Origin of the sequence: Variovorax sp. J22P240, assembly GCF_030316855.1 — a bacterium.
GTDB lineage: Bacteria > Pseudomonadota > Gammaproteobacteria > Burkholderiales > Burkholderiaceae_C > Variovorax.
On sequence record NZ_JASZYR010000003.1, the window covers coordinates 112,100 to 336,769 of the forward strand.

Annotated in this window: 208 protein-coding genes, 1 pseudogene and 1 riboswitch (2 of these 210 only partly in view); of the genes and pseudogenes, 94 read left to right on the top strand and 115 right to left on the bottom strand. The window is 66.0% G+C overall.

Annotated features, from left to right (window positions below; genetic code table 11):
* Positions 1-1,275 carry the 5' end (the start) of an alpha-ketoglutarate dehydrogenase gene (gene mdeB / locus QTI24_RS10465; RefSeq protein WP_286600232.1) on the bottom strand. It extends 1,383 nt beyond the left edge of the window, so 1,275 of the gene's 2,658 nt are visible here — the first part of the coding sequence; its start codon is at positions 1,273-1,275; its stop codon lies beyond the left edge, outside the window.
* 106 nt (positions 1,276-1,381) lie between these two features.
* On the opposite strand from mdeB, the gene QTI24_RS10470 reads away from it, so the two are divergent.
* Both QTI24_RS10470 and QTI24_RS10475 read left to right on the top strand, forming a co-directional pair.
* On the top strand, positions 1,382-1,846 hold the full coding sequence (locus tag QTI24_RS10470; RefSeq protein ID WP_286600234.1) for an Lrp/AsnC family transcriptional regulator: 465 nt from the start codon (positions 1,382-1,384) through the stop codon (positions 1,844-1,846).
* Positions 1,847-2,074: 228 nt separating this feature from the next.
* Positions 2,075-3,181, top strand: coding sequence for an OmpA family protein (locus QTI24_RS10475; RefSeq protein WP_286600235.1), 1,107 nt, complete (start codon positions 2,075-2,077; stop codon positions 3,179-3,181).
* 99 nt (positions 3,182-3,280) lie between these two features.
* Here the strand turns inward: QTI24_RS10475 and QTI24_RS10480 are convergent, their stop codons facing one another.
* Positions 3,281-3,718, bottom strand: coding sequence for a hypothetical protein (locus tag QTI24_RS10480; RefSeq protein WP_286600237.1), 438 nt, complete (start codon positions 3,716-3,718; stop codon positions 3,281-3,283).
* A 122-nt stretch (positions 3,719-3,840) separates the two neighbouring features.
* Here QTI24_RS10480 and QTI24_RS10485 point away from each other — a divergent pair, with 122 nt between their 5' ends.
* The 11 genes from QTI24_RS10485 (at position 3,841) to QTI24_RS10535 (ending at position 14,977) form a co-directional block, all read left to right on the top strand.
* The gene (locus QTI24_RS10485; RefSeq protein ID WP_286600238.1) at positions 3,841-4,371 is read left to right on the top strand and encodes a hypothetical protein; all 531 of its coding nucleotides are present in this window, start codon (positions 3,841-3,843) and stop codon (positions 4,369-4,371) included.
* A gap of 159 nt (positions 4,372-4,530) precedes the next feature.
* Positions 4,531-5,139, top strand: a complete 609-nt coding sequence (locus tag QTI24_RS10490; protein WP_286600239.1) for a hypothetical protein — start codon at positions 4,531-4,533, stop codon at positions 5,137-5,139.
* Positions 5,140-5,198: 59 nt separating this feature from the next.
* Positions 5,199-5,903, top strand: a complete 705-nt coding sequence (locus tag QTI24_RS10495) for a hypothetical protein (RefSeq protein ID WP_286600240.1) — start codon at positions 5,199-5,201, stop codon at positions 5,901-5,903.
* A gap of 3 nt (positions 5,904-5,906) precedes the next feature.
* A complete protein-coding gene (locus QTI24_RS10500; RefSeq protein ID WP_286600241.1) occupies positions 5,907-7,169 on the top strand; it encodes a hypothetical protein in 1,263 nt (420 codons plus the stop codon).
* 22 nt (positions 7,170-7,191) lie between these two features.
* On the top strand, positions 7,192-9,321 hold the full coding sequence (locus QTI24_RS10505; RefSeq protein WP_286600242.1) for a hypothetical protein: 2,130 nt from the start codon (positions 7,192-7,194) through the stop codon (positions 9,319-9,321).
* Positions 9,322-9,342: 21 nt separating this feature from the next.
* A complete protein-coding gene (locus QTI24_RS10510; RefSeq protein ID WP_286600244.1) occupies positions 9,343-10,449 on the top strand; it encodes an aminotransferase class I/II-fold pyridoxal phosphate-dependent enzyme in 1,107 nt (368 codons plus the stop codon).
* Between the two features lie 8 nt (positions 10,450-10,457).
* Positions 10,458-11,357, top strand: coding sequence for a GIY-YIG nuclease family protein (locus tag QTI24_RS10515; protein WP_286600245.1), 900 nt, complete (start codon positions 10,458-10,460; stop codon positions 11,355-11,357).
* A 36-nt stretch (positions 11,358-11,393) separates the two neighbouring features.
* Positions 11,394-12,098 (top strand): hypothetical protein, encoded by a 705-nt coding sequence (locus tag QTI24_RS10520; RefSeq protein ID WP_286600247.1) that lies wholly within the window; start codon positions 11,394-11,396, stop codon positions 12,096-12,098.
* Positions 12,099-12,122: 24 nt separating this feature from the next.
* Positions 12,123-12,863, top strand: a complete 741-nt coding sequence (locus QTI24_RS10525; RefSeq protein WP_286600249.1) for a M15 family metallopeptidase — start codon at positions 12,123-12,125, stop codon at positions 12,861-12,863.
* Positions 12,864-12,887: 24 nt separating this feature from the next.
* Positions 12,888-14,183, top strand: a complete 1,296-nt coding sequence (locus tag QTI24_RS10530) for an OmpA family protein (protein WP_286600250.1) — start codon at positions 12,888-12,890, stop codon at positions 14,181-14,183.
* A gap of 17 nt (positions 14,184-14,200) precedes the next feature.
* Positions 14,201-14,977 (top strand): amidohydrolase family protein, encoded by a 777-nt coding sequence (locus QTI24_RS10535; protein WP_286600251.1) that lies wholly within the window; start codon positions 14,201-14,203, stop codon positions 14,975-14,977.
* Here QTI24_RS10535 and QTI24_RS10540 read toward each other — a convergent pair.
* Positions 14,925-16,301 carry a sigma-54-dependent transcriptional regulator gene (locus tag QTI24_RS10540; protein ID WP_286600252.1) on the bottom strand — a complete coding sequence of 459 codons (1,377 nt, stop codon included), beginning with the start codon at positions 16,299-16,301 and terminating at the stop codon, positions 14,925-14,927. The genes QTI24_RS10535 and QTI24_RS10540 overlap by 53 nt on opposite strands.
* 344 nt (positions 16,302-16,645) lie before the next feature.
* Positions 16,646-17,341 carry a GntR family transcriptional regulator gene (locus QTI24_RS10545; RefSeq protein ID WP_286600253.1) on the bottom strand — a complete coding sequence of 232 codons (696 nt, stop codon included), beginning with the start codon at positions 17,339-17,341 and terminating at the stop codon, positions 16,646-16,648.
* Positions 17,342-17,398: 57 nt separating this feature from the next.
* Here QTI24_RS10545 and QTI24_RS10550 point away from each other — a divergent pair, with 57 nt between their 5' ends.
* The 8 genes from QTI24_RS10550 (at position 17,399) to QTI24_RS10585 (ending at position 26,679) form a co-directional block, all read left to right on the top strand.
* Positions 17,399-18,382, top strand: a complete 984-nt coding sequence (locus QTI24_RS10550; RefSeq protein ID WP_286600255.1) for a Bug family tripartite tricarboxylate transporter substrate binding protein — start codon at positions 17,399-17,401, stop codon at positions 18,380-18,382.
* Positions 18,383-18,427: 45 nt separating this feature from the next.
* Positions 18,428-19,219: an enoyl-CoA hydratase/isomerase family protein gene (locus tag QTI24_RS10555; RefSeq protein ID WP_286600257.1), complete on the top strand. Its 792-nt coding sequence runs from the start codon at positions 18,428-18,430 to the stop codon at positions 19,217-19,219.
* Positions 19,220-19,232: 13 nt separating this feature from the next.
* Complete coding sequence (locus QTI24_RS10560; RefSeq protein ID WP_286600258.1) at positions 19,233-20,447, top strand: CaiB/BaiF CoA transferase family protein; 1,215 nt, start codon at positions 19,233-19,235, stop codon at positions 20,445-20,447.
* A 76-nt stretch (positions 20,448-20,523) separates the two neighbouring features.
* Complete coding sequence (locus tag QTI24_RS10565; RefSeq protein ID WP_286600260.1) at positions 20,524-21,468, top strand: chromate resistance protein ChrB domain-containing protein; 945 nt, start codon at positions 20,524-20,526, stop codon at positions 21,466-21,468.
* Complete coding sequence (chrA, locus tag QTI24_RS10570; RefSeq protein ID WP_286600262.1) at positions 21,465-22,820, top strand: chromate efflux transporter; 1,356 nt, start codon at positions 21,465-21,467, stop codon at positions 22,818-22,820. Before QTI24_RS10565 ends, chrA begins: the two co-directional genes overlap by 4 nt.
* Positions 22,821-22,830: 10 nt before the next feature.
* Positions 22,831-23,745 carry a Fe-Mn family superoxide dismutase gene (locus tag QTI24_RS10575; protein WP_286600263.1) on the top strand — a complete coding sequence of 305 codons (915 nt, stop codon included), beginning with the start codon at positions 22,831-22,833 and terminating at the stop codon, positions 23,743-23,745.
* Positions 23,742-24,194, top strand: a complete 453-nt coding sequence (locus tag QTI24_RS10580) for a chromate resistance protein ChrB domain-containing protein (protein ID WP_286600265.1) — start codon at positions 23,742-23,744, stop codon at positions 24,192-24,194. The genes QTI24_RS10575 and QTI24_RS10580 overlap by 4 nt, the downstream gene beginning before the upstream one ends.
* Before the next feature lie 76 nt (positions 24,195-24,270).
* Positions 24,271-26,679 carry a PhoX family protein gene (locus tag QTI24_RS10585; RefSeq protein WP_286600266.1) on the top strand — a complete coding sequence of 803 codons (2,409 nt, stop codon included), beginning with the start codon at positions 24,271-24,273 and terminating at the stop codon, positions 26,677-26,679.
* Between the two features lie 132 nt (positions 26,680-26,811).
* Here the strand turns inward: QTI24_RS10585 and mltA are convergent, their stop codons facing one another.
* Entirely contained in the window at positions 26,812-27,954 is a 1,143-nt protein-coding gene (gene mltA / locus QTI24_RS10590; protein ID WP_286600268.1) for a murein transglycosylase A, read from the bottom strand.
* A gap of 365 nt (positions 27,955-28,319) precedes the next feature.
* Between mltA and QTI24_RS10595 the strand changes: the two genes are divergently transcribed.
* Positions 28,320-28,967 carry a YiaD family glycine zipper/OmpA-like lipoprotein gene (locus QTI24_RS10595; protein WP_286600269.1) on the top strand — a complete coding sequence of 216 codons (648 nt, stop codon included), beginning with the start codon at positions 28,320-28,322 and terminating at the stop codon, positions 28,965-28,967.
* A 2-nt stretch (positions 28,968-28,969) separates the two neighbouring features.
* On the opposite strand, the gene QTI24_RS10600 is transcribed toward QTI24_RS10595, so the two are convergent.
* The 4 genes from QTI24_RS10600 to QTI24_RS10615 all read right to left on the bottom strand — a co-directional run bounded on the left by QTI24_RS10600 (position 28,970) and on the right by QTI24_RS10615 (position 36,913).
* Entirely contained in the window at positions 28,970-29,596 is a 627-nt protein-coding gene (locus QTI24_RS10600) for a response regulator transcription factor (protein ID WP_286600270.1), read from the bottom strand.
* 225 nt (positions 29,597-29,821) lie between these two features.
* Positions 29,822-31,888 carry a two-component system sensor histidine kinase NtrB gene (locus QTI24_RS10605; RefSeq protein ID WP_503011241.1) on the bottom strand — a complete coding sequence of 689 codons (2,067 nt, stop codon included), beginning with the start codon at positions 31,886-31,888 and terminating at the stop codon, positions 29,822-29,824.
* A gap of 5 nt (positions 31,889-31,893) precedes the next feature.
* On the bottom strand, positions 31,894-32,709 hold the full coding sequence (locus tag QTI24_RS10610) for a carbon-nitrogen hydrolase family protein (protein ID WP_286600271.1): 816 nt from the start codon (positions 32,707-32,709) through the stop codon (positions 31,894-31,896).
* 34 nt (positions 32,710-32,743) lie between these two features.
* Entirely contained in the window at positions 32,744-36,913 is a 4,170-nt protein-coding gene (locus QTI24_RS10615) for a YhdP family protein (protein ID WP_286600272.1), read from the bottom strand.
* A 25-nt stretch (positions 36,914-36,938) separates the two neighbouring features.
* Between QTI24_RS10615 and glnE the strand changes: the two genes are divergently transcribed.
* Complete coding sequence (gene glnE / locus QTI24_RS10620; RefSeq protein ID WP_286600274.1) at positions 36,939-39,719, top strand: bifunctional [glutamate--ammonia ligase]-adenylyl-L-tyrosine phosphorylase/[glutamate--ammonia-ligase] adenylyltransferase; 2,781 nt, start codon at positions 36,939-36,941, stop codon at positions 39,717-39,719.
* A gap of 46 nt (positions 39,720-39,765) precedes the next feature.
* The gene (locus QTI24_RS10625; protein ID WP_286600276.1) at positions 39,766-40,776 is read left to right on the top strand and encodes a septal ring lytic transglycosylase RlpA family protein; all 1,011 of its coding nucleotides are present in this window, start codon (positions 39,766-39,768) and stop codon (positions 40,774-40,776) included.
* 13 nt (positions 40,777-40,789) lie between these two features.
* On the opposite strand, the gene QTI24_RS10630 is transcribed toward QTI24_RS10625, so the two are convergent.
* On the bottom strand, positions 40,790-41,647 hold the full coding sequence (locus QTI24_RS10630; RefSeq protein WP_286600277.1) for a ferritin family protein: 858 nt from the start codon (positions 41,645-41,647) through the stop codon (positions 40,790-40,792).
* A 127-nt stretch (positions 41,648-41,774) separates the two neighbouring features.
* Here QTI24_RS10630 and QTI24_RS10635 point away from each other — a divergent pair, with 127 nt between their 5' ends.
* Positions 41,775-42,359: a glutathione peroxidase gene (locus QTI24_RS10635; protein WP_286600279.1), complete on the top strand. Its 585-nt coding sequence runs from the start codon at positions 41,775-41,777 to the stop codon at positions 42,357-42,359.
* Positions 42,360-42,710: 351 nt separating this feature from the next.
* Here the strand turns inward: QTI24_RS10635 and QTI24_RS10640 are convergent, their stop codons facing one another.
* Positions 42,711-43,322 (bottom strand): glutathione S-transferase N-terminal domain-containing protein, encoded by a 612-nt coding sequence (locus QTI24_RS10640; protein WP_286600281.1) that lies wholly within the window; start codon positions 43,320-43,322, stop codon positions 42,711-42,713.
* A gap of 100 nt (positions 43,323-43,422) precedes the next feature.
* Between QTI24_RS10640 and QTI24_RS10645 the strand changes: the two genes are divergently transcribed.
* The 4 genes from QTI24_RS10645 to QTI24_RS10660 are packed head-to-tail and all read left to right on the top strand — an operon-like array spanning position 43,423 to position 47,593.
* Positions 43,423-44,556, top strand: a complete 1,134-nt coding sequence (locus QTI24_RS10645) for a YjgN family protein (RefSeq protein ID WP_286600283.1) — start codon at positions 43,423-43,425, stop codon at positions 44,554-44,556.
* On the top strand, positions 44,553-45,617 hold the full coding sequence (locus tag QTI24_RS10650) for a M48 family metallopeptidase (RefSeq protein ID WP_286600285.1): 1,065 nt from the start codon (positions 44,553-44,555) through the stop codon (positions 45,615-45,617). Before QTI24_RS10645 ends, QTI24_RS10650 begins: the two co-directional genes overlap by 4 nt.
* A gap of 36 nt (positions 45,618-45,653) precedes the next feature.
* Complete coding sequence (purB, locus tag QTI24_RS10655; protein WP_286600286.1) at positions 45,654-47,033, top strand: adenylosuccinate lyase; 1,380 nt, start codon at positions 45,654-45,656, stop codon at positions 47,031-47,033.
* Positions 47,033-47,593: a YaeQ family protein gene (locus QTI24_RS10660; RefSeq protein WP_286600288.1), complete on the top strand. Its 561-nt coding sequence runs from the start codon at positions 47,033-47,035 to the stop codon at positions 47,591-47,593. The genes purB and QTI24_RS10660 overlap by 1 nt, the downstream gene beginning before the upstream one ends.
* A 10-nt stretch (positions 47,594-47,603) precedes the next feature.
* Here QTI24_RS10660 and QTI24_RS10665 read toward each other — a convergent pair whose 3' ends face one another.
* Positions 47,604-47,909 carry a putative signal transducing protein gene (locus QTI24_RS10665; RefSeq protein ID WP_286600289.1) on the bottom strand — a complete coding sequence of 102 codons (306 nt, stop codon included), beginning with the start codon at positions 47,907-47,909 and terminating at the stop codon, positions 47,604-47,606.
* Positions 47,910-47,925: 16 nt separating this feature from the next.
* The gene (locus QTI24_RS10670; protein WP_286600290.1) at positions 47,926-48,387 is read right to left on the bottom strand and encodes a DUF3717 domain-containing protein; all 462 of its coding nucleotides are present in this window, start codon (positions 48,385-48,387) and stop codon (positions 47,926-47,928) included.
* A 417-nt stretch (positions 48,388-48,804) separates the two neighbouring features.
* Between QTI24_RS10670 and QTI24_RS10675 the strand changes: the two genes are divergently transcribed.
* From QTI24_RS10675 to QTI24_RS10685, 3 genes are read left to right on the top strand one after another with little or no spacing between them, the layout of a single operon-like run.
* A complete protein-coding gene (locus QTI24_RS10675) occupies positions 48,805-49,542 on the top strand; it encodes a TerC family protein (protein ID WP_286600291.1) in 738 nt (245 codons plus the stop codon).
* A gap of 50 nt (positions 49,543-49,592) precedes the next feature.
* Entirely contained in the window at positions 49,593-50,060 is a 468-nt protein-coding gene (locus QTI24_RS10680; RefSeq protein ID WP_286600292.1) for a hypothetical protein, read from the top strand.
* A gap of 16 nt (positions 50,061-50,076) precedes the next feature.
* Positions 50,077-50,430, top strand: a complete 354-nt coding sequence (locus tag QTI24_RS10685; protein WP_286600293.1) for a phage holin family protein — start codon at positions 50,077-50,079, stop codon at positions 50,428-50,430.
* A gap of 45 nt (positions 50,431-50,475) precedes the next feature.
* Here the strand turns inward: QTI24_RS10685 and QTI24_RS10690 are convergent, their stop codons facing one another.
* Entirely contained in the window at positions 50,476-52,044 is a 1,569-nt protein-coding gene (locus QTI24_RS10690; protein ID WP_503011242.1) for a M48 family metalloprotease, read from the bottom strand.
* 54 nt (positions 52,045-52,098) lie between these two features.
* Between QTI24_RS10690 and moaC the strand changes: the two genes are divergently transcribed.
* From moaC to QTI24_RS10725, 7 genes are all read left to right on the top strand, one after another.
* Complete coding sequence (gene moaC / locus QTI24_RS10695; protein WP_286600294.1) at positions 52,099-52,590, top strand: cyclic pyranopterin monophosphate synthase MoaC; 492 nt, start codon at positions 52,099-52,101, stop codon at positions 52,588-52,590.
* A 281-nt stretch (positions 52,591-52,871) separates the two neighbouring features.
* A complete protein-coding gene (locus QTI24_RS10700; protein ID WP_286600295.1) occupies positions 52,872-53,336 on the top strand; it encodes a type IV pilin protein in 465 nt (154 codons plus the stop codon).
* A 20-nt stretch (positions 53,337-53,356) separates the two neighbouring features.
* Positions 53,357-53,920, top strand: a complete 564-nt coding sequence (locus QTI24_RS10705; RefSeq protein ID WP_286600298.1) for a GspH/FimT family pseudopilin — start codon at positions 53,357-53,359, stop codon at positions 53,918-53,920.
* Complete coding sequence (locus QTI24_RS10710) at positions 53,917-54,399, top strand: type IV pilus modification PilV family protein (RefSeq protein ID WP_286600299.1); 483 nt, start codon at positions 53,917-53,919, stop codon at positions 54,397-54,399. The genes QTI24_RS10705 and QTI24_RS10710 overlap by 4 nt, the downstream gene beginning before the upstream one ends.
* A 4-nt stretch (positions 54,400-54,403) precedes the next feature.
* The gene (locus QTI24_RS10715; RefSeq protein ID WP_286600300.1) at positions 54,404-55,555 is read left to right on the top strand and encodes a PilW family protein; all 1,152 of its coding nucleotides are present in this window, start codon (positions 54,404-54,406) and stop codon (positions 55,553-55,555) included.
* The gene (locus QTI24_RS10720; protein WP_286600302.1) at positions 55,552-56,247 is read left to right on the top strand and encodes a pilus assembly PilX family protein; all 696 of its coding nucleotides are present in this window, start codon (positions 55,552-55,554) and stop codon (positions 56,245-56,247) included. Before QTI24_RS10715 ends, QTI24_RS10720 begins: the two co-directional genes overlap by 4 nt.
* Positions 56,248-56,277: 30 nt before the next feature.
* Positions 56,278-59,805, top strand: a complete 3,528-nt coding sequence (locus QTI24_RS10725; protein WP_286600303.1) for a pilus assembly protein — start codon at positions 56,278-56,280, stop codon at positions 59,803-59,805.
* Between the two features lie 198 nt (positions 59,806-60,003).
* On the opposite strand, the pseudogene QTI24_RS10730 reads toward QTI24_RS10725, so the two are convergent.
* From QTI24_RS10730 to sucC, 8 genes and pseudogenes are all read right to left on the bottom strand, one after another.
* Positions 60,004-60,844, bottom strand: a pseudogene (locus tag QTI24_RS10730) (IS3 family transposase).
* Positions 60,845-61,286: 442 nt separating this feature from the next.
* Positions 61,287-62,084 (bottom strand): MBL fold metallo-hydrolase, encoded by a 798-nt coding sequence (locus QTI24_RS10735; RefSeq protein ID WP_286600795.1) that lies wholly within the window; start codon positions 62,082-62,084, stop codon positions 61,287-61,289.
* Positions 62,085-62,124: 40 nt separating this feature from the next.
* Entirely contained in the window at positions 62,125-64,392 is a 2,268-nt protein-coding gene (locus tag QTI24_RS10740) for a CHASE2 domain-containing protein (RefSeq protein WP_286600305.1), read from the bottom strand.
* Positions 64,393-64,431: 39 nt separating this feature from the next.
* Positions 64,432-65,088, bottom strand: coding sequence for an FHA domain-containing protein (locus tag QTI24_RS10745; RefSeq protein WP_286600306.1), 657 nt, complete (start codon positions 65,086-65,088; stop codon positions 64,432-64,434).
* Positions 65,089-65,156: 68 nt separating this feature from the next.
* Complete coding sequence (locus QTI24_RS10750) at positions 65,157-65,966, bottom strand: Stp1/IreP family PP2C-type Ser/Thr phosphatase (protein ID WP_286600308.1); 810 nt, start codon at positions 65,964-65,966, stop codon at positions 65,157-65,159.
* 26 nt (positions 65,967-65,992) lie between these two features.
* Positions 65,993-66,673 (bottom strand): TerC family protein, encoded by a 681-nt coding sequence (locus tag QTI24_RS10755; protein WP_286600310.1) that lies wholly within the window; start codon positions 66,671-66,673, stop codon positions 65,993-65,995.
* A gap of 91 nt (positions 66,674-66,764) precedes the next feature.
* Entirely contained in the window at positions 66,765-67,658 is an 894-nt protein-coding gene (gene sucD, locus QTI24_RS10760) for a succinate--CoA ligase subunit alpha (RefSeq protein WP_286600312.1), read from the bottom strand.
* Between the two features lie 9 nt (positions 67,659-67,667).
* Positions 67,668-68,834, bottom strand: coding sequence for an ADP-forming succinate--CoA ligase subunit beta (gene sucC / locus QTI24_RS10765; RefSeq protein ID WP_286600313.1), 1,167 nt, complete (start codon positions 68,832-68,834; stop codon positions 67,668-67,670).
* A 185-nt stretch (positions 68,835-69,019) separates the two neighbouring features.
* Between sucC and argC the strand changes: the two genes are divergently transcribed.
* Positions 69,020-69,943 (top strand): N-acetyl-gamma-glutamyl-phosphate reductase, encoded by a 924-nt coding sequence (argC, locus tag QTI24_RS10770; protein WP_286600314.1) that lies wholly within the window; start codon positions 69,020-69,022, stop codon positions 69,941-69,943.
* A 4-nt stretch (positions 69,944-69,947) separates the two neighbouring features.
* Here the strand turns inward: argC and recX are convergent, their stop codons facing one another.
* Positions 69,948-70,397 (bottom strand): recombination regulator RecX, encoded by a 450-nt coding sequence (gene recX, locus QTI24_RS10775; RefSeq protein ID WP_286600315.1) that lies wholly within the window; start codon positions 70,395-70,397, stop codon positions 69,948-69,950.
* A gap of 72 nt (positions 70,398-70,469) precedes the next feature.
* Positions 70,470-71,552, bottom strand: a complete 1,083-nt coding sequence (recA, locus tag QTI24_RS10780; protein WP_286600316.1) for a recombinase RecA — start codon at positions 71,550-71,552, stop codon at positions 70,470-70,472.
* A 146-nt stretch (positions 71,553-71,698) separates the two neighbouring features.
* On the opposite strand from recA, the gene QTI24_RS10785 reads away from it, so the two are divergent.
* The 3 genes from QTI24_RS10785 to QTI24_RS10795 all read left to right on the top strand — a co-directional run bounded on the left by QTI24_RS10785 (position 71,699) and on the right by QTI24_RS10795 (position 74,495).
* On the top strand, positions 71,699-72,184 hold the full coding sequence (locus QTI24_RS10785) for a MarR family winged helix-turn-helix transcriptional regulator (protein WP_286600317.1): 486 nt from the start codon (positions 71,699-71,701) through the stop codon (positions 72,182-72,184).
* Positions 72,185-72,313: 129 nt separating this feature from the next.
* Complete coding sequence (locus QTI24_RS10790; RefSeq protein WP_286600318.1) at positions 72,314-72,988, top strand: response regulator; 675 nt, start codon at positions 72,314-72,316, stop codon at positions 72,986-72,988.
* Between the two features lie 40 nt (positions 72,989-73,028).
* Positions 73,029-74,495, top strand: a complete 1,467-nt coding sequence (locus QTI24_RS10795) for a sensor histidine kinase (RefSeq protein WP_286600319.1) — start codon at positions 73,029-73,031, stop codon at positions 74,493-74,495.
* On the opposite strand, the gene QTI24_RS10800 is transcribed toward QTI24_RS10795, so the two are convergent.
* The 3 genes from QTI24_RS10800 to QTI24_RS10810 are packed head-to-tail and all read right to left on the bottom strand — an operon-like array spanning position 74,492 to position 76,133.
* Positions 74,492-74,680 carry a sporulation protein gene (locus QTI24_RS10800; RefSeq protein WP_286600320.1) on the bottom strand — a complete coding sequence of 63 codons (189 nt, stop codon included), beginning with the start codon at positions 74,678-74,680 and terminating at the stop codon, positions 74,492-74,494. The genes QTI24_RS10795 and QTI24_RS10800 overlap by 4 nt on opposite strands.
* Entirely contained in the window at positions 74,677-75,474 is a 798-nt protein-coding gene (locus tag QTI24_RS10805; protein ID WP_286600323.1) for a biotin--[acetyl-CoA-carboxylase] ligase, read from the bottom strand. The genes QTI24_RS10800 and QTI24_RS10805 overlap by 4 nt, the downstream gene beginning before the upstream one ends.
* Before the next feature lie 2 nt (positions 75,475-75,476).
* Positions 75,477-76,133, bottom strand: a complete 657-nt coding sequence (locus tag QTI24_RS10810; RefSeq protein ID WP_286600324.1) for an SET domain-containing protein — start codon at positions 76,131-76,133, stop codon at positions 75,477-75,479.
* A 181-nt stretch (positions 76,134-76,314) separates the two neighbouring features.
* On the opposite strand from QTI24_RS10810, the gene QTI24_RS10815 reads away from it, so the two are divergent.
* Together QTI24_RS10815 and QTI24_RS10820 are read left to right on the top strand one after the other, a co-directional pair.
* On the top strand, positions 76,315-79,242 hold the full coding sequence (locus QTI24_RS10815; protein WP_286600325.1) for a DNA topoisomerase III: 2,928 nt from the start codon (positions 76,315-76,317) through the stop codon (positions 79,240-79,242).
* 17 nt (positions 79,243-79,259) lie between these two features.
* On the top strand, positions 79,260-79,433 hold the full coding sequence (locus QTI24_RS10820) for a hypothetical protein (protein ID WP_286600326.1): 174 nt from the start codon (positions 79,260-79,262) through the stop codon (positions 79,431-79,433).
* On the opposite strand, the gene QTI24_RS10825 is transcribed toward QTI24_RS10820, so the two are convergent.
* Positions 79,430-80,311, bottom strand: coding sequence for a gamma-glutamyl-gamma-aminobutyrate hydrolase family protein (locus QTI24_RS10825; protein WP_286600327.1), 882 nt, complete (start codon positions 80,309-80,311; stop codon positions 79,430-79,432). The genes QTI24_RS10820 and QTI24_RS10825 overlap by 4 nt on opposite strands.
* 176 nt (positions 80,312-80,487) lie before the next feature.
* Here QTI24_RS10825 and QTI24_RS10830 point away from each other — a divergent pair, with 176 nt between their 5' ends.
* A complete protein-coding gene (locus tag QTI24_RS10830) occupies positions 80,488-81,543 on the top strand; it encodes a sugar phosphate isomerase/epimerase family protein (RefSeq protein WP_286600328.1) in 1,056 nt (351 codons plus the stop codon).
* A gap of 1 nt (position 81,544) precedes the next feature.
* Here QTI24_RS10830 and QTI24_RS10835 read toward each other — a convergent pair whose 3' ends face one another.
* Together QTI24_RS10835 and QTI24_RS10840 are read right to left on the bottom strand one after the other, a co-directional pair.
* Complete coding sequence (locus QTI24_RS10835) at positions 81,545-82,633, bottom strand: S1C family serine protease (RefSeq protein ID WP_286600330.1); 1,089 nt, start codon at positions 82,631-82,633, stop codon at positions 81,545-81,547.
* 85 nt (positions 82,634-82,718) lie between these two features.
* A complete protein-coding gene (locus QTI24_RS10840) occupies positions 82,719-83,669 on the bottom strand; it encodes a DMT family transporter (RefSeq protein WP_286600332.1) in 951 nt (316 codons plus the stop codon).
* Between the two features lie 511 nt (positions 83,670-84,180).
* Here QTI24_RS10840 and QTI24_RS10845 point away from each other — a divergent pair.
* The 5 genes from QTI24_RS10845 (at position 84,181) to QTI24_RS10865 (ending at position 86,771) form a co-directional block, all read left to right on the top strand.
* Positions 84,181-84,429: a hypothetical protein gene (locus tag QTI24_RS10845; protein WP_286600334.1), complete on the top strand. Its 249-nt coding sequence runs from the start codon at positions 84,181-84,183 to the stop codon at positions 84,427-84,429.
* Positions 84,430-84,483: 54 nt separating this feature from the next.
* Positions 84,484-84,756 carry a translation initiation factor IF-1 gene (gene infA / locus QTI24_RS10850; RefSeq protein WP_286519699.1) on the top strand — a complete coding sequence of 91 codons (273 nt, stop codon included), beginning with the start codon at positions 84,484-84,486 and terminating at the stop codon, positions 84,754-84,756.
* Between the two features lie 8 nt (positions 84,757-84,764).
* Positions 84,765-86,159, top strand: a complete 1,395-nt coding sequence (dbpA, locus tag QTI24_RS10855; RefSeq protein WP_286600335.1) for an ATP-dependent RNA helicase DbpA — start codon at positions 84,765-84,767, stop codon at positions 86,157-86,159.
* Between the two features lie 34 nt (positions 86,160-86,193).
* Positions 86,194-86,364: a hypothetical protein gene (locus QTI24_RS10860; RefSeq protein ID WP_286600336.1), complete on the top strand. Its 171-nt coding sequence runs from the start codon at positions 86,194-86,196 to the stop codon at positions 86,362-86,364.
* Between the two features lie 83 nt (positions 86,365-86,447).
* On the top strand, positions 86,448-86,771 hold the full coding sequence (locus QTI24_RS10865; protein ID WP_286600337.1) for a hypothetical protein: 324 nt from the start codon (positions 86,448-86,450) through the stop codon (positions 86,769-86,771).
* Between the two features lie 6 nt (positions 86,772-86,777).
* Here the strand turns inward: QTI24_RS10865 and QTI24_RS10870 are convergent, their stop codons facing one another.
* A complete protein-coding gene (locus tag QTI24_RS10870; RefSeq protein ID WP_286600338.1) occupies positions 86,778-87,503 on the bottom strand; it encodes a TetR/AcrR family transcriptional regulator in 726 nt (241 codons plus the stop codon).
* 95 nt (positions 87,504-87,598) lie between these two features.
* On the opposite strand from QTI24_RS10870, the gene QTI24_RS10875 reads away from it, so the two are divergent.
* The 3 genes from QTI24_RS10875 (at position 87,599) to QTI24_RS10885 (ending at position 90,266) form a co-directional block, all read left to right on the top strand.
* The gene (locus QTI24_RS10875; protein WP_286600339.1) at positions 87,599-88,213 is read left to right on the top strand and encodes a VOC family protein; all 615 of its coding nucleotides are present in this window, start codon (positions 87,599-87,601) and stop codon (positions 88,211-88,213) included.
* A gap of 64 nt (positions 88,214-88,277) precedes the next feature.
* Entirely contained in the window at positions 88,278-89,198 is a 921-nt protein-coding gene (locus QTI24_RS10880) for a c-type cytochrome (protein ID WP_286600341.1), read from the top strand.
* 93 nt (positions 89,199-89,291) lie between these two features.
* Positions 89,292-90,266, top strand: a complete 975-nt coding sequence (locus QTI24_RS10885) for a Bug family tripartite tricarboxylate transporter substrate binding protein (RefSeq protein WP_286600342.1) — start codon at positions 89,292-89,294, stop codon at positions 90,264-90,266.
* Positions 90,267-90,281: 15 nt separating this feature from the next.
* Here the strand turns inward: QTI24_RS10885 and QTI24_RS10890 are convergent, their stop codons facing one another.
* Entirely contained in the window at positions 90,282-91,256 is a 975-nt protein-coding gene (locus QTI24_RS10890; protein ID WP_286600344.1) for a tripartite tricarboxylate transporter substrate-binding protein, read from the bottom strand.
* Positions 91,257-91,292: 36 nt separating this feature from the next.
* Complete coding sequence (locus tag QTI24_RS10895; RefSeq protein ID WP_286600796.1) at positions 91,293-92,498, bottom strand: M20 aminoacylase family protein; 1,206 nt, start codon at positions 92,496-92,498, stop codon at positions 91,293-91,295.
* Between the two features lie 121 nt (positions 92,499-92,619).
* Here QTI24_RS10895 and QTI24_RS10900 point away from each other — a divergent pair, with 121 nt between their 5' ends.
* Positions 92,620-92,805 (top strand): hypothetical protein, encoded by a 186-nt coding sequence (locus QTI24_RS10900; protein WP_286600346.1) that lies wholly within the window; start codon positions 92,620-92,622, stop codon positions 92,803-92,805.
* Between the two features lie 23 nt (positions 92,806-92,828).
* On the opposite strand, the gene QTI24_RS10905 is transcribed toward QTI24_RS10900, so the two are convergent.
* Positions 92,829-93,140 (bottom strand): plasmid stabilization protein, encoded by a 312-nt coding sequence (locus QTI24_RS10905; RefSeq protein ID WP_286600347.1) that lies wholly within the window; start codon positions 93,138-93,140, stop codon positions 92,829-92,831.
* A gap of 190 nt (positions 93,141-93,330) precedes the next feature.
* Between QTI24_RS10905 and QTI24_RS10910 the strand changes: the two genes are divergently transcribed.
* Positions 93,331-94,104: an SGNH/GDSL hydrolase family protein gene (locus QTI24_RS10910; RefSeq protein ID WP_286600349.1), complete on the top strand. Its 774-nt coding sequence runs from the start codon at positions 93,331-93,333 to the stop codon at positions 94,102-94,104.
* Between the two features lie 12 nt (positions 94,105-94,116).
* Here QTI24_RS10910 and QTI24_RS10915 read toward each other — a convergent pair whose 3' ends face one another.
* Together QTI24_RS10915 and QTI24_RS10920 are read right to left on the bottom strand one after the other, a co-directional pair.
* Positions 94,117-96,399 carry a helicase C-terminal domain-containing protein gene (locus QTI24_RS10915; protein WP_286600351.1) on the bottom strand — a complete coding sequence of 761 codons (2,283 nt, stop codon included), beginning with the start codon at positions 96,397-96,399 and terminating at the stop codon, positions 94,117-94,119.
* A 156-nt stretch (positions 96,400-96,555) separates the two neighbouring features.
* On the bottom strand, positions 96,556-97,035 hold the full coding sequence (locus QTI24_RS10920; protein ID WP_286600352.1) for a VOC family protein: 480 nt from the start codon (positions 97,033-97,035) through the stop codon (positions 96,556-96,558).
* Between the two features lie 161 nt (positions 97,036-97,196).
* Here QTI24_RS10920 and QTI24_RS10925 point away from each other — a divergent pair, with 161 nt between their 5' ends.
* A complete protein-coding gene (locus QTI24_RS10925; RefSeq protein WP_286600354.1) occupies positions 97,197-97,475 on the top strand; it encodes a DUF2164 domain-containing protein in 279 nt (92 codons plus the stop codon).
* A gap of 27 nt (positions 97,476-97,502) precedes the next feature.
* Here the strand turns inward: QTI24_RS10925 and QTI24_RS10930 are convergent, their stop codons facing one another.
* The 5 genes from QTI24_RS10930 to QTI24_RS10950 all read right to left on the bottom strand — a co-directional run bounded on the left by QTI24_RS10930 (position 97,503) and on the right by QTI24_RS10950 (position 100,439).
* Complete coding sequence (locus QTI24_RS10930) at positions 97,503-97,700, bottom strand: hypothetical protein (protein WP_286600356.1); 198 nt, start codon at positions 97,698-97,700, stop codon at positions 97,503-97,505.
* 134 nt (positions 97,701-97,834) lie between these two features.
* The gene (locus QTI24_RS10935; protein WP_286600359.1) at positions 97,835-98,212 is read right to left on the bottom strand and encodes an SHOCT domain-containing protein; all 378 of its coding nucleotides are present in this window, start codon (positions 98,210-98,212) and stop codon (positions 97,835-97,837) included.
* A 35-nt stretch (positions 98,213-98,247) separates the two neighbouring features.
* Entirely contained in the window at positions 98,248-98,469 is a 222-nt protein-coding gene (locus QTI24_RS10940) for a LapA family protein (RefSeq protein WP_286600361.1), read from the bottom strand.
* A gap of 51 nt (positions 98,470-98,520) precedes the next feature.
* Entirely contained in the window at positions 98,521-98,991 is a 471-nt protein-coding gene (locus tag QTI24_RS10945) for an SH3 domain-containing protein (protein ID WP_286600362.1), read from the bottom strand.
* Positions 98,992-99,008: 17 nt separating this feature from the next.
* Positions 99,009-100,439 (bottom strand): basic amino acid/polyamine antiporter, encoded by a 1,431-nt coding sequence (locus QTI24_RS10950; RefSeq protein WP_286600364.1) that lies wholly within the window; start codon positions 100,437-100,439, stop codon positions 99,009-99,011.
* Between the two features lie 609 nt (positions 100,440-101,048).
* Here QTI24_RS10950 and QTI24_RS10955 point away from each other — a divergent pair.
* The gene (locus tag QTI24_RS10955) at positions 101,049-101,291 is read left to right on the top strand and encodes a YMGG-like glycine zipper-containing protein (RefSeq protein WP_286600365.1); all 243 of its coding nucleotides are present in this window, start codon (positions 101,049-101,051) and stop codon (positions 101,289-101,291) included.
* 62 nt (positions 101,292-101,353) lie between these two features.
* Here QTI24_RS10955 and QTI24_RS10960 read toward each other — a convergent pair whose 3' ends face one another.
* A complete protein-coding gene (locus QTI24_RS10960) occupies positions 101,354-104,947 on the bottom strand; it encodes an indolepyruvate ferredoxin oxidoreductase family protein (RefSeq protein WP_286600366.1) in 3,594 nt (1,197 codons plus the stop codon).
* A gap of 91 nt (positions 104,948-105,038) precedes the next feature.
* Between QTI24_RS10960 and QTI24_RS10965 the strand changes: the two genes are divergently transcribed.
* Positions 105,039-105,542, top strand: coding sequence for an Lrp/AsnC family transcriptional regulator (locus tag QTI24_RS10965; RefSeq protein WP_286600368.1), 504 nt, complete (start codon positions 105,039-105,041; stop codon positions 105,540-105,542).
* A 387-nt stretch (positions 105,543-105,929) separates the two neighbouring features.
* Here the strand turns inward: QTI24_RS10965 and QTI24_RS10970 are convergent, their stop codons facing one another.
* The 3 genes from QTI24_RS10970 to QTI24_RS10980 form a co-directional block, all read right to left on the bottom strand.
* On the bottom strand, positions 105,930-106,229 hold the full coding sequence (locus QTI24_RS10970) for a hypothetical protein (protein ID WP_286600369.1): 300 nt from the start codon (positions 106,227-106,229) through the stop codon (positions 105,930-105,932).
* Between the two features lie 104 nt (positions 106,230-106,333).
* On the bottom strand, positions 106,334-107,593 hold the full coding sequence (locus QTI24_RS10975) for a porin (protein ID WP_286600370.1): 1,260 nt from the start codon (positions 107,591-107,593) through the stop codon (positions 106,334-106,336).
* Positions 107,594-107,830: 237 nt separating this feature from the next.
* Complete coding sequence (locus QTI24_RS10980) at positions 107,831-109,126, bottom strand: Nramp family divalent metal transporter (protein WP_286600371.1); 1,296 nt, start codon at positions 109,124-109,126, stop codon at positions 107,831-107,833.
* 158 nt (positions 109,127-109,284) lie between these two features.
* Here QTI24_RS10980 and QTI24_RS10985 point away from each other — a divergent pair, with 158 nt between their 5' ends.
* A complete protein-coding gene (locus tag QTI24_RS10985; protein WP_286600372.1) occupies positions 109,285-110,286 on the top strand; it encodes an SDR family oxidoreductase in 1,002 nt (333 codons plus the stop codon).
* Here QTI24_RS10985 and QTI24_RS10990 read toward each other — a convergent pair.
* Both QTI24_RS10990 and QTI24_RS10995 read right to left on the bottom strand, forming a co-directional pair.
* Positions 110,261-111,214, bottom strand: coding sequence for a YihY/virulence factor BrkB family protein (locus QTI24_RS10990; RefSeq protein ID WP_286600373.1), 954 nt, complete (start codon positions 111,212-111,214; stop codon positions 110,261-110,263). The genes QTI24_RS10985 and QTI24_RS10990 overlap by 26 nt on opposite strands.
* A gap of 121 nt (positions 111,215-111,335) precedes the next feature.
* A complete protein-coding gene (locus tag QTI24_RS10995) occupies positions 111,336-112,223 on the bottom strand; it encodes a LysR family transcriptional regulator (RefSeq protein WP_286600375.1) in 888 nt (295 codons plus the stop codon).
* Between the two features lie 134 nt (positions 112,224-112,357).
* Between QTI24_RS10995 and QTI24_RS11000 the strand changes: the two genes are divergently transcribed.
* From QTI24_RS11000 to QTI24_RS11010, 3 genes are all read left to right on the top strand, one after another.
* A complete protein-coding gene (locus QTI24_RS11000; RefSeq protein WP_286600376.1) occupies positions 112,358-113,116 on the top strand; it encodes an SDR family oxidoreductase in 759 nt (252 codons plus the stop codon).
* A gap of 89 nt (positions 113,117-113,205) precedes the next feature.
* Entirely contained in the window at positions 113,206-113,685 is a 480-nt protein-coding gene (locus QTI24_RS11005; protein ID WP_286600378.1) for an FKBP-type peptidyl-prolyl cis-trans isomerase, read from the top strand.
* A 267-nt stretch (positions 113,686-113,952) separates the two neighbouring features.
* Entirely contained in the window at positions 113,953-115,023 is a 1,071-nt protein-coding gene (locus tag QTI24_RS11010) for a pirin family protein (protein ID WP_286600380.1), read from the top strand.
* Positions 115,024-115,032: 9 nt separating this feature from the next.
* Here QTI24_RS11010 and QTI24_RS11015 read toward each other — a convergent pair whose 3' ends face one another.
* A complete protein-coding gene (locus QTI24_RS11015; RefSeq protein ID WP_286600382.1) occupies positions 115,033-115,932 on the bottom strand; it encodes a LysR family transcriptional regulator in 900 nt (299 codons plus the stop codon).
* Between the two features lie 70 nt (positions 115,933-116,002).
* Here QTI24_RS11015 and QTI24_RS11020 point away from each other — a divergent pair, with 70 nt between their 5' ends.
* Positions 116,003-117,001 carry a bile acid:sodium symporter family protein gene (locus tag QTI24_RS11020; RefSeq protein WP_286600384.1) on the top strand — a complete coding sequence of 333 codons (999 nt, stop codon included), beginning with the start codon at positions 116,003-116,005 and terminating at the stop codon, positions 116,999-117,001.
* Positions 117,002-117,102: 101 nt separating this feature from the next.
* Here QTI24_RS11020 and QTI24_RS11025 read toward each other — a convergent pair whose 3' ends face one another.
* The gene (locus QTI24_RS11025; RefSeq protein WP_286600387.1) at positions 117,103-118,104 is read right to left on the bottom strand and encodes an aldo/keto reductase; all 1,002 of its coding nucleotides are present in this window, start codon (positions 118,102-118,104) and stop codon (positions 117,103-117,105) included.
* A gap of 138 nt (positions 118,105-118,242) precedes the next feature.
* Here QTI24_RS11025 and QTI24_RS11030 point away from each other — a divergent pair, with 138 nt between their 5' ends.
* Positions 118,243-118,623: a winged helix-turn-helix transcriptional regulator gene (locus QTI24_RS11030; RefSeq protein WP_286600388.1), complete on the top strand. Its 381-nt coding sequence runs from the start codon at positions 118,243-118,245 to the stop codon at positions 118,621-118,623.
* Here the strand turns inward: QTI24_RS11030 and QTI24_RS11035 are convergent.
* The 4 genes from QTI24_RS11035 to QTI24_RS11050 all read right to left on the bottom strand — a co-directional run bounded on the left by QTI24_RS11035 (position 118,620) and on the right by QTI24_RS11050 (position 124,989).
* Positions 118,620-119,045 (bottom strand): Lrp/AsnC family transcriptional regulator, encoded by a 426-nt coding sequence (locus tag QTI24_RS11035; protein WP_286600389.1) that lies wholly within the window; start codon positions 119,043-119,045, stop codon positions 118,620-118,622. The two genes, QTI24_RS11030 and QTI24_RS11035, sit on opposite strands and share 4 nt — an antisense overlap.
* A 37-nt stretch (positions 119,046-119,082) precedes the next feature.
* Positions 119,083-123,441, bottom strand: coding sequence for a DEAD/DEAH box helicase (locus tag QTI24_RS11040; RefSeq protein ID WP_286600391.1), 4,359 nt, complete (start codon positions 123,439-123,441; stop codon positions 119,083-119,085).
* Between the two features lie 63 nt (positions 123,442-123,504).
* Positions 123,505-124,497 carry an acrylyl-CoA reductase (NADPH) gene (acuI, locus tag QTI24_RS11045; RefSeq protein WP_286600392.1) on the bottom strand — a complete coding sequence of 331 codons (993 nt, stop codon included), beginning with the start codon at positions 124,495-124,497 and terminating at the stop codon, positions 123,505-123,507.
* 27 nt (positions 124,498-124,524) lie between these two features.
* Positions 124,525-124,989, bottom strand: a complete 465-nt coding sequence (locus QTI24_RS11050; RefSeq protein ID WP_286600393.1) for a ferritin-like domain-containing protein — start codon at positions 124,987-124,989, stop codon at positions 124,525-124,527.
* Positions 124,990-125,163: 174 nt separating this feature from the next.
* Here QTI24_RS11050 and QTI24_RS11055 point away from each other — a divergent pair, with 174 nt between their 5' ends.
* Positions 125,164-126,966, top strand: coding sequence for an NAD(P)/FAD-dependent oxidoreductase (locus tag QTI24_RS11055; protein ID WP_286600394.1), 1,803 nt, complete (start codon positions 125,164-125,166; stop codon positions 126,964-126,966).
* A 1-nt stretch (position 126,967) separates the two neighbouring features.
* Here the strand turns inward: QTI24_RS11055 and QTI24_RS11060 are convergent, their stop codons facing one another.
* The 10 genes from QTI24_RS11060 to QTI24_RS11105 form a co-directional block, all read right to left on the bottom strand.
* Entirely contained in the window at positions 126,968-127,642 is a 675-nt protein-coding gene (locus QTI24_RS11060; protein ID WP_286600396.1) for a nucleotidyltransferase family protein, read from the bottom strand.
* A gap of 1 nt (position 127,643) precedes the next feature.
* Positions 127,644-128,519 carry an XdhC family protein gene (locus QTI24_RS11065; protein WP_286600397.1) on the bottom strand — a complete coding sequence of 292 codons (876 nt, stop codon included), beginning with the start codon at positions 128,517-128,519 and terminating at the stop codon, positions 127,644-127,646.
* 52 nt (positions 128,520-128,571) lie between these two features.
* The gene (locus tag QTI24_RS11070) at positions 128,572-129,738 is read right to left on the bottom strand and encodes a vWA domain-containing protein (RefSeq protein WP_286600398.1); all 1,167 of its coding nucleotides are present in this window, start codon (positions 129,736-129,738) and stop codon (positions 128,572-128,574) included.
* Positions 129,735-130,640, bottom strand: coding sequence for an AAA family ATPase (locus QTI24_RS11075; protein WP_286600399.1), 906 nt, complete (start codon positions 130,638-130,640; stop codon positions 129,735-129,737). Before QTI24_RS11075 ends, QTI24_RS11070 begins: the two co-directional genes overlap by 4 nt.
* Before the next feature lie 8 nt (positions 130,641-130,648).
* On the bottom strand, positions 130,649-131,260 hold the full coding sequence (locus QTI24_RS11080) for an SRPBCC family protein (protein WP_286600400.1): 612 nt from the start codon (positions 131,258-131,260) through the stop codon (positions 130,649-130,651).
* A gap of 12 nt (positions 131,261-131,272) precedes the next feature.
* The gene (locus tag QTI24_RS11085; protein ID WP_286600401.1) at positions 131,273-133,687 is read right to left on the bottom strand and encodes an aerobic carbon-monoxide dehydrogenase large subunit; all 2,415 of its coding nucleotides are present in this window, start codon (positions 133,685-133,687) and stop codon (positions 131,273-131,275) included.
* Entirely contained in the window at positions 133,684-134,175 is a 492-nt protein-coding gene (locus QTI24_RS11090; RefSeq protein ID WP_286600403.1) for a (2Fe-2S)-binding protein, read from the bottom strand. The genes QTI24_RS11085 and QTI24_RS11090 overlap by 4 nt, the downstream gene beginning before the upstream one ends.
* A gap of 30 nt (positions 134,176-134,205) precedes the next feature.
* Positions 134,206-135,069, bottom strand: a complete 864-nt coding sequence (locus tag QTI24_RS11095; protein ID WP_286600406.1) for an FAD binding domain-containing protein — start codon at positions 135,067-135,069, stop codon at positions 134,206-134,208.
* Positions 135,070-135,250: 181 nt separating this feature from the next.
* A complete protein-coding gene (locus tag QTI24_RS11100; protein ID WP_286600407.1) occupies positions 135,251-135,997 on the bottom strand; it encodes a PAS domain-containing transcriptional regulator in 747 nt (248 codons plus the stop codon).
* Positions 135,998-136,091: 94 nt separating this feature from the next.
* Positions 136,092-136,739: a TetR/AcrR family transcriptional regulator gene (locus QTI24_RS11105; protein ID WP_286600408.1), complete on the bottom strand. Its 648-nt coding sequence runs from the start codon at positions 136,737-136,739 to the stop codon at positions 136,092-136,094.
* A gap of 144 nt (positions 136,740-136,883) precedes the next feature.
* Here QTI24_RS11105 and QTI24_RS11110 point away from each other — a divergent pair, with 144 nt between their 5' ends.
* Complete coding sequence (locus QTI24_RS11110) at positions 136,884-137,309, top strand: VOC family protein (RefSeq protein WP_286600409.1); 426 nt, start codon at positions 136,884-136,886, stop codon at positions 137,307-137,309.
* A 14-nt stretch (positions 137,310-137,323) separates the two neighbouring features.
* Here QTI24_RS11110 and QTI24_RS11115 read toward each other — a convergent pair whose 3' ends face one another.
* The 4 genes from QTI24_RS11115 to QTI24_RS11130 are packed head-to-tail and all read right to left on the bottom strand — an operon-like array spanning position 137,324 to position 143,539.
* Positions 137,324-138,064 (bottom strand): M48 family metallopeptidase, encoded by a 741-nt coding sequence (locus QTI24_RS11115; protein WP_286600410.1) that lies wholly within the window; start codon positions 138,062-138,064, stop codon positions 137,324-137,326.
* Complete coding sequence (locus tag QTI24_RS11120; protein WP_286600411.1) at positions 138,061-141,357, bottom strand: type I restriction endonuclease subunit R; 3,297 nt, start codon at positions 141,355-141,357, stop codon at positions 138,061-138,063. The genes QTI24_RS11115 and QTI24_RS11120 overlap by 4 nt, the downstream gene beginning before the upstream one ends.
* 45 nt (positions 141,358-141,402) lie before the next feature.
* Positions 141,403-142,917: a type I restriction-modification system subunit M gene (locus tag QTI24_RS11125; protein ID WP_286600412.1), complete on the bottom strand. Its 1,515-nt coding sequence runs from the start codon at positions 142,915-142,917 to the stop codon at positions 141,403-141,405.
* A 19-nt stretch (positions 142,918-142,936) separates the two neighbouring features.
* Complete coding sequence (locus QTI24_RS11130) at positions 142,937-143,539, bottom strand: restriction endonuclease subunit S (RefSeq protein ID WP_286600413.1); 603 nt, start codon at positions 143,537-143,539, stop codon at positions 142,937-142,939.
* Between the two features lie 106 nt (positions 143,540-143,645).
* Between QTI24_RS11130 and QTI24_RS11135 the strand changes: the two genes are divergently transcribed.
* Together QTI24_RS11135 and QTI24_RS11140 are read left to right on the top strand one after the other, a co-directional pair.
* Positions 143,646-144,623 carry a ComEC/Rec2 family competence protein gene (locus QTI24_RS11135; protein WP_286600414.1) on the top strand — a complete coding sequence of 326 codons (978 nt, stop codon included), beginning with the start codon at positions 143,646-143,648 and terminating at the stop codon, positions 144,621-144,623.
* Between the two features lie 85 nt (positions 144,624-144,708).
* Positions 144,709-145,017, top strand: coding sequence for a putative quinol monooxygenase (locus QTI24_RS11140; RefSeq protein WP_286600415.1), 309 nt, complete (start codon positions 144,709-144,711; stop codon positions 145,015-145,017).
* A gap of 42 nt (positions 145,018-145,059) precedes the next feature.
* On the opposite strand, the gene gap is transcribed toward QTI24_RS11140, so the two are convergent.
* Both gap and tkt read right to left on the bottom strand, forming a co-directional pair.
* A complete protein-coding gene (gap, locus tag QTI24_RS11145) occupies positions 145,060-146,061 on the bottom strand; it encodes a type I glyceraldehyde-3-phosphate dehydrogenase (protein WP_286600416.1) in 1,002 nt (333 codons plus the stop codon).
* A 42-nt stretch (positions 146,062-146,103) separates the two neighbouring features.
* The gene (gene tkt / locus QTI24_RS11150) at positions 146,104-148,155 is read right to left on the bottom strand and encodes a transketolase (RefSeq protein ID WP_286600417.1); all 2,052 of its coding nucleotides are present in this window, start codon (positions 148,153-148,155) and stop codon (positions 146,104-146,106) included.
* A gap of 100 nt (positions 148,156-148,255) precedes the next feature.
* Between tkt and speD the strand changes: the two genes are divergently transcribed.
* Both speD and QTI24_RS11160 read left to right on the top strand, forming a co-directional pair.
* Positions 148,256-148,645 (top strand): adenosylmethionine decarboxylase, encoded by a 390-nt coding sequence (speD, locus tag QTI24_RS11155; RefSeq protein ID WP_286600418.1) that lies wholly within the window; start codon positions 148,256-148,258, stop codon positions 148,643-148,645.
* 11 nt (positions 148,646-148,656) lie between these two features.
* Complete coding sequence (locus tag QTI24_RS11160; protein ID WP_353506090.1) at positions 148,657-149,361, top strand: nucleotidyltransferase family protein; 705 nt, start codon at positions 148,657-148,659, stop codon at positions 149,359-149,361.
* A gap of 33 nt (positions 149,362-149,394) precedes the next feature.
* On the opposite strand, the gene QTI24_RS11165 is transcribed toward QTI24_RS11160, so the two are convergent.
* Positions 149,395-151,350 (bottom strand): hypothetical protein, encoded by a 1,956-nt coding sequence (locus QTI24_RS11165; protein WP_286600420.1) that lies wholly within the window; start codon positions 151,348-151,350, stop codon positions 149,395-149,397.
* A gap of 261 nt (positions 151,351-151,611) precedes the next feature.
* On the opposite strand from QTI24_RS11165, the gene QTI24_RS11170 reads away from it, so the two are divergent.
* Positions 151,612-152,997, top strand: a complete 1,386-nt coding sequence (locus QTI24_RS11170; protein WP_286600421.1) for an aminopeptidase P N-terminal domain-containing protein — start codon at positions 151,612-151,614, stop codon at positions 152,995-152,997.
* A 10-nt stretch (positions 152,998-153,007) separates the two neighbouring features.
* On the opposite strand, the gene QTI24_RS11175 is transcribed toward QTI24_RS11170, so the two are convergent.
* From QTI24_RS11175 to QTI24_RS11195, 5 genes are read right to left on the bottom strand one after another with little or no spacing between them, the layout of a single operon-like run.
* On the bottom strand, positions 153,008-154,603 hold the full coding sequence (locus QTI24_RS11175; protein WP_286600422.1) for an FAD-dependent oxidoreductase: 1,596 nt from the start codon (positions 154,601-154,603) through the stop codon (positions 153,008-153,010).
* The gene (locus QTI24_RS11180; protein ID WP_286600423.1) at positions 154,600-156,150 is read right to left on the bottom strand and encodes a polyamine aminopropyltransferase; all 1,551 of its coding nucleotides are present in this window, start codon (positions 156,148-156,150) and stop codon (positions 154,600-154,602) included. Before QTI24_RS11180 ends, QTI24_RS11175 begins: the two co-directional genes overlap by 4 nt.
* Before the next feature lie 11 nt (positions 156,151-156,161).
* Positions 156,162-156,380: a DUF350 domain-containing protein gene (locus tag QTI24_RS11185; RefSeq protein WP_286600424.1), complete on the bottom strand. Its 219-nt coding sequence runs from the start codon at positions 156,378-156,380 to the stop codon at positions 156,162-156,164.
* 24 nt (positions 156,381-156,404) lie between these two features.
* Entirely contained in the window at positions 156,405-157,880 is a 1,476-nt protein-coding gene (locus QTI24_RS11190) for a DUF4178 domain-containing protein (RefSeq protein ID WP_286600425.1), read from the bottom strand.
* Between the two features lie 9 nt (positions 157,881-157,889).
* The gene (locus QTI24_RS11195) at positions 157,890-158,933 is read right to left on the bottom strand and encodes an SPFH domain-containing protein (protein ID WP_286600426.1); all 1,044 of its coding nucleotides are present in this window, start codon (positions 158,931-158,933) and stop codon (positions 157,890-157,892) included.
* 394 nt (positions 158,934-159,327) lie between these two features.
* On the opposite strand from QTI24_RS11195, the gene QTI24_RS11200 reads away from it, so the two are divergent.
* From QTI24_RS11200 to QTI24_RS11210, 3 genes are all read left to right on the top strand, one after another.
* Positions 159,328-161,667, top strand: a complete 2,340-nt coding sequence (locus QTI24_RS11200; RefSeq protein WP_286600427.1) for an NADP-dependent malic enzyme — start codon at positions 159,328-159,330, stop codon at positions 161,665-161,667.
* 182 nt (positions 161,668-161,849) lie between these two features.
* Positions 161,850-162,263 carry a guanyl-specific ribonuclease gene (locus QTI24_RS11205; protein WP_286600428.1) on the top strand — a complete coding sequence of 138 codons (414 nt, stop codon included), beginning with the start codon at positions 161,850-161,852 and terminating at the stop codon, positions 162,261-162,263.
* A gap of 47 nt (positions 162,264-162,310) precedes the next feature.
* Positions 162,311-162,742 carry a barstar family protein gene (locus tag QTI24_RS11210; protein WP_286600797.1) on the top strand — a complete coding sequence of 144 codons (432 nt, stop codon included), beginning with the start codon at positions 162,311-162,313 and terminating at the stop codon, positions 162,740-162,742.
* Between the two features lie 332 nt (positions 162,743-163,074).
* Here the strand turns inward: QTI24_RS11210 and rsmA are convergent, their stop codons facing one another.
* The 3 genes from rsmA to QTI24_RS11225 are packed head-to-tail and all read right to left on the bottom strand — an operon-like array spanning position 163,075 to position 167,709.
* Positions 163,075-163,848 carry a 16S rRNA (adenine(1518)-N(6)/adenine(1519)-N(6))-dimethyltransferase RsmA gene (gene rsmA / locus QTI24_RS11215; RefSeq protein ID WP_286600429.1) on the bottom strand — a complete coding sequence of 258 codons (774 nt, stop codon included), beginning with the start codon at positions 163,846-163,848 and terminating at the stop codon, positions 163,075-163,077.
* A 28-nt stretch (positions 163,849-163,876) separates the two neighbouring features.
* Complete coding sequence (locus tag QTI24_RS11220) at positions 163,877-165,265, bottom strand: peptidylprolyl isomerase (RefSeq protein WP_286600430.1); 1,389 nt, start codon at positions 165,263-165,265, stop codon at positions 163,877-163,879.
* A 14-nt stretch (positions 165,266-165,279) separates the two neighbouring features.
* On the bottom strand, positions 165,280-167,709 hold the full coding sequence (locus tag QTI24_RS11225; protein WP_286618429.1) for an LPS-assembly protein LptD: 2,430 nt from the start codon (positions 167,707-167,709) through the stop codon (positions 165,280-165,282).
* 98 nt (positions 167,710-167,807) lie between these two features.
* On the opposite strand from QTI24_RS11225, the gene QTI24_RS11230 reads away from it, so the two are divergent.
* From QTI24_RS11230 to QTI24_RS11250, 5 genes are all read left to right on the top strand, one after another.
* Positions 167,808-168,902, top strand: a complete 1,095-nt coding sequence (locus QTI24_RS11230; protein WP_286600433.1) for an aminoglycoside phosphotransferase family protein — start codon at positions 167,808-167,810, stop codon at positions 168,900-168,902.
* Entirely contained in the window at positions 168,899-169,627 is a 729-nt protein-coding gene (locus QTI24_RS11235) for a 16S rRNA (uracil(1498)-N(3))-methyltransferase (protein ID WP_286600434.1), read from the top strand. Before QTI24_RS11230 ends, QTI24_RS11235 begins: the two co-directional genes overlap by 4 nt.
* 62 nt (positions 169,628-169,689) lie before the next feature.
* Complete coding sequence (locus QTI24_RS11240; RefSeq protein ID WP_286600436.1) at positions 169,690-171,045, top strand: M20/M25/M40 family metallo-hydrolase; 1,356 nt, start codon at positions 169,690-169,692, stop codon at positions 171,043-171,045.
* Positions 171,046-171,081: 36 nt separating this feature from the next.
* Positions 171,082-171,561: a YidB family protein gene (locus QTI24_RS11245; RefSeq protein ID WP_286600437.1), complete on the top strand. Its 480-nt coding sequence runs from the start codon at positions 171,082-171,084 to the stop codon at positions 171,559-171,561.
* Between the two features lie 112 nt (positions 171,562-171,673).
* Entirely contained in the window at positions 171,674-172,846 is a 1,173-nt protein-coding gene (locus QTI24_RS11250; RefSeq protein WP_286600438.1) for an MFS transporter, read from the top strand.
* On the opposite strand, the gene QTI24_RS11255 is transcribed toward QTI24_RS11250, so the two are convergent.
* Positions 172,843-173,679, bottom strand: coding sequence for an alpha/beta hydrolase (locus tag QTI24_RS11255; protein WP_286600439.1), 837 nt, complete (start codon positions 173,677-173,679; stop codon positions 172,843-172,845). The genes QTI24_RS11250 and QTI24_RS11255 overlap by 4 nt on opposite strands.
* A complete protein-coding gene (locus QTI24_RS11260) occupies positions 173,676-175,169 on the bottom strand; it encodes a M20 family metallopeptidase (protein ID WP_286600440.1) in 1,494 nt (497 codons plus the stop codon). Before QTI24_RS11260 ends, QTI24_RS11255 begins: the two co-directional genes overlap by 4 nt.
* Positions 175,170-175,349: 180 nt before the next feature.
* Between QTI24_RS11260 and QTI24_RS11265 the strand changes: the two genes are divergently transcribed.
* Positions 175,350-176,156, top strand: coding sequence for a DUF72 domain-containing protein (locus tag QTI24_RS11265; protein ID WP_286600441.1), 807 nt, complete (start codon positions 175,350-175,352; stop codon positions 176,154-176,156).
* A gap of 6 nt (positions 176,157-176,162) precedes the next feature.
* On the opposite strand, the gene QTI24_RS11270 is transcribed toward QTI24_RS11265, so the two are convergent.
* The 5 genes from QTI24_RS11270 to QTI24_RS11290 all read right to left on the bottom strand — a co-directional run bounded on the left by QTI24_RS11270 (position 176,163) and on the right by QTI24_RS11290 (position 179,905).
* A complete protein-coding gene (locus QTI24_RS11270) occupies positions 176,163-176,708 on the bottom strand; it encodes a bactofilin family protein (RefSeq protein WP_286600442.1) in 546 nt (181 codons plus the stop codon).
* Between the two features lie 168 nt (positions 176,709-176,876).
* The gene (locus QTI24_RS11275; protein WP_286600444.1) at positions 176,877-177,458 is read right to left on the bottom strand and encodes an IMPACT family protein; all 582 of its coding nucleotides are present in this window, start codon (positions 177,456-177,458) and stop codon (positions 176,877-176,879) included.
* 28 nt (positions 177,459-177,486) lie between these two features.
* Positions 177,487-178,074, bottom strand: coding sequence for a methionine biosynthesis protein MetW (gene metW / locus QTI24_RS11280; protein WP_286600445.1), 588 nt, complete (start codon positions 178,072-178,074; stop codon positions 177,487-177,489).
* Positions 178,071-179,222: a homoserine O-succinyltransferase MetX gene (metX, locus tag QTI24_RS11285; RefSeq protein ID WP_286600446.1), complete on the bottom strand. Its 1,152-nt coding sequence runs from the start codon at positions 179,220-179,222 to the stop codon at positions 178,071-178,073. Before metX ends, metW begins: the two co-directional genes overlap by 4 nt.
* 116 nt (positions 179,223-179,338) lie before the next feature.
* Positions 179,339-179,905, bottom strand: a complete 567-nt coding sequence (locus tag QTI24_RS11290; RefSeq protein WP_286600447.1) for a TMEM165/GDT1 family protein — start codon at positions 179,903-179,905, stop codon at positions 179,339-179,341.
* A gap of 7 nt (positions 179,906-179,912) precedes the next feature.
* Positions 179,913-180,095: riboswitch (yybP-ykoY riboswitch) on the bottom strand.
* 250 nt (positions 180,096-180,345) lie between these two features.
* Between QTI24_RS11290 and rbp the strand changes: the two genes are divergently transcribed.
* Entirely contained in the window at positions 180,346-180,873 is a 528-nt protein-coding gene (gene rbp / locus QTI24_RS11295) for an RNA-binding regulator (RefSeq protein WP_286600449.1), read from the top strand.
* A gap of 82 nt (positions 180,874-180,955) precedes the next feature.
* On the opposite strand, the gene QTI24_RS11300 is transcribed toward rbp, so the two are convergent.
* The 4 genes from QTI24_RS11300 to QTI24_RS11315 are packed head-to-tail and all read right to left on the bottom strand — an operon-like array spanning position 180,956 to position 183,949.
* Positions 180,956-181,762 (bottom strand): SDR family oxidoreductase, encoded by an 807-nt coding sequence (locus tag QTI24_RS11300; protein WP_286600798.1) that lies wholly within the window; start codon positions 181,760-181,762, stop codon positions 180,956-180,958.
* On the bottom strand, positions 181,759-182,403 hold the full coding sequence (gene lptC, locus QTI24_RS11305; protein ID WP_286600450.1) for an LPS export ABC transporter periplasmic protein LptC: 645 nt from the start codon (positions 182,401-182,403) through the stop codon (positions 181,759-181,761). The genes QTI24_RS11300 and lptC overlap by 4 nt, the downstream gene beginning before the upstream one ends.
* Positions 182,400-182,948, bottom strand: coding sequence for a KdsC family phosphatase (locus QTI24_RS11310; protein ID WP_286600451.1), 549 nt, complete (start codon positions 182,946-182,948; stop codon positions 182,400-182,402). The genes lptC and QTI24_RS11310 overlap by 4 nt, the downstream gene beginning before the upstream one ends.
* Positions 182,948-183,949 carry a KpsF/GutQ family sugar-phosphate isomerase gene (locus QTI24_RS11315; RefSeq protein ID WP_286600453.1) on the bottom strand — a complete coding sequence of 334 codons (1,002 nt, stop codon included), beginning with the start codon at positions 183,947-183,949 and terminating at the stop codon, positions 182,948-182,950. Before QTI24_RS11315 ends, QTI24_RS11310 begins: the two co-directional genes overlap by 1 nt.
* A 75-nt stretch (positions 183,950-184,024) precedes the next feature.
* On the opposite strand from QTI24_RS11315, the gene QTI24_RS11320 reads away from it, so the two are divergent.
* On the top strand, positions 184,025-186,010 hold the full coding sequence (locus QTI24_RS11320) for a monovalent cation:proton antiporter family protein (protein WP_286600454.1): 1,986 nt from the start codon (positions 184,025-184,027) through the stop codon (positions 186,008-186,010).
* A 16-nt stretch (positions 186,011-186,026) separates the two neighbouring features.
* On the opposite strand, the gene QTI24_RS11325 is transcribed toward QTI24_RS11320, so the two are convergent.
* The 7 genes from QTI24_RS11325 to rpmH form a co-directional block, all read right to left on the bottom strand.
* Positions 186,027-186,854: a hypothetical protein gene (locus QTI24_RS11325; RefSeq protein ID WP_286600456.1), complete on the bottom strand. Its 828-nt coding sequence runs from the start codon at positions 186,852-186,854 to the stop codon at positions 186,027-186,029.
* A 162-nt stretch (positions 186,855-187,016) separates the two neighbouring features.
* Positions 187,017-187,484 (bottom strand): cyclic nucleotide-binding domain-containing protein, encoded by a 468-nt coding sequence (locus QTI24_RS11330; RefSeq protein WP_286600799.1) that lies wholly within the window; start codon positions 187,482-187,484, stop codon positions 187,017-187,019.
* A gap of 82 nt (positions 187,485-187,566) precedes the next feature.
* A complete protein-coding gene (gene mnmE / locus QTI24_RS11335; RefSeq protein WP_286600459.1) occupies positions 187,567-188,973 on the bottom strand; it encodes a tRNA uridine-5-carboxymethylaminomethyl(34) synthesis GTPase MnmE in 1,407 nt (468 codons plus the stop codon).
* 69 nt (positions 188,974-189,042) lie between these two features.
* The gene (yidC, locus tag QTI24_RS11340) at positions 189,043-190,785 is read right to left on the bottom strand and encodes a membrane protein insertase YidC (RefSeq protein ID WP_286600460.1); all 1,743 of its coding nucleotides are present in this window, start codon (positions 190,783-190,785) and stop codon (positions 189,043-189,045) included.
* On the bottom strand, positions 190,782-191,072 hold the full coding sequence (gene yidD, locus QTI24_RS11345) for a membrane protein insertion efficiency factor YidD (protein WP_286600461.1): 291 nt from the start codon (positions 191,070-191,072) through the stop codon (positions 190,782-190,784). Before yidD ends, yidC begins: the two co-directional genes overlap by 4 nt.
* Entirely contained in the window at positions 191,069-191,458 is a 390-nt protein-coding gene (locus tag QTI24_RS11350; protein WP_286600462.1) for a ribonuclease P protein component, read from the bottom strand. Before QTI24_RS11350 ends, yidD begins: the two co-directional genes overlap by 4 nt.
* 73 nt (positions 191,459-191,531) lie before the next feature.
* Positions 191,532-191,666 carry a 50S ribosomal protein L34 gene (gene rpmH / locus QTI24_RS11355; RefSeq protein ID WP_007834827.1) on the bottom strand — a complete coding sequence of 45 codons (135 nt, stop codon included), beginning with the start codon at positions 191,664-191,666 and terminating at the stop codon, positions 191,532-191,534.
* A 274-nt stretch (positions 191,667-191,940) separates the two neighbouring features.
* On the opposite strand from rpmH, the gene dnaA reads away from it, so the two are divergent.
* From dnaA to QTI24_RS11375, 4 genes are all read left to right on the top strand, one after another.
* On the top strand, positions 191,941-193,320 hold the full coding sequence (gene dnaA / locus QTI24_RS11360; protein ID WP_286600463.1) for a chromosomal replication initiator protein DnaA: 1,380 nt from the start codon (positions 191,941-191,943) through the stop codon (positions 193,318-193,320).
* Between the two features lie 269 nt (positions 193,321-193,589).
* Positions 193,590-194,696 carry a DNA polymerase III subunit beta gene (gene dnaN, locus QTI24_RS11365; RefSeq protein WP_286600464.1) on the top strand — a complete coding sequence of 369 codons (1,107 nt, stop codon included), beginning with the start codon at positions 193,590-193,592 and terminating at the stop codon, positions 194,694-194,696.
* Between the two features lie 134 nt (positions 194,697-194,830).
* Positions 194,831-197,449, top strand: coding sequence for a DNA topoisomerase (ATP-hydrolyzing) subunit B (gyrB, locus tag QTI24_RS11370; RefSeq protein ID WP_286600465.1), 2,619 nt, complete (start codon positions 194,831-194,833; stop codon positions 197,447-197,449).
* Positions 197,450-197,489: 40 nt separating this feature from the next.
* Positions 197,490-197,819, top strand: a complete 330-nt coding sequence (locus tag QTI24_RS11375) for a c-type cytochrome (protein ID WP_286600466.1) — start codon at positions 197,490-197,492, stop codon at positions 197,817-197,819.
* Here the strand turns inward: QTI24_RS11375 and QTI24_RS11380 are convergent.
* On the bottom strand, positions 197,808-199,043 hold the full coding sequence (locus tag QTI24_RS11380; protein WP_286600467.1) for an MFS transporter: 1,236 nt from the start codon (positions 199,041-199,043) through the stop codon (positions 197,808-197,810). The genes QTI24_RS11375 and QTI24_RS11380 overlap by 12 nt on opposite strands.
* A gap of 281 nt (positions 199,044-199,324) precedes the next feature.
* Here QTI24_RS11380 and QTI24_RS11385 point away from each other — a divergent pair, with 281 nt between their 5' ends.
* The 3 genes from QTI24_RS11385 to QTI24_RS11395 all read left to right on the top strand — a co-directional run bounded on the left by QTI24_RS11385 (position 199,325) and on the right by QTI24_RS11395 (position 201,648).
* Positions 199,325-199,819 carry a hypothetical protein gene (locus tag QTI24_RS11385; protein WP_286600468.1) on the top strand — a complete coding sequence of 165 codons (495 nt, stop codon included), beginning with the start codon at positions 199,325-199,327 and terminating at the stop codon, positions 199,817-199,819.
* An 85-nt stretch (positions 199,820-199,904) separates the two neighbouring features.
* Entirely contained in the window at positions 199,905-200,366 is a 462-nt protein-coding gene (locus tag QTI24_RS11390; protein WP_286600469.1) for a hypothetical protein, read from the top strand.
* Positions 200,367-200,466: 100 nt separating this feature from the next.
* Positions 200,467-201,648 (top strand): metallophosphoesterase, encoded by a 1,182-nt coding sequence (locus QTI24_RS11395; RefSeq protein WP_286600470.1) that lies wholly within the window; start codon positions 200,467-200,469, stop codon positions 201,646-201,648.
* A 192-nt stretch (positions 201,649-201,840) separates the two neighbouring features.
* Here QTI24_RS11395 and QTI24_RS11400 read toward each other — a convergent pair whose 3' ends face one another.
* Positions 201,841-202,341, bottom strand: coding sequence for a polyhydroxyalkanoate granule-associated phasin (locus QTI24_RS11400; RefSeq protein ID WP_286600471.1), 501 nt, complete (start codon positions 202,339-202,341; stop codon positions 201,841-201,843).
* Positions 202,342-202,497: 156 nt separating this feature from the next.
* Between QTI24_RS11400 and QTI24_RS11405 the strand changes: the two genes are divergently transcribed.
* Positions 202,498-203,073 (top strand): acyloxyacyl hydrolase, encoded by a 576-nt coding sequence (locus QTI24_RS11405; RefSeq protein WP_286600472.1) that lies wholly within the window; start codon positions 202,498-202,500, stop codon positions 203,071-203,073.
* Between the two features lie 14 nt (positions 203,074-203,087).
* Here QTI24_RS11405 and QTI24_RS11410 read toward each other — a convergent pair whose 3' ends face one another.
* The 4 genes from QTI24_RS11410 to QTI24_RS11425 all read right to left on the bottom strand — a co-directional run bounded on the left by QTI24_RS11410 (position 203,088) and on the right by QTI24_RS11425 (position 206,890).
* Positions 203,088-203,816 (bottom strand): TIGR03915 family putative DNA repair protein, encoded by a 729-nt coding sequence (locus QTI24_RS11410; protein WP_286600473.1) that lies wholly within the window; start codon positions 203,814-203,816, stop codon positions 203,088-203,090.
* A gap of 100 nt (positions 203,817-203,916) precedes the next feature.
* Entirely contained in the window at positions 203,917-204,918 is a 1,002-nt protein-coding gene (locus tag QTI24_RS11415; RefSeq protein WP_286600474.1) for a lysylphosphatidylglycerol synthase domain-containing protein, read from the bottom strand.
* Positions 204,918-206,165 carry a cardiolipin synthase ClsB gene (gene clsB, locus QTI24_RS11420; protein WP_286600475.1) on the bottom strand — a complete coding sequence of 416 codons (1,248 nt, stop codon included), beginning with the start codon at positions 206,163-206,165 and terminating at the stop codon, positions 204,918-204,920. The genes QTI24_RS11415 and clsB overlap by 1 nt, the downstream gene beginning before the upstream one ends.
* Entirely contained in the window at positions 206,162-206,890 is a 729-nt protein-coding gene (locus QTI24_RS11425; RefSeq protein ID WP_286600476.1) for an endonuclease/exonuclease/phosphatase family protein, read from the bottom strand. The genes clsB and QTI24_RS11425 overlap by 4 nt, the downstream gene beginning before the upstream one ends.
* A 259-nt stretch (positions 206,891-207,149) precedes the next feature.
* Between QTI24_RS11425 and QTI24_RS11430 the strand changes: the two genes are divergently transcribed.
* Positions 207,150-207,578: a serine/threonine protein kinase gene (locus tag QTI24_RS11430; RefSeq protein ID WP_286600477.1), complete on the top strand. Its 429-nt coding sequence runs from the start codon at positions 207,150-207,152 to the stop codon at positions 207,576-207,578.
* A gap of 75 nt (positions 207,579-207,653) precedes the next feature.
* On the opposite strand, the gene QTI24_RS11435 is transcribed toward QTI24_RS11430, so the two are convergent.
* From QTI24_RS11435 to QTI24_RS11485, 11 genes are all read right to left on the bottom strand, one after another.
* On the bottom strand, positions 207,654-208,214 hold the full coding sequence (locus QTI24_RS11435; protein WP_286600478.1) for a Spy/CpxP family protein refolding chaperone: 561 nt from the start codon (positions 208,212-208,214) through the stop codon (positions 207,654-207,656).
* A 166-nt stretch (positions 208,215-208,380) separates the two neighbouring features.
* A complete protein-coding gene (locus QTI24_RS11440; RefSeq protein ID WP_503011243.1) occupies positions 208,381-209,295 on the bottom strand; it encodes a pirin family protein in 915 nt (304 codons plus the stop codon).
* A gap of 70 nt (positions 209,296-209,365) precedes the next feature.
* Positions 209,366-210,097 (bottom strand): aspartate/glutamate racemase family protein, encoded by a 732-nt coding sequence (locus tag QTI24_RS11445; RefSeq protein WP_286600480.1) that lies wholly within the window; start codon positions 210,095-210,097, stop codon positions 209,366-209,368.
* Positions 210,097-210,987, bottom strand: coding sequence for an ABC transporter permease (locus QTI24_RS11450; RefSeq protein ID WP_286600481.1), 891 nt, complete (start codon positions 210,985-210,987; stop codon positions 210,097-210,099). The genes QTI24_RS11445 and QTI24_RS11450 overlap by 1 nt, the downstream gene beginning before the upstream one ends.
* Entirely contained in the window at positions 210,984-211,904 is a 921-nt protein-coding gene (locus QTI24_RS11455; protein ID WP_286600482.1) for an ABC transporter permease, read from the bottom strand. The genes QTI24_RS11450 and QTI24_RS11455 overlap by 4 nt, the downstream gene beginning before the upstream one ends.
* Positions 211,905-212,028: 124 nt before the next feature.
* Positions 212,029-213,300, bottom strand: coding sequence for an ABC transporter substrate-binding protein (locus tag QTI24_RS11460; RefSeq protein ID WP_286600483.1), 1,272 nt, complete (start codon positions 213,298-213,300; stop codon positions 212,029-212,031).
* A gap of 75 nt (positions 213,301-213,375) precedes the next feature.
* A complete protein-coding gene (locus QTI24_RS11465) occupies positions 213,376-214,488 on the bottom strand; it encodes an ABC transporter ATP-binding protein (protein ID WP_286600484.1) in 1,113 nt (370 codons plus the stop codon).
* Positions 214,489-214,572: 84 nt separating this feature from the next.
* Positions 214,573-215,853: a biosynthetic peptidoglycan transglycosylase gene (locus QTI24_RS11470; protein WP_286600485.1), complete on the bottom strand. Its 1,281-nt coding sequence runs from the start codon at positions 215,851-215,853 to the stop codon at positions 214,573-214,575.
* Between the two features lie 7 nt (positions 215,854-215,860).
* Positions 215,861-216,355 (bottom strand): exosortase Q subunit 2, encoded by a 495-nt coding sequence (gene xrtQb, locus QTI24_RS11475; RefSeq protein WP_503011246.1) that lies wholly within the window; start codon positions 216,353-216,355, stop codon positions 215,861-215,863.
* Positions 216,356-216,416: 61 nt separating this feature from the next.
* Complete coding sequence (gene xrtQa, locus QTI24_RS11480) at positions 216,417-217,349, bottom strand: exosortase Q (RefSeq protein WP_286600487.1); 933 nt, start codon at positions 217,347-217,349, stop codon at positions 216,417-216,419.
* A 12-nt stretch (positions 217,350-217,361) separates the two neighbouring features.
* Positions 217,362-219,428 carry a VIT and vWA domain-containing protein gene (locus QTI24_RS11485; RefSeq protein WP_286600488.1) on the bottom strand — a complete coding sequence of 689 codons (2,067 nt, stop codon included), beginning with the start codon at positions 219,426-219,428 and terminating at the stop codon, positions 217,362-217,364.
* 324 nt (positions 219,429-219,752) lie between these two features.
* Here QTI24_RS11485 and QTI24_RS11490 point away from each other — a divergent pair, with 324 nt between their 5' ends.
* The gene (locus tag QTI24_RS11490; RefSeq protein ID WP_286600489.1) at positions 219,753-222,134 is read left to right on the top strand and encodes a penicillin-binding protein 1A; all 2,382 of its coding nucleotides are present in this window, start codon (positions 219,753-219,755) and stop codon (positions 222,132-222,134) included.
* A gap of 66 nt (positions 222,135-222,200) precedes the next feature.
* Positions 222,201-222,806 carry a hypothetical protein gene (locus QTI24_RS11495; protein WP_286600491.1) on the top strand — a complete coding sequence of 202 codons (606 nt, stop codon included), beginning with the start codon at positions 222,201-222,203 and terminating at the stop codon, positions 222,804-222,806.
* Here QTI24_RS11495 and creC read toward each other — a convergent pair.
* Together creC and creB are read right to left on the bottom strand one after the other, a co-directional pair.
* Positions 222,800-224,239, bottom strand: a complete 1,440-nt coding sequence (gene creC, locus QTI24_RS11500; protein ID WP_286600492.1) for a two-component system sensor histidine kinase CreC — start codon at positions 224,237-224,239, stop codon at positions 222,800-222,802. The two genes, QTI24_RS11495 and creC, sit on opposite strands and share 7 nt — an antisense overlap.
* Positions 224,236-224,670, bottom strand: partial view of a two-component system response regulator CreB gene (creB, locus tag QTI24_RS11505; RefSeq protein WP_286600494.1) — the 3' portion only. It continues 309 nt past the right edge of the window; only the last 435 of its 744 coding nucleotides appear in the window; the start codon falls outside the window, past its right edge; the stop codon is at positions 224,236-224,238. The genes creC and creB overlap by 4 nt, the downstream gene beginning before the upstream one ends.

Here is a 224,670-nt window from a genome sequence, read left to right on the forward strand (position 1 = left end):
CATCTTTCCCTGCCCCGCACTGCCCATGCCATAGCCCTTCTTGGTGTGGGCGAGGATCACGGTGGGCTGGCCCTGATGGGCGGCAGCGGCGGCGTAGGCGGCATGGATCTTCACGAGGTCGTGGCCACCGCGCTTCAGGCGGTCGATCTGCTCGTCGGTCATGCCCTGGGCGAGCCGCGCGAGTTCCTCGTCCTGGCCGAAGAAGGTGTCGCGGTTGTAGCGGCCATCCTTGGCCGCGAAGGTCTGCATCTGGCCGTCGACCGTGTTCGCAAAGGCACGCACCAGCGCGCCGTTCACGTCGCGTGCGAAGAGGCCGTCCCAGTCGCTGCCCCAGACGAGCTTGATCACGTTCCAGCCGGCGCCGGCGAAGAGCTTTTCGAGCTCGTCGATGATGCGGCCGTTGCCGCGCACCGGCCCGTCGAGACGTTGCAGGTTGCAGTTGACCACCCACACGAGGTTGTCGAGCTTCTCGCGCGCGGCGAGCGTGAGCGCGCTCATCGATTCGGGCTCGTCCATCTCACCGTCGCCGAACACGCCCCAGACTTTCCGACCCTCGCAGTTCAGGAGGTTGCGGTGCGTGAGGTAGCGCATGAAGCGTGCGTGGTAGATCGAGCTGATCGGGCCGATGCCCATCGAGCCGGTCGGGAACTGCCAGAAGTCCGGCATCAGGTACGGATGCGGATAGCTGCTGAGCCCCCGTGCGCCCTTGCCCTCGGTGAAGGCGGGTGCGGTGAGTTCCTGCCGGTAATGGGTCAGGTCTTCCTCGCTGAGGCGCCCTTCGAGAAAGGCGCGCGCATAAACACCCGGAGCGCTGTGCGGCTGGAAGAACACGAGATCGCCGCGATGCGCCTCGGTGCGCGCACGGAAGAAGTGGTTGAACCCCGTCTCGAACAGATCGGCCGCACTCGCGTAGCTCGCGATGTGGCCGCCGAGTTCGCCATAGGCCTGGTTGGCGCGCACGACCATCGCGAGCGCGTTCCAGCGCATCAGCGACGCGAGACGCTCCTCGATCGCGAGGTCGCCGGGGAACGCCGGCTGGGCCTCGACCGCGATGGTGTTGACGTACGGCGTCGACAGTTCGGGCTGCCAGCCGATGCGCTGCGCCCGCGCCATGCGCGCGAGTTCGTCCAGCATCCAGCGCGCCCGCTCGGGGCCGTGTGTTTCGGCCAGCGCGACGAAGGCATCGCGCCATTCGGCGGTTTCGACGGGGTCGGCATCGTGAAGGGACATGTCGAGCAATGCGCGCAACTGATCGGGGGATATCGGGGCGTTCATAGACCGCACTTTAGGCCGCGAGTTTTGAAATGAGATGCCGTTTCCACCCATTTCAGCGGTCGACAGCCACATAGAATGCCGCGATTTGGCTCTTGCACAGCATTTCATGCAACTCGACGCGATCGATCTCCGCATCCTGGACGAACTGCAGCGCGACGGCGCGATTTCGAACGTGGAACTGGCGCGCCGGGTGCATCTGTCGCCCTCGCCGTGCCTGGCGCGCGTGAAGGCGCTCGAGAGCACCGGCGTGATCCAGCGCTACGTCGCACTGGCCAGCGCGAGCGCCTTGGGCCTCGGCCTCAACGTGTTCATTTCCATCAGCCTCAAGACGCAGAGCAAGCAGTCGCTGGCCGAGTTCGAGCAACGCATCGCGGAGCACGACGAAGTCATGGAGTGCTACCTGATGACCGGCGATAGCGACTATCTGATCCGGGTCGCCGTCGCCGACATCGGGGCGCTCGAGAAGTTCATCCTCGAACAGCTCACGCCGATCGCCGGGATCGAGAAGATCCGCTCCAGCTTTGCGCTCAAGCAGGTGCGCTACAAGACGGCGCTTCCGCTGCCGCAATAGGCTCAAGCAAAGCTGCGGGGAGATCGATCTCTGCGTTTTTGGGGCCAAGCGTTGCACGCGAGCAAATCTCGCGGTTCCACCTGAAAGAAGTGCAACCGAAGGTGGCCGAGTTGACCAGAGCGCGACACACACGGTTGCGTATGCACGGATCGGTGGGCTTGGCCGCACCTATCGTTCCCCTCCACTGGCTCCGGCTGAGGCTCTCAACATCAACAAAGTGAGGCTTTCATGTTCGACCGACGCACCCTTGCAGCTTGCTGCGTGCTTGCCCTTCCGTATGGCGCCTGCCTTGCGCAGACCACTTTCGCAGCGGACCAGTACTACGACAACCGGTGGTACATCACGCCCTTCGGCGCCTACGTCCATCCGGACGGCGACCGCAACGCCGACAACGGTTGGGGCGGAGGCGTATCCATCGGCAAGCCAATCAGCCCCAACTGGAACATCGAGTTGCGCGCGATGTACGAGGAGCTCGATAGCAAGTTTGGCACCGCCTTTGGCGTCTTCAACAGCACTGACAAATACAAGAACTGGAGCGGCACGCTCGACGCGCAGTGGTTCTTCCTGGGCCGCCAGGGCGTCAACCGCTGGACATCGAGCAGCGTGCACCCCTATCTCGTGGGCGGCATCGGTGCCATCGACAACAAGGTGGAGACGTTCTTCGGCAACGACAGCCACACGAGTTTCATGGCCAACGCGGGCGTCGGCATCGTCTGGCCGTTTTCTTCCTGGGGCCGCCTGGTGGCCGACGCACGCTACCGCTACGTCGACAGCGTGAACAACACCAGGCTTGCAAGCCGCTCGAGCATGAACGACTGGATCTTCTCGGTGGGCCTGCAGATCCCCTTCGGGCCCGCCCCCCAAGTGGCGCAGGCGGCGCCGCCGCCCGCCCCGCGAGCGGCGATACCACCGCCCCCACCGCCACCGCCAGCGGCGCGCGCCTTCGAGCTCAAAGCCGACGGCACGTTCGCGTTCGCCAAGTCGGACTTGACGCCTACCGGCCGCACCCGCATCGACAACACGCTCGCGGAGCTCAAGGCCTCGGGCATCCGGCTGCGCGCGATCTCCATCGTCGGGCACACCGATCCGATCGGCAGCGCCGAGTTCAACCAGCGCCTGTCCGTGGCACGGGCCAACTCCGTGCGCGACTACCTGGTCGCCCAAGGCGTGCCGGCCAACATCATCACGACCGAAGGCCGCGGTTTCTCGGAGCTGAAGGTCACAGAAGCCGATTGCAGAGCCCAGGGCAAGGCCAGGAACCGCACTGCGCTCATTGCCTGCTTCGAGCCGAATCGCCGAGTGGATATCCGCGCCACGGGCGAGCAGCCGGGCTAAGGGTGCGCTACTGCCACCAAGACGACGTGATAGTCGCCTTGGTGGCCTGCGCACGGCGCGCGTAGGGCGACGGAAAGAGCGGCGCCGCTCATGCGTCCTTCAACGCGTACAGTCCAGCGCCTTGGCGCAAATGGCGTGCCATGCCGTCGCCTCAAGAGACATCAACGAAGCCCAGTCGATCCGGCCCGAGCGCGAAGGGTGCTTCCCGAACCCGAAGAACTGCCCTTGCTTTCTGGCGATTCCCTTGCTTGCGGCAACGTCGATTCCATGACTCATCAGGTTGGCATCGCGCCAGTACCTGGAGTTCATCAGCAGCTTGAATTCTTCCAGGCTGGCAGCGGCGTAGTGAACACCGCCGCGAAGTACGTCGAGCTTCTCGACGTTTCCTTCGGGCCTTTGAAAAAACAGGTCGCCAAAGGCTGATGCGCCGAGCGGAATGACTTTCCCGGTGATGCTCTTCGGCCACATGCCAAGCAGGGATTCGACATCGAGATCGGACGCATGGACGAAGAGGGCGGTTGCAGTGTGCCGGTTCATCAGCAAAATCTAACCGGACAGCACGTTTTCAACACTAGGCCTAAAGTTCTGTAGGACTGCTGCACGCAGGGGCCGGTCCCGCCACAATGCTGGCACGGATGCATCAACGCACAGGGATCTTCATGACCACTCGTCGCACCATCGTGACCTCGGCAGCCTTGCTCGCCCCCGCGTCCGTGCTGAGATCTGCTCTGGCGGAGAACGCCGACGCTCCCAAGGAGGCGGACTTCCTGTTCGTGCAGACAGCCAGGAGCATGACCTATGACAGGGCAACTGGACTGCTGACGCTGAAAGCGGTGAGCCCGATCACCGTGTTCTTCACCGATCGTCCCGAGCGCATCGCTGGAAACATGAAGACTGCGGATTTCGTCCCGTTCTGGAGCAAGGGCAAGGAAAGTTTTCTGTCGGACCCGCCCAATGCCGATATCTCGATGGTCGAGGGCAATTCGCTGCACCAGGTCGTGGTCGTGCTGCAGTCGCCTGCTCTCAAGCGCGACACGCTGTCCTACACGATCAGGGTTCTGAAGGGCAAGGTTCCCTCAAAGGGCGCCGATGTCTCCGTCTTCATCGACGTCATCGGCATGCCGTTGACGCCCTTGTCGTATGCCGGGGTTGCGCGGCGCGCATACCGCCGGGCGGTCATCTCCCGCTAAGGCGACCGGCGGCGAAGCGGATTTCGCCTGCCGCGGGCGCTGAGCGGCTGAAGACGAAGCGCGCTTCGCGCCGGGCGGCTCCAGACGCCCCGAAAGCGGCACTTTCCGGCTGGCACGGCCTATGCGAAAGCAAGGCCAGTTCCGCCAGAAAGGCCGACCATGAACCGGATGCTGTTGGGCTACAGCCCTGACTTCGATCTCTTCGAGGACGCCCGCGCCACAGGGCCGGCGACGGGTCGCGCAAGCCGCAAGGCCGTGACGTTCGACACCGAGTCCGCGGGCCTTGCCGCCGAGCTGCTCAACGCCGCCAGCGGGCAGCACCTGTCCACGACGCTGGGCCGCATGGTGCGCGCCCACGCGCCGCACGATGCAGTCGCCCCGGCAGCGGCCGAGCTTGTCTCGCTGCTGCGTACCGCGGCCCGGCAGTCGCTGCCGCTGGTGGCCGGCGCGACCGCCCGGCAGGCCGGCACGACCTACAAGCGCATGGGCCGCTTCTTCGGCATCGAGCTCGAAGGGCTGTCGCCCGAGGACCAGGAATTCGAGTTGGCGCGCCGCTTCGCGCAGTTGACGCGTGAAGCCGCTCACCAGCTCGCCATCGCGCCCGCCGGCCTGTCGCCGGCCGCCGCCGCGCGCTGGGCCGCCCGGCGTGCCGCGCGCCGCTTCGCGCCGGGCTGGACGCAAGTGCTCGACGCACCCGGCGCGGCGCCTTCCGCATCCGCAGGCCGATGGGCTCGCCACGGCGCGGGCGTGACCGTGCTGAACCCCTGATCCGCAGGGATCACCGCCGAGGCGTTCGCGCCTCTTCCGCTTCACCCAAGGAGACCGCTATGCATGACATCGATCGCACCCAGCTGGAGTACAACCCCGAGTCCAGCTACGAATCCGGCGCCTACGAGTTCGGCCAGCAGGAATGGTCGGGCGAGAGTTACGGCGAAAGCTACGGCGAGAGCTTCGAGAGCTACGGCGAGACCGTGCTCGGCGAAGCAGAAGAGGCCGAGCTGGCGAGCGAGTTGCTCGAGGTCACGAACGAGGCCGAGCTGGACCGCTTCCTCGGCAACCTGCTGGGCCGTGCCGCGCGCGCGGTCGGCTCTGCCGTGCGTTCTCCCATCGGGCAGGCCGTGGGCGGCGTGCTCAAGGGCGTGGCCAAGAAGGCGCTTCCGCTGGCCGGCGGCGCGGTCGGCGCCTACCTGGGTGGTCCACTGGGCGCCAAGATCGGCAGCGGCCTGGCATCGGCAGCCGGCAGCGCGCTGGGGCTGGAGGCCGAGTCGCTGGAGCAGGAAGAGCGCGAGTTCGAAGGCGCCAAGCAGTTCGTGCGGCTGGCCGCCGACACCGTGAAGCAGGCCACCTCTGCGCCTGCAGGCGCGGACCCGCGCGCGGTGGCGCAAAGCGCTGCGATCTCGGCCGCCCAGAAGTTGGCCCCTGGACTGCTCAATGCCGCGCGCAGCGCCGCCGGCGGCTCGTCCGGCACGGGCGGCGGCCGCAGCGGCCGCTGGATGCGCCGCGGCAACAAGATCGTGCTCTACGGGGTGTGAGCGATGACCATCAGCCCCTTCGCCGCATGGATGCTCGCCCAGGAGGCGCGCGCCCTGCTCACGCGCCTGTCCCGGGTCAAGCCCTTCGCGCTGCTCGAACCGATGCTGCCGGCCGCCGCGCTCCAGCCCGGCGCGCAGGCCGCGACCGAGCGTTACCTGGTGGCCGGCCGGCGCGAGATGCGCGCGATGGTGCTGGGCTTTCTCGCCTGGCTGCACGGCGCGCCGGCGCGGCGGGCGAGCGCGGCGGAGGCGCAGCGCCGCTTCACGATCTTGCGCCTCAAGTTCAACGCCGTGCTGACGCAGTTCGACCTCTTCAACGACGTCATCTCGCAGCGCAGCGAGCACGACACCGGCGTCTGGCTCTGCGGGCTCGACATCGTCGCCGCCGACGCGCTGGCGCTGCCGGGCTACTACGAGGTGCCGCCGCTCATGTGCTACCTGGACCGCGGCGTCGGTGCCGCGATCCGTCGCGCGCGGACCCGCCTGCCGGGCGGCGGCGAGAGCCCGGTGGCGGTGATCCGCGTGCCGCGCGAGCGCATGGTGGGCAGCGGCATCGCCTCGTCGCTGATCCATGAGGTGGGCCACCAGGCCTCGGCATTGCTCGATCTCGCGAACTCGCTGCGGCCGCTGCTGCAGGGCATGCAGCGCAGCGGCGGCAATGCCTGGCGGCTGTTCGAGCGCTGGATCGGCGAGATCCTCAGCGACTTCTGGTCCTGTGCCCGTCTGGGCATCACGGCCACGATGGGGCTGATGGGCGTGGTGAGCCTGCCGCGCGCCTTCATGTTCCGGCTCAACCTGGACGATCCGCACCCCGTGCCGTGGATCCGCGTGCGGCTCTCCTGCGCAATGGGGATGGCGATGTATCCGCATCCGCAGTGGGCGCGGTTGGCTGCGCTGTGGGATTCGTACTACCCGCTCGATGGTCTGGACGCCGGCACCCGCCGCCTGTTCGACGAACTGCTGACGGCGATGCCGGGCTTCGTCGGCCTGTTGGTGGACCACCGTCCGCGCAGCCTGCGCGGTCGTTCGCTGAGAGAAGCGCTCGGCGTGGCCGAACACCAGCCGGCGCGGCTCTCCGCACTGTTCCAGACCTGGCGCGGCGCACCGGCGGCGATGTACCGCGCGGGGCCGACGCTGGTGTTCGCGGTGCTGGGCCAGGCCCGTGCCAATGGGCAGCTCACGCCCGAGGAAGAAAGCCACCTGTTCGCGAAGCTGCTGACGCACTGGGCGTTGCGCGGCTCGCTGCGCGACGCGAATCCGGCATGACCGTTGTTCAAGGAGAACTCAGATGACCACCACCCCCTTTGCCACCGGCACCGACCGCCCCGGCATCATTTGCTTCAGCGTTCACGACAACGGCAGACCGCTGTCCGATGCGAGCTGCAGCCTCTTCCGCATCGAGCCCGCTCCGCCGGCAGGCAAGAGCGCGAAGCTGGGCCACGTGGATCACTACGTGACCACCGCCAGCACGCAAGGAGACGGGCGCGGCGTGTTTCCCAAGCAGCCTGCGGGCAACTACCACGTGATCTGCCATCACGTGCCTGAGCCGACCCAGAACCCGTCGCACGTGACGGTGGAGTGCAATGGCGTTCACGACGTCTGCTTCGAGCTCGGGCTCGACGTCAGGACGACGGCGATGCTGCTGAATCCCGACTGCACGCCCAATCCATGCCGCTCGCCCCAGGTCGGCGACGACGTCGAGGTGCGCATCGAGTACAACTATTCGGACCAGATCGAGCTGGAGGTCGATGCGCCGGCGAGCATGCGCCCCATCCCCAATGTGCCGAACGCCTGGCGCTATCACGTTGCCACGACGGGCCTGCAACAGCTCCGCATGGACGCGTTCGTGCCCTTCGTCCCTGTGTCCACCGTGCCCGACGTGCCTGGCGGAAGGAACAAGGCGGGTCTCGGCGTCGTGGCCGAATTCGAAGGCAGCGAGAAGACACCGCAGCCGGTCACCGGTGACATCGGCGTCGCGCTGCAGCGCACCGCCACCGTGACGACGTCGGACCTGTCGCTCTGGCAAGGCATCCTCAACAGCACCGGCCAGTTGGCGTTCAACAACTACCTGCACTACATGGACACGCTGTTCTGCGGGGAGACGGACTCGCCGGACCTGCCTGATTTCGAGCAGGCTCGCTTCCAGGAGAAGCGCCGCACTTTCCGCGAGGAACTCCGCCCGAAGCGGCTGTTGCCGTTCACGGACTCGGACGCCTACCGTGTGGTCAAGGCGGCGACCGAAGCCTTCGTGATGGTCAACTGCGGCGTGCTGCGGCCGCCACGCCCGTTCGACAGGGACGGCGACCTCGCCTACCTGAAGCGCCGCGACCTGCCCCCGCCCGGGCTCGCGGAGGTAGAAACGGTGTTCACCGACCAGTACCTGGTGCCGTTCCGCGGCGGCAGGGTCCAGGACCGGACGCTCCCCTACCTGGCGGTGATCCGCTCCAAGCTGCCCGACATCGGGATCAAGCTGCAAGGGCTCGACTCCGATCTCGAAAGCGTCGGCCAGTGCACCGGCATCCTGCAGGAAAAGCTGGCCAACCCTTGCCTGCTCGAACTGATCTGGTCCTACTGGCACGAGGAAGGGATGCTGGTGCAGACCATGAACAGCATCGCGCGCCGCTTCCAGAACGTGCGTTCGGGTGAGCGCGACCCGCTGGCCAACCTGGAGATCGACCCGCTGCGCCCGCTCAACAACGTGCTGTGGGGCTACGTGCAGGACGAGCAGCACCGCCTGAGCATCGTGCGACGCAACTACGAATACGACCATCACTACGGGCTGCGGCTCGAAGGCAAGGCGGTGCAGCGCATGCAGGCGGCCGACAGCCGCTCGCGATTCATCGAAGCCTTCCACAACCTGCTGCGCTACTGCACCAGCTTCTTCAAGCAGGACGACGACACGACGGTCAAGGCCGACGCCTTCCCGGTGCTCAATGCGCTGAAGGAAGTGCACCTGATCCTGTCGCAGGGCGCGCACAACCAGTTCGGCGACCTGCCGTCCACCGCCCGCATCGAGATGCTGATGCAGCAATGGCTGCTGGCGCGGCCGGAGTTTCGCGAGTTCCTGCCGACCCGCATCATGACCGCCTACCCGGAGCCCTGGATGGACCGCGTCGATGCGATGAAGAAGGTGCAGGGCTGGACCGACACCAGCGTGCTGCACTTCCGCAACCTGGCGATCTTCGGCGAGCAGGTCCTGCTGTCGATTCGTTGGGGCCACTGGAGCGATGTGCAGGACCCGCTGCAGGCCTTCAACTGGGCGCGCTTCTTCCGGCCGCAGATCCAGGGCTACAGCCACGCCTACCGCTCGGTCACCGGGGTCGAGCTGGCGCTGGAGTCGCCGGATGCGAAGGTCGATGCGACCCTGCCCTCGGTGCTGCTGCAGCGGCGGCTGGCGACCCAGCAGCGCGCGGCCTGAGACCTCCGCCGGAGCCATGCCATGGCCGACTTCACGAGCGCGCTGTACCTCGGGCTGCGGCATGCGAGCAGTAGCCTGCCGCCCTGGTTTGCGCTGACGCGGGGACAGCCGGCGGCGCTCGCGGAGCCCGAGGGCGCCGGAGCCGCTGCCGCGGCGCTGGCCCGGCTGCAAGGATTGGCCGCAGCCACGCTGCTGCCATCGACGCTGCACTTGTTCTGGGACCTGCTGCGGCAGCTGGCGCGCGAGACGCGTTCGGTGCTGCTGCTCGACGCCGGCGCCTACCCGATCCTGCACTGGAGCGCGGAGGGCGCGGCCGCGGCCGGTGCCGTGGTGCGCCGCTTCGGCCATCACGACAGCGCCTCGCTGGAGCAACTGGTCCGGGGCGCGCTGCGCGACGGCCTGCGGCCGGTGGTGGTCTGCGACGGCTTCTGCCCGGGCTGCAACCGGTCGGCACCGCTCGCCGCCTATGCGCGCATCGCGAGCGAGAGCGGCGGAACGCTGGTCCTCGACGACACTCAGGCGCTCGGCATCCTGGGCCACGGGCCCTCGCCGGCCTGTCCCTTCGGCCATGGCGGAGGCGGATCGCTCCGCTGGCAGGGCGTCGGCGGCGCGCACATCGCAGTCGGCGCCTCGCTCGCCAAGGGCTTCGGCGCGCCGGTGGCGGCCTTGTCGGGCAGCCATGCGCTGGTCGAGCGCTTCCTCCGCGGCAGCGAGACCCGGCTGCACTGCAGTCCGCCGTCGAGCGCGGCGGTGGCTGCCGCACGGCAGGCTGTGGCGCTCGGCGAGCGATTCGGCGACTGCTGGCGGGCGCGGTTGCTGCGGCTCGTGCTGCGGCTGCGCGAAACGCTGGCGCAGGTAGGGATGGTGCCGGTCGGCCGGGTGCCGTTCCCGGTGCAGTCCTTCGTGTCGCGTCATGGCCCGGAACTGGCGCCGCTGCTGTGGCGCCGGCTCCACGCCGGCGGCGTGCGCGCCCTCCTGACCCGCGGCTGCCCGGGGCTGGCGCCGCGCCTGACCTTCATCGTCACCGCCCGGCACTGCCAGGCGCAGATCGACCGCGTCGCGCAGCTGCTGGCGCGCGCCGGCCACACCGCGACGCTCTTCGCGCCGCTGACCCACGCCATCCACTAGGAGCCGTCATGGACCACCCCGCCATCTTTGCCGAGCAGCCTTTCACCGGCATGCTCGCGGCCGGACCTTCGCAGGAAGCGTTCGAGATCCTCGATGAAGCATTCGCCGGCGAGATCGGCCGCGGCCGGATGCCGCCGCGGCGCGTTCGCCCGCAGAGGGCTGCACCGCGCCGGCCACCGGGGCCCGCGCCTCGCGCAGCGCAGCGTCGGCCACCACCACGCCCGCCGCAGCGCCCACGCCCTCGCCCGCGCGTGCCGCGCCCGCCGATGCCCTGGCCGCCGGTGGGCGGGGGCTACCCGATGCCCTTCGTGGCCGAGCCCTTCGGCGTTCCGCCGGGGTCGGACACTTGGCGCTGCGTCCAGGAATGCCTGCAACGCGGCCCCGCACCTGCGGCACCAACCGGTGCGGACGCGGCACCGCCCGAAGCCACACCACCGAGCGCGCCTCCGGACGCCGGCGCGGGCGCACCGGCAGATGCGCCAGCCGATTCATCGGCAGGCGCGCCGCCCGACGCACCGGCCGAGGAATTCGAGTTCCAGCCGCTTGGCCGCAGCGCGCCCGAAGGAGAGCTGGCGCCGGGGACGATGAGCCTGGCGGCGGCGATCGCCGATCCGCGTTCGGCCAAAGCCGGCATCTACACGATCTACAAAAGCGGCGAGCGGCTGTACGTCGGCCGCGCCAACTCGCTGCGGCGCCGGCTGCAGCAGCACCTGTGGTGCCTCACGCACCTGCGGCTCGGCGTCGGCCGCTTCAGCGTCAAGCTGACGCCGATGGGCGGCGCCACGCCGGCGCAGCTTGGCCGCGTCGAGGCCGCGGTCATCGACCGCTTCGGACGCCGCTCGCAGGGCGGCCAACTTGCCAACGTCAAGTCGCGCGAATTCGAGCAGGCCTTCGAAGCCTCCTTCTGAGCCCCTTCGCGAAGCCATGAGATCAAGGAGACCACCATGCACACGCCTTCCTGCCCCTGTCATACCTGCCAAGCGCGCCGCCAGCGCAGCCTTGCCACCCGCGCGCCGATCAGCGAATCCGAGGAGGTCGAGCTCGCGATGGAGTTGCTCTCCGTCTCGAACGAAGCCGAATGGGAGCAGTTCCTCGGCAAGCTCTTCAAGGGCATCGGCCGCGGCCTCAAGAAAGTCGGCTCCTTCGTCGGCAGCAAGGTGCTCAAGCCGCTCGGCGGCGCCCTCAAGGGGCTGGCCAAGAAAGCCCTGCCGCTGGTTGGCGGTGCGTTGGGCTCCTTCATCCCGATCCCGGGGGTCGGCACCGCCATCGGCAGTGCGCTCGGCAGCGCGGTCAGCAAGGCGCTCGAGATGGAATTCGGCGAGATGGAGGCCGAGGAAGCCGAATTCGAGATCGCGCGGCGCTTCGTGCGGGTCGCTGCCAGTGCGGCGCAGCAAGCCGGCGCCGCGCCGCCCGGCATGCCGCCCGAAGCGGCGGTGCGCCAGGCACTGCTCGCTGCCGCCCGGGCCCACGTGCCGAGCTTCGCGGCCAATGAGGCCGAATTGATAAGCGAGGCCGAGGCGGAGGCCGAATACGAGGGTGAGGGCGAGTACGGGGCCGAGTTCGAATCCCAAGGCGAAGCCGGGATCAGCCGCGCGCTGTCCGGCCGCTGGCAGCGTCGCGGGCGCCACATCGTGCTGTTCGGCGCCTGACACGAGCCGCAACCGGAGACTGCCATGTACCGCCCGTTCCCGACCCTCGCCGGCCGATCGGCCGAGTTCGAGGAGGAATTCAGCTTCATCGGTTTTCCGAAGCCGGTGATGGATGCGCTGCGCGCCAAAAACGAGACGCTGGCGATCCAACGCGCCGCCGGCGCCGGCTTCCGCGACGAGAACACCTTGACCGACCTGGTGTTCTTCTCGCGCCACCCGGAGCGCAACGGGGCGCCGCTGCGCAACAGCGAACCCGGCTTCAACGCCCTGGCCACCGAGTGGGTGGCGATCCGCGACCGCCTGGTGCGCGCGACGCCGAGGCCCTCGGCGCCGGCCGCACCGGCAACACCGACGACCCCGCCGCCGGGCGCGCCCGACATCGTCAACGTGCGAGGCATCCTGGTGGCGCGCCAGATCGCGGCACAAGTCGACGCCCTGCTCGCCGCCGCCCAGGCTGACGGCGTGCCGCTCGGCGGCAGCGGCTTCCGCTCGCCGGACGAGCAAATCGCGGTGCGCAAGAAGAACTGCGGCCCCACGCCCTACGACATCTACGAAAAGTCGGCGAGCCAATGCACACCTCCGACCGCCAAGCCCGGCACGTCGATGCACGAGCGCGGGCTGGCGATCGACTTCAAGTACGGCGCGCAGATGGCCGGGCAGTTCAAGGACACGCCCGGCTTCGGCTGGCTGCAGCGCAACGCGGCGCGCTTCGGATTGAAGAACTACGCGAAAGAGCCGTGGCACTGGTCCACGACCGGCACCTGAGCCTCGGGTGCGAGGAGACACACCATGAACGACGAAGCCATGTTCGAGATGCTCGCGCCCGCTGGCGAGGCGGAATTCGAGTTCGAGTTCGAATCGGGAAAAGCGAAGAAGAAGCCGGCGCCAACGGTGGTGCTGCCGACGCTGACGATACGCGACCGGCCCTTCGTGGTGCTCGACCGCTTCGCCTTCGACGGCCCGGCCGTGCCCACGATGCACGACGCGATCATCGACCGCATCGCGCGGCTGATCGTCGCGAGCCGGGTCTCGGGCGATCCGATCGAGACCGTGCGGCTGGTCGGCCACACGGACCCGACCGGCAAGGCGCCCTACAACCTCGGTCTCGCCGAACGCCGGGCGAAGGCGGTCGAGACGAAGCTCCGCGCTGCCCTCGCGGCGCTCGGCCCGGTGCCAGCGGGCACGCTCGCGATCGTGCCCCAGACACTCGGCGAGACGCGGCCCGTGGTGTCCAACGCGACGGCCGACGGCCGGGCCATGAACCGGCGCGTGGAGGTCTTCCTGGGCACCGGCTGCAATGCATTCTTCGCCCAATACGACCTGCGCTTCCTGCCGGGCGATCCGAAGTTCGGCATTCCCGCCTACCCGAACCTCAACGCGACGCAGAAGGCGCAGCGCAGCGCCGACGTCGGCGCGCTGGTGCCCGAGCTGCTGGCGCGCCGCAACCTGCGCGCCAGCGAGGCCTTGGCCGGCCGCGTGCCGCCGCCCAAGGCGCTGCCCCCGGGGGCCCTGCGCAACAGCGCGCTGCGGTTGTCGGCGGGGCAGCTGGCGCTGTTCCGCGAGTACTTCGAGGACGGCCGCGGCGGCATCGAGTTCGGCGCCTTCCAGACCTGCTTCGAGCGCTTCGCCAACGGCCAGCTGCGCAGCCCGATCGCAGCCGACCGCAGCGCCGGCGTCGGCGAGCCGAATGGGGACTTCTTCTTCCTGTTCGCGGAGTTCGCCTTCCTGTGCATCGACTCGCGCATCGAGCCGGCGCTGTGGACCCGGGCACTGCGCACCTTCGTGAAGGCGCAAGAGATCTTCATGCACGTCTACCGGCCGAAGCCGGTGTCGCCGCCGCCGGCGGTCGGCGCTGCGCTGCCGGCCTGTCCGCGCGACCGGCAGGGCAAGCCGCGGGCGCGGCGCCGGCTCGACAGCTTCCGCAACGGCAATTTCAAGGCGACCGGCGCATCGCCCACCGTCGGCGTCGGCCAGTCCTCGCCGGTTCGACGCCGGGCGCTGGCCGCCAAATACGCGGCGAAGGACCTGGCGGCGCTGCGGCGCGAGGCGCAATCCAACCTGCAGCGGGCGCAGTGCATGCCCTGAGCTGTGATGAGCCTCCCATGCTCCGCATCGACTGCCACTGCCATGCCGGCCAGGGCGACGGCCTGACCGGCCCCTGGGACACCGACGCGCCGCTCGACGCCTACCTGCGGCGTGCGGCCCGCGCCGGCATCGCGCGCAGCGTGCTGCTGCCGGCTTTCCATTCGGACTATGCGCAGGCCAACCTCGCGCTATCGCGCATCGTCGCCGCCAAGCCCGAGCGCTTCATCGGCTTCGCCATGGTGCATGCCGAGCGCGACCGCGGCCGTGTGCTGCCGATGCTGACCACCGCCGTGCAGCGCTACAGCTTCGCGGGCATCAAGGTGCATCGGCACGACGCTGCCATCAGCCGCGAGATCTGCGATGCCGCGCGCCGGCTACGGCTGCCGGTGCTCTACGACCTTGTCGGCGAGTCCTGGGTGGTCGAGTTGCTGGCGGAACAGTATCCGGATGTCGTCTTCATCATTCCGCACCTGGGCAGCTTCGCGGACGACTGGCGGGCCCAGCTCGCGCTCATCGACCACCTGGAGCGCCATCCGAACATCTATGCCGACACCGCAGGCATCCGGCGCTTCGACCTGCTGCTGCAAGCGGTGCGGCGGGCCGGGGCGCACAAGATCCTGTTTGGCTCCGACGGGCCCTGGCTGCACCCGGGCCTGGAACTCGAGAAGATCCGCTTGCTGCAGTTGACGCCTGAGGACGAGGCGCTCGTGCTGGGCGGCAACCTGTCGCGGCTGCTGGGCCTCAATGCAAGGGACGCTGCTGCGCCCGCCGCAACTGCAGCGCACGGTCGGTGACGCCGAGCCGCAGCGCGGCCCGGTGCAGGTTGCCTTGCTCGCGTTCGATGGCCAGCCGGATTGCGCAGTCGGTCGCGGTCTGGCCAATTTCCTTCAGACCGAGGCCGAGGTCGATCGCATCGCGCGCCGCCCGCTCGAAGCACCCCTGCAGCGCATCGCGCGAGTTCTCGGTGGTCGCCGGCCGCTCGTCCTCGGGCACGTCGCCGATGGTGATGGGCCCGCCGCCCGCGTGCCGATGGCACAGCCACGAGACCACCCGCCGCAACTCACGCACGTTGCCCGGGTAGGCGCGCGCCTGCAGGTACTGGCAGACCGGCTCGTCGAAACCGTCGCCGCCCTCGGCGCCGTCGAAGGCGGCCTGGAAGTGCGCTGCGAGCGCGAGCACGTCTTCCTTTCGTTCGGCCAGTTGCGGCGTGCGGCAGATCGATCCGGCGATGCGGTAGTAGAGGTCGGCGCGGAAGCTGCCGTCGGCCACGCCCGCATCGAGGTCGCGGTGCGTCGCCGACACCAGCCGGAACTCGGTGTGCTGCCAGGCATTGCTGCCGACCCGCTTGTACTTGCCTTCCTGCACCACCCGAAGCAGCTGGGCCTGCAACGGCGGCGGCAGTTCGCCGATCTCGTCGAGGAAGAGCGTGCCGCGATGGGCCAGTGCAAACGCGCCCTCGCGCGGGTTCATCGCGCCCGTGAAGGCGCCGCGCTCGTGGCCGAAGAATTCGCTGCCGGAGAGTTCGGGCGTGATGGTGGTGCAGTCGACGATCACCATCGCCCCCTTGTCGGCACGGCGGTCGAGGTCGTGGATCAGGCGCGCGATCAGTTCCTTGCCGGTGCCGCTCTCGCCGGTGATCAGCACCGGCCCCTGGGAGAACACGGCCACCTCCACCACCTGCCGCACCAGCGCCCGCCAGGCCGTGCTGTCGCCGACCAGCACGTCGCGCACGCGCGAGCTGTCGACCAGCGCCTGCACCGTGCGCAGGCGAGACAGCCGGGCGCACACCTGTGCGGCGTCGGTCGGCAAGGGGGTCCACCGCATCACGTCGGACGCGCCCGCGCGCAAAAGGGACCAGGCCTCGGCGGCCGACAGCCTGCACGGCGCAACCACCAGCACCAGCACCACCGCGCGGCGGCTGGCCAGGCGCAGCTCGTCGAGGATCCGGTCGTCGATCGCCCCGAGCACCATCAGTCCGTAGTCCTGCGCGTCGGCCGGCATCGGAATCGTCCGCAACCCCGACCGGCGCAGGATGGCCAGCACCGCCTCGCGCGCAGCGGCCGACAGCGGATCGACGAATTGGATCCACGCACTCGGCGACGCGTCGGCTCCATGCATGTCTCCTCCTGTCGAGCGGGGAGATAGTGTGAGCATTCGCTGCGGACGGCGAAATACGACGGAAGCCTGTGATGCGTTGCAGACGCAGTTCGCAAGAGGCGTGACCGCTTGTTACGCCCATGCCCGTGGCGACCGGCGGGCTGGGGTCCAAAGTTTTCATTTCGCACGCGGGCCGGTGACCGGGCGTCGGAGTACGGGCGCTTTCCTAGACCTCTGCGGGGCCGGAATCAAGCCCCCTGGCACGTAGTGCTCGGGGCCTTTGGCTGGGCCGTCGATCTGGCGTTTGGACTACGCCGTAGGTAGCCGGCTTCGCATCCGCTTCGGGGTATTGACGGGGCAAATGCTCATCCGCCGCCATCCAGCAGCTCCGTCGGGATGCCGCTGACGAACTCGGCAAAGTCCTTTCCGCCGATCGAGATGTGGTTGAGCATCGCGGCATGCGCGGCCGCGGCGTCGTTGTCCAGCACGCCCTTGGCGATCGCCGCGTGCTCCAGCGCCGACCGCTTCATGCGGCCCGGCGAGTCGAATCGATTGACCGTGTAGGCCGCGCTTCGCGTGCGCAGCGACCTGATCTGCTCCACCAGCGAACCGTTGCGCGAGGCGGCGTAGATCAGGCCATGAAACCGGTCGTTCGCGATCTGGTATGCGGCCGCGTCGTCTGCCTCGGCCGCCGCGGTGCACTGCGCGATGCTTTCGGCCAGCTCGGCCTTTTCCTGCGGGCGGATGCGCTTGGCGGCGAAGGTGGCGGCGATGCCCTCCAGTTCGCCCAGTAGTTCGAGCAGCTCCCGCAGCAGCACGATCGACAGCCGCGGCACCGATGCCCCGCTACGCGGGCTGATCACCAGAAAACCCTGCGCGGCCAATTGAAGGATCGCCTCGCGAATCGGCGTGCGCGACACCTCGAAGCGCTCGCTCAGCGCGCGCTCGTCCAGCGGATGGCCCGGCTGCAATGCGCCGACGGACAAGTCACGAATGATCGATTGCCGCACGGCCTCGCTGAGTGTCGCCGTGGGGGCTCCCGGCATCTTGGTGTTTTGCATATTTATCCGATGTTCTGGTATATTTTAAATCATCAAAAATATTTTAAGAGACAAGCCGTGCACTTTTCACTCCCCAAACTGGCCGCCGCAGCGGCAATCGTAGTTTCTTCGGCGGCTGTGTTGCCTGCCAATGCGCAGGAGACGTGGACGCCAACGCGGCCGGTCCGTCTCGTGCTCGGCTACACGCCCGGTGGCGCGGCCGACGCGGTCGCGCGCGACCTGGCACCGGCCATGGAGAAGGTGCTCGGCCAGCCGGTGGTCGTCGACTACAAGCCGGGCGCCGGCGGCGCGATCGGCGTCGAGACCGTTGCCAGTGCGCCGGCCGACGGCTACACGATCGGTCTGGCCGACGTCGCGCCGCTGACCATCATTCCGAATGCGCGGAAAGTCAGCTACGACCCGATGAATGGTCTGAGCTACGTCGGCGTCGTCTCCAAGGCGCCGATGGTCATCCTGGTGAATCCGTCTGTCCCGGCAACGAATCTGCCTGAGCTGCTCAAGCTCGTGCGTGCCGATCCGGGCGGCGTTTCCTATTCCACTTCGGGCCTCGCCACCATCCACCAGATGTCTGCCGAACTGCTCGGCGCCAGCACGGGGACGACGATGCTGCATGTTCCGTACAAGGGCGCCGCGCCGGCATTGACGGACCTGATGGCGGGCGCAGTGAAGGTTTCCTTCTCGACCATCGCACCCGCAGTCCAGATCGTGAAGAGCGGCAAGGCGCGAGCCATCGCCGTCACGTCCACCAAGCCGGTGCCGGCCTTCCCGGGCGTCAAGACGGTCGCCGAACAAGGCGTGCCGGGGTACGACGCGCAGGGCTGGTTCGCTCTCGTGGGGCCCAAGGGCATGCCGCCCGAGGTCGTGCAGCGGCTCAACGTGGCCCTGAACTCCGCGCTGAACACGCCTGCGCTGCGCGACAAGCTCCTGAGCCAAGGCAACGACGTCGTGCCTTCCACGCCGGAAGCTGCGAGCGAGCTGGTCAAGTCCGACCTGCAGAAGTGGGGCCGCGTCATCCGCGAGCAAAACCTGCACTTCGACTGATCCGCTGCCCTGACACCCTCCATTCACCATCGACCAGGAACCCGTATGTCCACAGTTCTCGAATCGCCTCCCGTCGTCTCCCCTGCTTCGCCGCTGCTCGAAATCGAAGGCGCGATCGCGACCATCACGCTGCGGCGCCCGGCCACCCACAACAAGATCGAGCCCGAGGATCTGCCGGTGCTGCGCGGCTACCTGGCCGATCTCAATGCCAACAAGGCGGTCCGCGTGATCGTGTTCCGGAGCACGGGCAAGAGCTTCAGCTCCGGCTTTGACCTGGGGCACCTGGGCAAGGCCGCCAACAGCACCGACAACGCGTTCCAGACCTTCACCGACGAGATCGAAAACGCGCGGGCCATCACGATCGCCCGCTTGCACGGCCCCGTGTACGGTGGCTCCACCGACCTGGCGCTGTCGTGCGACTTTCGCATCGGCGTCACCGGTATGCGGATGTTCATGCCGGCGGCAAGGCTCGGCCTGCACTACTACCCGCACGGTATCCGCCGCTGGGTGTCGCGCCTGGGCCTCGGCCCTGCCAAGAAGCTCTTCCTCACGTCGCGGCCGATCCAGGCGGAAGAGATGCTCCGCATCGGCTATCTCGATGCGCTGGTGGAGCCCGCGCAACTCGATGCCGAGCTGAAGACCTGGACCGATGACTTGCTCGCCCAGGCACCGATCCCATTGGCTTCGATAAAGGCCACGCTCAACGAGGTCGCGCGCCAGGAGTACGACGAGGCGTCGGCGCATGCGGCCTATGCGGCCAGCCTGAAGACGCGCGACATCGGCGAGGCCCTCGCGGCGTTCGCGGAGAAGCGCGCACCCGTCTTCACCGGCACCTGAGAAACGAAACGCGATGAATCCACAAGCCAAGGACCTGCCGCTGGCAGGCGTTCGCGTCCTGGAGATGTCCCAGATCATGGCCGGCCCTATCTGCGGCCTGATGCTGGCCGACATGGGCGCCGAGGTCATCAAGGTCGAGAAGTTTCCCGCGGGCGACGATGCTCGTGGCTACGCGCGGCCCGGCGATCCGGGTCTCGCTCCGGGCTTTCTCATGCTGAACCGCGGCAAGCGTTCGATCGCGATCGACATTCGCCAGCCCGCGGGCCAGGCGATCATCAAGCGGATCGCATCCAGCTGCGACATCGTCACCGAGAACTTCCGCCGCGGGAAGCTCGATGCGCTGGGTCTGGGGTACGAGCACCTGCGCGAGGTCAATCCCAGGCTGGTCTACACCTCGATCAGCGGGTACGGCCCGAACGGCCCCATGAGCGACAACGGCGGCTTCGACCTGGTGCTGCAGGCGTTCTCCGGGTTGATCAGCGTGACCGGCAGCATCGACGGCGAGACGGCCAAGCCGGGCAACTCGGTGGCCGACATCAACGCCGGCATTCTGGCCGCGCTCGGCAGCCTCACGGCGTACATCAAGCGGCTGCGCACGGGCGTCGGCAGCAAGGTCGAGACCTCGCTGCTCCAGGCGTCGCTGCAGCAGATGTACTGGTTTGCGGCCGCGTACTTTCACGACGGCACCGTGGCCCGGCCCATGGGCACCTCGCACCCGCTGATCGCGCCGTACCAGACCTTCCGGTGCGGCGAAGGCGCCATTGCGCTCGGCGGCGGCAATCAGGCCAACTGGCGCCGCATTGCCGAGGTGCTCGGCCACCCCGAGTGGCTTGCGGATGAACGCTTCACGACGGGTCGCGACCGGCTGGCCCATCAAGCCGTGCTTGCAGGGCTCATCACGGAGGCTCTTGCCAGCCATCCTGCTGGTCATTGGGTCGAGGTCTTCGACAAGGCCGGCGTTCCGGTCGGTCCGGTGCACGACGTCGGCCAGGCGATGGATCACGAGCAGTCGCGCGCCATCTCGATGGTGGTCGATGTCGACAGCCCGAACGGAGGCACCATGCGTTCGCTCGGCCTGCCGATTCATTTCGATGGCGAAGCGCCGTGCGCCCGGTCCGCGGCGCCGACGGTCGGGCAGCAGACGCGAGAGGTGCTGAAGGCATTCGGCTACGGCGACGGCGAAATCGCGGATCTGCAGGCTGCAAAGGTCATCGCAACCCTCGATTGAGCCAGTCGGCGCCGCCGCCCGCATCGGGCAAGACCATGTTGCCGCAACAGCTATCACGCTAAGTGATACTTGCTACATGCATGACTGGCTGGTCCTTACCGCATCGCTCCCGACCTCTCCGAGTGGCTTGCGTGTTCGCATCTGGCGCTCGCTCAAGGCGACAGGATGCGCAACCCTGCGGGACGGCGTCTACATCCTCCCCGCCAAGGCAGCGTCGGCGAGCGACCTGTGGGCCATCGAGAAGGCCATCCAGCAGGGTGGCGCCGACGCGCACATGCTCGTTCTCAAGGCCCGCGATGAAGCGCAGGAAAAGACGTTCCTCGGCTTGTTCGACCGGTCCGAGCCATACGCCGACTTTGCGCAGACGCTCAAGGAGACCCGAAAGGCGCTGAAGTCCACCGAAGAGGCAGACCTGCGAAAGTCGCTGCGCGCACTGGACCAGCAGTACCGGGCCATTCGCGCGACGGACTTCTTTCCTGGCAAGGCGGCCGCAGCGGCGGCGGCTGGCCTGGAGACCTTGCGAGCGGAGATCGAGCAAAGGTTGTCCCCCGGCGAGCCGATGGCCGCATCGGGGTCGATCGAGCGGCGCCAACGCGAGTCCTTCCAGGGACGGACGTGGGCCACGCGCAAGCGGCCCTGGGTCGACCGGCTTGCCACGGGCTGGCTGATCCAACGCTTCGTCGATTCATCCCCGCGCTTCGTCTGGCTGGCGGACCCAGGGAAGCGTCCGAAGGGCGCCCTCGGCTTCGACTTCGATGGTGCGACGTTCACGCACGTTGGCGACAAGGTCACTTTCGAGGTCGTGGCGCATACCTTCGGGCTCGAAGAGGACCCGGGCATCCGGCGGCTCGGCGAACTCGTGCACTACATCGATGTCGGAGGCATTCCCGTCGATGAGGCGGCCGGTATCGAAACCATCGTCAGAGGCCTTCAGGCGCAGCACGACAAGGACGATGCGCTGCTCGCGGCTTCTCTGCCCCTGTTCGACACCCTCTACGCCGCCATGAAGGAACGCCAGTGACCACGACGACAATCACGGCGGCGCCTGAGCGCCTTGGCTTTGGAGAGGCCCTCGTCTACTGGCTCAAGCTCGGGTTCATCAGCTTCGGGGGGCCGGCCGGGCAGATTGCCATCATGCACGAGGACCTCGTCGAGCGACGCCGCTGGATTTCCGAGGGCCGATTCCTGCATGCGTTGAACTACTGCATGCTGCTGCCCGGACCCGAAGCGCAGCAACTCGCGACGTACATCGGCTGGCTCCTGCATCGCACCTGGGGCGGCATCGTCGCGGGCGTCCTCTTCGTGCTGCCGTCGCTGTTCATCCTCATCGGCCTGTCATGGGTCTACATGGCGTACGGCAACGTGCCGGCCATTGCCGGTTTGTTCTATGGCATCAAACCTGCCGTTACCGCGCTCGTGATGCACGCGGCCTATCGCGTGGGATCACGGGCACTCAAGAACGCATGGCTGTGGGGCATCGCGGTGGCAGCCTTCCTGGCCATCTTCGCGCTGCAAGTGCCGTTCCCGCTCATTGTTCTGGCCGCTGGCGCCATCGGGTACTTCGGCGGCCGATTTGCGCCGGCCAAGTTCACGACCCGGGGCGCTCACGGCAACGCTGGCAACTCGCTCGGCCCGGCGTTGATCGACGACCACACGCCCACGCCCGAGCATGCGTTGTTCACCTGGCGGCGCTTCAGCCGAGTGCTGGTTGTGTGCCTGGCGCTTTGGGCCGTCGGCATCGGGGCCTTGACGGCGCTCTATGGATGGGACGCCGTTCTGACGCAGATGGCGTGGTTCTTCACGAAGGCAGCGCTGATGACGTTCGGTGGCGCCTATGCGGTGCTGCCCTATGTGTTCCAGGGGGCTGTCGAACACTACCAGTGGCTGACCGCTGCGCAGATGATCGATGGACTGGCGCTCGGCGAGACGACACCCGGTCCTCTCATCATGGTGGTCTCGTTCGTCGGCTATGTCGGCGGGTGGACCAAGGCCATCTTCGGCCCGGACGCGCTCTTCCTGTCGGGCGCGGTCGCCGCCGCCGTGGTGACCTTCTTCACCTTCCTGCCTTCGTTCTTCTTCATCCTGCTCGGCGCGCCGTTCATCGAATCGACCCACGGCAATCTCAAGTTCACCGCGCCACTGATCGGCATCACGGCTGCAGTGGTGGGCGTCATCGTGAATCTCGCCGTCTTCTTTGCGTACCACGTGCTCTGGCCGCAGGGACTCGCCGGTCACTTCGAGTGGGCTTCCGCGCTCATCGGCATCGCGGCGGCGGTGGCTTTGTTCCGGTTCAAGGTTGGCGTCATTCCCGTGGTCCTGGCGTCCGGCTTGGCTGGGTTGGCGTTGACATTTCTACGGCCCCTGTTTGCATGAGAGGTTCCCCATGGAAAGTCGAATCCAGGACTTGCCCTTTGAGCCTGCGGCACTGCACGGTCTGTCCGAGAAGTTGCTTCGCAGCCATCACCAGAACAACTACGGCGGCGCGGTCAAGCGTCTGAATGCCATCCGCTCGAAACTGGCTGCCTTGTCGCCCGCGACCATGCCGGGTTTCGAACTCAATGGCTTGAAGCGCGAAGAGCTCGTTGCGAACAACTCCATGCTCCTGCACGAGTTGTACTTCGGCAGTCTTGGTGGAGACGGACAGACGATGACGCCGGCCATGGAACTGGCGCTCCAGGCCAGCTTCGGGAGCGTCGCTCGTTGGCATGAGGAGTTCGTCGCCATGGGCAAGGCGTTGGGTGGCGGGTCAGGCTGGGTTCTCCTCGTGTTTCAACCACGGGACGGGACTCTCGTGAACCAATGGGGCGCCGACCATACGCACGCACTGGCCGGCGGCGTGCCCATCCTCGCGCTGGACATGTACGAGCACGCGTACCACATGGACTTTGGCGCCGCTGCGGGCAACTACGTCGATGCGTTCATGGAGAACATCGACTGGGCCATCGTGTACGAGCGCTATCAGCTTGCCGTGCACGGTGCCAGCGAACCATTCGGTGCCACGCAGGATGAGGTCGCTGGCGCACTGGTGGTCGACGTGCGTCGCGCCGGTGTCGTCAAGGACGCGCCGACTCGGTTGACCGGTGCCGCGTGGCGCGACCCAGCGACCGTCGACAGCTGGGCTGGCGATCTGCCATCCGACCGGGAAGTCGTCGTCTATTGTGTCTACGGACACGAGGTCGGCCGCGCGACCGCACTGCGCCTTCGCGCGGCCGGGGTGCGGGCGCGATACCTGCGCGGTGGCATCGACGGCTGGCAGACTGCTGGTCGCGCGTTGGAACCCAAAGGAGCGACATCATGAAATGGGTCACCCGTGAACGCCCGAAGATCGACCGTATCGCCTGCCCGTGGCTCATTGCACGGTTCATCGACAAGGAACCAGAGTTCCTCTACGTTCCTCCATCCGAGGTGCTCGCGATGGCAGAGAAGACCGGCGCAGTGCCCTACGACATCCCCGGTGTAGAGATGACCCATGTCGGGGACCTATGCAGCTTCGATGCGTTCCTGTCGAAGTACGAACTGACCGACCCAGCGCTCGAGCAAATGGCGGCCATCGTTCGCGGTGCGGATACATCGCGCCTGGATCTGACGCCTCAGTCGCCGGGTCTGTACGCCATGTCGCTCGGGTTGTCTCAGGTGTTCCCTGACGATCACGAGATGCTGGGCCACGGCCTTGTGATGTACGACGCCCTCTATGCGTGGTGCAAGAGCTGCCAAAGCGAGACGCACGCCTGGCCGCCGAAGATGTGAGACCAGGCGCAGGAGCTGCAACAAAAGTTTCATCTTGGATCGTTAAGGTCGGGCTCCCGTCAGCCAAGCCTTCACGATGAAAAATCTGCCCACACCTCCCGCTCCGAACGAGTTCATCGATCCGGACGATCTGGACAACAACCCGACCTCGAACACCAGCCTTCACGAAGTCATCGCATCGCGCATGCACCGTCGCCATCTGCTGCGCGGCGGCGTCGGTGCGCTGACGGCCGCGACGCTCGGCCCTCTGGCGCTGAGCGCCTGCGGCGGTGGAAGCGACGGGTTCCCCGTCTTCCCGCCTGCTCCTGCGCCTGCCCCCGCGCCGGCGTCGCCTGCTCCCGCCCCGGCGCCAGCGCCTGCGGCCGAACCCAAGCTCGGCTTCTCCGCCGTGGGCAAGGATCTCGCGGACCGCATCACAGTGCCGCCCGGCTATACCGCCACCGTGATCTACGCGACGGGCGATTCGATCGACCCTGCCATCACCGACTACAAGAACGACGGCAGCGACGACACCTTCGGCCGCCGCAGCGGCGACCAGCACGACGGCATGCACTACTTCGGCCTGACCCCCGACAGCAAGCCGTCCCTGTCCAGCACCGAACGCGCGCTGATGTGCATCAACCACGAGGCCATCAACGGCACCGTGATGTTCATGCATCCGAACGGGCAGACCAACATCAGCTCCAGTGCCGGTCCGCGTCCCGAAGCCGAGGCACTGAAGGAGGTGGAAGCGCACGGCGCTTCGGTGGTGGAGATCGCCAAGGCGGGCGGAAAGTTCACCGTGGTCAAGAACTCGACCTTCAACCGCCGCGTCACGCCGCGCACGCCGATGGAATTCGGCGGCCCGGCACGCGGCTCCGCGCTGCTCAAGACCGTGTATTCGCCCGCCGGCACCGGCACGCGCGGCATGATCGGCAACTGCGCATCGGGCTACACGCCCTGGGGCACCTACCTCACCTGTGAAGAGAACTTCGCGGGCTTCTTCCGCCGCGGCTCCGCCGACGACGCGAAGCGCAGCGCCAAGGAACTGGTCGCCTTCAAGCGGATCGGTCTCGCGCAAGGCGCCGCCGGCGGTCAACGCTGGGCCACCGTCGTGCCGGCCGACAACGCCGACACCGAATACGCACGCTGGGACACCAGCAACATCGGCGCATCGGCGGACGGCACGGACGACTTCCGCAACACAGCCAACACCTTCGGCTGGGTGGTGGAGATCGATCCGTACAACCCGGCATCGACGCCCGTCAAGCACACCGCGCTCGGCCGCTTCGCACATGAAGGCGCATGGCCGAGCAACCCTGTGGTCGGCAAGCCGCTGGCGTTCTACATGGGTGACGATTCGCGCAGCGAGTACGTCTACAAGTATGTATCGAAGGCCGTGTGGAGCGCGGCCGACGCGAACCCCGCGGACCGCCTCGCTACCGGCAGCAAGTACCTCGATGACGGTACGCTCTACGCGGCGAAGTTCAACGCCGACGGATCGGGTACGTGGCTCAAGCTCGACCTGAGCAACACCGCCATTTCAGGCAACAGCGCGTACGCCTTTGCCGACCTCGCCGACGTGCTTGTCAATGCACGGCTCGCCGCCGATGCCGCCGGCGCCACCAAGTGCGACCGGCCCGAATGGACCGCCGTGAATCCGAAGAACGGCGAGATCTACATCACGATGACCGAGAACCCCGATCGCGGCTCGGTCGGCACGACCAGCAGCAACAACGTGCCGAACCCGGACGTGGATCCGGCCTTCCCGCGCTACTGGCTCGACAACAAGGGCATCTCGACGCAGAACGCAGCGGCGTCGGTCTCCAAGGGCGACGTGAACGGACAGGTGATGCGCATTCGCGAGACTGGCAACGACGCATCGGCCCCCACCTTCAACTGGGACATCTTCCTGTTCGGCAGCCAAGCCAGGGCGGATGCCGGTCTCGACGACGTGAACTACCAGCAGAACGTGAACCTGTCGGGCCTCTCCGACTTCAACGACTTCTCCAAGCCCGACGGCTGCTGGTTCTCGCGCGCCAGCGGCATCCTCTGGATCGAGACCGACGACAACGCCTACACCGACGTCACCAACTGCATGCTGCTGGCGGCGATCCCGGGCGAGTACGGCGACGGCGGCAAGATCGACGTGGTCAACCAGGCCAACGGCAAGCCCGGCGCAGCCGGCACCGGCCCGGTGACCGTGAGCACGTTTGCGGGCAAGAAGATGAACGACACGATCTTCAAGCGCTTTCTCACCGCCCCCCTGGGCGCGGAAGTGACCGGCCTGGCCGAATCGCCGGACGGCAAGGCGCTGTTCATCAACATCCAGCACCCGGGTGAGAACACCGCCGCAGCCAACATCGCCACGCCCGCCAAGTACGAAAGCCACTGGCCCGGCAACGGCGCCGGTGTGACGCCCTACGGCGCAGGCGGCAGCACGGCACGCCCCCGCTCGGCAACGGTGATGATCACCAAAGACGACGGCGGCATCATCGGCCTGTAGTCCAAAGCAGCCGGCGAAGCCAAGCCGCCCCCTCGTGAAACACCGCGGATCCGGCTCAGCCGGTCCGCCGGTGTTGCCCCCCGGCAGGGGGGTGCCCGAGCCACACGAAGTGGGCGAGGCTGGGGGGCGTTCTTATTTAGGCCAAAGCGCCCACAAGCGAAGCGGCTGGTTCATCCGCGCCGCAAAGCGACCCGCGTCGGCACCGGTGCCCGCGAAATAGTCGGCCCGCACCGCCCCGACGATGGCACTGCCCGTGTCCTGCGCCACCACCAGCTTGGCCAGCGACACGGTCGGGCCGGGCGAGGCGAGCCAGACCGGCGTGCCGTAGGGAATGCTGTCGCGGTCCACCGCGATCGAGCGCCCCGCGGTGAGCGGCACGCCCTGCGCACCCACCGGCCCCGAGGACGCATCGACCTCGCTCAGAGGCTCTTCGCGAAAGAACACGTACCGCGGATTGCTCCACAGCAAGGGCTGCAGCCGCTGCGGGTTCTGCGCCACCCACTGCTTGGTGTCGTCGGGCCACAGGCTGACCTTGGTCGCGCCCTGGCTCACCAACCACTGCTGCACGCTGCGATAAGGCTGCTCGTTGGTGGCGGCGAAAGCCACGCGCACCATGCGCTGCGAGCCGTCGGGCTCGGTGATGCGCAGGCGCCCCGAGCCCTGGATGTGCAGCATGAGCGCGTCGATGGGGTCGACGAGCCATGCGATCTCGCGTCCGCGCAGCGCGGCCTGGGCTTGCGGGAGTGTGTCGATCTCCTGCCGCGTGAACCACGGGCGCTTCGGCACCAGGCCCACGGGCGTCTGGTACAGCGGCACGGTGTTCGTCGCGGTCGGCCGGCGCGTGGCATCGAACACCGGCTCGTAGTAGCTGGTGAGCTTGCCATCGGTCGGTCCCGAGTGCGACTCGACCCGGTACGGCTGCAGACGCTGCATCATCCACTCGCGCTGCTCCACGGTCTCCGCAAGCGACAGCTGGCGCACTTCGCGACACAGAGGCGCGAAGGCGGCGTTGGGTCGCGTGCAGTTCGACAGCATCGCGACCCAGCCCTCGTGCAATGCATCGTCGTTGAAGCCGGGCAGCTCGGACCACGCGACCGGCACCCACCGGCTCTTGGGATGTGCGAGCGAGCCGGTGAGCGGGCCCAGGTCGCGCGAAGGGCTCGTGGACGGTGTCGTCGTAGGGGCAGGCGCGTCGGGCTGCCGTGTGCCGGTGGAGCAGCCGGCGAGCGTTGCTACGATCGCGAGCCCTACCAGCCACTGGAGTCCTTTGTTCATGGGTCTGATTTTGCTTGAAGCACTTGGCGCGGGAATCGTGTTCATCCTGATCATCTGGTGGACCATGTTCTCAGGCCGCAAGCGCGGCGAGCTGCATGAAGAGTCCGAGGCCGATGACGATGCAGCGTCATCCGAGGAGCCGCCGCGGCGCGATTGAATTCGCGTAGCTCCATGTCGCTTCGTCATGTCGGCCGGCGACTCGCGTGCTATTCATTTCATAGCAACAGTGCGAGATCTCGCATGCTTTCCCGGCGCACCGCCGAAATCGGACGTTACACGCGGAAACGCCGGATCGAGCCAATTCGCCTTGGGCGCTCGGGATAATCGGCGCTCTTTTTGTTTTCACGGTCGAAAGGGACTGACACATGAAAAAATTCGTACTCGCCACCGCTGCCGCAGCCATCGTTCTTTCGGGCTGCGCGGGCGGCATGACCGACACGCAACGCAACACGGCCATCGGCGCCGGCGGGGGCGCACTGGCCGGTGCAGCAATCGGCGGCGTGGCCGGCGGCAAGGCTGGCACTGGTGCGGCGATCGGTGCATTGGCCGGTGCAGCAGGCGGCTACCTGTGGTCCCAGCGCATGGAGAACCAGAAGCGTCAGATGGAAGCCGCCACCAAGGGCACAGGCGTTGCCGTGACGCAGACCCCGAACAACGAGCTGAAGCTCGCGATCCCGAGCGACATCTCCTTCGACGTGGGCCGCTCGGCGATCAAACCCAACTTCTCGCCGATCCTCGACCAGTTCGCGAGCGGCCTGCGCAACAACCCGAACGCCGACGTGCGCATCATCGGCCACACCGACAGCACGGGCACCGACGCCATCAACAACCCGCTGTCGATCGAACGCGCCGCGGCGACGCGCGACTACCTGGTCGCGCGCGGTGTGTCGCCGACCGCGTTCCGCATCGAAGGCCGCGGCTCGCGTGAACCAGTCGCGGACAACAACACCGATGCCGGCCGCGCGCAGAACCGCCGTGTGGAGATCTTCGTCGGCGAGCGCTCGCCGGCCTGACCTCAGACCCCTCGAAGCAGGTTGGCCAGTTCGACGGCTGACTTGACTTCCATCTTCTCGAACAGGCGCGCGCGGTGGACTTCCACCGTGCGCACGCTGATCGAAAGCTGCTCTGCAATCAGCTTGTTGGGCAGCCCCTCGACCACGCAACGCATCACGTCGCGTTCGCGCTCGGTCAGCTCATCGATGCGGTGCTTCAGGAGTTGCCGCGTGCGCCGCGCCTCGATGGCGCGCAACGAAGCCCCCAACGCATGCTCGATGCGGTCCACCAGCGCGTTGTCGGAAAACGGCTTCTCGCAGAAGTCGAACGCGCCGCGCTTGACCGCATCCACGGCCGTCGGCACATCGGCATGCCCGGTCAGGAAGATGACCGGCATCGCTTCCAGCAGCCCTCGCTCCTGAAGACGGTCGAACAGCACCAGTCCGCTGGTCCCCGGCATTCGCACGTCGAGCAACAGGCAATGCGGCTGATCGCGCAACGGCTCGTCCGCCAGGCGCGCCTCGAACGCCTCGGCGCTCGCGAAGTTCTCGCTCACCAGCCGACGCGAACGCAGCAGCCAAGCCAGCGCCTCGCGAACGCTGGCGTCGTCGTCAACGATAAAAATCAGCGCGTCAATCAGAGGTTGCATCTTGTGGCTCGCCCCCAGGCTGCGCGCACTTCGTGTCGCTTCGCCACCCCCTGCCGGGGACAATACCGGCAGCCCGGCCAAGCCGGCCCGCGGTATTTCCCAAACAGAGGCCGCCGTGCGGCGCCTCCTTCCAGGAATACCGCAGAACCGGCTTGGCCGGACTGCCGGTATTGCCCCCGGCAAGGGGGTGGGCGGCCACACGAAGTGGGCAAGCCTGGGGGTGTGTCATGTTACCGGTAGCGTGAAACGAAAAATGGTGCCACGCGGCCGCTGGGGTTCGAACATCAGGACGCCGCCGTGCTGCTCGACCACCGTGCGGCACAGGCTCAGCCCCAGGCCCATTCCATCGGGTCGCGTGGTGAAGAAGGGAGTGAAGAGTCTCCCGGCGACCTCCGCGCTGATGCCGCAACCGACATCCGCGACGGAAAACTCCATCCAGCGGCGCGCATCGGCGGCCGTTGCGCCCTCGCCGTCCCGCCCGACGCTGCCCGCGCGCACGACCCTGAGGCGCAGCACGCGTTCCGTCAGCTCGGGCATGTCCATCGCCTGCATCCCATTGCGCGCGAGGTTGAGCAGCACCTGCTCGACCAGCGTGCGATCGCAGAACACCGGAGGGAGCCGGTCTTCGAGCGCCAGTTCGACGCGAACGCCGAGCTTGCGCGCCTGCAGGCGCACCAGGGGCAGCACCGCGTCGACCAATGCATGCGGCGCGACCGCCTCGCGCGTGCGGTCGCGCCGGCGCACGAAGTCATGCACGCTGCGGATCACCTGGCCGGCGCGATCGGCCTGCTCCGCGATGCGGCGCACCGCCATCGCGACCTCGTCGTGGTCGCCGCTGCGCTGCTGCGAGCGATCGGCGCCCAGCAGGTTGAGCGAGCCGCTGGCATAGCTCGCGATCGCCGCCAGCGGCTGCGTGAGTTCGTGGCTGAGCAGCGAGGCCATTTCGCCGACGGTCGCCAGTCGCGCGCTGGCCTGCAGGCGCTCCTGGCTGGCGCGCGACAGTTCCTCGATGCGGCGCTGCTCGCTGATGTCGATGAAGGCGCTCATCCAGCCGGTCTGGGATCCTTGCGCATTGATCAGCGGCGCCTCGAAGATCAGCACCGGAAAGCGGGTGCCGTCCTTGCGCATGAAGACCGACTCGAAACCTTCGCGCGGCGGCATCGCGCCGGCCAAGCGCACCGCCTGCCGGCGCTGATATTCGTGCGCGAGTTCGGTCGGCCAGTACGGCGCCTCGCCATCGCTGGACATGAGTTCGTCGACGCCGAAGCCCACCATCTCGCAGAACGCGGGATTCACGTAGGTGATGCGACCCTGGAGATCCCGCGCGCGCAACCCCGTGATGACGGAGTCTTCCATGGCCTTGCGGAACGCCAGCGCATCGGCCAGATCGCGCTCGGCGCGCAGCCGTCTTCGCGTGTCGCGCGCGAGCAGAACCAGCACCGACACCAGCGCGATCGAGATCGCCGTGACCAGCGCGGTCAGCATGTTCGGGAACAGATCCGGCACGGCCCGCCAGCCATCCACGCGCAGCATCATGGTGGCGCCCGGCAGGTCGATCAGTTGCTGGGCCGTGAACACGCGCGAGCCCACGCGGCGCGGTGCGCCAATGGCCACGAGCCGGGTGCCGTCGGCTTCGGTAAAGGCGACTTCCTGCCCACGGCTGAGCGTGGGCGCCACGAGTTCGATCAGCGTGTCGCGCAGCGAGTAGGAAGCCACGAGGTAGCCCCCGCCTTCCACCGGCAGGCACAACTCCATCACTTCGAAGCCGGTCCCCTGGGAGAACGGGACGTAGTGGCTCGGCGAATACGCAGGCGCGCCCAGCTTGCGCGCGGCGGCGCAGGCCAGCAGCACGTCGGGTTGGTCCGCACCTCTGCGGGCATCCTCGAACGCGTGCCGGCGATAGGGCGTGTCGACCGCGCCGCGCAGCTGCAGTGCCGCGTCGCGCCATTCGAGCCGCAGCCATTCGCGGTGTTCACGCAGCAAGTCGGCCCCACGCGCTTCCCATTGCTCGCGGTCCACGCCGTTACCAAGCGATGCGCGCAGCGTCTGCGCATTGCGCTGCAGGCCGACGCGCAGGTCGGACACGGCATCGGCCGTGTCGCGATCGAGCACGTTCTGGGTTTGCTCGACCTCGTGTCTACCGGCCAACCACACGACGGTGACGAGCAGCACCAGCACCAGCACGGCCAGCAACACCCACAGGAACCAGCGCCGCCACACGGAGCGCAGGAACCGCAGCCGCGCGAACGCGGGACGGAGAACGCGGGCGACGGGCAGTGGAGGCGAGGACACCGGCGTCAGAGCACGCAGTGGGAGAGCGCCGGCAGTTGCGTGCGCGCCCGCTCGACCCGCTGCGCATCGATGTCGAACAGCACGACGGCCTCATCGACGGCTTGCTGCGCCACCACAGTGCCCCAGGGATCGACCACCATCGACTGACCCCAGGTGTGGCGCCCGTTCTCGTGCGTGCCGCCCTGCGCGGGCGCGACGACCCAGGCGAGGTTCTCGATCGCACGCGCGCGCAGCAGCACTTCCCAGTGCGCGGCGCCGGTGGTGCGCGTGAAGGCGCTGGGCACGACCATCAGTTCGGCACCCTGCCGAGCCAACGCACGATACAACTCGGGAAAGCGCAGGTCGTAGCACACGCTCAGGCCCACGCGCCAGCGATGGCCGTCGCGCGAGGGCAGGTCGAAGCACATGGGCTGCGAACCCGGGGCGATGACGCGTCCTTCGTCGTAGCACTCGCGGCCGTTGTCGAAGAAGAACAGGTGAATCTTGTCGTAGCGCGCGACGCAGGCGCCGTCCGGCGCATAGACCAGCGAGCTGTTGAACACGTGGCTGTCGTCGTCCGTCTCGAGCGGCAACGTGCCGCCGACGATCCACAGCCCGAACTCGCGCGCGGCATCGGCCAGGAAGCTTTGCACCGACCCCGCGCCAGCGGTCTCGCGCAACGCGAGCTTGTCGGTGTCGCGCGCGCCCATCATGCAGAAGTACTCGGGAAGCACGGCGAGTTCGGCGCCTGCCGATGCCGCCTCGGCCAGCAGCGCATGGGCACGCGCCAGGTTGGCCTCGCGTGCGATGGCCGACACCATCTGGATCGCTGCGACTTTCATGGCGAATCTCCTTGTCTTTGTCCTTGGGGTTGTTCTAGCGCAAGGTGGGCACTGCCGGTGGTGTGCTCAGGGCCTCGGGCGTCGAGCGTCGCGGCATCCTGGTGATCTTGGGGTCGGTCCAGGTGCCGTCGATCTGGAACTCCTGCGTTGCGGCGGCGACCAACGGCCTGCTCAACACCATCTGCGCGAGGAAGGCGCCGATGCCGATGGCCGGGTTGATGGCCGTCGCGACCAGTGCCGCCGTGCCCGCGCTGATTTCGGGCACCACGACGACGCGGATGTTCTGCGTCTCGCGCGCGAGGTCCGCGGAGCCGTCCATCAGCACGGCGGCATTCACGCCTTTCATCTGCAGGTTGTTGGTGGACGCCACGCCCTGGTCGATCCTGACGTCGCCGCGCAGGAAGTCGAAGGCAAAGCCCTGGCTGAAGACATCGCGGAAATCCAGCGTGAGCCGCCGCGGCAGGGCCTGGAGGCTGAGCACGCCGAGCAACTTGGCCATGCCCGGGTCGGCCTTGAGGAACTGCCCCGTTTCGACGTTGATCTGCAGTTGTCCGCTCAGGCTCGGATAGTCCAGGGAGAAGGGCGATCCGGTCCACTGCACATCGCCTTCGAGCCGGCCGCGCCCGCGCCGCACGACGTCCTTCATGCCGAATCGCGTGAGCAGCGCGCCGGCGTCGGCGATCTCGAGCTTGAAATCCATGCTGGTGCGACGCTGGTCGCGCCCGGTCACCGGGGTGCTGCCGGCCGGCGCTGCCCAAGTGCCCTGCGCGGTGAATGTGGCATCCGGATTGATGAGGGCCAGCCGGTTGAGCCGCCATTCGCGACCGGCGCCGCCACGGTTGACCGCCTCGATCTCAGCCCGTCCGAGACGATGCCCGAACAGTTCGAAGTCCTCGACGGCGATGTCGAGCGCGGGCAAGGTGCTGGGCTGTTCGTCCAGCAGCGACTCGACCGCCGTGGCTTCGCTGCGTGCAATCTTGAGCCGCGCAAGCCGCGCGTAGAGACGCCCCGCCTGGTCATGCCGGTATTCGGCGTAGCCGCTGAGTTCGGTGGCATCTACGTTGGCCCGCCAGAGCTGGCCCTCGCGCGTGCCGCCGAGCACGACGTTGTGCAGTGTCCGGCCGCCCAGCACGAGTTCCTGAGCGCGCAGCGCGATGATGGTGGGCAGGTAGGAAAGCGCATCGACCGCGCCGTCCGGCGTGGCTGCCGTCTCGGACGCCTTGCCGGTCGCCGCACCGAAGATCGACTGCCACGCACCCACGTCGAGCCGCGTGAAACGCAGGTTCGCGAAAACGCCGCGCTCCGGCGGGGCCGCCGATTCCCCGGCCGCCAAGCCGATACCGATGCCGCCGCGCAGCACGCGCGCCTCGGCGCCGGAGATGTCCCGCACATAGATCACCGAGGCGGCGCGGCCAAGCTCGACCGAGATCTGGTCGTGGAGCACCGAAGACGCAGACCCGGGTCGTGCTTCGCGCAGCACGACCTTCTTCTCCACGCGCAGCGGCATCGATTCGTCGGCGGCCTTGGTCAGCGGCGGGGGCAGTTGCAGCGCGAGTCCTTGCAAGGTGCTGGTGACCAGGAATTCGGTCGCGCCGTCACGCACCGAGAAGTTGAGCGCGTAGGGCGTGCTGCCAGTCGTGTTGGTGGCAAAGCGCGCGAGCCAGTCGACCTCGCGCGCCGCGCGCAGGCCGTCGGCGGTGACGGTGCCCTGGACGCGGAAGCTCAGTTCCTGCGAGGCGCTGCCGAAGCGACCGCTGCCTTCGACGCGCATCGCGCCGCCCAAGGCGCGCGCCTGAACGTTGGCCAACGAGAAGCCGCTTTCGGTGAAGCTCAGCGTGCCCTTTGCCTGCGACAGCGTCGGCGCCTGAGGCGAGAGCTGGATCTCGTTGTCCGACAGCGCAACGCTGGCCTGCACCTTGGATTTGTCCAGAGCTGAGAGCGGCAGTTCGAGCCGGAGTCTGTAGTCGGCATTGCCGGTCGCGCGCATGGCCGCGAGGGTGGACTCGGCCTCGCCCGTCAGCGGCGCGCCAGCGCGCAGCAACTCGTCGAGCGGACCCTTGGCCTGGGCGTCGACCTTGAGCAGCGGCGCATGGTGCGCCATGTCGGCGATCTGCGCCTCGGCCTTCGTCACCTCGATGCCGGGCGCGCCGACGATGCGGCCGCGCGCATTGCGCACCAGCAGGCCGGCCCGCTCGAAGACCAGCTCGCCGGACAGCCCGTTCAGCGCGGGCCAGACCACCTTGGTGCCGGGTGTGGGAGGCACATAGGCATACGTGACGTCGGCCACTCGCGCGGTGATGCGGAAGTCGCCGTGCTTCGGGTCCATGAAGGGCATGTCGTGCAGATCGCCCTTGACCTTGAAATCGACGCTGCTCGCGGTGCCCTTGGTGACCGCATCGCGCACGTAGTCGCGCGTGTGCTTGGGAATGTGCAGCGGGAGGTAGCGATAGACGCGTGTTCCGTCGGCGCGCGTGAGCTTGCCCTGAAGGTCGAGCACGCCCGGATAGCGCGCGGCACTGCGCGACGCGGCGGGATCGCTCGTGCGCCAGGTGGCCTGCGCCTCACCATCGGCATCGACGTTGGAAAAGCGCAGGTTCGAAAGCTGAAGCTGCACCGCCTCGCCGTCGAGCTTCCACTGGAGCTGCGTGGAGAGCTGTTCGATCGGAACCACCGCCTCCTCGAACACGCCCGGCAAATCCAGCGCGCCCTTCGCGATGGACAGCGCCGCGCTGCCGCCGGCCTGGTTCGCGTCGAAGTCGATGGTGGCGCCACGCACGCCGGGCGTTCCCACGGGCACGGGCGGCGGCTCGGTCGCTGCTGCGGCCGTCGCTCCATGGGCCGGTGCTGCCGGACGCGAACCGTTCCGGCCCGCGGCGGGCGCTTCGGCTGCGCGCGGCGTGGCATCGGCGTGCTCGCCGGGCTGCGAGGCGATGCCGAAATTGCTCATGCGGCCGCGAAACTGGTATTTGTCGGGCGCACCCGCCGAGCCTTGCCAGCTCGCATCGATGTGCTCGACCAGTCCCTGCGGCTCGTACGACTCGATGAGCTTGCGCGTGGCATCGCCGAGCGGCAGGCGATCGGCGATCAGCGCGATCGCTGCGAGGTCGAGACGGTCCGCGCGCACCGCGCCGCGCTCGGGCACGCGCCCCTTGGCGGGCGTGTGCTGGAACCACAGGTTGCCGCCGGGCCAGCGCATGCCGTCGGAGGTGTCGAACTGCAGGTTGGTGGTGGAAAACTCCAGCGTCTCGTCCGTCATCTTGCCGGCGAGGCGCCCGGTGACGCCGCGCAGGACCAGCGGTTGGCGCCCCTTGGCAAACGAGACGTCGATCTTCGCCAACGCCAGATCGGACACCGCGCCCGTGAGCTTGCCGTCGTTGACGTCGGCCCATAAGCGCATGCCACCGCTGCCTTCGCGGATCCGCGCATCGAGGTCCACGTAGCGGCCGAGCCTCGTGACGTCGATGTACGGCAGGTCGGCGTACAACTGGCCGTCCCACGTGCGCCAGTTGCCACTGCGGACCGACAGGAGCGGTTGACGGAACTTGCCGCGCAGCGTGAAGCGCTCGCCCCACCCAGCAGGCGGCGTGGCATCGAGCCGCATCGAATGGCTCCGGCTGCCGTTGCGGGCGACGAACTCCACGTCGGTCAGCAGCAGCGGGGTCGTCTTGCGCAGGTCATCGCTCCAGCGCACCGTGCCGCCCCGGACGACCACCTCGCGCTGGGCGAAGAACCAGTCGGCGCCGTCGCCTCCGCCGGTGGTGTCGGTGGACATATCGAGCCCCGCCACATGCAGCTTGCCGAGCGCATCGCGCCGCACCTCGACCTCGGGCTTTTCTATATAGAGCTGCTCGAAGCTCAGGTTCCACAGCGATCGCGGCGAGACGCTGGCGACCACACGTTCGAGCCGCAGCGCCTCCTGCTTGCGGGCGTCCTGCAGCACCACGTCCCGCAGTTCGACGGTAGGAAAGATGCTGCCCGAGCGGGCGGCGATGGAGCCGATGAGGACCGGTACGCCGATGGCGCGGGTGGCCTGCGCCTCCAACGCGACGCGGTAGTCGCCGATTCGCGGCACAATCCAAATGTGTAGGACAACGACGGACAGCGCCAGCAGGAGCCATGCACCGAGCAACAAACCCAACAACCAGCGCGCCGTCACAGCGGTGATCTTGAGCAGACGTGAAGGGGAAGACGTCGTGTCGTTCATTGAGGATCGCGCTGTGGCAGGAATTATGACCGCCAGCTCCCGCCCGGGTTCCACCGACGCCATGGCGCATCGGTCGCCACCGGCATCCAACTCGCCAGCGCCACTGTCCGCCTATTCGCGCTTCGTGCAGCGGCTCAGGCGTCGCTACGCGGGCGAACTTTCATTGCTGCCGCCGGGCGAACCGCTGAAAGCGCACATCGCCGAAGCCTACGATGCCCTTCGCTCGCGCGGGGACAATGTGGCGGATTCGCTGCGCACCGTGAGGCAACTGGTGATGGAGCGGCTCATCACGCTCGATTGCGACGCGCAGGCGCCGCTGGCGGTCGTGACCACAGCCGTGACCGAACTCGCCGAATTCGCGCTCGACGTGGCATGCCGCGAGGCCTGCGCGGAGCTCGACGCGCTGCATGGCGCACCGCTCGGCGGCGAGGGCCAACGCGCGCAGCTCTGGGTCGTGGGCATGGGCAAGCTCGGCGCACGCGAGCTGAACGTGTCGAGCGACATCGACCTCATCTACTTGTACGACCACGACGGCGAAACCGAGGGCGATGCCGATGGACGCGCGCGGCTGTCCAACCAGGAATACTTCTCGCGCGCAGTCAAACGCATCTATGCGCTGGTGGGAGACACCACCGAGCACGGCTTCGTGTTCCGCGTGGACCTGGCGCTGCGGCCCAATGGCAACTCCGGCCCGAGCGTGGTCTCGCTCGATGCGTTGGAAGAGTATTTCCAGGTGCAGGGCCGGGAGTGGGAGCGTTTCGCCTGGCTCAAGAGCCGCGTCGTCGCGCCCTATTCGGTGGTGGCCGACCGCTCGGCGCAAGCCCTGCGAGGCGTGGTGCTGCCCTTCGTCTTTCGGCGCTACCTCGACTACAACGTGTTCGACTCGCTGCGCACCCTGCATCGGCAGATCCGCGAACAGGCGGCGCGCCGCAGCGCGGGCCGGCCGGAACGCGCGAACGACGTCAAGCTGTCGCGCGGCGGCATCCGGGAAATCGAGTTCACCGTGCAGCTGCTGCAGGTGGTGCGCGGCGGGCAGTTCCCCGAACTTCGCACGCGCCCCACGCTCGATGCGCTGCAACGGCTGGCCCGCGCCAATCTCATGCCGCAGGAAACTGCGGATGCCTTGGCCGCAGCCTATGAATTCCTGCGCCGTGTGGAGCACCGCATCCAGTACCTGGACGATCAGCAGACCCACGTGTTGCCGGTCAACGACGACGACGTTCGCTGGATCGCCCAGTCGATGGGCTATGCGGACTGCTGCGCCTTCCTGGCGCAACTCGATGCGCATCGCGAGTTCGTGGCGCAGGAGTTCGACAAGCTGCTCGGCGGCAAGAAGCCTTGCACGAATTGCAACGGAAAGTCCTCGGCCGCGCCGGTGATCGATCTGGCCGACCTGATCGAGGAACTCCAGGAACCCTTTGGCGAGCGCATCAAGGCCTGGTGCGACAACCCGCGTGTCCTGGCGCTGCGCGACGAAACGCGCGCGCGCCTTCGCCAACTGGTGCAACGCACCGGCCAGTGGCTGCGAGAACCCGACAGCGAAGCGCCGGGCAAGATCGGCCACCACGTCGATGCCGCACTGCGCTGGGCCGACTGGATCGAGCCCCTGCTGCGCCGCGACAGCTACATCGCATTGCTGGTCGAGCGGCCGGCGGTGCAGGAGCGCCTGCTGCGCCTGCTGGGCTCCGCCAAGTGGCCCGCGCGCTATCTCATGCAGCATCCGGGCGTGATCGACGAGTTGGCCAGCGACGAGATGCTGTCCGGCCGATTCGTCGCGGCTGAGTTCGAAAGCGAGCTTGAAAGCCGCCACGTCTCGCTGACGCGGACCGGAGAAGCCGACGAGGAGCGCCTGCTCAACCTGCTGCGCCATGCGCATCATGCGGAACTGTTCCGCACGCTCGCGCGCGACGTCGATGGCCGCATCACCGTCGAGCAGGTCGCCGACGATCTGAGCGCCCTGGCCGATTCGGTCCTGCGCGTCACGGCACGCTGGTGCTGGCCGCACCTGCGCAACCCGCATCGGGAGCATCCGCAGTTCGCGATCATCGGCTACGGCAAGCTCGGCGGAAAAGAGCTGGGCTACGGCAGCGACCTCGACATCGTGTTCGTCTACGACGACGACGACGAGCGTGCCGGCGAGGTCTACGCGGCCTATGTGCGCAAGCTGATCAACTGGCTCACGGTGAAGACGCGCGAGGGCGACCTCTTCGAGATCGACACCGCGCTGCGCCCCAACGGCAACTCGGGTCTGCTCACGACCAGCTTCGAGGCCTACGAGAAATACCAGCTCGGCCGAGGCAGCAACACGGCATGGACCTGGGAGCACCAGGCCATGACGCGCGCGCGTTTCGTCCTGGGCGATCCGTCGCTGGGTGATCGCTTCGATCGCATTCGCGACGCGGTGATCACCGCGTCGCGCGATCGCGATGCGCTCAAGGCCGAGATCGTTGCGATGCGCGAGAAGGTGCGCGCCGCACGCCCGGTGAAACCCGACCGCTTCGACGTCAAGCACAGCGAGGGCGGCATGGTCGATGCGGAGTTCGCCGTGCAGTTCCTGGTGCTGTCGGAGGCGAAGACGCATCCGGAGCTGATTCCCAATGTCGGAAACATCGCCCTGCTGCTGCGCGCCGAGGCTGCCGGCCTGCTGCCCGAAGGCATCGGCCAGAACGCGGCGTCGGCCTATCGCGAACTGCGGCGCGTGCAGCACCGTGCACGGCTCAACGAAGAACCGACGCACGTGCCGATGAACTCGCTCGTGGCCGAGCGCGAGGCCATGCTCGCATTGTGGAAGGCGGTGTTTGGCTAAGCGGGGCCTGTCGTCGCAACACGCCCTCGCGTGCATCGCGGGTGCGATGCTCCTTTTCCTGGCCGGCTGTGCAAGCGGCCCGCGGGGCGGTTCCGGCATCGGGCGCGACGGTGCGGACGCCAGTCCACCCTCGGGCCTCAGCCAGGTGCCGGATGCCGAGCCGCGCGTCGAGTCGATCCGCAGCAGCGGCGGCACGAGCAAGCCTTATGTCGTGCTCGGCAAGTCCTATGTACCGATCGTCGACGACCGGCCCTTTCGCGAAAGCGGCCTTGCGTCGTGGTACGGCCGCAAATTCCACAGCCAGTCCACCGCCAGCGGCGAGCCCTACGACATGTACGCGATGACGGCAGCGCACAAGACCCTGCCACTCCCGAGCTACGTGCGGGTGCGCAATCCGGCCAATGGGCGCGAGGTGATCGTGCGGGTGAACGACCGGGGACCCTTCCACGACGATCGCGTCATCGATCTGAGCTACACCGCGGCGCTCAAACTGGACCTGCTGCGCGGCGTCGCGCCGGTTGAAATCGAGCGCATTACCAACGCGGACATCCGCACCGGCGTGTGGCGGCGCGGTAACGTCGATGCGACACAACTGGCGCAGCGTGCGCCGCCCGCCGCATCCGCAGCCTCCGTGCAACCGCCCTCCGCCATGGACAGCGTCTCCGTCCCGGCCGCCTGGACCGCGCCGGTTGCAGCCGCCCCGCGCATGGAAACGATGGAAGTCGTCGCGCTGCCACCCATGGCACCGCTCGTGGCGCCGGCAGCGGCGCCACCGAGCGCCTCCCCCATACCTTCAACCGAAGGCATCGCCTCCGCATTGCCGCCAGGATTCTGGGTACAACTCGGCGCATTCAGCCAGCGCGATGGTGCGGCAAGATTCCAGCAGCAGGTCGCACGCGAGCTGCCCGCCCTGACACCGTCCCTCAACATATTCACCGAGCGCGGCACGCACCGTCTGCAAGCCGGCCCCTACGCATCGCGAGAACTGGCGCGCGATACCGCGGACCAGGTACGCAACGGCCTCCAACTGACGCCCGTCATCGTCGAGCGCCGTTAGGCCCGTCGGACAGTCAGGCCCCTTGGTATTCGGGCTTGGGCCCCAAGGACGCCGCCAGTTCCTTGCGATAGCGGTTCAGTTCCTGCACGGTCTTGAAGCTCCTGTTCATCAACAGGCTCAGGTTGTGAAGGATGCGATCGCCGACCTTGTTTTCCCAGACGGAGTCGAACTTGATCTGCTTGTCCAGCCAGTGCTCGAGCCAATCCGGATCGGGCACGCGGCTCTGGATGGTGTCGTTCGGAAACAGCGCCTTGTTGACGTGCAGGTTGGTCGGATGCAACGCCTGCGCGGTGCGGCGCGCGCTGGCCATCAGCACGCCGACCTTCGTGAAGGCCGAGCGGGCCTCGTCGCCGAACTTTTCCATCGCGCGCTTCATGTAGCGCAGGTAGGCGCCGCCGTGGCGCGCTTCATCCTGGCTCAGCGTGGTGTAGATGTGCTTGATGACCGGCTCGGTGTGCCACTCAGCCGCGCGGCGGTACCAGTGGTTGAGGCGGATTTCGCCGCAGAAATGCAGCATCAGGGTCTCGAGCGGCGGAGCGGGGTCGAAGTCGAAGCGCACCTCGTGCAGTTCCTGCTCGGTCGGCGCGTGCTGCGGGCTGAAGCGCTTGAGGTACTCCATCAGCACCAGGGAGTGCTTCTGCTCCTCGAAGAACCAGATCGACATGAAGGCGGAGAAGTCGCTGTCATGGCGGTTGTCACGCAGGAACATCTCGGTGGCCGGCAAGGCGGCCCATTCCGTGATCGCGTTCATCTTGATGGTTTTGGCCTGCTCCTCGGAGAGCAGGGCCGCGTCGAAAGACTGCCACGGAATATCCTTGTCCATGTCCCAACGGACGGATTCGAGTTGTCTGAAGAGTTCCGGGTAGAGCATTGGTGTCTTTCTTGAGCCGTCGGATTTTAGTCGGCTGGTTTGGCGCACCCGTGACAAGGGCGCGATGATGCGTATACGCTCGCCTCGACGGCGCGGTTTCGTGCTCTTTGACAGAGGGAAAAACACCATGCAAATCCCCATCCGGCCAACAGTGCCTTTTCTTCCTGCGATTGCGATCGTGGTGGCCTCGCTCTCCCCCGCCGCCGCCAGTGCGCAGACGGCGGCACCGGGCTGTCCGGCCATCCTGCAGCACACTTTTCCGAGACTGCAGGACGAAAAACCGCAACCGCTTTGCCAATACGCAGGCAAGGTGGTGCTGGTGGTGAATACCGCGAGCTTTTGTGGATTCACGCCTCAGTACAAGGGCCTGGAGGCGCTGGACAGCAAGTACCGATCGCGCGGACTGGTGGTGCTGGGTTTTCCTTCGAATGATTTCGCGCAGGAGGCGGGCTCCAATAAGGAAATCGCCGAATTCTGCGAAAGTACCTTCGGCGTCAAATTCCCGATGTTCGCGAAATCCTCCGTGCGGGGCATCGACGCGAATCCGCTGTTCAAGGAACTGGCGAAGACGTCCGGCACGACGCCGAAATGGAACTTCTACAAGTACCTGATCGGCCGCGACGGCAAGGTCATCGACTCGTATTCGAGCATGACGGCGCCGGATGATCGATCCTTCGTGCGGGCAGTCGAAAGCGCGCTGGGTCCGAGCTGAATCGGCTGAGGACGTCACAAACGCTTACCACTGTCGAGGGAACCGGGCCGCCCGGGTCGGCCTCATACGGGTTCGGGCTTGGACAGCCCGACCGTTTTCATGTTGCGAGGTCTTCCTGGCGATCCCGCCGGGTTGAAATCCCGAGGCGATTCTTCTCCTCCTCCCTCCCTCCCTCCTTCGTCTTGGGGCGCCTCGCAACGTTTTTATTACTCGCCCCCAGGCTTGCTCACTTCGTGTAGCCGCCTACCCCCTGACCGGGGGCAACACCTGCGGACCGGCAAAGCCGGATCCGCGGTGTTTCACGAAAAAAGCCCCGCAGTGCGGGGCTTTTCTGTTTGTGTGCCGGGTCGTTCAGGGCTTGGTGTCGGCGAAGCTGGGGCGCAGCATGAGCTTGTCGTAGAGGCGGGCGAGGTTGCTGTAGTCGCTGCGCCAGTCGATCTCGGGAAATCGATGGCTGACCCAACCGATGGCGCAGCCGACTGCGATGTCGGACAGGCTCAGGTGGATGCCGCTGCAGAAGGGCTTGTCGCCAAGGCCCTTGGCCATGGCGGCGATGCCAGCCAGGACCTTGCCGCGCTGGCGGTCGATCCAGGCCTGGCTGCGCTCGCCGTCTGCGCGGTGCACCCAGGTCGCCTCGAGGCGACACAGGACACCGGCATCCATCACGCCGTCGGCCAGTGCTTCCCAGGTCTTGACTTCGGCGCGTTCGCGGCTCTGCTGCGGAATCAGCTTGCCGACGGGCGACAGGGTGTCGAGGTATTCGACGATCACGCGCGAATCGAACATCGCTTCGCTGCCGTCCATGATCAGGCAGGGCACCTTGCCGAGCGGATTGGCGCTGGAGATCGTGGTGTCGGCAGACCAGACGTCTTCGATCACGAACTGGTAGTCGAGCCGCTTTTCGGCCATGACCACGCGTACCTTGCGCACGTAAGGACTGGCAGCGGATCCGATCAGTTTCATGCGAGCTTTCCCCCCATCAGGGTCATCGTTGTAGCGCTTTGATTCTAGGGGAACGCGGCAATGCAGAATCCAGCCCCATCATTGACAAGATGGAGCGAAAGTGAATCTGGAACCCGGCGCGAGCGTCCCGCATCGCCATCCGATCGAATTCACGGCGACCGGCAGCGAATACTTTCGCATCTGGATCGTGAACCTGCTGCTGATTCTGGTCACGCTGGGGATCTATCTTCCGTGGGCCAAGGTTCGCAAGCTCAAGTATTTCTACAGCAACACCTGGGTCGACGGCGATGCGCTCGATTTCCACGGCGAGCCCCGCAAGATGCTTCGCGGCACGATGGTCGCCGCGCTGTTCCTGATCACCTACTCGGTCGGCAGCAACTTCTCCGGCTGGGCCGCGCTGCTGGCGGCGCTGGCCTTCGTGGCGCTGTGGCCGGCGTTGTTCCGTGCCGCCATGCGCTTCCGTCTGGCCAATACGAGCTGGCGCGGCTTGCGCTTTCATTTCGCAGGCGACCTGCCCGGCGCGTATGCCTGCATGCTGCCGCCGCTCGCTCTGGCACTGCTTCCCGTTGCCGTGGCCGGCGTCATGGCACCGCGCGGCATGCCGCCCGCGGCATCCGGGCTGATCGGCATCGGGATGCTGGCCTTTTTCGCGGGGCTGCCCTATTTCTTCTGGCGTGTGAGGCGCTATCAGCACGGCAATTACGCGATCGGCCAGTTGCAGACCCGCCTCGAAGCCGACGTGGGCGTGCTCTACGGGATCTTCATCAAGCTCATCGGCGTCACGCTGCTGGCCTTGCTGGCTGCCGGCATCCTCATCGGCGGCTTCATCCTGACGGGCAAGCGCATCGGAGTCGGCGCGGGATTCATCTCACTGTCCGTGGTGCTGGGATTCGCGGGCATCCTGCTGCTCAACATCCTTCCCAAGTCCTACCTCCAGGTGCGGCTTCAGAACCTGATCTGGTCGAAGACGGGAAACAATGTGCTGCGTTTCAAGAGCGGCTTGCGCCTGCCGGGCTTCCTGCGCCTGCAATGCAAGAACTACCTGCTGATCATCCTGACGCTCGGGCTCTACTGGCCTTTCGCGGTGGTGAACACTCGCCGGGCCCAGCTCGACGCCGTCGAACTGCGGACGCGCATCTCACTCGATGAGATCATGCAAGTGGCGGGACGTGAAAACCCCGGCGCCGCCGGCGACATGGCCGCAGACCTGTTCGGCCTGGACATCGGGATTTGAACGACCTCGACGTCCGCTATTTCGACGGCTGCAGCAGCAAGCCGCATGCGGCGCGCCTGTGCGTGCAGGACGACGCCCTGACGGTCGCCCCCATGCCGGGCGAGACCTTCCCGCCATTGACGGTCTCCCTCGCCCAGGTGCGCTGGCCCGAGCGGACCCGCCACGGAGGCCGCATCGCCCGCCTGCCCCAGGGCGCCAGCGTGCAGGCGCTCGACACTTCCGCGTGGGATGCATGGGTCGCGCAGCTCGGCCGCGGCGAAAGTTGGGTGGTTCGTGCCCAGCAGAGCTGGCGCGGAGTCGCCGTCGCTTTCGTGCTGCTGGTGGGAGCCATCGCTGCGATGTACCAATGGGGCCTCCCCTGGGTGGCAGGCGGCGTGACCGCGATGGTGCCGCAGCGCGTCGACGCGCTGATCGGCGAGCAAGTCCTCGAATCACTCGACCAGTCGCTGCTCCAGCCCGGCGCGCTCGCCCCGGCGGAGCAGGAACGCATCCGCAAATCCTTCACGCGGATGGTGCAGACGGCCCATGCGGTCGATGCGCCGGCATGGAGGCTCGAATTCCGGCGCAGCCGCGAGCAGGGCCGGCAGCTGGGACCCAATGCGCTGGCCCTGCCGGGGGGCACCATCGTGCTGACCGACGAACTGGTCGCGTTGATGCCGGGCAACGATGACGCCGTGCTCGGCGTGCTGGCGCACGAGTTCGGCCATGTCCGCAAGCGCCACGCGATGCGGCAGCTCGTGCAGGTCTCGGCGATCGGCTTTGCGGCGTCGGTCGCGGTCGGCGACTACGGCACCTTGATCAGCAGCGCGCCGGTCGTGCTTGCCTCGCTCGGCTATTCGCGCGATGCGGAGCGCGAAGCGGACGCCGAGTCGCTGCGCCTGATGCGCGCCGCGGGCATCCCGCCACGCGCGATGGTCGCCTTCTTCGAGGCCATCGAACACTGGCGCGACACGGCGCAACGCGGCACACGGAGCGGCGACGACGCCATCGGTCTCGCCTTCTCCTCGCACCCGGCGACCACGGAGCGGATCGCCTACTTTCGGGACGCGCCGGAGGACTGAAATTGCCTCCTGCGGGGCGCAACCTAAAATTCGCCCATGAGTTTCTCCACCGTCTCCGCACTTTCTCCCCTCGACGGCCGCTACGCGGCCAAGCTCTCGGCGCTGCGTCCGCTGATGAGCGAACAGGGCTATATGCACCGGCGGGTGCAGGTCGAGGTGGCGTGGTTCATCGCGCTCTCCGACTGCGGCTTCGCCGAATTCAAGCCCCTCACCGGGGGTGCTCGCAAGTACCTGCTGAGCCTGGTCTCCAACTTCTCCGAGGCCGATGCGGTCGCGATCAAACAGATCGAGAAGACCACCAACCACGATGTGAAAGCCGTCGAGTACTGGATCAAATCGAAGTTCGAGGCCCGTCCCGAGCTGCTCGCGGCCTCCGAGTTCGTGCATTTCGCCTGCACCAGCGAGGACATCAACAACACCAGCCATGCCCTGCAGATCCAGGCGGCGCGCGAAAAGGTGATGCTGCCGGCCATCGATGGCCTGATCGCGACCTTGCGCGACATGGCGAGCAAGTTCGCCAGCGTGTCGATGCTCTCCCGCACCCACGGACAGACCGCGAGCCCCACCACCGTGGGCAAGGAGCTCGCCAACGTCGCCGTGCGTCTGGCGAAGGCGCGCGAGCAGATCGCAGCCGTGCAGTTGCTGGGGAAGATGAACGGCGCCGTCGGCAACTACAACGCCCATATGGCGGCATGGCCCGGCTTCGATTGGGAAGCCTTCAGCCGAAAGGTCGTCGAAACACCGGCGCCGCTGGGCCTCGGGCTCACTTTCCAGCCCTACAGCATCCAGATCGAGCCGCACGACTACATGGCCGAACTGTTCGATGCGGTGGCGCGCATCAACACCATCCTGGTCGATTTCTCGCGCGACATCTGGGGCTACGTGAGCCTCGGCTATTTCAAGCAGCGGCTGAAGAAGGGCGAGATCGGCTCGTCGACGATGCCGCACAAGGTCAACCCGATCGACTTCGAGAATGCCGAAGGCAATCTGGGCCTGGCGAACGCGGTGCTGCGCCACCTCAGCGAAAAGCTGCCCATCAGCCGTTGGCAGCGTGACCTGACCGACAGCACCGTGCTGCGCAACATCGGCGTGGCATTCGGCTACGCGGCGCTCGCCTACGCCAGCCTCGCGACGGGTCTGGGCAAGCTCGAACTGAACGAGGAGGCGCTCGCCGACGACCTCGACGCGTCGTGGGAGGTGCTCGCTGAGCCCATCCAGACCGTGATGCGGCGTTTCGGCGTGCAAGGAGCCTACGAGCAGCTGAAGGAAGTCACGCGGGGCAAGACCGTGACGGCCGAGGCGCTGCATGGGCTGATCCGGTCGCTCGCCATTCCTGACGAGGAAAAAGAGCGCCTGCTGGCCATGACGCCCGCGAGCTACATCGGCAAGGCGGCCGAACTGGCGCGGCGGGTCTGATGGCGCTCAAGTCCACGATTTTCAAAGCGAACCTGGCCGTCGCCGACATCGATCACAACTACTACGCCGACCATGCCCTGACGCTCGCGCGCCATCCCAGCGAAACGGATGAGCGGATGATGATCCGCCTGGCTGCGCTCGCGCTCAATGCGTACAAGCTGCAGGACGTGTGCAACGGCGACGGCACGCTGGCCTTCGGCGCTGGCTTGTCGAACCCTGACGAGCCCGACGTGTGGCTGCGCGACTTCACCGGTGAGGTCAAGTTGTGGATCGAAGTCGGACAGCCGGAAGACAAGCCCATCATCAAGGCCTGCGGCAAGGCCGATGAAGTCATCGTCTATTGCTTCAGCCATGCGGCCGATATCTGGTGGCGCGGCATCGAGAACAAGCTGACGCGGCCGCAGAACCTCAGTGTGTTCCGCGTACCGACGGCTGCCTCGCAGTCGCTGGCGGCGCTCGCCCAACGCTCGATGCAACTGCAGGCGACGATCCAGGAGGGCGCGCTGATGCTCGGCGACGGCACGCACAACATCGACATCGAGCCTCTCGAACTGAGATAGGGCTCAACCCCTACCCCACCGGCATCATGGCGCCGCAGTGCCAGCACTGCTCGAAGCCGCCTTCGACCAATTCGCCGCAGACGCAATGCCAGCGACGTTGGGGGCGATGACGCAATTCGTGCAGCAGGCGCTCGGCGAGCGCGTACTGCTCGTCGTCCTCGACCCAGATTTCGGGCAGGCACTGGTCGGGCGGCAACTGCCCTGCCGCGGCCCCGAGGTACTCGCGCTGGATGGAAGCCTCGACGCCATCCTCACGCAGCACATGCACCCACAGCGTGGCGATGGCCAGGTTGGGGGCTTGCACGAGGCGGCGCATGGCGAGGGTCAGTCCGTCAGTCCGACTTGTCCGGTACCGCTTCGCCGGAATCGTCGTCGGGCCACACATGCTCGGCCTCGCGTGCGCGCTCGGCGTACTTATTGAAGCGCCAAGCGCTGTCCTTCATGGTGATGCGGCGCCATGTCGATCGCTTCTCGGCCGGCGACATCGCGGGCCAATGCTGCACCTCGCCGAAGCTCCGGCCGCAGCCCTTGCACTCGTCGTCGCCCTGGCTGGTGGAGCAGATCGCGATGCAAGGCGTGTCGGGAGTGCTGTGGTACCACGTGAGCCAGGCGGCCCAGGCCTCGGACGGGAAGCCGACCTCGTCGACCTCGTCCTCGTGATGAAACACCATCAGCGCGTAGACCTCGGCCAACGCGCGCAACTCGGGCGCGAGCGTGATGCCGTCGGGTGAAGGTTTCCTGTCGCGCCAGAAGTTGATGGCGGCCTCGATGTCGGTGATGTGAATGGCGGCCATGGGGGGACGAAAAATGCGAGCGGGCATCATAGTCCGCCAAAGTCCCGCAACCGGCGAAGGAATTGGGCGCTATTAAATAGATAGCAATCATCTCTGTGTTGACAGGGGTTCCCAGCGCCTTTTTCTTGAATGGCCGGCGACCGCGGGTTGCCACAGGACGGCCTCGATGCTCTAATCGCGCCCACGAAGGGGAGTAGCTCCCGTCCGCTGTCGAGAGCGGACATCGTCAGGTCGTCAATACGAAGCACACAACACTTCCGGCCTGTCGGGCAGCCATCGCGCTGCCGAGCAAGACCTTCGATTTGAACCCGTGCTGGTTTGATCGAAGCGATTGCAAGTTCCTTGGGGGTTTCCGAATCCTCAGTCAGCCGCTTCATCCGACCCGCATGGGCGGTTTCGAATTGAATGGAGGACTTTATGGAACTGTTGATGACCCCCGAGTTCTGGGTCGCTGTCGGTCAGATCATCATGATCGACATCTTGCTGGGTGGCGACAACGCCGTCGTGATCGCGCTGGCCTGCCGCAAGCTGCCACCGGCGCAACGCACCAAGGGCATCCTTTGGGGCACAGCGGGCGCCATCGTGCTTCGCGTGATCCTGATCTTCTTCGCGCTCACACTGCTTGCGATCCCCTTCCTGAAACTCGCCGGGGCCCTCTTGCTGGTGTGGATCGGCGTCAAGCTGCTCGCGCCCGAGCATGACGACGCACATGGCAACATCACCGCGAGCGACAAGCTCTGGGCCGCCGTGAAGACCGTGATCGTGGCTGACCTCGTGATGAGCGTCGACAACGTGATCGCCATCGCGGGCGCCGCGCAAGGTGCCGGCGAAGGCCACCAGATGCCGCTCGTGATCTTCGGCCTGCTGGTGAGCATCCCGATCATCGTCTGGGGCAGCCAGCTCGTCATCAAGCTGATGGACCGCTTCCCGATCATCATCACGCTCGGCGGCATGCTTCTGGGCTGGATCGCGGGCACCATGGCCGTGTCGGACCCGGCCGTTGCCAATGCCGCGGCATGGACGTGGGTGCCGAAACTGCCGCAAACTGATGTGGTGCGCTACGCTGCCGGTGTCTTCGGTGCGCTACTGGTGCTCGCTATCGGCAAATGGGTTGCGGCACGTCGTCCCAAGCCTGCTGAAACCGTGACTGCCTGATCTCCGACCCGTTGCCTCTGCCACTCCAACCAATGAAAGAAGGAGCACCTATGGAAAAGATCATTCTGTACGTCGACGATGCGGCCTATGCGCGCGAGTTTCTCGCCAAGGTCGCAGCGGCGGAAGCGGGCAGCGGCGGGCCACGCCAATGGGTGCTGGTGGCTTGCGCCCCTCGCATGACGCACCGCATCAGCAAGTGGGTGAGCCACAGTGCGCGTGAGAACTGGCGTGCCAAGTGGTTCGCAAAGGTGCAGGATCAACTGCTGCCACTGCTGGCCCATGAAGGCGGGCAGGTAATCCCGGTCCTCGCGAAGGGGCCGCTGACCGATCTGACCAAGCGTCTGAAGCTGGAACACGGCGCGGCCCAGGTGGTCGATGCGCGTCGGCCCAAGATCGGAGTCGACCTCGAGCCCGTGGCACCCGACGTCGCGCCTCCCGGACAGTCGAGCTGGGCCTTGCCAGGCGCCGTGGTCGGAATGGGCGCATTGCTCATGCTGGCCAACGAATTGTCGGAATAGGTGCGCGACTCCCTGAATGCGACTGCTCATCAAGTGGCTGCTCAGCGCGCTCGCGCTGCTCGCAGTCACCTACTTCTACAGCGGTGTCCAGGTGACGAGCTACACCTCGGCACTGCTGGCCGCAGCGGTGATCGGCCTGCTGAACATGTTCGTGCGGCCGGTGCTGGTGGTGTTGACGCTACCGGTCACCATCGTCACGCTGGGCCTCTTCCTGTTCGTGATCAACGCCCTGCTGTTCTGGGCCGCGTCCGGCCTGCTGCCGGGCTTTCACGTCGATGGTTTCGTCGCCGCGTTGATTGGCTCGCTGATCTATTCGCTGCTGGGACTGGTCATCGAATCCGCGCTGGGCGGGCTGTTCTCCAAGCGCTGAAGCATTGCGACGCGGCGCATTCACGCCGCGCGCTTTCCTTTTCCCCTACCTGAGCGGCTGCTCGGCCGCCTGCTCCCTGAAGAGCACCTCCACTGCGCGTGCGCGCGTGTCGATGATCGACGCCTCGTAGTGATCGACGGACACGCCTCCCTTGCGAATCAGATCCTGAGCGGCCCGGAGACGATCGCGCGCACCCGGATAATCCAGTATCGCCACGTTGGCCTCGGCATCCGCGCGCACCGCGCGGACCGTGTCGTTCTGCGCCCCGTACAGATTGGCCAGCGTGCGCCAGGCAGACGCGTCGCGCGGATGGACGGCCACCCAATCACGCAGCGGCTGGATCATCGGCGCGGAATTCCGCATGCCAACTGCAGCCTGTGCGGACAACAACATCTCGGGCCGGTCCTTGGCCTTGGGATCGAGCAGCGCCGCCGCGGCAGGTGCAGCATTCGCCGCGAGTTCGATCTCGGCCGACAGTAGTCGCGCGAGGCGAGAGGACGGCGCATTGCCCGCCGTGAGCGTGACGAGCCGCTGCGCCAGCGCGCGGGCTGCCTTGAAGTCGCGCAGTTCGCTGGCCGCCAGCGCTGCCGCGTAGAGCGTGCCGGCCTGTTGCGCGGGCGAACTCTTCGCGAACTCGCCGCTCGAGGCGGAGTCGACCCACAGCCGCAGCACGTCGACGCCCGGGCGCGTGAGCACTCGCGCCCGGGAGGCGATCATGGCGTGATCCATCGCAAGGGGCAGCGCGGCCGGCGGCGTTCCGGCCTTGAACTGAAAGCGACCCTGCATGTCCGCGATCCGCTCGCTGTTGAGCGGGTGGCTGCGCAAGTATGGATAGGACCCGTTGTCGTTGAGCCGCGACGCGTACTGCAGCTTCTCGAACATCGCGGCTGCACCCTGCGGCGCATAGCCGGCCTGCGTCATCACACCGAACCCGACGCGGTCGGCCTCGCGCTCCATGTCGCGCGAAAAGCTCAGCTGGTTCTGGACAAATGCGGCCTGGCTGCCCATGATCATCGCCTGCCCGGCATCGGGGCTGCGGCTCTTGCTGGCAGCGATCGCGCCGAGGATCAGCCCGGCGAGCATCAGCGGCATCTGCTTGCTCTGCTTGGCCATATTCCGCGCGATATGGCGCTGCGTGACGTGCGACAACTCGTGTCCCAGCACCGTGGCGAGTTCGTCCCGGCTGCCCACCACCGCGATCAGGCCCAGGTTGACCCCGAGGTAACCCCCCGGCAGGGCGAAGGCGTTGATGCTGCGGTCGCGCCCGAGCACCACCGTCCAGGCGAATCGTTCGTCGAGTTCGGGCGTGAGATCACCCCGCGTGCGCGCGGCCGCAAGCAGCCGCTGCCAGATGTCGTCGACGTACTCGGCGAGCACCGGATCGTCGATGTAGTCCGGATCGCGATACAGCTCGCGTGCAATCTGGTCACCGAGATGCCGCTCGGCGCTGGCGGTCATCTCGCCGCCGTCGCCCATGCCCGGCAGCTGGGCCAGGGCGGGGGCCGGCAGCGCCAATTGCGCGGCGATCACCACGGCGGCGCACACGCTCCGCAAGAGGCGCCAGGCGGGCCGAGGCGCGCCGGTGGAGTGGAAAACTGGAGTCACCCGCAACATTCCTGGTCAATGGTTCGGCCTCGTATGATGCGGCACTTCGCCGAACGTTCACAGATGAGCTCCCTTACACATTTTGACGCCCAGGGCCAGGCGCACATGGTCGACGTGGCCGCCAAGCCGGCCACCCACCGCGTGGCCGTGGCGACCGGGCGCATCGAGATGCAGGCAGCCACCTTGGCGCTGATCGAATCGGGCACCGCCAAGAAGGGCGACGTTCTGGGCGTTGCGCGCATTGCCGGCATTCAGGCCGCGAAGAAGACGAGTGACCTCATTCCCCTGTGCCATCCGCTTGCGCTGACGCGCGTGGCGGTGGCTTTCGCCCTGTCCGAGGGCGGTTTGCCCCAGGTGAGCTGCACGGCGACGGTCGAAACGGTGGGCCCGACCGGCGTGGAAATGGAAGCGCTGACCGCGGTGCAGGTGGCGCTGCTGACGATCTACGACATGTGCAAGGCCGTGGACCGGGGCATGCGCATCACCGACGTCCATGTGCTTGAGAAGCACGGCGGCAAGTCAGGCAGCTATACCGCCGGCGACGCGCAGGGCTGAGCCAGCTTCTCGACACTCTGGGACGGGCGTCCCCGCGCGCGTGCCGCGCGTCTGCAACCACATAAGAGCCTCCTACCGCGATCAAAGAGCGCGGTCGGCAGGCATGTGCTTGTCGTTCGGTCAGTCCACGACCTGACCAATCCTTAGCACCAAGTCTCCGCCGCCGACCAGCGGCAACGTCCGCATGCCGAACGGCTTTTGGGATTCGTGCAGCCTGTGACAATCTGTGACCATTGTAGAAATTGCGCCTGCAGCCCAACTCGCCAGAGAACCAAGCCCCTATGAACCCGTCCAGTTTCTGTAACCGGTCATCGAATCCGAAGCCCCAGTCCGGCTTTACGTTGATCGAAATCATGGTGGTGGTCGCCATCGTGGCCATCTTGTCGATGATCGCGTATCCGAGCTACACGGACTATCAGCGACGCGGTCAGGCCCAAGAGGCGCCCACGAATCTCGCCGACTATCGGACGCAGATGGAGCAGTACTACCAGGACAACCGCACCTACGCTGCGGGCGGCAACTGTGGTGTTGCGCTGCCAACTCCGGCCAGTGCGCGCTTTACCTATACGTGCGCCACGGCGAACTCGGGCCAGACGTACACAGCGACAGCCACCGGTGCCACGGGCAGTCTGACGACCGGCCTCGCCTACACGATCGACCAACGCAACAACCAGGGCACCACCTGCACGAGTTGCGCCTGGAATTTCAGCGGTGCCCAGACCACCTGGGTCCTTCGCAAGCCATGAAACGCGTCGTGCGCGCTCGAATGAAGGGTTTCACCCTGGTCGAGTTGATGGTGGCCGTCTCGCTGTTCGCCCTGCTGCTCAGCTTCGCGTACCCGAGCTACACGACTTTCATCCGGAACACCCAGGTCCGCGCCGCTGCGGAGTCGGTTCTGAACGGTCTGCAACTCGCCCGTGCCGAAGCCATACGTCGGAATACCAACATCCAGTTCCAGTTGCTCAACACCTCGAACAGCACGGCGGTGACAGGCGGCACGGACTGGGCTGTCATGTCCGCCGCGACGGCCACGCCGACGGTGTTCGATCAGCAGGTCCAGACCCGCAGGGAAAGGTCCGCTTCGTCGAATGCCCGCATCGGCACCGCAACCAACGTGACCGCTACGGTGGCTGCCGCGGGTGCCGGCATGCCGGCGAACGTTGCATTCACCGGACTTGGACGCCTGACCACGGCGACCACCGTACGCAAGATCGACGTCACCGGAGGCACCGGAACGCGCACGCTGTCGATTGTTCTCGCGCCGGGCGGCGATGCCAGGCTCTGCGACCCCGCGTTCACCCTGGCGACGAATCCCCAAGGTTGTCTATGAAAAACAAGCTGCCTCCCCGAGCCACGCGCAAGCAGCCCCAATCGCAGCGCGGCGTCATGCTGATCGAAGCGCTCGTCGCCATTGCCATCTTTTCCTTCGCGATCCTCGGCATCGTAGGCTTGCAGGCGACCGCAATCCGAACGGTGCGCGACGCCGACTACCGTGCCAAGGCGAGCCTGCTCGCCAACCAGATCGTGGGGCAGATGTGGGTCGACCGCTTCAACGTGCCGACGTATGCGTTGAATGCCGCGGATGTGCCCTGCAGTTCAGGCACCAACGCCACCGGCAATGCGGCGGTGACCAGCTGGCTCAGCGGGCTGTCGGACCCGACCAACCCGGGTTCACTGCCCGGCGCGACCGACCTGAAGCAACAGATCGTCGTCGGGCCGAGCAACGCCATCACCCTGACCCTCTGCTGGCAAGGTCCGCAAGACGCGACGCCTCACAACTTCACGCTCACGACGCAGATTCAAGGCTGAAATCATGTCAACACTTCAGCACGCCAAGCGCCAGCGAGGATTCAGCCTCGTCGAAATTCTCGTGGGCATGGTGGTGGGCCTTGTCGTCACGATCATCATCTACCAGGTGGTCGCGACCAACGAAGGGATCAAGCGCACGACCACGTCCGGTGCGGACACACAGCAGAACGGCATCTTCAGTCTCACCACGATGGAGCGGGACATTCGCGCCGCGGGTTGGGGCATGCCATCGGCTCGCGTCATGAATTGCGGGAGGTACTTCGCCTACTTCAGCAATGGCACCCTTACCGGCCCTGTGCCCGACTTCGGGGGCACGCCTGTGCGCATCACCGATGGCGGCACCGCGGCGGGCGCATCCGACAGAATCACCCTGCTTTGGGGCACTTCCGTGCGTGCCAACGTCCTTGACGCGCTGCTGCAGAACGTCACCGCGAATCCTCCGAACACGGCGGCCGCCAATTTTCAGCCGACCACACCCGTGGGACTCTCGTCCACAGGTGGCTTCGTATGGGTGACCGATGACAGCGGCGACTGCGCCCTGGCGCGCATCACCGGCAGCGTGGCCAACCCGGCCAGCCCGACGACTTTCATCCTCTCGCACGACACCGCCACAGGAACTGCAGCGCAACCCACCTACAACCCCCCGGCGGCCTACATGACGGCGCAGGGCTGGCCGGTTTCGTACAGCACGAATCCCCGCATCTTCGACGTGGGCGCACTCACGCAGCGCACGTATTCGGTAGTGAACGGCTCGCTGGTCTCCCAGGACTATTTCAGCTCTACCACCCAGGTACAGCTGTCCAACAACGTCGTCAGCCTCAAGGCCCAATACGGCATCAGCGACGCCGGCAGCCAGGTTGTCAACAACTGGGTCAGCGCGACCAGCGGGGGAGCCGCAGGAAACTGGGCCACGCCCCTGCTGGCGGACGTCAGGCGCATCAAGGCCGTGCGCATAGCGGTGGTCGTCCGCAGCCCGCTGAGGGAAAGACTGCCCGATGGCGCAACCGCATGCGCGATTACGACCGTGGCACCCGCGAGTTGGCCGGGCGGCCCGGCCATCGACCTGAGCAACGACCCCAATTGGCGTTGCTACCGCTACCGCACCTTCGAGACCGTGGTGCCGCTTCGCAACGTTCTTTGGGCCAACCTGCCATGAATCTCGCCTCATCCCTACCGGGACCAAGGGTCCGCGCCTCGGCCCTGCGCCACCGCCGTGCCAAGCCGCAGAGCGGCGTCATCGTGTTCATCGCGCTGATCGCGCTCCTGGCGCTTTCGCTCGCGGCGGCAGCGCTGCTGCGTTCCACCGACACCGCAAGCGTCATATCCGGCAATGTCGCGTTCAAGAACGCGACCACGAATGCTGCCGATACTGGCGCCGAACGCGCCTTCAATGCGTTGCCTGCGCTCGCCGTGGCCGACGCGGACGTTGCGAACAGGTACTTTCGCCTGATGCAGGCGGTAGACGCCAACGGCGTGCCCAGCACGATCAACTGGGCCAACGTGCTCTGCTACGACACTGCGGGCGGCACCGCCGCCGTGAGTTGCACCGATGAATCCACCTACCGTGTTCAGTACGTCATCGATCGCCTGTGCACGACCGCCCCGGCGCTCACCGACCCACTGACCCTGCTCACAAGCAAGTGCGTGGCCGGGCAGCCGTTTTCTGCCGGCGGTGGTTCGGTGGACGACAACACCAGCAGCCACGCGCAGACCACCAACGTTTTCGGAAGCCTGGCGCCTCCGCCGCCCACGCGGCCCACCATCCACTACCGGGTGACTGTGCGCGTCCAGGGGCCGCGCAATACCAGCAGCATCGTCCAGACAACGATCGAACTGCCGTACGGCTGAGTACGGCCGCAACAACAACGAGTACGCACCATGTATCCAGCACTCAAAAAAACTTCGACCGGCATCATTTCAATGATGGTGCTCTCGCTGATTGCGCAGCCCTTTCAGGCCTTCGCGGCGACGACCGACCTGACGGACGTTCCGCTGGCGGTTCAGAGCGGGGTCAAGCCGAACGTCCTTTTCACACTCGATAACTCGGGCAGTATGGAGTGGGGTTCGATTACGGGGGGCGACGCAACCGCCGAATATACGAACGGCAGGAAAGACGTGCGAGCCTATTACTCGCCATCTTTCAATCAGCTCTACTACAACCCGGGAATTACCTATTTGCCAGGGGTGAAATACGACGGCGCCGCCACAACGTCTACGTCATCGATGGGTAACAGCCCGAAAGCAAGCGCACGAATCGATCCGTATCCGACCCAATCGGGCGTTACTGGCACCGTGGATCTGACCGCATCGTGCTGGAACGATTCGAATGCTCCCTCTCTACCGCGATACGACGCTGCGAGCTTCGCAACCAATAACAGCTGCTCGTCCACGACTACCACCTCCAAAACAACCCAATATGCCCGCTACGCGTTTTATTACGCGTGGAAAGGCTCCGGGACGGAAAACGGGAGTTCAGGCCAAGACATTGATGGCAATTACGACCGGAAAGAAATTATCAGTACTTCGGCCCCGTTCCCCAAGGCGGCCACAAGAACCGACTGCGGCGATTCAACCGTCACATCCTGCAGCTACGACCAAGAAATTCAGAATTTCGCGAACTGGTTCAGTTATTACCGTACCCGCATTTTGACCGCGAAGTCCTCATTGGGGCTCGCCTTTTCTGCTCTCGACGCAAAGTCTCGTGTAGGTTTTGCCACGATCAACGACAACAACTCAAACAACAACACCTCTGCGGTGAATTTTGTTGCTTTGTCTGATTTCGATGGCACCCAAAAGAATACTTGGTACTCAAAGCTCCATTCCATCAATCCGAACGGCGGCACGCCATTGGTCGCCGCACTCGACCGCGCCGGTCGATATTTCAAGAGTGGAACCATGCCCGGCGCGACCACTACAAGCCGAAGCACAACAGTCCCCCTCGCCTGCACGCCCAACTACTCGATCCTCTCGACGGATGGCTATTGGAATGGCACCGGAATCACGTCAGCGGATGACCAGGACACCACCGTCCCGACTCTGCCCGCCAACGTCTACGTGAATCCTGACAACGGTGCGACCATCAATGATCCGGTCGCGGGCGCGCCACTGGTCAAAGACCAGCGTTTCCCTGCTCCTTTCTATGACGGAAATACGGCCTCCGACACTCTTGCCGACGTGGCGATGAAGTACTGGATCACCGACCTCACGGGTTCTTCGGCAGGCAAAGTAACCTCCAATGCCTCCGATCCGGCCACATGGCAGCACATGACGACCTTCACCATTGGTCTCGGCGCGAGCGGCACCCTTACATCGGCGCCAACGGGAACGGGGAAATGGCCCACTCCGGTGGCTGACACCGCGACCGCCATTGATGACCTCTGGCACGCAGCGCTCAACGGCCACGGGAAATATTTCAATACCAAAGACCCAGCCAAGCTGCAGACGGCACTCTCGTCCATCCTCAACGACATCGTCAACCGTACGGGCTCGGCCGCCTCCGTGGCCGTCAGCAATCCGAATGTCAGATCGGGCGACAACTCGGCCTTTGCCTCCAGCTTCAACTCTGGTGCGTGGTACGGCGACCTTCAGGCCTTTGCGATCGATCTGAATACTGGCGTTTTGAGCGACACGGCGCTTTGGTCAGCTCAGTCACTGCTGGACAGCAAGACATTCAGCTCGCGCTATATCGCAAGTTTCGACGGCAGTGCCGGAGTGCCCTTCACTGCGACCGGCCTGGCTGCCAAGCTGTCGCGGCTGAACTCTCCGAGCACCCCGCCTGGCCCGACCGACAATGCGGCGGTGATCTCCTACTTGCGGGGAGATCGAAGCAAGGAGGGTGATGGCAGCGATAGCGCCAAGCCTTACCGGACGCGCACCCATGTGCTGGGCGACATCGTGGATGCCGAGCCGACTTACGTGTCCGCGCCGCGCTCGAGCTACACCGATACCGGATATGCCACGTTCAAGGCAGGCACTGCGGCCACTCGCACCAAGGTGGTCTATCAGGGCGCCAATGACGGCATGCTGCACGCTTTCGACGCAAGTACTGGCGCCGAACTGTGGGCCTATGTGCCCGGCAACTTGCTGGACGCCAATCTTTCAACTACCTACACCTCGACAAGTTCGCTGGTCGGTCTGACGCAGCAGTCGCTGTTTCAGCACCGCTTCTATGTGAATGGAACGCCTACGGCGACCGACGTGGATCTCAGCAATACGCAGGCGAACCAACCTACACCGCCCGCCGCAAGCTGGGCCACCGTCCTGGTCGGAGGCTTCGCCAAGGGTGGAAGGGGCTACTACGCGCTGAATGTGACCGACCCGACTGCCACCTCCGATGGCACGGTGGCGAGCAAGGTGATGTGGGAGTTTCCGAACGCGAGTACACCTGCGGCAGTCAAGAACAACATCGGCTACACCTATGGCTCGCCGCTCAACGTCAAGACCAAGGCAGCGGGCTGGGTCACCCTGGTGACTTCGGGCTACAACAACGGCTCCACGACGGGGGGCGATGGCGCTGGCCACCTCTACGTGCTGAACACCGCTACGGGTGCCTTGATCAAGGACATCAGCACCGGTGCCGGAACAAGCGCAGACCCCAGCGGGCTGGCAAAGATCAGCGCCTTCCTGGCGAACCCGGGGGTCGACGACACCGCCGACTACGTCTATGGTGGCGACACGCTTGGCAATGTCTGGCGCTTCGACCTGTCTGATGCGTCGACCACCAATTGGAACGTGAAGCTGCTGGCAACGCTGGTAGACGCCAGCGGCGCGGCACAACCCGTCACCGGAACGCCGGAGCTCGGGGTCGTGAACGACAAACGCATGGTCTTCGTGGGTACCGGGTCCTACCTCGGAACGACTGATATCCCGGGCACATCTGGCGCCAAGGCGAGCGCCACCCGGGCGCAATCGATGTACGGCCTGCTGGACGACAAGTCGACCACCCCGACGATCGCACCGCTACGCACTCAGCTCGTACGGCAGACCGCCGTGGCGTCCGGCACCAACATCAATGTGACCAGCAATCCGGTGGATCTCGCGACCAAGAAGGGCTGGGTACTGGATTTTGCGACCACACCCGCAGGCGAGCGCTCCTACACGAGTCCGGTTTTGTTCCAGGGTGTTCTTGCGTTCACGACGAACATACCTTCGAGCGATCAATGTGCGCCGGGAGGGAGTTCCAATCTCTATTTCATCAACTACAGCAGCGGCAAACCCATACCGAACCTGACAAGCCGCTACGTCGGCAATGTGTTGGCGAGCCGTGTGCAGCCCGAAGGGCTGCCCAACGGGACGGTGAAGATCCTCGTGCGCACGTCTGACGCGAAGACCAAGGTCTACGACGTGGCGATACCGTCTTCAACGAATCCGACTCGGATCATGTGGCGGGAAGTGATCACGAATTAATGCGAATGCACTCAACGCCACGAGGCAGCCCAAGTCAGGAGAACACGGTGTTTGGAAGCCATGGCCTAAAGGGCCGAGCGAGGTGAGTCTCTGAGTGTTGAAAGCCGTTGTGGCGCCATGAGCACGTCCCCAAAAAAGCCAGGTCAGAAGACGACGAGTCGACGAGCGCGTTGACGTCTCCCCCTTATCCGGTAATTTCTAAACTGGAGTCGGGCGGTTTTCGGCTGCTTGATCTGACCTCTTTTGGACGAACTCATTCGGGGTCAGGTGGCCGAGTGAGCTGTGCGGGCGGTGATGGTTGTAGTCATGCTGCCAAGCCTTCAACTTCTCCCGCGCATCCGTGCATCGCAATGAACTCGTTGACGTTCAGGACCTCGTCTCGCAAACGACTGTTGAACGACTCGATCAGCCCGTTGTCAGTGGGCTTTCCGGGCCTCGTGTAGTCGAGCTTCACTCCGCGTCGCCAGGCCCATTCATCGAGCGCCTTGGAGGTGAACTCCGTGCCGTTGTCCACCGTGATCGCCCTGGAACACCCACGCTCGATTGCAGCCTAGTCGAGCGCCTTCCCGACATTGACCTGTCAGCCGGAAGTTGGCCTCTAGAGACACACCCTCGCGACTATCGATCACCGTGAGCACACGGAATGCTCGGCCATCGAGCATCTGGTCGTGTACGAAGTCCATGCTCCAGTGCTGGTTCGGACCTGTGGCCGGCACTGGTCGACCCCACTGCAGGTGCGCTTGCGGCGCTTGACCTTCATGCAAAGCTGCAGGCCTTCCAGCCGATAGACCCGCTTCTTGGCAATCGACCAACCTTCGCACTTGAGCATGCCAGCACGCGCAGATAGCCAGATCTCGGCCGGTCCATCGCGATCTCCCGGATGCGTGAATGCCGCCCAGACCGCCGAACTCTTCTTCCACGTGTAGTACGTCGCTTCAGACACGCCAATCTGGCGGCTCACATCGATCACCGGCGTGCCCGACTCGGCCAGCCGCAGCGCGTAGGCGATCTTCTCCTCGCTGAATCTCGACCTCTTCATCGCTTCTCCTTCCTGCCCTCACGGGCCGGCCGAAAAAGCCGCCTTACCTCCAGTTTTGAAAGGTCCGGAATTTGGGAAAGACGTCACCAGGCACCTCAAAAATCCGAAGGTGGGATCGTCCAGACGCGAAAAAGCCGCCCGAAGGCGGCTGTTTCGTGTATCGCGTGGCGATTACGGACGGCAAGAAGCAGGCAGGAACTTGACAGGCATCGGCGTGCCAGTTGCTCCCGGACGGCATTGCCAGGTGATCGAGCCACCGGTGGGGACCGTCGAGCTACCACCAGACCCAGGGGTCGTCGTGGTCGGAGCGGTGCCGGCAAGACCGGCCAAGGCGACACCGCCCGATTGCGGGGTCAAGTCCACTGTGCCGCCACCAGCAGCAGCCGTATGCGTAATGGTGATGCGCAGCCTGACACTTTTGTCACCCGCCGAGCAATCGTGGTCACACCTCGAGCACTTCCGCCGCCTGCAGCCACCGAATATCCTGCCCCCGTGTTTCCAGCCCGTCCGTCAGGCCATCGATCTGGCTCATGATCTCGACCGTTTCAGCCGGCTTGGTGTGTGTGATGTAGATGGGATAGTTTTTCCCGTCGGCAATCTGCGCCAATTCACCGGCCAGCGTCGCCGGCGAGAGATGCAAACTCCGCTGCGCCAGCGCCTGCTCCCGGTTGCTGAACGCCGTCTCGATCACCAGCATCGCCACGTCGAGCTGATTCACACGCTCCCAGAACGGCGCATTCCGCTCGGTATCGCCGCTGAACACCCAGTTCGGCCCGCCCTGGGCGCAACGCACGGCATACCCGCAGGCCGGCACCGTATGCACGGCCGGCAGCACCTCGATGTGCTTGAGCTTGCGGCTGCCGATCTGCAGTTGCTGCCCGATCACCAGGTCATGAAAGCACACAAAGGGCGCTTCCCGGGTCGGGATGCTCGCGAAGTCGGGCCAGATGACGTTGTTGAACACGTGGGCCCGCAGCGCCTCGATGGTCGCGCGCAGCGCGTGCACGCGCAGCGGCCGCGTGCGGCGGCTGGCGACGGCGTCGATCATCAGGGGGAGCGCGGCGACGTGGTCGAGATGCGAATGGGTGAGCACGACGTCGTCGATGTCGGCCATCTCGTCCAGGGTGAGGTCGCCGACACCGGTGCCGGCGTCGACCAGCAGGTCGCTATCGACCAGGAAGGAGGTCGTGCGGCAGTCCTTGGCGATGGCGCCTGAGCACCCCAACACACGCACCTGCATTTTCGCGAGACCCTTCATCTGCCAGCCCGAGGGCTGGCTGTTACTTTGTTTCGAACCGGGTTGCGCCATCCCAGTTCGGATCTTTGGGCTGCAACGACATCGAGGCTAAACGCTGCGCGTATAGCAGGTAAAGGACTTTTTTGGCATCCACAGTAATGAGGGGCGAAAGCATAGCTTGACCTTGCTCCCAATCCTGTGCCCGGTAGGCCGAAAGGACTCCATTCCAGCGTTCGAGGTCGGCATACTGGCTCCGGACGGCGTCGACACGGCGGCAGACAGGGGTGAAGATCCGCGCCGTGCCCACCTTACCCTGCACCCGCACGCAATCGAGTTCCTGCCACACGAAGGTATGGACGAGTCGCTGCGTGGCCTCGCTCGCCACGATTTCGACGCCGTAGCGTCCCCCCAGGCCTTCGATGCGCGACGCGAGGTTGACCGCGTCGCCGACGACGGTGTAGCTGCGCCGGACGGCCGAGCCCATGTCGCCCACGCTCATCACCCCGGAATTGATGCCGATGCCGATGCTGATCTCGGGCCGGCCGTTCTGGCGATGCGCTGCATTCAGCTCCCGCACGGCGGCCGCCATCTCGACGGCAGCCCGCACGGCCAGATCGGCGTGATTGGACATGTCGACGGGCGCTCCCCAGAACGCCATGACGCAGTCGCCCATGTACTTGTCGACGGTTCCACGGTGCGCGCTGATGACCTCCGTCAGCCGGCTGAAAACCGCGTTCAGGAAGTCCTGCAGGTCGAGGGGCGCCATCTGCTCGGCCATCTTGGTGAAGCCGCGCATGTCGCAAAACATGACCGTGAGATCCTTGCTCTCGGCGCGCATGCTGTAGCGCTCGGGATCGGCCCGCATCTCGTTCACCAGTTCCGGCGGCACGTAGGTGCCGAACAGGTTGGCCAGGTTCCGGCTGGCGCGGGTTTCGACGAGGAAGCCCCAGCTCATGTTCAGGACGAATGCCAGTGCGACCACCGCGAGTGCGGATGCCAGCGGCAGCACGAGACCCGCCTGGATGAATAGCCATGTATTGATGCCAATGAGTGCAACGGTCGCGGCCACGGCAATGAGCACGGCGCGCGGCGCGGCGCTCAGCGACAGGCCAAAAGCCAGGATCAGGCCGGCTGCGAGCACCGTGACCAGCTCGTAGCCCAGCGCGTAATCGGGTACCACGGGCATTCGCCCGTCGAGCAAGCCGGAGACGATGTTGGCGTGCACTTCGACGCCGGGATAAGCTGAGCCTACCGGTGCGGATCGCAGATCCTCCAATCCGGGCGCCGTGGAGCCGACCAGCACCACCTTGTCCTTCAACTCGCCGGGGGGCAAGGCGCCACGGATGACGTCAACCGCGGAGATGTGCCGGAACGATCCTCCGCGCGGGCCGCCTGCGCCGCGAAACGGCACGAGCGCGCTGGCGCTCGAATCCACCGGAATTCGCAGTGACTTCGTGCCGGCCTTCAGCAGCAGGGCTACGAGCGATGGCGGACCGGCGTTCGCACCCGCCGGTGCAAATACGGGTGTGACGGTGTCCGCTCCAACGGCCAGGCGGTAGACGGCAAGCCCCAGCGACTCGTAATAGCCAGGTTGCGCCTGGGTGCCGGTGTAACGCGCAATCAGGGGCACCGATCGAACGATGCCGTCCCTCTCCGCTTCGAGCAGCACGTTGAGGAATCCGGCCGCGGGCGCGGCCTCCCCCAACTGCGGGATGCTGCCGACAAAGCCGTTCCAGTGCGTCGCGTAGGCGCGCCCTTCAGGGAACGCTCCGGGGAGCAGGAGCGGCGCTGGCAACACGCCGTTCGCGCGTGGCTCGACGCTCTGGGTGAAATAGAAGCCCAGCGCAACGCGTCGTCCGGCCAGCGCATCGGCGAAGGCTGCGTCATGGTCCAGCTCAGCGGTGAGGCGCTTGATTTCCTCGGCGAAGCCGATCTGGTGCTGCAGCGGTCCGTCTGCCAGCCGCCTCAGGACGTCGAGCCCTGAACTTTCATCGCGCTCGACAAACAGGATGTCGAAGCCCAGCACAGTGGCTTGCTGACGGTCCATGACCTCCGTCGTGAGGCGGGCGAGGTGGTCGCGCCGCCAGGGCCATTGGCCGAGCTGCTGGAGACTCGCATCGTCGATGTCGAGGATGACGACGCGCGAATCCATGGTGCGCGGCATGGTCGCCCGCAGACGCGCGTCGTAGATGAAATTGTCGAGTTCCTCCAGGAGCGGAAGGCGCCAGACGCCCACCACGTGCGCGACGACGAGTGCGATGGGCAGAAGCGTGACGGCAATCCGCGCCCAGCGCTGGCGCAGCGCGTTCATCGCGCCTCGCATGCGCTCATCCAGGGCGGAGGTAAAGGATCAGCTGACGACGAACTGCATCCGAGTGCCGCCGAGCTCGAGCACGTCGCCGTCTTGCAGGGCGACCGCCTCGCTGCCGAGAGGTTCGCCATTGAGCGAAGTGCCGCCGTCGATCGGCGCCACCACGTAGCCGTGCAAACGTCGGGTGACCGCAGCAACGGCCACGCCGGGCTTGCCGATGGTGGTGACGACCTTCTGCAGGGAAAGCTCGCGTCCAGCGCCGGAGCCGGACAGCACGCGGATGACCGCGACACCCGCAGTGCCGCCGCCAAGCGGTGCCTGTACCGTGGGCGCAGACGAAAGGGGAATCGGACCCGAGGGCGCTGGAGCAACGACGGTGCGTGTCGCCGTCCCGCTGTCGGCAGCGCCAGACGCCGCCACGTAGCGGACCTTGTATTTGCCGACCTCGATGACGTCGTTTTGTTCGAGCGCCTGCTTCTTGATGGCACGTCCGTTGACGTAGGTGCCATTGGTGCTGTTGAGATCTTCCAGGTAGACATCGCCGCCGATCATGTGCAGCACGGCATGCTCGCCGCTGATCGCCAGATTGTCGACCACGATGTCGTTGTACGGCCGCCGCCCGAGCGTCGTGCGGTCCTTGGCGAGCGTCACCTCCTTGATGACGACACCGTCGATCGAAACGATCAATTTCGGCATGGCCGACTCCTGAATCTCATTTTTTTATTCACAGCGGGCCCTTGCGGTGGGTGGATTCCTTGAGCTTGCTATCCGGGGACCTCGGGCGTCTCGCTCCCACCTGCCCGAGCCAGGACAACCGAAATGTTATCCCGGCCGCCATTCTCGTTGGCAGTTGCAACCAAAAGTGTTGCTTTCTCCGGCAAATCGATATCTTGTAACAAAAGTGTGAAAAGCTGCGCGTCCGACACCATCTCGCTCAATCCGTCGGAACAGAGCAGGAAAAGGTCGCCAGGCTTCACGCTGTGCTCGTGCATTTCCAGTTCGACGTGGCGCTCGATGCCCAGCGCACGCGTGACCAGGTTGCGATGCGGCGACTGGACGGCCTGCTCGGGCGTGATCGCACCTGCGTCGAGTTGCTCCTGCAGGAGTGAGTGGTCGCGTGTGAGGAGTTCGAATCTTTCGCCGCGAAGCCGATAGCAGCGGGAATCGCCGATATGCCCGATGATCGCGCGCTGCGGACCGAAGGCGGCCAGCACCAGCGTGGTTCCCATGCCCTGGAGTTGCACGTTGGCGATGCCGGCTTCGAGGATTGCCGCGTTGGCTTCGTCGGTGCCCGCCTGCAGGGCGCGGCGCACTGCCTTCGGGTTGGCGTGGGGCCCTGCGTGCGCGAGCCAACGACCGAAACTGGCTTGCAGCAACGCGATGGCCATGCCGCTCGCGACTTCGCCGCCGTTGTAGCCGCCCATGCCATCGGCCAGCAGGACCAGCCCCAGCGAGGCGTCGAAAGCGATCGTGTCCTCGTTGTTGGCGCGCACCCTGCCCGGATCGGTGAGCGCGGCGAAATCCCAGGTCTGCACACCGGATTCAGTGGAAACGGGTGCGCCGGGATTTGCCATGACTCAATCAGTTGATATGCAGACGATCAGTGCTGGGTGCGCGCACGCTTCTGCAACCAGCGGCCCACGGCCACGACGAAGACCGCGCCGGCCATTGCGGCCGCGTAGTGCAGCCAGGGCTTCGCCACCAGCACGTCGCGCAGGATCGTATCGCTCACGATCGTCTCGCCACCCACCCAGCCGATGAGGGCGGCGCCGAGCATGACGATGATAGGGAAACGTTCCATGAGCTTGATCATGAGCGTACTGCCAAAAATCACCAACGGAATACTGATCGCAAGGCCGAGGATCAGCAGCACCATGCTGCCCTGAGCTGCCGCAGCGACCGCGATCACGTTGTCAAGGCTCATGACAAGGTCGGCCAGGAGGATGGTCCGCACCGCGGCCAGCATGCTGCCGTATTCCTTGTCTTCACCCTCGCCGTCTTCTTCTTCGCTGAGCAACTGGGTGCCGATCCACAGCAGCAGCGCGCCGCCGATGATCTGCAGGTAAGGCAGCGCCAGCAGCTTGGCCGCGACCACCGTGAGGATGATACGCAGCACCACCGCTGCGCCCGAGCCGAACAGCACCGCCGTGCGTTGCTGTTGCGGCGGCAGCGAGCGGGCCGCCATGGCGATGACCACGGCGTTGTCGCCGGAAAGAATGATGTTGATCCAGACGATCTTGAGCAGGCCGATCCAGAAGTCCGCTGTTTGCAGATATTCCATGTCTCTATTCCACTGTTATAGATTGAAAAAGCGCCCGCAATCGGAATTGCGGGCGCCTTCTTCTTGTGTGGTCAGCGAGATAACGAGCTAATCAGAGAAGTGCCTTGAGGCGCTTGGCGAGCTCCGAGAAGTTGCGCGTCACCGTAAAGCCGCATTCTTCCATGATGGCGAGCTTGGCATCCGCGGTATCCGCGCCGCCGGAGATCAGCGCGCCGGCATGGCCCATGCGCTTGCCGGGAGGTGCCGTCACGCCGGCGATGAAGCCGACGATCGGCTTCTTCATGTTGTCCTTGCACCAGCGGGCTGCGTCGGCTTCGTCGGGGCCGCCGATTTCGCCGATCATGATGACCGCGTCGGTGTCAGGATCTTCGTTGAAGGCCTTCATCACGTCGATGTGCTTCAGGCCGTTGATCGGGTCGCCGCCGATGCCGACCGCCGACGACTGGCCGAGGCCGATCTCGGTGAGCTGCGCCACGGCTTCGTAGGTCAGCGTGCCGGAGCGGCTGACCACGCCGATGCGGCCCTTGCGGTGGATGTGGCCGGGCATGATGCCGATCTTGATCTCGTCGGGCGTGATCAGGCCGGGGCAGTTCGGGCCGAGCAGCAGCGTCTTCTTTCCGCCGGCGGCTTCCTTGGCCTTCATCTTGTTGCGCACTTCGAGCATGTCGCGAACCGGGATGCCTTCGGTGATGCAGATCGCCATGTCCAGGTCGGCCTCGACGGCCTCCCAGATCGCAGCGGCAGCGCCTGCCGGCGGCACGTAGATCACCGACACGGTCGCGCCGGTCTGCGTCGCGGCTTCCTTGACGGAGCCGAAGATCGGGATGTTGAAGATCGACTCGCCGGCCTTCTTCGGGTTCACGCCCGCGACGAAGCAGTTCTTGCCGTTCGCGTATTCCTGGCACTTCTCGGTGTGGAACTGGCCGGTCTTGCCGGTGATGCCTTGCGTGATGACTTTGGTGTCTTTGTTGATATAGATCGACATGACGTTTCCTTAGGCTTTCTTGACTGCTGCCACGACCTTCTGGGCCGCTTCCGCCATGGTGTCGGCGCTGATGATCGGCAGGCCCGAATCGGCCAGCAGCTTCTTGCCTTCGACTTCGTTGGTGCCCTTCATGCGCACGACCAGCGGCACTTGCAGGTTCACGGCCTTGCAGGCTGCGATCACGCCGGTGGCGATGGTGTCGCACTTCATGATGCCGCCGAAGATGTTGACGAGGATGGCCTCGACATTCTTGTTCTTCAGCATGATCTTGAAGGCTTCGGTGACCTTTTCGGGGGTGGCACCGCCGCCCACGTCGAGGAAGTTGGCAGGCTCGCCGCCGAAGAGCTTGATGGTGTCCATGGTGGCCATCGCGAGGCCGGCGCCGTTCACCAGGCAGCCGATGTTGCCGTCGAGGCTGATGTAGGCGAGGTCGAACTTGCTGGCTTCGACTTCGGCCGCGTCTTCCTCGTCGAGGTCGCGCAGCGCCACGATTTCGGGGTGGCGGAACAGCGCGTTGCTGTCGAAGTTGAACTTGGCGTCCAGCGCCATCACCTTGCCCTTGCTGTCACGGTTGAGCGGGTTGATCTCGACCAGCGAGGCGTCCGTCTCCATGTAGCAGGCGTAGAGCTTTTTCAGGATGTCCACGGTCTGGGCGGTGGAATCGGCCGGCATGCCGATGCCGTCGGCGATCTGCTTGGCCTGCGCATCGGTCAGTCCGTCCTTCGGGTCGGCGTAGACGGTGATGATCTTCTCGGGCGTGGAGTGGGCCACTTCCTCGATGTCCATGCCGCCTTCGCTCGAAGCGATGAAGGCCACCTTCTGGGTGGCGCGATCGGTCACGGCCGAGACGTAGTATTCCTTCTGGATGTCGGCGCCGTCCTCGATGTAGAGGCGACGGACCTTCTGGCCTTCAGGGCCGGTCTGGTGCGTCTTGAGCTGCATGCCGAGGATGTCGCCAGCGAGTTTCTTGACGTCTTCGATCGACTTGGCGACCTTGACGCCACCGCCCTTGCCGCGGCCACCCGCGTGAATCTGGGCTTTGACAACCCAGACCGGGCCGCCGAGCTTTTGAGCGGCTTCGACCGCCTCCTGCACTGTGTACGCCGGAATGCCGCGCGGCACAGGCACGCCGAACTTGGCAAGAATTTCCTTGCCTTGGTACTCGTGAATCTTCATGAGGATGTCTCTCGGATCGAGGTTTAGAGAACGGGAGAATTTGGCTGTTGCCCACGGGCCACGGCGCCCAGAGGGCGGGGGCGGCGGACAGCAGAGGACTGTATCATGGTGCGCCGCACCAACGGCAAATCCGTCGCTGTGGTCAATACGTACTTTCTCCAGAAGCATCCCAGAGGCTCCCCGTCATGGTCAAGGTCTTCATCGATGGCGAAGCCGGCACCACCGGCCTGCAAATCCGCGAGCGGCTCCAGAAGATGCCGCAGATCGAACTCGTCAGCATCGCGCCCGAGCTGCGCAAGGACATCGCCGCCAAGCGCGAACTGATGGCCGGCGTCGACCTGGTCGTGCTGTGCCTGCACGACGATGCCGCGCGCGAATCGGTCGCACTAATTGATCAACTCGAAGGTCGCCGCCCCAAGATCATCGATGCCTCCACCGCGCACCGCACGGCTGCGGGATGGGTGTTCGGCTTCCCCGAACTCGCGGCCGGGCAGAAGGACGCCGTGGCCAAGGCCGAGCGCGTGGCCAACCCCGGCTGCTATGCCACCGGCGCCATCGCCATCGTCCGGCCGCTGGTCGACGCCGGGCTCCTGCCGCCCGACTTTCCGATCGCCCTCCCCTCCGTCAGCGGCTATTCCGGCGGCGGGCGCTCGATGATCGAGGCGTACGAAAGCGGCCAGGCGCCCCTGTTCGAGACCTATGCGCTCGGGCTCAAGCACAAGCACATCCCCGAGATCATGAAATACACCGGCCTCACGCGCCGGCCTGTTTTCATTCCCTCCGTCGGCAACTTCAAGCAGGGCATGCTAGTGCAGTTGCCTTTGCATCTGGACGACCTGCCCGACCGCCCCAAGGCCAGCGACCTGCATGACGCACTGGCCGCGCACTACGCCAGGAGCAACACGCCGGAACAGTTCGTGAAGGTGCTGCCGCCCACCGAGGACGGCAAGATCGATGCGCTGTCGCTCAACGACACCAATCAGCTCGACATCCGCGTGTTCCCTAACGAAGACCATCGCCATGCGGTCGTCATCGCCCGTCTGGACAATCTCGGCAAGGGCGCGAGCGGCGCCGCGGTGCAAAACCTCAAGCTGATGCTGGGGCTCTGAGCCCTCATTCGTCCGGGTCGTAACGCAGCACCTTTGCGACCACGGCGCCGGCGAATCCGCGGGCCAGCAGGAATCGCGTCTGCTTCGCGCGCTCCGCCGCATCCTGCGGCAGCTCGCCGAAGCGGCGGCGCCAGACGTCACGTGCACGATCGAGCTCGCTGCCCTGGAGGCTGGCGACCGCTTCGGCGACCGCCTCGGGCGCAATGCCCTTGTGCAGCAGCTCCTGGCGCACGCGTGCCGCGCCGTGGCGCGCTGCGCGCTGATGCAGGACCGACTGCACCACCCTCGCCTCGCTGATGAAATCCTTTGCAGCCAGTTCGTCGAGCGCGCGTGCCAGATCGCCCGACTGTTCCTCGTACTTCGCGAGCTTGCGTTCGAGTTCGGCACGCGAATGCTCCCGCTGGCTCAGCAGTCGCAGCGCGCGCCCCTTGAGAGATGGAGCGGCAAAGGCCATGGGGTACGTTGAATCGCTGCGTATCGAAGCGCACCCGCCGCTGGGGACGGGTGGCGCGAGCCCGATCGAGGCTTACTTCTTCTCTTTCTCGACCGGTGCCGGTGCATCGGGCGCCTCGGCCAGGAGGAGCGGAATGCCCAGCGATTCGCGCACCTTGTTCTCGATCTCGCGCGACAGCTCGCGGTTCTCGCGCAGGAACTCGCGTGCGTTGTCGCGGCCCTGCCCGATCTTCTCGCCGTTGTAGGCGTACCAGGCGCCCGACTTGTCGACGATCTTGGCGGTCACACCCATGTCGATGATCTCGCCCTCGCGGCTGATGCCTTCGCCGAACAGGATATCGAACTCGGCCGTCTTGAAGGGTGGCGAGACCTTGTTCTTGACCACCTTGACCTTGGTCTCGTTGCCGATCGCCTCATCGCCCTTCTTGATGGTGCCGATGCGGCGGATGTCCAGGCGCACCGAGGCGTAGAACTTCAGCGCATTGCCGCCGGTGGTGGTTTCGGGCGAGCCGAACATCACGCCGATCTTCATGCGGATCTGGTTGATGAAGATGACCATGCAGTTGGTCTTCTTGATGGTGGCGGTCAGCTTGCGCAGCGCCTGGCTCATCAGGCGGGCCTGCAGGCCGGGCAGCGAGTCGCCCATTTCGCCTTCGATTTCGGCCTTGGGCGTGAGCGCGGCGACCGAGTCGACCACGATCAGGTCGACCGCGCCGGAACGCACCAGCGAATCGACGATCTCGAGCGCCTGCTCGCCGGTGTCCGGCTGGCTGATCAGCAGGTCGGAGAGGTTCACGCCGAGCTTCTGCGCGTACTGCACGTCGAGCGCGTGCTCGGCATCGACGAAGGCGCAGGTGCCGGCCTGGCGCTGCATTTCGGCGATGACCTGGAGCGTGAGCGTGGTCTTGCCGGACGATTCCGGGCCGTAGATTTCGATGACGCGACCGCGCGGCAGGCCGCCGACGCCGAGCGCGATGTCGAGGCCGAGCGAGCCGGTGGAGACCACCTGGATGTCTTCCAGCGCTTCGCCTTCGCCGAGCCGCATGATCGTGCCCTTGCCGAACTGCTTTTCGATCTGGGCCAATGCGGCCTGGAGGGCTTTGGCCTTTTCGCTGTTGGCGACCGAAATGCTTGCGCCCTTGACGACTGCGTCCATGTGGAAAACTCCTTGAATATCAACGGGTTGGGTGGGATTCATCCCGCTGCTTTTAATTACAGGCTGGATGCTTGAACAGTAGTGTAGGGGCCAATGAGTGCGAGTAAACCCATTTTTTGGTCAGTTTGCTTTACTATCTGGCCGCCATGTCAGCCCCCGTTTTCCCGATCGACCACGAAGCCTGGCGGCAAACCCACCTGGGACGCCTGCTCGGCCATGCCATGCGCCGTTTCGACGAACGCGTGCTCGCGTTGATGGCCCATGACGCCGAGGTGCCGCTCGCGCTCTCGAACCTCGCGGCACGCGCGCAGGTAAGCGCCGCGCATATCCACATCACGCGCCACCTCGCGCGTGACGGCTCGCGCCTGACCGAACTTGCCGAGCGCGCCGGCATGACCAAGCAGGCGATGGGAGCGCTCGTCGACCAATGCGAGGCCTGGGGCCTGGTGACGCGCGGGCCTGATCCACTCGATGCGCGCGCGCGTCGAGTGCTCTTCACCGCTGATGGCCTGGCCTGGCTCGAGGCCTTCCGCAACGCCGTCGCACAGGCGGAGAAGGAGTTCCGCGCCAGCGTGGGCGACGAGATCGCCACCGTGGTAACCATCGGTCTCGAAGCCTATGCAGCGGCCTAGAATTCGATGGGAATTGGCGCGACCAAGTCCAGGGACCCTGCGGAACCGGCTCCGCCGGGCCGCTGGGGTTGCCCCCGGAGAGGGGGTGCAGAGCCACACGACGTGGGCGAGGCTGGGGGTGAACCTAGGATGCGAATACTGATTGCGGAAGATGACCAGGTGCTGGCCGACGCCCTCCTGCGCAGCCTGCGCACCTCCGGCTCGGCGGTCGACCACGTGGCGACCGGTTCGCAAGCCGATGCCGCGCTGATGACCAACAGCGAATTCGACCTGCTAATTCTCGACCTCGGCCTGCCCAACCTGCACGGCCTCGAAATCCTCAAGCGGCTGCGTGCGCGCGGCTCGCAGTTGCCGGTGCTGGTGCTGACCGCTGCCGACAGCGTCGAGGAGCGCGTCAAGGGCCTCGACTACGGCGCCGACGACTACATGGCCAAGCCCTTCTCGCTGCAGGAACTCGAGGCGCGCGTGCGTGCGCTCACGCGGCGCGGCATGGGCGCCACCAGCAACGCAATCAAGCACGGCCCGCTGGTCTACGACCAGGCCGGCCGCGTCGCGACCATCGACGGCAAGATGATCGAACTCTCCGCGCGCGAACTCGGCCTGCTCGAAGTCCTGCTGCAACGCGCCGGACGCCTGGTGAGCAAGGACCAACTGGTCGAGCGCCTGTGCGAGTGGGGCGAGGAGGTCAGCCTCAACGCGATCGAGGTGTACATCCACCGCCTGCGCAAGAAGATCGAGAAGGGCCCGGTGCGCATCGCCACCGTGCGCGGCCTCGGCTACTGCCTCGAGAAGATTCCCTCCTGATGCCTCGCTGCGCTTCGCGCAAAGCCCGCGGGCGCGCCACGTGAAGCTTTTTCAGCGCGCTCAGCGCTCTTTGTTCGGCGAGATTCTCGACTGGATGCTCACGCCGCTGCTGCTGCTGGTGCCGGTCAGCATCGGCGTCACGTGGCTGGTGGCGCAGGGCATCGCGAACGCGCCTTTCGATCGCGCGCTGGAAGCCAACATCCAGATCCTCGCGCGGCTTGTCGACGTGGAAAACGGGCGCATCCAGTTCGTGCTGCCGCAGCCGGCGCGCGAGATCCTCGGCGGCGACGAGATCGACCGCGTGTACTACCAGTTGCTCGACGGGCACGGCACGCTGCTCAGCGGCGAACGCGAGATTCCGTTTCCCGGCACGGACGACCCTCCGATCCCAGGCGTGGTCTACCTGAGCAATGGGCAGATCCATGGCAAGGCCGTGCGCATCGCCTCGCTCTGGATCGCCGGAACCTCGCTCGACGCGCCGCTGACGCTCCTGCAGGTGGCCGAAACGCGCGAGAAGCAGTCGGTGCTCGCAACCGAGATCATCAAGGGCGTGCTGCTGCCGCAGTTCGCAATCCTGCCGCTGGCAGTGCTGCTGATCTGGCTTGCGCTGGTGCGCGGCATCAAGCCGCTGTCGGTGGTGGAGGCGCGCATCCGCGAGCGGCGGCCGGGCGACCTGAGCCCGCTCGACGAGTCCTCCGTGCCGCTCGAAGTGGTGCCGCTGGTGCTGTCGGTCAACGACCTGCTGAACAAGCTCAACGACTCCATCGGCACCCAGAAGCGCTTCCTGGCCGATGCGGCGCACCAGCTCAAGACGCCGCTCGCAGGCCTGCGCATGCAGGCCGACCTGGCGCAGCGTGAAGGCGCCAATGCGAACGAACTGAAGCAATCCCTCAAGCAGATCGGCCGCGCGAGCGTGCGCGCGACGCACACCGTGAACCAGTTGCTGTCGCTCGCCCGCGCGGAAGGCAGCGGCGCCAACATCGGCCGGCAGCCCTGCGACCTCGCACGACTGACGATCGAAGTCGTGCGCGAAGCGGTGCCGCGCGCGATCGACAAGCGCATCGACCTCGGCTATGAAGGCGCCGAGCCGGGTGCGCCCGGCGTGGCCTTCGAAGGCAATCCGACACTCCTGAAGGAGCTGGTGCGCAACCTGCTGGACAACGCCATCAACTACACGCCCTCCACGCCGGAGCGGCCGGGTGTGATCACTGCGCGGGTGCTGGCCGATCCCTTCGGCCGCATCGTCGTGCTGCAGGTCGAGGACAACGGGCCGGGCATCCCCGAGAGCGAGCGCGAGCTGGTGTTCCAGCCCTTCTACCGCGTGCTGGGCAATGAAGCGGACGGTTCCGGATTGGGCCTGCCGATCGTGCTGGAGATTGCGCGACAGCACTTCGCGACGGTGCGTCTGGAAGACGCGCACCCGGGTCAGCACCCGCCGGGCACGCTCGTGAGCCTGCGCTTCGACGCCAACGAAAGCGAGCGCCGCGCCGAACGGCCCCGCGCCTAGGGCTTCGGAGGCTCGTCCTTGCGGATCTGCAGCATCTGCGGCCGCACCTGTTGTGTCAGGCGCTGTGGCTCGCGTTCGCTGAAGCGTGCGGGCTCGGTGCCGAAAACGGCGAGCCCGCCGCGCGTCCAGGCGAAGTAGCCCAGGTTCGCCAGCAGCAGGACAACGACCAGCAGCCGCAACATCATGGTCGCGTGCGCACGGGCCGCACGCTGACTTCCGCGCTGATGATCGACTTCACGCCCGAAGTCGTTCGCACCAGCAACTCGCCGCCCCAGCCCACACCTTCGCAAAGGCCTTCGGTGCCGTCGCTGAGCTGGACCTCGCGGCCGCGCAGGACATCGCGCGCGGCGAAGCGGGGGGCAAAGGGCACGAAGCCATCCTTGTCGAAGAGCTGAATATCGCGGACCAGCGGCAGCGCGATATCACGCAGTACCTCGGCCGGGGTGGCGAGCGGACGCCATTCCTGCACCCAGGCCGGCGGTGTGCTGAGGCCGGTGGCGTCACGAGGCCCGATGTTGATGCCGATGCCGATCACCAGATAGCGCTCGGCGGCATCCTGTTGGAGCGTGGCGGTTTCGATCAGGATGCCGACCAGCTTGCGCTCGCGGTACCACAGGTCGTTGGGCCACTTGAGCGACAGGCCCACGGCGTTCGAAGGGTCGAGACTTTCCGCGACGCTGACCCCCACGGCGAGCGACAACCCCGACCAGTCGCGAGGCGCCAGCGGCAGGCCCAGCGAGAAAGTCAGGGTGGCGGGTTCGCGATCGCTCTGCGCGCTTTGCCAGGCGCGGCCCATCCGACCGTGCCCCGCCGTCTGTCGCTCGGCGGCCAGCAGCACCGGCGCCTGGCGGCCATCGCGGGCACGCCGCATGAGTTCGCTGCTGGTGGAATCGATCTCGGGGACGACCTCGACGGCGAACCCAGGCAGAAGGGGCGCCACTGCGCCCGCGATCTCGTCCTCGAACCAGGGCGTGGCCATGATCAGCGCTTGCCGGTTTTCCCGGACTTGCCGTCCTTGGCGGCCTTGGCCTTCTTCTTCGGTTCCTTGCCGGCCTCGCCGCCGTTCTTGTCGAGCTTCTTGCTCAGCTTGATTTCGCTCTTTTTCTCGGCCTTTTTGTCGCCGTTCTTCTCGCTCTTCCTGTCCTTCTTCTTGCTCTTCTTGTCCTTGTCGGACTTCGGGGCGAGCAGCGTGCCGCGGCAGCTTTCGGAGCCGCACCAGCAGGGGAACTCGGCCTTCAGCTTCCTCGTGTAGGGCTCGTCGATGATTAGGCCGTAGTCGTAGCTCAGCTCTTCGCCGGCCGCGATGTTGCGCAGCGCCTTGATGAAGACGCGGCCGTCCTGCTCGTCGGCTTCGCAGCTGGGATCGCAGGAATGGTTGATCCAGCGGGCGGCATTGCCGTTGACGCCGCCATCGATCACACGGCCGTCATCGATGTGGAAGTAGAAGGTGTGGTTGGGCTGCGCCGGGTCGTGCGGATGGCGGCGCAGCGCCTCCTTCCAGGTGATGACCTCGCCCTTGTATTCGATGAGCGTTTCGCCCTCCGCTATATCCTGCACGGCGAAGACGCCGTTGCCATGAACGCCGGAGCGCCGCGTCTGGATGCGGCGGCCGCCGGAAACGGGGGATTTGGATGGCATCGCGGAAGTCTGTTAGTTTGAATATGTACGCATGCGCGTGCGCGTACGCACGCGAGAAGCGCCAGATTGTAGATGTGGCCCCCACGCTCCCCCACTGCGTGTCGTCGCTGCCCCCCGAGGGGGCCGCAGGCCGCCTCGGGGCGGCCCGGCGCCGGCCTATTTTTTGAGAATGGAATCGTTGATGAAGACTTTGGTGATTGCAGAGAAGCCATCGGTGGCCCAGGACATCGTCCGGGCGCTCACGCCCGTGGCGGGCAAGTTCGACAAGCACGAAGAACACTTCGAGAACGAAAAGTACGTCGTGACCAGTGCCGTCGGTCACCTGGTGGAAATCCAGGCGCCCGAGGAGTTCGACGTCAAGCGCGGCAAGTGGAGCTTCGCCAACCTGCCGGTGATCCCGCCGCGCTTCGACCTCAAGCCGGTCGACAAGACCAAGACCCGCCTCAACGCGGTTGTGAAGCAGGCCAAGCGCAAGGACGTGACGCAGCTCGTGAACGCCTGCGACGCGGGGCGCGAGGGTGAGTTGATCTTCCGTCTGATCGAGCAGTACGCGGGCGGCAAGTCGCCGCTGGGCAAGCCGGTCAAGCGCCTCTGGCTGCAATCGATGACGCCGCAGGCCATCCGCGACGGCTTCGACCAGTTGCGCAGCGAGCAGCAGATGCAGGGCCTGGCCGATGCCGCGCGCTCGCGCTCGGAGGCCGACTGGCTGGTCGGCATCAACGGTACGCGCGCCATGACGGCTTTCAACTCGCGCGACGGCGGCTTCTTCCTGACCACCGTGGGCCGGGTGCAGACGCCGACGCTCTCCGTCGTGGTCGAGCGCGAGGAGAAGATCCGCAAGTTCGTGAGCCGCGACTATTGGGAAGTGCACGGCAGCTTCCTGGCCGAGGCGGGCGAGTACCCCGGCAAGTGGTTCGATCCGAACTGGAAGAAGCCGCCGCCCGGACCGGACGGCGTGGCCGATCCCGAGCAGCGCGCCGACCGCGTCTGGAACGAGCGTGAAGCCCGCGAGATCGCCGAGGCCGCGCGCGGCAAGACCGCCGCCGTCACCGAGGAAAGCAAGCCCACCACCCAGGCTTCGCCGCTGCTGTTCGACCTGACTTCACTGCAACGCGAGGCCAACGGCCGCTTCGGCTTCAGCGCCAAGACCACGCTGGCGCTGGCGCAAAGCCTTTATGAACGCCACAAGGCGCTGACCTACCCGCGGACCGACTCGCGAGCGCTGCCCGAGGACTACCTGCCGGTCGTCAAGCAGACCATGGGCATGCTCGCGAACAGCGGGATGCGGCACCTGGCGCCCTTCGCGCAGCAGGCCATCGACGGCAACTACGTGAAGCCCTCGAAGCGCATCTTCGACAACGCCAAGGTCAGCGATCACTTTGCGATCATCCCGACCTTGCAAGCGCCAAGCGGCCTCTCCGACGCGGAACAGAAGCTCTATGACTTCGTGGTACGCCGCTTCATGTCGGTGTTTTTCCCCAGCGCCGAATACCAGGTAACGACCCGCATCAGCACGGTCGAGCACGCGGGCAAGAAGTACCCGTTCCGCACCGACGGCAAGGTGCTCGTGAAGTCGGGCTGGCTCGCCATCTACGGCAAGGAAGCGCAGGACGACGAAAAGGAAGACGACAAGGACGGCAAGCGCCTCGTGCCGGTGAAGCCCGGCGAGATGGTGAAGGTCGAGTCCGTCGAGCCCAAGGGCCTCAAGACGCGGCCACCCGCTCGCTATTCGGAAGCCACATTGCTCGGCGCGATGGAAGGCGCGGGCAAGACCATCGACGACGACGAATTGCGCGAAGCCATGCAGGAGAAGGGACTCGGCACCCCCGCCACGCGCGCGGCCATCATCGAAGGCCTGCTGGCCGAGAAATACATGCATCGCGAAGGCCGCGAGCTGATCCCGACCGCCAAGGCCTTCCAGCTCATGACGCTGCTGCGCGGCCTCGGCGTGGAGGAGCTCTCCAAGGCCGAACTCACCGGCGAATGGGAGTACAAGCTCGCGCAGATGGAACACGGCAAGCTCAGCCGCGAAGCCTTCATGCGCGAGATCGCCGAGATGACGGAGCACATCGTCAAGAAGGCCAAGGAGTACGACCGCGACACCGTGCCCGGCGACTACGCCACGCTCGCGACGCCGTGCCCCAACTGCGGCGGCGTGGTGAAGGAGAACTACCGCCGCTATTCCTGCACCGGCAAGCCCGGGCAGGAGCCTTGCGGCTTTTCCTTCGGCAAGTCGCCCGCGGGCCGCACCTTCGAAGTGGAGGAGGCGGAGCAACTGCTGCGCGACAAGCACATCGGCCCGCTGGAGGGCTTCCGCTCCAAGGCCGGTTGGCCTTTCACCTCGGAGATCGTCCTCAAGTTCGACGACGAGGCGAACAACTGGAAGCTGGAGTTCGACTTCGGCGACGACAAGAACGCCGAGACCGGAGAGATCGTCGACTTCGCCGGCCAGGAGTCGCTCGGCCAGTGCCCGAAATGCGCCTCGCGCGTGTTCGAATACGGCAGCAACTACGTCTGCGAGAAATCGGTGCCGACCGAAGCTCAGCCCACCCCGAGCTGCGACTTCAAGACCGGCAAGATCATCCTGCAGCAGCCCGTGGATCGCGCGCAGGTCGAAAAGCTGCTCGCCACCGGCAGGACGGACCTGCTCGACAAGTTCGTCTCCATGCGCACGCGCCGTGCGTTCAAGGCCTTCCTGGCCTGGAACAAGGAAGAGGGCAAGGTGACCTTCGAGTTCGAGCCCCGGACCAGCAAGTTCCCGCCGCGCAAGACCTTCACCAAGGCCGCACCGGCCGCTGCAAAGAAGGCGGCGGCGAAAACGCCGGCAGCCAAGAAGGTCGCGGCAAAGAAGGCTGCCGCCCCCAAGGCACCACGCAAGCCGGGCGCGGGCCTCAAGCCCAGCGACGCGCTGGCTGCAGTGATCGGCGCGGACCCCGTGCCGCGCACCGAGGTCATCAAGAAGCTGTGGGACTACATCAAGGCCAACGGCCTGCAGGACGCGGCCAACAAGCGCGCCATCAACGCCGATGCCAAGCTGAAGCCGGTGTTCGGCAAGGATCAGGTCACGATGTTCGAGCTGGCCGGCATCGTGGGTAAACATCTGGCCTGAAGAGACAGGAGATTCGCATGAAGCAGTTCTTTGCCATCTCGTTCGCTGCGGCCCTTTGCCTGCTCGCGGGCTGCGCCGCGCCGGGCTCCGGCGGCGGCTCGGCCTCCAGCGGCAGCACGGGCAGCAACGGCATCACCGTGTTCGGCACGATCGATGCCGGCGTCAGCGGCTACAAGAACCAGAGCCGCTAGTTCATGAGCAAGGCCTGCCGCAGCAGCCGCGCCGCGCGGTTGCGGATGCGGCCAGGCGCGCTGCGCAGCGGACCGCGCGGACTCACCTTGGCCGTCGCGCAAGCCCACAGGAAGTCCTCGAGGATCGCCGTGTCGTCGACCGTGTCGGTCGCGCCGTAGTTGTGGAACTCCGGGTGCCACTGGGTCGCCGCGATGTAGCTGCGGCCGCGATCGGGCCGGCGGCGGATGGCTTCGGCCACGTGGTCGGGAATGCTCCAGGCCTCGACCTCGAAACCGGGCGCCAGATCCTTCACGCCCTGGTGATGGATGCTGTTGACGCGCGCTGTCTCCATGTCTGGGTAGAGGTGCGAGAGCCGTGATCCCGGCGTGATGCGGATCTCATGGAAGTTCTGGTCGTAGGTGACCGGATCGCGATGCCGCTGGGCATTGGGATGCTGCGCCTCGATGTCCTGGTAGAGCGTGCCGCCGAAAGCCACATTGATCAACTGCAAGCCCCGGCAAACGCCGAAGATGGGCTTGCCCGCCTGCTCGAAGGCTTCGACCAGCGCGAGGTCGTAGAGGTCGCGGACGCGGTCGCCGATCCAGGCGTCCTTGAGGGGCACCTCGCCGTAGCTGCCAGGCCAGACGTCGGCCCCGCCGTGCATCACGACACCGTCGAGCCATTCGGCGTAGTGCGAGAGCTTGGTGTCGCCGCGCGCCGTTTCGCCCGTCGGGCAGGGGACCATCACCACCATCGCGCCGGCCGACATCAGCCAGTGGGCGATCGACTGCTCCACGTACTGCAGCGTCTTGTTGGTGAACAAGGAGCGCGCAGGGTCGGCGTGGGAGAAGCAGGCGGACAGGCCGATCTTGAGACGCCCGGAAACCGTTTGTGACATCGCATTCGGGGCGCCGACCTATGCCGCTTCGCCCTCGGATTGACAGAGCGCCCATTGTGAAACGTTCCGGCGTAATGCGCACACGCCGTGGGGCTTCGCAGCGTGTCGGACAACGCCTCGCGTTGCGTCGACGCAAATCAGTGCATCATTTGCGCCGATTGACCAGGAGACAAGCGATGAAGACGATCAAGGGGCCTGCCATTTTTCTGGCCCAGTTCACCGGCGACACCGCGCCGTTCAACTCGCTCGACACCATCGCCGGCTGGGCGGCGGGCCTTGGCTATAAGGGCGTGCAGATCCCGAGCTGGGACGGCCGCATCTTCGACCTCAAGAAGGCTGCCGAGAGCAAGACCTACTGCGATGAAGTGAAGGGCACGCTCGCAAAGCATGGGCTCGAGATCACCGAACTGTCGACGCATCTTCAAGGCCAGCTGGTCGCGGTGCACCCCGCTTACGACGCGGGCTTCGATGGCTTCGCCGCGGCCGAAGTGCGCAACGACCCGGTCCGTCGGCAGAAGTGGGCGGTCGAGCAGCTGCACTACGCCGCGCAGGCTTCGTCCCATCTCGGCCTAACGGCCCACGCGACCTTCTCCGGCGCGCTGGCGTGGCCCTATCTCTACTCCTGGCCGCCGCGCCCGCCCGGCCTCATCGAGGAAGCCTTCGATGAGCTCGCGCGGCGCTGGAAGCCGATCCTCGACCGATTCGACGAGGCCGGCGTCGACGTCTGCTACGAAATCCACCCGGGCGAGGACCTGCACGACGGCGTGACCTACGAGATGTTCCTCGAACGCGTGAACAACCATCCCCGCGCCTGCCTGCTCTACGACCCGAGCCACTTCGTGCTGCAGCAGCTCAACTACCTCGACTACATCGACCACTATCACGAGCGCATCAAGATCTTTCACGTGAAGGACGCCGAGTTCAACCCGACCGGCAAGCAGGGTGTCTACGGCGGCTTCCAGTCCTGGCTGAACCGGGCAGGACGCTTCCGCTCGCTGGGCGACGGCCAGGTGGACTTCGGCGCGATCTTCTCGAAGATGGCGGCCTACGACTTCCCGGGCTGGGCCGTGTTGGAGTGGGAGTGTTGCCTCAAGCATCCTGAGGACGGCGCACGCGAAGGCGCGGAGTTCATCGCGCAGCACATCATCCGCGTGGCCGATCGCGCGTTCGATGATTTCGCGGGCGGCGGGATCAACACGGCCGCCAACAAAAAGATGCTTGGCATCGCTTGAGCTAAATGCCTTGTGGCTTGCGAAGGGTTTGCATCCGATCAACCGCGTGCACCTTGATCTTGCGCACCTCCGACCCCTGCCGCACGGTCAGTTCGACATCCGCGTCCGCGTCCGGCCGCTTCCACAGCTGCTTGTAGAAAGCCTCCAGCGTCGTGACCTGGATGCCGTCGATCTCCAGCACCACGTCACCGGGCCGCAAGCCGGCTTCGAGCGCGGGTCCGGAGCGATCGACCCGAACAATCTCGACGTGACCGCCGCGCTCCGACGATGACAGGCCCAGCCACGGCCGGACGCTAGCGCGCGTCTTGCCGGTGGACTGCATCTCCGCAAGGACTGGGCGCAGCAGGTCGACCGGCACGAACATGTTGCCGGGCAGGGTTTGCTCCGGCCCGGCGGCTTCCAGCACGAACAGGCTGCCGATGCCGAGCAATTCGCCGTCGGCGTTGAAGAGCGATGCGCCGCTGTGGTTGGCAACCGGCGGGCTCGTGAAGATCGCCGCCTCGATGTGATATTCCCAATAGCCCGAGAAGGCACGCGTGCCGACCAGGCGCGTGAAGCCCACTTCCGTGCCGCTACTGCTGCCGGTCGCAACGAGCAGAGGTTGCCCCGTGTTCAGGCTGGATACGCCGGCCAGCGGAACGGGCTCTACACCCCGCAGCGGCACCAGCGGACGCACCAGTCCGAATCCGGTGGCGAGGTCGTAGGCCACCTGGCGCGCGGGCAGGACGCGTTCATCTTGGGTGACCACCTGGATGGTTTCGGCTTCGAGCAGCAGGTAGCCGATGGTGAGGATGAGCCCGTCGGGGCCGATCACCACACCCGATCCCGAGCGCCGCTGGCCCAGGCTCTCAGCCGAGGTGGCGCCTTCGGTCGCGGTGACGTTGAGTGCGACGACCGCATCGCCCGCGCGCTTGAGCGCCCGGATCTGCGCGTTGGACGATGCACTCTCCGGCGCATTGGCCGCCTGCGCGGCGGGAAGACTGGAGAAGAGCAGGGCGCTTGCCGCGAGCAGGCATCCGACCCATCGGGTGCGAGCGCAAGATAACCAGTCGGCCCGCGAAGATCGAACAACTGATCCTTGAACTTGCATGGCCGCGCTCCTTGGAACGATGGTCCCCCATGGTGCGCCCCCGAAGCCGCGCTCGCAAGTCCGCTTCAGCGCGAAGCAGCGTGCGTCATTGCGGCTTCAGTGCTGGCCGCGCGGCCGGCAGTTCGTCGCGGGTCACCAGCCAGATGCCCCCGCACACCAGCAGCAGCGCCAGTCCGTTCTTCCATTCCAGGAAACTCTCGTTCAGGAAGAACGCCGACAGCAGGGTGCCGAAGACCGGCACCATGAAGTTGAACACCGCGACCATGCTCACGCGGTTGTACTTGAGCAGGGTGGTCCACAGCGAGAAGGCAGCGGACGACAGCACGACCAGATAGCCCAGCAAGGCCAGCGCAGCCGGCGTCGGGCTGCCGAGCGTTCCGCCCATGGCAAAGCCGATCACCAGCAGCGCGGCGCCACCGATCGCCAGTTGATAGCCCGTGAGCACGACCGAATCGATCCGCTGCGAGAGCTTCTTGCCGTAGATGCTGGCCGCAGACAGCACGAGCGCCGCCATCACCACCGAGCCTTCCCCCAGGAGAGTGAAGTCGAACTGCATCAGGCCGCTGCCAAAGTTCACCACCATCACGCCGACGAAGCCCACCAGGCAGCCGAGCACCTTGTTGAAGCTGAGCCGGTCGTTGTGATAGATGAAGTGCGCCAGCAGCACGCTGAAGAAGGTGCCGGTGGCATTCATGATCGAGCTTTTGACGCCGGTCGTGTGCGCCAGCCCGAGGTAGAAGAACAGGTATTGCAAGCTGGTCTGCGTCAGGCCCAGCAGGGTCACCTGTCCCACGGTGCGCCGGTCGAAAGGAAAGACGTTCTTCCCGCCCAGCGCCGCCACCCCTAACAGCACCAGCCCCGCGAAGAGAAAGCGGTAGCCCGCAAAGACGAGCTGCGAGGGAATGTCGCCCGGCGCGATGTCGAACATCGCGTAGCCGTTCTTGATGGCAGGATAGGCGCTGCCCCACAGCAAGCAGCACAGCGAAGCGAGAAGAAAGACGACCTTGCGGTGGGTGAAGAAGGCACGGCTGTTCACGCGCGCGCTCCCCAGACCTCGTGGCTGCCTCTCCGTCCGGACGGTTCATTCATCGTTGTTCTCCCTGAAAACGCGTTCTGCCAGTCATGTTGTCGTACAACAAACCTGCAATTATCGGAGAAACAACAAAGTCGTCTGACAACCCTGTGCCTGGAGCGCCACGGGTGGCGCTTCCGACACACATGCGCCTCCGCTCGGCGCTCTGTCACGGAACTGAAATAGCAACTGTCGTGCCAGATCGGTTAGAATCTGGGGTTCGTTTCGATACCACGACGAAGCACTTCGTCACCTCGCCGGCTGGCCTGGAATTTCCGGGCCCTTTCATTTCAAGCCGGCTCATACAGTGTGTTGGAGCGCCAGACCCGGCGCCCATGATTGCCACCACTGCCTTCGTACTTGTTGAAGCGAACAGCGCGCTGTCCGCTCCGGTGGGCGCCATTTCCGGCCGGCCTGCGCTCGTTTTTTCAATTGATTTCAGCGTTTCGCGGCGTCGCGGAGCGCAAGGCTTTTCATGGACATCATTCAACACAGCATTGCAGTGGGCAAGTACCTTGTCTCACCGCTCATCAAGGATCTGGACGACGGCCGTTTCTCGGCTTCCGTGTCGATCCGTTCCGGCCGCGGCAGCGGCATGCACGACCGCGTCATGCGCTTCACGCCGCGCTTCGGCAGCCATGCCGCCGCGGTGCGCTATGCCGTCGACCAGGGCCTGGGCTGGGTGCGCGATCGCACGGCCCCGCATGCGCGTTGCGCCGCTTGAACAGCGCCCCCGATTTCCTATCCAATCACGACAACCATTTTCAAAAGGTAATTCATGCCCAAGGAAGAACTGATCGAAATGAACGGCGCAGTGACCGAAGTGCTGCCTGACTCGCGCTACCGCGTGACGCTCGACAACGGCCACCAGCTCATCGCCTACAGCGGCGGCAAGATGCGCAAGCACCACATCCGCATCCTGGCCGGCGACAAGGTGTCGCTGGAGCTGTCGCCCTACGACCTGACCAAGGGGCGCATCACGTTCCGCCACTTGGAACGCCGTGGTCCCCCGCCCGTGAACAGCGGCGGCAACAACTCGCAGCGCCGCTGATCCTCGCAGTGACCGGTTCCGCCACCGACTTCGCCACGCTGCCACTTTCGCCACAGACGCTGGCGAACCTGACGCAGCTCGGCTATCTGCAGATGACGCCGATCCAGGCGGCCAGCCTGCCCGTGGCGCTGCTCGGCAAGGACCTCATCGCGCAGGCCAAGACGGGCAGCGGCAAGACCGCCGCCTTTGCGCTGGCGCTGCTGGCCAACCTCAATCCGCGGCGCTTCGCGGTGCAGGCCATGGTGCTCTGCCCAACGCGCGAACTCGCCGACCAGGTGACCACGGAAATCCGCCGTCTCGCACGGGCCGAGGAAAACATCAAGGTCGTCACGCTGTGCGGCGGTGTCGCATTGCGCGGCCAGCTCGCCAGCCTCGAACACGGCGCGCACATCGTCGTCGGCACGCCGGGCCGCATCATGGACCACCTCGACCGCGGCAGCCTCGATCTCGAAGCGCTCAACACGCTGGTGCTCGACGAAGCCGACCGCATGCTCGACATGGGCTTCTTCGACGACATCGCCAAGGTCGCGCGGCTGTGCCCCAAGGAGCGCCAGACGCTGCTGTTCTCGGCCACCTACCCCGAAGGCATCGCCAAGCTCAGCGCGCAGTTCATGAAGAGCCCGCAGCAGATCACGGTACAGGCCCAGCATGACGGCGCCAAGATCCGCCAGCGCTGGTACGAGGTGAAGGACAGCGAGCGGCTCCACACCGTGAGCCTGCTGCTGAACCACTTCCGCCCGCTCAGCTCGCTCGCCTTCTGCAACACCAAGCAGCAATGCCGCGACCTCGTGCAGGTGCTGCAGGCGCAGGGCTTCAGTGCGCTGGCGCTGTTCGGCGAGCTCGAACAGCGCGAACGCGACCAGGTGCTGGTGCAGTTCGCCAACCGCAGCTGCTCCGTACTGGTCGCCACCGATGTGGCGGCACGCGGCCTCGACATCGCCCAGCTCGAGGCGGTGATCAACGTCGACGTGACGCCCGACCCCGAGATCCACATCCACCGCATCGGCCGCACCGGTCGCGGCGATGCAGAAGGCCTGGCGCTGAGCCTCGCCGGCATGGACGAGATGGGCAGCGTCGGAAAAATCGAACAATTGCAGGGCCGCGAATCCGAATGGCACCCCGTCGGCGAACTCGCCGGCGACCCGACCCCGCTGCAGCCGCCGATGGCCACGCTGCAGATCGTCGGCGGCCGCAAGGAGAAGATCCGCGCGGGCGACGTGCTGGGTGCGCTGACCGGCGAGGCCGGCTTCACCAAGGAGCAGGTCGGCAAGATCAACGTCAACGAGTTCTCCACTTACGTGGCGGTCGACCGGCGAATTGCGCGCGAGGCCGTTCACAAGCTTTCCACCGGCCGCGTCAAGGGCAAGACCGTCAAAGTACGGCTGCTCGACGATGTGGCTTAATTATGTCCTTCGATTTCTTTTTACCGAGCTTTCCATGCCCAAGAAAATCCGCACCGAGGCAGACCGCATTGCCACCCCCCGACCCGTTCCGACGCCCGGCTACAACGTTCCCAAGGCGGGCGGTGGCCAGAAGGTCAGCCTGGAGCGCGGCACCGCAACCCGCAGCAAGAAGAACCCTGGCAAGCGGCCCAAGAAGGGCGGCTGATCGCGCATAGCGCCTTGTGAGCCTCGGCTCCCGACAAAACGCGCCTTCGGGCGCGTTTTTCATTTGGACCCTTCCGCAGCATCATGTCCGACGACTACCAGATCGACATCCCGCCCTCGTTCTTCGCGGTGTTCACCGACGCCAGGCAGCGCCTGAGCGAGCCGATCGCCGTCGTGCGCGAGCGCTACGAAGTCTGCGAGGACCTCGCCAATCATCTGGTGCAGCACGCGCAGATCCTGCACCACGTCGAGGTGCCGTCGGAGGACGAGATCCTGCGGCGAATCCTCGCAGGACTGGCATCGCCCGATGCCGGCGTGTCGGCGGCGGAAGCGCAATGGATCGTGCGCCGGCTCGCCGAGTTGCTCGGCTGGGCGTGCCCACCGCTCGACGACGAACCCGCCGCCTGAAGACGCTCAGGCCGCCGCGCGCTTCGCCTTCTTTGCCGGTGCCGCCGCCTTGGCCCGCGCAGCCGTCACGGCGTCCGTGGACGGGATCATTGGAGGGAAGGGCGGCAGTGCCCGCTGGGCCACCCGCTTCGCCTCGGCCCATTCCATGCCGAGGCCCCGCAGCACACAGCTCGCTACTTCACGGCCGTGCAACGCCGGCACGCCGCCGAGGGACACGGTGCGCATCGCCTGCTGCACGGTGCCGTTGATCAGGTCCATGGCCGCCGTCTCGCCTGGAACGCGAAAGGCCTTCTGCTTCACCCCGAGCCGCAGGTCGGCCAGCACGTAATCGCGGATTTCCAGCAGCATCTCCGGCGCCGCGGCCGAGACCTCCAGCATCATCCGCGCCCATTCCGGGCTCTGCTCGGCCAGCCAGATGTAGCGCTGTATTCCGATCGCCATACGCTGTGAGCCTTCCGCGACGCCCTGCTGGCTGTCGGTGATGCGGCGGCACAAGGTGTGCGCCAGCAGCAGGGCGACCGCCCTCGCCACCTCTTCCTTCGTCTTGAAGTGGTTGTAGACCGTACCGGTCGTCATGCTCGCCGTCGTCGCGATTTCCTGCATCGTCGCGTCGCCATAGCCCCGCATGCTGAACACCCGGATCGCCGCCTGCACGAGCTGCAGCCGCGTGCGCTGGCGCTTGAGCAGGCCGGGCCGAGGCGCCCACACGCTTTCGGCCAAGACCTCTGGCAAAAGTGATATTGACCCTGCGCCAAAATTTACGCCATCATTCATTTTTGCACGTACAGTCCATTTTTGGTCGATCCATCCATCTGAGAGAGTTTGCCATGCGTCCTGATCTCCGCCTCGGCTATCTGGTCTTTGAAGTCCGCCGGATTCCACGATGGATGGCGTTCTGCGAGCAAATGCTCGGGCTACCCGCACCGGTGAGCAACGCGGACGGCAGCTTCGGCTGGCAACTCGACGAGGCCAGCCAGCGGCTGATCGTGCAGGAGGGCGAGGCGGACGATCTCGGCGCGCTGGGCCTGGAATGCTCGAGCGATGAGGTGCTAGCGCCGGCAACCGCACCCTTCGAATCTGCCGACTTCCCAGAAGGCTTTCGCACCGGCGATCTCGGCCTGGGCCATGCGGTACTGGTCGCGCACGACATCGCGGCCATGGAGTTCTTCTACGTCGACCTGCTGGGCTTCGGCGTGACCGAGCGGCTGTGCGACATCGGCCGGGGCTTCGAGCGCGCCCGGCGCCACAAGGTGCCGCTGAGCCTGGAACTGGGGCAGCACCCTGATCCGGACGGCACCTTCTCCTTCTACGGCGCCACGCCGTCGGGCTTCGATTTCGAGATCGGCGCGGGCACGCAGACCATCGACCCGGCCGGCTGGGAGATCCACCACACCCACGTCACCAGCACTTGGGCCACGAGCCGAAGCTGCGGCTGCAGCTAAAGATGGCCGCGGGCCTGATCGCCCAGAAGGTTTCCGGCGCGCCGCGCGCGACAAAGGAGCTGACATGACCACCACCACCACCTCGACCGGCAAACGCTGGCTGAAACGCATCGTCATCGCGCTCGTGGCGCTGCTCGCATTCGCTGCGGCCGCCCTCTTCATCGGCGACCAGTTGGCTCGCCACAAGATGCAGCGCAAGGTCGAGGTCACGGTCAAGGGCCTTCCCTTCCGCGACGACGCGGCCTCGCTCGAACGCGGACGCTATCTCTTCGCCTCGCGCGGATGCGTCGACTGCCATGGCGCCAAGGGCGGCGGCGCGGTGTTCGTCGATGACGGCAAGGGCCTGCGGATCGCGGGACCCAACATCAGCCCCGGCCCGGGCAGCGTCGTCGCGGGCTACACGTCCGAGGACTGGGTGCGCTCGATCCGCCACGGCGTCAACCCGAAAGGCCACGCGCTGATGGTCATGCCCAGCGAGGACTACAACCGGCTGACCGACGACGACCTGGCTTCGCTGGTCGCCTACATCCGCCGCATGGAGCCCGCGTCGGGCGGGGCCGCCGTGCTCGACCTGCCACTGCCGATGCGCGCCTTGTACGGCTTCGGGATGATTCACGACGCGGCCTCGAAGATCGACCACACACGGCCGCCCGAGCAACCCGTGCCCGATGGCGTGAACGTGACGCACGGCGCCTATGTCGCCAACATGTGCCTGGGCTGCCACGGCGCCAAGCTCAACGGCGGCAAGATCCCCGGCGGCCCGCCGGACTGGCCTGCCGCCGCCAACCTCACGCCGGGCGAGGGAACCGCGATGACGCGCTATGCCGACGCCGATGCCTTCGCTCGCATGTTCAAGACGGGCAAGCGCCCCGATGGCACGCCGGTGAAGGTCATGCCCTTCGGATCACTCGGCGCAATGAGCGACATCGACGTGCGAGCCTTGTTCCTCTACCTCAAGACACTGCCGGCGAGTCCGCACGGCTAGGCCTGCGCGCGGGCGTATTGCAATCAGACGCCACGGGCAGGGACACGGCGTGCCCGCAAAATCCGTCTCCACAACATCCAAGGAGACGAACCCATGTTCAACCGCCGTCTGGTCTGCACCGCCATCCTCGCCTTTTCCGCGTCACTGGCCGCGCCCGTAGCGCTGGCGCAATCCTTCCCCGACAAGACCATCACCGTGGTGGTGCCCAACCCACCGGGTGGCGTGGTCGACTCGTCGGCGCGCCTGGTCGCCGATCCGCTGACCAAGCTCTTCGGGCAAGCCGTGATCATCGACAACCGCGCCGGCGCGAGCGGCAATATCGCGTACCAGATGGTCGCGCGCGCGCCGAAAGACGGCTACACGCTACTCGCTTCGTACTCGGCCTACCACGTGGGCAACCCCGCGCTCTTCCCCAAGCTGCCGTGGGAGCAGAAGGACCTGGTGCCGGTGGCGCTGATCGCCGCGGCCACCAACGTCATCACCGCGCACCCCTCGGTTCCGGCGAAGAACCTCAAGGAGTTCATCGCCTACGTGAAGCAGAACCCCGGCAAGGTCAATTACGCATCGCAGGGCAACGGCTCCCTGTCGCACGTCGGGACCGAGCTGTTCGACCAGACCACGCAGACGGAGATGACGCACGTGCCCTACAAGGGCTCGGGCCCCGCGATCCAGGACGTGCTCAGCGGCCAGGTGCAGGTGTTCATCACGACGCCACCCTCGGTGATGGGGCACGTGCAGGCCGGCAAGCTCAAGGCCTTCGCGGTCACCAGCAAGACGCGCCACCCGATGCTGCCCGACGTGCCCACGACGGCCGAGGCCGGGTTGCCGGGCTTCGAATTGGAGGCCTGGGTCGGCCTGTTCGCGCCGGCCGGGACGCCGCCCGAGGTGATCGCCAAGCTCTCGGAAGGCGTGAAGAAGGCGCTGGAACTGCCCGAGACGAAGAAGCGCGCCGAAACGCTCGGCATCGAACCGCGCTACCTGGGCCCCGACGCCCTGGCCGCGCTGGTCAAGAAGGACACCGAGTACTGGGGCAAGGTGATCAAGGCCCGCAACATCAAGGCCGACTGAGCCCCTGGCGCTCGCTCAATCGACCTTCGCGCCGGACGCCTTCACCACGGCGCCCATCGCATCCCAGTCGGCGCGCAGCAGCTTCTGGAACTCCTCGGCGCTCTGGCTGCGCGGCTCCACGCCCAGGCGCTTGAAGCGCTCCTGGATCGCCGGGTCGGCCAGGACCTTGTTGGTCGCGGCGTTGAGGCGGTCGACCTCGGCTTTCGGCGTGCCGGCCGGGGCGAGCAGGCCGATCCACGAATCGAAGGCATAGCCGGGCAGGCCGCTCTCGGCCACGGTCGGCAGGTTCGGCAGGAAGGGGCTGCGTTGCTGGCCGGTGGAGGCCAGCAGCTTCACGCGTGCGTCGTTCTGGAAGCCGATCACGCCGATGCTCGACGAGATCACCGCCTGTACGCGGCCCGCGAGCACCTCGTTGACGGCCTCGCCGGTCGACTTGGTCGGGATGTGCGTCATCTGGAGGCCGGCCTTGGCGAGGAAGGACGCCATCGCAAGGTGCGTCGCGCTGCCGTTGCCCGCCGAGGCGTAGTTGTACTTGCCGGGGTTGGCCTTGACCTCCTTGATGAAGTCGGCCGTGCTCGACACGTTCAGGCCGCTCGCCACCGCAAGCACATAGCCGGCGTTGCCGATGTTGGCGACGCCGACGAAATCCTTCAGTGGGTCGTAGGGCAGCTTGCTGTACAGAAAGCCCGCGATGTGGTGGCTGGCCGCCGCCAGCACCAGCGTGTTGCCGTCCGCCGGCGCCTTGGCCGCGATGGCCGCGCCCACCGTGCCGCCCGCGCCCGCGCGGTTCTCGACAATCACTGCGGCGTTGAGCGCCGCGCCCAGCTCATTGTTGAAGGCGCGCGCGACCGTGTCCTGCACCGCGCCCGTGCCGAAGGGCACCACGATGTGTATCACGCGCTGTTGCGCCAGAACAGGTCCGGCGGCGCCGAGGGCCAGCGTGCCGGCCGCTGCGAGAAGGGCCGAACGTCGGGTGGGGTGATGGGTCATCGTCGAGATCGCTTTCGGGTCGGTGGGGGTAAAAATTCAGGCGCTGACGCCGACCGGGAGCCAACGCTCCACCAGCTTCACGAAGTAGCTGGCACCGATCGGAATGATCTCGTCGTTGAAGTCGAACGAGGTGTTGTGGATGATGCAAGGCCCGGGCCCGTGGCCGTCGAGCCGGTGGTCGCCGTCGCCATTGCCCAGGAAGGCATAGCAGCCCGGCCGCACCTGCAGCATGTGGGCGAAGTCCTCGGCGCCCATCACGGCCGGAAAGTCGTCGGTGACCATGTCATCGCCCACCACCTCGCGCATCACGCCGGCGGCGAAGCGCGCCTCGGCCGCGTGATTGACGACCGGCGGCGAGGCGCGGTTGAAGCTGATCTCCGCCGTGCATTCGTGCGCAGCCGCTACACCTTCGGCGACCGTGCGCAGGCGCGCCTCGATCTTGTCGAGCGCATCGATCGAGAAGGTGCGCACTGTGCCGCCGACCGTGGCCGCATCGGGAATCACGTTGGGCGCGTCCGAACCCTGCAGTTGCGTGACCGCGAGCAGTGCGCGCTCCGTGCTCGCGATGGTGCGAGGCACGATGGTCTGCAGTTGCTGCGCCAGCGTGATGACGGCAGCCACCGGGTCGATTCCCGTGTGCGGCATCGAGGCATGGGTGCCGCGTCCGCGCAGCGTGATCCTGTAGGTGTTGCTGGACGCCATGAGGGCGCCTTCGTTGAGCGCGAAACGCCCGACCTCGCCCACCGGGAAGTTGTGCAGCGCGAAGACCGCATCGCACGGGAAGCGATCGAAGAGGCCGTCCTGGATCATCTTCTTGGCGCCGGCCTTGCCCATCTCCTCCGCGGGCTGGAAGATGAAGTGCACGGTGCCGTCGAACTGGCTGCCCTTCTGCGCCAGATGCCACGCGGCCGCCAGCAGCATGGTCGTGTGGCCGTCGTGGCCGCAGGCATGCATGCGGCCCGCATGCGTGGACTTGTGAGCGAACTCGTTGGCTTCGTGCAGCGGCAGCGCGTCCATGTCGGCGCGCAGGCCGATGGTGCGCTGGCCCGTGCCCCGGCGCAGCACGCCGACGAGGCCGGTGCCGGCAATGCCCCGGTGGACCTCGATGCCCCATTCCTCCAGCAGCTGCGCGACCTTCTCCGAGGTGCGATGCTCTTCGAAGCCCAGTTCGGGGTGGGCGTGGATGTCGCGGCGGATGGCGACGAAACGGGTGACGTCCGCAAAGGAATCGGCGAGGTTCATGACGTGGCTGGAGAGAACGAGCCACGGATTCTGACGCAGCGTGACGCCCGCGCGCATGAGTAGTTGGCTCTATCCGTCTCAGGCCCTAGGATGGCTCCATAGCCCCCGATGGAGTTTCGACATGAGCAACGAGCTGCGCAACAAGCTGCACGAGCTGCAGGAGCTTTCGAACAACGCCGCCGACCCGCAGACCCGCGCGATCATCGAGGCGCTGCGGCTGCAGACCGCGATCCTCAACGAGCGCCTGTTCCGTATCGAGCTTCAGCTCGGTGATATGTCCAAACGCCTGGATGCCGATCCGGCCTGACCCGGCGGCGCGAAGCGAGGGGCTCAGCCCCGGTGCTCGGCGTTGCGCTTGCGGGTGGCGGCTGCCTTCTTCGCCGAAGCGGATCTTTCGGCCGCGCTGCGTGAGGCGGAGGCCGCACCGCCGATTCGTCCGCCCTTGTGGGCCGGCGCATGGTTCTCGGCCTTGCCGCGGCCGGAGCCGCTCTTCTTGCCGCCGCCGGTCTCGGCATTCACCGTGGCCCACGCGCGCCGTTCCGCTTCGCTCTTCGCGACGCCGCGATGCTCATAGCCTTTTTCGATGTGCTCGGCCTGGCGCTTCTGCTTGCCCGTGTACGACGACTTGTCACCTCTTGGCATGGTGATGCTCCTTCTATCGTTGGATGCTGGAATGCCCATGTTTCGCAGCCCGCGCGCGAGACGGGTAGGAAGAGACGGGCGTTGTTCGTCAGTACACGCTTTCATGGCTCGCATGCTGGCCGTTCGGCCGCTTCCTACAGGCGGTTGTACTCGCTACCTTTACGCTTGAGACATTCGACGAGGAGCCAGCGTGAAACGCCAGAAGAACATCGCAGCTTTCGCAGGCCTGTCCGTGCTGGTCGGCATTGCCGCGGCGACCGCTGGCTATGCGGCGCTCCGGCTGCGGCAATCGGCGAGGCTGGCCCACAAGGGTCACGCCTTCGACAGGCTTGCGCAGGCTGAAGGCGCCCGGCTGCTGGTGGTCGGCGACAGCACCGCCAAAGGCACGGGCGCCAGCACGCCGGAGTACAGCCTGCCGGGGCTGCTGTGCCGCGCCAACCCGTCGCTCACCGTGGTCAACCGGGGGCATGACAGGGCGCGCTTCGAAGACTTGCTCGCGCAACTGGAGGGGGACGAGCGCTTCGATGCCGTGCTGATCCTCGGCGGCGCCAACGACTTGCTCCGCATGACACGCGACGCCGCCTTGCGCGACAGCATCCGGCGCGTGGCCCAGCGCGCGCGGGTGCGCTCCGACCTGGTGGTCTTCATGCCGCCGGGCAACATCGGGAATGCGCCCTTCTTCCTTCCGCCGTGGAACTGGTGGATGAGCTACCGCTCGCGCAGGCTGCACGCCATCGTCTCGCAAGAGGCGCAGGCCAACGGCGCCCTCTTTGTGTCGCTCTTCCGGGACCGCGACGGCGACCCCTTCGCGCGCCATCCCCAGCGCATGAACGCGCGCGACGGGCTCCATCCCAGCGATGCGGGCTACGAGCTTTGGCAGCGCGAGCTCGAAGCGCAGGTGCAGTTGTCGGCCAAGCTCCGCAAGATCGGACGCAGCGCGGCGGCGCGCGGGTCCGCTTTCTGAGGCCGGCCCGTCCTACCGCTGCGCCGCGAACAACGGCTGCACTTCCCACCACGCGGGCAGCAATGCGCGGATCTCCTGCCGCGCAAAGCGGTCGTCCAGCAGGTACAGCACGCCAGCATCGGTTTCGGTGCGAATCACGCGGCCGGCCGCCTGCACCACCTTCTGCAGGCCGGGATAGACGTAGGTGTACTCGTAGCCGTCGCTGAACAGCGCATGCATGCGCTCGCGCATGATCTCGTTCGGCTCGTTGTACTGCGGCAGGCCCAGGCTGGCGACGAAGGCGCCGACGAGCCTGTCGCCCGGCAGGTCGATGCCCTCGCCGAAGGCGCCGCCCAGAACCGCAAAGCCGATGCCCTGCCCGCCGGCGATGAATCGGGCGAGGAAGGCATCGCGATCCGCCTCGCGCATGCCACGTGACTGCGACCATGCCGGAATCTCCGGATGCCGGTGCGCAAAGGCGGCCGAAGCACTGGCCAGGTAGTCGAAGCTGCTGAAGAAGGCAAGGTAGTTGCCCGGCCGCCCGGCGAACTGGCTCGCGATGATGTCGGTGAGCGCCGTCAATGAACGGCCGCGGTCGCGGAAGCGGGTCGATACGTCCATCGCGACGCGCACCGTCAATTGCTCGCTTCGGAAGGGCGAGCCCACGTCGAGCGTGGCCGTGTCCGCCGGCAGACCCAGCGTGTCTCGATAGAACGAGAAGGGTGCGAGCGTGCCTGAGAAACAGGCCGCCGAGTTGCAGTCCGCGAAGCGGCCCTTCAGGAAGGGCGCGGGCACGAGGTTGCGAATGGCAAGCGTTCGCGCGCCGTCTTCGCCCACCGTGCATTCGAAGACCGAATGCTTGCCGAAAGAATCGGCGAGCCGACTGAACTGGAGCAGGTCGAAGAAGCACTGCTGCAACAGGCCCTGCGCATCGTCGGGCCGCGCCGTGAAGTGCTCGGCCATCGCCGCGACCACGTCCTGCAGGGCACGCGTGAAGCGCTCCGGGATCTCGTCGCGCGCCTGGTAGGCGGCGACCTGATCGCGCTGCAGCAGTTGCCATTCACGCTGCAACTGGCCGAGGGCCTTCTTGATGAAAGGCGGTGCCTTGCCGCGCACGGCCTCCACGCCCTGCGTCTCCACTTCCGCGGAATACATGCCGCGCGCGCGGTCGAGAAGGTTGTGCGCCTCGTCGACCAGAAGCGCGACGCGCCAGTCTTCTTCCTTCATCAGCCCGAAGAGGAAAGCACTGCCGTCGAAGTAGTAGTTGTAGTCGCCGACGATCACGTCGCTCCAGCGCACCATCTCTTGAGAGAGGAAGTAGGGGCAGACCTCGTGCGTCAGCGCGATGCTGCGCACTGCCGCCCGATCGAGCCATGCGCTTCGCGCGGCTTCGCTGCGCGCCGCAGGCAGACGGTCGTAGAAGCCCCGCGCCAGTGGGCAGGCTTCGCCGTTGCAGGCGCGGCCGGGATATTCGCAGACCTTCTCCCGCGCGGCGAGTTCGAGCACGCGCAGCGGCGCAAGTTCGCGGTCCAGCGTGCGCAGGGCGTTCAGCGCAATCGACCGGCCGGAGGTCTTCGCGGTGAGGAAATAGATCTTGTCGAGTTGGCGCCCGGGCCGGGCCTTGAGCAGCGGAAAGAGCGTGGCCACCGTCTTGCCGATGCCCGTGGGCGCCTGCGCCAGCAGGCAGCGTTGAGAGACAGCCGAGCGGTACACGGCCTGCGCCAGATCGCGCTGGCCCGCGCGGAATTCGCCATGAGGAAAGCTCAGCGCGCCGAGTGCCTCGTCGAGGCCCGCGCGGTGTGCGGCCTCCTGCTCGGCCCACGCGAGAAAGCCGCTGCAGAGCAGTTCGAAATGCTGGCGAAGTGCGTCGCGGGTGCAGGCCTCTTCAAGCACCACTTCCCGTTCCGTGCCCAGGTCGAAGTAGACGAGCGCCACCTCGACCTGTTCCAGCGCATCGCGCTCGCACAGCATCCAGGCGTAGGTGCGGGCTTGCGCCCAGTGCAGCGCGCGGTGATTGGCCTTGATGGCTTCGAAGTCGCCGCGAAAGGTCTTGATCTCCTCGACGCGCCGGCCATGCGTGTCGTAGCCGTCGGCGCGTCCTCGCACGTGCAGGTGCTCGTGGCGCGACGAGAGGGCGATTTCGCTTTCGTAGCCCGAGCCTCGGCGCGCCTGCACCAGCCGATGCCCAGCCTGTCCCTCCTGCGCGCTCGGCGCGGGGACGAAGCGCAGATCCAGGTCACCCGCCTTCGCGCCGAAAGCGCAGAGCGTCTTGACGGAAACGGTGAACGCTGGGGATGATGAATCTGCGGACGCCATGAGGATGGATGAATGAGAGGCGCAGCCCCTTGGCTCCAGTGCGTCGGACACTGGATGAACGCACACATGTTAGCGGGGCTGTGAAGTTGATCGAAGGCCCGCTCGGGCGAGCCTGAGGGCAACGACGATGTGCGCCCGTCAACTTGAGGACAAGTTTCAGCCCCGTCGTGCCGCTTCTATCGCGGCAATGTCGATCTTTCTCATGGTCATCATCGCGTCGAACGCGCGCTTGGCCGCCGCGCGATCGGGGTCAGCTATTGCCGCGGTGAGGGCGCGCGGGGTGATCTGCCATGACAGGCCCCACCGGTCCTTGCACCAGCCGCACTCGCTCTCCTGGCCGCCATTGCCGACGACCGCGTTCCACAGGCGGTCGGTTTCGGCCTGGTCGTCGGTCGCGATCTGAAAGGAGAAAGCCTCGTTGTGCTTGAAGTGCGGACCGCCGTTCAGCCCGAGGCAAGGGATGCCGGCGACAGTGAACTCGACCGTCAGCACATCGCCCTGTTTGCCATCGGGATAGTCGCCCGGCGCGCGGTAGATGGTGCCGACGGCGCTGTCGGGGAATGTTTTGGCATAGAAGTTTGCGGCGTCGACGGCGTCGCGGTCGTACCACAGGCATATCGTGTTCTTGCTGGTCATTCCGGATCTCCTGAAGAGTTGAGGATCTGGCATCCGCCGTCACGGTCAAACAGCGCCCATCCTCCTCGTCGCGGGATCTCGGTCTGTCGGATGAGACTGATACCGTTGTACGGCACGGCAGAATCGGCTGCAACCTGCATGCAATCCTGGAGAGGCGCGCCATGACCATTGAGCTGAGCAAGGAAGCACGGAAGGAAGCCATTGCCTCCATCGAGAGGTACTTCCGCGAGAACATGGAGGAACCCATCGGCAACATTGCTGCTGGCGCTCTACTTGGGTTCTTCCTGGAAGAAGTGGGTCCGGCAATCTACAACCGGGCCGTGGCCGAAGTACAGGAAAGGCTCCAGGCCAGGGTCTCGGAACTGGACATCGAAGTCCATGAGGACGAGTTTCAGTACTGGCGCAAGTACGAGCACAAGGGGCGGTCGCAGAGGTCATGAAGTTCGACCCGCTGCCCCCGGTTTGCCTTACCTGACCGCTTCGCCGACGGGAATCCCGTAGCCGTTGCGATAGGCGCCAAGCACCAGCCCGCGCACCGTGTCTTTGGGGCTGGCCGTCACGAACCTGTTTTCTGCCGTCTTGTAAACAACGATGGTGCTGCGGCTGCTCCTGCTGAGAGTGCGTGCGACCCCGGTGGCTTGGCTGGATGTCTGGTACGTGTTCATACTTTCGACCTCATTGGATGAGGCGATAGTAGCCCAAACGTATTCAAATGTAACGTCGACGTGCGAAAAACGTACTCCCTCGTGTATTTGTCACAACAGCCCATGGCCGGAACGGTAGCGCAGCAACTCTGGCCTCAGGACAGTGCCTTGGCCTTCAATCTTGCGAACTCGTCCTGATTGATCGTTCCCGCATCGAGCAGCGCCTTGGCATCGGCAATCTGTTCGGCCGGCGCCTTGCCGGCCACCTCGCGGATGTAGGCATCGGCGTCTGACTTGGCACGCTGCAGACTGGCGCGCTGCCGCTCTGCCATGCCTCGACCCCGCGCAATGATGTAGACGATGGCCGTGAGGCCGGGGACGAAGATGAGGCCGATGATCCACAGCACCTTGAATCCGCCACCCAACTCCGAATCGCGGAAGAGGTCCCCGATGATCTGGAACAGGATGAGCAGATAGACGATGAGGACGAAGGTCGACAGCAGCAGTTGAATCAAGTCCCAGAAATTGCTCATTTGACTTCCTTTGAATTTGTCGATGAAGGTGAACGTTATCGTGCAGTGGCCTTGTTCGTCCATGTGCGCATGAGCCCGAAGACGGAGCCGCCCGTGAACATGCCAAGCACATACACGATCAGAACAAGAACCGAGGTCGGGAGCGTGACGCTCATGTTGAACAGAGAGACCGTCGCAGTCTCCATGTTCTGGACTTTGAACAGCAGGACGACGCCAGCGAGGATCACGATCAGCGCGATGTACAGATAACGGGTCATACGGCTCGCTCCATGAGAAGTGGAAGGGTTGAAGGTATCGATGAAGCACACTCAGCCGCTGGGCGGCCTGCCCGGCGACGCTGGTGGCTGCCGCGAAGGCTGCATGCCGGGCCGCCATGCCGGTGGCGATGGCGGCGGCCCGAATGAAGGCGCCGCCCACCAGTTGATCCAGTTCGAACGATCGGCGTACCACGGGCGGCCGCGATAGTGCTGGTCCCAGTAGCGCTCGGGCGAGAAGCGCACGATGGGTGCCCGGCCTCGAACAGAATTGGACAGATAGCGCGCATCGACCCATCCACGGTTGCGGCCCGAACTGACATCGCACCACCTCCAGCCGTTGGTGCAGCCCATCACCCTGACGGGGGCTCGAGCAGGCAGCCAGGTCACCAACGGGAAGGCGCGGTCCGGTCCGCTTCTCATGTTGACCGCCTGCAGTGTCATTGCGTTCATTGCGAGCGCCGGGAGAGGCAGCAGCAAGAGCAGCAACGCAGCGGCATGGCGCGAGGGGTTCGACATCGACATTCGCATTCCTTGCGGCTCTACACGGTGATCGCGCCGGAACCGAGCGCGATCAGTGCGGCGATCGCAGCCACGATCAGCACTGCGAAGACCATCAACTCGTGCGTTGTGAAAAGCCGCTCCTTCTGCTCACGCCGGGCGATGAAATAAAGGATCGTTCCGGGCGCATACAGGACCGCCGCCAGCAACACGAACTTGAGGCCGCCCGCGTAGAGCATGCCGATGGCATAGACCGTCGCGATGGCGCCGCGCACCCCATCTGCGGTTCGGGCGCGTGCGTCCGCCTGGTAGGTCTCACCTGTCCACGCAAGCTTCAGCCCATAGGCCGCGACGAGCAGGTAGGGGATGAGTGTCATCGAGCTCGTCATCTTCAATGCCAGCGTGAAGGCGTATTCGGCAAACCAGGTCACGAGCAGGAACAGCTGGATCACGATGTTCGACAGCCACAGCGACGCGACAGGAACCTTGTTGGCGTTCTCGCGCGCCAGGAAGGCCGGCATGACCTTGGCATTCGCCGCGGAGAACAGAACTTCGGCCGCGAGCAAGGACCACGACAGATAGTTGCCGAGGATGGAGATCAACAGGCCGATGCTGATGAAGACCAGGCCCCACGGTCCGACGATGGACGCCATCACGCCGGCCATCGCGGGTGTGGGGAGTGCCGCGAGGTCAGGGCGCAGCAGCACACCATAAGACAGGATGGTGACGAGCACGAGCAGGCAAAGCACACCGAGAAATCCAAGCACGGTGGCTATGCCTACATCCTCTCGGTTCTTCGCGTAGCGCGAGTAGACGCTTGCCCCTTCGATTCCGACGAAGACGAAGACGGTCGCCAGCATCGTGCCGCGCACCTGGCTGGCCACACTGGACACGGTTGGTTCTTCGCTGCCCCAGAAATTGAGCGCAAAGATGTCCGCCTTGAAACCGAAGATGGCGACGACGATGAAGATGACGATCGGAACCATCTTCGCGACCGTGGCAATGGAGTTCAGCGCCGCTGCCCCTTTGATGCCGCGCAGGACCAGGATATGCACGCCCCACAGAAGCACCGACGCAGAGACGATCGCCGCCGCCGTCGAGCCGTCACCGAAGGCCGGGATGAACTGCCCCAGCGTTGCCTTGATCAGGATCAAGCAAGCGGTGTCGGCCAGGCATGCACCGATCCAGTAGCCCACTGCCGCTGCAAAGCCGAGGTAGTTGCCGAACCCGGCCTTGGCATAGGCGTAGATGCCGGAGTCGAGGTCGGGCCGCCGCTGAGACAAGGTCTGGAAGACGAACGCCAGCATCAGCATGCCGGTCCCGGCGATGGTCCATGCAACCAGCGCACCCACAACGCCGGTCGAACGGCCGAAAGCCGCCGGCAGCGCAAAGATGCCGGCACCGACCATCGAGCCGACGACGAGGCCAACAAGCGCACCTCGCGAGAGTGTCTGGTCCTCCGGTGTGGTCATGCCAAGTCAGCGCTGCGGACACTCATTCGAAGCCATGGAATCTCCTCTTTTTCTTGAATCGATTCGCCTTCGCGAACGAGGATCAGTGGGTGGTCGGCCTTTGTCAATAGCACCATCGGGCACTTGTTCCCATCGCACCGGAGCGGCGGCCACCTGGAGTTGGCAGAAGAGAGGAACGGCGTCAAACTGTGCGTCCTCTTCTCTCGCACAAGGAGCAAGCCAAATGAAAAGGCCTCTTCGATCAGTGATGAAAGTACTGCTAGCTGTCGGCGCCACAGTGGGCGCAACTAGCACCTTCGCTGCAAGTGACCTCGATCGATGCAACGATCCCCGCGTCGATCGAACGGCTTGTTTGCGCGAAGCGGCGGCGGCGCAAGATGCAAAGAGCCGGGGCAAACTCAATAGCACTGGAGGCTACGACGAGAACGCGTTGGCGCGTTGCCAGCGTCAGCCGGCGGGCACTGCCCGTGACGCGTGCGAGAAACGCGTTACGGGCGCAGGCGACACGCAGGTTCGAGGAAGCGTGCAAGGCGGCGGCACGATCCGTCGCAATGAAATGCAGGTACCCGCATCGAAGTAGCCGGTGCTCCAAATCGTAGAAGGCTGACCATGAAAAAACTCGCATGGATGACAAGTGTCGCGGCCCTCACGCTCCTGGCGAGTTGCGTGGACATGACGCCGCAGCAGCAAGGGACGATGAGCGGCGCGGCCATGGGCGCTGCGGGCGGCGCAGGCATCGCGGCAATCGCCGGGGGCGACGCATGGACAGGAGCCGCAATCGGTGGCATTGCCGGCGCAATCGCCGGAAATATCCACGGCGGCAGGCAGCAGCAGCAATGGCAAGGCTGGTGAAGGACGTGAACGCAGAGCGGGTCGTGGCGTAGCCCCGCGCGTGAGGCGACGCACCGGGCAATTCAGTTCGTCGCGACAACCGCAATCCCGCGGATCTGCCCGGCCTTCGCTTCCGTGGCCGGCCTCGGGTAGCGGCCGGGCGAGAAGCGGTGCATCAGCTCGGCTTCGCGGCCGCGCGCGAGTGCGAGATTGGCCAGCTTCACGTGACCGTAGCCGCGGATCGTCAGGGGCACGGCGGCGATCTGCGCCGCGAGCTTCTGGTTGTCGGGCGACAGCTCGGACATCAACTCGTCGAGCCGCGCATCGAGCTGGTCGATCAGCGAGCGCTCCAGCCGGCGTTCCGCTGTGTGTCCGAAGAGATCGAGGGCCGTGCCGCGAATTCGCTTGCCGTGGGCGAGCCACTTCATGGCCGGAAGCATCCACGCGCCGAGGCGGATCTTGACCGGCGGCTGACCGTCCTTCGGCCGAGACAGCAGAGGCGGTGCCATGTGGAACTCGAGCCGGATGTCGCCTTCGAACTGCTCCGCGAGCTTCTCGCGGAAGCTGCCGTCGCTGTAGAGGCGCGCGACCTCGTACTCGTCCTTGTAGCTCATGAGCTTGAGCAGGCTGCGCGCTGCGTTGCGCGTGACTGGCAGGCTCGCGTCGCCACCGGCAAGTGCCGCTTCGCGCTGCAGGAGGGTGCGCACGCGCGCCTCGAAGCGTTGCGCCCAGGCTGCGTTCTGGTAGCCGGTGAGGTGCTGGCGTCCGCGCGCGATCAAGGCCTCCAATGATTCATCCTGCATGTTGGATGCGGTCGCGCTCCGCAATCCCTCGATCGCCTGCGGTGCGCCTGCGGCAAGCCGGCCGAGCGAAAAGGCCATGAGGTTCGCAGCGACCGCGACCCCGTTGAGTTCGATCGCGCGCGTCACCGCCTCCAGGCTCAGCGGGACCAGCCCGCGCTGCCACGCATAGCCGGTCGCGAGAATGTTCGACGCCAGCGTGTCGCCGAGGAATTCCTCCGCCATCGTCTGCGCATCGAAGGTCTCGACCTGGCTCCTGCCCGCAACGAAGCGCATCTTCTCCAACAGCAGTTCGACCTTGAGATCGGCGTCCGGATTGCGCAGCGACTCGGCCACCGGAATCTCGTGCGTGTTCGCGAGGATGCGGGTGCGTCCATGCCGCACAGTCTGCAGTGCATCGGGCGAAGCGCCCACGACGATGTCGCAGGCCAGGATCGCATCGGCCTGCTGGGTGTCGATGCGCACCTGGTTCAACCGCTCGGGCGTATCGGCCAGGCGCACGAAGCTGAGCACCGCGCCGCCCTTCTGCGCGAAGCCCATGAAGTCCAGCACGCTGGCCGACTTGCCTTCGAGGTGCGCGGCCATCGCGATCACCGCGCCCACGGTCACGACACCGGTGCCTCCGACGCCGGTGACGAGCAGGTCATAGGGCGCGTCCCATGTGCGCGAGGCCGGGCGCGGCAATGCGGCCACATGCTGCAGGAAGGCCTCGCGGCCGGCGGCCAGTGCGCCACTCTTCTTGCGCAGCGCGCCGCCGGTCACGCCGACGAAGCTGGGGCAGAAGCCCTTCGCGCAGGAATAGTCCTTGTTGCAGCTCGTCTGATCGATCTTGCGCTTGCGGCCGAGGTCGGTTTCATGCGGCAGTACGGCCACGCAGTTGCTCTGCACGCTGCAATCGCCGCAGCCCTCGCAGACCGCCTCGTTGATGAACAGGCGCTTGGGCGGATCGGCCAGCTCGCCCTTCTTGCGGCGCCGGCGCTTCTCGGCCGCACAGGTCTGTTCGTAGATCAGCACCGTCACGCCGGGGATCTCGCGCAGGCGGCGCTGCACCGCGTCGAGTTCGCTGCGGTCGTGGAACTCGGTGCCGGCCGGGAACTTGCCCTTGATCGCCGCGTACTTCTCGATCGCATCGCTGACGACGATCACCTGCTTCACGCCTTCGGATTCGACCTGCCGCGCGATGGCATCGACGCTGATGATGCCGTCGACCGGCTGTCCGCCGGTCATCGCGACCGCGTCGTTGAACAGGATCTTGTAGGTCAGCGTCGCCTTGGCCGCGACAGCCTGCCGGATCGCGAGATAGCCCGAGTGGTAGTAGGTGCCGTCGCCGAGGTTCTGGAAGACATGCGGGGTGCGCGTGAACATCGAGTGCGAGACCCAGTCGACGCCCTCGCCACCCATCTGGATCAGGCCCGCCGTGCTGCGGTCCATCCAGTTGGCCATGAAGTGGCAGCCGATGCCGGCGCGCGCCGTCGAGCCTTCGGGCACCTTGGTGCTCGTGTTGTGCGGGCAGCCGGCGCAGAAGTACGGCAGGCGCTTGACCGAATCGCCGTCGTTGCTCAGCAGCTCCGGCGGCGTGAAGTCGCGCACGTGCTGGAAGTGATCACCGAGCTCGGCGTTTTCGGGAAAGTGCACCGAGAGCCAATGGGCCACCAGTTCGATCAGCCGCGATGGCCGCAGCTCGCCGAGCGCCGATACCAGCGGCCGGCCGTCGCGGTCGTGCTTTCCGACCAGCGCAGGTCGCGCACCGGACGGCGCGTTGTAGAAAAGGTCGCGCAACTGACTCTCGACGATCGCGCCTTTCTCCTCGACGATCAGGATCTCGTCGAGGCCCTGCGCGAAGGCCTGGATGCGGGTCTGCTCGATCGGAAAGCTCAGGCCCACCTTGTAGAGCCTGACGCCGACGCGCGCGAGACTCTCCGGCGTCACTTCGAGACGGCGCAGCACTTCCATCAGGTCGTAGTGCCCCTTGCCGCAAGTCACGATACCCACCTTCGCATTCGGGCTCTCGATCACGTGACGATCGATGCTGTTGACGCGCGCAAACGCAGCCACCGCCTCCAGCTTGTCGGCCAGGCGCGATTCGATGCGCAGCGAAGGCAGGTCGGGCCAGCGGTAGTGCAAGCCATCGGCCGGCGCGCGATGGCCAGTGGCGGCGCGCACCGTGTCGGCATCCGCCCACGCCGCGATTCGCGCGTCGATCAGATCGAGGTCCACCGTGCCCGCGCTCTCGACCACTTCGGACAGCGCCGCCATGCCGACCCACGCACCCGAGAAGCGCGACAGCTCGTAGCCGTACAGGCCGAACTCCAGGTACTCGGCGACGCTCGCCGGTTGCATGACGGGCATGCTCCAGGCGACGAAGGCGTGATCGCTCTGGTGCGGCATCGAGGAAGAGACGCAGCCGTGGTCGTCGCCCGCCACCACCAGTACGCCACCCTGCGGCGACGAGCCGTAGGCATTGCCATGCTTGAGCGCATCGCCGGCGCGGTCCACGCCCGGGCCCTTGCCGTACCACATGGCGAACACGCCCTCGACGGTGCGTTCGGGGTCCGACTCCACGCGCTGCGTGCCGAGCACCTGCGTCGCCGCCAGTTCCTCGTTGATCGCCGGCACGAAGCGAATGCCCGCATCCTTGAAGCGAGGGCCGGCTTTCCAGATCGCCTGGTCGACCATGCCGAGCGGTGAACCGCGGTAGCCGCTGACAAAGCCCTGGGTGTCGAATCCGCGGGCCGCATCGCGCTGGCGCTGCATCAGCAGCACGCGCACCAGCGCTTGCGTGCCGGTCAGGAAAACGGCGCCGGAGCGAGCCCAGAGGCTGTCGGCAAGCTGATACGCGGGGCGCCGGATGGGAGAAGGAGTCTCGATCGAGTTCATCCGAGAATTGTTCTCCGCCCACGGGAGGAATATCCTCTGCAATGCACCCGAAACGACCCTAGTTCCGAGAATTTCATTCTCGCAGAGCCCCATGAATGACGATTCCATTCCTCTCGACAACTACTCGCTGCGGATCCTGCTGGAACTGCAGCGCGACGCGCGACAGACGGTGCAGCAGATCGCCGACAAGGTCGGCCTCTCGTCCACGCCCTGCTGGCGCCGCATCAAGGAGATGGAAGCCGCGGGCGTGATTCGCGGCTACACCGTCGTGGTCGACCGCGAGAAGGTCGGCCTCCATATCGCCGCGGTGACGGAAGTGAATCTCGACCGGCACAACGAATCGAAGGTGCGCGACTTCGAAAAGGCCGTCGAAGCGAGCCCGGAGATCGTGCGCTGCGTGTCGGCCACCGGCCCGGCCGACTACATCCTCACGGTGCTGGTGCCGGACATCAAGCACTACGAGAAATTCCTGCACACCACCTTGTTCGAACAGGCCGGCGTCACCCACGTGCGCTCGGCGATCGTGCTGCGGGAAGTGAAGACCGAAGGGAGCCTGCCGGTCGACTTCGGGCCGGCCCGGCGTTCGCGCGCCTGAACGGTGGCAGGCTCGGAGTGCTGCCATCTCCGCGCTTCGGTAACGCCACGGGCAAGTGAGTTACCGCTTGCATCTCGCTGTGGAAAAGAAAGTAAGCGACGCACCAACGTGGCGTGCTGCGCTGCACTGTCCTGACGCACATAAAGTGTGCCGTTCCCAATGAAGAAAGGGCGTTGTGCACTGCACCAAAATGCGAAAGTCAAGGCTTTGTTGTCCCCTTGGCCGGTGCATGACTCTGTGGATAACCCACTGAGCATCTCGCCGGAGCCGCATCCGGCTTGGCTTTCATTGCGGTGCTCACCGAACAAGCAGGGAGCATTCGCTGCTCAAGTTTTTTGACCCGACTGCCAAGCCTCGCAGGCCCGAGTTTTCGCGGCGCATGGTTTCTTAGTCCAAGGACGAATTCCGATACTCGCCCACCATCGTGCGTTGGAACTCGTTCACTGGAATCAGCTTTTCGCCCAGATCGGCAAATCGAACGCGGATGTGGGAATGTTCGCGGACCCAGCATCCGCGAGAAGCTGAGCCATCCCACAGCGTCAGGTAGCAAACCCGGCTTGCGGCAGGGCATCCGTCTTGCGCGTCGGTCAACTGCAACATCTGGAACAGGGTGCCGTTGGCCACGAACAAGACGCTTGGCTGCACGTCGCAGCCGAGGACGGATATGCATCCGAAGAGCGCGGCCACAGCTGAGGATATCGTCATGCGAGACCTCCTAAGCTGTCCGTCCGTGGAGGTTCAATTGAAGACCCCGGAGCCGTCTGCGTCAACTCTCAAGATGATGAGCAAGGTCAAAAGGAGTGACGCAGACCGAGGTCGTAGCCGTACGACTTGTCCGGCACCGGCGCGAAGCCGGCGATTGGCGCGGTGTAGTAGGCCGGGCCCCCGACCGTCAGGGCGGCGCCGTTCTTGTTGCTCAGGTAGGCGAACGTCGCGTACACGGCCGTGCGCTTGGAGAAGTTGTACACGTATCCGATCGCGAACTTGTCGGCCTCCGGGTTCGGGTTGAACCCGAAGAAGTCCGTGTTGACATTGTTGTACCTGACCGCGGAATACGAGACGCGGATCAGGTCGTACCCGACAACGGGGATCGTCGCGCCGATCAGCAGACCGTCGAATCCCGGCCTGGTGGTACCGAAGGGATTGAAGGCGTTGGTCGCGAAGCTGGTGTCCATCTTGTTGTTCGAGTACTCCCCGAACAGCTTGACCACGCCGAAGTCGTAGGTCCCGCCAATGCTCCAGATATTGATGTTGGACGTCGTCCCGAGGTAGAAGTTGGATCCGACGGTGCTTTCGCCATACGCCAGCGCCACATCCAGCGGGCCGTTGTTGTAGCCGACGCGGCCGCCTATGTATCGGCCAGCGCGTGCGTCGTCGGCGACGGATGCCAGCGACGGATCGGCGACGATCGCAGCGACACCGGGAGGCGTCAGGCCGCCCGGGTCGTAGCGGGTCGATTCGTTGAAGGCATACATGAACTGGCCGTAGAAGCCGCCGAGCTTCGGCAGGAAGTAGCCGATCGAGTTGCTGGAGCGCGAATACTGTCCGTTCGTCCAGCCGCTCCTGACGCTTCCGGGCGAAGTCTGCCCGCTGGCGGTGCTGATCAGGCTCGTGCCGACGCCATTCACGCCGAACGGATCGAAGAGGTTGTCGTTCCAGTAGGTCGGCGTGTAGTCGCGGCCCAGGCGAATCTCGCCGAAGCCGCCCTCGAGACTCACGGTCGACCGGCGGTTGAACTGCAGGCCACCGTTTGAACTGACGCCTGTACCGTCGTCGGAATTGATGCCGGCTTCGAGCCAGAAGCCAGCAAGCAGACCGCCGCCGAGGTCTTCCGTGCCCTTGAAGCCGAGCCGGCTGGAGTTGTAGGCGGAATTGGTCAGAAGGGTCTGTTTGGTCGTGATGGTCGTGCCGAACGGGCCCTGAGCCTGGTTCCAGTAACTGCTGACGCCGGTATCCACGATACCGAACAGCGTGACGGTGGATTGAGCCGAGGCTGTACCGATGCTCATCAATGCGGCCAGAGGCATCATCGCTGCTACGTATTTCTTCATCGCCCATCTCCTGAGGCTGACCAATGACCGAAGTCACCGTAGAGCGCGGAGATTACAGCAATAGGACGCGAAGGATCACATGGCCTGCGGCTTTCTTGTCTGTGCCCGGGTTGCTTGCGCGCTCGCGCGCGCCCCAAACGATCCTTTCTTGGACGCACACTCGTCCACCCCAACGCAACCCCAAAGGCCCGATATGAGGGCCGAGAATCGGACATTCGCTGGCTTCGTTGGATCACCTCACCCGACGGAAACCACCCCCAGCGCCACAGAAGCCGTCGCCATCGCCGCCGTCGCGAGCCATCCCAGCACCTTCCACTTGCGCGGCAGCACCATCTCTCGCATCACCTTGCGGCTCGACGCCGCGATCATCACGGCCGCCATCACCGGCACGGAGATGACGGCGTTGATCACCGCAGCCCAGTAGAGCGCCGAGATCGGGTTGATGCCCGACACGCTGACCGCGACGCCGATCGCCATGGCGGCGGCGAGGATGCCGTAGAAGCTGCGGCCCTGCGCCAGCGTCAGGTCCAGCCCCTTGCGCACATGGAAGTAGCTCGCCACCGCCTCCGCCGCGGATCCCGCGAGCACCGGCAGCGCCAGCATGCCGGTGCCGATGATGCCGAGCGCGAAAAGCAGGAAGGCCGCATCGCCCGCAATCGGGCGCAGCGCTGCAGCGGCTTGCTCGGTGGAGTCGATCTGGGTCTGACCGTTGGCATGCAGCGTCGCCGCCGCGGCGGTGATGACGAAGAAGGCGATGAGATTCGAGAAGCCCATGCCCACCGCCGTGTCGATGCGCAGCCGGCGCAACTGGCGCCGTGCCTGCTCGGGTGCGACACGCAGCGGACGGTCTTCGGGCACACGCTTGATGTCCTGCACTTCCTGCGAGGCCTGCCAGAAGAAAAGATAGGGGCTGATGGTGGTCCCGAGGATGGCGACGACGGTGGTCACGTACTCGCGGCTCCACTGGAAGGAGGGCGCGAACACGCCCCGCATCGCTGCGCCCCAATCCACGTCGACCGCGAACACGACGCCCACGTAGGCAAAGAGCGACAGCGTCAGCCACTTGAGCACGCGCACATAGCGCTCATAGGACATGAAGACCTGCAGCAGCAGCGAGACGACACCGAAGCCCGCCGCGTACCAGGCTCCGTGTCCGTGCAGCACGAGTGCGGCCGAGGCGCCCATGGCGCTCAGGTCGGCGCCGAGGTTGATCACGTTGGCGACCAGCAGCAGCAACACCAGCGAGGCGACCATCCATCGCGGGCAGAAGCGCGCGAAGGTCTCGGTGAGGTTCTTGCCGGTGACTCGGCCGATGCGCGCGCTGGCGAGCTGGATGCCCATCATCAGGGGATAGGTGATGAGCAGCGTCCACCCCACGCCGTAGCCGAACTGGGCGCCGGCCTGCGAATAGGTGGCGATGCCGCTCGGGTCGTCGTCCGCCGCGCCCGTGATGAGGCCCGGCCCGAGCTTGGACCACCAGCGCTCGCTGGTCTGCGGGGTACGGCCGGGCGCGCTCGTCGAAGGGGTGCTCATGGAGGGGAGACGTTGCCGCGACGACGCATGGCGCCACATAGGTGCGGGCCCCGGCGCGCTGTGGGACGTCATCGACGTCTGCGCGGCGGATGCGGCCTTGGATGACATGGCGCGCCGCGGCGGCTGCCTACGGTGGGGCATCAACCCAGGAGCAGCCCATGACTTCATCCCATGACCCGTCGAACACGGACGCCGGCGACGTCGCGGTCCAGCACCGCAAGGTGCAGCGTGAGCAGGACGCCAAGGACCGCGCCGCCAAGCCCAACGTCAGGAGCGAGAAACCGGTGCAGGCCGGCCATCGTCCCGAGCCCGAAAACCCGATGCCCACGCAGCATCTGAAAAAGCCCGGCATCGAAGCCGACATGGATCTGCAGCCGCGCTTCAAGGCGCCGGGCTATCTCGGCAGCGGCAAGCTCAACGGCATGGTGGCGCTGGTGACGGGCGGCGACTCGGGCATCGGCCGGGCCGTGGCCCTGCTGTATGCGCGCGAGGGCGCCCAGGTCGCGATCGTCTACCTGCAGGAAGAGCAGGTGGACGCCGACGAAACCAGGCGCTGCATCGAGGCCGAGGGCCAGCACTGCGTGCTGATTCCCGGTGACGTGCGAGACCCCGCGTTCTGCAAGCAGGCGGTACAAGAGACGCTGCAGGCTTTCGGGAAGCTGGACATCCTCGTCAACAACGCCGCATTCCAATTGCATGCCGCCTCGATCGAGGACATCACGGACGAGCGGCTCGACCTCACCCTGCGCACCAACGTGATGGGCTACTTCCAGATGGCGCGCGCGGCGGTGCCGCATCTTCCGAAGGGCGGCTCGATCATCAACACCGGTTCCGTGACGGGGCTCGAAGGGAGCGCGCAGCTGCTCGACTACTCGACCACCAAAGGCGCGATTCACGCCTTCACGAAGTCGCTCGCGAGCAACCTGCTGGACAAAGGCATCCGCGTCAACGCGGTCGCGCCTGGCCCAGTGTGGACGCCGCTGAACCCGGCCGACCGCTCCGGCGAGGAGGTGAAGGACTTCGGCAAGCACACCGACATGAAGCGCCCGGCCCAGCCCGAGGAGTTGTCGCCGGCCTACGTGTTCCTGGCTGCGCCGTGCTGCGCGAGCTACATCACGGGCATCGTGCTGCCGATCACAGGGAGCGTGGGCGCGGTGTAGCGTGGGGCGGGGTTGGGATGCGATCGGTGCCGGCCTCGGCCTCTTTCGCCATCACCTTGGTGGCCACGACGGCCTTTGCGCCGGCGACCGAGCCGTGCTCGTTGGCATACACCTTGGTGAACTCGGCCCCCAGCAGGAAGATCTGCGCCGCGTAGTACACCCACGCGAGCAGCACGACGAGCGATCCCGCGGCGGCAAAGGATTCGGTGACGCCGCTCTTGCCGAGATAGAGGCCGATCAGCAGCTTGCCGATCTCGAAGAGCACCGCTGTCACGGCGGCGCCGATCCACACGTCGCGCCACGCGATTGGAGCGGTCGGCATGAACTTGAAGATCATCGCGAAGAGCAGCGTGGTGATCGACAGCGACACCAGGATATTGAGCCCCTGCAGCAGCAGTTCCCAGGCCGGCAGCATCCCGCCGGCCCAGGTGCCAACGGCCGCGACACCCGCGCTCACGATCAGCGACACCATCAGCAGGAAAGCCAGCCCCAGGATCAGCCCGAAGGACAGCAGCCGCGCACGCAGCACGGCCCAGACGCCCGAGGGCTTGTCCTTCTCCGGCACGTGCCAGATGCGGTCGAGCGCACTCTGCAGTTCGGCAAACACCGTCGTGGCGCCCACCACCAGCACGACGACGCTGACCACGCCGGCAATCAAGCCTCGTTCGGGCTCGCTCGCACTGCGCACCAGCCCCTGGACCGCGATCGCGCCCTCGCGGCCGATCAGCCCCGTGAGCTGGGCGACGATCTCACCCTGCACCGCCTCGCGGCCGAAGAGCGCGCCCGCGATCGCGATGACGATCACCAGCAGGGGCGCCAGCGAGAACATCGTGTAATAGGAGATGGCTGCGCCCATGCTCGGCGCCAGGTCGTCGACCCAGGCTATCGCGGCCTTGCGGCAGAGGTCGAAGAGATGCTTGGGCTTCATGGCGGGCGTGCGAAGTCGAGAGCGCCAATGTCGCTCCGGCACGCACCGCTGTCATGCGCCAAGTTTGCATGTTGGAGTAGGCGCCGGCCCACTCCTCGATGCCGCGCGCCGGGCGATCGGCTCAGCCCAGGACGCGAATCAGCTCGTCGTAGACCAGCCGCACTCTTGCCGGCACCGGCGTGCGCTGCGAGCGGTAGACGTACATGGGCCAGGGCTCGGGCGCATCGGCGTCGAGCACGGACACGAGTTCGCCGGACTTCAAGCCTGGTTCCGCCAGCGACGCGACCAGTTGCCCGAAACCCAGGCCGGCGAGCACGGCGGCGCATTCGGCATCGGTGTCGTCGGTGATGAAGGCCGCGGGCGGCATGGTCATGTGCCGCCCCTTGCTGAAAAGCCAGGGCCACGGGCGGCCGGAGTTGCCGTCGATGAGCGCGGTCAGCGGCAAGGCGGCGAGCGCATCGACGTCCTTCGGCGTGCCGACGCGGGCGATCAGCGAGGGCGCGGCCACCACCTTGAGCGGCACCTTGCCCACTGGCCGCGCGACGAAGCGACTGTCACGCAACGGGCCGACACGCACGCCGACGTCGATCTGCTGGTCGACCACGTCGGCCAGCTGCTCCGAGAGGCGCAGGTCCAGCGTGAGCCCCGGATGCGCCGCCAGCATCGGCGCCAGCGCTTGCGGAAGCCGGCGCCGCCCGAGTACGCCGGGCGCGGTGACACGCACGACGCCCGCGTGCTGCGAGAGCGCACGGCGATCGATGCGATGGAAGAGTTCATCCACGCCGCCGACCGCCACCCGCGCGCGATCGGCCAGTTGGCGCCCGAAGTCGGTGAGCTGCACGCCGCGGGTGCTGCGGTGGAAGAGCGGTTCGCCCAGTTCTTCCTCCAGCTCGCGCACGGCTCGCGTCACGACCTGCGGCGAGACGGAGAGCCGGATGGCAGCATCGCGGAAGTTCACGGAATCGGCGGCCGTGCAGAACACGCGAAGGGCTTCGAGGCGGTTGGACATGAGGGAGTCGGGTCGAGATGTTTGGCGATCGGTGTTCCGTAGTTGGGAATTCTGAACTCGCCAGAGTTCCATATACGGAAACGCCCGGATTTTCCACACTGACGCCATCCCTTCAACCACCCCGAGGAACCGTCATGAATTCAATCATCGAGAACAACATCGCCGGCAAGGTCGCCATCGTCACGGGCGCGAGCAGCGGGCTCGGCGAATCCACCGCGCGGCACCTGGCCGCTCGCGGCGCCAAGCTCGTGCTCGCGGCTCGCCGCACTGACCGGCTCGACAAGCTGGTCGCCGAGATCCGTGAGTCCGGCGGTGAAGCCATCGCCGTAGCCACCGACGTGTCGAAGCGCGCCGACCTCGAAAAGCTGGCCGCATCGGCCGTCGAAGCTTTCGGCCGCATCGACGTGCTGGTCAACAACGCGGGCGTGATGCCGCTTTCGCCCATCGAGAAGCTCAAGGTCGATGAGTGGGACCGCACCATCGACGTCAACATCAAGGGCGTGCTTTACGGCATCGCGGCCGTGCTTCCGCGCATGACGGCGCAGGGCAGCGGTCACATCATCAATATCGCCTCGGTCGCGGGCCTGAAGGTGTTCACGCCCATCGGCACGGTCTATAGCGCGACCAAGTTCGCGGTGCGCGCGATTTCGGAAGGATTGCGCGCCGAGACGGGCCACGGCATCCGCGTGACCATCGTGTCGCCGGGCGCCGTGGAGTCCGAGCTGCAACTCGGCAGCAGCGACGCCGAAAGCGCCGCGGGCGTGAAGGCTTTCTACGACGCCAACCAGATTCCGGCCGACTCGGTGGCCCGGGCGGTGGTCTATGCCGTCGAGCAGCCGGCGAACGTGGACATCAACGAGATCGTGCTGCGCCCGGTGACGCAGGACTTCTGACCCGCGACGCATCGTTGGGTGTGCTGCGCAGGGGGCTCCAGGAGCCCCCTGCGCGGCATCGCCGCGCTTCCTTTATGCTGCGCGACGATATGAAGATCCAAAAAGACTCCGTCGTCACCCTGCGCTACAAAGTCGCTGACGCCACCACCCAGAAGCTGATCGAAGAGAGCCGCGACCCCATGGTCTATCTGCACGGCGGCTACGACAACACTTTCCCGAAGATCGAGGCAGCCCTCGATGGCAAGGAAACCGGCTTCCAGACCACGCTGAACCTGCAGCCCGAGGACGCCTTCGGCCCTCGCGATGAGTCGCTGGTGCGCACCATCCCCAAGAGCGACTTCCCGCCCGGCGTGAAGGTGGGCGGCCAGCTCGAAGGCCGCAACGACCAGGGCGAGCCGCAGGTGTTCAACGTGATGAAGATCAAGGGGCCGCAGGTGATTCTCGACGGCAACCATCCGCTGGCGGGCAAGGCGCTGAAGTTCAGCGTGACCGTGACCGGCGTGCGCGCAGCGACCGAGGAAGAGGTCGCCCATCGCCATGTGCATGGCGAGCACGGGCACCACCACTAGGCCATTGAGTCGCTGGTAGCGCGCAGTTCCTCCGCCAGCGCGACGGCGCGGCCGAATTCCTGGCAGCGGGGTGAGCGCCTTGTAGGCGATCGCCCTACATCGAACACAGCCGTGCCCTTCAGGACCGAAACTGGCGGGCACCACTGTTGCGCGCGCAAGACGACTGCGTTCCACGGGCGGCCCTTTCGTGGCTCGCCGCCGGCCCCATATTGGAAAGACGCGCCCCGTCGTATCGAACAGGGCAACTCACAGGAAAAAGCCCCCGCCATGACCACCGCCAGACCCATCCTCCAGATCAAAGCCCTCGGGTTCCCTTGGGAGACGATCGATCCGTTCCTGTTCTGCGCCTATCACGACGACGCCTACCCGCGCGCCAACGCGCAGATGGGGCCGGATGCTCCGCTGGCGGGCCGCGACCTGGGCCAGGACTTCAGCCGCAAGGACGGCTGGAGCATGTACCACGGCACCACCGTGCCGGGCTTTCCGGGGCATCCGCACCGCGGCTTCGAGACAGTGACCATCGTGCGCAAGGGGTTGATCGACCACTCCGACTCGCTCGGAGCGGCGGCGCGCTTCGGCGGCGGCGACGTGCAGTGGCTCACCGCCGGCAAGGGCATCGTGCATTCGGAGATGTTCCCGCTCCTGGACGCGGGCGCGCCCAATCCGCTGGAGCTGTTCCAGATCTGGCTCAACCTGCCGGCACGCAGCAAGATGGCGGAACCGCATTTCACGATGTTCTGGTCGGAGGACGTTCCGCGCTTCACCGCGACGGACGCCAGCGGCCGCAAGACCGAAGTGGCGAGCATCGCGGGTCGGATCGGGCCGGTGGACGGCGCGCCGGGCGAAGGCGGGCCGCTGGCGCCGCCGCCGGATTCGTGGGCCTCGCAGCCCGACGCCGACCTCGCGATCTGGACGATCAGGATGGAACCCGGCGCGCGTTGGACGCTGTCAGCCGCGACGGGCGAGGGCACACGCCGCAGCCTCTACTTCTTCAAGGGCCGCACGGTGTGTGTGGCGGGCCAGGTGGTGGACGGCCACGCGGCGATCGAGCTGCGTGCCGATGCCGCCGTGGAACTGATCAACGGCGACGAGGTGGGCGAGTTCCTCGTGCTGCAGGGCCGCCCGATCGGCGAGCCGGTGGCGCAGTACGGCCCCTTCGTGATGAACACGCAGGCCGAAATCGCGCAGACCATGGCCGACTACCGCCGCACCCAGTTCGGCGGCTGGCCGTGGCCCGACACGGCACCGGTGCACGGGCGCGACCCGGCACGCTTCGCGCGGCATCCGGGCGGGCGCGAGGAGCGGCCCGAGGGCGCGGCCGAATCGAAGCGCGCCTGATCCGTCGGTTCAGCGCTCGCGGCGCTGGGCGGCCATCTCCCTGATCAGGCTCCATACGCGCTGCGCCAGCGGCGACGGCGCGCGGTTTCGCCTGTGCACCAGCATGATCGTTCGCTGCACCTTGGGCAGCAGCGGCCGCACGACCAGCGCCTGCAGCCCCGCCGGCGGCATCGCAAGCGCCGGCATGACGCTGATGCCGATGCCCTGTTCGATCATGCGGAACACCGTCGCCGGATGGCCGACCTGCTGCCGCACCTCGCAGCGCGAGCCGTGCTGAGCCAGCGCCTCGTCGATGAGGCGCCGGCTGCCGGAGGCATGGTCGAGCAGCACCAGCGGCTCGCCGTCGAGCGCCGACCAGCCCACCGTCCGCTCGCCGGCCAGCCGGTGGTCGGGCGGGATCACCAGGCAGAAGGGATCGTCGAGGATGGCCTCGCCCTGCAGGTCGTCGGTGGGGGGCGGTTCGACCAGCACACCGAAATCGACCTCGCCCGCGAGCACGCTGTCGAGCGCGGTCTGCTGCATGCGGTCGAGCAGCAGGAAGTCGATGTCCGGATCGCGACGCGCGCACTCGGCGATGCAGGCCGGAATGAGATTGGCCGAGAGCGTCGGGCTGCTGGCCACGCGGACCTTGCCGCGCCGCGCGCCGGCCATGCCGTGGACTTCGGCCAGCGTCTGGTCCAAGTCGTCGAGCACCCGGTCGAGCCGCACAGCGAGCGACTGGCCCGCATCGGTCAGGACGACTTCGCGCGTCGTGCGGTCCAGCAGTTTCAGGCCGAGTTGCGACTCGAGTTCGACGATGGACCGGCTGACCGCCGGCTGGGTCAGGCCGATCTGGTCACCCGCCCGGCTGAAATTGCAGGTTTCGGCGACGGCCTGGAAAACGCGAAGCTGGCGCAGGGTGACATTCATGCACCAAGATCATAAAACTATCAAATGAATCCATTTCTCTTTTGAATCACGAGACGGTCCAATCCGGCCCATGTCTCGTTCACGCTATCTCCCCGACAACTTCACCCTGTCGCTCGTCGCCGTCGTCGCGCTGGCCAGCCTGTGGCCAGCCAGCGGCGGGACCGCACATTTCTTCGAGCAGTTCACCATGGTCGCGATCGGCCTGCTGTTCTTCCTGCACGGCGCCAAGCTGTCGCGCGAGGCGGTCCTCGGCGGCATCACACACTGGCGGCTGCACCTGATGGTGTTCGCCAGCACCTTTGTCCTGTTTCCCCTACTGGGCCTGCTGCTCAAGCCGGTGCTGACGCCGCTGGTCACGCCAGAGCTGTACACCGGCGTGCTCTTCCTGTGCGTGCTGCCGGCGACGGTGCAATCGGCCATCGCCTTCACCTCGATCGCGCGCGGCAACATCCCGGCCGCGGTGTGCAGCGCATCGGCCTCCACGCTGCTCGGCGTCTTCGTGACGCCGCTGTTGGTCAGCCTGCTCGTCGTGAAGCACGGCGACGCGGGCGCGTCGCTCGGCGCGATCGGCCGCATCCTGCTGCAGCTGATGGCGCCCTTCGTCGCCGGCCACCTGCTGCGGCCGTGGATCGGCGGATGGGTGAAGCGCCGCGCGGCGGTGCTCACGCTGGTCGATCGCGGGTCCATCCTGCTGGTGGTCTACACCGCCTTCAGCGCAGCGGTGATCGAGGGCCTGTGGAAGGAGATTCCGCCCTCCGCGCTGGTGGGCCTGCTGGCCGTGTGCGCGATCCTGCTCGCCCTGATGCTGGTCGTCACCACCTGGGCCGGCCGCAGCCTCGGATTCGACAAGGCCGACGGGATCACGATCGTGTTCTGCGGCTCCAAGAAAAGCCTGGCGAGCGGCATCCCCATGGCCAAGGTGCTCTTCGCCTCGCACGCCGTCGGCGCGATCGTGATGCCGTTGATGCTCTTCCATCAGATGCAACTGATGGTCTGCGCGGTACTGGCACAACGCTACGCGCGCCGCCAAGCCGCCCTGGAGCCCTCCACGGCCAAGAGCCTAGCCTGATCGGAAAACACCGCGGAACCGGCTTTGCCGGGCCGCTGGTGTTGCCCCCGGTGAGGGGGGTGGCGTAGCGACACGAAGTGCGCGAAGCCTGGGGGAGAGGCCTACCGCGGCGCGTCGCCCTTGCGGTACTCGGCGGTGAGTTCGTCAAGGCGCTGCTTCAGGCCTGCATCCAGCTTGTACTCCGCAGCAGCCAGCGTCGCATCCAGTTGCTCCGGACGGCTTGCGCCGAGCAGCGGCGCGGTGATCAGCGGGTTCGCCATCACCCATGCGACGGCCAGCGTCGCGAGCGGCACGCCGGCCTCTTCCGCCAGCTTGTGCAGCTGCGTGACGGTCGCGAAGCTGCGCTCATTCCAATAGCGGTCCTGATACATCGCGCCGGCCGTGCCGAGCGTGAAGCGAGTGTTGTCTTCCGGCTTCGCGCCGGGTTGGTACTTGCCGGTCAGCAGGCCGCCCGCGAGCGGGTTGTACGGGATCACGCCCAGCCCCTCTTCGCCCGCCAGCGGCAGCAGCTCGCGCTCGATCTCACGGAACAGCAGGCTGTAGCGCGGCTGCACCGACACCAGCCGCGTGAGCTTGTGCAGCTCGGCGCGGCCGATGGCGCGCGCCAGGCGGTACGCGAGGAAGTTCGACACGCCGATGTAGCGCGCCCGGCCGGAACGGACGATCACGTCCAGCGCTTCGAGGCTCTCGTCCAGTGGCGTCTCGCGGTCATCGTGGTGCAGCTGATAGAGATCGACGTGATCGGTCTGCAGCCGCTTGAGCGAGGCATCGATCGCATCCAGCAGATGCTTGCGCGATGCGCCCTGGTCCCAGGTGTTCGGGCCGACCTTGCCCACTGCCTTGGTCGCGACGATGTAGCGGCTGCGACCCTTGGCACGCAGCCAACGGCCGATGATCTCCTCGGTGCGACCGGTGGTGCCGACGGTGCCGCCGAGCGGATACACGTCGGCTGTGTCGAGGAAGTTGATGCCGCCTTCAGTCGCCTTGTCGAGGATGCTGTGCGACACCGCTTCATCGGTCTGCAGGCCGAAGGTCATGGTGCCGAGCGCCAGGCGCGACACGGTGAGGCCGGTGCGGCCAAGGCGGGTGGTGGGAATGCTCATGAAAAGACTCCGATCGCTGCTGGGCGGAGGGGCATCATAGTCAGCGGCGCGATTTCCGGTACGGCGCGCAGGGGTTCGGTTGATCTCGCATCGAGGAAGCGCGACCATACCGCGCACCTGCTGGCAACGATGTCCAAGATGAAAACGGCCGACGCCCCACCGGTCGATGTGTTCAGCGCCACGTGCCCGTCGCGCGCTGCGCTGGAGCTCGTCGCCAACAAGTGGGCCCTGCTGATCGTGCCTGCGCTTCACGACGGGCCCATGCGCAACAACGAACTCCTGCGCCGCATCGGCGGCATCTCGCAGAAGATGCTCACTCAGACGCTGCGCGACCTGGAACGCAACGGTCTCGTGCTGCGCACGGACCACCACTGCGTACCGCCGCATGTGGAATACGCGCTGAGCGACACCGGCCGGCCATTGAGCGAGGCCTTCGACGCGGTCGGTCGCTGGGCCGAGGCGCATCACCGGGATCTGGCGGATGCGCGCAAGGCCTTCGATGTGACGCATCGTGGCTAGCGGTAGGTCGCGAGGTGGATGCTGGTCTCCGTGTTGCGAATGCCCTTCAGCAGCCGGATGCGCTCCAGCACATGCGACAGCTCCGTCATCGAGCTGGCACGCAGTTCGGCCAGCAGGTCCCAGCGGCCGTTGGTGTCGAACAGCGCAGCCACGCCGGGTTCGCCCAGGAGGCTGGCGATGACCATGCGGGTCTGGTTGCCTTCGACCAGGATGCCCATCCAGGCGCGGATCTCGTCCGTCCGCTCCTCGGGTCGGAGTTGCACCGCGTAGCCGACGATCACGCCGCCGTCCTCCAGCTTGCGCAGGCGGTTGGTCACCGTGCCGCGCGAGACGCCGAGCTTGTGTGCCAGCGTCGCAGCGGGAAGGCGGGCGTCCTGGCGCAACAATGCGATCAGTCGATGGTCGAGTTCGTCGAGGTCCATGCCGACACTGTCGGTCAGTCCCGGCGTTTTGCCAATCTCACCCTGCGGCGGCGGCCAGTTCCAGGAAGCGCAGCGATGGTTCCGAGGACAGCGCGCGGGTCACGGCCTTCGTCTCCTCAGGGCTGAGCGCCACCAGCATCTCCACCTGCCCGGCCACGCTGGTCGCCAGCGGAATGCCATCGCGGTAGACCACGCGCGAGCCCGCGACACGGGCGACCTTGGGGCCCGGCACGACCGTGCCGAGGAGGTTGGCCGGATCGGTGGCGGCGAGGCAGACCAGGCCCTCGTCTGGCCCCTGGCGCCGCGCCTGCCGCATGAGGCCGATGGCTTCGGGCAGGGCGAACTGCTCGCCCGCCACGCCGGCGATGAAGCGGCCGCCGCGGATTTCTCCACGCGCTTCGAGCCGGCGGTAGGCGCGCGCGAGGTCGCGCCACGGCGGCAACCACGTCGGCTCGCGCTCCACGATGCGCCAGCACACCACGCCGTAGCGGCGCAGCAGGATGCGCGCGACCTGCTCGACGGCGTCCGGGGCGATGGCAGGCGCCGGGCCCGCAACGGCCGGCACACGCTGCCGGACCAGCAACCAGCGGCCGGCATCCTCGATTCCGAAGAGGGCGCTGCGCCGACGCCGGCGTGCGTGCGTCGATGAACGCTTCGATGGCGGAATCAGCAATGCGCGCAGTCCCGCGTAGCTGTCGCAATGCGCTCGGCCGCGTATGACGAGCTCGCTCAGCGCGTCTTCGAGTTCGGTGCCCAGCAGGTGCGTGCCCTGGACGATCTCGTCGAAGAAGGAGGCGCCATGCTCTGCGAGGAAGGTGGCGACACGCTGCGCACGCGAGCCCAAACCGGCGTCATCCGCGGGCGGGGGTACGAGGCCTGTCCAGAGGGAAGCGGTGCGGCGCGGCAAGAGAAGCACCGGTGTCGTGCGCAGCGACGTGCCGCTGCCCGCACGGGCATCGCTGGCGGCGGGGCGCAAGCGCGTCCACAAGGTGCGGCCGGCCGTGCACAGGTCGTCGAGCCATGCCGGCGCGTAGTCCTTGACCCGCGACGGCAGCAACTCGGCCTCCCAGGTGCCGGCCGGCGCCTCGTAGCCTTCAAGCTGCGTCAAGATGCCGGCAAGGGCATCGGGCCCGCTGACCCGGCTGGCGCTGCCGACGTGCTGCCACTCGAACAGGAAGCGCACGAAATCGCGCGGCTCGACGGGTTCGATCTCGCGCCGCAGCCGCTTGAGGGTGTAGCGATGGATACGGGCGAGCAGATGGCGCTCGCACCATTCGGCGGATCCGGCGCCGGGCGTGAAGCGGCCCTGCAGCACGTAGCCTTCTGTCTGCAATGCCGACAGGGCGGCGTCGATGTCGATACGGGGCAGGCGCAACTGTGCCGCGAGGGTATCCGCCAACATCGGGCCCAGTCCGGTCAAACGCGAACGCAACAGTTCGCGCAGCGTGTCTTCGACGCTGCCCTCCAACTGCGCGTATTCCGCAGGCGGCTCGATGACCGGCTGCATCGCCGCGCAAGGATAGAGCGCGGCGATCTGCGCCAGGCGCTCGGCCGCCACCCACAGGCCCTCGCTGCGTGCGTCGTCCGTTGCTGGCGCCAGCCTTGTCGCGCGACCAGCCTGCGCGAGCGCCTCGAGCCATGGCAGCCATTCCGCGTTGCCTGTTGCCTCCGCATCGGTGACGACGCCGAGCCCGTTCAGCGCCTCGTGCATCTCGTCGGGGTTGCGCGCACGCGGCCACGCCTCCTGTCTCACGCTCTCGATCGCGTCGGTGTCCAGCTGCCCGAGATCGTCCGCGCTTTCCGGATCGATATAGCGCCGGTTTTGCACGGCCTGCGTGCGGCGTTCTTCCAGCGGCGCATCGTCGAGGAAAGCGTAGGGCCGCGCGTTCAGTGCTTCCGCCGCGAGCGGGGATGGGGCCGGCAGGTCGCGTGCCAACACGTCGACTTCGCCGGATTCCATGCGGCGCAGCAGCCGCAGCCACCCTTCGGCATCCATGGCTTCGTAGAGGCAATCGCGCAGCGTCTGCGCCACCAGCGGATGCTCCGGAATCTCGCGCTCGCCGGCGAGGTTCTCCGCGCAGGCGACCTGGTCGGGAAACACGCTGGCCAGCAAGTCCTCGGACTTCATGCGCTGCAGTTGCGGCGCCACCTTGCGTCCGCCCACGAAGCGCGGCAATGCCAGCGCGGTGGTCGCGTTCCAGCGCCAGCGCGCGCCGAAGAGCGGTGCGTCGAGCAGCGCCTGCACCAGCACGTCGAGCGCGGTCGCCGAATGCAGGTAGCGCGCCACCTCGTCCAGCGGAAAGCTGTGGCTCGTCGACAGCGACAGGACGATGGCGTCTTCGGTCGCCGCGGCCTGCAGCTCGAAGTTGAACTGGCGGCAGAAGCGTTTGCGCAGCGCCAGTCCCCACGCACGATTGAGGCGGCTGCCGTAGGGAGAATGGATCACCAGTTGCATCCCGCCGGATTCGTCGAAGAAACGCTCCATCACAATGCGCTGCTGCGTGGGCAGCGCGCCGAGCGCGCGCAGGGCGCGGGCAAGATGCTCTGTGATCTGGCGGGCCGCCTCGGCATCCATGCCGATGTCGCGCCCCAGCCAATCCACCGTCGCCTGGAGACCTTGAGCGGCCAGGCTTTCGGCGATCTCGTGGCGAAGGCGCGAGACACCCACGGAGAGTTCATCCGTCCGGCCCGGCGCCTCGCCCAGCCAGAACGGAATGTTGGGCGCAGCACCGTGCGCGTCCTCCACCCGCACGCGGCCGGGCTCGATCCGGAGGATGCGGTAGCTGGCGTTGCCGAGCTGGAAGACGTCGCCCGCGAGACTCTCGACCGCGAAGTCCTCGTTGACCGTGCCGATCTTGTGCGCCTGCGGTTCGAGCATCACCGTGTAGTCGCCGGTCTCGGGAATGGTGCCTCCGGAAGTCAACGCGGTCAGGCGCGCGCCCTTGCGCTCGCGCAGGCGGCGATGCACGGCATCGCGGTGCACGTAGCTCGCGCGCTGGCCCAGTCGGGTAGTGAAACCTTCGGCCAGCATGCAAACGACCGATGCGAACGTCTCGCGCGTCAACTGGGCATAGGGCCACGCACGCCGCACGAGCGCAAAGAGCGCGTCTTCGTCCCATTCGCGCGATGCGGTCTCGGCGACGATCTGCTGCGCCAGCACGTCGAGCGGCTCGGGCAGCACGTGCAGCGCGTCGAGCTCGCCGCGGCGCACGCAGTCGAGCAGGGCCGCGCACTCGACCAGTTCGTCGATCGACTGCGGGAACAGCCGCGCCTTCGGCACGCCGCCGACGGCGTGACCGGAGCGCCCCGCGCGCTGCAGGAAGGTCGCGATCGATCGGGGCGATCCCAGCTGGCACACCAGGTCCACATCGCCGATGTCCAGTCCCAGTTCCAGCGAGGCCGTGGCCACCATCACCTTGAGGTCGCCGCGTTTCAGGCGCTGCTCGGCCTCGAGGCGCGTCTCTTTGGCGAGGCTGCCGTGATGCGCGGCGACGACCTCCTTGCCCAGGATCTCGCCCAGGTGCCGCGCGGCGCGTTCCGCCATGCGCCGCGTGTTGACGAAAACCAGCGTCGTGCGATGCGCGTGCACCAGCCCGGCGACACGCGCATAGACCTGCTCCCACTGCTCGTTCGACATCACGGCGGCAAGCGACGTGGGCGGCAGCTCCAGTGCGAGGTCCCGCTGCCTGGCGTAGCCGATATCGACGATCTCACAATCGGCCACGCCATCGACGATCGCGCCGGCGCCGACGAGGAAGCGTGCAATCTCGTCGATCGGCTTCTGCGTGGCCGACACGCCGATGCGGATCAGCGGCTTCGCGCAGAGCGACTGCAGCCGTTCGAGCGACAGCGCGAGGTGGCTGCCGCGCTTGGTGGCGACGACCGCGTGGATTTCATCGACGATGACCGTGCGCACGGTCGAGAGCATCCGGCGGCCCGACTCGGAGCCCAGCAGCACATAGAGCGACTCGGGCGTGCTGACCAGGATGTGCGGCGGCTGGCGCAGGCTCTGCTGGCGCTCCCTGGCCGGCGTGTCGCCGGTGCGCACAGCGGTGCGGATATCGACGTCCGGCAGCTTGAGCCTGGCGAGTTCGCGGCGGATGCCCGCGAGTGGCGCCTTGAGGTTGAGCCCGATGTCGTTGGACAGTGCCTTCAACGGCGAGATGTAGAGCACCGTCGTCTCGTCGGGCAGGCCGCCCGGTTCGAGCCCTTGGCGCACCAGGCCGTCCAGCGCGGCCAGGAAGGCCGTCAGCGTCTTGCCCGATCCGGTGGGCGCCGCAATTAGTGTGTGGCGGCCAGCGGTAATCACCGGCCACGCGGCGGCTTGGGCCGCCGTGGGAGCCGGAAAGGTGGCGTTGAACCACTTGGAGACGGCGGGGTGGAAGTCTTGAAGCACGAGGAGAGGCAGTCTTGCTGCGCGGCGGGGCAAGGGAATGAAATCAGGCCGACCCTGCCGATGTCAAGGCGCGCGAGCCAGGTCCACCAGCACACGTCCGCGCACCTGCCCTGCGAGCAGTCTCGGTGCGAGTCCGGCGACCGCGCCGAGACCAATGGTCTCGGTGTTGGCGTCAAGCAGATCGCGCGGCAGCTCCATGGCGAGCAGCTGCCAAGCGGCGAGCCGCCGCGTCTGCGGTGCATGCACACTGTCGATGCCCGCCAGCGTGATCCCGCGCAGGATGAAAGGCGCCACGCTCGCCGGAAAATCCATCCCCTGCGCAAGGCCGCAGGCGGCGACGGTGCCGCCATATTTCAGGCTCGCGCAGACGTTGGCGAGCGTGTGGCTGCCCACGCTGTCCACCGCCGCGGCCCAGCGTTCCTTCTGCAGGGGTTTGCCGGGCTCACTCAGCGTGGCGCGGTCGATGATCTCTTTGGCGCCCAGGCGCTGCAGATGCGCGGCCTCCTGCGGCCGACCGGTCGATGCGTGCACCTCGAAACCGAGCTTCGCAAGCAGCGCGATGGCGATAGTGCCCACGCCGCCGTTCGCGCCGGTGACGAGCACAGGGCCCGTAGCCGCCGTCACGCCGTGGTTCTGCAGCGCCATCACGCACAGCATCGCGGTGTAGCCGGCAGTGCCGATCGCCATGGCCTGCCGGGCATCGAGCCCCCTGGGAATGGGCACCAGCCAGTCGGCCTTGACGCGGGCCTTGCGCGCCAGGCCGCCCCAGTGCGTTTCGCCAACGCCCCAGCCGTTGAGCACCACCGCATCGCCGGGCCTGAAGCGGGCATCGCTGCTCTCCAGCACGGTGCCAGCGAGATCGATGCCCGGCACCATCGGGAACTTGCGCACCACGGGCGACTTGCCGGTAATGGCAAGGGCGTCCTTGTAGTTGACGGTGGAGTAAGCAACGTCGATGAGCACCTCGCCCCCCGGCAGTTGGGCCTCATCGATCGAGGTGACGGCGGCCTGGGTGGTGCCGTCCTCGGCCTTGGTCAGCAGCAGGGCTTCGAACATTCCTGGGATTCCTTGGGTTTCGGTCTTTCAATCATTGCGCGCCGCGAAGGCACGCACCTCGCCGGGCTTGCGCAGCATCTTGTCGACATCGGCGGCGTGAAGCTCTTCGGCCTGGATCATCTGCCGGGCGAATTCCTCCAGCGCCACGGAGTGGCCTTCGACCAGCCGCAGCAGGTCGCGGTACAGGTCCAGCGCCTTGCCTTCGGTCGCCAGCGACTCCTGCAGGATCGCCGACATGTCGTGCTTGTGCGAATCGAGCAGCGCGCCGATGCCCAGCGACGGATAGGCGCCGAGCGTGGTGATCCATTCGCCGACCTGCTGCGCGTGCAGCAGCGATTCGTTGGCCTGGTCGCGCAGCCACGACACGATCGGGATGCGCGAGAAGCCGAAAACGAGAAAGGAGTAGTGCGTGTAGCGCACCACGCCCGCCAGCTCCGCTTCCAGCAGATGGTTGAGGACGTCGACCACCTGGGTCTTGTCGAACTGGGACATGGAAGGCACCTCCGCAAGCGAAGTCGGCGCCACCAGCGGCGCCTCGCAAAGACTCGCACGATCCCCGCGCCGGCGCAAGCGGCGAAGGGCGTTTGACGCGCGCGAACGATGGGCGTACGGTTGCCGCCCGGCCCGCCCCGAGTGCACGAGACCGGGAACCAAGGAGACAAAGAGATGACGGATCTGTCCACTCATCCGACGCAGATCGCCAGCGCCTGGCTGGCCGATTTCACGTCCGCGCTGGAACGGCAGGACATCGATTCGGCGGTCGCGCTGTTCGAGCCCGACTGCTACTGGCGCGACCTGGTCGCCTTCACCTGGAACATCCGGACACAGGAAGGCCCCGAGGCCATCCGCAAGATGCTGGAAGCACGGCTGGCGGACACGAAGCCGAGCGCGTTCGCGGTCGAAGGCGAAGCGACCGAGGCCGATGGCGTGGTGGATGCGTGGTTCACCTTCGAGACGGCCGTCGCACGCGGACGGGGCCACCTGCGGCTGCGCAAGGGCAAGGCCTGGACGCTGCTCACGACGATGACCGAACTGAAGGGCTTCGAGGAGCGCAAGGGCGATCGGCGCATCAAGGGCGCCGAGCACGGCGCGAACCCCGAGCGCAAGACCTGGCTGGAAAAGCGCGACGAGGAAGCGAAGACGCTCGGCTTCACCGAGCAGCCCTACGTCGTGATCGTCGGCGGCGGGCAGGGCGGCATCGCGCTTGGCGCGCGGCTGCGTAAGCTCGGCGTTCCGACCATCATCGTCGAGAAGAACGCGCGGCCCGGCGACTCCTGGCGCAATCGCTACAAGAGCCTGTGCCTCCACGACCCGGTCTGGTACGACCATCTGCCCTACCTGCCCTTTCCCGAGGACTGGCCCGTGTTCTCGCCCAAGGACAAGATCGGCGACTGGCTGGAGATGTACACCAAGGTGATGGAGCTCAACTACTGGAGCTCCACCACCGCGAAGAAGGCACGCTACGACGAGGCGAAGAAGGAATGGGAAGTCACCGTCGAGCGCGACGGCAAGGAGATCACGCTGCGGCCGAAGCAGCTCGTCTTCGCGCTCGGCGTCTCGGGCTACCCCAACGTGCCGAAGATCCCCGGCGCCGAGACCTTCAAGGGCGAGCAGCACCACTCCAGCGCGCACCCCGGGCCGGAGGCCTGGCGCGGCAAGAAGTGCGTGGTGCTGGGCTCCAACAACTCGGCGCACGACATCTGCGCGGCTCTGTGGGAGAACGGCGCCGACGTGACGATGATCCAGCGCAGCTCGACGCACATCGCGCCCTCGGATTCGCTCATGGAGCTGGCGCTGGGCGGTCTGTATTCGGAATCAGCGGTCAAGGCCGGCGTGACGACGGACAAGGCGGACCTGATCTTCGCCTCGGTGCCCTACAAGATCATGGCGCCGATGCAGGTGCCGGTGTACGACGAGATGAAGAAGCGCGACGCCGACCTGTACGCGCGGCTCGAGAAGGCCGGCTTCCTGCTGGACTTCGGCGTCGACGGCTCGGGCCTCTTCATGAAGTACCTGCGGCGCGGCTCAGGCTACTACATCGACGTGGGCGCGTCGGAGCTGGTGGCCAACGGCAGCATCAAGCTGCGCAGCGGCGTAACCATCGAGCACATCAACCCACACTCGGTGACGCTCAGCGATGGCAGCGAGCTCCCGGCCGACCTGATCGTCTACGCCACGGGCTATGGCTCGATGAACGGCTGGCTGGCCGACCTGATCTCGCCGGAGCTGGCCGACAAGGTCGGCAAGGTCTGGGGACTGGGCTCCGACACGCCCAAGGACCCGGGGCCGTGGGAAGGCGAGCTGCGCAACATGTGGAAGCCCTCGCAGGTGCCGCAGCTGTGGTTCCATGGCGGCAACCTGCACCAGTCACGCCATTACTCGCAGTTCCTGTCGCTGCAGTTGAAGGCGCGCATGGAGGGCCTCGCGACGCCGGTGTACGAGCTGGCGCCGACCTACCACCGACGCTGAATCAAGCGGCGGCGAGTGCGGCGGGCCAGCGCAGTTCGTGGCCCGTGCGCTCGGTGAACGCCTGGAGATCCTCGGGCGTGTCGATGTCGACCCGGTAGCGCCTGTTGTCGGTGTCGAACCAGCGCACGCGCTCCGGATGGGCCTCGCGCCAGCGGCGGCAGGCCGCGTTCGCATCGCCGGCCAGCCATTCGTCGCGCAGGGCGGATTCGAAGATCACCGGATTGCCCGGCTCGCCGGCCACGCGCGGCACGACCATCGAGGCGTCGCCGCGCTTCTTGAAGGCGCCGATCAGCGCGGTGATGTCCTGCCCGTTGATCATCGGCTGGTCGGCCAGCGCGACGATCACGGCGTCGAGCTTCGGCGACAGCGCCTGGAGGCCGATGCGAACGGACGAGACCTGCCCGTCGTCCGGCGACGGATTGCGCGCCAGCGTGACGGGGAAGTCGCGCACGGCCGCCTCGATCGCATCGGCATGGTGGCCGAGCACGACGACCACCTCGTCGACGCCCGCGCCCGAGAGCGCGATCAACTGCCGCCGGATGAGCGGCACGCCACCGAGCTCGAGCAGCGACTTCGGCCGGCCGCCAAGCCGGCTGCCGGAGCCGGCCGCGAGCAGCACCGCGCCGATCACCATGCGTGCGTAGAGGCCACCGCCGCCTTTGAGGATGCAGCCCATGTCAGTGCCCGCAGCAGGAAGATTTCGTCGCGGCCGGAATCGACGTCAGTTCCGCCGCCGCCTGGGCGGCAGGCGGCGCGCGCTCTGCGCCACGCCGGTGCGACACGACCGCGGCCAGCACCGACAGGGCGATTTCCTCCGGCGTGGTTGCAGGCATCGGATAACCCGCGGGCGCGACGATCGCCCCCACCGCGTCGGCATCCGCGCCCGACGCGATCAGCGATTCCTTCAACACCTGCGCCTTGCGCGCACTGGCGACGAAGGACACCTGCCTTGCATCGAGCGCGAGCGCCAGTCGCAGTGCCTGTACGTCGCGACGGCCCTGCGTCGCGACGACCACCCACGCGCCCGGGGCGATCTGCGGGGTGACCGAGGCCACGTCATCGCTCGCAATGACACGCTGTGCGTCCGGATAGTCTGCCGCCTGCGCCTCATGCGCCACCAGCGTGACCGCGAAGCCCACGCGCGGCGCGAGCTGGCTCAGGCTCGTCGCGACCGGCGACGCGCCGATCACCACCAGTTGCGCCTGAGGCAGCACCGGGTCCACGAACAGCTCCAGCGTGCCGCCCGAATGGCAGGCCATGCCGAATTCCAGCACGTCGCCGAGGTCCTTCTCCTGTCCATCGGCGGTGGGCGCGATGCGGATCAGCCGCGCATGCCCATCGGCCAGCGCCTCCCGCACCGTGCGGACCACGGCGGGCTGCGCGCAGCCGCCGCCGATCCAGCCGTGGAAGTCGCCGTCGGCCGTGACGATGGCCTTGTCGCCCGGGTGCGCCGATGCCGGCGCGAGCGCCTTGATCACGCTGACCAGCGCATAGGGCTTGCCGGCCCGTTGTAGACGCTGGGCGGCATCAAAGACCGTGTCGGCGTTGTTCATGGCGACTCCTTGGCGAGCGGGAAAGGGTTGGATCACATAGTGGCGGCGACGTTCAGCGCAGGTGCTGCGCGAGTTCAGCCAAGTCGCTCAGGCTGTTGAGGCGTGCAAAGCCTTCGAGCAGGCCACCGTGTTCGACGACGCCCTGCATCGCCTGCGAGGCCGGTGGCCGTTCGGACGGATGGAACCACCGGATGCGCGCACCGCGTCGGCGCACGTGCGCCAGCTCTTCGGCCAGGCGCTGCGGCTCGTCGGCGTCGAAGCCATCCGACAGCACCCACACGCGCGCATTGCGCGTGAGTTGCGCGCGGGCATGCACCACGTGGAAGTCGGCGAGGCTCGTCGCGATGCGGGTGCCGCCGCCGAAGCCGGCGGTGACGGCGTTGACCTTCTCCTGCACCGCCGCCGAGTCGCTGCGCAGCAACGGCGTGACTTCGGCGAGCCGCGTGTGAAAGACGAACACGCGCGCATTCATCGCCGCCACGAAAGCGCGGGCGATGCGCAGGAAGAGTTGCGCGTGGGTCTCCATCGACCGGCTCACATCGACGAGGATGAAGAGGCGAGGCCATTCGCGCCGTGGCGCGCGCCACACGGGATGCACGGGCAAACCGCCGGTGCGCAGGCTGGCGCGCAGGGTTCGGCGCACGTCGAGGCGGCGGCCCTGCGCGCTGTCGTGCCAGCGGCGCGTGAGACGCTTGCGCAGCCGCTGCGCGATCTGCTCGGCCAGACGTTCGAGCTGCCCTAGGTCTTGGGGCAGCCATTCCGACAACGCGCGGTCGTGCAGGGCGTCGGCGCGGCTCGCGCCGCCCTGCGCGCGCGGCAGGCCGCCATCGTCCGGCTGTGGGGTCGGTGCCTGCAGGGCAGTGTCCGACGACGTCGAACGCGTCGACGGCTGTGCGCCGTCGAGACTGTCATGCAGGCTCTTCACCAGTTGCCGCAGGCTGCGGCTCGGGCGCGTCTCGCCGCTCGTCCGCGTCTTGCCTTTCGTGCGCCCGGGATGCCAGTAGCGCTCGAAGAGTTCGGGCCAGCGCTTCCAGTCGCGTGCGTCGTGGCAGGCGATGGAACGCCAGGCCGCGTCGAGTCGGGACGCGCGCTCGATCGGCACGCGCAGCGCGGCGCTCACCATCGCCTGCTGCTCCGCCACGCCGACTTTCAGGCCGTGGTCGCGCAACAGGGCCGCGAAGCCGGCGATGCTGTCGAGCGGACGCGCGATGGTGTTCATGTGGGCTGCGGCGTCTTCTCGGCCACGCCGACGGTGCGCCGCCCCTCGATGAGCTGGCGGACGCGGTCTTCTCCGAACTGGAAGCGGTCCTCGCGCGTCTTGAGCAGGCAGGCCAGCGTGCCGGCGAGCGCGTGCGGATCGCCGGGCATGGACTTGAAGTCGAGCCGGTGCAGCGCGCGCACCCAGTCCAGCGTCTCGGCCACGCCGGGCGTCTTGGCGAGGTCTTCGCGGCGCAGGCGCTGCACGAAGGCCACCGCCTGTTCGACCAGCGCGCCCTCCGCCTGCGGCAGCGTGGCGCGCACGATCGCGATCTCGCGCGCGAGCGTCGGGTATTCCAGGTAGTGGTAGAGGCATCGACGGCGCAACGCATCTGACAGTTCGCGTGTGCCGTTGCTGGTCAGCACGACCTGCGGCACGTGCTTCGCGTGCACGGTGCCGAGTTCCGGCACGGTGATCTGGTAGTCCGCCAGCACTTCGAGCAGGAAGGCCTCGAAGGCCTCGTCGGCGCGGTCGATCTCGTCGATCAGCAGCACGCAGGGCGCGTCGCTCGAAATGGCCTGCAGCAAGGGGCGTTCGAGCAGGTAGTCGCGCGAGAAGAGGTCGGCCTCCTTCATGCCCTGCGGCTGCGTCTCGTGCAGGCGGATCGCGAGCAGCTGGCGGCCGTAGTTCCACTCGTAGGCCGCCTGGGACAGGTCCAGCCCCTCGTGACATTGCAGCCGCACGAGTGCCTGGCCGCGCGCGTGCGCGAGCGCGGCGGCCAGCGAGGTCTTGCCGACGCCGGCATCGCCTTCCACCAGCAGCGGGCGCTGCAGCTCGGCAGCAAGCCACAGTGTGGTGGCAAGGCTTTCGTCGGCGATGTAGCCGGCGCGGTGCAGCGATTCGCGCAGCTCGGCTTCGGTCATGGCGCGTTTCAGGTGCGCTTGCCGAGCAGGCCCGCGAACCAGCCCTTGACGAGGCTCCACATCATGGCCAGTGCGTTGATTTCCCGGGCCTGCGCCACGGGCGGCACGGATGTCGGCACTGCCACCTGGCTCGCCACATCGTCTGCGGATGCGTAGGTGACGGACGGTGCCGCCGCGGCGGCACGGAAGTTGTCGACGAATTGCCCGAGCAGCATGTCGGACACCGGCACCATCAGGCGGCTGCCGAACTGCGCGAACTTGCCGCTGACCGCGACCACCGCCTGACCGGCCAGCACCGACGTCGATGGCGAATCGCCGGGTTCGATGGTCGCCGTCAGGTCCATCGACGCCGACGAGCCGCCGCGGTCGGCGCCCTTGCCGAGCAGTTGCAGCTTCATGGCGGCCTCGTCGAGCGCGAGCACCTCGATGTCGCCGGCAAAGGCCGCGTTCGCGGGGCCGACCTTGACCTTGACGTTGCCCTTGTAATGCGTGTCGTCGATCTGCTCGGTGATGGCCGCACCGGGCATGAAGCCGGCCACGGTCTTCACATCGCGCAGCAACTGCCACGCGCGCGCGGCATCCACTTCCAGCGGATAGCGTTTGTCGACCTTGACTTCCATCGTTGCCCTCGCTCAGAGCGCGACACCGCTCTGCTTCAACTGCTGCCACACGCGGTAAGCGCTGTGCGGCATCACCATGTGCTTCACGCCCAGGTGCGCGAAGGCATCGACCACGGCCGAGGTGAAGGTCGGTATGGAGCCGACGTGCGGCGACTCGGCCACGCCCTTGGCCCCGATCGGATGGTGCGGCGACGGCGTCACGGTGTGGTCGGTTTCCCACTTGGGCGTCTCGACCGCCGTAGGCAGGAAATAGTCCATCAGCGTATTGCCGAGCAGATTGCCCTGCGCATCGAAAGGCATCTGCTGGCCCATCGCCACCGCATAGCCTTCGGTCAGGCCGCCGTGGATCTGGCCTTCGATGATCATCGGGTTGATGCGCGTGCCGCAATCGTCGAGCGCGTAGAAGCGGCGCACCTTGGTCTCGCCGGTGCCTCGGTCGATGTCGACCACGCACAGGTAGATGCCGAAGGGGAAGGTGAAGTTGGGCGGGTCGTAGTAGTGCACCGCCTCCAGGCCGGGTTCGAGCCCCGGTGGCGCCTGATGGTAGGCGGCCCAGCAGATGTCCTTCATGGACTTGAACCTGCTGTCGTCGCCCTTGACCTTGAAGCGGTCGATTTCCCAGTCGAGGTCGTTCTCGCCCACTTCGAGCAGGTGCGCGGCGATCTTGCGTGCCTTGGCGTGGATCTTCCGTGCGGCGAGCGCAATGGCGGCGCCGGCCACCGGCGTCGAGCGCGAACCATAGGTGCCCAGGCCGTAGGGCGCAGTGGAGGTGTCGCCTTCTTCGACCTGGATCACCTCGGAAGGGATGCCGAGTTCGGTCGCGATGATCTGCGCATAGGTCGTCTGGTGCCCCTGACCCTGCGTGATGGTGCCCATGCGCGCGATGGCGCTGCCGGTGGGATGCACCCGAATCTCGCAGCTGTCGAACATGCCGACGCCGAGGATGTCGCACATCTTGCTCGGCCCCGCTCCGACGACTTCGGTGAAGGCGACCAGGCCGATGCCCATCAAGGTCGGGCTGTCCGGATCGGCACGCCTGGTGGCCTGCTCGGCGCGCAGGCCTTTGTAGTCGCAGGCGTCGAGCACCTTCTGCAATGCGGTGTGATAGTCGCCCGAGTCGTACTCGAAGCCGAAGGCGGAGGTGTACGGGAACTGCTCCTTGCGGATGAAGTTCTTCGCCCGGATCTCGGCCTTGTCCATGCCCAGCTTCTGCGCCAGGATGTCGACCATGCGCTCGATCAGGTAGACCGCCTCGGTCACGCGGAACGAGCAGCGGTACGCCACGCCGCCCGGCGCCTTGTTGGTGTAGACGCCCTTCACGCTGCACCACGCCGCGGGAATGTCGTACGAGCCCGAGCAGATGTGGAACAGGCCGGCCGGGTACTTGGTCGGGTCGGCGCAGGCGTCGAAGGCGCCGTGGTCTGCGATGACGTTCACGCGCAGGCCGAGGATCCTGCCATCCGCCGTGGCGGCGAGTTCGCCATCCATGTGGTAGTCGCGGGCGAAGGCCGTGCTGGAGATGTTCTCGATGCGGTCCTCGATCCACTTGACAGGCTTGCCCAGCACGATGCTCGCAACGATCGCGCACACGTAGCCGGGGTATACGCCGACCTTGTTGCCGAAACCGCCGCCGATGTCGGGCGAGACGATGCGGATCTTGGACTCCGGCAAGCCCGACAGCAACGAGACCACCGTGCGCACGACGTGCGGCGCCTGCGAGGTCATGTAGGTGGTCAGCTCGCCGCGGACCGGATCGAAGCTCGCGACGCAGCCGCAGGTTTCGAGCGGGCAGGGATGCACGCGTGGATAGAAGATGCGCTCGGCCACCGTCACCGGCGCATTCGCGAAGGCCGCGTCGGCAGCCGCCTTGTCGCCGGCCTCCCAGGTGAAGATGTGGTTGGAATGCTCGCGCTTGCCGTGTACGCCTTCGGTCTTGCCGGCGAGGTCTTCGCGGAGCACGGGCGCCCCCGGTTCGAGTGCGGCAAAGGGATCGATGACGACCGGCAGTTCTTCGTACTCGACCAACACCGCCTCGACGCCATCGGCGGCGGCATAGCGGTCCTCGGCGATGACGACCGCGACCTCCTGCATCTGGAAATGCACCTTCTCGTCGGCCAGCACCGCCTGCACGTCGCCCGCGAGGGTCGGCATCCAGTGCAGCTTGAGCGGCTTGAGGTCGTCCGCAGTGAGCACCGCGATCACGCCGGGCACCTTCAGCGCCTCGGTCTTGTCGATCTTCTTCACGCGCGCATGGGCGACGGGCGAACGCACGATGTCCATGTGCAGCATGCCCGGCATCTGGATGTCGTCGACGTAGTTGCCCTTGCCCTGGATGAAGCGCGCATCCTCCTTGCGCAGGCGGCTGTCGCCGAGGCCTTGCAGCGCGGCGCTGCGTTCGAGCAACGCGGGGTCGATGGGGGCGTTCATGCAGGCACCTTCTCGGTCTGTTGCAGCTTGGCGGCCGCGTGCAGCACCGCCTTGACGATGTTCTGGTAGCCCGTGCATCGACACAGGTTGCCGCTCATGCCTGCGCGCACCTCGTCGTCTGTCGGGTTCGGGTTCTCCTGCAGGAAGCGGTAGGCGCGCATCAGCATGCCCGGCGTGCAGAAGCCGCACTGCAGCCCGTGTTCCTTGTAGAAGCCTTCCTGCACCGCGTGCAGCACCGCGCCCTGCGCGAGGCCTTCGACCGTCAGCACTTCGGAGCCGTCGCACTGCACCGCGAGGTGGGTGCAGCCCTTGACCGACTGTCCGTCGATGTCGACGGTGCAGGCGCCGCAGTGGCTGGTCTCGCAGCCGATGTGCGCGCCGGTGAGGTGGCATTCCTCGCGCAGGAAGTGCACGAGGAGCATGCGCGGCTCGACCGCTTTCTCGATGCGCCTGCCGTTGACGTTGACGGCGATGAGTTGCTTGGCCATGGGGTGTGGTCTCCGTGCGCTCGTTGTTCTTCACTGGCAGCGTACGGCAGCCTTGGCGATGGCGCGCTTCACCATCTGGCCCGCCATCGCGGTCTTGTAGTCGCGGTCGCCGCGCAGATCTTCGGCAGGGTCGCAGATCGCCATCGCCTTCGCGGCGGCATCGGCGATGGTCGCGTCGGTCAGAGCCTTGCCGAGCAGGGTGGCCTCGGCGTCGGATGCGCGCAAGGCCATCGGCGCGACGTTGGTCAGCGCGATGCGGATGTGGCTCACGTTGCCGCCGTCCAGGCGCAACACCACGGCCGCGGCGGCGGTGGCCCAGTCGCCAGTCTTGCGCTTGAGCTTCTCGTAGGCGTAGCCGGTCTTCGGCGCGAAGGCCGGCACGCGGATCTCGACGAGGATCTCGTCCTCGGCCATGTCCGTCATGTAGGGGCCCTTGAAGAAGCCATCCGCCTTCACCTGGCGGCTTCCGCGCGGGCCTTCGAGCACCAGCACGGCATCGAGCGCGATGGCGAGCGCCGGGTGGTCGTTGCCCGGATCGCCGTGCGCAATGTCGCCGCCGATGGTGCCGCGATTGCGCACCTGCGGGTCGCCGATCTGCCGCGCGGCCTCGGGCAACAGCGGCACCTTCTCGCGCAGCAAGGGGGAATGGATGAGTTCGTTCTCGACGGTCATTGCGCCGATGACGATGGTGGCGCCGTCCTCGCGGATCCCGCGCAGCGCGTCGATGCGGTTCAGGTCGATGAGATGCGTCGGCTGGGCGAAGCGCAGCTTCATCATCGGCAACAGGCTGTGACCACCGGCGAGGAGCTTGGCATCACTGCCGAGCGTGCCGAGGAGTTGGATCGCGTCGCCGACCGAGCGGGGCGCGTGATAGTCGAATCCGGCGGGGATCATCGTGCTTGTCTCCTGTGTGCAGCAGGCCACCGGGGCTCTCCGGCCCGCGTACAGGCAGTGAACTTAAGACCACACGAACGGCCGCAGAATTCCCGCGCACGAACGACGGAGCGCACGCACGAAATGCGCAGCCAGTCGCATGAAATGCACGCCGGCGGATCGAGCTGCGGGTTATCCCGGATCAGCCGCGCAGCGCGTCGATTTCGGCGATGCCGAGCTGCTCCAGGAGGCGCGGCACGCTGGTGCGCGCGACCGGCAGGGGCGTGGCTTCGCCGCGCAGCTTGAGGCTGACCTTGCCGTTGTCACGCAGGATCTGTTCGGCGAAGTCGAGGTTCGCGAGGTAGCTCCGATGGATGCGCAGGAAGGACGCGCCGTCGAGCCTCTCCGCCAGGTCGCTGATGTTGAGATTGCAGAAGCTCGACCCCTGCGCGGTGCTGACCCAGGTGTAGTGGCCCTCGGAGCGTATGTAAGTCACCGCCTCTACATCGACGAGCACGATCCGGTTCTGCGACACCGTCGGGATCTTCTGCAGCTGCCGCTTGGCCTGCGGCTTCTGCACCGCGGGCTCCTCGCCGCTCACGAGTTCGGTGATGTCGTAGAAGATCAGCGTATAGCTCGCCGTGTCGCCGCGCAGGTCCGACAGCTTCGCCACCTTGATCAGCAGCACCCGTTCCGGGATGTTGATGATCATCGTCATCGGCGGTGGATTGCTGACCGGGCATTCGGCCTGGTCGAGCAGGAACTTCACCTTGGGCTGAGAGCGCTCGGGATGAAAGGACAGCACCATCTTCTCGAAGGGCTGCTTGTCCTCCACCGGCAGCACGCGGCGCGCGAAGCTGTTCATGGCCACGACTCGCAGGTCGGGGTCGAGCTGGACCACGCCGACATCCGAGCGCTCGAGCAGATACAGGGGGCTGCGGCTTTGCATGCGTGTCTCCGTGTCCGGCCGTGGAGTCCGGAAAGCTATTGAAGCACTGTTGCGCGGTGTTGCGCAGGGGGCCGGCCCTAGCCCGGTTGGGGGTCTACAGGCCCTTCTCCACCATATCCAGCAACCGCTGCCCCAGTGCATCGGTCTGCTCACGCGGCATGCCGCGCAAGGGTCCGTCGATGACGAGCAGGGCCAGTCCATGCACGGCCGACCAGGCGAGGAACTCCGCGCCGGGGCGGCGTTCGGGCGGCATCACGCCGGCATCGACCAGTCGGTCCAGCGCCGCGCCCAGCAGCTCGAAAGGGTTCAGGCCGCTCTGGCCGCTCTTGGTCTCGGCAAGTGCGTCCCCCACATCCACCGCTGTTGCGAAGGCCGTGCGGAACAGGCCCGTCTCGGCCTGGGCAAAACGCAGGTAGCCGGTGCCGACGGCGCGCACGCTCGCACGTGCGAAGTCCGCCGGCTTGCGCGTGGAGCGCAAGGCGGACAACTCGGCTTCCATGGCAAGGGCCACCGCGGACAGGGCCGCCGCACGCACAGCCTGCAGCAGGGCCTGCCGGCTCGCGAAGTGCCGGTAAGCCGCATTGGGAACCACGCCCGCACGACGCGTCGCCTCGCGCAGCACGACTGCATCCGGACCGCCGGCGCGCGCGAGCTCGACACCCGCCTCCAGCAATGCGCGCCGCAGGTCGCCATGGCGGTAGGTGCTGCGTGGAAGAGGGCTGGGCGCGATCGGGGTGGGCATCGAGTCTTTCATGTGGACAGCGTCCATTATCTTTGCTATTGTCTTGTGGACGTTGTACACAACGTGACACATTTCCCCCATCGGGCATGCCGCCGCAAAGCTGATCCACTCACATTTCCTCTCACCACCTGCAAGGAGAACATCATGGAAGTCCAGTCTTATCTCTTTTTCGACGGCCGCTGCGAGGAGGCGCTCGAGTTCTATCGCAAGGCCGTGGGCGCCGAGGTCACGATGCTGATGCGCTTCAAGGAGAACCCCGAGCCCGCGGCCGGCGAGGGATGCGCCTCCGATGGCACGCCGATCCCCGGTGACAAGGTGATGCACGCGAGCTTCACCGTGGGCGGCACGACCCTGATGGCCTCCGATGGTCGCAACTCCGGCAAGCCCGTGTTCCAAGGCTTCTCCCTCTCGGTGCTGGCGGAAGACGAAACCGAGGCCCAGCGCCTGTTCGCCGCGCTGGGCGAGGGCGGGCAGGTGCAGATGCCGATGAGCAAGACCTTTTTCTCGCCGGCCTTCGGCATGGTGGCGGACCGCTTCGGCGTGTCGTGGATGGTGCTGGTCAAGAGCTGAGCGGCTTCGCGCTCTCACGTTCTCAGGATCTGCTCGGCCAGCGCGTCGAGCCGCTCCTTCACCGCGCGCCAGCCGGGCATCTTGACTTCGAGCAGGCGATGGAAACGCGGCCCGTGGTTGTGCTCCTTCAGGTGGCACAGCTCGTGGACGATCACGTAATCGATGCATTCGCGTGGTGCCTTCACGAGATGCGGGTTCAGCGTCAGGCGGCCGGTGGGCGAGCAACTTCCCCACTGTCGCTTCATCGGCTGAAGCCGGAGCGGCGGTGGCGTGCGCACCCATTTCAGCGACGCAGCCAAGGACGCCATGCGCGCAGCCAGCACCTCGCGCGCGCGCGTGGCGTACCACGCGTCCAGCGCCGAGCGAATCAGCGCCGGTTCACCCTGCGCCGTCCTGACCGCGATATAGCCGCCACGCATTCGCGCAGTCACGGGGCCTTCTGCATCGATGACGACCTTGAGCTGGTAGCGCCGCCCAAGGTAGAGCAACGATTCGCCGCTCACATGCTCCCTCGGAAGCACCTGGGCCATGCGCTGGCGGCTATCGGCGATGTGGCGGCTGATCCATGCGGCGCGCCGCCGTACCGCGGCGAGGATCGCCGCGTCCGTCGCTTGCGCGGGAGCATCCACCAGGATTCCACCCTCGGGCTCCACATGGATCGCAATCCGCTGCGCCGTGCGCCCGGCATGAGCGCGGACTCGGAAACGAATCAGTTCGTCGCCGTAGCGGAAGCTGCGCAGCGTCGAGTCACTCATGCCCGGCGGCTCAGGCCAACGCGCGTGATCTGGAGCACATGGCCGATCACCTCGCTCGCCTTGTCCAGTCCCAACGTGCCGTAGAGACGGGTCAGCAAGTCCTTGCGGATGGCTGCCTCGATGCTTTGCGGATTCAGCGAGTGTTCCGCGACCGCATGCTGAACCACCTGGCAGATGTCGAGCGAGTGACCGACGTAACGGCTTTGCTCGGCCGCATCGAGCGCCACGAACGCTTCATCGCCCAACGCCAACAGGATCGCGCCGAAGTACGCCCGGGCTTGCGGATTGTGGGCCAGCGCATCCGGCATGCCCGGCGTCGCGCGCTGGTCCACGCGGTTCTCGAACTCGCGAAATAGCGCGTATTGCTTGCGCGGGTGATCGAACATCGCCTCGGCCTCCGCAATCGCGATCTTCAGCAGGTCGGAAAACACCTTCTGCGCATAAGGGTCGTCTGCCAGATCCTGCTCGATGGTCTTGCGCAGCCGCGTGCGTATCAGGTCCGCCTCGTTGCGCGTCTTTTCTTCAGACCACGCTTCGGCCGCCTCCGGCTGGGCAAGCTTGTGAACGACGTACCTGCCATCGGACTCGCGCACCTCCGTGCCGATCACCTGCGTGTCGACGAGCTTGCGGATCTGCTCTTCGTACTCGCTGTAGTCGACTGTTTCCATCGCATCACGCCGCGCCGTCTGCCGCACATCGCTCAAAGAGCGCAGATCCTGCTTGAAGCGTGCAATCAGCGCTTCGGAAAAAGCGCGATCCTCGAAGAAGCTCCGCGATGACAACGCAGTTTGCAGGCACTGGCCAAAGGCCGTCACCGCCAACGAGAAGTCATCGCGAAGCTTCTGCCGCTCGTCGTACTCGCCGCCCGCGCCGTCGCTCGCGAAGCGCGGGCTCAACGCCTGCCGCAGTTGCTCCGGGTCGTTGCGATTCGCCACGCCCCTGAAGAAAGACCACATCGCTTCGTGCAGCGCCCGCAATCGCTTGTATTCCGTGCCGACCTGCGCATACAGGCCCGCCAGATCGGCCACGTCAAAACCGCCATGCGTTCGCGTCTCCAGGTCCTGATAGGCGCGGATCGCCGTGTCCAGTTCCTTGAGGATGCCGCGGTAGTCGACCAGCAGGCCATGGCGCTTCGCATCGTGCAGCCGGTTGACCCGCGCCACCGCCTGGATCAGGTTGTGGCTCTTGAGCGGCTTGTCGATGTAGAGCACCGCATTGCGTGGCTCATCGAAACCCGTGAGAAGGCGGTCGACCACGATGAGCAGATCGGGCTCACCGTCGGAACTGAAATCCTGCAGCACCTGCTTTTCGTAAGCCGTGGCGTCGAGGCCGGCGGCGAGCACGTTCTGCTTCCACCACTTCTGCACTTCCGGCAGGCTGTCTTCGTCGACCTCGGTGTTGCCCTCCCGCGTGTCCGGTGGCGACATCACCACTGCGCTGGTGATCAACCCCGTTGCGTCGAGCGCCTTCTTGTAGCGGATCGCATCGCGCTTGCTGGCCGTCGCGAGCTGCCCCTTCAAACCGGGCGCTATCTTCTTGATGTTCTCGCTGAAATGCAGAGCAATGTCCCACGCGATCAGTTCGATCCGGTTGGTCGCGCCGTGGATGGCGCCACGGCGCGCGTACTTTTTCTTCAGGTCGGCACGCTGCGCATCGGCGAGCCCCGCCGTGATCTTGTCGAACCAGCGATCCACCGCCTGCGCATCGATCGTGAGCTCTGGCACGCGCTCCTCGTAGAGCAACGGAGCGACCGTGTGGTCGTCCACCGCGCGCCGCATGGTGTACGCATGCACGATCGGGCCGAACCTGTTCGCCGTCTTCTCATCCTTCAGCAATGGCGTGCCCGTGAAAGCAACATAGGCGGCATTCGGCAGCGCCTTCTTCATCCGCTCGTGCGTCTCGCCGCCGTGGCTGCGGTGGCCTTCGTCGACCAGCACGATCACATTCGGAGAATCGTTGCGGCACTCCGGCAGTCGCGAGGCCGTGTTGAACTTCTGCACCAACGCGAAGGTGATCCGCTCGGTGCCTTGCCCGATGCGCTTTGCCAAGTCCCGGCCCGTGACGGCCTTGCTGCGCTCGCCTTCTTTCTGCGTCGCGATCGAAGAGCCGAAAGCGCCGCTCGTGATGAAGTTGCGCGCCAGTTGCCGCTCCAGATCCAGCCGGTCGGTCACCACCACCACACGGCATTCCTTCAGCCCATCGCTCAGCAGGAGCGCCTTGGTCAGAAACACCATCGTGAAGCTCTTGCCCGAGCCCGTGGTGTGCCAGATCACACCGCCTTCGCGCGAGCCATCGGGCCGCAACGGCCCGAGGCGCTTCAGCAGCGCACGCACGCCGAAGAACTGCTGATGGCGCGCGACGATCTTCCCCACCTTGCGGTCGAACAACACGAAGCCGCGCAACAGTTCGAGGAACCGCGACGGCGTAAGCAGACTCACCAGCAGGCGGTCCTGCCCATTCGGCAGCACCGGCAGCGACCACAGCGGCTCGAACCATTCACGCAAGACGGCGGGCTTGCCTTCAAAGAGGGCGGCGTGCATCTCGGCCGAGAGCCGTTGGTTCTTGAGCGCATGCATGTGTGCGTCGTCGAACTCTTCTTCCTTGTTCCAGTGCGCCCAGAACTTGGCGGGCGTTCGGGTGGTCCCATAACGGCCTTCGGTCTGGCTGATGGAAAGCAACAACTGCGCATATGCGAAGAGGTGCGGCACCTCGTCATCGCGCTGATTGCGCAGGTGCTGCCTGATGCCCTCGCGCACCATGGCATCGCTCTGGCCGCTCCTGCGATGCGGGCCGTTGGGCTGCTTCGCTTCAATCACGACCAGCGGAATGCCGTTGACGTAGCAGACGATGTCCGGCGATCGATGGTGCGTCCCTTGGCTGGAGAGCACACGGAGTTCTTCCGTCACGTCGAAGCGGTTGGCGGAAGGGTCATCCCAGTCGATGACCGTGATCGTCGGCTGATGCTTCTTGCCGTCCGGCATGAACTCCGTGACGGTGATGCCGAGGGCGAGCTTGGCGTTGAGACGCTCGTTGGCGGCAAGCAGGCCATCGCCCAGGCGCAGCGATGTGAGCTCGCGCAAGATCTGGTCGATGGCGCTGGGAGACAGCGGATACCGCGTGCCCTTGTAGACGAATCGGCGGGTTTGCAGGAATTCGATGAGGCGGGGGCGCAGGAGGACGTCGCGCGTTCCACCTCGTTGCTCGTCGCACGACGCAGTACCCAAGTACCGCCAGCCCATGGTGCAGAGCAGGTGCAGCGCCGAGAGCACAGGCGAATGCGGCTGACTCTTCATCACCGGGCCGCTGCGAAGGAAGGTTCAAGGCTCTCGCCAGACAAGTCATTCATAGCCGAGCACTTTCAAGTACTCGGCCATCTCTTCTTCGACACGCGCCCATTCCTTTTTGATTTCCACCCGTTCCCGGTGCACCTCCGCGATGTCGATGTCTCGTGGTGCCGGAACGATGTCGACATAGCGACCGATATTCAGATTGAAGCCTTGCGCGGCGATGTCGGCGGGGCCTGCGAGCCTGGCGTACTTGTCAACAGAGCGGCGAGCTGCATACGTCGCCAGGATGCGCTCCAGATCGGCCTCACGCAGCAGGTTCTGGTTCTTGCCGGCCTGGAAGTTGCGACTGGCATCGACGAAGAGAACCTTGTCGTCCTCCTTGTTCTTGCGAAACACCAGGACGACCGCCGGAATGCCGGTACCGTAGAACAGCTTCTCTGGCACGCCGATGACGGCATCGAGCAAGTTCTCTTCAACGAGCTTCTGGCGCACTCGTCCTTCAGCAGCGCCTCGGAACAAGACGCCGTGCGGCACCACGACGGCCATGCGGCCCGTACCCGTCTTCATGGTCTCGACCATGTGCAGGATGAAAGCGAAGTCGCCCTTGGTGCGCGGCGGCACGCCACGGCGGAAGCGGTCCAACCTGTCGGTCTCGGCGCTTTCATGGCCCCACTTCTCCAGGCTGAATGGTGGATTGGCGACCACGACGTCGAAGCGGCGCAAGCTCGTTTCGCTCTCGAGCAGCTTGGGGTTGCGAATGGTGTCGCCACATTCGATCCGGTGGTTGTCCTCGCCGTGCAGGAACATGTTCATCTTGGCGAGCGCCCAGGTGCTGCCGATGGCCTCTTGCCCGTAGAGGGCGTAGCGGCGGGAGCCGGTGCGGTCGCGGATCAAGCGGCCGCACTTCAGCAAGAGCGAGCCCGAGCCGCAGGTGGGGTCGCAGATTTCCTCGCCTTCCTGCGGGTCCATGAGGCGGGCCATGAGCTCGGAGACTTCGGGCGGCGTGTAGAACTCGCCGGCCTTCTTGCCGCTGGAGGAGGCGAACTGCTTGATGAGGTATTCGTACGCGTTGCCGATGAGGTCGAGGGTGCCGACACGGGTGGGGCTCAGGTCGAGCTCGGGCTTGGCGAAGTCTTCGAGCAGGTGGCGCAGGATGTCGTTCTTCTGCTGCTCGTCGCCGAGCTTGTTGGCGTTGAAGCTGATGTCCTGGAAGACGTCGCGCAGCTTGGCGATGTTGGCGTCTTCGATGGCGTGCAGGGCCTTGTCGATTCGCTCGCCGTTGCCAGGCTCGAAGCGGGCGGCGTGCAGGGCGTAGAAGCTGGCATTCGGCGGGAGGACGAAGCGCTCGGTCTTCAGCAGTTCTTCGATGAGGCCGGGCTCGGCGTTGGCGTATTGCTTCTTGTAGTTGTCGTAGTGGTCCTGCCAGACGTCGGACACGTACTTGAGGAAGAGCATGGTGAGGACGTAGTCCTTGTAGATGCTCGAATCGACAGTGCCGCGAAAGGTGTCGCAGGCGGCCCAGACGGCGGCGTTGATGCTGTCCTGGCTGATGGTTGCTTGGTTCATGCGGTTCCCTGGGGCTTTGTTATGGATTTCCGGTCGGACCGCTCAGCGAATCGGCGATGGCTTCGAAGAGGCGTTCGCGGTTGCGGATGAGCTGGTCATGCAGCTGGCGCTCCCGCCGCGCGAGCCGCGCCAGTTCGACGATGCATTGCTGGTCGGCCAACGACGGAATGCCGATGGGCAAGGCTTCCAGCACGGGGCGCCGGACGCTCAACTGGCTGGAGCCCTCGGCCGAACGCTGGAGTTCGCGCTGGAAGGGCGGCTGGTTGATCTGCCAGGCGAGGAAGGCCGGGATCAGCGGGCTCCCGGGCTTGACGCGCAGGTGGAAGAGATGCGGTCCGCAGACGGCGGGGGCTGGTGGCGCATCGAGACAAGCGGCATAGAAGCGGGTTCCACGCGAGACGAAGAGCAAGTCGTCGGGGAGGAGCCAATCGGCTTGGCGGCGGCCGGCCAGCCGGGTGTGGATGACCGTGCTCCAGCTGATTCCTTCGATGGGGTCCATGTCCTTCATCTGGACGGCGCGAACGGTCCCCCCGGTCAGTTCTTCGATCGAGCCACGAAACGGGTAACCAGCCTTGACGCCAACGACTTCACCCAGTGGAATTTGCTGTGCATGAATCGGCATGATGCAAATAGTATCTTGCAAACTTCAATCGACTCGATAAACTCTTTGACATAAATCAAATGCATCAATTTACGTGATGCAGATAAATTGATCATCAGGGGGTTGAATGGGATACGAGGTCGATTTCCTGCCGGTCGAGGCAGGCGGCGCAGCCATTTGCGTTCGATGGGGCACGCCAGGGAACTACAAGGTTTTGGTGTACGACGGCGGCACGGCGTGTTCGGGCGAGCACCTGGTGACGCACGTCGAGACGCACTACATGACGTCCCGTGTCGACTACGTGGTGAATTCCCACCCTGCGTGCGACCACTCGGCCGGCTTGGCGGTGGTGCTGCGGAAACTGCGGGTCGGTGAACTCTGGATGCAGCGACCTTGGGCGTACACGACCATGCCGTCGACGGCAATGCCTGCGGCGCGCGCGCTGGAACAACTTGCGGATTCCAAGAGGATCCCTGTTCGCGAACCCTTTGCTGGCGCCAGCATCGGGCCTTTCACCGTGTTGTCGCCGCAGAGGGACTGGTATCTGGATACCCTGCTTCCCGCCTTCGGCCAACCGGCCATCGCGCCGCGCCGGCGCCTTTCCGCGTTTCTCGCCTCGTCACACCACTGGGTCCATCGCTGGACGGGCGCGCGCCTGCGGGTTGGCGCAGCCACCACCGCCGAGAACGAATCGAGCGTGGTGCTGCACGCCGACTTCGACGGGCGCGGCGTGGTGCTGACGGGGCGCGCAGGTGTCGGGGCGCTCGACGCCGCGGCCACCTACGCGGAGCAGCTGGGCATCGATCTTCCGGCAAGCCTGCGTCTCATCCAGGCGCCCAACGGGGGCAGTGCGGACCATTTGTCGCCGAGGGTTCTGGATCGCATCGTCGGCCACTGCAAACCTCGGACGGCCCGCACCTACACGAAGTCGGCGTTCATCTCGGTCAGCCTCGACGCCGGGCAACAGCCCAGTGCTGTCGTGACCGAGGCGCTGAAACGCCGCGGCGCCCTCAGTTTCGTGACGCTGGGCACGAGCCTTCACCACCTGCATGAGATGCCTGACCGCGGGTGGTATCGGGCGCGGCCCACCCACATGAAGACCTGATGTCACCAGACGGCCTCCGACGCGACAGGCAATGGCACGCGGTTCCCCTTAGATTCGATGGTCCAACACACAGGAGCATCCGCACATGATTCACGTCGTCGCCGTCATCACCGCCAAGCCAGGCCAACGCGACCTGATCCTCGAGGCCTACCGCGCCAACCGGCCGGCCGTGCTCGCCGAGGAAGGCTGCATCGAATACACCGCGACCATCGACGCTGCCGGCATGCCCGCCTCGCGCGGCAGTTTCGGCCCGGACACCTTCGTGGTGGTCGAGAAGTGGGAAACGCTGGCCGCGCTGCAGGCGCACGCGGCCGCGCCGCACATGGCGGCCTATGGGGCGAAGGTGAAGGATTGGACTGAGAGCCGGCTGATCCATGTCCTGGAGCCGGTGTGAAAAAACGCGCCCTCTGGCGCGTTTTCTATCGGAGCGATTCGCTTACTTCGCAATCACGCGAACCATCTCAAGGCACTTGTTCGAGTAGCCCCACTCGTTGTCGTACCAGCTCACGAGCTTGACGAAGGTGCCGTCCAGCGCGATGCCGGCTTCGGCGTCGAAGATCGAGGTGCGCGGGTCGCCGCGGAAATCGGTGGCAACGACCTTGTCTTCGGTGTAGCCCAGCACGCCCTTCAGCGCGCCTTCGCTCTGCGCCTTCATTTCGGCACAGATCTCGGCGTACGTGGCTTCCTTGACCAGTTCAACCGTGAGGTCGACGACCGACACGTCGGAGGTCGGCACGCGGAAGCTCATGCCCGTGAGCTTCTTGTTGAGCTCGGGGATGACCACGCCCACGGCCTTGGCAGCACCGGTGCTCGACGGAATGATGTTTTCCAGGATGCCGCGGCCGCCGCGCCAGTCCTTGTTGCTCGGGCCGTCGACGGTCTTCTGCGTCGCGGTGGTGGCGTGCACGGTGGTCATCAGGCCACGTTTGATGCCCCACTTGTCGTTCAGCACCTTGGCCAGCGGCGCCAGGCAGTTGGTCGTGCAGCTGGCGTTGCTGATGATGGCTTCGCCGGCGTACTTCTTGTCGTTCACGCCGTAGACGAACATGGGGGTGTCGTCCTTGCTCGGCGCGGAGAGGATGACCTTCTTCGCGCCGGCGTCGATGTGCTTCTGCGCCGTTTCCTTGGTCAGGAACAGGCCGGTGGATTCGAGCACGATGTCGGCGCCGACGTCGCTCCACTTCAGTTGCGCGGGGTCGCGCTCCTGCGTGAGGCGGATCTTTTTGCCGTTGACGATGAGGGTGTTGCCTTCGACGTTGACTTCGCCCTGGAAGCGGCCATGCACCGAGTCGTACTGCAGCATGTAGGCGAGGTATTCGGGCTCGAGCAGGTCGTTGATGGCGACGATCTCGATGTCGTTCTTGAAGTTCTGCACCGCCGCGCGAAGCACGTTGCGACCGATGCGACCGAAGCCGTTGATGCCGAGTTTGATAGCCATGTCTTTTGCTCCTGGATGGTTGAAAACTGGGTGTGATCGACTTCAGCGCTTGAGCGCCGCTTCGACCGTGGCAGCGACGTTCTCTGCCGTGAATCCGAAATGCTTGAACAGCACGCCCGCCGGCGCCGATTCGCCATAGGTGTCGATGCCGACGACGGCCGCCACGCCGTACTTCCACCAGCCGTCGGTGGCGCCCATTTCGACCGCGATGCGCGGCGTTCCCTTGGGCAGCACGCTCTTCTTGTAGGCCACATCCTGGCGGTCGAAGGTGGTGGTGGAGGGCATGGAGACGACGCGCACCGCGATCTTCTTCGCGGCGAGCAGTTCCTGTGCCTTGAGCGCGAGCTGCACTTCGGAGCCGGTCGCGATGATGACGGCCTTGAGGTTCTTGTTCTTCAGGCCCACCGCTTCGGGCTCGGAGAGCACGTAGGCGCCCTTGCTGATGTCGCTCAGGTCCTTCTTGGGCGAGTAGGGCAGGTTCTGGCGCGACAGCAGCAGTGCGGTCGGGCGGTTGGCATTCTGCAGCGCGACGGCCCAGGCGACGGCGGTCTCTGCCGTGTCACCGGGACGCCAGACGTCGAGGTTCGGGATCAGGCGCAGCGACGCGGCATGCTCGATCGACTGGTGCGTCGGGCCGTCTTCGCCGAGTCCGATGGAGTCGTGCGTGAAGACGTGGATCACGCGCTTCTTCATCAGCGCGGCCATGCGGATGGCGTTGCGGCTGTAGTCGCTGAAGGTCAGGAAGGTGCCGCCGTAGGGGATGTAGCCGCCATGCAGCGCCACGCCGTTCATGATGGCCGCCATGCCGAACTCGCGCACGCCGTAGTTGATGTGCCGCCCTGGCAGGCCGTCCGGGAACTGCTCGTTGCCTTCGCTGCGGACCACGTTGCCGTGGCTGTCGAAGCGCAGGCTCGGCGTGCTCTTGGTATTGGTGAGGTTCGAGCCGGTCAGGTCGGCGCTGCCGCCGAGCAGCTCGGGCAGCGCGGCCGTGAAGGATTCGAGCGCCAGCTGCGAGGCCTTGCGCGAAGCCACGGTCTCGCCCTTGGTGTGGGCGGCGACCACCGTGTCGAACGCGGTCTGGTGGAAGTTCTTCGGCAGCTCGCCCTTCATGCGGCGCGTGAACTCCGCAGCCAGGTCCGGAAAGGCTTGCGTGTAGGCAGCGAACTTGTCGTTCCAGGCGGCTTCGGCCTTGGCGCCGGCAGCCTTGGCGTCCCATTCCTCGTACACCGCCGGCGGCAGCTCGAAGGGCGGATGGGTCCACTGCAGCGCGCTGCGGGTGAGTCCGATCTCGTCGGCGCCCAGCGGCTCGCCGTGGGCCTTGGCGGTGTTGGCGCGGTTCGGGCTGCCCTTGCCGATCTGCGTCTTGCAGATGATGAGCGTGGGCTTGTCGCCGTGGTTCTTCGCCTTTTCGATGGCCTTGGACACGTCCTTGGTGTCGTGGCCGTCGATCGGGCCGATCACGTGCCAGCCATAGGCCTTGAAGCGTTCTTCGGTGTTGTCGATGAACCAGGGCTTGACCGGGCCGTCGATGGAGATGCCGTTGTCGTCGTACAGGGCGATCAGCTTGCCGAGCTTCCAGGCGCCAGCCAGAGCGGCGGCTTCGTGGCTGATGCCTTCCATCAGGCAGCCGTCGCCGAGGAAGGCATAGGTGTGATGGTCGACGATGTCGTGGCCCTTGCGATTGAACTCGGAAGCCAGCAGCTTTTCGGCGAGGGCGAAGCCGACCGCATTGGTGATGCCCTGGCCGAGCGGGCCGGTGGTGGTTTCCACGCCGGGCGTGATGCCGGTTTCGGGGTGGCCCGCCGTCTTGCTGTGCAGCTGGCGGAAGTGCTTGAGTTCTTCGATGGGCAGCGCGTAGCCCGTGAGATGCAACACCGAGTAGATGAGCATCGAGGCGTGACCGTTCGACAGCACGAAGCGGTCGCGATCGAACCATTGCGGATTGGCGGGGTTGTGCTTGAGATGCTCGCCCCACAGCGCGACAGCCATGTCGGCCATGCCCATCGGTGCGCCAGGATGCCCCGAGTTGGCGAGTTGAACGGCATCCATTGCCAACGCACGAATCGCGTTGGCCATCAAGGCTTGGTTGGCCATCTGTGGCTTCCTGGGAGCAAGTTAGGGGGAACCCGGCATTTTAGCGGGCGTAGTGGACGGTTCCGGAAATGGGCGTGGAGGGGCTGCTAGAGTGCCGCCCATGCATGGCCTTCACCTCACCGCCGACCTTCACGATTGCCGCTGCGCGACGCAATGGCTGGTGGACGCGCAAGCCCTCGGCGCCGCGTGCGCGAGAGCCGCGGAAACGGTGGGTCTGCAGGTGGTCGGCAAGCTCGCGCATGCCTTCCCCGCGACCTCGACGGGCCCGGGCGGCGTGACGGCCACGGTGCTGCTGGCCGAGTCGCATCTGTGCGTCCACACCTGGCCCGAGCAGGGCGGCGTGACGCTCGATGTCTACGTCTGCAACTTCGGCGGCGACCATTCCGCCAAGGCCAGGGCGGTGATGGACGCGCTGGAGGCGCTCTTCATGCCCCGGCACGTGGAGCGGCATACGCTGCAGCGCGGCGCGATCAGGGCCCCGGCAGCATGAGCATCAAGGCGATGATCCTGGCCGCGGGCCGCGGCGAACGCATGCGGCCTTTGACGGACGCGACACCCAAGCCCCTGCTCGAAGTGCAAGGCAAGGCGCTGATTCAATGGCCGATGGAGGCGCTGGCGGCGGGCGGCTTCACCGAACTGGTGGTCAACACGGCGTGGCTGGGCGAGCAGATTCCGGAGCGCTTTGGTGCGCGGTACCAGGACTCGAACCTCTCCTATTCGCATGAGGGCCGCGACTTCGGCGGCGCGCTCGAGACGGCAGGCGGCATCGTTCGCGCGCTGCCCCTGCTGGGCGAGATGTTCTGGGTTGTGGCAGGCGACGTATTCGCTCCGGACTTCCTGTTCACGCAACAGGCGGTCGATCGCTTCGCGGCGAGCGGTCGGCTCGCGCATCTATGGCTGGTCCCGAATCCGGCGCACAACCTGAAAGGCGACTTCGGGATCGACGCCGACGGCACCGCGCTGAACGATGCGGCGCAGAAGCACACGTTTTCGACGATCGCTCTCTATCGCAGCGAGTTATTCGCGCCACCGTATTGCGCCATTCCGCCCGGCAACGCCCAGGGCGTGAAGGCCGCACTGGCGCCGCTGCTGCGCACCGCCATGGGCGCGGGCCGCGTCAGCGCCGACATCTACATGGGGCAGTGGGCCGATGTCGGAACGCCCGATCGCCTGCGAGAGCTGAACGAAAAAAAACGGCCCGCGTGAGGCGGGCCGTTCATCGGGCTCGGAGAGCGAGCGTCAGGGCACGTTGGTCGTCGTGATCTGGAACGGCGTTCCGGGCACATCCAGCGCGCCGCCGTACTCGATGTTGTGCGTGACACCGTTGGCGGTGGTCGGCGTGAGCGCGCAGCCATTGGGCTTCGGGCATGCGCCGCCGTCCGAGAAGATCACCGGTCCGTAGCGGTAGTTGCGCACCGCCTTGCCTGCGTAGTCGACCACGCTGGTCAGGTAGCCGGCGTTGGCGAAGTTGTCCGCATCCTCCACGGCGATCGGGTCGACCAGGCGCGTGTCCTGCAAGGTCCGCACGATCGTGCCGCTGTTGCCATTGGCCTCGAAGCGCACCCACGAGACCTTGCGGTCACCGCGCGAAGCGACCAGGATCTGCCGATTCAGCGGCTCGATGCTGCTGTTGGTCGGCTCACCCTTGGAGGTGCCCAGCGAGGTCGGATTGCGGCCGATGCCGGTCACGGTGCCCACCTCGGCAATGGCGTTCGCCGACGGCGAAGCCGCCGTGCCGCCCGGCGCGTAGCCGTCGATGCTGTAGATGTGCAGCGTGCCGTCCTGCGTCGCGATCCAGGCGCGTTGCGGGCTGCCGAACAGGGTCGTCTTCACCGCCGTCGGCTTGGCCGGCAGCGACACCGTCTTGACCACCGTCGGCGTTTGCGACGGCGTGTTCGCGAAGGTGTACGGCCACTGGCCGTCGGCTTGGCCCAGGTTGCTCGTCTGCGTCACGTTGGCGCTGAAGTAGACGCCGTTGACGTGGTTGAACAGCGGCTTGAGGTCGATGAACGCAGCCTTCTGCTCCGACTTGGAGATCACCACCGCCATGCCGCCCTTGGCGTAACGGCTGGCATTCGTGCCCGAGCCGGTGAAGCTTTGCCAGTTGCTCGACAGCGGCGTGTTGCCCATGCCGATGAAGTCGGCGCCCGACATGGTCTGGAACTGGTCAAGACCGGTGGTGACGGCGATTTCGGTCGGCGCCGTGACGCCCGGAAGATCGACGTAGCCGAGGATCTTCATGAACGCGATGTTGCCCATGTTCGGCAAGCCGGGATAGGGCGCCATCCACTCGTTCCACCACTTGTAGTAGGCAGAGTATTTGATATCCCCAACTTGGTGTGCGGCCGAGTTGTACGGATCGCAGCCATCACACAAGCCGGCGAGCGCAATGACGGCGACCTGGCCCTTCAGCGCGGTCGTGTCCCAGACCGTGACCAGCGCGAATTCGCTCTGGTTCGTCATCGCGATCGCGGTCGGCACCTTGTTGGCCGGCAGTTTCACCGAAGCGTGGTTGCTGGCGGTGTTGCTGCCCACGGTGGCGATCACGCCGTTCTGGTAAGCCACCACGCTCTCAGAGCAAAAACCTGCGCGGCCAGAGCATCGTCCCACGGCGACCGGATCGCCCGTTGCCACGAGCGAGGTCTTGTAGCTCATCGCATTGATACTGTCGATGCCACCGCCGGGGATGGCGGCGCGCGTCCAACTGAGCTGCGGCAGTTGCGCGAAGGTGTTGTGCATGTAGCCCGACACCTGGAAGTCGGTCACGCCGATGCGTTGCGCGGGGCTGTCGGCCACGAAGACCATGTTGGCCTGGTTGGTCGAGTAGGCGCCCGAAGTCGAAGTCGGTGCGCCGCCGACCTGCCAGTAGAAGGGGTAGTTGGGCGCGGGCGAATTGAGTTGCGTGCGTGCATCCCGCGCATACAGCGTCGGCATGCCGCCATTGCCGACGCCATAGGCTGCGGCGCTGGGGCCGTAGCGGTAGTCGATGCCCCCCGGCTTGCTCAGTTGCGTGGCCATGGTGCGGTACGCGTCCGCCGCGACGGTCTGGGTGTTGTCGACGATGTCTGGGGCCGCAGGGGTCGTGGTCGGGCTGTTCGAGCCTGGGCCGGTCACGCTGGGACTGCTGCCGCCGCCCGCTGCCGGGTCGCCCGCTGCTGCGCCGCCCGCTGCTGCGGCGGCCAATGCTGCAGCCACGGCTGGATCTGCCGCGGCCGCTGCACCCAGTGAACCGCCGCCTCCGCTACCCCCACCGCCACACGCCGAGAGCACACTAGCGCCAACTGCAAGCAAAATCGCGCTCTTATGTAGAACTTTCAACAAAAAACACCTCCAAAATAACAAAGTTGTGGGTTTTTACGTGGGAAAGGTCCTACAGCGCAAACCTTCTTGCAAATCTTTTCCTTGTGTTTTTGTTATTCCTAGGAATCAATTACAACGGTAGCGAATAGTGACGTTATGACCGCAAATCATCAAGCCCCCCGTCGATTACATCTTTCTACTTATTTAGGCGCGGACGGCATCGCCATCGTTCCGACCGCTCCAGAGCGCCAGCGCAACCGGGACAGCGACTTTCTGTACCGGCACGACAGCTACTTCTATTACCTGACCGGCTTCGCCGAGCCGAACGCCTGGCTGGTCCTGTCGGGAGACGGCCGCTCCACCCTGTTCTGCGCGCCCAAGGATCTGGAGCGCGAGATCTGGGACGGCTACCGGCTTGGCCCCGAGGCCGCGCCGGCGGCGTTGGGGGTCGACGAGGCCTACTCGGTCGACGAGCTCGACACCCGCCTTCCGCGCCTGCTCGAGAACAAGTCCGTCGTCTGGTATCCCTTCGCGACGCACAAGGGGCTGGAGACTCGGGTGGACGGCTGGCTCTCGGCCGTGCGCGCGCGGGTGCGCTTCGGCGCGCTGTGCCCCGAGGAACAGCGCGACCTCTGCGGCCCGCTCGACGAGATGCGGCTGACGAAGGACGCCCACGAACAGGACGTGATGCGACGCGCCGCGCAGATCAGCGCCCGGGCTCACATCCGTGCGATGCAGTTGTCGGCGCGCATGCTGCGCGAGGGCAAGGACGTTCGCGAGTTCCATCTCGACGCCGAGCTGCTGCACGAATTTCGCTTGGGCGGTTCGCAGTACCCGGCCTACGGTTCGATCGTCGCTGCGGGCGCCAATGCGTGCGTGCTGCACTATCGGGCCGACACCGCACCGGTGCGGGACGGCGAGCTGGTGCTGATCGACGCCGGCTGCGAACTCGACGGCTATGCCAGCGACATCACGCGGACCTTCCCCGCCAACGGCAAGTTCACCGGGCCCCAGCGTGCGCTCTATGACCTGGTGCTGGCGAGCCAGGAGGCAGCAGTCGCGGCCACCCGGGCGGGAAATCGCTTCAACGATCCGCACGAAGCGACGGTCAAAGTGCTGTCGCAAGGCATGCTGGACCTGGGCTTGCTCGATGCCGACAAGGTGGGCAGCGTCGAGGACGTGATCGAGAAGCGCGCCTACTTTCCGTTCTATATGCACCGCACCGGTCACTGGCTCGGCATGGACGTGCACGACTGCGGCAGCTACGTCGAGCCGACGCAGGTGGGCGAGGTGAGCGAGCGCAGGGATCCGCTCTCCAACGAGTTGATCAAGAACCGGCCGAGCCGCATCCTGCATCCGGGCATGGTGCTGACCATCGAGCCCGGCATCTATGTGCGCCCTGGCGAAGGCGTGCCCGAGCAGTTCCACAACATCGGGATCCGCATCGAGGACGACGCCATCGTCACCGAAGGCGGCTGCGAACTGATTTCGCGCGGAGTGCCGGTCGACGGCGATGAAATTGAAGCATTGATGAAGGGCTGAGCAGCCCAGGCTAGCGCGCGACGCCGGCGAGATGGCCACGGGTGAAGGCTTCCTCGAAGATGGAATAGCCGGACCAGTCGCTGTGCGCAAAGCTCAGGCGTTCGGTGCCGATCAGCCCCGGTCCGCGCGTTGACAGCGATCCGAGCCGGCGCAGGAGGCCGGGCTCGGGGATCGCCATGGCGTGGCCGTAGCGAGTGATGTCGATGCGCGTCGCGAGGTCCCGAAGGTCGGGATGCGGCACCGAGAGTTCCGCCAGCAGGTCATCGCGCCAGGCCGTCCATGGCCGGTCGAGCAACTGGCGGCGACCGTCCGCTCCATCGAAGGCGCTCGGGCCGAGCGGCCGGTACCAGCTCAAGACCGTGGCGCGGGGTGTCGGGTCGAGCGTCTGGTGGCGGGCGTCGACATAGCCGAGTCCGCGCGCGCCGTAGACCACGTTGTCCCAGCTCGGCGCAGCGCCGGACCGATCGGCAACCGGCGAGCGCACATACACGTTGGCGACGAGCCAGGGCGAATAGCGCAGGTGCGTTGCGGCATGGCGCAGCACCTCGGGCGGGTTCTCGACGACACGCGCGGCAACGAACACCGGCATCGCGACGATGCAGCGGTCGGCCTGCCAGCGCACGCGCGACCGGGAGGCGACGTCGAAGACATCGACTTCGACGCCGGCGCGCGTTTCGGCGATGCGCGTGACGACATGGCCCGACTTCAATCGCTCGCCCAGCGGACTGGCCAACCGCCGCGTCAGCCAGCCGTTGCCTTCGGGCCAGGTCAGCACGGCGTCCCGCTCGACGTTGCTGTCGCCCGGCGCGTGGAAGCCGTGGCGGCTCGCGAAGTAGTGGATGCCGGCCCAGGCTGACACGTGGGACGAACCCGCCCCATAGTCGTCGCGGCAGCAGTAGTCGAGGTACCAGCGCAGGTGCGGATCAGTGAAGCCTTCACGCTCGAGCCATGTCTGGAAAGTCAATGCGTCCAGCGCCACGAGGAGCGGCGCCGGTTCAGCCCTCAGCGTCGGGATCGTGAAGCGCGCTTCGCGACGCAACGCTTCCACGCGCTGCGAAAACCGGCGGTACTGCGCAAGAGTCGCTTCCTCCACGCCTTGTACGGGCAGCAGGCCTTCCTGCCATGCGCCGCGAAAGAAGAGGCGCTCCTGCGGGCTGTGGCACAGGTGGCGTTCGTCGTATTCCCAACGGCCCGATACGCGCCGCCTCAGGCCGAGTTCTTCGAGCAGGTCCTGCACTTCGTGCGCATCGTCCCCCGGCACTGGCAGGTAGTGCGCGCCGAGCGGGCAGGCGATGCCCTCGACCATGCCGCCACGGCTGTTGCCACCGGGTGCGTCTTCGAGTTCGAGCAGCACGAAGTCGTCGACGCCGGCAAGTCGCAGTGCACGCGCCGCCGCGAGCCCTGCGACGCCGCCGCCCGCGATCACGACCCGCGTGCGCCGCGTGCTGCCAGGCGCCGCGCCGGCAATCCATGTGCCGTCACGCAACGCATGGCCGCGCCCCAGGTCGATGCCGGTAAAGCCGCCCGCGATGTCATGCCGGGCGTCGCAGCCGGCCAGGGCGGCTGTGCTCGCGATCGCGGCACCCAGGAACTCGCGGCGCTTCATTCCTTGTGTCCGGAGACCTTGCCCCATTCCTGCTCGTAGGTGGTGACGAGTGTCTGGTTCGATAGCCGGTTCACTTCAGCCGGAACCCGCGCCATGTCCCGCGGAAAGTCGAACAGCAAGGGCACGCTCTGCGCCGACAGGAAGCGCAAGCCTTCGGGCAGCGCATCGGGTTGCCGGTACGGCCGCCGGCTCGCGATGATGTAGCCCCACTCGCCGAAGCTTGGAACGTGCGCGTGGTACGGCGTTGGCCGCAGGCCGACGGATTCGACGGTCGCAGCCACGGTCCAGAAACTCTTTCGCGCGACCAGCGGCGAGGTGGTCTGTATCACCGCGTAGCCGCTTGCCGCCAGTCGCTTGTCGAGCAGCGCATAAAAGGAGTTGGTGTAGAGCTTGCCGATCGCGAAGTTGGTCGGGTCGGGGAAGTCGACCACGATGACGTCGAACATGTCGCCCGGCTGCTGGAGCCACTGGAAGGCGTCGGTGTTGACGATCCGCACCTTCGGCGATTTCAGCGACCCGCCGTTGAGCGCCGCCAGCGTTTCATGTTCGGTGAAGAGCCGGGTCATGTTCGGATCGAGCTCGACCAGGGTGATGTTCTCGACCGACGGGTACCTGAGGATCTCACGCACGGCCATGCCGTCGCCGCCGCCGAGCACGGCCACCTTCTTCGGTGCGCCGTGCGCGGCCATCACCGGGTGCACCAGGGCCTCGTGATAGCGGTATTCGTCGCGCTCGGCAAACTGCAAGTTGCCGTTGAGAAAGAGCCGGTGCCCTGCGCTGCCGCGCGTGACCACGATGCGCTGGTAAGGCGAGGTCTCGCTGAAGACGATGCGGTCCTGGTAGAACTTGTCTTCCGCCAGCGTCGTGATGTGCTCCGCGAACACGAAGGCGCCAAGCAGCGCGAACAGTGCCAACCCGCACGCGAGCGCGTGCGCTCCGACTCTTCGCAGTTCATGGCGAAAGAGCCAGAGCGCCCACACCGCGACGGCCGCATTCATGAGCCCGAACAGCAGGCCGGTGCGGATCATGCCGAGCTGCGGCACAAGCAGCAGCGGGAATGCGATCGACACCGCGAGCGCGCCAAGATAGTCGAAGGTCAGGACCTGCGAGACCAAGTCCTTCAGCACGATGTTGCGCCGGAGGATGCGCATGACGAGCGGGATCTCGAGCCCCACCAGTGCGCCCACCACCAGCACGAGCCCGTACAACAGCAGCCGGAACGCCACAGGGACGTAGGCATTGGCGATGAAGAGCACGGCGGGCAACAAGCCGCCGATCAAGGCCACCATCAGTTCGATGCGCAGGAAGTGCGCGGGGAGTTGCCGCTCGAAGTAGCGCGAGAGCCAGGAGCCCACGCCCATCGCGAACAGGTAGGTGCCGATGATGGTGCTGAACTGCAGCACCGAATCGCCGAGCAGGTAGGAACTGAGCGCCGCCGCGCTCAGTTCGTAGACCAGCCCACAGGCCGCGACCACGAACACGCTGGCGAGGAGCGCGATCTCGATGGGCTGCGGGCCGCCGCTGCGTGCGGCCGTAGTCGCGGACAAGGCCGCCTCGCTCAATGGATCGCGGCCGCGACGATGATGCAGATGCCCAGGCTCATCGCCGCAACGACCAGGCCCAGCGCCACGTTCTGCTTCTCGACGATCTCTTGCCACAGGTCATAGGGCGTGAGCTTGTCGATGATCAGGAAGCACAACCAGAAGACCACCACCCCGATCAGCGCGTAGAGGAGCGACCCGAGGATGACCGCCGGCTTCAACCATTCAATGCCCATGATGAGGACCTCCGGAAAAAAACATTACTTGTGGCCGCCGCCACTGGAATAGCCACCATACGAGCCGCCCGAACTGCGCGAGCCCGAACCGCTGCTGCAGGTGCTCAGGATGATCAGCAGGATGATGATGATCACGACGATCAGGATGATGGTCCCGCAGCCCAGGCTCGACGCCGCGCTCACGGGGAGCGCGTCGTTGCGCTTGAACATGTCCTTCTTGCCGCCGAGCCTGAAGGCCGCCGCTACCGCCGCGCTGTCGATCTTGCTGCCGGACGACCAGGTCAGCTCGTTGGCCGAACGCTCCATCGACAGCAACGCGGCGCCGTTGGCGAAGTCGCGGTTGAAGGTCTTCTGCCCGCGCTGGACCTGCCAGTAGAACTCGCCCGCGACGTAGGTCGTCTCCGCGTTGTAGGCGTACTGCTGCTGGTAGACCTTGCCGAGATAGGTCGCCCGGGCGCCGCTCTCGGCCATGGTCGGCGCACCGGTCGTGGGCTTCACCATGCTCCAACCGTCTTCCGCGTCGACCAGGAAGCTGAAGCCGCGCTTCTTGTTGTAGAGCAGGTATTCGCTCCACCCGAAGTGCTCGTCGTCGCCGGGCGCCACGCCCATGCGGTGCTGGAAGCCGACCACCTGCCAGTCCACGCCTTGCAGCAGACCGACGGAACCGATGGAAATCAGCGGCTGGACCGGCTCGTCCTGTATCGCATGCCGCAACTCGCCACCGATGCCTTGCGACAGATCGATGATGCTGTTGCAAGCCGGGCAGGTGACGCTCTTGCTGTCGACGAGGTTGACGGTGACCGGCGAGCCGCAGTTCGGGCAATTGAAGCTGCGGCCTCTCTCCTCCTTGGCCGACTCCTCGCGCAAGCCGGTGAGCTGCAGGTCCTCGAGCCGCACTGCGCGGCCCAGGTAGACACCAGGGGGATTCGTGTCGTAGTCGAGACTGAGCACCTGCCCTTTGTCGCTGCGCAATTCGACCACCGGAAAGCGGCGGCCCAACTCGGGCAAGCGCGGCAGTTCGCCCTGCGCCGAGAGCAGCGCGACCTGCTCGTTCGACGAGACCGTGTAGTTCTGGCCGTTGAAGGCGGTGGTCGCCCCGACGCGCAGATCCGCTGCCGGCGGCGCGACGCGCTGCAGTTCGAAAGGCAGGGCAAAGACGAAGGCGCCGTTGTCTTCGCTCAGGATCCCCGTGCGATCCTCGTCGAGCGCGGCGATCCATTCGGTCCACCGCCCGCCGTCGTGGCTGTACTGCAGTCGGCCGACCAGCGTGAAGGGCTTGTCATCGATGCGGCCGGCAGTGAACAGTTGCAGCGGGCTGAAGTCGTCGAACAGCTCCGCCATCTTGCCGGTGCGCGCGAGCGTCTCGCCCTGCCGCACCACCGTGCTGTGGCAATAGGGGCAGACGGCATGCGTCGATTGGGCCGAACGAAACTCGACCGGCGCGCCGCAGCCGGGGCAGGGCGCTCGGTAGTAACGCTGCTGGGGAGAGTCGGAAGCCAACGGGGCGAATCAGACGAGCTTTTTCAGCAGCTCTGCCTTTTTGGCGTCGAATTCTTCCTGTGTGAGGATGCCTTTGGCCTTCAGTTCGCCGAGCTTTTCGAGCGTGGTCATCACATCGGCCGGATTGACGACCGCGACTACCGGCTGCTGAGCCGGAGCTGCGGCCGGGTTGTTCTGGCTGAGCCCTTGCGACAGGTTCTGTGCCAGCACCTGGCCCAGCGCGACGCCCGCGCCCAACCCCATCGCATCGCCGGCGATGCCGCCACCGCTGCCCGCACCTTCGGCAAATTTCGGGATCGCCTGCGCCGTCTGGTACTGCATGAACTTGCCCATGTCGTTGCCGACCATGCCCATGCCAATCTTCTGGTCGAGAACTTTCTGGAGTTCTTCCGGCAAAGAAACGTTCTGGACGGTGATGTTCTCCAGCTTAATGCCGATCTTCGCGAACGCAGGGACGAGCTGCGTCGCGAGCGCTTCCGCGAACTGGATCTGATTGGCAGCGAGATCGAGGAATGGCACGCCGCTCGAAGCGATCGCGTTGCTGATGTTCTGCAGCACGAGGCCGCGCAACTGGCCGTCGAGATCCACCACCGAATAGACGTCGCGCGTGCCCGATATCTCGGTATGGAACAGCTTGGCATCGCCGATGCGGAAGCTGTAGTTGCCGAAGGCGCGCAGGCGCACCGCGCCGAAATCCTTGTCGCGAATGGTGATCGGCTGGGGCGTGCCCCATTTCTGATCCACCTGCTGGCGGGTACTGAAGAAATACACGTCGCTCTTGAAAGGCGACTCGAAGAGCTTGTCCCAGTTCTTGAGATAGGTGAGGACGGGCAGCGTCTGTGTCGTGAGCTTGTACATGCCCGGTCCGAACACGTCGGCCACCTGGCCCTCGTTGACGAACACGGCGACTTGCGACTCGCGCACGGTGAGCGAGGCGCCATTCTGGATCTCCATCTCCGCCATCGGGAAGCGCCACGCCAGTGTTCCGTCGCCGGTTTCGGTCCACTGAATGATGTCGATGAACTGCTTCTTGATGAAATCCATCAGCGCCATGGTCGCTCCTCGTGCAGGGGTTTTCTGTGGCGGGCATATTGCCACATCGCCCAAAGGACAACTCTGGGGATAGTTCCGGCACAACGCAACACTTGTCCACAGGCGCGACGCGATGTTCGAAGTTGTTCGCTTTGGCGCGACAGCACCGAAGCGGTGCTGCGCACAGCACTCCGGCTACGGCAAGTCCCTGTCGCGAAACAGGAAAATGACCCTGTCCACAGCCAAGCGCGGCCGTTACTACTACTACTAATCTAAATAGGAAGAATAAGTAGGAGAGATAGTAAGAGCCGTGTTTTGCGAAGCTTCCCTCGTTGGCGCCGGAGGCCGACACCCTCCGGAATCGAGGTCTACAATCGGCGCCCTTTACAAGAAGCGTCCTAGGAGGCACGGCCCAATGTCCGATTCGACTTCTCAGATATCCACGCCGGAAGACAAGCGTGCCGAGTTGCGCCGCGCTGCGCTCGAGTACCACGAGCTTCCAGTGCCGGGCAAGATCTCGATCGCCGCGACCAAGCAGATGGTCAACCAGCGTGATCTGGCGCTGGCCTATTCCCCGGGCGTCGCGGCGCCGTGCGAGGAGATCGTCAAGGACCCGGTGAACGCCTTCAAGTACACGGCCCGCGGCAATCTCGTGGCGGTCATCACCAACGGCACGGCGGTGCTCGGCCTGGGCGACATCGGCCCGCTGGCTTCGAAGCCGGTGATGGAAGGCAAGGGCGTCCTGTTCAAGAAGTTCGCCGGCGTCGATGTGTTCGACATCGAGATCGACGAAAAGGACCCGGCCAGGCTGGTCGAGGTGATCGCCGCGCTGGAGCCGACTTTCGGCGCCATCAACCTCGAGGACATCAAGGCTCCGGATTGCTTCTATGTCGAGCGCGAGCTGCGCAAGCGCATGAAGATCCCGGTCTTCCACGACGACCAGCACGGCACCGCCATCACGGTGGCCGCGGCCATGCTGAACGGCCTGAAGGTGGTGGGCAAGGACATTTCGCAGGTGAAACTCGTCACCTCCGGCGCGGGCGCTGCGGCACTGGCCTGTCTGAACCTGCTGCTCAAGGTCGGACTCAAGCGCGAGAACGTCTATGTGACCGACCTGGCGGGCGTGGTTTACGAAGGCCGCACCGAACTGATGGACGACGACAAGCGTCAGTACATGCAGAAGACCGAGGCGCGTACGCTGGCCGAGGTGATCGAAGGCGCTGACGTGTTCCTCGGGCTGTCGGCGGGCGGCGTGCTCAAGCCTGCGATGGTCGCGAAGATGGCGGCCAAGCCGGTGATCTTCGCGCTGGCCAACCCCAACCCCGAAATTTCACCGGAAGACGCGCACGCGGTGCGCGACGACGTGGTCATGGCCACGGGCCGCACGGACTATCCGAACCAGGTCAACAACGTCCTGTGCTTCCCGTACATCTTCCGTGGCGCGTTGGATTGCGGCGCGACCACCATCACCGACGAGATGGAAGTCGCAGCGGTGCATGCGATCGCCGAACTGGCGCAGGCCGAGCAGAGCGAGCGCGTGGCGGCGGCCTACGTCGGCGAGAAGCTGACGTTCGGTCCCGAGTACCTGATCCCGAAGCCCTTCGATCCGCGATTGATGATGAAGATCGCGCCGGCGGTCGCCAAGGCCGCGGCCGAGAGCGGGGTGGCGCTGCGCCCGATCGCCGATCTCGACGCCTATCGCGACAAGCTGCAGGCCTTCGTCTACACCTCCGGGACGACGATGAAACCCATCTTCGATGCGGCCAAGCGTGCGTCGAAGAAGAGGGTCGCGTACTGCGAGGGCGAGGAAGAGCGAGTGCTGCGTGCGGCGCAGATCGTGGTCGACGAAGGCATTGCACGGCCCACGCTGATCGGCCGCCCGGCCATCATCGCGCAGCGCATCGAGAAGTTCGGCCTCCGGCTCAAGGAAGATCTTGACTACGACATCGTCAATGTCGAGCAGGACCGCCGCTACCGAGACTTCTGGCAGACCTACCACCGCATGACCGAACGCAAGGGCACGACGGTGCAGACTGCCAAGATCGAGATGCGCCGCCGCCTCACGCTGATCGGCGCGATGCTGCTGCACAAGGGCGACGTGGACGGGATGATCTGCGGCACCTGGGGTACCACGGCCATCCACCTGCACTACATCGACCAGGTGATCGGCAAGCGCCCGGGCGGCTGCGCCAGCACCCCGCAGGACGTGCCGATCTATGCTTGCATGAACGGCCTCTTGCTGCCGAATCGGCAGGTGTTCTTGGTCGACACGCACGTCAACTACGATCCGACGCCCGAGGAACTGGCCGAAATCACGACCATGGCGGCCGAGGAAATGATGCGCTTCGGACTCAAGCCCAAGGCGGCTCTGCTGTCGCACTCCAACTTCGGCAGCAGCAACCTGCCCAGTGCCGTGAAGATGCGCCAGACGCTGGATCTGCTTCGCGTGCAGGCGCCATGGCTCGAAGTCGACGGAGAAATGCACGGAGACGTCGCTTTGGACGGCAAGCAACGCGCCCTCGTCATGCCGCACAGTGCGCTGGCGGGTGACGCGAACCTCCTGGTGTTCCCGAACATCGACTCGGCCAATATTTCCTACAACCTGCTGAAGATGGCAGCGGGCGGAAACATCGCTATCGGCCCGGTCCTGCTGGGCGCGGCCAAACCTGTGCACATCCTGACGGCCAGCGCGACGGTGCGTCGGATCGTGAATATGACAGCACTCACCGTTGCGGACGCCAACGCCGAACGCTAGGCGAAAAAGCGAAAGCGGTCGCTAACTTCGATACGGTGCGGATCGTCCTGTGCCTGCTCAAGAATTGGGCAGGCGCTTGCTATTTGCGCGCCTCTGGTGCACACTTGCGGGCTTGAATTTGCGGGTTAACCCCAAGGTTAAACCCCCGATTCGGCCCCCCGCTCTTTTTCCTCTGGTGCCCCATGGCGGCTTACGCCTCGATCACGTCCCCGGTTTCCAAGTTTGCGCTCACTAGCTTGTTGCTGGTCAGCATTGCGACTGGAGTCCAGGCTCGCGAATGGTTCGGCATCCGCGCCGATCAGCCGGCAAAGGAGACGATCGCGTTGGCCGAATTGCCGGTGCAGGGCCAGCGTACTTATGGGGCCATATGGAATGGTGGCCCTTTCCGATACGAAAAAGACGGCGTGGTGTTCGGCAATCGCGAACGCCTGCTGCCGCAGGAACGGCGAGGCCACTACCGAGAGTACACGGTCGAAACGCCCGGCTCGCGTGACCGTGGTGCACGGCGCATCGTCTGCGGAGGCGAGCGCACGGCGCCATCGGACTGCTGGTACACGGCGGATCACTATGCGAGCTTCAGGCGGATCGTGCCATGAGCGATGAATTGAATTGGAGCGGCGCGCCAAAGCGCCCCGAAGTAATGATGACGACAACCATGGAAAGACCAGCGGAGATGACCTTATCCCTTCGTGCCGTGCGACCTAACATCGTGCAGTCGATTCGCGCATTTCGCGTGAGCGACCTGCAGGAAGCGGCGCACGCGGCGGGTCAGCACTTCCTCTATGCCAACCTGGGCAACGCTCAGACCAAGCAGGATGTGCTGGACCTGATCGCCCAGCAATTCACCTTTCCGCAGCACTTCGGCAAGAACTTCGACGCTCTGTACGACTGCATGACGGATCCCTTGCACAAATCGGGCCCGCAACCGGGCTTCGTGATCGTGCTCGAGCAGATCCCGGCCAACGCCAAGTTCGACAAGGAAGCGCGCGAGCAACTGCTCGACATCTTCCGCGACGCCTCGGACTACTGGGGAGACCGGAAGATACCGTTCAGGTGCTTCTATTCTTTTCTGTAGCCCGTTCTGCACACACCAGCCAAGCAGAACGGGCGAACGAGGCTCAGCAAAACGGCGCCGAATCGGCTCCGACCGTCGAAGTCCAGAACACCGACCCGACGGCAGAAAAGATGCCAACCGACAAGTTGGTCGACGTATCCCCGCTGGCGCTGCGCATGAGCAGCCCCTTCAACGCGGGATATTGGCTAGCCGCAGCGTAACTGCTGCTCGCCCCCAGGCTAGGCGCACTTCGTGTCGCTTCGCCTTCCCCCTGCCGGGGGCAACACAAGCGGTCCGGCCTAGCCGGTTCCGCGGTGTTTCACGAATTAAAGCCCGTCATTGACGGGCTTTTCTTATTGGGAGGCTTGTTGGGCCAGGGTGACGTATTCCTGGACGGGCACTTCTTCTGCGCGGCGTTGGGTGTCGAAGCTGCCGGCGAAACTGTGCTGGTCCAGCCACTTGCCCAAGGTGTGGCGCAGCAGCTTCCGGCGCTGGCTGAAGGCGACCTGGACGATTTCACCGAGCCTTGCGGCATCGACCTTCGGCGGCTCGGCAAAGGGCACCATGCGCACGACGGCGCTGTCGACGCGCGGGGGCGGGTCGAAGCTTTCTGGCGGCACGAAGAGGACGTTGTCCATCGCATAGCGCCATTGCAGCATCACGCTGAGGCGGCTGTAGTCTGACGTTGCAGGTCTGGCGACCATGCGGTCGATGACCTCTTTTTGCAGCATGAAGTGCTGGTCCGTGATCAGGTGCGCGAAGCCGAGAAGATGGAACAGGATCGGCGTGGAGATGTTGTAGGGCAGGTTGCCCACCACGCGCAGGGCTCTTGCGGGCGGCACGACCAGGCTGGCGGCGAGAGTGGCGAAGTCGACCTTCAACACATCGGACTCGATCACGTTGAGTTGCCCGTGGCCGCGAAGGCGCTGGGCCAGATCGCGGTCGAGCTCGATCACCGTCAAGCGGCCCAGCCGTTCTACCAGGGGTTGCGTCAGCGCCGCGAGGCCCGGGCCGATCTCGACCATCGCATCGCTGGGCTGGGGTGCGATCTCGCGCACGATCGCATCGATGATCCCGCCGTCGGACAGGAAATGTTGCCCGAAGCGCTTGCGAGGGATGTGCTGCATCAAGCGCAGGCTCGGCCGGCCATCATGATCACGATTGCGGCGGCTCGCGCATTTCCACGTAGGCCCGTGCGCGCACTTCCTGCGCCCAGGTTTCGGTGGCTTCCGCGATCCGCTTCTGGCGCAGCATTGCGCGCGCGGCTTCGCGCTGTTCGGCTTGGCTCAGCTTGGCGTCGCGACGCCCGACCACCTGGATCAGGTGCACGCCGAAGCGCGAGACTAGCGGGTCGCTGGTCTGGCCCGGGGCCAGCCGGTTCATGGCTTCTTCGAATTCAGGCACGAACTGGCCGGGGCGCGCCCATCCCAGATCGCCGCCGTCCTTGGCGCTGCCATCCTGCGAATTGTCGCGCGCCAGCACGGCGAAATCGGCCGTCCCGTTTTGCACCTGCTGCTTGAACTGGTTCAGCTTCGCGATGGACTCCGCCGTCGTGCGTTTGGCATCGTTGAGCAACAGGATGTGGCGGACCTGCGTCTGGGTCACCACGGCGTCGCCCGAATTGGGCTGTGACTTGGCCAGCAGCTTCAGCACGTGGAAGCCGGCAGCCGAACGGACCGGACCGGCGATGCCATTGACCGGCGTGGATTGCGTCGCCTCGACGAGCAATTGCGGATAGCGTTCCGCGCTGCGCATCCCGATGGCGCCGCCCGAGGCGCGGTCGGGCGAATCGGAGAACTCCTGCACGAGCTTGGTGAAGTCCTCGCCGGCACGCGCCCGCTGGGCCAGGCCCTGCGCGCGCTGCTGCAGCTTCGCCACGTCGGCGTCGCTGGCCGACTCCGGCACGGCGACCAGAAGCTGCGCGATGTTGATGTTGGGGGGAATCGCCGCATTGGTGCCGCTGCGCTGGTCACGAATGAACTGATCGACCTCCACGTCGGTGATCTTGATCTTGTTTTCGATTTCGCGGTCCCGCAGGCGAATCAGCGTGAGCTGCTCCCGCAATTCGCGGCGGAACTGCTCTTGCGACAGGCCTTCTTCGGCGACCCGGCGGCGCAAGTCTGTCACGCTCACCTGGTTGTTCCGTGCCACGGTCTGCTCGGCCTGGTCGATCGCGATGTCGTCGACCCGGATGCCTTGTTCCTTCGCCACCTGCATCTGGGCACGCTCATTGATGAGGCGTTCGAGCACCAGCCGCATCAGTTCCTGGCGCGAATAGCGCGCTGCTTCCGGGTTGTCCCGAAGGATGCGGACCGCGCGCGCCTGGACCTCGGTGTTGGTGATCGGCTCTGAATTGACCAGTGCGACGATGTACTCGGCCGAGCGCTGCACATTCGGCACGGGCGCGCGCGGCGCCGCGGTCGGAGCGGGCGCGAGACGCGGGCCGGCACGCATGATGTCGGTGATGCCGGTTCCTTGCGCACCGGAGGCCGTCGCCAGGGTGGCAAGACAGGCCAGGGTCAGGATGGAGCGGAGGTGATTCATGGCGGTGCTCGGTCTCAGTCGTAATTGGTGAAGCGGCTCGGCCCTGCGATCGGCTGGCGCAGGGGGGTGTACCGCTGAATGTTTTGCGTCAACGTACGCCTCGGACTCGACCCGACGCTGGCAAAGCCGACAAACTCAAGCTGGAACATGATCCGCGTGTTGGCGGTGACTTGCCCGGTCGTGACGCGTTCCAGCACCACGCGCCCGATCCAGCAGCAACCGTCGTATTCGAAGCCCAGGACGCCATCGGTCAGCTTGCTGTCCTGCAAACTGTAATTGAGCCGACCCACTGCGTACCAGCGCCCACCTCCTTGACCGCGGCCGGAACCGAGATCCTTGCCTTTGTCGCCCCAGAGATCGTTCAGCGGCCACTGCCAACTGACATCGATGGATTTGTTGCCATCCTCGGAGGTCGAAGTGCTGTTGGCCTGGTAGCGGTAGGCTGCGCTGATCGAGCGGTAGGGCCCAGGGTTGTAGCGCGCGCTGATTGCCGTGCGCGTCGACGTTTGCTGATCCGGATTGTATTGGACCGTGCCGTCCACGCTCCATTTCGGGGTCCAGTTGATCTGCGCGCCCAGGAGAATGTCGCTCAGCCGGTCCGTCACGGGTGCGCCGCCGGGCAGGGTGACGAGCTGGTCTTCAAAGCGCAGGCGCTGCGCGATGCCGAAGCGGGCCGCTTCGGCGCCGGTGTCGGGATCGATGAGGCGAGTGCTCACGCCCAGGGTGAGCAGGTTGCTGTCGGAGATGCGGTCGTTGCCGGAAAACGCGTTTTCGGTGTAAATCGTCGCGAAGTTGAAGTCGTTGGACGCCGAGTCGTAGTTGGGCAGGTAGTTCTGGTTGCGGAACGGCGTGTACACGTAGTAGGCGCGAGGCTCCAGCGTCTGCTGGAAGGATCGGCCGAAAAAGCTGGTGTCGCGCTCGAAGATCAGACCGCTGTCGAGGCTGAACGTCGGCACGGTACGGGTCGCGTTGGTGACGCCGTTGGTCAGCAAAGGCGCATCGAACTGGTATGCCGTGGCGTTCAGCATCAGTTTCGGGACGACGAAAGTGCCCGGCGTCAGGAAGGGCCGGCTCAAGGTCGCGATGCCGAAAATGCGCTCGCCATTGGGCTGGCACGCCACGGGCGCGTTGGCGGGAAGGGCTCCGATGCATTGCTCGAGCGGCTTCGCCTCGAACCGGCTGTAGTCGGAATTGAACGAAAAATCGAAGCCGTTCCAGTCGTACTTGTTGTAGTTCGCCGTGATCTGCGGCATCCGGTCGTACGGCGGAACGATCGGCGAGGGCGCGTACTGCAGCGTCTGGTAGCTCAGTGCGCGCGCGACCCCGCTCCATTCGCCCTTGGCCCAGCTGAGCGTGCCATCGTTCGCCAGCAGGCGCTGCGTCAGCGAGGGCGTGCGGGTGAAGTCGCGCCAGTAGTCGTTGTCGCTCACGCGGTTGATGTTGAGCGTGCCGACCAGCGAGTCGAGGCCGAAATACTGGGCGTCGAACCGCTGCGTATGGTTGGTCCAGATGCCCCACCGGTCGCGGTCGCGCAGCCGATCGTCGGGCATGTAGTCGGCCCGGATCTCGCCGTTGTAGTTTTGTTCGAGGTAGCGGAACTCGGTGCCCAGGTTGATGCCGCGCTTCGACATCAGCGTGGGGTATAGCGTCGCGTCGCGATTGGGCGCGATGTTCCAGTAGTACGGCGTGGTGATGTCGACGCCATTGACATTGTCGATGCCGATGACCGGCGGCAGAAGCCCGCTCTTGCGATCGTTGCTGAGCGGGAAGCTGAGCGACGGGAACGGCGGCGTGCTGACACCCATAAATGTCAGCCGCGCGTTGGTCGCGACGCCGACGTTTTCCTCGGTGTCGGTCGTGAGGGTCGCGGCGCTCAGCAGCCATGCGGGCATCCAGCCCGGATAGTCCTCGGGCCGGCAGGTGGTGTAGGTCGCCAGCCGGGCCACCGACACATTGCTGTCGACGAAGTCGATGCGTTCCGCCGTGCCGTGGCCGCCGTTGGTCAGGAATCGATAGCGCACGTTGTTGAAGAAGCCCTCGAAAGTCTCGAGCCGAAGTTGCAGTTCGGGGCCTTCGTAGACGTTGCCAGCCTGATTCACATGGACATTGCCGGTCGCCTTGGCGAGGTCTTCGGGCTGGTAATACTCCAGCCGATCGGCACGGATCATGGTGTCGCCGCGGCGCAGCGTTGCGTTGCCCTCGACCACTGTCTCGAGATCCGGGCGGCCGGAGATGCGGTCGCCATACACGAAGCTGGGCAACTGGCCGCGCTGTTCCGGCGTGATGGTTTCGGTGAGCTGCGGCGTGCGCTTGAGCACGAGCGGGGCATCGAGATCCGCATCCTGCGCGCACGCACTGTGCGCATGCAACAGGGCAAGCGACAGCACCGCCAGCGGCAAAGGCGGGCGGGACCGGCGCCAGGCGGCTCGGTTCAAGTCAGGCATCAGGTACGGGACAAATAACGTCTGGAGGGGGAAGACGGCGCCAGGGGCCGGCAGGTTGCGAGGCTCCGCAGCAGGCGGATTTGTAGAATTGATTATCCATGACAGCCTCCCAGCCATCGGCCAGCGGCGCCGCGACACCTTTTCTTCCCCCGGCCTGGAGCGATCCGACCCGCGCCGAGGCGTTCAGCCAGTGGATGGAGCGCATTGCAGCCGCGCACCAACTGCTGCCGCATAGCGTTCGCCTCGCTTCTGCCGACGCGAGCTTCCGGCGCTATTTCCGCGTCGACACCAGCGACGGCGCGCGGACCCGCATCGTGATGGATGCCCCGCCCGCCCAGGAAAACAGCACCCCCTTCGTGCAGGTCGCGAAGCTGATGGCCGACGCCGGCGTGATCGCGCCGCGAGTGCTCGAATGGGACGAGGCCAACGGCTTCCTGCTGCTGGACGATCTGGGCCTGCAGACCATGCTGGACGTGATCGATCCCGCCAGCCCCGAAACCGCACGGCCGTTCTACGCCCAGGCGATCGATGCATTGATCCTCTGGCAGAAGTCCTCGCGGCCCGAGGTGCTGCCGCCCTACGACCAGGCGCTGCTGGAGCGTGAACTTGCGTTGTTTCCGCAGTGGTACATCGAGCAGCACCGCGGCTTGCCCGTCGAGGGCAAGCTCAAGGAGCGCCTCGATCGCAGCTTCAGGCTGATTGTCGAGAACAACCTCGCCGCGCCGCGCGTCTACGTGCACCGCGACTTCATGCCGCGCAACCTGATGGTCACCGGCGGTCCTGCGCTGGGCGTGCTGGACTTTCAGGATGCCGTCCACGGCCCGATCACCTACGACATCGCGAGCCTGATGCGCGACGCCTTCCTGAGCTGGGACGAGGAATTCGTGCTCGACATGACGGTGCGCTACTGGCAACAGGCCCGCAAGGCCGGCCTGCCGGTGGACGAGGACTTCGGCGCCTTCTACCGCGCGGTCGAATGGATGGGCCTGCAACGCCACCTGAAGGTGGCCGGCATCTTCGCGCGACTCACGTTGCGTGACGGCAAACCGAAATACCTCGCCGACACGCCGCGCTTCATCGCCTACATCCGGGCGACGGCCAGCCGCTACACCGAACTCACCCCGCTGCTGCGGGTCATCGACGAGGTCGAAGGCACCCAACCCGTGACCGGGTTCGCCTACGGACGGGTGTGACGGCGCGCTTTCACTGCGCAGTGGCGCTGACCGCGAACAGCGCGTTGACGCTGCCACCCGGCGCTGCGCGCCATGTGCAGGTGCTGCGAATGCAGCCGGGCGATGCGCTGATACTGTTCGACGGCAGCGGCGGCGAGTATGCAGCGACGGTCGAGCGCATGGGACGCAGCGAAGTCGCCGTGCAGGTCGGTGCACACACCACCGTCGAACGTGAAGCGCCACGCGCCGTGCATCTCGCCGTCGGCATGCCTGCCAACGAGCGGATGGACTGGCTGGTCGAAAAGGCGACCGAACTCGGTGTGGCGAGCATCCAGCCACTCATGACCGCGCACGGCGTGTTGCGGCTCGCCGGCGAGCGCGCGGACAAGAAGCGCGCGCATTGGGAGGCCGTCGCCATTGCGGCCTGCGAACAATGCGGGCGCAATCGCGTGCCGGTGATCCATCCGGTGCAGTCGCTGGCCGGTTGGCTGGCGAAACCCGTCGTCGATGCGGAACGCTTCATCCTGAGCTTGGCCGATGGAACCCGGCCGGTGTCCGACATCGCCGACGGAGCATCGAGCGAGGCGCGCAACGCGTGGGTGCTGAGCGGGCCGGAAGGCGGCCTCAGCGCCGCCGAGGAGCAGGACGCGATCGCGCGCGATTTCGTGCCGCTCACGCTCGGCCCGCGGGTTCTGCGCGCCGAAACCGCGGCGCTGGCGGCGCTGGCGTTGCTCGCCGGCCAGTAAGCGCCGGTTCCTTCTTCCTTTCGCTCCCATCTTCCCCCTCATATTCATCAGTGCGCACCCTCATGCCGTCTCGCTCCATCCCCTCGCGCGTCGCGCCCATCCTGCTCGCTGCGCTGTGTGCTGCGGGTGTCGCTCACGCCCAGGGATCCGCCGTCGCGCCGACCCCCACGCAGGTGAGACCGGCCGTCGATCACGCCTACACGCAACTCCTGGGCGCTCCCGGCATCAAGCAACTGCTCGATGCGGTGCAGGCCGATCACGAGCGCTCGATCGAGGACCTGAAGATGCTCACCGAGATCGAGGCACCGCCGTTCAAGGAGCAGAAGCGCGCCGAGGCCTTCCTCGCGCGCCTGAAGGCGCTGGGATTGACCGATGCCCGGATCGACAGCGAAGGCAATGTGATCGGTCTGCGTAAGGGCACAGGCAACGGTCCGAAGCTGATGATCTCGGCCCACCTGGACACCGTGTTCCCGGCCGGCACCGACGTCAAGGTGAAGGAGCGTGACGGCAAGCTCTACGCGCCGGGCATTTCCGATGACACGCGCGGTCTCGCTGTGCTGTTGTCATGGCTCAAGGTGCTGAACGACAACAAGATCCAGACCGTGGGCGATCTGCTGTTCGTCGGCAATGTCGGCGAGGAAGAGCTGGGCAACCTGCGTGGCATGAAGGCGATCTTCCGCGACCATCTCGACATCGACGGCATGGTGGGCGTCGAACCGGCGGCCGAAGGCAATGTGACGGTGCTCGGCACCGCAAGCCATCGCTACGAGGTGACCTTCAAAGGGCCGGGCGGCCACAGCTACGCGGCCTTCGGCCAGGTGCCCAGCGCCATCCACGGCATGGGCCGCGCGATCGCCAAGATCGCCGACATCAAGACGCCCAGCTTTCCGAAGACCACCTTCACCGTCGGCACGGTGGGCGGCGGCACTTCCGTCAACACCATTGCGCCGGATGCGCGCATGGCGGTCGACATTCGCTCGGACGACATGAACGCGCTGCTCGACACCGAAAAGAAGGTGCTGGCGGCGATCGACGAAGCGGTGGCGGAAGAGAACAAGCGCTGGAACGTCACGACGCTGAGCGCCTCCAACAAGCTGATCGGCGACCGGCCGGGCGGACGCACCGGCTCGGATTCGGTGATCGTCGAGGCCGCCGTTCGATCGAACGCCGCCTTCGGTCACAAGACGCTGCTGTCCGGGGCGAGCACCGATGCGAACGTGCCGATGTCGCTCGGCATCCCCGCCATCATCATCGGTGGCGGCGGCAAGACGGGCGGCTTTCACGCACTCTCGGAATGGATCGACGTGACAGACGGGTGGAAGGGCGCGCAGAATGCCCTCGTGACCGTTCTCGGGCTGGTCGGCGTGCAGGGCGTGAGCGAGCCCTTGCTTGCGAAGCGCCCCCCGCGCCTGAAATAAAGTCGCACCCCAAATTACACGTTCAGGAGGCCCATCATGGGATTGCTAGATTCAGTTCTCGGACAAGTGCTCGGCGGCACCCAGGCACAACCACAGGCTGGCGACGTCGGAAGCCTCGGCGGTCTTGGCGGCTTGCTTGGCAGCAATGGTGACCTCGGCGGTCTGGCCGGCGCGCTCGGCGGCCTGCTCGCCAACAACGGCGAACTCGGCGGACTAGGGGGCCTGGTCTCCAAGTTCAACCAGGCCGGCATGGGCGACGTCATCGGCTCCTGGGTCGGCACGGGCGAGAACGCTCCCATCTCGGGCGGACAGTTGCAACAGGCGCTCGGCGGCGATGTCATCTCCGGCATTGCACAGAAGCTCGGTATCAACGCCACGACGCTGCTGCCCTTGCTGGCCACCATGCTGCCCACGCTGATTGACCAACTGACGCCGAAGGGTCAGGTGCCGGCGGAGGGGCTGGGCAATCAGGACGATCTGCTCTCATCGCTCAGCGGACTTCTGCAGAAGGGCTGACGCAGCCCGCTCCAGAATCATGGCGCCTCCGGGCGCCATTTTTGTTGGCGGCGGCGCTGGCACCCCCCGTGATAGAACCGGCGTCCACTCCCTGGCCATCACCTCCCGTCCTATGAATCGCAATCTCTGGCTGCTCACGATCTGCCAAGGCCTGTTCCTGACGAACAACGTCGCCTTCATCGCCATCAATGGCCTTGTCGGCCTGGCGCTGGCGCCGCGCGGCTGGATGGCGACCCTGCCCGTGATGGGATACGTGGTGGGCGGTGCGCTGGCCACCGGCCTCGTTGCGCGGACGCAGAAGCGCTTCGGGCGGCGACGCTCGTTCCAGATCGGGATCGCCGTGGCGCTGGGCTCGGCGCTGCTGTGCGCCCAGGCCGCGATCTGGAAGGACTTCTGGCTGCTCTGCTTCGCGACGGTGGTGGCGGGCTACTACAACGCCAACGCCAGCCTCTATCGCTTTGCGGCGGCCGAACTCGCTGCGCCCGACTGGCGCGAGAAGGCGGTGTCGCTGGTGATGGCCGGTGGCCTGATCGGCGCGGTGGCGGGGCCGAATCTCGCCGCCGCCACCCGGACCTGGTTCTCGGTGCCTTTCGCGGGCGCCTATCTCGCGTTGGCCGCGGTCGCACTGCTGGCGATGGTGATGATGCAGTTCATCGATTTTCCCGCGCCGCCGGCCAAGAGCAGTTCGACGGGAGGCCGATCGCTGCGCGAGATCGCGCGCCAGCCGGCGTTCATCGTCGCGGCCGTGTCGGGCGCGCTGGGGTTCGGCGTGATGAACCTGCTGATGGCGGCGACGCCGATTGCCATGCAGGTCTGCAGCCTGCCTTTCGAAGACATCGCGTTCGTTCTCGAATGGCACGTGATCGGCATGTTCGCCCCGGGCTTCTTCACCGGCCACCTGATCCGCCGCGTCGGCGTCCTGCCGGTGATGGGCGCAGGGCTGGCGCTCAATTTCGGCTGCATCGCCGTGGCGCTCTCGGGCGTGGACCTGCATCAGTTTCTGATCGCGCTGTTCATGCTGGGCGTCGGCTGGAACTTCCTGTTCACAGGCAGCACCACGCTCTCGCTCGCGACCTATGCGCCCGAGGAAAGAGATCGGGCCCAGGGCGCGCTCAACTTCTGTGTCTTCGCGACGCTGGCGGTGAGTTCGTTCGCTTCGGGCGTGCTGGTCACCACGCAGGGCTGGCGCCTGCTGAACTTCGGCTCCCTGGTGCCCGTGGTGCTGACGGGCATGGCTCTGCTGTGGCTCGCATACCGTCGGCGCACGGCGCCTGCAGCGGCCTAAGGGGCGGGGAAGCGCTCGGCCAGCCAGCGCTGGAGCGTGTCGAAAACCGGAGCGGCATCGCTCTCGTTGAAGATCTCGTGATAGTGCGCCGGAAAGCAGATGGTGCTGAGCACCGATGCCGGCGCGGCGGTCGCGAAGGCGCGGCTTCCGTCAGGACTGACGAGTCGATCGTCGCCGGCATAGATCAACAGCGTTGGCACATGCCACGTGGGTGCCGCGGCCAGCACGACGGCGCCTTCGTCGGCGAGAAAGCGCGCGAGCCGGGCGCCGATGCGGTCGTGGCACAGCGGATCATCGCGATAGACCGGCGCAACGGCGGGGTCGTGCGACAGGTACTTCAAGTCGAGTCCATTGCTCACACGCAGGTCGGGCGCCAGGCGTGACAGCGTCGCGATGAGAAAGCGCTGGAATCCGCTGAGGCCCGCATCCAGCGCAGGCGAAGAAAGCACCAGCGCATCGACCGGGCGCACAGCGCGCGCAACGAAGCTCGCGGCGACCAGTCCGCCGAGGCTATGTCCCAGCAACACGAGCGGCAACCCTGGACAGGCCGCTCGCGTGTCATCGACGACGAGGGCGAGGTCATCGAGCAATCGATTCGCTGTAGGCAAGCCTCCGCGTGCACCGCTTGACGCGCCGTGTCCATGGTGATCGACCGCACGCACGGCGAATCCCCACGCATTGAGGTGTCCCGCGACATGCGCATAGCGTCCGGCGTGTTCGCCAAGGCCATGCACCAGCACAACGACCGCCTTGGCGCGGCCGTGTTCGAGCGGCCACTCGTGCAGCGCCAGCGTTTCACCGCCCGGCGCATGCAAGGTGTGGAGGGGCTTCAAGCCGCGCTGGCGCGTGCGACCGGCAATGCGGCAATCACCTCGGCCACTGCCGCCGTGAGCTTCTTCGCATAGGGCACATGCAGAAATTCATTGGGGCCGTGGGCATTGCTCTTCGGCCCCAGCACGCCGCACACCATCATCTGGGCCTTCGGAAAGCCGACGCTCAGCATGTTCATGAGCGGGATCGTGCCGCCTTGCCCGATGTAGCCGCAGTCCGCGCCGAAGTGCGCGCGCGAGGCGGCATTGAGCGCGCTTTCGAACCACGGCGCCGTGTCGGGTGCGTTCCATCCAGTAGCTCCGCCACCGCTTTCGAAAGTGACCTTCGCCTGGTAGGGTGCGTTGTCTTCGAGCAATGTCTTGAGCTGCTGCACCGCCTGGTCGGCCTCGACCAGCGGCGGCAGGCGCAGGGAGAGCTTGAAGGCGGTGTAGGGGCGCAGCACATTGCCTGCGTCTTTCAGTGCGGGGAATCCTTCGGCGCCGGTGACCGAGAGCGTCGGCTTCCAGGTGCGATTGATCAGGGCGTCCACGGGATCGGTGGTGGTCGGCAGCGCGAAGGTCGTCGACCCGCCGCAATCGAAGTGCGCCCACGGGAAGCGCTTGTAGACCTCTTCGCCCAGGATCGCGGCCGTCGCCTTCGCCTGCGCCAGTCGTTCGGCGGGCACGGCGCAGTGGAAGCTCTCGGGCAGCAGGCGGCCGGTCTTGCTGTCTTCGAGGCGGTCGAGCACCTGCCGCATGATGCGGAAGCTCGACGGCACGAGCCCGGACGCGTCGCCCGAGTGCACGCCTTCGGTCAGGACCTCGACCTTGAGCGTGCCGCTGGCCATGCCGCGCAGCGAAGTGGTAAGCCACAGCTGGTCGTAGTTGCCCGCGCCCGAATCCAGGCAGATGACCAGCGACACGTCACCCAGGCGCGGGCGCAGTGCATCCACGTAAGGCAGCAGGTCGTAGGAGCCGGATTCCTCGCAGGTCTCGATCAGGCCCACGATGCGCGGATGCGCCGCACCCTGGGCCTTGAGCGCCTTCAGCGCGGCGACGCTCGCGTACACGGCATAGCCATCGTCGGCACCGCCGCGTCCGTAGAGCAGGCCGTTCTCGTACTTGGGCGTCCATGGGCCCAGATCGTTGCGCCAGCCGGTGAATTCGGGCTGCTTGTCGAGGTGGCCGTACATCAGCACGGTTTCCTTCATGTCGGTGCCGGTGGCCGCGACTTCGAAGAAAAGCACGGGGGTGCGGCCTTCGAGGCGCACGATCTCCAGCTTCAGGCCTTCGACCTTCTGCGCCTCGACCCAGGCCGCGGCATTGCGCAGCACCGTCTCGAGGTAGCCGTTCTGCGCCCAATCCTTGTCGAAGCCCGGCGACTTCGCGGGGATCGCGATGTAGTCGGTGAGTTGCTTGACGATGTCGTTGTCCCACTGGGTCGACACATCGGACAGCGCACGCCCGGCGTCGAGCAGACCGGCAGGCATTTCGCGGTGGAGGGGGGCGTTCATGGAGTTCTCCGCGGGGTTGGGGGAACGATGTTAGTACGTGCCGGCGGATCATGCCCGGAGATGACATGCGGGCGGTGAATGCGATAAAAGGCGTGCTTCGCCAACGCTGCCGAGAGACGCCATGAATGCGCACCACACCGACGTTTCGAGCTTCACCTCGCTCGTGGCGGGAGGCCGGTCATGAGCGGCGCGAGCGAACGCATCCGGGTCGGCGTCGGCGGCTGGACCTACGAACCCTGGCGCAACACCTTCTATCCGGCCGGCTTGCCGCATGCGCAGGAGTTGAACTACGCGAGCCGGCAGCTCACGGCCATCGAAGTCAACGGCACGTACTACAGCACTTTCAAGCCGACGACCTTCCAGAAGTGGCGGGACGAAACGCCCGATGGCTTCGTGTTCTCACTAAAGGCATCACGCTTCGCGACGAACCGAAAGCTGCTTGCCACGGCTGGCGATTCGATCAAGCGTTTCGTCGACAGTGGCATCGGCGAGCTTGGCGAGAAGCTGGGCCCGATCGTGTGGCAGTTCATGCCGACCAAGGCCTTCGATGCGGAGGATCTGGCGGGCTTTCTCGAACTGCTGCCAAGAAAGGAAGGCAGCCGCGAGCTGCGTCACGTGCTGGATGTTCGACACGACAGTTTCCGGACGCCGGAATACCTCGCGCTCGCGCGCAAGCACGCCGTGGCGACGGTCTTCACCGACTCGGAGAAGTTTCCGTCGTTCGCGGATCTGACTGGCGAGTTCGTCTATGCACGCCTGATGAACAGCGACGCGAAGTTCGAGAACGGGTATGCGCCCAAGGCGCTGGACGCGTGGGCGGAGGCCGCGAAGACATGGGCGAAGGGCGGCACGCCCGCCGCGCTGCCGCACGTGGAGGACGGCAAGGCGCCTGCATCGCGGGCCCGAGACGTCTTCGTCTACTTCATCAATGGCGCAAAAGAAAAGGCACCGGCGGCTGCCGGTGCCTTGATCAAGCGCCTGGAGTGAGCAGCGTCAGGCAGCTGCTTGCAGGGCCGAGGGCGTGGTCGTAGCTGCAGGCTTGCTGCTGGCAGAGGCGGCGCCGAAGCTGATTTCGCCGGACAGTTGGCCGCCCTCTTCGACAACGATCTTGCCGTAGCGGATCTTGCCGGTGACCTTGCCGGTGGAATGAATCACGAGCTTTTCGCGAACGGTGAGATTGCCGTCGAACAGACCGCGGATCTCTGCGATGTCGATCTCCGCAGAGCCCTTGAAGGCACCTTGCTCGGCGATCTGCATGACGCGCGAGTCCATTGTCGCTTCCACAAGGCCTTCAACGACGAGTGTGTCGCAATCGGTGATCTCGACGCCCTTCAGCTTGATGTTCGGGCCGACGGTGAGCTTGCTGCCGCCTTCCTTGGCAACGCTGGCGACTGCATTGGCGGCTTGGGTCGTGAGAGTGGAAGGACTGACGGGAGTGCCCGAGAGATTGGTACCGGAACCCATCAATGGCGCGGGACGGGAGGTGAGATTGTCGGCTTCGCGATCACGTTTGCCGAAGAAGGGGGACTGTGTGGCCAATGGGGAACTCCTCAAAACGCGTATCGTAAGAAGGCCCTTACGGCTCGCGGCACTTCATTGCGCAAGAGGCGTAACTGAATAAATCGTGATTGATTGCAAAGTTGAACTTTTGTGCTCCCTATTGAAAGTATTCGGTCTCGCGTCGAGAAAAAATGCTGCGGCGGCGCATCAAAGCCAGGCGACGCGCCCTTGCGCAGCATCGTCGAGACGTGCAATGAATGCAGCGGCCGACGGTTCAGGCAGCGTGAAGGAGAAATGCACCATGCTGTCGTGCCGCACTTCGCTGATCGTGGCACCGACGGCGGCGATCTCGCGGCGAAGAAGGCCTTCGAACGCATAGGGCACCGCGCAATGCAGGCCGCGTTGTCGCACCAGGGGGAGAAGCGACGCGCCCGCAAGCGCCTGCGCAACGCTGTCGGTGTAGGCGCGCAAGAGGCCGCCCGCGCCGAGCTTGATCCCGCCGAAGTAGCGCACGACGGTGGCCAGCACGCTTTCGAGGTCGTGATGGCGAAGCACCTCCAGCATCGGGCGCCCCGCCGTGCCGCCGGGTTCGCCATCGTCATTGGCCGCCGACTGTCCGCCCGCCATCAGGGCCCAGCATACGTGTGCCGCACCCGGATGTTCGCTGCGCAACGAGTCGACGATGGCCTGCGCCGCTGCGCGATCCACCGCCGGCTGCACGCACCCGATGAACCGGCTCTTCTTGACGATCAGTTCGCTGTGGAGCGGCGTGGCGAGAGTGAACGGCATCACATCAGGGCTCGGCCGCCATCGTTCGCTAGCGCTCGCGTTCGAACTTGAAGACCGCGGTGCCGGCGCGCGCATTCGGCAGCCAGCGGACTTCGCGCCCTTCCTGCAGCCCGAATGCATCGAGCACGCGGAGGCGGTTCTTGCGTGCGAGCACCTCGAAGTCCTTGAAGGTACCGACGCGGATGTTGGGCGTGTCGTACCACTGGTAGGGCAGGCGCCGTGTCACGGGCATGCGGCCGCGCGCAATGCTGATTCGGTTCGGCCAATGCGCGAAGTTGGGAAAAGCCACGATGCCGATGCGGCCCACGCGCGCGGTTTCGCGCAGCATCACTTCGGCGTTGCGCAGGTGCTGCAGCGTGTCGATCTGAAGTACGACGTCGAAGGATGCGTCGTCGAACATCGCGAGGCCTTCGTCGAGGTTGAGCTGGATCACGTCGACGCCGCGCCGGACACAGTTCAGAACGTTGCCGTCGGCGATTTCGATGCCGTAGCCGGTGCAGCCGCGCTCGCGCTGCAGCAGGTCGAGCAGCGCGCCGTCGCCGCAGCCCAGGTCGAGCACTCGTGCGCCTTCAGGCACGAGGCGGGCGATGCGTTGTTGGGTGTCTTGGTCGCTCATGCCGATTCGACTCCTGCGATGCGGTCGAAATAGGAGCGCACCACGCTCATGTAGCGCACATCGTCGAGCAGGAAAGCGTCGTGCCCGTGCGGTGCGTCGATTTCCGCGTAGCTGACGTTGCGGCGGTTGTCGAGCAGGCCCTTGACGATCTCGCGGCTGCGCGCCGGAGAGAAGCGCCAGTCGGTGCTGAAGCTCACGATCAGAAACTTGGCCTGCGCCTTCGCCAGCGCTGCGCGAAGGTCGCCGCCGTGCTCGCGTGCGGGGTCGAAATAGTCGAGTGCGCGCGTGATGAGCAGATAGGTGTTGGCGTCGAAGTACTCGCTGAACTTGTCGCCGTTGTAGCGCAGGTAGCTTTCGATCTGGAACTCGACTTCCTGGGTCGAATAGAGGAAGTCCGTGTGGTCGACGCTGCCCTCGACCGCGCTGCGCAAAGCCCGGCCGAACTTCTCGTTCATCACGTCGTCGCTCTGGTAGGTGATGTGGCCGATCATCCGGGCGATGCGCAGCCCGCGCTTGGGGATCACGCCGTGCTCATAGAAATGGCCGCCGTTGAAATCGGGGTCGGTCACGATCGCGCGGCGTGCCACCTCATTGAAAGCGATGTTCTGGGCCGTCAGGCTGGGCGCGCTGGCAACGACCACGGCGTGCTGCACGCGCTCGGGGTATTGCATCGTCCACGACAGCGCCTGCATGCCGCCGAGGCTGCCGCCCATCACTGCCGCGAGTGTGCGAATGCCGAGAGCATCGAGCAGAGCGGCTTGCGCGTTGACCCAATCCTCGACCGTGACCACGGGGAAGTCGGCGCCGTAGGCATGGCCCGTGGCGGGGTTGATGTGCATCGGGCCGGTCGACCCGAAGCAGGAGCCTAGGTTGTTGATGCCGATGACGAAGAACCGATCGGTGTCCACGGGTTTGCCGGGGCCGATCATGTTGTCCCACCAGCCCTCGGACTTGTCCTGGCCTGCATACACGCCGGCGACATGGTGCGATGCATTCAGCGCATGGCAGACCAGCACGGCATTGCTGCGCTCGGCATTGAGTTCGCCGTAGGTCTCGAAGGCGAGCGTGTAGTCGCTGATCGACGCGCCGCTGGTGAGAGCCAGCGGCCCGGCGAAATGCATCGATTGCGGAGTGACGACGAACGACATGAATGAAAAAACCCGGCCTCGCCAAAAACGAGCCGGGTCGGGCGTCCGTCTTTAGCTGCATTTGTTAAGCGCCCGCAAGCTGGAGCAAATCGGCGCGTCTTGGAAGTATATGCCGGTCAACCCCAGCCGATCAACGCGGCGACGCCGAGCACCAGGAAGATCACGGCGGAGATGCTATGAACGAGTTTGATCGGCACGCGCTTGACGATGCGCTCGCCCAGCCACACCACCGGTGCATTGGCCAGCATCATGCCGAGCGTGGTGCCGAGCACGACCCACACGTAGGCATCGACATAGCGGGCGGCGAGCATCACGGTCGCGATCTGCGTCTTGTCGCCCATCTCCGCGAGGAAGAAGGCGAAGAGCGTGGTGCCGAACACGCCGAAATGCGAGGCCTTGGGCACGTCCTCGTCATCGAGCTTGTCGGGGATCAGCATCCAGAGCGCCATGGCGATGAACGATCCGCCGAGGATCCATCGCAACACGTCGGGCCCGAGGAAATGTGTGACCCAGTTGCCGACGGCGCCCGCGAGCGCGTGGTTCAGGGCCGTGGCCGCGAAGATGCCCAGGACGATCGGCCAGGGCTTGCGGAACCGTGCGGCGAGCACGAGGGAGAGCAACTGGGTCTTGTCGCCCATTTCGGCGAGCGCGACCACGCCGGTTGCAATGAAGAAAGCTTCCATGAAAAAGGGATTCCAACGGCCGAAGGACGCAATTGACCGCACGACACCTCGGCCGAATCCCGAAGTCGCGCGGTCAAAGGTCTCGCCAGGCTGGACACTGTCTGCGCCATGTCTTGCACGAAGGCAGGACAAGTCTGTTGACGCAAACCCTTCTCGCGATGGAAGGCGGCTACTCCCCAATGACCCGCGGATTATAGTCGGCCGGCGAGCGAATTAGTAAGTGTGCGCTAACGTCAACAAAAATTTTGAGGGGGGCGGGGGTGGGGGCAAATTCCTACTTGTGCGTGGCGTATTTCACCCATAATGCGCGAGCCTCCCCTCAAATTCTGGTGGGGGTGATTGGGTGATCGGTCAGTTTCGCGCAGCTCGGCGGATTCTTCCGTTGAACGGTGCTCTCGGGACTCCATCGCTTTTCTTGATGTGTTTATAGGAGTCCCTTGATGGGCAACAAACTGTACGTCGGTAACCTGCCTTACTCGGTACGTGACGGTGATCTCGAGCAAGCCTTCGGGCAATTCGGTGCCGTGACGAGCGCCAAGGTCATGATGGAGCGCGACACGGGCCGCTCCAAGGGCTTTGGCTTCGTCGAAATGGGCAGCGACGCGGAAGCACAAGCAGCCATCAATGGCATGAACGGCCAGCCCCTGGGCGGTCGTAGCGTGGTCGTGAACGAAGCACGTCCGATGGAAGCACGTCCCCCGCGCAGCGGTGGCGGCGGCTATGGCGGCGGCGGTGGCGGGTACGGTGGTGGTGGTGGCGGCGGCTACGGCGGCGGCGGCGGTGGTCGCAGCGGCGGCGGTGGCGGCTATGGCGGCGGCGGCGGTGGCTACGGTGGTGGTGGTGGTGGTGGCCGCAGCGGTGGCGGTGGTGGCGACGGCGGTTTCCGCAGCCCTTACGGCGCTGGCCCGCGTGGCGGCGGCGGTGGTCGCGGTGGCTACGGCGGCAATGGCGGCAACAGCGGCTATTGAACCGAACTTCGAACCGAACGCACGACAAAAAGGCTCCCCAGGGAGCCTTTTTTCATGGGCGATCGCCGCTGATCGTCACTCGTCATTCTCCGGATCGCCGCTTTCGACCCCGGCCCTTGACGGCTCGATCGAATACGGCGTTCGGAAGCAGGCGCATGATCTTCGCGACCACGCCCATCTGCCAGGGAATCACGCGGTAGCTTGTTCCGGCGTCGATCGCACGGAATGCCCGGTCGGCGAAATCCGCGGGCTGCATCAGAAAGGGCATGCCATAGCGATTGCCCTGTGTCAGGGGCGTATCGACATAGCCCGGGGAGATCGTCACGACCTTCACGCCGCTCGAGCGCAGCTCGCCCCGGAGGCTTTCGCAGTACGCGACAACGCCCGCCTTGCTCGCACAGTACGCACCGTGGCCCGGGAGGCCGCGTATCGCTGCGACGCTTCCGATGCCGACCAGCCGGCCACTCCCCCGGGCCTTCATGCCACCGATGAACGGGTGGAAGGTCGCCGCCAGTCCGATGTTGTTGATTGCCAATGTCCGCGCGAGCACATCGAGATCCTCGCGTTCGGCGGTGTCCATTCCGACGCTGATGCCGGCGTTGGCGATCACCACATCGGGCACACCCTGTTGCTGCACGCAGGCAGTGCCGGCTGCCACGATGCTGTCGATCACCGCCACATCGGCGCTGTAGATCCGGCATCGGCCGGCATCGATCCGCTGGGACGCTGCCCAGGCCTCGATCTCCGCCGTACGCCGGGCAACCAGGGCCAGATCGTAGCCCGCGTCGTGAAAGCGCACCGCCAACGCCTGGCCAATGCCGCTCGATGCGCCCGTGATGAAAGCAACGGGCCTCGCGCGCGGCTTTACCGGAAGGGTGTGGTCTGTCAGCGCTTCTCTCCCGGTGGCGGCGCCGCACGCGGCATCAGCACGCCGTGCACGCGTCCCTGCAAATTGGCGACCCCCGTACCGCTGTCGTAGTCCAACGAATCCGCCGTGAACTTGTCTGTACCGCGTATCAGCGTGACCGGCTTGTGCGACTTCACGCGCTCAGTGTCCAGGAAGGCATGCAGGAACTCGCCGCGAAACTCCAGTCGCGGCACCAACTTGCCATCGACGGTCTTGGCCGCGTCGCGAACGATGACGGCGTCGCCGAAGAGCTGTATTTCGCTTCCGTCGCCGTTGGACAGGCCGCGCTTCGCGGAACCGTGCGTGACCAGCCCTTCTTCGGAAATGGCGCGCCACCGCACGTCGTCGACTTCGAGCGTGTCGGTGTCCGGATAGTGACGGCCTTCCTTGCCGAACAGTTCGCTGCTCAACTCGCCGTTCGGCAGGAAATTCTTGACCACGAAGCTCCGCATGAAGAAGTCGGGTTCGTGCGTCGGCGCTTCCTTGGCCGCTGGCTCCAGCAGTTTGGGGGCGCTGCGCACCAGCCAGTAGGTGCCAAGGGCCAGGGCCGCCATCAGGATGAGCGGCAGGTACATCGTCGCGCGATCGAATCCGATGCGCACCAGGCTCCAGGCCGACTTCATGCGTGAAGGCCCCGCGCACCGTCCAGCAAGCGCCGGTAATGGCCGCCGGCGGTCAGCAGCAGGTCGCAGAACTCGCGTGCCGCACCTTCGCCGCCGCGTGCGGCCGTCACATGGTGTGCGATGGCGCGCACTTCGGCATGCGCGTTGGCGGGTGCGGCGGCAAAGCCTGCGCGCGACAGCACGGGCAGGTCGGGCCAGTCGTCGCCGATGGCAGCGGCCTGCGGCCAGTTCAGGCCCAGGTGCGCGAGCATGGCTTCGGCAGCCGGCAGCTTGTCCTCCGTGCCGTAGCGCACATGCTCGATGCCCAACGCCTGGAGGCGGACGCGCAGCGGTTTGGAATCGCGACCGGTGATGACGGCCGGTGTGATGCCCGCGCTGCGCAGCAGCTTGAGGCCGTAACCGTCCAGGATGCTGAAGCGCTTGAGCGTTTCGCCGTGCTCGCTGAAATAGACGCCGCCATCGGTCAGCACGCCGTCGACGTCGAAGAAGGCAACGCGCACGTCCTGGGCGGCGAGCAAGGTCTCCGCCTTGAATTCGATCGGCATCAGATGACCTTCGCGCGCATCAGGTCGTTGATGGTGAGCGCGCCGATCAGGAGGCCGGTCGCGTCGACCACGAGCACGCTGGTGATGCGGTGCTTTTCCATCAGCTCGGCCGCTTCGACCGCGAGCGCTTCGGCGCGAAGCGTGCGCGGGCCGGGATGCATCACGTCGCCCGCGGTCAGGGCACGCAGGTCGGCGCCGGTCTCGATCTGCCGGCGCAAGTCGCCATCGGTGAAGATGCCGATGGCCCGGCCATCGGGGTCGATCACCGCGGTCGCGCCCAGTCCCTTGGCACTCATCTCGCGCATCAGTTCGCTGAGGCTGGCTCCGGGACTGACGCGGGGCACGGCGTCGCCGGAGCGCATGACGTCGCTCACGTGCGTGAGGAGCTTGCGGCCCAGCGCGCCGCCGGGGTGCGAACGGGCGAAGTCCTCGGTGCCGAAGCCGCGCGCATCGAGCAATGCAACGGCGAGCGCGTCTCCGAGGGCCATCTGCGCCGTCGTGCTGGCGGTCGGCGCGAGGTTGAGAGGGCAAGCCTCCTTCTCGACACCGCTGTCCAGCACGATGTCCGCATGGCGTGCGAGCGTGGAGTCGGCGCCGCCGGTCATGGCGATCAGGGGCACGCCCTGTCGCTTGACGACGGGAAGGATGACGGTGAGTTCCTCGACCTCGCCGCTGTTGGAGATCGCGAGCACGAGGTCGACCGCCTTGATCATGCCAAGGTCGCCGTGGCTTGCTTCGGCTGGGTGCACGAACATGGCCGGCGTGCCGGTCGATGCGAGCGTGGCGGCGATCTTGCGGCCCACATGCCCGCTCTTGCCCATGCCCATGACGACCACGCGCCCGCGCACATCGAGGATCTTGCGGACGGCCTCGACGAAGCTAGGCCCGACACGCTGCTTGAGGCCGAGCACGGCCGCAGCCTCGATATCGAAGGTGATACGCGCCCGCGCGAGCATCGCGTCGGGTTCGGCCGTCGAGGCCAGGTCAGGGCGGGAGCTCATCGACGGATTTTATCGGCCAGGGCTGGCGAGCACACTTTGGACGCAAACCCACGGGAACATTCAGTAGCATCGCGCATGTCCTCACTCGATCTCACGCTGATGTACCTGCTGGCCGCGGTGATCGGCGTGGTCGTCTGCCGCTACTTCAAGCTGCCGCCGATGCTGGGCTATCTGTCGGCCGGCGTGCTGATCGGACCGCATGCGTTCGCTCTTGCCCAGAACTCCGAAGGCATCCAGCACCTGGGCGAGTTCGGCGTCGTTTTCCTGATGTTCGTGATCGGTCTGGAATTCAGCCTGCCCAAGCTGCGCACCATGCGCAAGCACGTCTTCGGCCTGGGCCTGCTGCAGGTGATGCTGACCATCTCGATCGCGACGGCCGGCGCATTGCTGATCGCCCACTGGCTGCCGCCGAACTGGCGCCTGGGATGGAAGACCGCTTTCGTGCTGTCCGGCGCGCTCACGATGAGCAGCACCGCGATCGTCGTGAAGCTGATGGCGGAGCGCCTCGAACTCGACAGCGAGCACGGCAAGCGCGTGATGGGCGTGCTGCTGTTCCAGGATCTTGCCGTGGTGCCGTTGCTGGTGCTGATTCCCGCACTCGGCGCGCCGCCGGAAACCCTGCTGAAGGCGCTGGGTTTCGCTCTGCTGAAGGCCACGTTCCTGATTGCGGTCCTGCTCTACGGCGGGCCGCGCGTGATGCGCTGGTGGCTCACGCTGGTCGCGCGCCGCCGCAGCGAGGAGTTGTTCATGCTCAACCTGCTGCTGGTCACGCTGGGGTTGGCGTGGCTCACCGAACTGGCGGGCTTGAGCCTGGCGCTGGGCGCCTTCGTGGCCGGCATGTTGGTGTCGGAGACCGAGTTCAAGCACCAGGTGGAGACGGACATCCGGCCCTTTCACGACGTGCTGCTGGGGCTTTTCTTCATCACGATCGGGATGTCGCTCGACTGGCACATCGTCGTCGACCGCTGGCTGCTGGTCGCCGTGCTGCTGTTGCTGCCGCTGACCTTCAAGTTGGTGCTGGTGACGGTGCTGGCCCGCTGGCTTGGCGCGACCACCGGCGTCTCGCTGCGCACCGGCCTCTACCTCGCGCAGGCGGGGGAGTTCGGCTTTGTGCTGCTGGCCCTGGCTCAGGGGAAGGATCTGCTCCCGGCGTGGCTGGTGAATCCGGTCCTGGCTTCGATGGTGCTATCGATGCTGTCGACGCCTTTCATCATCATGTACAGCAACCGCATCGTTCGGAAGCTGGTGGCGAGCGACTGGCTGCAGCAGTCGCTCCAGATGACGACGATCGCGCGCAAGACGATCAATACCGCCCAGCACGTGATCATCTGCGGCTACGGGCGCTGCGGGCAGAACCTCGCTCGCGTGCTGGAGCGCGAAGGCATCCCTTACCTGGCGCTGGACCTGGACCCGGATCGAGTCCGGCAGGCCACCGCGGCAGGCGACTCGGTCGTGTTCGGCGACGCCGCGCGCCTGCAGGCGCTGATGGCGGCCGGCCTCGCGCGCGCCAGCGCGGTGGTCGTCACTTACCAGGACGTGCCGGGCGCCCTCAAGGTGCTGGCCAACACGCGGGCGCACGCGCCGCAGGTACCGGTGATCGTGCGCACCCAGGACGATCGTGACCTCGAGAAACTGCAGGCGGCCGGCGCGACCGAGGTCGTGCCCGAAGCGATCGAGGGTTCGCTGATGCTCGCAAGCCATGCCCTCGCGCTGGTCGGCGTGCCGATGCGGCGCGTTATCCGCGTGGTGCAGGACCAGCGGGACGCCCGCTACAACCTGCTGCGCGGCTATTTTCACGGCGCCGATGACGACAACGCCGACGAACTCGACCACGAGCGGCTCAACACCTTTACGCTTTCGGACGGTGCCCGGGCCATCGGCCAGCCGCTGGCGCGGCTTGCGCTTCAAGCCCTGGGGGTACGCGTCGCGAGCCTGCGCCGCCGCGATGGCAAGGCGGCCGATGCGACCGACGACACGGTGCTGGCGGACGGCGATACGCTGGTGCTATCAGGCAAGCCCGGCGCGCTGGCCATGGCGATCGAGAAGCTGCAGAAGGGCTGATCCGCGGACAGGCGGATCAATTGAGCAGCGTCGGGTTGCGCCTCTCTTCGTCGATCTGCTGCTGACGGCGGACGGCTTCGCATTGCGCATGCACCCTGTAGTCCGCCTTGGCGCACTGCGCCGCCATGCATTGGGCGCGCGCGAAGAAGTTCAAGCCTGCGCAGTGCGATTGCGGCGTCGCGAGCGCCACTGGCTGCGGCGCAGGTGGAGGTGCAGGTTCCGGCGCGGGTGCCTCGGGGGGTGGCGCTGCGACGGCCACTCCAGGCGTTCGTTTGCGAGCCTTCGGCGCCGCCGCGACGACGGGCTTCACCGTCTCGGCAGGCGGTGTCTCGGCCACCGGAGGAAACGTCGGCGCGAGCTGAACCGGCTCGGCCACTTGCACGACGGGCGGTGACGCCGCCGTATCAACGGGGGCCGGCACCACCGGTTCGATGGGAACTGGGGTCGCGAACTCCTTCGCCACTGCCGGCACGGCCGAGTTGCGGGAGTTGTAGACGTATCCCCAACCGACCGCGACGAGAAGCACGACGGCAATCAGCACGCTCCACGCGCCGAGCCGACGCGCGACCGACGCCCGCTTGTCGGCAGGTCTCGGCGAACGGGAGGAGCGCGATGCGGAGCGGCGAATGGTTCGGGAGGGGATCGCGGAAGACGACGGGCCCATGACCGGATGCGCCGACCCGTTCCGGGGGCGGCGCATCGCGATGCCTTCGCCCGCCGCCAGCGGCGGAACGAGAGGGTTGAAGCGCTCCGCGGCGGCATCGGCCTGATACGCCATGCGCTGCGTCGCGGGCCATTCGTCATCGACGTTTGGCAGTCTCGCGGCGGGTGCCGCGGCGGACATGGGGATCGGCAGGGGAACAGGGAGAGTCAAGCTCAACCGCCGCCCGCAGCCCTTGCAGAACTTGCTGTCACCCCGGTTGGCGGTTCTGCACTCGGCGCACACCACGGCCATCTTGAGCCCTTCGAACGATCTGAAACCTGCCTCGGCGATACAGGCCGGGCGTCAGGTTACCGCGACCCGCTTGGGTTTGTTCACCATGCGTCTGGCGATGACGGCGCCCAGACCCATGGTGAGTTCAAGGGCGAGATTCGGCTGGCGGTTCGACATTTCGGCAAATCGGATGGCGGTAAGCCGCCAGACGCGGGCCGAGCCGGTCGCCACCACGTTGGCGGAACGCGGCAGACGGGAGAAGAACGCACCTTCGCCGACCACCGATCCGGGGTTGAGGATCGCCAATTGCATCTGGCCCCTGTCACCGATCAGATGGACGCTGAGCGCACCGCTTTCGATGAAGAACAAGGTGCGGTCGTTGGCACCCTGGTCGATTAGCACTTGGCCCGCCGACAGGTCGAAGGGCTGCAGGTAGCTGGCCAGCGTTTCCCACTGCTGCGCATTGAACGCCGGCGCAAAGGCGTCATAGCTGGTGTTTTGCGCGATGGCGCGGCAAAGATCCTGAATGCTGGATGACATCAATGTAAGCCCTGCTGTGGTGCGAGTATCTGCGAAACCGCAAATGAGCGGTGACACATATCACACAAATTCACATTCTCAACTATTTGCCAATACAGAAGCGGGAAAAGATCACGCCCAGCAGATCGTCGGCGCCGAATTCGCCGGTGATTTCATTGAGCGCGTTCTGCGCAAGCCGCAACTCTTCGGCCAGCAGATCCAGGGATTGGGCGCGCGCAGCCAGATGCTCCGCGGCCGCGGCAACGTGGTGATCGACGCGCGTCAGCGCCTGCACATGGCGCGCCCTGGCGAGATAGACGCCTTCGGGGACCGATTGCCATCCCGCTACTTCCAGCAGCCGGCACCGTAGCGCCTCGATGCCGAAACCGGTCTTGGCGGACAGGCTGATTCCGGCGCCCGGATTCGCGCCGGGGGCCGCGTCGAACTTGCTCCAGATGTCGATCACGGGGACGCTGGCCGGCAACTTGGTCGCCAGCAGGCGCGCGATCTCCTCGTCGGCTTGCGCGTAGTCGACCAGTGCCGCGCGCGTCAGGTCGTGGAGAAACAGCACCGCGTCCGCACCTTCGATCTGCCCCCAGGCGCGAGCAATGCCGATCTGCTCGACCTCGTCGACGCTGTCGCGCAGGCCCGCCGTGTCGACTACGTGGAGGGGCACGCCATGGATCTGGATGGTCTGTGACACCACGTCCCGTGTGGTGCCTGCGATGGAACTCACGATCGCCAGCTCGGCTCCGGCCAGCGCGTTGAGCAGGGAGCTCTTGCCCGCGTTGGGTTGTCCCGCGATCACGACCTTGATGCCTTCCCGCAACAGCGCACCCTGGCGCGCGCGCTGCTGCACCGCGTCCAGCTGAACCTTCAGCGCCGCCAGCTGGCCGATCGCATCGGCTTCCTGGAGAAAGTCGATTTCCTCGTCGGGGAAGTCGAGGGTGGCTTCGACCAGCATCCGCAGGCGCACGAGCGCGTCGAGCAGGGTGTGGATTTCCTGCGAGAACGCGCCTGACAGCGATCGGCCGGCGCTTCGGGCCGCGGCCTCGGTGCTGGCGTCGATCAGGTCGGCAATCGCCTCGGCCTGGGCCAGGTCGATCTTCCCGTTGAGGAAGGCGCGTTGGCTGAACTCTCCTGGCTCAGCCACGCGCAGTCCGGCGAGGCGGGGCTGGCCGGTGGCGAGGTCGACTTCCTCGGCCGCCTCCAGGCAGCGCGCGAGCAGCAGTTGCAGCACCACCGTGCCGCCGTGCGCCTGTAGCTCGAACACGTCTTCCCCGGTGAAGGAGTGGGGTGCCGGAAAGTGGATAGCCAGCCCGTGGTCGATGGGCGCGCCCAGCGCATCACGAAAGGGCAGGTAGGAGGCCTCGCGCGGTTTCAGCGCGCGCCCGCAGATCGCGGCGATGAGAGGCGCCATCCGCACGCCGGACACTCGCACGATCCCGACGGCGCCGCGGCCGGAAGCCGTGGCGATGGCAACGATCGGATCGGTGGTGCGCGCGAGCATGAAGGGGATTCTTTCAGCAAAAAGGGCCGCTTTCGCGGCCCTTCGTCAAGACGTGAGGGAAGACGTCTACTACTTGCCAAGCACGCCGAGGCGCTTGTTGATGAACCACTGCTGCGCGATCGACAGCACGTTGTTGGTGATCCAGTACAGCACCAGGCCCGCCGGGAAGAAGATGAACATCACGCTGAAGGCCAGCGGCATGATCCACATCAGCTTGGCCTGCATCGGGTCCGGCGGCGTGGGGTTGAGCCAGGTCTGGAACAGTGAGGTCGCGGTCATCACGACCGGCAGGATGAACCAGGGGTCCGGTGCCGAGAGATCCTGGATCCAGAGAATCCATGGTGCGTGGCGCATTTCGACGGACGACAGAAGCACCCAGTACAGCGCGATGAACACGGGGATCTGGATCACGATGGGGAAGCAGCCGCCCATCGGATTGACCTTTTCCTCGCGATAGATGCGCATCATCTCCTGCTGCATCTCCTGCGGCTTGTCCTTGAGCCGCTCGCGCATTTCCATGATCTTCGGATTGATGGCCTTCATCTTGGCCATGCTGGCGTAGGCCTTGGCATTGAGCCAGTAGAAGGCGGCCTTCAGCAGGACCACCAGGGCCACGATCGACCAGCCCCAGTTGCCGAGGATGCCGTGCAGTTGGTTCAGCAGCCAGTACAGCGGCTTGGAGATGATCGCGAAGATGCCGTAGTCCTTGACGAGGTCGAGGCCGGGTGCGATGGCTTCCAGCTTCTTTTCTTCCTCGGGACCGGCAAACAGGTTGCTCTCGATGGTGTGCGCCGCGCCGGGGGCCAGCTTCGGCACCTGGAGCACCATCGCGACCGAGAACAGGTTGTTGCCGAGATCGGCCACGCGGAACTCGCGCTTGATGGCGTCGCTCCCCGGCACATTGAGCAGCCATGCCGACACGAAGTAGTGCTGGACCATCGCCACCCAGCCGTCGTTGGCGGGCGCCGGCAACTCGACCTTGCCCTTGGCGATGGCCGAGAACTCGATCTTCTGGAACTTCTTCTGTTCCGTGTAGATGGCCGGACCGGTGAAGGTGTTGGTGCCGAACATGGTGCCCGCCGCGACCGTGCCGTGGCGAACGAACTGCAGGTAGAGCTGCGCGTCGCGCGGCTGGTCGCTGACGTTGACGATCTGGTGCTTGACGTGGATCGAGTAGTCGCCGCGCTGGAACACGTAGGTCTTGACGTATTTCAGGCCGCCCACGGGCTGCGACTCGAAGGCCACTTCCAGCGTATTCTGGCCATCGGCCAGCTGGCGCGGCCCGGGACGCGCGGTCATCAAGGTCAGGTGATTGGGGAAACGATCGCCGGTGTCGATGGTATTCAGCAGGCCGGTCTGGGCGACGTAGCGGGTCGCGGGCGAGCCGTTTTCCATCAGGGTGACGGGGCGGACTTCGTTTTCCGCGACGGGGAGGCCGACCAGGCGCCGCGCCCATTCGACCAGCCCGTGGTTGTTGGTCTGGTCAAGGAACTTCAGCAACTGCAATTCCGACAGCGTCCCGCCCTCGCCGTCGATCACCGCCTTGAAGACGTCAGTGGAAACGGTCACCTTTTCGCCGATGGCCGGGGCCGCACCTTGCGCGGGCACGGAGCCGCTGGCAGGAGCGGCAGCGGCAGGGACGCCGCTGGCGGACGTTGCAGCCGGCGCGACCGGCTGGTTTGCGGGCGCGGCCGTCTGGGTCGAAGGCAGGAAAGTCGGCTTGTGGCCGTTGTAGACCTGCCATTGGTCCCACAGCAGCACCAGCGAGAAACCAAAAATCACCCACAGGATGGTGCGGCGGATATCGTTCATGAAGAAGACTTCTTGTCGTCGGAAGAGAGAAAGGCAAAGAGCGAACCCGCTCGCGGGGTCGAGCGCTGTGCCTTCGGGGGGACCGGATCATGGCCGCCTTCGCACCAGGGCTGGCATCGGGCGATCCGGCGCAGCGTGAGATAGCTGCCGGTTGCCGCGCCGTGCTGTTCGAGCGCGGCGATGGCATAGACGGAACAGGTGGGCTCGAAACGGCACGCTTGGCCGAGCCAGGGACTCAGCAGCAGTCGGTATGCCTTCACGAGGCCGATCAGCAGGCGCTGCATCATGCGCGCGCCGTGGCGGCCCGCTGCAGCAATTGCAGCAGTTCGGCCCTGACGGCGGCCTTGAGTTTGTCGGACGTCGCGCTCACGAATTCCTTGCGATCGAAACCCGCGCGCAGGCGCACGACGTGCGCGGCCTGCGGCAACGAAGCTTCGGACGCGGCTGCGCTCACGGTATAGATCTGGCGTTTGATCGCGTTGCGGGTGACCGCGCGGCGGGCCCAGCGTTTGGGAACCATGGCTCCGAGCCACACGTCTTGCTTTTCGAACAGGGGTGCGGCGCCGGACGGAGCGTCCAGCGCGCAACGGTGCAGTGCAAAGTGGGCTGTGCGCGCCACGGTGGCACCTGCGAGTACGGCCTGGAATTGCGCGCGGGTCTTGAGCCGCTGCATGGAAGCCAACCGCAAGGCGCCGTCAGGGTGTGATGGCGCTTGCGACAGGACTGGCAACGGCGCCGGCGTGCCGTTAGACGGCGAGGCGCTTGCGGCCCTTGGCGCGGCGTGCGTTGATGACGGCACGGCCGCCGCGGGTCTTCATGCGGACCAGAAAGCCGTGGGTACGGGCGCGGCGGACTTTGGATGCTTGGTAAGTGCGTTTCATGATGGTTTTCCTGATTCACCGGCTGGCCGGCAGTTTTCCCCGGCGAGATCCGAGATACCCCGAAACACACAAAGAGGCTTTCAGGGAAACCCGCGATTATCGCAAATATTCGGGCAGTCGACAATCCCGGACATCTTCCGCACCCTTTCTGCATCCGTTGAAATGGTGTGGATAAGTTTTTGACAAGTTAGAATCCAGGGCGCATCGCGGGTGCGACTATCCACAACACGAACACGACAAATGGCCGAGGGACAAACCACTTTTCAGAGCACCCATGCCGGGTGACGGCGTCGGTGACAGCCTTTGGCAGGCCTGCGTCGAGCAACTCGCGCAGGAGTTGTCCGAACAGCAGTTCAACACATGGATCAAGCCGCTGACTGCCAAGGTCGCGGACGATCTTTCGCGGGTCACGGTCTTCGTGGCCAACCGTTTCAAGCTCGACTGGATCCGGGCCCAGTACGCCGGCAAGATTGCCGCCATGGCGGAGAAGCTCTATGGCCAGCCGGTCCTCATTGAGTTAGCGCTCGCTCCTCGGGAAATCGTTAACAGGCCTGTATCGATGGCTGTTGTTTCCGAGTCCGACGTGCCGCGCGAAATGGTCAGTCAGGGCGAGGACGTGGCCGCTGCGGCGTTCAAGAATCGCCTGAACTCGGGGCTCACTTTCGACACGCTCGTGGAGGGCACCGCCAACCGCATGGCACGCGCGGCGGCCATGCACGTGGCGGGCATGCCGGGGCATCTTTACAACCCCTTGTTCATCTACGGCGGCGTCGGTCTGGGCAAGACCCACCTGATGCACGCGGTGGGCAATCGTCTGCTGGCAGATCGGCCCGATTCGAAAGTTCTCTACATCCACGCGGAGCAATTTGTATCCGATGTGGTCAAAGCCTATCAGCGCAAGACTTTCGACGAGTTCAAGGAGCGCTACCACTCGCTCGATCTGCTGCTGATCGACGACGTCCAGTTCTTCGCGAACAAGGATCGGACGCAGGAAGAGTTCTTCAACGCCTTCGAGGCCCTGCTCGCGAAGAAGTCGCACATCGTCATGACGAGCGACACCTATCCGAAGGGGCTGGCCGACATCCACGAGCGCCTGGTTTCGCGCTTCGACTCGGGCCTGACGGTCGCGATCGAACCGCCCGAGCTCGAGATGCGCGTCGCCATCCTTATCAACAAGGCGCGCGCGGAGAGCGCCGAGATGCCCGAGGAAGTCGCCTTCTTCGTCGCGAAGAACGTGCGTTCCAACGTGCGCGAACTCGAAGGCGCGCTGCGCAAGATCCTCGCGTACTCGCGCTTCAACCAGAAGGAGATCTCGATCGCCCTGGCGCGCGAGGCGCTGCGCGACCTGCTGTCGATCCAGAACCGGCAGATCTCGGTCGAGAACATCCAGAAGACCGTCGCCGACTATTACAAGATCAAGGTCGCCGACATGTACTCGAAGAAGCGCCCGGCCTCGATCGCCCGGCCGCGCCAGATCGCGATGTACCTGGCCAAGGAGCTGACCCAGAAGAGCCTGCCGGAAATCGGCGAACTCTTCGGCGGTCGCGACCACACCACGGTCTTGCATGCGGTCCGGAAGATCTCGGGTGAGCGCCAGCAACTCACCGAACTCAACCAGCAACTGCACGTGCTGGAGCAGACGCTCAAGGGCTGATGGATGAAGGCGCTACGCAGATTCGCCAATCGCTGTCAAAGGACAACTCTGTGAGCAGTTCTGGCACAAGGCAGGGCTTGTCCACAGGCCCGGCGCGCGATCCGAAGTTGTTCGCGCCGCTGCGACAGCACGAAAGCGCGGCTGCGCACAGCCTGCCGGACCCCGCAAGTGCCTGTCACGAAAGCGGAAAATCGCCCTGTCCACAGGGCAGCGCGTCCCTTATCTACTACTACTAATTTGAATTAAAGAAATAAAGGAAGAGGTAAGACATGATCGTTTTGAAGGCAACACAAGACAAAATCCTCGGCGCGCTGCAGTCGGTGGCGGGTATCGTGGAGCGGCGCCACACGCTGCCCATCCTGGCCAACGTGCTCATCCGCAAGACCGGCGGGCAGCTTCAGCTCACCACCAGCGACCTCGAGATCCAGATTCGTACGCACGCCGAGCTGGGCGGCGATGAAGGCAATTTCACGACGACCATCGGCGCGCGTAAGCTGATCGACATCCTGCGCACCATGCCCTCCGACCAGACGGTCAGCCTCGAATCGAGCGCGAGCAAGCTGGTGCTCAAGGGCGGCAAGAGCCGGTTCACGCTGCAGTCGCTACCGGCCGAGGACTTTCCCCTGGTGCAGGAGTCGGCCAACTTCGGCCCCGTGTTCAGCGTGCCGCAGAAGACGCTCAAGGACCTGCTGGGCCAGGTGTCCTTCGCGATGGCGGTGCACGACATCCGCTACTACCTCAACGGCATCCTGTTCGTGGCCGAAGGTAAGCAGTTGAGCCTGGTGGCGACCGACGGGCACCGCTTGGCCTTTGCCTCCGCCACGCTCGACGTCGAAGTGCCGCGCCAGGAAGTCATCCTGCCGCGCAAGACGGTGCTCGAAATGCAGCGCCTGCTGTCCGATGCCGAAGGCGCGATCGAGATGCAGTTCGCGAACAACCAGGCCAAGTTCAGCTTCGGCGGCATGGAGTTCGTCACCAAGCTGGTCGAGGGCAAGTTCCCCGACTACAACCGCGTGATCCCCAAGAACCACAAGAACACAGTGACGCTGGGTCGGGCGCCGCTGCTGGCCAGTCTGCAGCGCACCGCGATCCTGACCAGCGAGAAATTCAAGGGCGTGCGGCTCAACATCGAGCCCGGCACGCTGCGCATCGCGTCGAACAACGCCGAGCAGGAAGAAGCGCAAGATGAGCTCGACATCGATTACGGTGGCGACGCCATCGAGATCGGCTTCAACGTGACCTACCTGATCGACGCGCTCGCCAACATGAGCCAGGACATGGTGAAGATGGACTTCGCCGATTCCAACAGCTCGGTGCTGATGACGATTCCCGAGAACGCATCGTTCAAGTACGTCGTCATGCCCATGAGGATTTAGCACACCCCCAGGCTTGCCCACTTCGTGTGGCCGCCCACCCCCTTGCAGGGGGCAATACCTGCGGACCGGCGGAGCCGGATCCGCGGTATTCCTGAAATTGCGGTAGCTCCTGCTGCCGAGAGAGAAAGATTCTGATGAGCGAAGACAACAAGCCGGACGTGCCACACACCGAGCCGGTCTACACACCCGAAATCGACAGCGCGATTCCGATCGAGGTGACGCCGGCCGATACGTCCTATGGCGAGGGCTCCATCACGATCCTCGAAGGGCTCGAAGCGGTTCGCAAACGGCCGGGCATGTACATCGGCGACACGTCCGACGGCACGGGCCTGCACCACCTGGTGTTCGAGGTGGTCGACAACTCGATCGACGAAGCGCTGGCGGGCTATTGCGACGACATCGTCGTGACGATCCACACCGACAACTCGATCTCCGTCACCGACAACGGCCGCGGCATCCCGACCGGCGTCAAGATGGACGACAAGCACGAGCCGAAGCGCTCGGCGGCGGAAATCGCGCTCACCGAACTGCATGCGGGCGGCAAGTTCAACCAGAACAGCTACAAGGTCTCCGGCGGCCTGCACGGCGTGGGCGTGAGCTGCGTGAACGCGCTCAGCAAGATGCTGCGCCTCACGGTGCGCCGCGAAGGCAAGGTGCACACGCTGGAGTTCAGCAAGGGCTTCGTGCAGAACCGCATCATCGATGTGGTCAACGGCGTCGAAGTGTCGCCGATGAAGGTGACGGGCGAGACCGAGAAGCGCGGCACTGAAGTGCACTTCCTGCCCGACACGGAAATCTTCAAGGAGAACGCCGATTTCCATTATGAAATCCTGAGCAAGCGCCTGCGCGAGCTGAGCTTCCTGAACAACGGCGTGCGCATCCGGCTGATCGATGAGCGCACGGGCAAGGAAGACGACTTCTCGGGCGCTGGCGGCGTCAAGGGCTTCGTCGAGTTCATCAACAAGGGCAAGACGGTCCTGCACCCGAATGTGTTCTACGCGATGGGCGAGAAGCCGGCCGATACCTACGGCGGCATTCCTGGCACGCATATCGGCGTCGAGGTCGCGATGCAGTGGAACAGCGGCTACAACGAGCAGGTTCTGTGCTTCACCAACAACATCCCGCAGCGTGATGGCGGGACCCACCTGACCGGCCTGCGTGCCGCGATGACCCGGGTCATCAACAAGTACATCGAAGAGAACGAGTTCGCCAAGAAGGCCAAGGTCGAAGTTACCGGCGACGACATGCGCGAAGGCCTGTGCTGCGTGCTGAGCGTCAAGGTGCCCGAGCCCAAGTTCTCGAGCCAGACCAAGGACAAGCTGGTGTCGAGCGAAGTGCGCGCACCGGTCGAGGACATCGTCGGCCGTCTGCTGAGCGACTACCTCCAGGAACGGCCGAACGACGCCAAGATCATCTGCGGCAAGATCGTCGAAGCCGCCCGCGCGCGCGAAGCCGCACGCAAGGCACGCGAAATGACGCGCCGCAAGGGCGTGCTCGATGGCATGGGCCTGCCGGGCAAGCTGGCTGACTGCCAGGAAAAGGACCCGGCGCTGTGCGAGGTCTACCTGGTGGAGGGTGACTCCGCCGGCGGGTCCGCCAAGCAGGGCCGCGACCGGAAGTTCCAGGCCATCCTCCCGCTGCGCGGCAAGATCCTGAACGTCGAGAAAGCGCGCTACGAAAAGCTGCTGACCAGCAACGAAATCCTGACCATGATCACCGCGCTCGGCACCGGCATCGGCCGCGCGGGCGCGACGACCTCGGGCGGCGGCGCGGACGACTTCAACGTCGCCAAGCTGCGCTACCACCGCATCATCATCATGACCGACGCCGACGTGGACGGCGCGCACATCCGCACGCTGCTGCTGACCTTCTTCTACCGGCAGATGCCGGAACTGGTCGAGCGCGGTCACATCTACATCGCGCAGCCACCGCTCTACAAGGTGAAGGTCGGCAAGGAAGAGCAGTACCTCAAGGACGGCCCGGCGCTCGACGCCTTCCTGCTGAAGGTCGCGCTCAAGGACGCCAGCGTCATGACCGGCGGCGCCAACCCCACCATGCTCAGCGGCGACGCGCTGGCCGAGCTGGCGCGCAAGCACCAGCTGGCCGAGGCCGTCATCGCGCGCCTGGGCGTGTTCCTCGACGCTGCGGCCTTGCGCGCGATCGCCGATGGCGTTTCGCTCGACCTCGACACCACGCCCAGCGCCGAGGCCTCGGCCGTCGCGTTGCAGAACAAGCTGCGCGAGCTCAACACCACCGGCGCACCGGCGGATGTGTCGAGCGAGTTCGACGCGCGCACCGACAAGCCGCTGCTGCGCATCAGCCGCCGACACCACGGCAACATCAAGAGCAGCGTGCTCACGCAGGACTTCGTGCACGGCGCCGACTACGCCGCGCTGGCCGAAGCGGCCAAGACCTTCCGCGACCTGCTTGGCGAAGGTGCCGTCGTCAAGCGTGGCGAAGGCGAGAGGGCCAAGGAAGAAAAGGTCAGCGATTTCCGCGAAGCCATGCGCTGGCTCATCGGCCAAGCCGAGAACGCGACGGCGCGCCAGCGCTACAAGGGGCTGGGCGAGATGAACCCCGAGCAGCTTTGGGAGACGACCATGGACCCCAACGTGCGGCGCCTGCTGCGCGTGCAGATCGACGACGCGATCGAGGCGGACCGCGTGTTCACGATGCTGATGGGCGACGAGGTGGAGCCGCGGCGGGAGTTCATCGAGCAGAACGCGTTGCGGGCGGCGAATATCGACGTGTAGGTTGCGGCGGTCGCCAGCGATGTGGCCGGAACTGCAGGCAATGGGCTTGCGCCTTGCCCGAGCTGTCGCCACGGCTCTACTGTTTTGTCCGGCCGCAGGATTTGCCGCGTCCGAGGCACAAGCTTTGAGCCAGGACTACGGCTGCATCTCCTGCCACGGCCTGGTCCGCAAACAGGTCGGGCCGGGCTTTGCGCAGATTGCGGCGCGTTATCGCAACGACCCGTCCGCGCCCGCCCAACTCGCCACCAGAATCCGCAATGGCAGTGTCGGATCCTGGGGCCGCGTCATCATGCCGCGGCAATTCAAGGTCACCGATTCGGACGCCAAGGCGCTGGCCGAATGGGTTCTCTCGCAGCCCTCACCGCCCTGAAGCAGCCAGCGACACCCCGCCTGGTGCACGACCCAGCGCGGCCACGATCGCCGCAGCCACCAGCACGAGCGCTCCGCTCAGCATCATGGTGTTCGAGATGCCGTAGGCGTCGACGGTGACGCCCCCAAGCAGGGCGCCCGAAGCAATCGCCACCTGGAATCCGCTCACGAGCAGCGCTTGTCCGGCCTCGGGTGCGTCGGGCACGGCCTCCAGCATCCAACCGGTGAGGGCGACCGGGATCAGCCCGAAGGCCACACCCCAGATGGCGACCACCGCGCCGCCTGCCATGAAGCCGGTACCGAGCAAGGTCGACAGCAACAGCGCCGCCGCCAACAGCATGGCCGCCAGCAGCGTCGCGGTGCGCACGCTGCGCGCCACGAGGCTTCCGCCGATGAAGGTGCCGACGAAGCCGGCCGCGCCGTAGGTCAGCAGCAACGCCGTCACGGCGCCCGGGCCGAGGCCGAACACTTGCTGCAGCAGCGGCTTGAGGTACGTGTAAGCCCCGAAGTGCCCGGCGATGAGGAAGAGCACGGTCAGCAGCCCGACCTGTGCCATGCGTCGCGTCAGCGGCGTGAGCAGGTCGCGCGGCTGGATGGCACGGGCCGGCGGCATCGCGGGCAGCAACCACATCTGCACCAGCAGCACGCCGGCCGCCAGCAGGCCGGTCACGCCGAAGGCGGCGCGCCAGCCGGCAATGTTGCCGACCAGCGCGCCAGCTGGCACGCCGAACACGGTGGCGACCGAAATGCCTGCGAGCACGAGCGACATGGCCCGCGCCTGTGAGGCCGCCGGCACCAATTGAGTGGCGGCGCTCGGCGCGAAGGTCCAGAAGCCGCCGACGCACAGGCCCAGGAGAAGGCGGGCGACAAGCATGGTGGCGAAGTTGGGTGCAAAGGCGGCGAGCAGGTTCGACGCCACCAGCAGCGCGGTGAGCCACACCATCACGGTGCGCCGGTCGAGCCGGCCAGAGGCGACGATCAATGCCGGCCCCGCGAAGGCGGCGAGCACGCCCGGCATCGTGACCATGAGGCCGGCCGTCCCATCGGACACCTGGAGGCCGCTCCCGATGTCGGTCAGCAGTCCGATCGGCAGGAATTCGGTCGTGACCATGGCGAAGGTGCCGACAGCGATGGAGCCGACCGCGAGCCAGGCGGATCGCGGCGTGTGGGTGATTTCGATTCGGGGTGGCAGCGCATCGGCGCAGGTCGTGCAGGGTGCGTTCATCGAAGGTCGTCCTGGAAAAGGCCGCTGGCGGCACATGCGCCGGCGGCTTCGTTGGGGAGGCACGGAGTTTGGAGGCGGATCGACGGTTGCGAAGGACGCTCCGGGAACATCTCAATTTCCGCTTTGCCAACAATTGGAAAACGCCGTTGCTTATGCGTTTTTCGATACCGCCGGCTGCGCGGCGCGTCGAGAATCCGCGTAAACGCTATTCCTAGCCCGACTCTTGCTAAGCAAAATCAGCGGCGGCCAGACGCCACTTTCGAGCAAGAGGACAGCACAGCATGAACCCGATCCGGTTTTGGGGGCCCGTGGCGGCCCTGGCGATCTTTGGCGCACTCGCCCCAGCCCATGCGCTGACCAACCCGCCCATCCAGACAGCCCAGGGCATCGAGTACATGTGCGGCGGAAAAAGCAGCGAAGAGGCCGCCTTCATGCAGACCGTCTCGCCACGCTGGGCCGCCACGCTCGAGTTCGGTGTCAGCCGGGCGAAGCCCGGCAACTTCCCCTCCGACGTGAAGGTTTCGGTGCGCGAGCGGTACACGGGCAGGCCGATCATGGAAGCCTCGACTGGCGCGCCCTTCATGCTCGCGCGGCTCGAACCCGGCGCCTACGAGGTCGAGGCCTCGATGGGCGGCGTCACGCTCAGGCAGCCGCTGGTGGTGTTCAACGGCATGGCCTCCAAAGCGGTCTTCGTGTGGCCGTCGAATGTCGATTTCGCCGCGACGATGGGCCTGCCTCGGCCCGAGCAACAGGCTTCGGTCCAAACCGGGGACTGAGCCTTCCAGATCAGGTTCTCCTAAGACTTGCTGCGGATAGTGGTCGCGTGAACTCTTCACGCCCCTTCGAGCAAAGGACACAGCGATGAGAACTCAGCGGATCTGGCAGCCCGCAGCTGCCTTCGCCATCGGCAGCGCGTCACTTTTCGGTGCATGGTCGGCGCATGCCGTCTACAACCCGCCCATTCACATGGCGAATGGCGTCGAATACATGAGCGGCGGCGCCAGCAGCGACGAGGCAGAGTTGATGGAGACGGTCGCCCCTCGATGGCCGGCCACTTTCGAGTTCTCGATCCGGGACAGCAAGCGCTCGGATTTCGCAGGCGTTGTGCTGGTGACGGTGCGAAATTCCGCTGGCGAGCCGGTGCTGAGCCGCGTTGTCGCCGATGGTCCGTTCATGGTGGCGCGTCTCGACCCGGGCCGCTATGAAGTCGAAGCCACGCTCGCGGGGCAGACCCTGAGGCAGCAGGTGGAGATCCTCGCGGGCAGCGGCACGCGCGCACTTTTTGTGTGGCCGGCGGGGACGAGCGTCAGCGCGCATTCCTGAGGACCAAAATTAGGCGCCGTCAGGGTGGCATGCACCTTGAATGTCGAGCGTATCGCTCGCACATGGTGTGTCCGGGCGCGTGCCCGTCCTCAAGGCCCCGATGCCGCTTCGTCCCCTGATCGTTCTCACCGCCTTGCTGCACGTCTATATCGGACTGCGGCTGCTGCCTTCGCTGACGGCCTCGGCGGGCGGCTGGTGGCTGCTGCTGGCAGCGCTGGTTGTGTCGGCCGTGACCATGCCCCTGCCATTCGTCGGCGCGCGCTCCGGGCGCCGCCAGTTCGCTGACGGATGGAAATGGATCGGCTTGCTGAGCATGGGCTGGTTCTCGTCGATGTTCGGCCTCACGCTGGTGCGCGATGCGGGCCTGTTTCTGGCGTCGCTGGCATCGCTTGCGCTCGGCATGACGATCGACTGGCCGCGTTGGCGGGCCGCCAGCGCCGCCGCGGCGCCGCTGCTGGCCACGGCGATCACGCTGGTCGGCTTCCTCAACGCACGGCGCACGGCTGGCGTGGTGCGCGTCGACGTGCCGATCCGTAACCTGCCTTCGGCGCTGGATGGCTTCACGATCGCACAGCTCAGCGACATCCACGTCGGGCAGACGATCAAGCGCGGCTACATCCAGCGCATCGTCGATGCGGTCAATGAGCTCGGTGCCGACATGGTGGCGATCACGGGCGACCTGGTCGACGGCACGGTGCAGGAACTCCGCGAGCACATCGCACCCCTCGCGGGGCTTCGCGCGCGGCACGGTACCTTCGTGGTGACGGGCAACCACGAGTACTACGCTGGCGCGCATGCGTGGATCGCCGAATTGCGCCGGCTCGGCCTGCGCGTGCTGCTCAACGAGCACGTGGTGCTCCAGACGCGCAATGTGAAGGGCGCGCAGACCGACGAGGAGGTGTTGGAAAGCGCCCTCGTGGTGGCCGGCGTCACCGACTACACCGCAGTGCATTTCGATGCGGCGCACGCGAGCGATCCGCACGGTGCGCTGCACGACGCGCCCCCGCTGGTGCACACGCGAGTACTGCTGGCGCACCAGCCGCGCAGCGCGCCCGCCGCAGCCGATGCCGGCTACCACCTGCAGTTGTCGGGCCATACGCACGGCGGCCAGTTCTTTCCGTGGAATCTATTCGTGCCGCTGCAGCAGCCCTTCACCGCGGGGCTGCACAAGCTGCGCAACATGTGGGTCTATACGAGCCGGGGCACCGGCTACTGGGGGCCGCCGAAGCGCTTCGGCGCACCGTCGGAGATCACCTTGCTGCGCTTGGTTGCGGCGAGCTGAGCTCAGGCCGGCTTGATGTTGCGCGCTGCGCGCTCGTTGAGCGCATCGTAGTGGCGCAGCGCATGCACGATCTCGCCGGCTCGATGGGCGCGTTCGGAAATCCGCATGCGCCAATGCTGGCAAGCCTCGCGATACGCGAAGCCTATTAGTCGACGATTTCTTCTGGCGCGGGCCCGGGCCCGCGCCGCGGCATCAGGTTTCTTGCGTCAGGGCCAACCGGCGCGCGTTCGAAGTCGCCTTGGCGTGGATGGGCTTGAGGCCCCGTTGCACGATGCGCGCACTGGCGCTGCTCAACTGGCTCACCGCGGCGGCGGAGCGCGTGGCGGCCGTGCCGAAGGCTTCGGCATGCGTCATGGCCTGCGCTGGCGTTGTGCTCGTGGCAAGCGAGAAGAGGGCCACGCCACCGCCGAGCCAGTGTTTGACCACGCGCTGGATGAGCGTGAACTGGGTAGTGTGAAGCTGATTCGCCATGGCGGCACCGGATTCGCCCACGGCCGCGAGTTTTTCGTGACCCATGAGCTGAAATTCGGCAATATCGCCATCACTGGGAGAGAGGCCCGCTTTCGCGATGCGCTCGGTGCGCATCTGGATGACGGAGCCGGATGACAGGAGCATCTCGTTGGTCTTGACTACGACGTCCGCCCACAACATGAGCGGGTTGAAGAAGCGCGGGGAAGAGAAGCTGGGAGTCATGGAAGGGACTATAGGCGCCTGGCGTGCTCTTTGCTGCACTGCAACATCGATTGGTGATGCAGTCCTAGTTTTCGATGCGGCGACTGCCAACTTTGAGCGGGGACCAAAGCTAGAGATGCTTGTTACAAATAACTAACCTTGCGCAGGCAAAGTCGAATGTCCAACTCATCGTCCTGCTCGAAGGCGCTCCTTTGCACGGGCTGCCTGTTGTTCTCGGTCGCCGCCGTTGCTCACCCCGCGGATCAGGCGCTCGGCGTCTATCTCGAAGGAGGCGAGGCTCCGCATACCGAGGGCAACACGTCTTCGGTCACCGCCGGCATCGTCGTACCCTGGAGCCATCGAGAGCCTGCGGTCCCGCCGGGTGCGCTGACTTTCTACTGGGACTTCTTCCTGAGCACGTGGCGCGCGCCCGTGCCCAGCAGGCTCGAGAAGGACAGTTACACGCAAGCCGGCGTCATTGCCAATTGGCGCTGGCGCTTCGACCAGGGTGCATCCCCCTGGTTCGTCGAGGCAGGCGTCGGCGGCACGGTGATGGACAGCATCTATCGCACCGCCAGCCGCGAGTTCAGCACCACTTTCCAGTTCACTGAACAAGTGGGCGTGGGGCGCAACTTCGGAGCGCAGGGAGAACACGAACTGTCCTTTCGTGTCCAGCACTTTTCGAACGCCGGTATCAAGGAGCCGAATCCCGGCGAGAACTTCTATCGAGTGCGCTACCTTTATCGCTTCTGAGTTCGCTGATTCGATCACTGGCTGCGTGCATCGGAAGGCCGCTGTGCTTGCGGCCGCGCCATGCACTGAGGTCGCGCGGGGTTGAAGGCCTGGCGATAGCGCGCGAGCAGGGCATCCGCGTCGATCGCATCCCGCGCCATCTCCTGGTGCCGAATGCCCAGGCCGAACTCGAGGGCTTCGCCATTCCAGCGCACGCTGCGTTCCGGCGTGAGGATGGCCCATCGCAGATGCGCGAGGCGGCGCGCAAAGAAGGGCGCGACCGCCTCGGCAATGTGGTGATCCGGCTTGAACCAGGCGATGTGCAATGGCTCGGCGCCAGCGCCTTCATCCATGGCCTTGAAGCGGATCAGTGATTTCATCTTCTGGATGTCGCGGCGCACGGCCTGGGCCATGTGCAGGGCGCGCATGCGGTCGGAGTCGAGCGGGTTGCGACGCAGGTCCGGTTCATGCACGAGGCGCCACAACAGCCGGTAGAGCAGCACGAAGCGTGTCGGATCGTTATGAAGGATGACCGTGTCGCACAGCGACAGGAAGGAGCGGGGCAGGAAAAGATTCGTGGCGGCATGCGTGTCGCGCGCATCGGTCAAGGCCGTGCAGGCGCTTTTCGTCATCCAGTCGGCACCGGCTTCGGCGTGCCACTGCGTGTCCTCGGGCGGCACCAGGCCTGCGAGCAATGCGCGGGCTTCACGGCGAAAGCCCGGCAAATCGATCTCGCCCGAGAGAGTGACGGTGTGCTGCGACATGAGCGCTAACTTAGGTCGCCGCCCTTGTGAGGCCTGTAGGCCTTCAGGCGATAAAGGAGGAGGCCTGCGCTGGCGCGACCTTATCCGACAGCACGCAGCGTCAGGCTTGGGGAGCTGGAGCCGTCTTGCGCAGCCGCTTGGCACGCAGCTCGGTCACCACGTAGAAGAGGCTCGCGACGATGAGCGGTAGCAGGTAGTAGATTGCGCGGTAGGCAAGCAGCGCACCGAGCAGCTTCTCCTGGGGCACGCGGTGCGACAGCAGCGCGATGAACACCGCTTCGAGCACGCCGAGCCCGCCCGGCACGTGCGTGATGACGCCGGCCACGGCGGCGACCAGGAAGACTGCGAGCACCGTGGGGTAGGCCAGTTGTTGCTGCAGGAGGAACCAGATCACCCCACCGATCAGGCACCAGTTGCCGCAGGACATCGCGAGCTGAAGCAACGCGATGCGCAGCGGCGGCGTGTCCAGTTCCTGGTTGCGGATGCGCCAGGTGTGCTCGCGCGCGATCGCGCAAAGGGCGAGGTACGCGACCCCCACCAGCAACAGGGCCGCGCCGAGGAGGCGCAGGCCGCCGCCGTCGATCTTCCAGTCGGGCGGCAGGCCCATGGGCCAGAAGCAGAAAGCCGCGCCGGCGACGACGAAGTAGCCGAACCAGTTGGTCAGCATGCTGAAGCCGAGCACGCGCGTGATGGTGTTGTTGTCGAGTCCCAGCCGCGAATAGAGCCGGTAGCGGAAAGCGACGCCGCCGACCAGCGAGCCCAGGTTGAGATTGAAGGCGTAGCTGATGAAGGTGACGCCCATCACAGTTCCTGTCGCGAGCTTGTGCCCCGTCATGCGGCGGCCGAGCAGGTCGTAGGTGCTGTACAGCGCATGGCTGCCGATGGCAAGGAGGAGGGCGGCCAGCAGCATCGGCAGGGGAATCGCCCGCACCGAATCGAGCACGTCGCTCCAATCGATGGTTCGAGCCTGCCGCACGATCAGGAAGATGACGATCGCGAAGAAAAGCCATGCCGCGATGCGCTTCAGCCATTGCCACCAGGCGTTCGCCGGACGGGATGGCGGCTCGACGGCGCCCATGGCGGAACCCCTGCTGCCGGCCATCAGGCCGCGTCCGTCTGGGTCGCGCCGCCGCGCGCATCGGGCGCATCCAGTGGCTTCAGGCGCGGCGCGTGGCGCGGCAGCCAGCCCGCCCACGCCGGATACCAGCGCATCAGGTGGAAGATGAAAAAGCTGCGCACCAGCCGCCAGCCGCTCCATTCGGTCAGGTCGGAGGTCTCCACCTGCTTGCAGCTGTGTTGCATCAGGTGATCGAGCCGCTCCCACAGCACCTGCGTGAAGGCCTTGTCGCGCACGATCACGTTCGCCTCGAGGTTCAAGGACAGGCTCAGCGGGTCGAGGTTGCTCGATCCGACGGTGCTCCACTGTTCGTCAACCAGCGCGACCTTGCCGTGCAGCGGCCGTTCGCAGTACTCGTAGATGCGCACGCCGGCATGCAGCAGGTGGTGGTACAGCATGCTGGCCGCCACCTTCACGATCGGCATGTCGGGCTCACCTTGCAGGATCAGCCGCACGTCGACCCCGCGTCGCGCCGCGCGCCGCATCTCCTTGATCAGCCGGTAGCCGGGGAAGAAGTACGCATTGGCGATGACGATGCGCTGCCGCGCGCTGCGGATGGCGGCGCGGTAGTGGCGCTCGATGTCGTTGGTGTGCCGGCGGTTGTCGCGCGTCACGAACTGGGCCTCGGCCTCACCCGCGGGTCCGTTGTGTTCGTGCGTGGCCTTCAGGCGGCGCCGGAACCAGCCCGGCCCCTTGCCGCCGACTGCGATGGCGTGCAGCACGAAGCGATGGATTTCCGAGACGATGGGTCCGGCAAGCTCCACGGCGTAGTCCTGCTTGGCCTTGGGGCCGAAGTCCATCAGATGGTCGGCCGAGTAGTTGATGCCGCCCACGAAGGCGAGCGAGCCGTCGATCACTACGATCTTGCGGTGCATGCGGCGGAAGGCATTGAGCCTCTGGCCGAAGAGGCGCTCGCCCGGATCGAAGACGCGTACCTTGACCCCGGCCGAGGTCAGCCCGCTGATGAACTCCGGCGACAGGTCGGGCGACCCGAAGCCGTCGATCATCAGATCGACTTTCACGCCCCGCTGTGCTGCTGCTCGCATGGCCTCGTGGAGCTGGGTGCCGACCTTGTCCTCGAAGAGGATGAAGGTCTCGATGACCACCTCGCGCCGTGCCTCGCGAATGGCCTCGAACACGCGCGGGAAGAACTCCTCGCCGTTCTCCAGCAGATCGATTCGGTTGCCGCCGATCCATCGCTGGTGGCCGTTGGGTATTTCAGAGATGCTCATAGCTCGATCTCCGCCACCAGCGGCGCGTGGTCCGACAGGTGCGACCAGGGGCGGCGTGGCAACACCACCGGCGCATGGACGCTCGCGTTGCGCACATAGATGCGGTCCAGCGGCAAGAGCGGGAAGCGCGCCGGAAAGGTCCGGGCCGCGCGGCCGTTGGCATGCACGAAGACTTCTCGCAGCGCGGCGCCTTGTTCCAGGATGTCATGCGCGCGGCCGCGCCAGTCGTTGAAGTCACCCGCCACGACCAGCGGGGCGTCGCCAGGCACTTCGTCGCGCACGATGTGACAGAGCAGTTCGAGTTGCTGCAGCCGGTGCACTTCCGACAGGCCCAGGTGCGCGCAGATCACGTGGACGTCGACTGGCCTCGCAGGCAGGCGCAGCACGCAATGCAGCATCCCCCGCTTTTCCGGACCGGTGATGGACACGTCATGGTTCTTGTAATGAACGATCGGAAACTTCGACAGCACCGCATTCCCGTGATGCCCCTTCGGATACACCGCATTGCGGCCGTAGGCGAACTGCGGCCACATCGTGTCGGCCAGGAATTCGTAGTGCGGAGCCTCGGGCCAGTTGTCGACCTTGCGCGAATGGCGCGAATGGGTTCCCAGCACTTCCTGCAGGAAAACGACATCCGCACCCACCGTGCGCACCGCTTCCCGCAACTCGGGGAGGATGAACTTGCGGTTCAGCGCCGTGAAGCCCTTGTGGGTGTTCACGGTCATCACCTTGAGCGACGTCGGCGGGGCTATCACGGCGGCTGAATGGGTGGAAGGCTTCACAGATGAGGTTGTAAGCCGAGGGATGCGCCGCAGGTGTAGGACGCACCACCTTCTTCGCTCGCCTGCGCGGCACGGCGGCCGGTTCCTACAGGGATGGCTCCCCCATCCCCACATGGCGCGACAGCAGAGGCTCCTACGGTGAACTCAGAGCTTGAAGGAAATGGGCTCGCATTCCGTTTGAAACCAACAAGGAGCCATCATCATGAAGCAAAGACTTCTAGCAACCACCGTGCTCGCCGGCCTGATGGGCGTGGCGGGCATGGCCTCGGCCCAGACCACCTCGATGCCCGCGCAGCCGGATCCGGCCGTGGCCGGACAGGCGAGCACCAAGACGCCGGCCGGCGTGGGCAACCCGACCCAGCGGCCTGACGGCACCAATCCCGCCTCGCGCGACGCGGTGAAGTCCGAGGCCCGCGTGCACAACCGCAACAATGCCAACAACCCTGTGCCCAAGGGCGAGGCGACCACGACGGTGAATCACCAGCCGAACGCCATGCCGCAGCCCACCGGCGAAATGTCGCGCAGCGAAGTGAGCCAGACGAGCCGCAAGGTCAAGCCCCGTTTCGGCGAGAAGGGTGAGCGGCCGGAAGTGCCGACCAACCCGAAGGACAAGACCGGGACGCCGCAATAAGCCCCCATTTCCGATCGTCATGAAAAAAGGCCCGCAGCGCCTGGGCGCTGCGGGCCTTTTTCGATGGCCGGCGAATCAGCTCTTGGCTGGCGGGGCCGGGTGGCGGTGCTGGCCGCCGTGCTCCCCGCGACCAAAGCGTGCCATCGACTCGGCGTCGAAGGTCTTCTGCTGCTCCGGCGTGAGCGCGGCATAGAAGCTGCGCGTGGCGTCGGCGCGCTGGGTGAACATCGCGCTGCGTTCGGCCTGGCGGGCCTGCATGCGGTCCAGGCGTTGCGGCGTGGTGAGCTTGGCGAACTCTGCGCGGTCCGTTCGGGCCTGCTCAGGGGAGCGAGCGGGCGGTTGCTGGGCCGTCGCGAAGGTGCTCCATGCGCCTTCCTGCGCCGGTGTCAACTTGAGCTTTTCCTTCAGCGCCGAGAGGCGTTCCGCACGATGCTGCTTCATGCGTTCGAAGCGTTGCGCGCGGTCCTCGCGGGCATGCTGGTGCTTCGCTTGGGACTGGGCGCCAGGCTGGGCCTGGGTCGTCGCGGGCGATGCGGGTGCAATCTGCGGAGCCTGCTGCGCGAAGGCGCCAGCCGAGGCGAAGGTGGCGGAGGCCAGGAGACCTGCCCAGAGAAGGCTTTTGCGAGACGTGATCATGAGAGTGCTTCCTTTCGAAGAAGCCCGCCGCCGATGGGCAGCAGGTGAAGGGAAGTGTGGTCGCGCGATGTATCTCGACCGTGAGGCGGGAGTTAGCGCGCGTAAAGAAAAATGTACGCAGCCGTGCGAGCGACGGATTCTTGCGTGTCGAACACCTCGCGCGGGCTCAACCGAGCTTGCCGCTCTGGAAGTCCTGCATGGCTTGCATCACCTGCTCGCGCGTGTTCATGACGAAGGGGCCGTACTGTGCGATGGGCTCGCGGAGCGGCTTCCCCGCAATCAGCAGTGCCCGCGCCGGGCTGTGATTCGAAGCGGGCGCATGCAGCACGACCCCGTCCCTGCCGGCTTCGTTGCCGAGGATCGCCATGCGCTTGGTCGGGATCTCGCTGCTTCCGACGTAGAGCGATTCGCGGAACACGTAGAGCAGTGCGTTGTGCGTGTCCGGCAGCGGCTGCGAGAACTCGGCGCCGGGCGGCATCGTGATGTCGAGGTAGAGCGGCTCCGTGTGCTCGCGCTGCATGGCGCCCTTGATGCCGTGGCTCTCGCCGGCGATCAGGCGCACCTGCACGCCCGCCGGCGTGGTGAATTCGGGGATCTCCTCGCTCTGGATGTCGCGATACCAGGGGTCGCGCAGCTTGTCCCTGGCCGGCAGGTTGAGCCAGAGCTGGAAGCCTTCCATCAAGCCTTCTTCCTGCTCGGGCAGTTCGCTGTGGATCAACCCCCGGCCGGCCGTCATCCATTGCACACCGCCGTTGGAGAGCAGTCCTTCGTGTCCCTCGCTGTCGCGATGGCGCATGCGCCCCGAAATCATGTAGGTGACCGTTTCGAAGCCGCGGTGTGGATGGCTCGGAAAGCCGCCGATGTAGTCACCAGGGTTGTCGCTGCCGAAGGCGTCGAGCATCAGGTACGGGTCGAGCCGCTGCTGGAGCGTCTGGTGCAGCACGCGCGTGAGCTTGACGCCGTCGCCGTCGCTGGTGGAGACGCCGGCGACGATCTGGTCGATGCCGCGGGGCTGGGCGAGCGTCACCGGCTGGACGGCGTGCGCATGGTGGGCATGGCGTGGGGTGGTCATGCGCGGCATGGTGGCACGATGGTGACGACCGCGCTGTCGGTGGGGACGCCGGATCTGTGGCTGGGCGAAGGGCGCGTGTTCAGCCCAGCGATTCGAGTTCCCAGGAGACGTTCTGCCAAGCCACGCCGAAGGCGCGGCTCGATGGCTGCGGCGTCGCGGACCGGATCGCATCGACGGCCCACTCGGCGCCTGCGCTCACGCTGTCGATGAGCGGTACCGGCACCTTGTCGGCGATGTCGGCCGCCATGCCGGCGAGCCCCGCGCCACCGAGGATGACGGCCTGCGCATCGAAGCGCAGGGCTGCCTCGCGGCAGGCTTCGGCCAGCAGCGCGCGGGCGCCCTGCGGGTCGGCGGCGAGCTGCGCGCCGGTCGGGGCCACGGTATGAATGCCGGCGAGCGATGCCGAGTAACCCAGCGACCATGCCAGCCTTTCGAGCATCAGCCGCCAGGGTTCGCCGCCCGTCACGATGGCGAAGCGGCCCCGCTTCGCCGCGGACAGGAATGCCGCCTCTGCCAATCCGGTGACCGGCACGCCCGCGCCGGCGCGCAGCGCGAAGAGGCCCGGATCACCGAAGCAGCCGATCAGCACGGCATCGGGCCGCTCGCCGTGCGCGCGCGCCGCGGCCCAGGCATCGAGCGTCGCGTGCTGCGCCACCGCGTAACTGGCCTCGCAGGCGATGTACGGTGCTCCGAAACGCGCAGTGACGGCTTTCACCTGCAGCGCATCACCGGCTCGCGCCTGCAAATGGCGTTGCAGCAACTCGCTGACCGAAGCCGAGGTGTTGGGGTTGATGACGAGCAGGCAAGCCATCAGCGACCGCGCGTGGACCGCCTGCGCAAGAGGGCCGCGGAACCGAGCGCGAGGGCCATCACGGCGAAGGACACGACGGTGGTCACCGTGCCGAGCGCGTAGATGGATGGCGTGGTCACGGTCGATGTCAGGCCCTGGAGTTCGAGGGGCAGGGTGTTGACGTCGCCGATGGCTTGCGAGGTGCGTGCGATCTCGTCCCAGCTCAGCGTGAAGCCGAACATGCCGATACCGACGATGGAGGGTCCGATCAACGGCAGCACCACGTGGCAGAAGCTCTGCCACGGCGTTGCGCCGAGATCGCGGGCGGCCTCTTCGTAGGCCGGGTTGAAGCGGTTGAACACCGCGAACATGATGAGCAGCCCGAAGGGCAGCGTCCACGTGAGGTGCGCGCCCAGCGCGGAGGTGAGGAGGCCGAGCGCGGTGCCGTAGTTCTCGAGCGTGCTGGTGGCGTCCATCGCTGCCAGGGCGCTCTTGATGCCGCCGTCGAGCAGGCGGAACTGCAGTCCGATGCCGAGCGACACGATGATCGACGGCATGATCAGGCTCGCCACCGTGATGAAGAACAGGGCGTTGCCGCCCTTGAGCCGCTTGCGGAACGCAAGGCCCGCGAGCACCGAGAGCACGACGGTGAAGAGCATCACCACCGCGCCCAGCATCAGCGAGCGCCGGAAGGCCGCACCGATGTCGACCGTGCCCAGCCCTTCGGCGAGCTTGTGGAACCAGTGCAGCGAGACGCCGCGCAGCGGAAAGGTCAGCCCGCCTTCCGGCCCCTGGAAGCTGAGCACGAAGATCGTGATCATCGGTCCGTAGAGGAAGAGCACGAAGAGCGAGAAGACGATGGCGAGCGGCCAGAAGCCGGGAGAGCGCTGTTCGCCGATCCGGTTGCTCATAGTTCCTTCCGGATGTCGACGAGCCGAGTCAGGCCCCAGATGATCATCAGCACCACGGCCAGCAGGATCATCGCGTTCGCCGCGGCGAGCGGGAACTGCAGGTACGAGGTCTGCACCTGGATGATCTTGCCGATGGAGGCGATCTGCTGGCCGCCCATCACGCCGATGGTGACGAAGTCGCCCATGACGATGGTGATGACGAAGATCGAGCCGATCAGGATGCCGGTGCGCGACAGCGGCACGATCACGTTCCACAGCGTCTGCCAGCCCGATGCGCCGGAGTCGCTCGCGGCTTCGAGCAGCGAGCGGTCGATGCGCATCATCGAGTTGAAGATCGGCACGATCATGAACATCGTGTACAGGTGCACGAAGGCGAGCACCACCGAGAAGTCGGAGAACAGCAGCCACTCGATCGGCGTGTCGATCAGGCCCATTCCCATCAGGCCCTGGTTCACGAGGCCGTTGCGTCCGAGCAGCGGCACCCACGAGATCATGCGGATCACGTTCGAGGTCCAGAAGGGCACGGTGCACAGCACGAAGAGCAGCGTCTGGATGCCCGGCGAGCGCACGTGGAACGCCAGGAAGTAGGCCACCGCGAAGCCGACCACGAGCGTGATGGCCCAGACCAGCAGGCAGAACTTGAGCGTGCTGAGATAGGTCGACAGCGTGACGCAGAAGTCGCCGTTGTCGGTGAGGTGAGAGCAGCCTTCGAAGATGCTCAGATAGTTGCGCGGCGAGAGCGCGGGGATGAGTTCGTACTCGTTGAAGTTCCACAAGCTGACCATCGCGATCAGCGCCAGCGGGATCAGGAAGAACAGCAGGAACACCAGCGCGAACGGCGCCGCCTGCCACCACGCGCCGAGTGTGCGGGTGGGCTGCGGCGTGGCAACGGGCAAGCTGGCGACCTGTGAACTCATGGAAAGCGAAGCAATGGTCGATCCGGGAACACCGCAGAGCCGGCTTTGCCGGGCTGCCGGTGTTGCCCCCGGCAGGGGGTTGGCGAAGCGACACGAAGTGCGCGCAGCTTGGGGGGGAGCTTCATCAAGCGGCGACGAACTCGTTCCACTTCCGCACCATGTATTCGTTCTCGTCCATGACGGCGTTCCAGCAGGCGATCCCGCCCATGCGCTCTTCATAGCTGCCGCCGTCGCGCACCGCACCGGCCTTGGCGATCACGTCGCCTTGCGGGCTCTTGATGTCTTGCGTGGCGGGCTTGCCTTCCATCCAATAGGCCCACTCGTAGGGCTCCATCTTGGCCTTGGCGGTTTCCAGCACGGCGCTGTAGTAGCCCTGGCGATTGAGGTACGCGCCGGCCCAGCCGTCGAGGAACCAGTTGATGAACTCATAGGCGCCATCGAGCTTCTTGCCCGACAGGGTGGCCGGCAGGCCGAAGCCGGAGGCCCATGCGCGGTAGCCTTCCTTCAGCGGCTGGAAGGTGCACGCGATGCCCTTGCTGCGAACGGCCGTCACGGCCGGCGACCACATCGACTGGATCACCACTTCGCCCGAGGACATCAGGTTGACGGACTCGTTGAAGTCCTTCCACAGCGCGCGGAACTGGCCGGCCTTCTTGGCTTCGATCAGCGTCTTGATCGTGAGGTCGATCTCCGCCTTGGTCATGTTGCCCTTGTCGGCGTACTTGTGGATGCCCTTGGACTCCACCACCATGGCCGCGTCCATGATGCCGATCGACGGAATGTTCAGGATCGCGGCCTTGCCCTTGAACTCCGGGTTCAGCAGCTCGGCCCACGAGCCGATGGGGCGCTTGATGAGGTCGGGCCGGATGCCCAGCGTGTCGGCGTTGTAGGTGGTCGGGATCAGCGACATGAACTGCGTCGGCGACTTCGCGAAGGCCTTGCTCTTCTCGCCTTCCAGAAAAATCACCTTGATCGGCGCGGTGCCCTGGTCGCCCACCTTCTTGCCGGCGACTTCGCCCTTGGTGAAGAGCGTGGTGATCTTGTCGGCGTTCTTCACGCGCTTGGTGTCGATGCCCTTCAGGTTGCCAGTCGGCACGATCTTCTTGAGCGAGAAGTACTCGGTGTCGATGAGGTCGAAGCTGTTGGGCGCGGTGACCGCCCGCTTGGTCACGTCGTCGGTGGTCACCGCAACGTACTGGATCTCGATGCCGGTGTCGGCCTTGAACTTCTCGGCGATTGCCTTGTCCTGGTTGACCGCGGTGCCGAGGTAACGCAGGACGATCTTTTCCTGCGCATGGATGGCGGGGAACATGCCAGTCGCCAGGATGCCCGCCGTGCCCTGCAGCAGCGTTCGGCGCTGCACGCCGGTGGGGGACGGTTCGGTTTTTTTGGACATGGCAGGTCTCCTGAAAGGCAGTGATGAAGAAAGGGGTGGAGGGAAAAAGCCGAAAGGACAGGGCACGCGGCGCAGTCAGGACGCCATCGCGGCCAGTGCCGCCAGCGGCTCGTGGCGCGGGGGCGGCGTTCCGTTGGCAGTGCCATGCGGCCGCCGGGCGCCGGGTCCGAGCCTGCGGGCGTCGGCTTCGGTCCAGGTCAGGCGCACGCTTTCGCCGACTTCATAGCTGCGCGAGACGAAGGACTTTTCGGACAGCAGCACGGAGACGCCGCTGCGTTCCGGCCGCTCGCCAGTGAGCCGCAGGCCCAGCAGCACGTAGGTGCCCTGGTACTCGACGTCGGTCACGTGGGCGGGGAGGCCGACCTCGCCGAGCGCGCCGATGGCCGGGACGATCTGTACGTGGTCGTTGCGCACGGCGACCAGGCCGTCGTGCAGGGCGAACACGTTGTGCCCGCCCATGAAGCGCGCGACAAACTCGCTGGAGGGGTGGTTGTAGACCTCGTGGGGCGAGCCGATCTGCTCGATCAGCCCATGGTTCATCACCACCATCGTGTCGGCCAGCGCCATCGCCTCCTCCTGCGAGTGCGTGACGTGGATGAAGGTCAGGCCCAGTTCCTTCTGCCAGCGGCGCAGTTCGGCACGCATCTGGATGCGCAGGAAGGGGTCGAGCGCGGAAAGCGGCTCGTCGAGCAGCAGCACGCGCGGTTCGGTGATGAGTGCGCGGGCGAGCGCCACGCGCTGTTGCTGGCCGCCGGAGAGTTCGCCGGGCTTGCGTTCGGCCAGGTGCCCCATGGCCACGCGGTCGAGCAGGTTCTTCGCGCGCCGGTGGCGCTCGCTCTTCGAGACGCCCTTCATCTTGAGGCTGAATGCGACGTTGTCGAGCGCAGACAGGTGCGGAAAGAGCGCGAAGCTCTGGAACATCATCGCCGTGCCGCGGGATGCGGCCGGCAGGTTGGTGATGTTGCGGTTGTCGAGCAGGATGTCCCCGCCCGACACCGATTCGTGCCCCGCGACCATGCGCAGCGTCGTGCTCTTGCCGCAGCCCGAGGGGCCGAGCAGGCAGCAATAGCTCCCGCTTGCGATGCGCAGGTCGATCTGATCGACGGCTGGCGGCGCACCGGCGGCGTAGCACTTGCTCAGTGCGACGATTTCAACGGCTGCGGGCGGAGGGGCGGTGACAGCATCCATTGATGCTGCTGGTGCAAGACATGTGCCAGCGATCCCGGGGGCTACCCGGCGGCATGTGCGCCGATTTGGTGCAGCCGGGCGGCTTCAGGGTGGGGTGAAGTGCGCGGTCGCGACGTTGCGGAGCAGCGCGTCGCGCTGCGGCTTGGTGATGCCGCGCACGCCTTCCGCGACCGTCTTGGCGCGGGCTGCATCGATGTTGCCGTCGCGCTGCCATTTTTCGACCGAGACGGCGGGGTTGTGCAGCATGGCGGCGAGCCAGACGGCCTGAGCCGGTTCGAGATTGCGGGCGCTGCGCTTGAAGTAGCGGCGGGCGGCGGCTTCGGCGCCGCACAGGTCGCGGCCCCAGGGCGCGTTGTCCAGATAGAGCTGGAGGATGCGGGCCTTGCCCAGCGTCTGTTCCATCTCGACCGCGTAGAGCAGTTCGCGCAGCTTGCGATCGGTGCTGCGTTCGCCGCCGGTCACGAGCAGTTTGGCGAGCTGCTGGGTGAGCGTGCTGGCGCCCCGCTCTACCTGCGCGGCCTTCTGGTTGCTCTCGAGCGAGGGCATCAGTTCGGCAATGTCGTAGCCCGGGTGCGTGAAGAAGCGCTGGTCTTCCGCTGCGATGACCGAGCGGGCGAGCCAGCTTTCGTTCGTGAGCCGGCTTGGTGCGCCGCAACTGGTGCGCGCATTGATCATGGTCTCGGTGCCCAGCCCTTCGACGGTGAACTGCGAGATTCGGGGTTGCAGCGAGAAGGTGCGCGCGGGCAGCAAGACATGAGCACGCAGCCCGAAAGTGCCGCCGATGCGGCCGCGCTGCAGTTCGGGGAGGCCGGGAGCCAGCACGGCGTACCAGCGGGCGATGGGCACGTCCGGCACGTTGATGTTGAGCTGCAGGGCCTTCTGCGTGAGGCGGCCGTCCCAGTAGGCGCGCAGCATGCCGTCGTTGGCGCCGTCCGTGGCCGCCGGCGCGGTCCCGGGCGGGGAGGCCTCGAGGGTGCCGCCCAGCGCGCCGCCATCGCGGCGCACCGTGGCACGCAGGCGTTCGAGCCGGATGGGCGCCTCGCCGAGTGCCGGCACCGTGGCGCTGCACGGCGCGCATTGGAGCTCGAGGGTGCTGGTCGGATCGTTCCAGCCCAAGAGAACCGGACCGAAGTCGGTGTTGACGGTGCGGCCCGCCACCCAGGGGGCGAACCACGAGGAGGTGATCAGCCGGATCGCGGTCGGCACGCCGACGTCGATGGAGACGGGGCCGACCTTGACCCGGGCGGGCCACTCGTCAGGACCGGGGGCCAGGGCCACCTTGACGATCAGGTACGCGGCGACGCCCGCCGTCAGCACCAGGGCCAGGATTGCGAAAAGCAGGTAAAGCAGCGCTTTTTTTAACAAATCTCTCTCACTCGATCCGTCTCGCCAGGGTCACAGCTTGCCACGGTCCGTGCGACCGCCCACTGGCCGCCGCCCAGTACCAGGCTGAAGTGTCGGTGAAAGCGTCCCCCAGGGCATCGACGATGCGCTCGCAGATGCGCATTTTTTGTGCGCCGTGGCGTTCGGCTGTGAAACAGCGCCACAGGCGGGCATGCACATCGCGCTCCAGCCGCGCCTGGGCGATGCCGTAGCCGAGCGCGCGGTAGCAATCGGCGGCCGGATGAAGCATGCGGGTCGACGTGTGGACCTGGCGCAGCACCAGCATCTGCTCGCCGTCGGTCAGGCGCGCGATGGCGCCGGGAAATTGCTGCGCAAAACGCTGCTCGACTTCGCTGAGAGCCAGGGGGCGCAGCGGCACGCCGTCCCACTCGCTCGGCCATTCCTCGAAGACGGCGGCGACGGCGGCGGGGGGCGGCGGCCGATGCAACGCGAAGGCCGCCGACCAGAGCACGCACAGCAGCATGACCAAGGCGAAGGCCGTCTTGTGCGCAATGCGATTGATGAAGCGGTTGGCGAGCCAGCAGTCAAAGAGCGGTATCGACACGGCGGCCTCCTGCGGAAGTGATCAGGCCCGGGATGGCGGCGCGTTCCGCGCCTTGCCGGGAACGGGGGTCATGGGCCATGACCCGCGCGATGCCGCCGCACACCAAGGCGAGCAGCACGAGGCCGAACGCGTCGTGCAGCCATCGCGCCGGCGCATGGCCTGCGGCTTCGAGCGCGACCAGCACGGCGTTGCGAACGATGTTTCCGGTCAGCACGAGCAGGCCGACCGCCGGCAAGCGCGCGAAAAAGCCGCGATCGTTGCGTCCGGTCCAGTGCGCCACGACGCAGGCCGTGAAGTAGCCGAGCCAGACCATCTGCACGCCGGAGCAGGGCGCGTCGACGATCACCAGTTGCCCGTCGACCAACAAGCTGCTGCCTTCGCGCGCCACGCCGAAGCCCGGTGCCAGCAGCCACCGGCTGGCTTCCGCCGTGACCACGCGCAGCGGATAGCCCGCATAGAACTGCAGCGAGGACAGCAGCGGCAGCGCGAGCACGGCCAGGCCGACGACAGGGAACGCCGCCACGCGCCGGGGCAGAGAGGCGAGCAGCCCGCAGGCGAAGGCCAGCACCGCCAGCAAACTCGCTGCCAGGGGCGGCAGGGAAGGCAGCGGGCCGATGCCTGTGCGCAGCATCGTGGCGACGAGCGTGCCGACGCTCGCCAGCGCCAGCCAGCCCAGGCGCGGCGCAGGGCGCAGTTCGCGCCGAAGCGTCCAGGTGAGCAGGGCCAGCGCCGCGAGCGAAAGCAGGCCCAGCGGATCGTCGGAACCATCGCGCATGCGCTGGGCCATCCAGATCCATACGGGCGTCAGCGCGGCGGCCTGCAGCGCGAGCCATCCGGCAGCCGGCGCGCGGTCGAGATGGATGCCCCAGTCGATGACCCGGGGATGCGTGCGTGCGAGGAGAGCAAGAGACATGGCGATGCTTCCTCAGGAAGTGAAGCGGCGCGGATCGCTGCGGCGCGCGCGACGGCGCAGCATGGCCAGCATCGAGAGCACCACTGCGATCGCGCCCAGCGTCTCGGGCTCCGGCGTGCTCGGCACCTCGGCGCCCAGGCTTTGACCGATGGCCAACTCGCTCACGCCCTTGGGCAACGGCACCGGCTGGTCGACGCCGACGCTGTTCTGCGGTGCCGCGTTGCGCACCACCTGGTCCACGGCGATGAAGCTCGTGTACTGCGTGAGGAGGCTGTAGCGCAGGCCCAGGTCGGTGATGCGCTGCCTGAGCGTGTCGCCGCCCTCCAGCGCTTCCTGGTCGCTCAGGCTCGCGATGCGATGGCGTGCCCACAGGGTGCGCAGCGCGGCCGCGTCCTGGCGCGTGTGCGTGTCGACCTTCAGTTCCTGCCGGTACGGGCCTTCGGCGCTGCGGCCCTCGATGAGCACGCGGCCCTTGGCTTCGCCGCGCCACTTGCCGAACACGATCACCGGGCGCTCGCCGAGTACATCGGGCAGGGCGGCGGGTTCCACGTCGTACACGTCGAGGCCTTCGAAGCGCGCCTTGACGCTGGTGAGCACGGGCGACTCGATCATCCGGCGGAAGCGCGCGGCCTGTTCGGGTGCCTGCACGGGGTCGGTGATGATGAAGGGCTCGCCCATGCCGGCCCGGGCGATGCCTTCCATCAGGTGCCGGTTGACCGAGGAGCCGATGCCGAAGGCGAACACGTTGGCCTTCGAGAGGTTCTTGCGCACCAGTTCGAAGGCTTCGCGCTCGACCGTGACGTAGCCGTCGCTCACCACCACGATCGTGCGCGAGACCTCGTCGGACTTGGGTTCGGCATAGGCGCGCTTCAGTGCCGGAATCAGCTCCGTGCTGCCGCCGCCGCTGTAGTTGCGGATCGTGGCGAGCGCCTGTCCGATGTTGGCGCGGGTGGCCGGCACCGAGTGTGGCGAGAGCATGCGGTTGCTGCCCGAGAACAGCAGCACGTTGAAGGTGTCGCTGGGCCGCAGGCCGCCGATGAGCCGCTCCAGCACGACCTTGGCCGTGTCCAGCGGAAAGCCGTGCATCGAGCCCGAGATGTCGACCACGAAGATGTAGTCGCGCGGCGAGATGGCGCTGGCCGCCACCGACTTGGGCGGCTCCACCATCGCGAGGAAGAAGTTCTCGGCGTTGTCGCCCTGGCCCTTGTAGAGCATCAGGCCCGACTCGATGTGCTCGCCGGCGAGCCGGTAGTCGAGCACGAAGTCGCGGTCGTCGGCGGGCTCGCTGCTGCGGGCGAGCGCGATGTCGGCATGCGCGTTGCCGTCGCGCTGGCGCACGTCGAGGGCGTGCGTGAGCGAGCGGACTTCCTGGATGCCCAGCGGCGTGTCGAGCGCGACCTTGAGCTGGAAGCTGGTGCTGGGTGCGACATCGGCGCGAAGCACCGGTTGCGCCACCCATGCGGCCTGCGCGTTCTGCGACTGCGGACTGTTGTAGCGCGGCCCCACCACCGTGGGAAAGACGAACTGGTAGTTGCCGCCCTGCGGCACCAGCAGCTCGGTGTAGCGCAACTGCACCTTCACGTCGTCGCCCGGCAGGATGTTGGCGACGTTCATCTGGAACACGTTGGGCAGGTGCTGTTCGAGCAGCGCGGCGGTCTTGCCTTCCTTCTTCGCGCTGTCGTATTCGATGCGCGCCTGCTCCTTCTCGCGGATCTGCGCGGTGATGAGGCGGCCGGCGAGCCGCACGTTGAGACCGCTGACCGCTGCCCGGGTCGAACCGGGGAACACATACCGCGCCTCGATCGCGCGCCGGCCTTCGTTGCGGTAGGTCTGCGTCACGGTGACGTCGGCGATCACGCCGGAGATCTTCACGTCCACTTCCGTGCCCTTGAGCGGCAGGCGGTCCGTTTCCGGGTCATTGCTCTTCACGAAGAAGTAGGGGCTCTCGGTCTTCAGTCGCGGTCCCGGCGCTTCCTGCGCATGCACCGGCCGCGCGATCAGCATGACGAAGCCGGTGGCCGCGAGGCCCAGCGTGGTGAGCCAGAGCCAGCGGCCGGGGCGGGGTATGGAGCTTTCCATGACTTGGGTCCTCTTCCCTCGAAGGGTGTCGTGCAACGGTGCACGGAGGCCAATGTCAAGGTCTGCCGAGAAGGCAGTAGGAAGCCTGTTCGAAGTGGGCGGCGTTGTGTGAAGTCTGTGTGAAGTGAGGCCGGGAAGGACTTCACACTGGCTTCGGCTCGCTCCCGGAGTATTAGGGCTTCATCCCTTATGCAATTCCGGCGGGGAACTCGAGGGGGCGGCAACGCTCCTACCTGGGTCGACAGCGCTATTCAATTGATAGCAAAGTGTGCCCATCCGCCATGGGATTTCCTTCTTTTCCTCGGCGTCGACCCCTCACTAGCCATGTCCAAGAAACCCTCCTCCAGCGGGCCTGCGCGCCCGGACCGGTCGATCCGGCTGCGACGCGTTGCCATTTGGGGCGGCGCCGTCGCCGCGTCGGGCGCGCTCATCCTGCTGATTGCCGGCGGCATCGCGGCGGTCACGATCTATCCCAAGCTTCCGAGCGTTTCCGATCTTGCCGACTACCGGCCCAAGTTGCCGCTGCGGGTCTATTCGGCCGAAGGCGAACTGATCGGCGAGTTCGGCGAGGAGCGCCGCAATCTCACGCCCTTCGCAGAGATTCCGCAGGTGATGAAGGATGCCGTGCTCGCCGTCGAGGATGCGCGCTTTTATGACCATGGCGGCGTCGACTACAAGGGCTTCGTGCGCGCGGCGCTGGCGAGCTTCAAGGGCGGAAGGCAGCAGGGCGCATCCACCATCACGATGCAGGTGGCGCGCAACGTCTACCTGAGCTCGGAGCGCACGCTGAGCCGCAAGACCTACGAGATCCTGTTGGCGTTGCGGCTCGAGCAGCAACTCACGAAGGACCAGATCCTCGAGATTTACCTCAACCAGATCTACCTGGGGAATCGCGCCTACGGTTTCGCCGCCGCTGCCGAAGCCTACTTCGGCAAGCCACTGCAGCACCTCACGATCGCCGAAGCCGCCATGCTCGCCGGCCTGCCGAAGGCACCGGGTACCAACAACCCCGTGAGCAATCCGCGCCGGGCGCGTGCGCGCCAGCTCTACGTCATCGACCGCATGGCGGAGACCGGCTTCATCACCGCCGCGCAGGCGGCCGACGCCCGGAAGGAAGAACTGCATCTGCGCGATGCCGCCGACCCGAACCGCCTCCATGCGGAGTACGTGGCCGAGACCGTGCGCCAGATGATGCATGCACAGTACGGCGACAGCATCTATACGAGCGGCCTCCAGGTCCATACCTCGCTGGTCGCGGCCGATCAGGCGGCGGCCTACAAGTCGCTGCGCAAAGGCATCATGGATTACGAACGCCGGCAGGCCTATCGCGGCCCCGAGCAGGTCGTGGCCTTGCCCGCCGACCCGAAGGAACTCGACGAAGCGGTGGACGACGCACTGGCCGGCCACCCCGACAACGGCGACGTGATCTCGGCCGTGGTGCTCCAGGCCAGCAGCAAGGAAGTGACCGCGGTCCGCGCGAACGGGGAGACTCTGCAGATCACGGGAGAAGGCCTGAAGCCTGCACAGTCCGGCCTGTCCGAGAAGGCGGCGGCCGCCATCAAGATCCGCCGCGGCGCGGTGATCCGTGTCGCGAAGACGCCGAAGGACACCTGGGAGATCACCCAGCTGCCGGAAGTCGAAGGTGCCTTCATCGGCATGGACCCGCGCACCGGCGCCATCAAGGCATTGGTGGGCGGCTTCGACTACGGCAAGAACAAGTTCAACCACGTCACGCAGGCCTGGCGGCAGCCGGGTTCGAGCTTCAAGCCCTTCATCTACTCGGCGGCGCTGGAGAAGGGCTTCACGCCGGCCACGGTCGTCAATGACGCGCCGTTGTCCTTCGAGGGCGGCGCCGGCGGCCAGCCGTGGGAGCCGAAGAACTACGACAGCACCTATGAGGGACCGATCTCGCTGCGGCGCGCGCTCCAGCAATCCAAGAACACTGTCACCATCCGCGTGCTCCAGTCCATCGGTACCTCGTATGCGCAGGACTGGATCACTCAGTTCGGCTTCGACCACGACAAGCATCCTGCGAACTTGCCGATGGCGCTGGGCGCCGGCTCGGTCACGCCGATGCAGATGGCGGCGGGCTATTCGGTGTTCGCCAATGGCGGCTATCGCGTCAATCCCTATCTGGTCACGCGCGTCACGGACATGAAGGGCAAGGTCCTGCTGGAGACCGAGCCGCCGGTGCTCGATGAGTCGAGGCGCGCCATTCCGCAGCGCAACGCCTTCATCATGAGTTCGCTGCTCCAGAGCGTGGTGAAGAGCGGAACGGCCGTGAAGGCGCGCCAGGCGCTCAAGCGCGACGACCTCTACGGCAAGACCGGCACGACCAACGATTCGATCGACACCTGGTTCGCCGGCTTCCAACCGACGATGGTCGGCGTCGCGTGGGTCGGCTACGACACGCCGCGCCAACTGGGCGTGCGCGGCGAGACGGGCGGCAGCCTGAGCCTGCCGATCTGGACCGGCTTCATGCAGACCGCGCTGAAGGGCGTGCCGGTGAGCGAGCCCGCGGTGCCGGGCGGTGTGCTCAACGTCGAAGGTGAGTGGTACTTCGACGACTTCGCGCCGGGCCGGGGTGTCGCCACCTTGGGCATCGACACGCCTGCACCGTTGCCGGTGGAGGAACTGGCGGGCGCAGCCGTGGGCGCGCCTGCGGAGCCCGAGGAACGCAACCGCATCCTCGATTTCTTCAGGTAGCGGCCTTCGCGGAGGGGGGATGTCGGCAGGTATCTACACTCCACATCCCTCTCCCCGAACGCAGTCATGGAATCTCTTACCCTGGTGGCGCTGATCGTCATCGGCGCCTACATCCTCAAGTCCCGCGACCAGCGGCAGCGCATTGCGCTGCTGGGAAGCCATCTGGGCAACTACCAAATCGAGAAGCTGATGGAGAACCTCACCGAGGGCTACCTGCGCTGCCTCGGCGAGGATGACCCGGCACGCCGCGAGCAGATCTGGGCGCTGCTGGACTCCACCGAGGAAAAGCTCTCGGCGCAGTTCGACAGCTTCGCCGCGGAGTTCTCCCGGCTCGACGAATCGGAAGCGCGCGTGAGCAAGTTTCCTGTGGCCATCCCCTACGCGCACCGGCTCTTTCCGGGTGCCTCCTTCGACCTGCGCAAGGCCTTCGCCATTCATGCGCGCGGCATCTCCGACGTCATGAAGAACGGCGCAGGACGCTCGCCCAAGGCCAAGGCCTTCACCCTGTCGGCCGAGCTCTTCCTGATGCAGCACACCTGCCACTGGTTCTGCAAGTCGAAGACGGTGGCCTCGGCGCGGATGCTGGCGCGGCACAAGACCTCGTACCAGCAGGTGCTCGATGCGGTGAGCCCGCAGACGCGCAACGCGTACCGCGAGCTGACCGGTCAGTGATGTGACAGCAGCGGCAGCGTGAGGGTGGCGAGCGCGCCGCCGCGCGGTGCGTTCACCAGGTCGACGCGACCGCGATGCAGCGTCGCGATCTCCTTCACGAAGGCAAGGCCGAGGCCTGTGCTCTTCTTCTGGTTGTGCGGCCGCGCGAGCGAATAGAACTTCTCGAACACCTTGTCCTTGGCGTAGTCGGGGATGCCTTTGCCGCGATCGCGCACGCTGATTCGGGCCTGACGAGAATTGGTTTCGAGCGCGAGCAGCACCTCGGCGCCGGCGGGCGAGAAGTCGATGGCGTTGTCGAGCAGGTTGCTCACCGCGCGGCGCAACAGGAAGGGGTCGCCCTCGACGCGCGCTTCGTTGTGGATGGCCACGTTGACGCGGATGTCCCGTTTGGCCGCTGCGGCCTGCGCTCCGGCGGCGACGTCCTGCAGCAGAGGCGCCAGCGCGACGTTCTCGCTGCGCTCCAGTGCGCGCCGCGTTTCGAGCGCTGTGAGCTCCATCATGCGGTCGACGATCTCCTGGATGCGCTGCGTTTCGTGCGCGATGTTGCCGAGGAAGCGCTCGCGCTCCGCCTGCGGCATCGACGGCTCCTGGATCAACTCGGCCGCGCCGCGGATCGCCGACAGCGGGCTCTTGATTTCGTGCGTGAAGGTCTGCACGTAGTCGGCGACGTAGTTGCGGCCGGTGAGCGCATCGCGCATCTCGTGGACGCCGCTGCGCAGCGTATCGACCGCCCGGCGCACCATGCGCGAGAGGCTCAGGTCGCGCTGGCTGCGCAGCCAGCCGAAGTAGTCGGAGATCAGGCCGAAGGGCCGCACCAGCCAGATGGACATGATGATCGCCAGCACCAGCAGCGCGAAGGCCGAGCCCACACCGACCCACAGCGTGCGCGCACGCGCATCCTGAACGAACTGGCCGAAACTCTGCACAGGCTTGCCCACGCTGACCATGCCGACGATCTCGTTGTCCCAGCGCACCGGTGCGCCGACGTACATCACGGAGGTCATCGGATCGCCCGAGATGTCGCGCGAGGTCCGTGCGCCGTACACGCCGGCGAGCGAGCGGCTCACGTCGCTGCGCTGCGAGTAGTCGGCGCCAGTGCTGCGGCCCATGGAGTCGAAGAGAACGCGGCCATTGCGGTCGGTGACGTACACGCGCAACTCGACGTGGCTCTTGTGCAGGTTGTAGATCTGCGCCGAGAACTGGCGCGCGTAGACCGAGCGGAAGAGTGGCTCCAGCCGCGCGGTGTTGATCGCGCCGGCGATCACGTCCTGCTCGATCAGGCTGGCGAGGAGTTGCGAGGTCTCGACCAGCGATTCCTCCGCCGACTCCCGGTAGCGCGGGTCGATGTCGGCGACGACGCGGTAGAGGAGGAAGGCGATGCCCGCCGTATAGATCAGCAGGATGCCGATGAAGATGCGGGTTCTTCGGGTCACACGCTCGGCGGCAGCTCTTCGTTGAGCGCGTAGCCAGTGCCGCGCAGCGTGCGGATCGGCTCGACCTCGGGCGCGACGGCCTTGAGTTTGGCGCGCAGCGTCTTGACGTGGGCATCCACGGTGCGGTCGAAGCTGTCGCTGGCCTCGTCCCAGACCAGGCTCAGCAGTTCGTCGCGCGTGAACACGCGGCCGGGGCGCTGGACCATGAGGCGCAGCAGCCCGTATTCGTAGCGCGAGAGTTCGAGCAGGCGGCCGTAGTAGCGGATCTGCATGCGATCGACGTCGAGCGCGAAGGGCATGAGGTGTGGCGTGCTGGCGGCAGGCGTGGCCGCCGTGGCGGTCACCGTGCCTTGTCCGGTGCGTCCGCTGCGGCGCAGGATGCTCCTCACGCGGGCCACGAGTTCGCGCGGCGAGAAAGGCTTGGCGATGTA

What these genes read in the sequence shown, in the direction of transcription:
- QTI24_RS10935 (WP_286600359.1), bottom strand. Translation starts at nt 98,212, where the DNA reads ATGAGCAATTTCTGGGACTTGATTCAACTGCTGCTGTCGACCTTCGTC.
- QTI24_RS10700 (WP_286600295.1), top strand. Translation starts at nt 52,872, where the DNA reads ATGAACCCGTCCAGTTTCTGTAACCGGTCATCGAATCCGAAGCCCCAG.
- speD (WP_286600418.1), top strand. Translation starts at nt 148,256, where the DNA reads ATGCATGGCCTTCACCTCACCGCCGACCTTCACGATTGCCGCTGCGCG.
- QTI24_RS11160 (WP_353506090.1), top strand. Translation starts at nt 148,657, where the DNA reads ATGATCCTGGCCGCGGGCCGCGGCGAACGCATGCGGCCTTTGACGGAC.
- QTI24_RS10625 (WP_286600276.1), top strand. Translation starts at nt 39,766, where the DNA reads ATGCTCCTTTTCCTGGCCGGCTGTGCAAGCGGCCCGCGGGGCGGTTCC.
- QTI24_RS10815 (WP_286600325.1), top strand. Translation starts at nt 76,315, where the DNA reads ATGAAGACTTTGGTGATTGCAGAGAAGCCATCGGTGGCCCAGGACATC.
- QTI24_RS11030 (WP_286600388.1), top strand. Translation starts at nt 118,243, where the DNA reads ATGAAAACGGCCGACGCCCCACCGGTCGATGTGTTCAGCGCCACGTGC.
- dnaN (WP_286600464.1), top strand. Translation starts at nt 193,590, where the DNA reads ATGATCGTTTTGAAGGCAACACAAGACAAAATCCTCGGCGCGCTGCAG.
- QTI24_RS11415 (WP_286600474.1), bottom strand. Translation starts at nt 204,918, where the DNA reads ATGGCCGGCAGCAGGGGTTCCGCCATGGGCGCCGTCGAGCCGCCATCC.
- QTI24_RS11195 (WP_286600426.1), bottom strand. Translation starts at nt 158,933, where the DNA reads ATGGCGCTGATGGATTTCATCAAGAAGCAGTTCATCGACATCATTCAG.
- QTI24_RS10520 (WP_286600247.1), top strand. Translation starts at nt 11,394, where the DNA reads ATGCACACGCCTTCCTGCCCCTGTCATACCTGCCAAGCGCGCCGCCAG.
- QTI24_RS11440 (WP_503011243.1), bottom strand. Translation starts at nt 209,295, where the DNA reads ATGCCGCGCATGACCACCCCACGCCATGCCCACCATGCGCACGCCGTC.
- QTI24_RS10490 (WP_286600239.1), top strand. Translation starts at nt 4,531, where the DNA reads ATGAACCGGATGCTGTTGGGCTACAGCCCTGACTTCGATCTCTTCGAG.
- QTI24_RS10585 (WP_286600266.1), top strand. Translation starts at nt 24,271, where the DNA reads ATGAAAAATCTGCCCACACCTCCCGCTCCGAACGAGTTCATCGATCCG.
- QTI24_RS10875 (WP_286600339.1), top strand. Translation starts at nt 87,599, where the DNA reads ATGCGTCCTGATCTCCGCCTCGGCTATCTGGTCTTTGAAGTCCGCCGG.
- QTI24_RS11125 (WP_286600412.1), bottom strand. Translation starts at nt 142,917, where the DNA reads ATGAACCAAGCAACCATCAGCCAGGACAGCATCAACGCCGCCGTCTGG.
- QTI24_RS10950 (WP_286600364.1), bottom strand. Translation starts at nt 100,439, where the DNA reads ATGACCACACCGGAGGACCAGACACTCTCGCGAGGTGCGCTTGTTGGC.
- lptC (WP_286600450.1), bottom strand. Translation starts at nt 182,403, where the DNA reads ATGAAGTCGGCCTGGAGCCTGGTGCGCATCGGATTCGATCGCGCGACG.
- sucD (WP_286600312.1), bottom strand. Translation starts at nt 67,658, where the DNA reads ATGTCGATCTATATCAACAAAGACACCAAAGTCATCACGCAAGGCATC.
- QTI24_RS10670 (WP_286600290.1), bottom strand. Translation starts at nt 48,387, where the DNA reads ATGGCCGCCATTCACATCACCGACATCGAGGCCGCCATCAACTTCTGG.
- QTI24_RS10710 (WP_286600299.1), top strand. Translation starts at nt 53,917, where the DNA reads ATGAAAAACAAGCTGCCTCCCCGAGCCACGCGCAAGCAGCCCCAATCG.
- QTI24_RS10525 (WP_286600249.1), top strand. Translation starts at nt 12,123, where the DNA reads ATGTACCGCCCGTTCCCGACCCTCGCCGGCCGATCGGCCGAGTTCGAG.
- QTI24_RS11135 (WP_286600414.1), top strand. Translation starts at nt 143,646, where the DNA reads ATGGGATACGAGGTCGATTTCCTGCCGGTCGAGGCAGGCGGCGCAGCC.
- QTI24_RS11050 (WP_286600393.1), bottom strand. Translation starts at nt 124,989, where the DNA reads ATGTCCCAGTTCGACAAGACCCAGGTGGTCGACGTCCTCAACCATCTG.
- QTI24_RS11055 (WP_286600394.1), top strand. Translation starts at nt 125,164, where the DNA reads ATGACGGATCTGTCCACTCATCCGACGCAGATCGCCAGCGCCTGGCTG.
- QTI24_RS10740 (WP_286600305.1), bottom strand. Translation starts at nt 64,392, where the DNA reads ATGAACGCGCTGCGCCAGCGCTGGGCGCGGATTGCCGTCACGCTTCTG.
- QTI24_RS10920 (WP_286600352.1), bottom strand. Translation starts at nt 97,035, where the DNA reads ATGACCAGCAAGAACACGATATGCCTGTGGTACGACCGCGACGCCGTC.
- metW (WP_286600445.1), bottom strand. Translation starts at nt 178,074, where the DNA reads ATGAGCGACCAAGACACCCAACAACGCATCGCCCGCCTCGTGCCTGAA.
- QTI24_RS10505 (WP_286600242.1), top strand. Translation starts at nt 7,192, where the DNA reads ATGACCACCACCCCCTTTGCCACCGGCACCGACCGCCCCGGCATCATT.
- QTI24_RS10745 (WP_286600306.1), bottom strand. Translation starts at nt 65,088, where the DNA reads ATGCCGAAATTGATCGTTTCGATCGACGGTGTCGTCATCAAGGAGGTG.
- QTI24_RS11005 (WP_286600378.1), top strand. Translation starts at nt 113,206, where the DNA reads ATGAAGATCCAAAAAGACTCCGTCGTCACCCTGCGCTACAAAGTCGCT.
- QTI24_RS11020 (WP_286600384.1), top strand. Translation starts at nt 116,003, where the DNA reads ATGTCTCGTTCACGCTATCTCCCCGACAACTTCACCCTGTCGCTCGTC.
- QTI24_RS10530 (WP_286600250.1), top strand. Translation starts at nt 12,888, where the DNA reads ATGAACGACGAAGCCATGTTCGAGATGCTCGCGCCCGCTGGCGAGGCG.
- QTI24_RS11060 (WP_286600396.1), bottom strand. Translation starts at nt 127,642, where the DNA reads ATGGGCTGCATCCTCAAAGGCGGCGGTGGCCTCTACGCACGCATGGTG.
- glnE (WP_286600274.1), top strand. Translation starts at nt 36,939, where the DNA reads ATGACCGCCAGCTCCCGCCCGGGTTCCACCGACGCCATGGCGCATCGG.
- QTI24_RS11465 (WP_286600484.1), bottom strand. Translation starts at nt 214,488, where the DNA reads ATGGATGCTGTCACCGCCCCTCCGCCCGCAGCCGTTGAAATCGTCGCA.
- QTI24_RS11320 (WP_286600454.1), top strand. Translation starts at nt 184,025, where the DNA reads ATGTCCTCACTCGATCTCACGCTGATGTACCTGCTGGCCGCGGTGATC.
- recA (WP_286600316.1), bottom strand. Translation starts at nt 71,552, where the DNA reads ATGGACGCAGTCGTCAAGGGCGCAAGCATTTCGGTCGCCAACAGCGAA.
- QTI24_RS10900 (WP_286600346.1), top strand. Translation starts at nt 92,620, where the DNA reads ATGAGCAACGAGCTGCGCAACAAGCTGCACGAGCTGCAGGAGCTTTCG.
- QTI24_RS11175 (WP_286600422.1), bottom strand. Translation starts at nt 154,603, where the DNA reads ATGAAGCGCCGCGAGTTCCTGGGTGCCGCGATCGCGAGCACAGCCGCC.
- QTI24_RS10595 (WP_286600269.1), top strand. Translation starts at nt 28,320, where the DNA reads ATGAAAAAATTCGTACTCGCCACCGCTGCCGCAGCCATCGTTCTTTCG.
- QTI24_RS10880 (WP_286600341.1), top strand. Translation starts at nt 88,278, where the DNA reads ATGACCACCACCACCACCTCGACCGGCAAACGCTGGCTGAAACGCATC.
- QTI24_RS10715 (WP_286600300.1), top strand. Translation starts at nt 54,404, where the DNA reads ATGTCAACACTTCAGCACGCCAAGCGCCAGCGAGGATTCAGCCTCGTC.
- QTI24_RS10800 (WP_286600320.1), bottom strand. Translation starts at nt 74,680, where the DNA reads ATGATGTTGCGGCTGCTGGTCGTTGTCCTGCTGCTGGCGAACCTGGGC.
- QTI24_RS10580 (WP_286600265.1), top strand. Translation starts at nt 23,742, where the DNA reads ATGAAATGGGTCACCCGTGAACGCCCGAAGATCGACCGTATCGCCTGC.
- QTI24_RS11025 (WP_286600387.1), bottom strand. Translation starts at nt 118,104, where the DNA reads ATGAGCATTCCCACCACCCGCCTTGGCCGCACCGGCCTCACCGTGTCG.
- QTI24_RS11385 (WP_286600468.1), top strand. Translation starts at nt 199,325, where the DNA reads ATGAACCCGATCCGGTTTTGGGGGCCCGTGGCGGCCCTGGCGATCTTT.
- QTI24_RS10600 (WP_286600270.1), bottom strand. Translation starts at nt 29,596, where the DNA reads ATGCAACCTCTGATTGACGCGCTGATTTTTATCGTTGACGACGACGCC.
- QTI24_RS11445 (WP_286600480.1), bottom strand. Translation starts at nt 210,097, where the DNA reads ATGGCTTGCCTGCTCGTCATCAACCCCAACACCTCGGCTTCGGTCAGC.
- QTI24_RS11130 (WP_286600413.1), bottom strand. Translation starts at nt 143,539, where the DNA reads ATGCCGATTCATGCACAGCAAATTCCACTGGGTGAAGTCGTTGGCGTC.
- yidC (WP_286600460.1), bottom strand. Translation starts at nt 190,785, where the DNA reads ATGAACGATATCCGCCGCACCATCCTGTGGGTGATTTTTGGTTTCTCG.
- QTI24_RS10985 (WP_286600372.1), top strand. Translation starts at nt 109,285, where the DNA reads ATGACTTCATCCCATGACCCGTCGAACACGGACGCCGGCGACGTCGCG.
- QTI24_RS11395 (WP_286600470.1), top strand. Translation starts at nt 200,467, where the DNA reads ATGCCGCTTCGTCCCCTGATCGTTCTCACCGCCTTGCTGCACGTCTAT.
- xrtQb (WP_503011246.1), bottom strand. Translation starts at nt 216,355, where the DNA reads ATGCTGCTGTGCGTGCTCTGGTCGGCGGCCTTCGCGTTGCATCGGCCG.
- QTI24_RS10940 (WP_286600361.1), bottom strand. Translation starts at nt 98,469, where the DNA reads ATGACCCGTTATCTGTACATCGCGCTGATCGTGATCCTCGCTGGCGTC.
- QTI24_RS11265 (WP_286600441.1), top strand. Translation starts at nt 175,350, where the DNA reads ATGAGCGGCGCGAGCGAACGCATCCGGGTCGGCGTCGGCGGCTGGACC.
- QTI24_RS11200 (WP_286600427.1), top strand. Translation starts at nt 159,328, where the DNA reads ATGTCCGATTCGACTTCTCAGATATCCACGCCGGAAGACAAGCGTGCC.
- QTI24_RS10720 (WP_286600302.1), top strand. Translation starts at nt 55,552, where the DNA reads ATGAATCTCGCCTCATCCCTACCGGGACCAAGGGTCCGCGCCTCGGCC.
- QTI24_RS11010 (WP_286600380.1), top strand. Translation starts at nt 113,953, where the DNA reads ATGACCACCGCCAGACCCATCCTCCAGATCAAAGCCCTCGGGTTCCCT.
- QTI24_RS10865 (WP_286600337.1), top strand. Translation starts at nt 86,448, where the DNA reads ATGTCCGACGACTACCAGATCGACATCCCGCCCTCGTTCTTCGCGGTG.
- QTI24_RS11245 (WP_286600437.1), top strand. Translation starts at nt 171,082, where the DNA reads ATGGGATTGCTAGATTCAGTTCTCGGACAAGTGCTCGGCGGCACCCAG.
- dnaA (WP_286600463.1), top strand. Translation starts at nt 191,941, where the DNA reads ATGCCGGGTGACGGCGTCGGTGACAGCCTTTGGCAGGCCTGCGTCGAG.
- QTI24_RS10930 (WP_286600356.1), bottom strand. Translation starts at nt 97,700, where the DNA reads ATGAACACGTACCAGACATCCAGCCAAGCCACCGGGGTCGCACGCACT.
- QTI24_RS10755 (WP_286600310.1), bottom strand. Translation starts at nt 66,673, where the DNA reads ATGGAATATCTGCAAACAGCGGACTTCTGGATCGGCCTGCTCAAGATC.
- QTI24_RS10945 (WP_286600362.1), bottom strand. Translation starts at nt 98,991, where the DNA reads ATGTCGATGTCGAACCCCTCGCGCCATGCCGCTGCGTTGCTGCTCTTG.
- QTI24_RS10540 (WP_286600252.1), bottom strand. Translation starts at nt 16,301, where the DNA reads ATGCATGGAGCCGACGCGTCGCCGAGTGCGTGGATCCAATTCGTCGAT.
- gap (WP_286600416.1), bottom strand. Translation starts at nt 146,061, where the DNA reads ATGGCTATCAAACTCGGCATCAACGGCTTCGGTCGCATCGGTCGCAAC.
- QTI24_RS10555 (WP_286600257.1), top strand. Translation starts at nt 18,428, where the DNA reads ATGTCCACAGTTCTCGAATCGCCTCCCGTCGTCTCCCCTGCTTCGCCG.
- QTI24_RS10660 (WP_286600288.1), top strand. Translation starts at nt 47,033, where the DNA reads ATGGCGCTCAAGTCCACGATTTTCAAAGCGAACCTGGCCGTCGCCGAC.
- sucC (WP_286600313.1), bottom strand. Translation starts at nt 68,834, where the DNA reads ATGAAGATTCACGAGTACCAAGGCAAGGAAATTCTTGCCAAGTTCGGC.
- QTI24_RS11380 (WP_286600467.1), bottom strand. Translation starts at nt 199,043, where the DNA reads ATGAACGCACCCTGCACGACCTGCGCCGATGCGCTGCCACCCCGAATC.
- QTI24_RS11275 (WP_286600444.1), bottom strand. Translation starts at nt 177,458, where the DNA reads ATGCCGTTCACTCTCGCCACGCCGCTCCACAGCGAACTGATCGTCAAG.
- QTI24_RS11140 (WP_286600415.1), top strand. Translation starts at nt 144,709, where the DNA reads ATGATTCACGTCGTCGCCGTCATCACCGCCAAGCCAGGCCAACGCGAC.
- QTI24_RS10790 (WP_286600318.1), top strand. Translation starts at nt 72,314, where the DNA reads ATGCGAATACTGATTGCGGAAGATGACCAGGTGCTGGCCGACGCCCTC.
- QTI24_RS10685 (WP_286600293.1), top strand. Translation starts at nt 50,077, where the DNA reads ATGCGACTGCTCATCAAGTGGCTGCTCAGCGCGCTCGCGCTGCTCGCA.
- QTI24_RS11225 (WP_286618429.1), bottom strand. Translation starts at nt 167,709, where the DNA reads ATGCCTGACTTGAACCGAGCCGCCTGGCGCCGGTCCCGCCCGCCTTTG.
- mltA (WP_286600268.1), bottom strand. Translation starts at nt 27,954, where the DNA reads ATGAACAAAGGACTCCAGTGGCTGGTAGGGCTCGCGATCGTAGCAACG.
- QTI24_RS11115 (WP_286600410.1), bottom strand. Translation starts at nt 138,064, where the DNA reads ATGAGTGACTCGACGCTGCGCAGCTTCCGCTACGGCGACGAACTGATT.
- QTI24_RS11095 (WP_286600406.1), bottom strand. Translation starts at nt 135,069, where the DNA reads ATGATCCCCGCCGGATTCGACTATCACGCGCCCCGCTCGGTCGGCGAC.
- QTI24_RS10860 (WP_286600336.1), top strand. Translation starts at nt 86,194, where the DNA reads ATGCCCAAGAAAATCCGCACCGAGGCAGACCGCATTGCCACCCCCCGA.
- recX (WP_286600315.1), bottom strand. Translation starts at nt 70,397, where the DNA reads ATGGCCTTTGCCGCTCCATCTCTCAAGGGGCGCGCGCTGCGACTGCTG.
- QTI24_RS10470 (WP_286600234.1), top strand. Translation starts at nt 1,382, where the DNA reads ATGCAACTCGACGCGATCGATCTCCGCATCCTGGACGAACTGCAGCGC.
- rsmA (WP_286600429.1), bottom strand. Translation starts at nt 163,848, where the DNA reads ATGCAGCACATCCCTCGCAAGCGCTTCGGGCAACATTTCCTGTCCGAC.
- QTI24_RS11210 (WP_286600797.1), top strand. Translation starts at nt 162,311, where the DNA reads ATGACGACAACCATGGAAAGACCAGCGGAGATGACCTTATCCCTTCGT.
- QTI24_RS11035 (WP_286600389.1), bottom strand. Translation starts at nt 119,045, where the DNA reads ATGGACCTCGACGAACTCGACCATCGACTGATCGCATTGTTGCGCCAG.
- rbp (WP_286600449.1), top strand. Translation starts at nt 180,346, where the DNA reads ATGGGCAACAAACTGTACGTCGGTAACCTGCCTTACTCGGTACGTGAC.
- gyrB (WP_286600465.1), top strand. Translation starts at nt 194,831, where the DNA reads ATGAGCGAAGACAACAAGCCGGACGTGCCACACACCGAGCCGGTCTAC.
- QTI24_RS11070 (WP_286600398.1), bottom strand. Translation starts at nt 129,738, where the DNA reads ATGAACACCATCGCGCGTCCGCTCGACAGCATCGCCGGCTTCGCGGCC.
- QTI24_RS10905 (WP_286600347.1), bottom strand. Translation starts at nt 93,140, where the DNA reads ATGCCAAGAGGTGACAAGTCGTCGTACACGGGCAAGCAGAAGCGCCAG.
- QTI24_RS10565 (WP_286600260.1), top strand. Translation starts at nt 20,524, where the DNA reads ATGCATGACTGGCTGGTCCTTACCGCATCGCTCCCGACCTCTCCGAGT.
- QTI24_RS11390 (WP_286600469.1), top strand. Translation starts at nt 199,905, where the DNA reads ATGAGAACTCAGCGGATCTGGCAGCCCGCAGCTGCCTTCGCCATCGGC.
- mnmE (WP_286600459.1), bottom strand. Translation starts at nt 188,973, where the DNA reads ATGCTCGCGCGCACCACCGATCCGATCGTTGCCATCGCCACGGCTTCC.
- QTI24_RS10965 (WP_286600368.1), top strand. Translation starts at nt 105,039, where the DNA reads ATGAATGACGATTCCATTCCTCTCGACAACTACTCGCTGCGGATCCTG.
- QTI24_RS10575 (WP_286600263.1), top strand. Translation starts at nt 22,831, where the DNA reads ATGGAAAGTCGAATCCAGGACTTGCCCTTTGAGCCTGCGGCACTGCAC.
- QTI24_RS11325 (WP_286600456.1), bottom strand. Translation starts at nt 186,854, where the DNA reads ATGTCCGCCGCGGCACCCGCCGCGAGACTGCCAAACGTCGATGACGAA.
- QTI24_RS11490 (WP_286600489.1), top strand. Translation starts at nt 219,753, where the DNA reads ATGTCCAAGAAACCCTCCTCCAGCGGGCCTGCGCGCCCGGACCGGTCG.
- QTI24_RS11075 (WP_286600399.1), bottom strand. Translation starts at nt 130,640, where the DNA reads ATGACCGAAGCCGAGCTGCGCGAATCGCTGCACCGCGCCGGCTACATC.
- QTI24_RS11375 (WP_286600466.1), top strand. Translation starts at nt 197,490, where the DNA reads ATGGGCTTGCGCCTTGCCCGAGCTGTCGCCACGGCTCTACTGTTTTGT.
- QTI24_RS11430 (WP_286600477.1), top strand. Translation starts at nt 207,150, where the DNA reads ATGAAGCAAAGACTTCTAGCAACCACCGTGCTCGCCGGCCTGATGGGC.
- QTI24_RS11110 (WP_286600409.1), top strand. Translation starts at nt 136,884, where the DNA reads ATGGAAGTCCAGTCTTATCTCTTTTTCGACGGCCGCTGCGAGGAGGCG.
- QTI24_RS10925 (WP_286600354.1), top strand. Translation starts at nt 97,197, where the DNA reads ATGACCATTGAGCTGAGCAAGGAAGCACGGAAGGAAGCCATTGCCTCC.
- QTI24_RS11120 (WP_286600411.1), bottom strand. Translation starts at nt 141,357, where the DNA reads ATGAAGAGTCAGCCGCATTCGCCTGTGCTCTCGGCGCTGCACCTGCTC.
- QTI24_RS10990 (WP_286600373.1), bottom strand. Translation starts at nt 111,214, where the DNA reads ATGAAGCCCAAGCATCTCTTCGACCTCTGCCGCAAGGCCGCGATAGCC.
- QTI24_RS10830 (WP_286600328.1), top strand. Translation starts at nt 80,488, where the DNA reads ATGAAGACGATCAAGGGGCCTGCCATTTTTCTGGCCCAGTTCACCGGC.
- QTI24_RS10510 (WP_286600244.1), top strand. Translation starts at nt 9,343, where the DNA reads ATGGCCGACTTCACGAGCGCGCTGTACCTCGGGCTGCGGCATGCGAGC.
- QTI24_RS11460 (WP_286600483.1), bottom strand. Translation starts at nt 213,300, where the DNA reads ATGTCCAAAAAAACCGAACCGTCCCCCACCGGCGTGCAGCGCCGAACG.
- QTI24_RS10640 (WP_286600281.1), bottom strand. Translation starts at nt 43,322, where the DNA reads ATGAAACTGATCGGATCCGCTGCCAGTCCTTACGTGCGCAAGGTACGC.
- QTI24_RS10680 (WP_286600292.1), top strand. Translation starts at nt 49,593, where the DNA reads ATGGAAAAGATCATTCTGTACGTCGACGATGCGGCCTATGCGCGCGAG.
- QTI24_RS11350 (WP_286600462.1), bottom strand. Translation starts at nt 191,458, where the DNA reads ATGCAGCGGCTCAAGACCCGCGCGCAATTCCAGGCCGTACTCGCAGGT.
- QTI24_RS11450 (WP_286600481.1), bottom strand. Translation starts at nt 210,987, where the DNA reads ATGAGCAACCGGATCGGCGAACAGCGCTCTCCCGGCTTCTGGCCGCTC.
- QTI24_RS10675 (WP_286600291.1), top strand. Translation starts at nt 48,805, where the DNA reads ATGGAACTGTTGATGACCCCCGAGTTCTGGGTCGCTGTCGGTCAGATC.
- QTI24_RS10615 (WP_286600272.1), bottom strand. Translation starts at nt 36,913, where the DNA reads ATGAACGACACGACGTCTTCCCCTTCACGTCTGCTCAAGATCACCGCT.
- QTI24_RS11015 (WP_286600382.1), bottom strand. Translation starts at nt 115,932, where the DNA reads ATGAATGTCACCCTGCGCCAGCTTCGCGTTTTCCAGGCCGTCGCCGAA.
- QTI24_RS11105 (WP_286600408.1), bottom strand. Translation starts at nt 136,739, where the DNA reads ATGCCCACCCCGATCGCGCCCAGCCCTCTTCCACGCAGCACCTACCGC.
- QTI24_RS11170 (WP_286600421.1), top strand. Translation starts at nt 151,612, where the DNA reads ATGACCGCAAATCATCAAGCCCCCCGTCGATTACATCTTTCTACTTAT.
- QTI24_RS10995 (WP_286600375.1), bottom strand. Translation starts at nt 112,223, where the DNA reads ATGTCCAACCGCCTCGAAGCCCTTCGCGTGTTCTGCACGGCCGCCGAT.
- QTI24_RS10560 (WP_286600258.1), top strand. Translation starts at nt 19,233, where the DNA reads ATGAATCCACAAGCCAAGGACCTGCCGCTGGCAGGCGTTCGCGTCCTG.
- QTI24_RS10500 (WP_286600241.1), top strand. Translation starts at nt 5,907, where the DNA reads ATGACCATCAGCCCCTTCGCCGCATGGATGCTCGCCCAGGAGGCGCGC.
- QTI24_RS11455 (WP_286600482.1), bottom strand. Translation starts at nt 211,904, where the DNA reads ATGAGTTCACAGGTCGCCAGCTTGCCCGTTGCCACGCCGCAGCCCACC.
- QTI24_RS11330 (WP_286600799.1), bottom strand. Translation starts at nt 187,484, where the DNA reads ATGTCATCCAGCATTCAGGATCTTTGCCGCGCCATCGCGCAAAACACC.
- QTI24_RS10955 (WP_286600365.1), top strand. Translation starts at nt 101,049, where the DNA reads ATGAAAAAACTCGCATGGATGACAAGTGTCGCGGCCCTCACGCTCCTG.
- QTI24_RS10915 (WP_286600351.1), bottom strand. Translation starts at nt 96,399, where the DNA reads ATGGCGTCCGCAGATTCATCATCCCCAGCGTTCACCGTTTCCGTCAAG.
- QTI24_RS11240 (WP_286600436.1), top strand. Translation starts at nt 169,690, where the DNA reads ATGCCGTCTCGCTCCATCCCCTCGCGCGTCGCGCCCATCCTGCTCGCT.
- QTI24_RS10805 (WP_286600323.1), bottom strand. Translation starts at nt 75,474, where the DNA reads ATGGCCACGCCCTGGTTCGAGGACGAGATCGCGGGCGCAGTGGCGCCC.
- QTI24_RS11065 (WP_286600397.1), bottom strand. Translation starts at nt 128,519, where the DNA reads ATGAACAACGCCGACACGGTCTTTGATGCCGCCCAGCGTCTACAACGG.
- QTI24_RS11080 (WP_286600400.1), bottom strand. Translation starts at nt 131,260, where the DNA reads ATGGAAGTCAAGGTCGACAAACGCTATCCGCTGGAAGTGGATGCCGCG.
- QTI24_RS10705 (WP_286600298.1), top strand. Translation starts at nt 53,357, where the DNA reads ATGAAGGGTTTCACCCTGGTCGAGTTGATGGTGGCCGTCTCGCTGTTC.
- clsB (WP_286600475.1), bottom strand. Translation starts at nt 206,165, where the DNA reads ATGAGCATCTCTGAAATACCCAACGGCCACCAGCGATGGATCGGCGGC.
- QTI24_RS11485 (WP_286600488.1), bottom strand. Translation starts at nt 219,428, where the DNA reads ATGGAAAGCTCCATACCCCGCCCCGGCCGCTGGCTCTGGCTCACCACG.
- QTI24_RS11000 (WP_286600376.1), top strand. Translation starts at nt 112,358, where the DNA reads ATGAATTCAATCATCGAGAACAACATCGCCGGCAAGGTCGCCATCGTC.
- QTI24_RS10545 (WP_286600253.1), bottom strand. Translation starts at nt 17,341, where the DNA reads ATGCAAAACACCAAGATGCCGGGAGCCCCCACGGCGACACTCAGCGAG.
- QTI24_RS10820 (WP_286600326.1), top strand. Translation starts at nt 79,260, where the DNA reads ATGAAGCAGTTCTTTGCCATCTCGTTCGCTGCGGCCCTTTGCCTGCTC.
- QTI24_RS11495 (WP_286600491.1), top strand. Translation starts at nt 222,201, where the DNA reads ATGGAATCTCTTACCCTGGTGGCGCTGATCGTCATCGGCGCCTACATC.
- QTI24_RS11100 (WP_286600407.1), bottom strand. Translation starts at nt 135,997, where the DNA reads ATGCAAAGCCGCAGCCCCCTGTATCTGCTCGAGCGCTCGGATGTCGGC.
- QTI24_RS10485 (WP_286600238.1), top strand. Translation starts at nt 3,841, where the DNA reads ATGACCACTCGTCGCACCATCGTGACCTCGGCAGCCTTGCTCGCCCCC.
- QTI24_RS10535 (WP_286600251.1), top strand. Translation starts at nt 14,201, where the DNA reads ATGCTCCGCATCGACTGCCACTGCCATGCCGGCCAGGGCGACGGCCTG.
- QTI24_RS10610 (WP_286600271.1), bottom strand. Translation starts at nt 32,709, where the DNA reads ATGAAAGTCGCAGCGATCCAGATGGTGTCGGCCATCGCACGCGAGGCC.
- QTI24_RS11315 (WP_286600453.1), bottom strand. Translation starts at nt 183,949, where the DNA reads ATGAGCTCCCGCCCTGACCTGGCCTCGACGGCCGAACCCGACGCGATG.
- QTI24_RS10835 (WP_286600330.1), bottom strand. Translation starts at nt 82,633, where the DNA reads ATGCAAGTTCAAGGATCAGTTGTTCGATCTTCGCGGGCCGACTGGTTA.
- QTI24_RS10825 (WP_286600327.1), bottom strand. Translation starts at nt 80,311, where the DNA reads ATGTCACAAACGGTTTCCGGGCGTCTCAAGATCGGCCTGTCCGCCTGC.
- QTI24_RS10890 (WP_286600344.1), bottom strand. Translation starts at nt 91,256, where the DNA reads ATGACCCATCACCCCACCCGACGTTCGGCCCTTCTCGCAGCGGCCGGC.
- QTI24_RS10725 (WP_286600303.1), top strand. Translation starts at nt 56,278, where the DNA reads ATGTATCCAGCACTCAAAAAAACTTCGACCGGCATCATTTCAATGATG.
- acuI (WP_286600392.1), bottom strand. Translation starts at nt 124,497, where the DNA reads ATGTTCGAAGCCCTGCTGCTGACCAAGGCCGAGGACGGCACCACCCAG.
- yidD (WP_286600461.1), bottom strand. Translation starts at nt 191,072, where the DNA reads ATGATGCAGCGCCTGCTGATCGGCCTCGTGAAGGCATACCGACTGCTG.
- QTI24_RS10495 (WP_286600240.1), top strand. Translation starts at nt 5,199, where the DNA reads ATGCATGACATCGATCGCACCCAGCTGGAGTACAACCCCGAGTCCAGC.
- QTI24_RS11435 (WP_286600478.1), bottom strand. Translation starts at nt 208,214, where the DNA reads ATGATCACGTCTCGCAAAAGCCTTCTCTGGGCAGGTCTCCTGGCCTCC.
- tkt (WP_286600417.1), bottom strand. Translation starts at nt 148,155, where the DNA reads ATGGCCAACCAAGCCTTGATGGCCAACGCGATTCGTGCGTTGGCAATG.
- QTI24_RS10960 (WP_286600366.1), bottom strand. Translation starts at nt 104,947, where the DNA reads ATGAACTCGATCGAGACTCCTTCTCCCATCCGGCGCCCCGCGTATCAG.
- QTI24_RS10480 (WP_286600237.1), bottom strand. Translation starts at nt 3,718, where the DNA reads ATGAACCGGCACACTGCAACCGCCCTCTTCGTCCATGCGTCCGATCTC.
- QTI24_RS10630 (WP_286600277.1), bottom strand. Translation starts at nt 41,647, where the DNA reads ATGCTCTACCCGGAACTCTTCAGACAACTCGAATCCGTCCGTTGGGAC.
- QTI24_RS10515 (WP_286600245.1), top strand. Translation starts at nt 10,458, where the DNA reads ATGGACCACCCCGCCATCTTTGCCGAGCAGCCTTTCACCGGCATGCTC.
- QTI24_RS10895 (WP_286600796.1), bottom strand. Translation starts at nt 92,498, where the DNA reads ATGAACCTCGCCGATTCCTTTGCGGACGTCACCCGTTTCGTCGCCATC.
- QTI24_RS10810 (WP_286600324.1), bottom strand. Translation starts at nt 76,133, where the DNA reads ATGCCATCCAAATCCCCCGTTTCCGGCGGCCGCCGCATCCAGACGCGG.
- QTI24_RS10975 (WP_286600370.1), bottom strand. Translation starts at nt 107,593, where the DNA reads ATGAAGAAATACGTAGCAGCGATGATGCCTCTGGCCGCATTGATGAGC.
- QTI24_RS10845 (WP_286600334.1), top strand. Translation starts at nt 84,181, where the DNA reads ATGGACATCATTCAACACAGCATTGCAGTGGGCAAGTACCTTGTCTCA.
- QTI24_RS10475 (WP_286600235.1), top strand. Translation starts at nt 2,075, where the DNA reads ATGTTCGACCGACGCACCCTTGCAGCTTGCTGCGTGCTTGCCCTTCCG.
- infA (WP_286519699.1), top strand. Translation starts at nt 84,484, where the DNA reads ATGCCCAAGGAAGAACTGATCGAAATGAACGGCGCAGTGACCGAAGTG.
- QTI24_RS11425 (WP_286600476.1), bottom strand. Translation starts at nt 206,890, where the DNA reads ATGACCGTGAACACCCACAAGGGCTTCACGGCGCTGAACCGCAAGTTC.
- metX (WP_286600446.1), bottom strand. Translation starts at nt 179,222, where the DNA reads ATGTCGTTCGTCGTCACTCCGCAATCGATGCATTTCGCCGGGCCGCTG.
- QTI24_RS10785 (WP_286600317.1), top strand. Translation starts at nt 71,699, where the DNA reads ATGTCAGCCCCCGTTTTCCCGATCGACCACGAAGCCTGGCGGCAAACC.
- QTI24_RS11410 (WP_286600473.1), bottom strand. Translation starts at nt 203,816, where the DNA reads ATGTCGCAGCACACCGTCACTCTCTCGGGCGAGATCGATTTGCCGGGC.
- QTI24_RS11260 (WP_286600440.1), bottom strand. Translation starts at nt 175,169, where the DNA reads ATGAACGCCCCCCTCCACCGCGAAATGCCTGCCGGTCTGCTCGACGCC.
- QTI24_RS10980 (WP_286600371.1), bottom strand. Translation starts at nt 109,126, where the DNA reads ATGAGCACCCCTTCGACGAGCGCGCCCGGCCGTACCCCGCAGACCAGC.
- moaC (WP_286600294.1), top strand. Translation starts at nt 52,099, where the DNA reads ATGAGCTCCCTTACACATTTTGACGCCCAGGGCCAGGCGCACATGGTC.
- QTI24_RS11310 (WP_286600451.1), bottom strand. Translation starts at nt 182,948, where the DNA reads ATGCCGATCGAATTCAAGGCGGAGACCTTGCTCGCCGCCCAGGACGTG.
- QTI24_RS10665 (WP_286600289.1), bottom strand. Translation starts at nt 47,909, where the DNA reads ATGCGCCGCCTCGTGCAAGCCCCCAACCTGGCCATCGCCACGCTGTGG.
- purB (WP_286600286.1), top strand. Translation starts at nt 45,654, where the DNA reads ATGAGTTTCTCCACCGTCTCCGCACTTTCTCCCCTCGACGGCCGCTAC.
- argC (WP_286600314.1), top strand. Translation starts at nt 69,020, where the DNA reads ATGGTCAAGGTCTTCATCGATGGCGAAGCCGGCACCACCGGCCTGCAA.
- QTI24_RS11220 (WP_286600430.1), bottom strand. Translation starts at nt 165,265, where the DNA reads ATGAATCACCTCCGCTCCATCCTGACCCTGGCCTGTCTTGCCACCCTG.
- QTI24_RS11205 (WP_286600428.1), top strand. Translation starts at nt 161,850, where the DNA reads ATGGCGGCTTACGCCTCGATCACGTCCCCGGTTTCCAAGTTTGCGCTC.
- QTI24_RS11185 (WP_286600424.1), bottom strand. Translation starts at nt 156,380, where the DNA reads ATGGGCATTGAATGGTTGAAGCCGGCGGTCATCCTCGGGTCGCTCCTC.
- xrtQa (WP_286600487.1), bottom strand. Translation starts at nt 217,349, where the DNA reads ATGTCTCTTGCTCTCCTCGCACGCACGCATCCCCGGGTCATCGACTGG.
- QTI24_RS11085 (WP_286600401.1), bottom strand. Translation starts at nt 133,687, where the DNA reads ATGAACGCCCCCATCGACCCCGCGTTGCTCGAACGCAGCGCCGCGCTG.
- QTI24_RS10750 (WP_286600308.1), bottom strand. Translation starts at nt 65,966, where the DNA reads ATGGCAAATCCCGGCGCACCCGTTTCCACTGAATCCGGTGTGCAGACC.
- QTI24_RS10690 (WP_503011242.1), bottom strand. Translation starts at nt 52,044, where the DNA reads ATGTTGCGGGTGACTCCAGTTTTCCACTCCACCGGCGCGCCTCGGCCC.
- QTI24_RS11290 (WP_286600447.1), bottom strand. Translation starts at nt 179,905, where the DNA reads ATGGAAGCTTTCTTCATTGCAACCGGCGTGGTCGCGCTCGCCGAAATG.
- QTI24_RS11090 (WP_286600403.1), bottom strand. Translation starts at nt 134,175, where the DNA reads ATGGCCAAGCAACTCATCGCCGTCAACGTCAACGGCAGGCGCATCGAG.
- QTI24_RS10635 (WP_286600279.1), top strand. Translation starts at nt 41,775, where the DNA reads ATGCAAATCCCCATCCGGCCAACAGTGCCTTTTCTTCCTGCGATTGCG.
- QTI24_RS11230 (WP_286600433.1), top strand. Translation starts at nt 167,808, where the DNA reads ATGACAGCCTCCCAGCCATCGGCCAGCGGCGCCGCGACACCTTTTCTT.
- QTI24_RS10885 (WP_286600342.1), top strand. Translation starts at nt 89,292, where the DNA reads ATGTTCAACCGCCGTCTGGTCTGCACCGCCATCCTCGCCTTTTCCGCG.
- rpmH (WP_007834827.1), bottom strand. Translation starts at nt 191,666, where the DNA reads ATGAAACGCACTTACCAAGCATCCAAAGTCCGCCGCGCCCGTACCCAC.
- QTI24_RS11250 (WP_286600438.1), top strand. Translation starts at nt 171,674, where the DNA reads ATGAATCGCAATCTCTGGCTGCTCACGATCTGCCAAGGCCTGTTCCTG.
- QTI24_RS11405 (WP_286600472.1), top strand. Translation starts at nt 202,498, where the DNA reads ATGTCCAACTCATCGTCCTGCTCGAAGGCGCTCCTTTGCACGGGCTGC.
- QTI24_RS11400 (WP_286600471.1), bottom strand. Translation starts at nt 202,341, where the DNA reads ATGACTCCCAGCTTCTCTTCCCCGCGCTTCTTCAACCCGCTCATGTTG.
- QTI24_RS10735 (WP_286600795.1), bottom strand. Translation starts at nt 62,084, where the DNA reads ATGCAGGTGCGTGTGTTGGGGTGCTCAGGCGCCATCGCCAAGGACTGC.